The sequence below is a fragment of the Mesorhizobium sp. B3-2-1 genome, assembly GCF_006439515.1.
Classification (GTDB): Bacteria; Pseudomonadota; Alphaproteobacteria; order Rhizobiales; family Rhizobiaceae; genus Mesorhizobium.
On sequence record NZ_VFTI01000003.1, the window covers coordinates 1 to 225,952 of the forward strand.

The following is a 225,952-nucleotide window of genomic DNA, read 5'->3' on the forward strand; positions in this document are numbered from 1 at the left end:
GTGGGGCAACACAAGCGCGGGTTGGGGGAGGAGAAACCAGGTTATGTCGAAACGTGAGATTGGAACGTCCCCTGCCTTGGGGCGGCGTATCGCCGAACTCAGGGCGCGAATGCACGATGCCGAAATTTCTGGCCAAGAGATGAAAATTTTCCATAAGGTCGCCGCCATCATGGGAACTGGCGACGGTTCCTTGCAACTGGATGCCGACGACCTGATCGCGGCGTCCTTCGTCGCCGAACGGGTTGGGTCGGCGCCCGGCCGCTGACTTCGGAAATTCTCCCGCACCGAAATGCGGTGAGTAAATTTGCCACAACCGGGGCACGGCCGCCTATTGGGCGTTCGTGCCCCGCTCTCGGCTACGTCATCTTGTCTCCCAGTCATCCGATCTCGAATTGAAAGGAAAGTCTTATCATTTTGTTTGCGTTGGCACGTCATAGTAGGGACGGCTAACGGAGTGGAAGGGATGAAGCTGGACCTGTCGCCGACCAGCTGGGGCAGGGTGATCGCCGTCACCGCCGCCGGCACGGCATTCTGCATTGCCGTGGCGTTTTTCGTCGATTCGTTCAATTTCCCCTATCTTTCGCCCGAGGCGGTCTGGCGCGCGCAGCTGACCGACCTTCTGCTGCCTCTGGTGCTGGGTGGCTCGTTCCTGTTTTTCCTGATGTGGAAGATCCGCCAACTGGCGATAGCCCAGCGCGACCTCAGCGTCATCGCCGCGACGGACAGCCTGACGGCGGTGCTGAACCGCGGCGCCTTCTCGATGCTGGTCGAGGCCTATCTCGAGCAGACCCGCAAGCGGGAAGAGACCCGTTCCGGCGCGCTGCTGATCATCGATGCCGACCACTTCAAGTCGATCAACGACCGCCTCGGCCATGATTGCGGCGACCAGGCGCTCAAACTGATCGCGCAGGCGATCAAGGGCCAGCTGCGCGGCGGCGATATCGTCGGCCGGATCGGCGGCGAGGAGTTCGGCGTGTTTCTTCCCGGTGTCGACCCCTCGCAATCCTGGCTGGTTGCCGAGGGGATCCGCCGACGGATACGCGAAATGGACTTTTCCCCTGGGGGCCGCTCTTGCCCGCTTTCCGTCAGCATCGGCGGCACCAGCTTCAGCGGGCCGACGACCTACGAGGCAATATTCGCCGCCGCCGACAGGCGGCTTTATGCCGCGAAATCGAATGGACGCGATCAGGTCAGCTTCGATCCGTCGGAAGCCTCCCTGGTGTCCCCACCCAGCATCGCCACCGTGCACTGAGGGCAGCCTCGGCAGCGAGCGGATACTGACCGCTTCCTTGACGCTTGCTTGTCTGTATGCTTCCTCCGGGCAAGTATGGAACGTCGCCAAAAATAGTCCTGCCTCTTAAGTCCCTCGATCGTGCGGTTCGCGGGTACGGCACGGCCCTTGGATGCAGGCAATTGAATGGCGCAACGCCCCGGGGTAGAGCCCAGTAAGCACCGCGATCATGATCCATTTATTCAACGGCTTTCAGAACCCGTTTGGCGGCAGTGAGCGCGAAACCCTGGACTTGTACCGGCTGTTGAGCGCCGACTCGCAGGTGCACCTCTGGGCAACCTCGTCACGCGTATCCGAAGACCTGATGCGCGAATTTCCGATACGCCGCGTCTCGACGGCAACACGCAACGTGCCGGATGGCGGCATCTATGTCTTTCTTGGTGCGCATTGGCGCAACAAGATATGGCCTTATCTGATCCCGCGGCCACGCCGGCTGATCTATGTCTTCAACACCTTTCATCCCAAGATGATCGCGCTGACGACGCGCAGGCCGCGCTTGCTGGGTTGGCCCGGTGCCGAACTGGTGCTGATCTCGGACTTTCAGAGGCGCATGCTGCAGGTCGAAGGCGTCGTCCATGCCTCGCCGATCGATATCGAGTGCTTCTCGCCACGGCCGGCAAGGCCAAACGGTCCGTTCACGGTAGGACGGCTGAGCCGCGACACGGCGGACAAGCATCACGCCGACGATGTGGAACTCTATGAGGCATTGCTTGCCGATGGCGTAGCGGTGCGGATTCAGGGCGGCATGCCGCTCAAGGGCGGCCTCGCACCGCATCCGCAACTCGAACTCCTGCCGCAGGGTGAATTTGCCGCCGAACAGTTTCTGCCGACGCTCGACGTCTTCTACTATCGCACCGGCTCGCATGTGGAGACGTTCGGCCGCGTGGTATTCGAGGCGATGGCCTGCGGTTTGCCCGTCGTATGCCATTCGCATGGCGGCTATGCCGACCATATCAGGCATGGTGAAAACGGCTTCCTGTTCGAAACGACGCAACAGGCGGCACGCATACTGGCCGAGCTTGAAGCCGATCCGGCGCTGCGGGCGACTGTCGGCCGCAAGGCGCGGCAAACCGTCGAGCAACTGTTTTCGCCGCAGGCGCTGCAACAGCGGTTGGATTTCTATCGGCGTTAGCGGCGCCATCTGCCTTCAGATACTCTCGGACAATCCACGTAGCCGTTTGGCATCAATCCCGACATCGCGCTAAAACTTACATCACGTGAATCGCGGGGCGGCCGTCATCGGTGCGCAGACAGATCGGGCAGGGCTTCTACCGATGACATTGATGGGCGCGGCGGCACTGCTGATCCTGGTCCTCACCTATGCCGGAGTAGCCATCGGGCGCATACCTGGCTTGCGTCTCGACCGGGCAGGCATTGCGCTGCTTGGCGGCGCGGCGATGATCGCCATCGGCGCACTCAGCATGGAAGACGCCTATCGCGCCATCAATCTCGACACCATCACGCTTCTGCTCGGCATGATGATCGTGGTGGCGCATTTGAAGGTGTCGGGTGCCTTTCGCGGTCTCGGCGCAATCGCCATCGAGCATGCACATGCGCCGTTCATGCTACTGGTGATGGTGACGCTCTTGACCGGCGTGCTGTCGGCCTTCCTGGTCAACGACGCCATCTGCCTGGTCATGGCGCCGATCGTCGTCCACGTCACCCGCGTCATCAACCGCAACCCGATCCCCTATCTGATCGCCACCGCCACCGCTTCGAACTGCGGCAGCGTCGCCACCATCACCGGCAATCCCCAGAACATGGTCATCGGCGCGCTGTCGGGGATTTCCTATCCGGCCTTTTCGGCGGCGCTCGCGCCGGTCGCCCTTTTTGGCCTCGTCGCGGTCATCATCATTGTGCGCATCGTCTACCGGGCCGAATTCACCCGCACCGCCGAGTTGACGCCGCATGTCGCGCGCGGCCGCATGCATCGCGGCCAGGTGCTGAAGGCGGTGGTCGTCTGCGTCGGGCTGGCCATTGCTTTCTTCGCGGGTGTTCCCGTAGCCAAGGCGGCGCTCATCGGCGGCGCCATTCTGCTGCTCACCCGCGGCATCAAGCCATCGCGCATCTACCGCGAGATCGACGGACCGCTGCTGTTCATGTTCGCCGGTCTGTTCGTGGTTGTTGCCGGTGCCGAAAAGACGCTGCTGACATCAGATATCATCGCCTCGGCCAAGAACATCGGGCTCGACGATGTCTGGAGGCTGTCGGGTTTCACCGCCGTGTTGTCCAACATCATGAGCAATGTTCCGGCCGTGCTGGCGCTCAGGCCATTCATACCCGGCCTGGAGAACCCCGAGCGCGCCTGGCTGGTGGTGGCCATGAGTTCCACGCTCGCCGGCAACTTCACCTTGCTCGGCTCGGTCGCCAACCTGATCGTCGCCGAACAATCCAAGGCCGCGGGCACACAGTTGTCTTTCGGCGCCTTCTTCAAGGTCGGTCTGCCGCTGACGCTGATCACGCTCGTGGTCGGCACTGCCTGGCTGGCGTTGGGCCTCTAGGACGAACGCAGCGGCTTGCGCCCTGAAAGCAACCGGACCAAGCGGTTCTCCATTCCGGCATCACGCAGCCCAAGCCTCGCGCCAGCCCGCCCGCGTTAAGCCGCCAATCCCTTGTCTGCCGTCTGTACGCGTGCGACTGCCGCCAGCAGGTCGGTCTGTGTGATCAGGCCGAGAATGCGCCGCTCGCCGTCGACGATGACCACGGCATGGCTGCGGCCGTCGGTCAGCGCCGGAAGCAGGCTCATCGCCGGCGTCGCGGGCCAGGCGGTGCCGGCTTTTGCCATCACGCCCTTCACCGTATCGACGGCTTTCGTCAGTTCGCGCAAGCCGACGGCGCCAACCAGGCGGGCATCCGCATCGACCACCGGCAAGGTGCGGATATTGTGATCGAGCAGTTGCCGGCGTGCCTCGTCGGCGGTGGCTTGCTCGGGCACCGAGACCACGTCGCGCGACATGATGTCCTCGCACAGCAGCGTCCGGTGCGACCGCACCATGGCCTGCAATTCGACCTGTCGCAGCAGTCGTTCGAGGTCGTCGCGGTCGACATCGAAGGTCTCGTCGAGCGCCGTCAGCGCCGCATCGATGTCCTCCGGCCGGAAACCGGCGCGCTGCCGAGCCGGTGGATCGTCGGTACCGTGGCTGTTGGCGGCCGGTGCGGCGACATGCGGGTAATTGCGCCGCGCCAGCTTGTGGAAAAGCAAGCCCAGCGCCACCAGGATGGTCGAATTCAAGGCCACCGGCACGAACGGGAACAGGAAGCCCGCGCTGATGACTGCCGGCCCACCGAGTACAGCCGTCAGCGCGGCGGCGCCCCCCGGCGGATGCAGGCAGCGCGTGAACGACATCGCGGCGATGGCCAACGCCACCGCGAGGCCCGAGGCCATCACCGGATCATGGACAAAATGTGCGACGGTCACACCGACCAGCGCCGATATGGAATTGCCGCCGATGATCGACCATGGCTGCGCCAACGGGCTCGCGGGTACGGCAAACAGAAGCACCGCGGATGCGCCCATCGGCGCCACCAGCAGGGCCACATGCGGGCCGCCGCCCATCGCCAGCCCGCTGATCACGCCGGTCAGCGCGATGCCGATCGTGGCGCCGATACAGGCCAGGATGCGTTCACGCAGCGTCGCGCCGGCGAGGATGGGGACGAAAAGACGATAGGTCATCGAGAACTTTGCGAGGAATGGGTCTGTCGAGGATGCGTGCGGCACGCAATGCAGCCGAATTCGCCGATTTGAAAGTCAAACAAATCCGTAAAGTCATGGCGCCGGAGAATAATATTGCGTGCCGGCTTTCGCCGGGGTGCTGGCAGCGGCTCGGGCTTTGTCATCAGCGTCAAGGGCTTGCGGCCTTTTGCCGACTCTGTTTGACGTCATCCCGTGCGCGCCGCCGCCGCAAGCCCGCGCAGGATGTCGGCCTTCAAGTCGTCGACATCCTCGAGGCCGATCTGCAAGCGGATCAGCGGACCTTCATAAGGGCCTTTCGCGACGACGCGGTCGCCAAGCCAGACCGGTACCGCAAGGCTCTCATAGCCGCCCCAGGAGTAGCCGAGACCGAAGATCTGCAGTGCGTCCAGGAAAGCGTGCTGCTCCTTCTGGTCGCCGCCGGCAAGCACGATGGAAAAGATGCCGCTCGAACCGCAGAAGTCGCGTTTCCAGAGATCGTGATCCGGATGGCTGGGAAGGGCAGGGTGGAGCACGCGCGCCACGCCCTTCTGGCCTTCGAGCCACGAGGCGATGGCAAGTGCGCTGCGCTGATGATGCTCCAGCCGCACGCCCATGGTGCGCAGGCCGCGCAGCACCTGATAGACATCGTCGGGTCCCGCACAGCAGCCAAGCGTGCAAAAGCTCTCGTAGAGTTGCTTCCAGCAGGCCTCAGTGGCCGAGACCGTGCCGAGCAGCACGTCCGAATGTCCGGCCGGATATTTCGTCGCCGCGTGGATCGAGATGTCGACGCCATGGTCGAGCGGCCGGAAATAGAGCGGCGTCGCCCAGGTGTTGTCCATCATCACGATGGCGCCGGCCGCATGCGCGGCCTTGGCGATCGCCGGAATATCCTGCACCTCGAACGTGTTGGAGGCCGGCGATTCGGTGAACACCACTTTGGTGTTCGGCTTGATCAACGCCGCGATGCCGGCGCCGACATTGGGCGCATAATATTCGACCTCGACGCCCAACCGCTTCAGCATCGTGTCGGCGAAGTTTCTCGTGGGGTGATAGACGGAATCGACGATCAGCAGATGATCGCCCGCCGAAACGAAGGCGAGCAGCGGAATGGTCACCGCCGCCAGGCCCGATGGCACCACGATCGTGCCGGCGGATCCTTCCAGCGCATCGATCGCCTGTGCAAGGGCATCGGTCGTCGGTGTGCCGCGCGTGCCGTAGGTGTATTTCTGGTTGCGTGCGGCCATCGCGGCGGCATTGGGGAACAGCACGGTCGAGGCATGCACCACGGGCGGATTGACGAAGCCGAAATAGTCGTGCGGGTTGTTGCCCGAATGGGCAAGCCGCGTGTTGATGCCCATCTTGCCGGAACCCTGCTCGCTGCCGTCTTTCGCCATTCTTGGTCGCCTTGTTTGATAAGGCGCTAGCCATAGTGCGGCGTCGTGGGCCGTGCAACAGCCCGCTGTCCGCCAGGAATGGACTTCGAATATGCCAATTTCCGCGTCCGGAAGACATCGCCGGCGTTGATCCTGCATCTGGCCATGGCATGCGGCAGTACTTGTCGGAAGCTCTCTCGCCGCCGGTCAACTACTGTAGCCAGCTATTGTAACTGGCATGGATTCGCGGCGCCGGCTCACATCTGCGTCAAATGAGCTTCGCCGAATTAATTCGCGCTTCTGACTAAATAGCGGGCGCGTCTGTCTGCAATTCAGGCATTTCAGGCAATCGATTTTCAAACCCGTTGGAATTCGGTCATTTTCCTTGACCTCACGGGAATTATCGCCTTCGATGCTATTCGTGAATGGGAGGCGGTGCGTCGGTTTGCGATGCGGGGTTTCGGGAATGGGCCGGGCTGGGAGCTGCGTTCACAAGGGAAAAAAGATCAGGGTTTGCCTGAAAAAACAGAAAAGGGTCTGTGGGTCATGAAACATATTGCTATCGGCATTCTTGGCGCCGCCACGCTCGGATTGATGGCGTCGGCCGCGTCGGCCGGCACGCTAGACACCGTCAAGGCGAAGGGCTTCATCCAGTGCGGCGTCTCGACCGGTCTGGCCGGCTTCTCCGCGCCGGACGACAAGGGCGACTGGAAAGGCTTGGACGCGGATTTCTGCCGCGCCGTGGCGGCCGCGGTCTTCGGCGACGGCTCCAAGGTCAAGTTTACGCCGCTCAGCGCCAAGGAGCGCTTCACAGCGCTGCAGTCCGGCGAGATCGATCTCCTGTCGCGCAACACCACCTGGACCAGTAACCGCGACAGCGCGCTCGGCTTGGATTTCGTCGGCGTCACCTACTATGACGGCCAGGGCTTCATGATCAACGCCAAGAAGCTGCCGGGCGTGAACTCCGCACTGCAGCTTTCAGGCGCCGCCGTCTGCGTGCAGAGCGGCACGACGACCGAGCTCAACCTCGCCGACTACTTCAAGAAGAACAAGATGGAGTACAACCCCGTCGTCTTCGAGAAGCTCGAAGAAGTGAACGCAGCCTATGACTCCGGCCGTTGCGACGTCTACACCACCGACCAGTCCGGCCTCTACGGCATCCGCCTGACGCTGGCTTCGCCAGCTGATCATGTCGTGCTGCCCGAGATCATCTCCAAGGAGCCGCTCGGCCCGGCCGTGCGCCAGGGCGATGACCAGTGGGCCCATGTCGTACGGTGGACGTACTTCGCGCTGCTCAACGCCGAGGAGGCCGGCGTCACCCAGGCGAACGTCGACGAGATGAAGACCTCGAACGACCCGAACATCCAGCGCATGCTGGGCACCGAGCCCGACGGCAAGTACGGGTCTGATCTTGGCCTCTCCAACGACTGGGTCGTCAATATCATCAAGGCCGTCGGCAACTACGGCGAAATGTTCGAGCGCAATGTCGGCTCCGGCAGCCCGCTCAAGATCGCGCGAGGCATCAACGCGCTGTGGACCAAGGGCGGCCTGCAATACGGTCCGCCGATCCGCTGATCGAAACGTGATCCGGGAGGCAGATCGTTTGCCTCCCGGTTTCTCTTTCCAGGGGATGGTCCATGGCTTCGCAGGAAATTCTTAGCGAAGAGCCGAACCGCGGCTCTTTCATCAATGACCCGAGAATACGCAGCCTCTTGTTTCAGACGCTTGTGGTTATCCTTCTGTTCGGCTCCATCTGGTGGGTCGTAAACAACGTCATCGACAATCTGCAGCGCCTGCACATTGCGTCCGGCTTCGCCTTCCTGAAGGGCCGCGCGGGCTTTGATATCAGCCAGACGCCCATTGCCTACACGTCGGACTCGACATATGGCCGCGCGATCATCGTCGGCCTCATCAACACCATCATCGTCGCGGTCGCCGGCATCATCACCGCCACCATCATCGGCTTTGTCGTTGGGATTGGCCGGCTGTCGCAGAACTGGCTGATCCAGAAGATCTGCACGGTCTATGTCGAGGTCTTCCGCAACATCCCGCCGCTGCTGGTCATTTTTTTCTGGTATTCGGGCGTGCTCGCCGTGCTGCCCGCGCCGCGCGACTCCTATCATCTGCCTTTCGGCTCCTTCCTCAACCAGCGCGGCTTCTATTTTCCGAGCGCGATCTGGGGCGACGGCTCCTGGCTGATCCTGGTTGCGCTCGTCGTCGCACTCGCCATGGCGTGGTTCGTTGCCCACAGGGCACGTCAACGGCAGTTGACGACCGGCCAGCAATTTCCGGTGTTCTGGACCTCCGTGGGATTGATCGTCGGCCTGCCACTGCTCGCTTATGCGCTCAGCGGCTTTCCGGTGACCTTCGATTTTCCGAAACAATCGACGTTCAACCTGACCGGCGGTTTTCAGGTCAAGCCGGAATTCCTTTCGCTCTATCTGGCTCTGTCCTGTTATACGGCGGCCTTTATCGCCGAGATCGTGCGTGCCGGCATCAGGGGTGTCAGCAAGGGCCAGACCGAGGCGGCCGCCGCCCTTGGGCTGCGGTCCGGGTCAATCCTGCGGCTGGTCGTGGTGCCGCAGGCCATGCGCATCGTCATCCCCCCGCTGACCAGCCAATATCTCAACCTGACCAAGAACTCCTCGCTGGCGATCGCCATCGGTTATCCCGACCTGACAGCTACCGCCGGCACGGTTCTGAACCAGACCGGACAGGCGGTCGAGGGCGTGCTGATCATGATGGTCGCCTACCTCATACTCAGCCTGGTGACCTCGGCGGTCATGAACGTGGTCAACGCCAGAATGGCGCTGGTGGAAAGGTAAGGCCATGCAGGAACACGATCTGTCCTGGGTGCGCACCGAGATGGCGTTGGCCGAGCGGGCGCCGACGAGCGAACGAGGGCCGGTCGCCTGGGTGCGCAAGAATCTAATCGCGACCACCGGGGACACCATCCTGACGATCCTCGGCGTTGTCATCGTGGCAATGATTCTGCCGCAGGTCATCAACTGGGCCTTCCTCTCCGCCCAGTGGACCGGGCCGGACCGCACGGTCTGCGCGACCGTCGCGCAAGGCGGCATTCAGCCCGACGGCTGGAGCGGCGCCTGCTGGGCTTTCGTCAATGCCAAATTCGGTCAGTTCATGTTCGGCACCTATCCGATCGAGGAGCGCTGGCGGCCGATACTGGTCGCCATCCTGTTCGCGGCACTGCTGGTGCCGATGCTGCTACCGCGTGTACCGCGCAAGGGGCTGAACGCGATCCTGCTCTTCCTGGTGCTGCCGATCGTTGCCTTCTTCCTTCTGGTTGGCGGCATGTTCGGCCTGCCGCATGTCGAAACCTCCCGCTGGGGCGGTCTGCTGATCACGCTGAGCCTGTCCTTCGTCGGTATCGCCGTGTCATTGCCGCTGGGCACCGTGCTGGCGCTCGGGCGGCGCTCCAAGATGCCGATCGTGAAGATGCTGTGCATCATCTTCATCGAAGCCGTACGCGGTATACCTCTGATTACCGTCCTGTTTTTCGTCAGCGTCATGCTGCCGCTGTTCCTGCCGGCCGGCGTCACCTTCGACAAGTATCTGAGGGCGCTCATCGGCGTGTCGCTTTTCGCGGCCGCCTACATGGCCGAAGTCGTGCGCGGCGGCCTTCAGGCGATCCCGAAGGGCCAGTATGAAGGCGCCGATTCGCTCGGCCTCGGCTACTGGCAGAAGATGGGGCTGATCGTGCTGCCGCAGGCGCTGAAGCTGGTCATCCCCGGCATCGTCAACACTTTCATCGGCATGTTCAAGGACACCAGCCTGGTTCTCATCATCTCGATGTTCGACCTGCTCGGCATCGTCAAGCAGAACTTCTCCGATGCCAATTGGGCGACGGCGCAGACCGCGAAATCCGGCCTGGTCTTCGCGGCCTTCATCTTCTGGCTGTTCTGCTTCGGCATGTCGCGCTATTCAATGTACACGGAACGCCGGCTCGACACCGGCTACAAACGCTAAACAAAAAAGCAAGGGGACCCCAGCCATGGCCACCGAAAACGCCGTCGGCGCGGAAGAGATCAAGGTCGACGCCGCCAAGATGCATATTTCCACCACCGATGTCGCCATCGACATCGTCGCCATGCACAAATGGTATGGCGAGTTCCATGTGCTCAAGGACATCAATCTGAAGGTGATGCGCGGCGAACGCATTGTCATCTGCGGCCCTTCGGGGTCGGGCAAGTCGACGATGATACGCTGCATCAACCGGCTGGAGGAGCACCAGAAGGGCAAGATCATCGTCGACGGCAAGGAACTGACCAACGATCTGAAGAAGATCGACGAGGTGCGCCGCGAGGTCGGCATGGTGTTCCAGCACTTCAACCTGTTCCCGCATCTGACCATCTTGGAGAACTGCACGCTGGCGCCGATCTGGGTGCGCAAGACGCCGAAAAAACAGGCCGAGGAAATCGCCATGCATTTCCTCAAGCGCGTCAAGATCCCCGAGCAGGCCAACAAATATCCGGGCCAGCTTTCCGGCGGTCAGCAGCAGCGCGTGGCTATCGCCCGCTCGCTGTGCATGAACCCGCGCATCATGCTGTTCGACGAGCCGACCTCGGCACTCGATCCCGAAATGATCAAGGAAGTGCTGGAGACCATGGTGGGCCTCGCCGAGGAAGGCATGACCATGCTGTGCGTCACCCACGAGATGGGCTTTGCGCGGAAAGTCGCCAACCGGGTGATCTTCATGGATCAGGGCCAGATCGTCGAGCAGAACACGCCGGCTGAGTTCTTCGATCATCCGCGCCATGAGCGCACGAAACTGTTCCTGTCGCAGATCCTGCACTGAGCGGACTGGCGCCGATTCGAGAAAGCCCGGCCACGCCACGGCCGGGCTTTTTAGCGTCTGGCCGATCGGATAATGGTCGCCTGCATTGAGCCGCGACGAAACCGCGAAGCCGCACCGATGAAAAAACTCCTGCGTTTCCTGGTTATGCTGGTTGCCGCAGTGGTGCTCGCCGTCTCGCTCGGCACGTTGGTGCCGCGGCCGCTCTGGCCGGCGGCCGCCGCGGGTGAGGGCACGCGGCGCATATTGGTGCTGAAGAACGCGATCCACACCGACATCGCCATTCCGGTGGACGACGAGGTGCGCCGGCGCTTCCGTTTCCTGGCCTATGCCGGCCTGCCTTCGGACGCACCCGAAGTGCGCTACCTCGTCTTCGGCTGGGGTGGGCGGGCCTTCTACCTTGAAACGCCGACATGGGCGAAGGTGAAGGCGCTGCCCGTATTCAAGGCTCTGACGCTCGACGCCTCGGTGATGCATGTCGACGTGGCCGGCGATATCTCCGAGCCGCATCCCGATGTCGCCGGCTTCGACGTGGACAAGGACCATTTTGCCGCATTGCTCGACTTCATCGAAGCGAGTTTTCAGCAGGGACCGAGCGGCCCGATCATCATCGACAATGCCGCCTACTCCAATTTCGACCGCTTTTATGAGGCCAATGGCCGTTTCAACGCGCTGATGGGCTGCAACACCTGGACGGCGGCGGCACTGCGCACCGCCGGCCTGCGCACCGGCTGGTGGAACCCGCTGCCGGCGTCGCTTGGGTTGTCGATGCGGCTGTACAATTAGCTTTTGCCGCGGGCTCCTTTCAGCGACGGATGATCTGCTGCTGCCGCCACCCATAAAGCCAGTCCAAGTCCACCGCGAGATTCTCTCCCGGCCGTGTCGCCAGAAACAGATTGCGCGCCAATGCCACCGGTCCCCGGGCGTGCCAGGCGAGGCGGTTGAGCGCGCCGCGTTTCAGCACCTTTTCGATGCGCGGTCGTCTCAGGTTCTCCCAGATGGTGAGGCTTTGCGTCAGCCCGCCGGGGAAGTCGGCGATCAAAGTGGCCAGCGTCGCGGCATCCTCTATCGCCATGGCAGCGCCTTGTGCCGCGAACGGGGTCATCGCATGTGCGGCGTCGCCGATCAGCGCGATGCCGGGTGGTATCGTCCAGGGCTGCTTCCGTTCGACTGTATGGAGTGGCCAAGTCAGCCATGGGCCAGCCAATTCCACCAGTCTTGCAAGGCCTGCGGCCGTGCCACGCATGGCGCTGGCGAGGATGCTGGGATCGGCATGGCCTGACCAGCCTTCGGCAATGCGCTCGCCTTTGGTGAAAGCGACAAGGTTGAACGCGTCCCCCTTGCTGACGGGGTAAGCGACCATGTGGAAGCCGGGATGAAGGAAGGTGGTGACGCAATTGGCCGCACCGATTGCCGCAAACGCATTGCCGGCAGCGCTGTCGGCCGAGATCGTGGTGCGCCATGCCAATTCGCCCGAAAACCTGCTTTGGGCGGACGTTACGCCAAACCTGCGCACCGCTGACCAGACGCCATCGGCACCGACCAGCAGAGATCCTTCGGTATCGATGATCTTGCGGCCGACCCCATCTGTCATGGTGATACCGACTGAACCGGAGGCCACGCTGCTGACCTGCGCGCCGGTGGTGAGCTGGATGTCGGGCATTTGCGCGACGCGCGCCATCAGGGCGTCTTGCAGATCAGCCCGGTGCGCCACGAGATAGGGCGCGCCCCAGCGTTCCTCACCGGCGCCGCCAAGCGGCACGCGTGCCAGTTGGCGCAGGCTCGCGGCGTCCTTCAGCACCACGGCTTCCGGCTTGACGGCATTGGCAAGAAGCGTGTCGAAAACCCCAAGCTGGCGCAGAATGCGCGTCGCGTTTGGAGAGAGCTGGATGCCGGCGCCCGCCGCTTCGAGGCGCTTGGCCTGTTCGAACATTTTTACGGGGTAGCCGCGTTCGGCGAAGGCAATCGCCGCCGTCAGCCCGGCGATTCCAGCCCCGGCAATCACGACCTGCCGGGACCGCGTCTCGCTCATGGTCGGGAGGTCAGGCGGCCTGGTCGATGTAGAGGCAGCCCGCCGGCTGCGTTTCCGTTGCCTTCAGCTTCGGCGAATAGCGGTAGAGGGTCGAGCAATAGGGGCAGACTTTCTCATTGTCGTCGCCCATGTCGAGAAACACATGCGGATGATCAAAAGGCGGGTTGGCGCCCGTGCACATGAATTCCTTGACCCCGATGTCGATTGCCGGATGGCCCGCATCGTTCTGGAAATGGGGAATGGAACCGCCTGCCATCGTCGTCTCCTTAACGCAGTCTCTCTGCATCTGGATCATATCAAGCCTGTTTGCAAGTTCGATGAAATCAAACTGTCGCAAAAGCCTGTCAGAGAACTGTCGCAAAAGCCTGCCACAGGATAAGTTAAGCCGGTTAACCGGCCGAGGCGGGCGGAAGAGCAGGAATCATGAACGAACTGAAGCCGGTACAGAGCGAATTCAACAACGTCACGGCAGCGAGCCCGGAAGGCAATCCGGACCGTTTCGTCAACCGCGAGTTCTCCTGGCTGCAGTTCAATCGCCGCGTTCTCGAAGAATCGCTGAACACCCATCACCCGCTGCTGGAGCGCGTCCGTTTCCTGTCGATCTCGGCCGCCAATCTCGACGAATTTTTCATGGTGCGCGTCGCCGGCCTTGCCGGCCAGGTGCGCGAGGGCATCGTGCTGAAAAGCCCGGACGGACGCACCCCCGAACAGCAGCTCGAACAATTGCTGCGTGAGGTCGAGCGGCTGCAGGAGGACCAGCAGAAGAGCCTTTCGGCACTCACGGTGCTGCTCAACAAGGAAGGCATCGAGAGCATCACCCGTGATGCGCTGACCAAGGACGAGAAGACCTGGCTGGAAGAGCATTTCCAGGAGCAGGTGTTTCCGGTGCTCACTCCGCTGTCGATCGACCCGGCGCATCCGTTCCCGTTCATTCCCAATCTCGGCTTCTCGATGGCGCTGCAGCTTCGCCACCGCAAGAATGGCGAAGAGATGAGCGCGCTGCTGCGCCTGCCGGTGGCGCTGAAGCGCTTCATCCGCCTGCCGGACCGCAAGCGCCATGTCCGCTTCATTCCGCTGGAAGAGGCGGTCGGCCTTTACATCGGCAAGCTGTTCCCCGGCTACGAGGTCAAGGGCTCCGGCACGTTCCGCATCATCCGCGACAGCGATATCGAGGTCGAGGAAGAATCGGAAGACCTAGTGCGGCTGTTCGAAACGGCGCTGAAGCGGCGCCGCCGCGGTTCGGTCATCCGCATCGAATTCGACATGCTGATGCCTGGAGAATTGCGCGATTTCGTCGCCGGCGAGCTTGGCGTCTCGTCGAGCCGCATCAGCGTGCTCACCGGGCCGCTGGCGCTCAGCCAGATCTCCGAGATCGTCTCCGTCCCCCGCGACGACCTGAAATTCATACCCTACAACCCACGCTTTCCCGAGCGCATCCGCGAGCATGGCGGCGACTGTTTTGCCGCCATCCGCGAGAAGGACATCGTCGTCCATCACCCCTACGAGTCGTTCGACGTCGTGGTGCAGTTCCTGCGCCAGGCAATGGCCGATCCCGAAGTGGTGGCGATCAAGCAGACGCTCTATCGCACCTCCAACGACAGCCCGATCGTGCGTGCGCTGGTCGACGCGGCCGAGGCCGGCAAGTCGGTGACGGCGCTGGTCGAGCTCAAGGCGCGTTTCGACGAGGAGGCCAACATCCGCTGGGCGCGCGATCTCGAACGCGCCGGCGTGCAGGTCGTGTTCGGCTTCCTCGAACTCAAGACCCACGCCAAGATGTCGCTGGTGGTGCGGCGCGAGGACGGCAAGCTGCGCAATTATGTCCATCTCGGCACCGGCAACTACCACCCGGTCACCGCGCGCATCTACACCGATCTGTCCTTCTTCACCACCGATCCGACAATCGCCCGTGACGTCGCCCAACTGTTCAATTTCATCACCGGCTATGCCGAGCCGACCGCCGAAATGCGGCTGGCGATATCGCCGTTCACGCTGAGGAACCGCATCCTTCAGCACATTTCAGACGAGGTCACCCACACATTGGAGGGACGGCCGGCGCGCATCTGGATGAAAATGAACGCGCTCGTCGACCCCATCATCATCGATGCGCTCTACGACGCCAGCCGCGCCGGGGTGGAAATCGACCTTGTCGTGCGCGGCATATGCTGTTTGCGGCCGCAGGTGCCGGGCCTGTCGGAGAACATCAGGGTCAAGTCGATCGTCGGCCGATTCCTCGAGCACAGCCGCATCTATTGCTTCGGCAACGGCCATGGCCTTCCCTCGGACGAGGCGATTGTCTACATCTCCTCGGCGGACCTGATGCCGCGCAATCTCGACCGCCGCGTCGAGACCATGGTGCCGATCACCAATCCAACTGTGCATGAACAGATACTGGGCCAGATCATGCTGGGCAACATCATGGACAATCAGCAAAGTTTCGACGTATTGGCTGATGGAACCTCCCGGCGCGTGGTGCTGGAGGAGGGCGAGGAACCGTTCAACGCGCAGGAATATTTCATGACCAATCCGAGCCTGTCGGGACGAGGTGACGCGCTGAAATCGCATGCGCCCAAGCGAATCGCGCAGTTCAAGCGGCGCAAGAAGAACGCCGCCGCCTGATGCTGTCCAAATCCCAGGGCCGGCTGCAGGACCGCCGACCGCTGTCCATCATCGACATCGGCTCCAATTCGATCCGTCTTGTCGTCTATGAGGGGCTGGCGCGTTCGCCGACCACGCTGTTCAACGAAAAGATGCTGGCGGGCCTCGGCCGCGGCATCGTGTCGACGGGGAAGCTCGACCCCGAAGGGGTGGCGCGCTCGATGGAGGAGTTTCGCCGTTTCCGTGCGCTCTCCGACCAGGCCGGTGCCGAACATATGTACGTGCTGGCAACCGCTGCGGCCCGCGAGGCGATCAACGGTCCCGATTTCATCCATCGCGCCGAGGATGTGCTGAAGACCGAGATCCGCGTGCTCTCCGGCCGCCAGGAAGCGCATTATTCCGCGCTGGGCGTCATCTCCGGCTTCCATCCGGCCAACGGCATTGCCGGCGACCTTGGCGGCGGCAGCCTGGAGCTCATCGACATCGATGGCGAGGCCATCGGCGACGGCATCACGCTGCCGCTTGGCGGCCTGCGCCTGCAGGACATGGCGAAGAACTCGCTCGTCCAGGCGCAGAAGATCGCGCGCCAGGAATTGGCCCGGGCCAAGCTGTTGAAGGGCGGGCAGGGCAGGACTTTCTACGCTGTCGGCGGCACCTGGCGAAACCTCGCCAGACTGCACATGGAGATGAACAACTATCCGCTCGGCGTCATGCACAACTACGAGATATCGGCCGAAAGTGCTCAAACGTTCCTCAAGCAGGTGGCCAGGGGGGAGGTCGAAAAGGTGAGGGGTATCGAGGGCGTCTCCAAGAACCGCCGCTCGCTGCTGCCATACGGCGCTCTCGTGCTGCAGGAAATCATGACGGCGATGCAGCCGTCCAGGATCGTCGTTTCGGCGCAAGGCGTGCGCGAGGGTTTTCTCTATTCGCTGCTCGACGCGGCCGAGCAGAAGGCCGATCCGCTGATCTCGGCCGCCGAGGAGCTTGCGCTCTTGCGCTCGCGTTCGGTCCATCATGCGCATGATCTGGTCGAATGGACCGGCAGGGCCTTCAAGGCGTTCGGCATCGACGAGACGGAAGACGAAGCGCGCTATCGCCACGCCGCCTGCCTGCTCGCCGATATCGGCTGGCGCGCTCATCCGGAATATCGCGGCAAGCAATCGCTCAACATCATCGCGCATGCGTCCTTCATCGGTGTCGATCATCCCGGCCGCGCCTACCTGGCGCTGACCAACGCCTACCGTCATGACGGCGTCTTCAATGAATTGGTGGCGCCCGAAATCAAGGCGCTGGCGCCGCCCCGCCTGTTGGAGCGCGCCCGCGTGCTGGCGGCGATGATGCGCGTCGTCTACCTGCTGACGGCCGCGATGCCCGGCATCATGCCGAGGCTGAAATGGGAAAGCCGCCCCAACGGCGCGCTGGCGCTGGTGCTGCCGGCTTCGCTTTCCGACCTCTACGGCGAGCGCCCGGCCGGCCGGCTGGCGCAACTGGCGCGCATCACCAATCGCCGCCTGGAGTTGGCGGTCGAGGGCGGGCAGAGTGTGTCGGTGAAATAGTCAAGTCGCCTCGGCGCCTATGCCGAAGCCCCGTCCGTCGGCCGACCATGCGCCGGCGCCGGCCATGGCAAGCGCCAGGAAACCACCCGATATCGCGATATCCTTCATCAGCATCTGCTGGTGCAGGAAGGCGAGCGTCGCATCGCCGGCGCCTTGGCCATAATGGCCGATGTAGCCCGCGACGATACAGAAGGCGGCCAGCAGCAGCGCCACGATCCGCATCTGGAACCCAACGAGCACCAGAAGCCCCGCTATCAGCTCGAACAGGCCGGTGCCCCAGGCGGCTAGCGCTGGCAGCGGCAGGCCAAGGCCGGAGAAATAGCTGGTGGTGCCGGCAATATTGGCGAGCGCCTGGAAGCCGGACGGCACGAACAGCACGGCAAACAGCAGCCGCGAAACCAGAAGCAATGCGTTGCGGGCCATGGCACTCTCCCTTGCCGGCACGGTCACCGGCGACCATCGCAGTCTACGCCTATAGCCACACAACGAAAAAGCGGCGCGGAAATTCCGCGCCGCTTTTTCGGGTCCTTGGGAGGGGAAGCCTCAGCCGCGCCTGGCGTCGATCGAATACGCGCCGGCACCCGAAGAGGCCAGCAGCAGGAAGCCGCCGGTGATGGCGAGGTTCTTGAGGAACTGGATCATCTGCATCTGGTCGGCCCAGCCGGTGTGGGCGACCAGCCCCGTTGCGATGGTGAAGATGGCGAGCACCCAGGCGGCGACCCTGGTCTGGAAACCGACGAGGACGGCAAGGCCGCCAAGCAGCTCGATCAGACCGACGATGACGGCCGTCGCCATCGGCGCCGGCAGGCCGAGGCCACCGAAATAGGCGGCCGTACCGGAAATGGCTGATAGCTTGCCGAATCCGGAAAGCAGGAAAATGACTGCGAGCAGGATACGGCCGAGCAGGATGGTGACAGAACTGTTGGACGCGGTGCCGGCGCCGGCGGCGGAAGTGTTGATGGACATGGTGGCTCTCCGAATGGGTTGAATGACCACTCAGATAGACGATGCCGACTGTTCACCAAAGTCAGCGATGCGGCGACACATTGTTCACAGAACATACATTTCCATGATCAGGCAGAATGCGCGAAATTCGTGTCGGACGATGCGGTGACGGGAGTAAATTCTCCCGCCGAAAAACGTCAGCCGTGATCTGACGCAATTCCGGCCGGAAAACCGCTTTGCACTTTTCCTGGAATCGCTTCACCCCGGATGGGTCATGTCCTCCGGCCGCACCAGGCGGTCATAGTCGGCCTCGCTGACCAGTCCGGTGGCGAGTGCTTCCTCGCGCAATGTCGTGCCCTTCTTGTGCGCGGTCTTGGCGATCTTGGCGGCGTTGTCGTAGCCGATGGTTGGCGCAAGCGCCGTGACCAGCATCAGCGAACGGTCGAGGGCCGCCTTGATGTTGTCCTCTCGCGCCTCGATGCCGACGACGCAATTGTCGGTGAACGAGACCGATGCATCGGCCAGCAACTGCACCGACTGCAGGAAATTATACGCCATCAGCGGATTGTAGACATTGAGCTCGAAATGGCCCTGGCTGCCGGCGAAGGTCAGCGCCGCATTGTTGCCGAACACCTGCACGCAGACCTGCGTCATCGCCTCGCACTGGGTCGGGTTGACCTTGCCCGGCATGATCGAGGAGCCGGGTTCGTTTTCCGGCAGCGACAATTCGCCGAGGCCTGAGCGCGGCCCGGAGCCGAGGAAGCGAATGTCGTTGGCGACCTTGAACAGTGCGGCGGCGGCCGCGTTGATGGCGCCATGCGAGAACACCATGGAATCATGGGCGGCGAGCGCTTCGAACTTGTTCGGCGCGGTGACGAAAGCGATGCCGGTGATGGCCGCGATGCGATCTGCCACCCGCTCGGCGAAGCCGATTGGAGCGTTGAGGCCGGTGCCGACTGCGGTACCGCCTTGCGCCAGTTCCTGCAGGCCGGGCAGCGTCATTTCGATACGCTTGATCGAGGAGGCGACCTGCGCCGCGTAGCCGGAGAATTCCTGGCCCAGCGTCAGCGGCGTGGCATCCTGCGTGTGGGTGCGGCCGATCTTGATGATGTGATTGAAGTCCCGGCTCTTGGCGGCGAGCGCCTTGTGCAGGTGGTGCAGCGCTGGGATCAGGTCATGTATGATCCGCTCGGCGCAGGCGATGTGCATGGCCGTCGGATAGGTATCGTTCGACGACTGGCTCATATTGACGTGGTCGTTGGGGTGCACCGGCTTTTTCGAACCCATGACGCCGCCCAGCATCTCGATCGCGCGGTTCGAGATCACCTCGTTGGCATTCATGTTGGACTGCGTGCCGGAGCCGGTCTGCCAGACCACCAGCGGGAAATGGTCGTTGAGCTTGCCGTCGATGACCTCTTGCGCGGCCTCGATGATCGCCTTGCCGATGGCCGGATCGAGCCGCTTGAGCTCCATATTGGCCTCCGCCGCCGCCCGCTTGACGATACCCAGCGCGCGCACGATCGAAGCCGGCTGCTTTTCCCAGCCGATCTTGAAGTTTCCCAGCGAACGCTGCGCCTGCGCGCCCCAATACCGGTCGGCGGCGACCTCGATGGGACCGAACGTATCGGTTTCGGTTCTGGTTTTTTCAGCGCTCACGGGAAATCTCCGGTCTGTCGATTTGCGCAAGGGCGTATCGCGTTGCACAAACGGCTTCAAGCAGAGATTGCGGACGCTGAAGGTGCAAATCGGTTGAAGATGCTCCCCCGCCCAGTTGGGGATGGGCAGCTTCGTATTCTCAGATCATCTCCGGCATCGGCTCCGACAGCGACGGCAGTTCCGGCTGTTCGGCGGGACGGCTGGTCTGGCGCAGCATCGTCTCGAAATCGGAGCCGCGCGTGATGGTCAGAGTGCGCGCGCCTTCTGGGGATTCGGCCCTGTATGTGTGCGGCAGACCTTTCGGCGCGATGATGGTTTCGCCAGGACCGGCGATCTGGTCGTGGCCGTCGATCCGAAAGCGCAGCTGTCCCTCCAGGACATGAAACACCTCGTCCTCGTGCCGATGCACATGCAGTGGCGGAGAATCGCCATTGGGGCATGCGGTGCTCGACGACACAGATGCCGTCCTCGCCCTCCGCCGACGAAATCCGAATGGCAACCAATGTGTTGTTGAACCAGAAGAGTTCCTTGCCTGCGATGGTCCTGTTGATCATTGTCATGACAGCGCTCCCTTGTGCTGGCGGTGCCGACCGAGCGGCGTCTGCGGCTACCTGACCAAGGATTGGCGAGCGATGGAAATCGAATGATCGTATGGGGCGGATTGATGCCATGAATTTAAATGCGCTCGACCTCAATCTGGTCAGGGTGCTCGATGCGCTTTTGCGCGAACGAAGCGTGACGCGCGCCGGCGAGCAGATCGGGCTGAGCCAGCCCGCAGTGAGCGCGGCGCTCAATCGCCTGCGTCATGTCCTCAACGACCAGCTGTTCGTGCGGCACGGCAACGACATAGTGCCGACCCCGCGCGCCGAAAGCCTGGCGGAGCCGGTGCGCGCGGCACTGCGCGAGATCGAACGCGTTTTCCAGACTGGGAAGGACTTCGATCCCGCCGGGTTGGAGCGAACCTTCACCTTCATGGGCGCGGATTTCTTCTCCATGCTGCTGATGCCGCCGCTGGCGGCGCGCATCGCGGCGGTGGCGCCCGGTGTGTCGTTCCGCTTTCTGGACAGCGCGCGCGGCGACGTTTCGAGGTTGCTCCAGGACGATGAAATCGACGCTGCACTCGAGCGTCCGCGATCCGGGGGTGAGACGACGTCGCAGGGTGCTGCGGCGGTTCGGCAGCACTTGAGGCAGGCTACAGCCCAGCTTTTCCGTCGACGCCCCGACGAGCGCGGAAGGCCGGTTCCTACTCGGCCAATGGCTTGATCGTCTCGTAACCGTTCACCGATTCCGCGCTGGTGCCTTCATCGTAGCGCCGGGCGAGGGCGGCCTGCAGATCGGGCGAATAGAGCGCGGTGAAGGCGTCGAGTGTCTCTCCGGCTCCGTTCTTGAAAGTTTCCTTGACGGCGAGCACATTGTATTTGCAGTCGCCCAGGCTGAAGGTCTCCTTGCCCTTGACGGCCAGCGTCAGCGTCTTGGTGGCCTTCGGCTGCTTGCTCGGCGACAGTTCGACGAACTCGATCGTGCTCTTGGCTCCAGCCTTCAGCGGAAACAGTTTTCGCAGATCGGAAAACGGAATCATTGCCAGCCGACCGGTCTCGCTGTCGCGAAAAACCTCGATCAGGCCGGCATACAGGAACTGCTTCTGCGGTGATTGCTGCTCGTAAGTGTTGGTGACGGAGATCATCCCGCCTGCCGCTGGCCGAAATTCGCTTTGGATACCGGGCCTTGCCAGGACAAAGCCATTCCTCGCCGATTTCGCGTCGACGCACGGGCCACCATGCGCGGCGCCGGCGGTGAACAGGATCGCTGATATGCCAGCCGATAGGGTCTTCATGGCCTTCCCCTTGCCATAGAGCTTGATCTGGATGCCCCTAGACATGGCAGACGCCTGTCGTGCTGTCGATGACGATAGGGCGGCTCCTTTCATGCGGCGATCGCAATGGCACGGGCTGAACTTTACTGCCGCCCGCTCTCCATGCTGAAATTCCCCGATGATGAATCGCCCTTCGTCCCCATTGCTCTCGCGCCGCGGTTTTCTGGTGCGGGCCGCCGGTCTCGCCGCGGCCGGTGCGCTTTCACGCCGGGCGCTCGGTCAGACCGGGCAGCGCATCCAGCCTGTCGACGCCACCTTCCTGTTCGTTGCCGATGTCCATGCCTGCCGCATGGCAAGCGGCTTGAGCCCCAATTGCCAGCGGGAAGGCAAGACGGACGCGGCGCTGCTGCGCAACGTCGCGGCGTTGAACGCCATCGGTGACAAGGATTGGCCGGCCGAGATCAACGGCATCGCCACGGGCCTGCGGACGGCCGGCGGCCGCATCGGCACGCCACTCGGCCTTGTCGTCGGCGGTGACATGACAGACGATGGCGGCGGCCAGATCACCGAGCCCAGCGAAGGCACCCAACTTCTGCAGTTCAGCCAGCGCTATCAGCAAGGCATGGGTCCCGACCGCGTGCATGTTCCGGTTTATGTCGGGCTCGGTAATCATGATCTCGATCAGAACGGTCCGCCGCATCATGTCGACTGGTATCGGCGCGAAATGCGCGATTATGTCGAGGTCAATCATCGTGCCGGGGTGTTCTTCAAGCCCCCGGTGCCGGCCACCAGCTACGACGTCGACACCGACTGCTATTCATGGGACTGGGGTGGCCTGCATCTGGTGCAGACCCATCGCTTCGCCGGCGATACCGGCCATGGCGCCGACAACAGCCTGCCCTGGCTCAAGCAGGATCTGGCGACCTATGCGGCGGACGGCCGCCCAGTCGTCCTGTTCCAGCACTATGGCTGGGACAGTTTTTCGATGGAGCGATGGGACCCCGTCAAGAGAGTATTCGACGAGGGCGGCAAGGGAGCATCGCATTGGTGGAGCGATGCGGACCGTCAGGCATTGCTGGCGGCCCTGAAGGGCTACAATGTCGTTGCCGTCTTCCACGGTCATCAACATGAGGTGCCGATGATCTATCAACGCGACGGCCTCGACCTCTTCAAGCCGAAAGCCGCCTATATGGGCGGCTTCGCTCTGGCACGTGTCACCGAAGACAGCCTGGACGTCGTGTTGGGTGAGGCCGGCGACGACCATGGCGACGTGATTTTCACCAACGCCTTCAGCAAGTCGCTGAAGACGTGAAAAGGGCCGCTCGACGCGGCCTTTTTCACAGCGGTCAAAGCGCTTTCTTGGTCTTGTCCTTCACGTCGCCATAGGCCTTCTGCACCTTTCCGGTGGCTTTGTCGGCCATGCCTTCGGCCTGCGCCTGTCTGTTGCCGGTCGCCTTGCCGGCCGCCTGCTTGATGGAGCCTTTCACCTGCTTTGCCACGCCGGCGACCTGATCCTTGTTCACCATTTTTCGCATCTCCCGGGTTTGGTCCGCCTGGGCAAACGAGCCGGCACGGCTTCGGTTCCAGCAGCCGCTGCCTGTGTCGGCAAAACAGGTGCCTTTCGGCGGCCGGCAGGCTAGGGTCCGGCAAGCGCACTCCGCAAGGAGAGAGGCCGCAAAGGGGGACAGATGTCGGAATTCACGCTCTATATCGGCAACAAGTGCTTTTCGTCCTGGTCGCTCAGGCCCTGGGTGGCGATGCGGCAGCTGGAGATATCGTTCGAGGAGGTCTTGGTGCGGCTGCGCACGCCCGAGACTTTTGCCAATCTGGCGAAAGTGTCGCCGACCGGTCAGGTGCCCGTTCTGATTCACAAGCCGGTGAATCACGGTGGCAGGATCGTCTGGGAAACCCTTGCCATCCTTGAATATCTCGCCGATCTCTTTCCCGAGAAAAAGCTGTGGCCAGCCGATGTCGGCGCCCGGGCGCTGGCGCGTTCGGCGGCGACCGAGATGCATTCCGGGTTTCGCGAAGTCCGCTATGGCTGGCCGATGAACTTGCGCCGGCCGAAGGCTCACAAGCCGCTCGACGCCGAGGGCGAGGTCCAGCGTGCTCGCATCGAGGCGCTGTGGCGCGAGTGCCGTGACAGACACGGCAAGGGCGGTCCGTTCCTGTTCGGCGATTTCACCGCGGCCGACGCCATGTACGCGCCTGTCGTCACCCGTTTCGACACCTATGGCGGCGATCTGGCGCCCGACACCAGGGCCTATGTCGACGCGGTTCTGGCAACACCGGCAATGCGCCAATGGTATGCCGAAGCCGCAAGGGAGACATGGCCGGAGCCAGGCCCCGACGAATAGGCCTGGGGCGTAGTTCCGGAAAATGGGGCGCATGGTTCTCGTCAAATAGAACGCCCCTCGCGCCTGTTAGCTCGCGGGGGGCGTCTTTGCCATCAGCCTTTCTTTCGATTGCTCTCATGAACTGCTGATGACATGGAGAAAATGCGCGTTTGCAGGGATGGTTCCGGGATCCGGCGATTTTTTTTCGAGTTGACACGGCGTGGTATCCGGTGCGCCGCGGTGCCCGCGGTTGGCGAATCCACGGCTTGGGTCATCCGAATTTGACAAGCCGCCAAAAGAGCCCTACAAGCAATTCGTCGATATTTGTTTGATTGACTTTTGTTATCCGCGCTTTCGAGCGCGTCTTTGACGAACTTCCCACATCAAAAATCGAGACAACGACGTTATGCATCCGCATGACGGCGAACGAATATTTGCCATGGAAAGGGTTCGTCATGAGCACCGGCACAGTTAAGTGGTTCAACGCCACCAAGGGTTTTGGTTTTATTCAGCCTGACGACGGCTCCGCCGACGTTTTTGTCCACATCTCGGCCGTGGAACGCGCCGGCATGCGCGACATCGTCGAGGGCCAGAAGCTCGGCTACGAGATGGTCCGCGACAACAAGTCGGGCAAGATGTCGGCCGACCAGTTGAAGGCGGCCTGAAGAAAGAATTCAGCCGTCCCGGTGACCACGGATGTACTGGCATCGGTGAACGGCGAATTCGGGCGCATGGCCATGGGGACCTGAGTTTCCAAGGTTTGTGCTGCCCATCAGGAGCTAGCCTTGTGCATCCAGTTGGATGCGCGGCGCTCCCAGGGAAGGTCAGGCGGTGCCTGGCCTTTTTCATTTTACGCTTGTTGCCGCCGAAAATGCGCTGCGCATTGGGCTGAACGTGCTAAGGGACGCTCCAGCAATTTGAATCCGTTGCCGCATTGCTTTGTGCAAGGTCCCGACCGAAGACCCGGTCTCGCCCTATCGGCACCAGGCTCCTGACAGGAGAAAGATTTTGACCGCCCATCCGAAGACAGCCGTTGATCCGGCCGCGTCGCTGTTCAGCAAGACGCAAACCCAGTCGATGTCGCTCAACCGCATCATTTCCGAGCGCGATGCCGTCAGCCAGGCGCGGGAAGCCAAGACCGCGCGCTTGCGCGAGCTGCGGCTGGAGAAGGAGGCCGACGAGATGGTGGCGGCCGCAGCACTCGCGGCGCTGCCGAAACGCGCCGGAAAACGCTGATGGCCACCAAGCGCGTACCGCCAACGCCGATCGCCGCCGATGCGACCATCGCCGACATGGTCGAAACCCTGGACAAGCCGGTCGAATATGTCCGGCGCGTGCTGGAAAAACTCGAACGGTGCAAGCGCGCCCATGGCGATGCCCAGGTGCGTGTCGGCGTGCGCGGCCGGGCCGAGTGCCCAAACTACCTCATCGAATATATCCGCGAAGACGCCAAGACCCATGAGCGGGTCACCTATCAGGATGCTGCCTATAGCGGCAGCACGCATCGTGAGCTGGCGCCGCATCACATCGCGGAAGCCAGGAACTGGTCGCCCGAGGAAATGAACATCACGGCGGTTTCGGCGTTGATCGGCCGCTTGCGAAATCCGCGCGCACCGTCATCGCGTTTCGCCGACGAGGACTGACATGGCCATAAAATTCTCTGCAAAGGACCAGCCGGCAGCACCGGCTTCCGCCGCAAAGCCGGCCAAGCCGGCTGCTGCGCCGAAGGCAGCCGAGACAGCGACGGATCTGTTCAAGTCGCCGGTCGACGCGCCGAAGGGCAAGACGGGCAAGAAGAAGTAGCACCTTGCCTCGGGATGCCGATCGCAACCTTGCCGCTTCGGGGCCGTTTGCCGTGGCAGCCACGACCAGCCTGCCGTCGTCGGACATCGCTGCTGTCTTCGATTGCCAGAGCTGCGGCGCCTGCTGTTCCTATTCGGCCGAGTGGCCGCGCTTCTCCACCGAGGACGACACGCAGCTCGATCGCATCCCGGAGAAATTCGTGGCGGCCGACCTGTCGGGCATGCGCTGTGACGGCGTGCGCTGTTCGGCCCTATCAGGCGAAGTCGGCAAGTCGACCGCTTGCACCATCTACGAAATGCGACCGGATGTCTGCCGCGCCTGCATGCCTGGCGATGAGGAGTGCCTGATGGCACGCCGGGCGCTCGGATTTTCTACCTCTTAACAGGCGGCGTCCTAATGCATGTCGCCCGGAAGTGTCCTCGGTTCCGGGATAACGACATGCATAAAATCAGAAGCTTACAGCAGGTCGGGCGAATCCTATTCGCCGCGACATGCTGTAGTGGCGAGTGTCTGTCGCTTGTGCGCACCCCGCTTGCTGGCTAGGCTGCGTCAGGCAGGGTGCCGGAGGAAATCATCTTGAGCATCGAATTTCTGTTGACGTCGCTGATTGTCGTGGCTTCGCCGGGCACCGGCGTCCTCTACACGCTGAGCGCCGGGCTTTCGCGCGGTGCACGTGCCTCGATCATCGCAGCCTTCGGCTGCACGCTCGGCATCATACCGCACATGGCGGCTGCCATCACCGGCCTTGCGGCGCTGCTGCACACCAGTGCGGTCGCCTTCGAGACCCTGAAATATCTCGGCGTCGCCTACCTGCTCTACATGGCCTGGAACACGCTGAAGGAGAAGGGCGGCCTGAGCGTCGAGGACAATGTCGCGCCGCGCTCGGCCGGCAAGGTGATCGCCACCGGCATCCTCGTCAACGTCCTCAATCCGAAACTGTCGATCTTCTTCTTCGCCTTCCTGCCGCAATTCGTCAGCACCACCGAACCGAATGCACTGTCGAAGATGCTGGAGCTCAGCTCGGTGTTCATGCTTTTGACCTTCGTGGTCTTCGTCGGCTACGGCATCTTCGCGGCCTCGATCCGCAGCCATGTCGTGTCGCGGCCGATGGTGATGACCTGGATGCGTCGGACGTTTGCCGGCGCCTTCGTCATGCTCGGCGCCAAGTTGGCGCTGGCGGACAGGTGATCGCGCGGCCTACAGCATGTCGCGGCGAATAGGGTTCGCCCGACCTGCTGTAAGCTTCTCATTTCATGCATGTCGTTGTCCCGGAACCGAGGACACTTCCGGGCGACATGCATTAGCCCTTGACGTAACCCATCGCCTCGACGATCCGCCCACCCGCGACGCGCATCAGATTGACGCCGCGCAGAGAATTGCCGTCGGCCATCCAGTAGCGCCAACGGATCGTGGCGCGGTCGCCGGCCACGAAAGTCTCCTCGATGTCGAAGTGCGTGCCGGGTGCGGTGGCGATCGCCGACCACAACTCGACGCAGGCAGCCTTACCGGCTCGGCGCGCGCCCTCCGGCGCCGGTGTGGTGTTCTCGATCACGCAGTCCTGCGCCACCAATTCGTCGAGTGCCGAGGGGTCGTGATGCTGGAACACGTCGTTATAGCGCCGCATGATTTCAGCCGTTTCGCCGGAGCGGTTGGCCGTGGCGATGTCGATGATCGATTCCTGGGTCACTGGATTTTCTCCTTCGTTTTAGTGGTACCGCGGCGACGCCCGGCCGACGCCTCCAAATATGTAGACCGATTTACATATTATGTAGACCGATTGTCATATTTTGGACAAGCCCTATAATGCGCACTCCTGACAGGGGTTGACATGGCGACGGACACGCGCACGCGGATGATCGAGGCGACGGCGCTGCTTTTGCGGCGGCGCGGCTATCACGGCACTTCGCTCAGCGACATTTTGAGTGCCAGCGCCGCGCCGCGCGGCTCGCTCTATTTCCATTTCCCGGGCGGCAAGGACCAACTGGTCATTGAGGTGACGCGCGCCAGCGTGGCCCACGTGACCGAGCGGCTGGGCGCGGCTTTGGCCGCCGAACGCGATCCTGCGGTCGCCGTCCATCACATCTATCAGTCGGTGGGACACATGCTGGAAGAGAATGAATTCTCGCTCGGCTGCCCGGTCGCGCCGGTCGTGCTCGATGCGCCGAACGACGTGCCAGATCTGGCGGAGATCTGCCGCTCTGCCTTCGAACAGTGGATCGGGCTGCTGCGCGAGGCTTTCATGCTGGCGGGAGTGCCCGAGCGCCGCGCGCACGCTCTGGCGCTGCTGGTCGAATCGTCACTGGAGGGGCTGATGGTGATCGCTCGCGCCACCCGGGATCGCGCGCCGCTGAAGGTGGTGGCCGACGAGGTTGCGGCACTGGTCGAACAGGCCGTGCTGGCTGGCAAGAGCGCAAAACATGCCGAAGCAGTCGTCTGAGACTGTCCGGGATTATGCGCCTTGGTTGGGGAAACACGCCGTGGCGCCGAGCACTGGGCCGTTGGCCAAAGCGGTCAGGAAGGATGGCAGCACGGTCGAGAATGTGTAGGAGATCCGCACCGTCGTGAATCCCGTGAGACCCGAGCAGGTCGTGTTGTTGTCGATGCTGATGTCGGTTCCGGCCAGCTCGAGGCCGTCGCTGGCAGCCATGCTGCTGATGTAGCTTATGGTGTTGGCTGCGCTGTAAACGCCATTCTGCGTGCAGTGGCTCTGCAGCACGCCCACGCAACGCGCACCTGCGGTGGCCGTATCCTGCAGCACATGTTGCGTCCAGAACATGCGGCCGAACTCCACCGTGCCGAACAGCACCAGCAGCAGCGGCACCGACAGCAGCGCGAATTCGACGGCGTTGGCGCCGCTCCTGTCGCGGATGAACGCGGTCAGGCGCTTCAAGACAAGGGGTCTCATTTCGGCTGCATCATGGCCTGGACAGTGATTGTGCCGCTCTTGACGACGCCGACGCCGCCGAACAGAGGCGAGAAAGGCCGGCTGGCGCTGATCGTCACGAACTTGCCGGCAATGCCGCCGGCCGGGCAGGTCGAGCCGCAGGTCACCGATGAGCCCCAGGTGACGTTGCCGGCGGAGCCGGTTGGACAGTAGCAGAGGTCGGCGCCGGATGCCGTGCCGCTCTGGATCGCGGTTGCGGCGCTGGTGTCGTAGGCGATGGTGGCGCCATTATTGATGACGACCTGGACATGGCCGCCGGCGCTGCCGAGACCGCCCGCCACCACCGCTGTGATATTGGCGGCAAGCGTGCCGCCGCCGGTCGAATTGACCTTGTCGGCGCCGAGCAGCGCGTAGTTGGAACCTGCCGACACCGCCGAGCTCAGATCGAACTTCGCCTTCAGCGAGGCGCCGATGTCCACCATTCCAGCCAAAATCAGGATCAGCACGGGACTGATCAGGGCGAACTCGACCGCCGAAGCGCCGGCTGTCTCTCGGGTGAGGAAGCGGGCGAACGCGGACCGCCGCGACGCGTGCGCCATGACAGTTTTGAAACCTCTCAGGATCGTCACTGGACAAGACTCACTTTGTTGCTGGCGCTGGAGCTGGAAGCGGCGATGCATTCCGACGCCGCGGCCGTGCCGCCTGAGAGCGTGATCAGCGAGCCGATCATCTGCAGGCATTTGCTGGAATCGGATGGCGAGCCCAGAACACTGGACCCACCATTCATGATGATCGGGCCGTAAGGGAAATAGAAGGCGCCGGAGATCTGTGCATTGGAGCCGCCCTCGGCGAAGGTGGCGCCCGCGGTGACCGAAGTCGATGTCGGGCCGATAACGGCGAGCTTCGCCGTGGCGCCGGTCTGCGGCGCGGTCAGCACGATATTGCTGTAACCGGCCGCCACGCAGAAGACATAGCCGTTGCAGCTTCCCGAGCTCGATTTGGCCTTGCCCGACAGCACCAGCGTCACGTTGGCGCCGCTGACGCTGATCGTCGAGCCGCCGCAACTGGCGCTGCCGCCACCGCTTCCGCCAAGCGCGAAATAGCCGTCGATCGTATAGACGCCGGCGCCGAGCAGGACGGCGCCCGAGGCGATGAAATTGCCTTCGATGTCGTGCTGCGCCGTGGCCGGCACGACAAAGCAACTGCCACCGCCGCCGCCGTTCACATTGCCGATGACCTGGAACACGCCCGAGCTGGTGGCGTCGGCCATGATGGTCGTGGAGCCGCCGCCGAGCGTGATGGCGTCGCCGTTGCCGCCGGGCCCGATCTTGTAGCTGTTCGAGGTGCCGGAGCCGAAGGTGATGACGGCGCCGCCGGTGTTGTTGAGCCCGCCGGGCAATTCGAACGTGCTCGGCCCGCCGAAGGTGAGTTTGCTGGTGTTGCAGAGGCTGACGCGCGCGATGCCGCCGCAGGTGTTGTCGCTGATGCCGAACTTGAAGGTGCCGGCGCCGAAGGTCGTGGTGGCGCCGCCGCCGGTCGTCAGCCCCTTGGTGAAGTTGTAGATGCCCGGCCCGAAATTGGTGGTGCCGCTGGTCGTGAGATCGCCGGCGATGTTGTAGACGGTGGTTGCCGCACCGCTGGTGGCGAAGTTGAGGTTGATGCCGCCGCCGATGGTGATTGTTCCGATATTGACCGTGGTCTTGCTGCCGCAATTCAGCGTCCAGGTCGACGTCGGGGATGCCCAGCTTGCCGTGCAGCCGAGCGCGGTCGCCTGACCTTGGGTGGACCCCTGGCTCCAGGCGAAGTCGATGTTGGTGCTGTTGGCCGGCGCTGCCGGCGCCGTCGGCTTCGACATCGCCGCGACCGTGCTGAAACGCGCGACAGCCGCGGCAATGGCCGTATTGCCGGCCAGCGGATCGGGTGTCGATTTCTTGGCGATCACCGCGGCCGTGCCGTTCGGGCCGGTGATGCCGTTGCAGGGCTGGCTGGGCGGCGCCGCCGAGTTGTAGTTCACCCCGATCGCCGAAATGGACGTGCCGCAGGGAACGGTCACGGTGTTGTTCGACGACACCGTGCATTTGGCCGCGGTGATGTTGGTGCCACCCGAGAGCGTGATGCCGGTCTTGGTGCCGTCCAACGCCAGCATGCAGCCGGGGGTCTGCGCCTGGGCGCCGAGTTCGGCGACGGCATTGGCATAGATCTGCAATTGCTGGCGGTCGTTGAGCACGCGCGCCAGAAGCAGTTGTTTCTGGGTGCGGATCGACACCGAGACGGCATTCATGCCGGAAGTCTTGGGAGAGGTGACCAGCGCCGCCTGGACATCGGCGGCCGGGACGCCGTTGAGCGTGGCGACATTGACCGCGGCCGCCGTCATCTGGTCGGTCGATTTCGTCGCATTGTAGGCGAGAGCGCCGGCATAGGCCGCAAGGTCTGCCGTGCGCTGGTTGCCGGCCCGGTCGACCAGCGCGCCGCCATATTCCGTGACGAGCGCCGCCATGCCGATGAGCACCGGCAAGAGCAGCGCTGACATAATGAGGACGTTGCCATCACGGTTACGCACAAACCGGCGAAGTATTTGCATCGATGAAGACCCTGCACGCGCGAGGAGCTCAACTGTGCCCATTAGTAGGCGTGAAAGTCTTAAAAATCATTGTCCGACAAATCGCACAATGATCAGGGACGTTTGATCAAAGTGCTGATTTAATTGAAGAATTGCACAAAGTTTAGGCAGTCGGTTGGAGCGGCACGGCAGCGTTGCCCATCAAGGGCGGATCGCCAGGCGCTCAAGCCTTCGAATCGAGACAACGAAAAAGGGCGACCTCTCGGCCGCCCTTTCGATAATTTTGCGAGGATGGCTGGATTAGAAATCCATGCCGCCACTCAAGCCCGCTCGCGGGCTTGAGCAGTGTTGGTTGATGGGCGTGCTTTATGGACTTCTTAGAAGTCCATGCCGCCCATGCCGCCCATGCCGCCGCCGCCCATGCCGCCAGGCATGCCGCCGGCGCCAGAGTCCTTCTTCGGAGCTTCGGCGATCATGGCTTCGGTGGTGACGAGCAGGCCGGCGACCGAGGCCGCGTCCTGGAGGGCGGTGCGCACGACCTTGACCGGATCGACGATACCCATGACGATCATGTCGCCATATTCGCCGGTCTGGGCGTTGTAGCCGAAGGTCGCGCCCTTGTTCTCGAGGATCTTGCCGGCAACGATCGATGCTTCCGCACCGGCGTTGGCCGCGATCTGGCGGGCCGGAGCCTGCAGCGCACGACGAACGATGTTGATGCCGGCAGCCTGGTCGGCATTGGCGCCGGCAGCCTTGATGTTGGCCGAAGCGCGCAGCAGGGCAACGCCACCGCCTGCAACGATGCCTTCTTCCACGGCCGCGCGGGTCGCGTTGAGGGCGTCATCGACGCGGTCCTTCTTTTCCTTGACTTCGACTTCCGTCGCACCGCCGACGCGGATCACGGCAACGCCGCCGGCGAGCTTCGCCAGACGTTCCTGCAGCTTCTCCTTGTCGTAGTCCGAGGTGGTCTCCTCGATCTGCTGCTTGATCTGGGCAACGCGGCCCTGGATCTCTGCCTTCTTGCCGGCGCCGTCGACGATGGTGGTGTTCTCCTTGGAGATCGACACCTTCTTGGCGCGGCCGAGCATGTTGAGGCCGACGTTCTCGAGCTTGATGCCGAGGTCTTCCGAGATGACCTGGCCACCGGTCAGGATGGCGATGTCTTCCAGCATGGCCTTGCGGCGATCACCGAAGCCCGGCGCCTTGACGGCGGCGATCTTCAGGCCGCCACGCAGCTTGTTGACGACCAGCGTGGCCAGGGCCTCGCCTTCGACGTCTTCCGAGATGATGAGCAGCGGCTTCGAGGTCTGCACGACGGCTTCGAGGACCGGCAGCATGGCCTGCAGGTTGGAGAGCTTCTTCTCGTGCAGGAGGATGTAGACGTCCTCCAGTTCGGCAACCATCTTGTCGGCGTTGGTGACGAAGTAGGGCGAGAGGTAGCCGCGGTCGAACTGCATGCCTTCGACGACTTCGAGTTCGGTCTCGGCAGTCTTGGCTTCCTCGACCGTGATGACGCCTTCATTGCCGACCTTCTGCATCGCTTCCGCGATCATCTTGCCGACCGACTCGTCGCCATTGGCCGAGATCGTGCCGACCTGGGCGACTTCCTCGGAGGTCTTGATCTTCTTGGCGGCCTTGCCGAGAGCGGCGACCACTTCGTTGACGGCCAGATCGATGCCGCGCTTCAGGTCCATCGGGTTCATGCCGGCGGCAACCGACTTGTGGCCTTCCTGGACGATCGACTGCGCCAGAACGGTCGCGGTCGTGGTGCCGTCGCCGGCGATGTCGTTGGTCTTCGAAGCAACTTCGCGGACCATCTGCGCGCCCATGTTCTCGAACTTGTCTTCAAGCTCGATTTCCTTGGCGACGGTGACGCCGTCCTTGGTGATGCGCGGGGCGCCGAACGACTTGTCGATGACGACGTTGCGGCCCTTGGGACCGAGCGTGACCTTCACCGCGTCGGCGAGGATGTTGACGCCGCGCAGCATGCGCTCGCGGGCGTCACGGGAGAATTTTACGTCTTTGGCAGCCATGTTTTAGCTCCTGGCAGGGGCTCGGATAGAGCCTGAAAAATTCAAGTTGAAGGTGAGGCCGATGATCAGCCGATGATGCCCATGATGTCGGATTCCTTCATGATCAGAAGGTCTTCGCCATTGAGCTTGACTTCGGTGCCCGACCACTTGCCGAACAGGATGCGGTCGCCGGCCTTGACGTCCAGCGGGACCAGCTTGCCAGCTTCGTCGCGGGCGCCCGAGCCGACGGCGATGATCTCGCCTTCCTGCGGCTTTTCCTTTGCCGTGTCCGGGATGATGATCCCGCCGGCGGTCTTGGATTCGGATTCGACCCGGCGAACGACCACGCGGTCATGAAGCGGGCGGAACTTCGACTTTGCCATTTTTTCTTCCTCGATGAGAACGGTGAGAAACAGTTCCTCCGTCCGGCGGCGCCGGACACATAGTTAGCACTCACCAATGGCGAGTGCTAACGTGGCGCTGAAATAGGCCGACGATCTGCGAGAGTCAAGGCGCGCCGCAGGAGGCAGTCGTGGGAAATTTTCATGCGCTGCATCGTCGCGGAGAATGTGGCGGTTACTGGCCGCAAAAGCGAAAGAATTTCGCTAGGTCGTTCAGCGCCTCGGCGACCGCAGTACCAAAAGCGGGCATCGCTCGGCGAGCCCGTAGCTGCCGGTTGGAACAATGCGGACGTTACTGAAGAACGCTTCCGCCTCGCTGATGAGTGCCATGGGCGGCGCAAAACTGTAGATGGCCGGCGAGTTCCGATAGACATCGATAGTGGCGATGACCGGCAATTCCCAGCCCGTACGCGCCGAGAGTTCCTGGCGATCAGGGAACAGTGCATCGAACCTTTCCGCGATCGTCTTTACTGGAATTGCATGGTCGGGAGCGGGGCCCGTCGCGGCCATGGCGACGCGCCATTTGAGCTCGTGGAAAGTGGAGACACCGCCAGAAAGCGCAAGCGCTTGCACCGCTGCCGGATCGTCCGGTGTCTCGGGACGGGCAAAGAGACGCAGGCCCGCGCGCCCGTCAGAATGCAGCACGCTGGCAATCGCCGCGAACAGCGCCTCGCGCACGGCTGAAAAGCCTAGCGCCGACAGGCAGCCGTCGCCGATCACCGCATCGACGCTTGCGCGCGAAACCGGTAGGTCGAGCCAGTCGCAGTTGATGGCCTTTCGCGACGCTGTATCACCTGGCCAGATTCCGGCGATCATGTCGGAGGATTCATCGACGGCCATCATGGTCGCGCCGAGCCCGGCGAGTTCCGGCGTCACGCCGAGCAGAACGACATGTGCCTCCGAAAGGTAGAGTTCGCGCTGGTAGGTTTCCACAGCTTCGGCAGGCGGCCGCAGCGGTGGCCCGAGCAACTCCCAGTGCCGTCGAATGGCATTCCAATGGTCGGTCATCCCTGGCCCCAACCAGCATTGTGTTCAGACGCATAATCGAAGACGCTAATGAAACCAAGTGCGGGGGGCACATGACACGCATCGCGGTTATTACGCATGAGTTCGACAGGTTCGAACGCCGGCGTGGCCCGCTGTTGCGCCGCGACAGTCCCTACATGCTCTTTGATCTGCTGGAAGAACTGAAGCGGCGCGGCCATTCCGTCCGCATACTCTCAGGAACGTCGGCGAAGCCCGAAGCAGACATAGCGGTGCTGCATGTCGATGCGACCGTGACGCCGCCCGAATATGTCGAATACGCGCGCGCTTTTCCGTTCTGCCTGAACATCGGGGCAGCCGACATCTCCAAGCGCCTAATCAGCGGCGCCGTCATCGGCAGGGACGACGACTGGCCAGGTCCGGTCATCGTCAAGAGCAATCTCAACAATCTGGGAATGCGGGAACAGTCGCTTAACCGGCGATCGCGACGTGCCGGAAAGCCGGAGCCATTTCCCGGTGCCGAGCTTATCGAGGGCTACCGCGTCTGTACGTCCCTTTCGGATGTTGCGCCTGCGGTGTTCGACCGCGGGGATCTCGTCGTCGAAAAATTCATTCCCGAGCCGGAACCGGACGGCTTTGGCGCCCGCTTCTGGATATTTTGCGGGGAGCGCGAGCGCTGCACCCGCCATGTTTCGTCGCAAAGCCTGGTCAAAGGCGACGACACGATCCGTCGTGAGCCGGTTCCGGTTCCCGAGGAGCTTCGTGCGCTGAGGCGCGAGCTTGGCTTTGACTATGGCAAGTTCGATTTTGTCATGCATGAGGGCAGGGCGGTGCTGCTTGACGCCAATAAGACGCCAGGCGGTGCCCGCAATCTTTCCGCCTTTCTCGCCGCCGGCAACGCCAATCTGGCCGATGGCTTCGAAGGCCTCATTGGCCGGGCGACATCTTCGGTCGGCGTCAGAGGAACAACCGCAACTGGGTGTGGATGATCGAGCGGTAGTCCTCGATGGTCCGGCGGCTTTCCGCGTCGCCCTGCGCAAGCGCCAGGCGCACGACGCCGCCGGCGAGCTGGAAGATCAGCAGAACCATGCGTTCGAACTGCTCGTGCTTGTCCGGCTCCAGCAAGGCGATGACATGGTCGCAGAACATCTTGGCTTGAAGTCGGGTTTCGGCGATGTCGAGATTCTTGAGCGCCTTGTCGGCCTGGATGGCGTTCTGCAGATCCTGGATGGCCGGATCGCCGGCGACACGGCCGAGATAGTCGTCAAGCAGCCGGTCCGCCGCGGCGATGATGTCCCTGGCTTCTCTGACATCGGCGACAATCGCCGCCAATCGCGCCCGGCTGACCTCGGAAAACCGCTCATAGAGCATTGCCAGGATCGCCGACTTGTTGGGGAAGTAATGGTAGACGGTGGCGATCGGTCCGCCCGCCAGCATGCCGACCTCCTTCATGGTGACGGCGTCGATGCCCTTCTCGCCGATCAGCCGCATGGTGGTCGACAAGATAGCGTCGATGCGCTCGCGGCTGCGCTCCTGCTTGGGTCTGCGCCTCGGCTCGGTGGCCGTTCGACTTGCTTGCGTCATGCACCGATCTTTCGCACGGGTTCTCAAATTCCGGTTGACATGAAATATGATCAAGTATCAGTTTCTGAAATGCTGACAGATTGTCAGCTTTTCTGCCGCGCGGCAAGGACGTTGGGAGGGCGCCTTTGACTTCGACAAGCACCAGTCTTCAGGGCGATGGCGACTGGCTGGTTGGCAACCCGACCGGCGGACAGCTTGCATCGGCCTTGTGGATCGGGTCGGTCGGCCTGCTCATTCTCGGCCTGCAGCCCGTCCTGCTCGGAGCCCTCTACACCGAGGGCCATGTCAGCGGCGACGAACTGGCACTGGTCGCCACCGCCGAGATGATCGCCATCGCGATTGGCTCGGCGATCGTTGCGATGCTGCTCTCCGCCCACAAGATGCGCTGGAAAAGCGCGGTCCTCCTGCTGCTGCTGGCGCTGGCCAATGTTTGGACCGCCTATGCCGCCGGCGCCAGCACGCTGATGGTGGCGCGCGCGCTGGCCGGCCTTGCCGAAGGCGGCCTTGTCGCGATCGCCACCGAACTGATCGCCCGCTCGCGGCGCGCCGAACGCATCGGCGGTTTTTTCGTCACCATTCAGACGCTGGCGCAATGCGCTCTTGCGCTGCTGTTGGCGCTCTATGTCGTTCCCGCCGCCGGATCGGCGGGCGGCTTCCTCGTTCTTGCCGTCGTCTGTGTGGCGTCGCTGGTGGTCGCCTTCGCTGTCCCCGCCGATTATGCCGACCTGCCGAAGGAAGAAAACCTCGCCAATGTGCTGACGGTTCCTTCGATCACCGCGCTGTTGTCGGTCTTCTGCTACTTCATGTTCTTCGGCGCGGTCTGGGCCTTTCTGGAGCCGCTCGGCGCACAATTCGGCATCGACGGCGGCACGGTCGGGCTGATCGTCTCGGCCAGCCTCGCGGCGCAGGTGCTGGGCGCGATGACGGCGACCGTGTTCGAGGCGCGCATAGACTATCGCCTCGCCATCGCGGCGATCGGCATCGTCGCGCTTGCCGCCTCGCTCGTGCTTGCCAGCGGACCTGGCCTCACGACATTCTGGGTCGCCGCCCTGGTCATGGGTTTTATCCTGCTGTTCATCGTGCCCTACCAGATCCGGCTGGCGATCACCGCCGACGAAAGGCGCACCGCCGTGCTGCTGGTGCCGGCCGCCCAGCTTTTCGGCCTGGCGATCGGGCCGGTCGCCGCGTCGCTGCTCATCGACGGCAAGGATTTTCGCCCGGTGCCGGAATTCGCCGCCGCAAGCGCTGTCGCCAGCGTGGCGTTGCTGGGCCTGTTTGTACTCGTCGCACGGCGTCGCCGGGTTGTTGCGTGAGCACCATGGCGAACAGCTGGAGCAACTGGTCGGGCTTTGTCACGGCCGAGCCGCGGTTGCTTGCCAGCCCCGCCGATGCCGGCGAACTCGGCGATCTCATTCGCACCGCACCCGGCCCGGTCCGCGTCGTCGGCGCCGGTCACTCCTTCACGCCATTGGTGAAGTCGCAAGGCACCATCCTGTCGCTGGAGAAGCTGGAAGGGCTGGTCTCGCATGACGCGAAAAGAAATCAGGCGCGCGTGCGGGCAGGGACGCGGCTTGGTTCGCTCATGCACATCCTGCAAGGCATCGGCCAGGGCCTGCCCAACATGGGCGACATCGACCGCCAGGCGATAGGCGGCGCGCTGGGCACCGCTACCCATGGCTCGGGGTCGACGCTCGGCGCCTATCACACGCAGTTGGAAACGGTGCAGATCGTCGACGGGCTCGGCAAGGTCCGCGAATTCAAGCGGGAAGGGGATCGGGAGACGATCCATGCCATCGGCGTCGCCCTCGGTGCCTTCGGTGTGCTCAGCGAAGTGACGCTGAACAACATCGCGACCTACCGGCTGCGGCGCCGCAAATGGGTGCTGCCGATAGGCGACATGCTGCGCGATTTCGAAACGATGATGGCCGCGCACCGGTCGGCCGAATTCTATTACATTCCCTTCTCCGGCTACGCGCAGTTCATCGCCAGCGACTTCAGCACCGAAGCCACGACGATGCGCCCGACCGACGACGACGAGGGCTCCTTGCGCACGTTGCGCCGCTTGCGCACCGGGCTTGCCTGGCTGCCGTCGCTGCGCCGCAGGTTGATCCGTGGCGCCGTCGCCAAGGTGCCGGCCGAGGATTATGTGCAGGACTGGCTCAACGTCTACGCCAGCGACCGGCAGACCAGGTTCAACGAAATGGAATATCACCTTCCCTTCGAGGAGGGGCCGAAGGCGCTGACCGAAATCATCGAACTGACCGAGAAGCATTTTCCGGAGGTCTATTTCCCGATGGAAGTGCGGTCGGTGGCATCGGACGAATTCTGGCTCTCGCCCTTTCACAAAAGGCTTACCTGTTCGATCGCCATCCACCACGATGCGGCGAACGATCCGTTGCCGTTCGTGCGCGCGGCCGAGCCGATCTTCCGCAGATATGCCGGCAGGCCGCACTGGGGCAAGATGCACAGCCTGAAAGCGGCCGATCTGAAAAAGCTCTATCCGCGCTGGGACGATGCGATGGCGGTGCGCCGCGACATCGATCCGCAAAACCGTTTCGTCTCGCCCTATATCGCCGATCTCTTCGGCATCGAACAATGAGAGCCTATTTCGCCACGCTTTCGGATGCGCTGAAGCAGGCGGGCATCTTCCAACCCAGCCTGCTGCTCGACCGCGATCGGCTGGATGGCAACATCGCCCTGGTGAAAGAGAGGCTTGATGCCAGCCTTGCCGTACGGCTGGTCGACAAGTCGCTCGCTTGCCTGCCGCTGCTTGCCCATATTGGCAAGGCGCTTGGAACCCACCGCTTCATGACCTTCCATCCGCCGATCAGCGAGGCGGTGCTGAGCGCGTTTCCGGATGCGGATCTCCTGTACGGCAAACCGATGCCGGTCGGCGCGGCAAGGGCGGTGCTTTCCAGAGGCGAGGTGGCCTGGTCGCGGGTATGCTGGCTGATCGATACGCAGGAGAGGCTGGCTGACTATGGCGCGCTCGCCGACGAACTCGGCGTCGAGCTGCGCATCGCTTTCGAAATCGATGTCGGACTGCATCGTGGCGGCTTCGCCGATCCGGATGCCCTGTCGCAGGCTCTGACGGCGCTGCCGGCCCATAAAGGGCTGCGCTGTGAGGGCGTCATGGCCTATGAGGCGCATGCGCCGCACATACCCGCCCTGTTCGGCGGACCGGCCAAGGCGTTGGCGCAAGCCTCGAAACGGGCCGCCGCTTTCGTCGCGCGCCTCGGCATGAACCAGCGCCATATCTTGAACATTGGCGGCAGCAAGACCGCGCTGCTTCATCATGGCGGCACCGCCAACGAAGTGTCGATGGGCTCGGCCTTCGTGCTGCCCGGCGATTTCGACACGCCAGGTCTCGGCGGCTTTCAGCCGGCGGCCTTCATCGCAACGCCCATTCTGAAGGTGGTCGAGCCGATGCTGCCCGGCCCGCCGGCGGTCTCGCGTCTGCTCCAGGCGCTCGGCCGGTTTCCGCGCAAGGGCTGCTATCTCTATAGCGGCAAATGGATGGCCGAACCGGTGTTTCCCGAAGGCATGGAGACGAACGGTCTGCTTGGCCTGTCCTCCAACCAGCAATTCATGTCCCTGCCCGCCGAGGCCGTCGTCAGGCCGGGCGACTACGCATTCCTGCGGCCGACGCAGAGCGAAGCCGTGCTGCAGCAGCTCGGGCCGATCGCGGTGCTTTCCGGTGGCAGGATCGTCGACCGCTGGCCGGTGCTGCCGATGGGGTGATGGCTGTCGTCTCGGCGTCGCCATTGGCGCCTGCATCTGCAATGTCGTCATTCCAGGGTCTGCGCGCGTCGCTGCGCTCCCTGCTCCGCACAAGAATGACGAAGTTGTGAGGCGCCTCGTTGCAACGATTTTATTGACTCAGTCAACTAAATGACTGATCCTGTCCAGGACAGGAGGAACCCCCATGACGATCCACGACCACCCCGGCAAGGAACGCATCGACGCGGTGCGCGCGTTCAACCGCTTCTACACCCGCCAGATCGGTGTGCTCGACGAAGGCTGGCTGAAAAGCACCTTTTCGCTTACCGAGGCGCGGGTGCTCTATGAGCTTGCCCATCGCGACGGGCTCGTCGCCAGCGACCTGGTGCGCGATCTCGGCCTTGACCCCGGCTATGTCAGCCGTTTGCTCAAAAAATTCGAGGAGCGCGGTCTGGTCGAGCGCGAAGCCACCGAGGCGGACGCGCGCCGCGCCTCGATCGCGCTGACGCCAGCGGGTAGGGAAGCCTTCGCGCCGCTCAACCAGGATTCGCACGACCAGGTGCGCGCGCTACTCGGTCGCCTGGCGCCCGTCGATCAGGATCGGCTGGTCAAGGCCATGCGCATCGTCCAGGACCTGCTCGGCGACAGACCCGAACCCAAGGTGCCTTACATCCTGCGGCCGCTGCAGGTTGGCGACATCGGCTGGGTCACGCGCCGCCAGGGCATGCTCTACGCCCAGGACTATGGTTGGGACGAAACCTACGAGGCACTGGTGGCTGAGATCCTCGGCGAGTTCGTCAAGAATTTCGATCCGAAATGGGAGCGCGGCTGGATCGCCGAGCGGGAAGGTGAGGTCGTCGGCTCGGTCTTCGTCGTGCGCAAGTCGGATCAGGTGGCCAAGCTGCGGCTGCTCTATGTCGAACCTTCGGCGCGCCGCCTCGGCATCGGCAAGCGCCTGGTCGAGGAATGCATCGGCTTCGCCCGCGCCAGGGGATACAAGACGCTGACCTTATGGACCAACGACATTCTGACCGCCGCCCGGCACATCTACCAGGCGGCCGGTTTCAAGCTGATCGAGGAAGAGCCCCACCATTCCTTCGGCAAGGATCTGGTCGGACAGAACTGGGATCTGGACCTGTAGCGGCGCGTCATGCCTTGACCCGCACCCAGATCTCCAGCCCGCCATTACCGGTGCGGCCATCGAATTCGGGCCCATAGCGCTCGAATTCCGACGCGTAGGCGATTTCATGGCCGGAGGCGGGAAGCCAGCCGTTCCAGATCGTGTCGATCGTGCGCCGATGAAAAAACGGCAACGGCTGTCAGGCGGCCGGACGCAAAGTCGACGACAGGCTTGCTCTCAGGTCTGTTCTGTTATAACAAAACGAAGCAATCGCCTTGCCTCGCTGTCGCGCGCGGCCTAGGCTGCGACTCGTGATGGTCCCCGAGCCGAAAGGCGAGGGGTGAAAAGGGAACGCGGTGAGACCCCATGGGGTCGAGGCCGCGGCTGCCCCCGCAACTGTAAGCGGTGAGCAAGATCCGGAACGCCACTGGCCGGCAAGGCTGGGAAGGCAGGATTGCGCAGAGACCCGTGAGCCAGGAGACCTGCCATCACTGAGTTGACCGGACGGGGTGTGCCGGGAGGAAACGTGGACATCGGTCTTGTCGGCCGGTCGACCAACATCCTTCCGTCGCCAGTTTTGAAAGTGACGGGAAGTTGGACGGCGCAATCGATCGTATTCAACCCGGCTCCATGCACCAGATCATCGTGTGCACCCTTTGCCGCGACGTGCCGACCGGCGTCAGGTCGGGCGAAGGTTTGTGCGCCGAGTTGCGCTCCCGCCTCTCGGCCCAGCCTGACGTGGCGCATGGTTTCACGGTCGAGGGCGTGGCTTGCATGGCGGGTTGCGCGCGTCCCCTGACAGTGGCTTTCCAGGCGCCAGGCAAGGCAGCCTATCTCTTCGGGTCGATCGACGCGCAGGCCGACGCTGCCGATCTCGTGCGGTTTGCCAGGCTTTACGCTTCGCTTCCGGACGGCTGGTGCAATTCCGGACAACGTCCGCCGGGCCTGGCCGGCAAGACGCTGGCCCGCATCCCGGGAGCCGGCAAGCTGGCGGATGGCAATCGATGACAACGCCGCTTCTCGATGCGCGCGACCTGGGCGCGACGGCGAATGGCCGGCATCTGGTCCATGCCGTCAGCCTGTCGGTGACATCCGGCGACCGCCTCGCCATCATTGGTCCCAACGGCGCCGGCAAGACCACGCTGCTGCGCATGTTGTCCGGCATGCTCAGGCCGAGCTTCGGAGAGGTGAAGCTCGGCGGGCGGCGCCTGGATGGGATTTCGCCCGCCGAACGGGCTCTGCATATCGCCGTCGTGGGCCAGACCGACCAGCCGGACCCACGGCTGGCGGTGATCGACTATGTCGAGCTTGGCCGCGTCCCGCATGCCGGCCTGAGGCGCCGCGGCGAGGAACGCGACATTGTCGTGGACGCGCTGCGCCGGACCGGCCTGTTGCCGCTGCTCGGCCGGACCATCGGCTCGCTGTCTGGTGGCGAACGCCAGCGCGCCCAGCTTGCGCGTGCCATCGCGCAGGAGCCCAAGATCCTGTTCCTCGACGAGCCGACCAACCACCTCGACCCGCGCGCCCGCGCGCAACTGCTCGAACTGGTGGCCGGCTTCGGCATGACGGTGATCGCGGTGCTGCACGATCTGACCCTGGTGGCGCCCTTCGCCACCAGGGTCGCGGTGATGAACGAGGCCCGGCTGCAGGCGCTGGCGCCGCCGCACGAGGCGCTGACGCAGCAGTTGATCCGCGAGATTTTCGGCGTCGACGTGTTTCGCCTGCGCCATCCCACCGAGGACCGCGAACTGACGGTGTTCGACCTTCCGAACCGCGCCGCACCGCCGTCCTGATCAAATCCATCCTTATCCGACACGTTCAACCAAGGAGCAAAGTCCGTGAAACGCCTCGCCTTGTCCCTCGTCGTCTCGCTGCTGGCCTCGACAGCCTTTGCCTTCCCCGTCACCGTCGACAGCTGCGGCAAGCAGCTGACCTTCGACGCGCCGCCGAAGCGCGCCGTCATCCATGATCTCAACATGGCCGAGATGGCCTTCGCGCTGAAGCTGCAGCCGTCGATCGTCGGCCTGACCGGTATCACCGGATGGTACAAGGTCGGCCCCGAATTCAAGGCAGAGCAGGGTTCCATTCCCGAACTGGCGCCGAAATATCCGACGCTGGAGAATCTCGTCGCCGCCGAGCCCGATTTCTTCTTCGCCGGCTGGTACTACGGCATGAAGCCCGGCGGCGACGTGACCCCCGACACGCTCGCTCCGCACGGCATCAAGACGCTGGTGCTGACCGAAAGCTGCGTCCATCTCGACAAGAGCCGCCCGGCCGCCTCCATGGACCTGCTCTATGGCGATATCGAAAAGCTGGGCAAGGTCTTCGGCAAGGAGGCAGAAGCGGAGAAGCTTGTCGCCGGCTGGAAGGCGCAACTCGCCGATATCACCGCCAAGGTCGGCAGCGCCAAGGGAACACGCGTGTTCCTGTACGATTCCGGCGAGGACAAGCCCTTTACCGCGGGAAAGTTCGCCATCCCCAGCGCCATGATATCGGCGGCCGGCGGCGACAACATCATGGCCGACATGGAAACGAGCTGGGGCAACACGGACTGGGAGACGGTGGCGGCGCGCAATCCGCAATTCCTCATCCTGCTCGATTATCAGGACGGCGGCGGTTACAGGAAGCTGCTCGATTTCCTGAAGGCGCACCCGGCGATGAAGGAGACGGACGCGGTCAGGAACGAGCGCTTCGTGGCGCTTCGTTATGCCGAACTGACGCCAGGACCGGCGAACATCGAAGCCATCGGCAAGATCGCCAGGGCGATGCATCCGGAAGCGTTCTGATGGATCTTGCCCGAGAGCACAAATCCGGCTCGCTTTCAGGGCACAAAGCCTTCACGCTGGCCATGACGGCGGGCGCGGTGGCGCTCGTCGCTCTCGCGCTGCTGTCGATCGCTTACGGCTCGACGCTGATACCTCTAACCGATGTCGCCGCCGCCCTTGGCCGTGCCATCGGGCTGGATGAGCCCGGGATATCGGGCCCGGTCGGCAAGATCGTCGTCGACTTGCGGCTGCCACGCACGATCCTGGCGATCTATGTCGGCGGCGGGCTGGGTATCGTCGGCGCGCTTTTGCAGACCGTGACCCGCAACGACCTTGCCGACCCTTTCCTGTTCGGCCTGTCGTCGGGGGCCGCTGCCGGCGCGGTTTCCGTCATTACCGTCTTCGGCGACAGCTTCGGCATCTGGACCTTGCCTGTGGCTGCGTTCACCGGCGGCATCCTCGCCGCCTCCATCGTGCTTTTGCTGGTGGCGCGGGTGAGGGGGCAAGGTCCCGAACGGCTGATCCTCGCCGGCCTTGCCGTCTCCTTCATGTTCACGGCCTTGACCAATTATCTGGTTTTTGCCGGCGACCAGCGCGCGGCCCATTCGGTGCTGTTCTGGACCATGGGCGGGCTCGGGCTGGCGCGCTGGGACAATGTGTGGCTGGGCGCGGTCGGCGCTGGCACGATCGCGGCCTACGGACTGTGGAACCACCGCAAGCTGGACGCTTTCCTGGCCGGCGAAAGCGCCGCCGAAAGTCTCGGCGTGCCGGTGGCCCGCATGCGCAGGACGACATTTCTCGTGGCGGCTTTCTCGACGGCAATCCTCGTCTCGGTCGCCGGCGTCATCGGCTTTGTCGGATTGATGATCCCGCATCTGTCGCGGCCACTGGCCGGTCCCTTGCATCTGCGCCTGATCGCAAGTTGCGCGGTTTTCGGGGCGGTGCTCCTGCTGGCAAGCGATCTTCTGGCCCGGACCTTGCTGCCGCCGCAGGAACTGCCGATCGGCATCATCACCAGCTCGCTCGGCGCGTTCTTCGTCGTCACCATGGTTGTTCGAAACCGCCTTTGAAGACGGCGTCCGCGCGTTTCGCATGGGAAGGGCGTTCACCTGTCGCTAACCAGGATCGCGTTGCAGACCTGCCATGCGCATTTTTCCGGCTTTCGTGGCGATGTGGTATCTTGATTAGTAAGCACGCTTATTATATGTATCGCTCATGGTTTCAGATGGCATCGACAGACTGGGATTTTTGATCCACGACGTGCAGCGCCTGATGCGCAAGCGCTTCGAGGCGCGCGCCAGTGGGCTCGGCCTGTCCTCGGCGCAGTGGCGGCTTCTGGTCCGCGTTGCCAAGGAGGCGGGCGTTGCACAGGCGCGGCTCGCCGAACTGCTCGAAATCGAGCCGATCAGCGTCTCACGCCTGGTCGACCGGATGGAGGAGGGCGGCTGGATCGAACGCCGCTCCGACGCGGCCGACCGGCGCGTGCGGATGATCTTCCCAACCGAGAAGGCGAATGCGGCCTATGCGGACGTCAAGAGCCTTGCTGGCGAGGTCTATGAGGAATCGCTCAGCGGCGTTTCGCCGGAAGACCGGCGCGTCCTGATCCGGGCGCTGGATGTAATGGTACAGAATCTGACGGACAGCGAAGCTTCGTCACTTGAAAAGATCAAGAGTTCGGAAGGTGCGGCAGCATGAACGCGGTAGCCAAGGTTGAAGAAAACGCTCCCAAGGTGGAGATGGAAGCGCCGGCCCAGCCGGCTGCCGCCCCTGTCGCGGTCACTCCTCCCGTGCAGCCGGTCGCGGCGCCGAAGAAGAAGCGCCGCATCGGCCGCTTCTTCCTGATGTTTGCCTTACCGGCGGCATTGATCATCGGCGGCGGCTATGTCTGGGTGACGGGCGGGCGCTACCAGGAAACGGAAAACGCCAATCTGCAGCAGGCCAAGGTGTCGATCGCCTCCGACACGGCCGGTCGTATCGTTCAGGTCGCCATATCGGACAATCAGACGGTGAAGCAGGGCGATCTCCTGTTCGCCATCGACCCCGAGCCCTACCGGATCGCGCTTGCACAGGCTGACGCGGCGGTGGCTGCCGCGCGCCTCAATGTCGAGCAGCTGCGCGCCGCTTACAGCCAGGCGATGGCGCAGGAGAAATCCGCCAGCAGCGAAGTTGCCTATGCGCAGTCGCAATATGACCGTGCCGCCGATCTCGCGCAGAAGGGCATCAACGCCAAGTCCTCGCTGGATCAGGCCAGGAACGATCTCGACAAGGCAAAACAGCAGCTCGCCGTTGCCGAACAGGGCATCGTCAGCGCCAAGGCGGCGCTCGGCGGCAATCCCGATATCGAGACAGACAAGCATCCGACCGTGATGTCGGCGCTCGCCGCGCGCGACAAGGCTGCCTATGACCTGGCGCAGACCACGGTGAAGGCGCCTGCCGATGGTCTTGTCTATCAAGCCGCGTCCTTCAAGGTCGGCCAGTATGTCGGCTCCGGCACACCGTTGTTTGCGCTGGTCGAAACCGGCGACACCTGGATCGACGCCAATTTCAAGGAAACCCAACTCACCAACATGAAGCCTGGTCAGAAGGCGGAGATCGTGGTCGACACCTATCCGGGCAGGACCTTCGAGGCGACTGTCAAGGCTATCGGTGCCGGCACCGGCGCGGACTTCTCGCTGCTGCCCGCCCAGAACGCCACGGGCAATTGGGTCAAGGTGACCCAGCGCATTCCGGTACGCCTGGAACTGACCGATGCCGACGCCAAGATGGCGCTGCGTACCGGCATGAGCGCTTCGGTTACTGTCGATACGGGCGTGGCGCGTGGCTGGCCGTCGATCTTCGGCCACGCCACGGCCGGCGAGCCCGCGCAGTAAGTCAGCGGAAGCCCGCCGGGACCAGGCGGGTGGAGCCGAGTTACAGGATTGGTCTGATGGGAGCGGTGGGTAGGATCAGTATTTGGGTCGGGCCGCGTGGCTGCCCAAGATCTGAAATCTTCGATACGGACCCGTCGGTCCTCTGGTTTCCGGGCGGCATGCATCCGCTCGTCAGAGACTTTCAGTCGATGTAACCCCCACATCGATAGTCGCGTCCCACCGCGACGAAGGTCTCTCGACGGAAGGCTTTGCCGCCCGGAAACCCGGTGTACACGTTTCTGTTACCTTCTGGAAGTTCTGCGCCATGAGCACGTCCGAACCGTTCAAAGAAGTGCCGCATCGTGGCCTGATCACGGTCGCGCTAATGCTGGCGACCATCATGCAGGCGCTCGACACCACGATCGCCAACGTCGCGCTGCCGACCATGACCGGCGATCTCGGCGCATCGCCCGACAACATCAACTGGGTGCTGACCTCCTACATCGTCGCCGCCGCCATCATGACGCCTGTCACCGGCTGGCTCGCCGACCGTTTCGGCCGCAAGGAACTGTTCCTGACGGCGGTGGTCGGCTTCACCATCTTCTCGATGTTGTGCGGCCTGGCGTGGAGCCTGGAAACGATCGTGCTCTTCCGGCTGATGCAAGGTGTGTTCGGCGCCGCGATCGTGCCGCTGTCGCAGACCTTCCTGCTCGACATCAACCCCAAGGAGCGCCATGGCCAGGCAATGGCCATATGGGGCGCCGGCATCATGCTGGGACCGATCCTCGGCCCCACGCTTGGCGGCTGGCTGACCGAGAATTTCAACTGGCGCTGGGTGTTCTTCATCAACCTGCCGGTCGGCATCCTCGCCTTCCTTGGCATGGCCGCCTATCTGCCGGCCGTTGCCCGGCGGGTGCGCAGCTTCGATTTCTTCGGCTTTGCCATGATATCGCTCGGCGTCGGCGCTCTCCAGCTGATGCTCGATCGCGGTGGCGAGGTCGACTGGTTTTCCTCGATCGAGATCTGGATCGAACTTGGCCTTTCGATCACCGGCTTCTGGGTGTTCATCATTCACACGGTGACATCGGAACATCCCTTCATCGATCCGAAGATTTTCCTCGATCGCAATTTCGTGACCGGGCTGGCGTTCATCTTCGTCATGGGCGTGCTGATCCTGGCCTCGATGTCGCTGCTGCCGCCGATGCTGTCGACCATCTTCGGCTATCCGACCGTCACTATCGGCATCGTGATCGGGCCGCGTGGCGTCGGCACCATGATTTCGATGCTCGTCGTCGGGCGCATCATGGGCAAGATCGATGCCAGGATTCTCGTCGTCATCGGTTTCCTTCTGACCGCGCAGTCGCTCTACACCATGGCCAGCTTCACCCCGCAGATGGACAACTGGCTGATCCTCAGCTCCGGTGTGATCCAGGGCCTGGGCATGGGAATGGTGTTCGTGCCGCTGTCAACGGTTGCCTTCGCCACGCTCGACGCCCGTTACCGCACCGATGCAACCTCGTTGTTCAGCCTGGTGCGCAATCTTGGCTCATCGATCGGCGTATCGGTCGTGACGGTGCTGCTGGTGCGTAACACGCAGGTCAATCACGCCGAGCTATCAGCCTTCATCAATCCGTTCAATCCCAATCTCTGGGCGGTCTCGCCGGCGGCCGCCGGCGGCGATCCGACGGCGCTGTCGCAGGTCGATCGCATGGTCAATCTCCAGGCGATGATGATCTCCTACGTCGACGACTTCAAAATACTGATGGTGATGACGCTGGTCGCCATCCCGTTTGTGTTCCTGCTGCGCAAGCCGAAAGCCAGTCCGGCCGGCGGCGGCGCGCCCGCCGCCCATATGGACTGATGTAGCGGCTGCTCGTCAGGGGACGTCCGCTGCCTGCCGGCGATATCTCCGCTACCTGCCGAGAACCAGCGACCAGTAGCGCAGGTTGGGATCGCGGCCGTCACGGACATAGGCAAGCCCGAAGCGGCTAAAGTCCGGATCGAGTATGTTGCGCCGGTGTCCCTGCGAATGCATCCAGATGTCGAACAGCTTCTGTTGGTCGAAGCGGCCGGCCGCGATGTTCTCGGCCGCGGCACCGTGTACGCCATTGTCCTTCATCCGCGAGGCGAAATCCTTGCCCCAGCCGGTCGTGTGGCTCATGTTTTCACGCTGCGCCATATAGCCGGCCTGCTGGAGTGCCGCTTGCTCCAACTGTGTATCGGCGACCAACGGACCGAGCCCAGCCGAGGCGCGCAGGCCCGCCAGCGTGCCGGTTGCCGAGGAGGAAACCCCGGCGCCTTGACCCGTCGGCAGCGAGACGGTGCCGCAGGCGGCAAGCCCGAGCAAGGCCGCGAGGCCAGCCGCCTTGAGCCATGTGCGCCTGTTCAAGTTCGTGATCCGGTCGCAATCGATTCTCGAAGTGGTCATGCCGGCCTGAGATAGTCGCGATCATGGCTTTTGCCGGGCAGGGTGATGAAAATCTGAAAATCGAATGGCGGCTGATCGCTTATTTCACAAGCGTGACGAGGCGGCTGGCGTACATATCGCGATTTCCGAATACGGCCGTGCAATCGGTCTTGATGGATGAGTTGCCTGTCATCTGCACGGTCAAGCCAACAAGCCTCAGGCAGTCGCCCTGACCGCTCATATCCGAGTTGCCTGCGAACGATACGGCCGCGTCAGGCGCATAGACGAATCCGCTGATCACGGAATTTGCGCCGCCATTCAGTGTCAAGGCCGATGTGTTCCCGCGGCTCTGGAAGATGGTGATGCCGGCGTAAGGCCCGCTGGTTGGCGGGGAAAGGTTCACCGTTTCATTGGCGTTTATGTAGATCTGTGCTCCCTCTACGAGGAATATGGTCACGCCGTGGCCGATCAGGCTGCCGTTACCTCCCGGCTTCAAGGTGACGCCGCGCAAGATGTAGACGCCCGGGTTGAGTGTGATGTTTCCCGACAATGTCTTGTCGCAATAGGTGCCGGGCGACAGCGTGTAGGTTTTTCCGTTCGGCACCTGCATGCAGAACGTGTAAGGGGGAGGGACGATGTCCGCCAGGGGATCGAAGGACGCATATTGATGTACGAGCGGCGCGCCGCAGGTGAGATTGGCATTGGGCGGTGAAAGCCCGGAAGTGCCGCCGACGGTCGAGACGCAGCCCGCCGAAACCAGCGCGGAACCGCCTCTGCTGACGGCATCGGACGCGTCCGAGTTTGCCGCGATCACGCAGTTGCTCATGGCGACATCGGTCGAGCCTTGCAGGCTTACCGCGGCCGACGCATGCGGATCGAGCGCCAGCACGCAGGCCTGTGAACCCGGGTGCATCTTGACCGTCGCCGACCGGCGAGCTGGCCAGGGGGCCGCGCCATTGATGAAGCTCGGACGGTTGATGCCTGACGAAAGCGAGATGTAATAGGCACTCGAGTCGCCGCTGGCGGTGGCCGAAAAAGCGGAGACGCTGTCTGAATATTCCTGTTGGTCGGCGACGCTCATATTGGCTGCAAAGAATGTCAGACCAAGTCCCTGGACATCGGTCGCGCTCATGCTGGGCAGGTACTTGGTGCCGACGGCAAGCCCAGCCGCGTCCAGCGAGTTCTGCAATTGCGCGGCGTCGTCGCTCGTGCCCGTCAGATCGAGGGTGCCGGCGACGACAGCCATTATCGGCAGCATCGCTACGGCAGTCGCCATGGCAAAATTGCCGCGCTCCGAAGACCAGAAGCCCTTCAATCCGAACATCGCCCCTCGCCAAGATTTATAAAGCTCAGGTTTTAAGGCCTGGGTCTCTACGAGTAATTTAAGCAATAACTAAAATGCAGAGATTCTAGGTGAACTCGGTGGTGGATCAAACGAAGGCCGCCCAGCAAGCATAATGAGACGCGGCGACAATCCCGGGAAGATCGGCTATGATGCCAGCGTTCTTGAAGTGGCAGCTACGGGCGGCCACCCTAGGCGGTGACCGCCCCCGGAGAAAAACGGAGGTAGGTTATGGCCGGCTTTCATGTCATGGCGGACGCGCACGGAATGCATGTGCAACCTGCGGTCCGCCGCATTTCCACGCCAGACCTCTGGGACGCGCTCAGGCTTGGCGCAGAGGACTTCTGGGCCAAGCCCTCGCATTACGTGTTCCTGTGCCTGATTTATCCGATCGTCGGCCTGATCCTGACGCAATGGACGTCCGGCTCCAACGCCATCCAGCTCGTCTATCCCTTGATGTCGGGCTTTGCCCTTGTCGGCCCGTTCGCCGCGATCGGGCTCTATGAGATCAGCCGCCGGCGCGAGCTCGGCATGAACACCAACTGGCGGCACGCACTCGATGTGCGCCGCTCGTCGGCGCTGCCCTCGATAGCAGTCATCGGCATCATGCTGTTCGCGCTGTTCCTGTTGTGGCTGTTCACGGCGCAGTCAATCTACACCAGCCTTTTTGGCGGCGAGCCGCCGGCTTCGGTCGGGGCCTTCCTGCGCGATGTGTTGACGACCAGCAAGGGCTGGACACTGATCCTTCTCGGCAACGCGGCCGGCCTGGTCTTCGCGGTGGTCGTGCTGGCGACCACGGTCGTTACCTTCCCGCTTTTGCTTGATCGTGATGTCGGCGCCGTTTCCGCAATAGAGACCTCGGCGCGCGCGGTCATGACAAATCCGCTGCAGATGGCGCTCTGGGGTCTGATCGTCGCGGTGCTGCTGGTGATCGGCTCTATCCCGCTGTTTGCCGGACTGGCGGTCGTCATGCCGATCCTCGGCCACGCGACCTGGCATCTCTACCGCAAGGTGGTCGAGCCGGCCCAGATCCGGCCTCCGCGCCGTCCGATGTGAGCAGTGTCCGGCCCGGTCAACGCGGTCAAAGGACAAACCGCAAGGTGGTGGATTTGCTCAAAGGAGTTGGCCTGGCGTGCCTTTGCCTTGCCGGCTGCCTCCATGCGGCGCCCGCCTGGGCCGACGAGGTGGTGCAATTTGAAAGCGCGGCCGTGAAGCCGACGCAGTTTCAGGAGCGCAATGGGCAGAAAAGAGGCGAGACCGCGAAGTCTATTCCCGGCATACCGCTGCGAGGATACCTGACACGTCCTCCGGGTGAGGGGCCGTTCCCGGCCATAGTCGCTCTGCACGGATGCGCTGGTGTGCTCTCGAACGACAGGGAAGCTTGGCCCGAGCGGCTGTCTTCCTGGGGTTACGTCGTTCTCGTTGTCGATAGCTTCGGCACGCGCGGCATAAAGGATACCTGTCACAGCCTCCTCTCCGATCGCGTTTATGACGCCTATGGCGCCTTGGAGTTCCTGTTGAAAGACAGTTCTGTCGACCCGCGGCGCATTGCATTGATGGGCTTCTCCGCCGGTGGCATCGCAACGCTCGAAGCCGTGCAGCTTGGTGGCGCGGAGCGGCTGATGGAGCACAAATTCAGCGTGGCGATCGCCTACTATCCGAACTGTTCGGTAGCGAGCGGCGACATGGCTGTGCCGACATTGATCCTGATCGGCGAGCTTGACGATTTCAGCCCCGTACAGAAATGCCGAGAGATGATGGCGCAACGCAGCGGCAAGGGAAGTCCGGTGCAGCTCAACGTCTACGAGGGTGCCCGGCACGCGTTCGACGCCGAGGAGTTCAAGACCGGCGTCGAGGCCTACGGTCACCGGGTGGAGTACAATGCGGCTGCGGCCGATCGATCGGCAAGCGACGTGCACGCCTTCCTGGAGCAGGCCTTCGGCGATTGACCCCAGGCGGCTTCAGCGCTGCGCGTCGGTCGCCATCTTCAGCGCCAGCGCCGTCAGCACCGTACCCATCATCCAGCGCTGGATCACCAGCCATAGCGGTCGTCCGGCGAGGAAGGTTGCGATCGAGCCGGCCGTCAGTGCGATGATGGCATTGACGCTGAGGCTGATCGAGATCTGCGTCGCGCCCAGCACCAGAAGCTGTGACAGGACATGGCCCTTGCCGGGGCTGATGAACTGCGGCAGCAGCGACAGATAGAGAACGGCCACCTTGGGATTGAGCAGATTGGTCATCAATCCCATGGCGAACAGCTTGCGCGGCCGGTCCTGTGGCAGGTCGCGCACCTGGAACGGCGAGCGTCCGCCGGGTTTCACCGCCTGCCAGGCCAACCACAGAAGATAGAGCACGCCGGCAAAGCGCAACAAATCATAGGCGAATGGCACGGCGAGCAGCAGCGCGGTTATGCCGAACGCCGCCGACAGCACGTAGAACAGGAAGCCGACCGCAACGCCGCCAAGCGAGATCAGTCCGGCCTTCGGCCCTTGCGACAGCGAGCGCGAGATCAGGTAGATCATGTTGGGGCCTGGCGTCAGCACCATACCGAGGCAGACCAGCGCGAAGGCGAGATGGTTGGCGGTGTCGGGCATTGTTCGTTCCCCAGCATCTCGCGATGGATTCGCGATCTCGCGAGCGGCCAATCTGTGCCTGTCCCGACAGGTGGCTGCAAGAGCTTGGCGCCGCCTAGGCGTTACGCCAGAGAGCGGTTCTAGATTAGCCGACCACACGCAGGTTCGACAGTTCGTTGCCGATTTCCTTGAAGTCGTTTGCCAGGCTGGCGCCGGTCGCATTCCAGAACAGCTTCGCCGGTTTGCTCGGATCCGTCGCATCCTTGCGGAAGCGCGACTCCGACGAGCAGGATTTCAGCGCATCGATCGCCAGCTTGTCGCTGGCCTTGGTCGTCGACAGGTCGAGCGCCACCGTCATCACCATGATGTTGGCCGCCTTGGCGTTGTTGCAAAGCGTGGCCATCTGCTCGTTGAGCGCATTGGTATAGTTGCCGTTCGAATAGTCGAACTGACCGATGGCGCTCGATGTGCCCATGAACATGCGGCCGACCGAGGTGCCGTTGTAACCGGGGTTGAGATAGCCGTAGGATGCGTAGGTCGATTTCGAATTAGCGGGATCCGAGTAGCCCAGCGAGGATGGCGTGTAATAGGTGTTGGCGCCGTCGGTCAGCACGATCACCACCTTGTCGTTGCCTCGTTCGGTTTCCGGCCGCCCTTGCGTGAACGGTTCTCCGCTCGAGACCACCCGCCAGCCCCAGGCCATGCCCTCGGGGACGTTGGTGCCGCCATTCGGCTGCATCAGGTCGATCGCCGCTTTGATCGAGGTGAGCCCGTCGGCGACGCTGACATCGGTCAACGGCGTGATCGGGTTGGTGGTGCAGCTGTAATTCGGTCCGTTGCCGGCCGGCAGCGCCGGCGCATCGATCGGCCGCGGCTGGAAATACTTGGCCATGTTGCGCAGCCGCGATTGGCCGCTGCTGCTCGCAGGATCGTCGTTCCACCAGCTGTTGACGGCGCCATAAGTTACCGGCGGGGCTTCGTCGGGGTCCTGGGTGAGCTTCCAATGATTGCCGGGTTCGTCGGGGGCGAACATGGGCACGAACATCGTTGCCGGATCGCCGACGCCGATGCCGGTATTGGCCGAGCCACCGGACGGCGCGGCGTCGTTGACATTGTAGGGATAGGGCCGGGCCTCGACGCAGCCTTGCCAACTGGCGAACGGACCGTAGGAATCGATATAATCATATTCGTTGTGGCTGCTTTTGCAGGTGTTGTTCGAATTGTATTGGTCGCAGACCACGCGCTTGCTGTTGACGACACGCTCGTGATTGGTGACGACCTGCATGTCGCGGTAGAGCGAAAACCGGGTCAGCATCTGGCCTTCCCCGGTTCCCCAGCCAGTGCCGCGCTTGTACCAGATGCCATTGGTTTGCTGAGCGTATTTGTTGGCGGCGTTCAGCGTCGACCAGTCGAAATTCTCGTTCGACACCGGCGACAGCCCCTCTGTGTCCATCCACGACGCATTGCCATTCCCGGGGCCGACATTGACCGAGGCGGCAAAAGGCACGAGACCGAATTGCACGGGCTTGTCGACCTGCTTGATCATGACCGCCTGCTGGGCGAGCGTGTCGACCAGCTGCTTGGAAGCGGTCTTGAGAAGATCGATGCGCTTTTGCCCCGAACCCGTGCCGAGCGTGGTCATCGATCCGGAATTGTCGAGCACCAGGGCAACTTCCAGCGTGTTCTTCAGCCGCACTTGCGAGGTGACGTCGAAGCTGAGCCTCTGGTTCGCATCGGTCGCCGATTTGCCGACGAGTTGGGCGAAGGCGGGGTAGAAATAGGGTTTGTAGTTGAGCCGGGCGGTCATCGTCAGCAGGCCGCCGCCGCTGGTGTTGCTCGGCAAGGTGACGTTGAGCGTCGCCCTCGCGGGATCGATATCGTTCAAATTGGCGTTGAAGAAATCGAGCGCATAGGCTCTCAACTGGTCGTCGGTCGCACCTTCCGTCAGCCGGCGGGCTGTGGCGAAGTTGGCGGCGTCGAGCGCATTCATCACCATCTGCTTTTCACGGTTCATTTCCGTGAAGTCGACAGCGATCGCCAGGCCGCCCATCAGCGGAACCATTGCCACAACCGTCATGAGAGCATAGTTGCCGCGCCTGTCGCGCCGGAACTGACGCCAGATTTCAAACATGCTTGCAGCGGCCCCCGCCGACGGATTCTCGGTCGGCGCCAGCTTTCCACAAAACGCTGAAGGACGGGTTTGGGAAACCGCTCTATTGCTTGGTCGGCGCTTCACCAACCGCTAACCAATCAAAGCCGCGGCTTGCGCCGCAATTCGTGCCGATCAAGGCGAAAGCTGGTGACAGCTTGGACCGGTTCGGATAATTCGAACCGGCTGCGGCGAACCGTCGGCCGCCGCACCCGCAACGATCATACTGAAGGAAATGGCATGGCGGATTCGCCTGAAATCGTTGGCTCGCTCGAAGACGTCTCGAAAGCCTATTCGGCAATTCTCTGCGATGTCTGGGGCGTGGTGCACAATGGCGAATGGCATTTTCCCGCGGCCGCGGCGGCGCTGGCGGCGGCAAGGGCGGCCGGCACTCCTGTCGTTCTGATCACCAATTCGCCGCGCCGCAGCGCCGACGTCGTGGCGCAGATGAGCGTGATCGGCGTCCCGCCCTCAGCCTACGACCGCGTGGTGACCTCGGGCGACGTGACCCGCGATCTGATCGCGGAGGGCCCTCGCAAGATCTTCCACATCGGCGCCGACCGCGATTTGACCCTTTATGATGGCCTCGACGTCGAACTCGTCGAGGAATTCGAGGCCGCCGGCGTCGTGTGTACCGGGTTGTTCGACGACGAGGTCGAAAAACCCGAGGACTATACCGAACTGCTGCGCCGGTTGCGTGCCAGGAACCTGCCGTTCATCTGCGCCAATCCCGATATCATGGTTGAACGCGGCGAACGGATCATCTGGTGCGCCGGTGCGCTCGCGCGTGACTACGCGCAGCTCGGCGGTCGCACGCTGATCGCCGGAAAACCCTATGCGCCGATTTACGAGGTCGCGATGAAGGAGGTGGCCGAGATTCTCGGCCGGCCGGTCGGGCGTCCGCAAATACTGGCTATCGGCGACGGCATGTTTACCGACGTCAAGGGCGCGGCCGACAATGGTTTCGACGTTCTCTATGTCTCCGGCGGTATTCATGCCCGCGACTATGGCGATCCCTCCCGGCCGGATCCGGCAAGGCTCGGGCTCTTCCTGGAGCGGCACGGCTATCGTCCGGTGGCCGTCATCGCAAGACTGCAGTAGGTGACGATGGTCGCGTTCCAGCATCTTACGACAACCGCGCCGCTGCCCGCCGATCTGCGAGGCGGCGTCGTGGCGATCGGCAATTTCGATGGCGTCCACCGTGGCCACCAGGCCGTGCTCGAACGGGCATTGGCGGAGGCCACGCAGCGTGGCGTGCCGGCCCTGGTGCTGACCTTCGAACCGCACCCGCGAACGGTTTTCAGGCCTGATCTGCCGCTTTTCGTGCTGACGCCACCACCGATGAAGGCGCGGCTCCTGTCGCTGCTGGGCTTTGCCGCACTCGTCGAGCAACCTTTCACGCGCGGCTTCGCCTCGCTGTCGGCGGAAGCCTTCGTCACCGACGTGCTGGAGAGGACGCTGGGCGTCACCCACGCCGTGACCGGCTTCGATTTCCATTTCGGCAAGGACCGCCAGGGCGGGCCGGCCTATCTGATGGCGGCCGGCGAGCGCCATGGCTTCGGTGTCACCCTCGTCGACGCCTTTCGCGACGAAGGCGCCGAAGTGATTTCGTCGAGCCGTATCCGTGCCTTGCTCTGCGAGGGCGAGGTGGCAGAGGCAGCCGGTCTGCTCGGCTATCGCTTCACGGTGGAAAGCGAGGTCGTCGGCGGCCAACAGCTCGGGCGAACGCTCGGCTTTCCCACAGCCAACATGAGGCTTCCAGCGGAAGCCACGCTCAAGGAAGGTATCTACGCCGTTCGCTTCCGGCGCGCCGACGGCACGCTGCACGACGGAGTCGCCAGTTTTGGCCGCCGCCCGACCGTCGACGACAACGGCGCGCCGCTCCTGGAAACCTTCGTCTTCGATTTTTCCGGCGATCTCTATGGCGAGACTTGCGCGGTCTCGTTCTTCGGCTTCCTGCGCAGCGAGATCAAGTTCGAGGGGCTCGATGCACTGGTGGTGCAGATGAAGCGCGATGAAGCCGAGGCACGCGCGCTGCTTGGCGGCGTCAAACCGCTGTCCAGTCTGGACGCGGCGGTGGCGTTCTGAAGCGTGACCCCGAAAAGGGGAAGCGAGTTCCTATTTCTTCAGCGCAAGACCGACGGCGATGAAGGTCCAGCCCTGGAAGATCAGGTCGATCGCCAGGAACAATCCGAGCACCCACAGGCTGTTGACCGGCCAGCCCATGGCGATGATCAGGCCCGCGAGCACGCTGATGACGCCCGCCGCGACAATCCAGCCCCAGCCGCGCTCCGGGCGGTGGCTGTAGCCGACCCAAGCCCGCAGCGCACCTGAAGCGACGAGCGCGACGGCCAGCAGGAAGGTCAACACAGCCGAGGCCAGCAGCGGATTGTCGAAAGCGAAGAACCCTGCGACCGCATAAAGCAGTCCGCTGAGCAGCCAATAGAAGAAGCGTCCCCAGGTCTTGACTCCGAAAGCATGCATGATCTCGATGATGCCGGCCACCAGCATCAGCCACCCCACGACATAGACGGAAGCCACCGTGGCGATGAACAGATTGCCGAAGGCGATGCCGCCGAGGACCAGCAGCACCACGCCCAGGCCGACAAACCATCCCCATTTGTCTCGCGTCTGGCCGATCGCGTTCTTCAATGTATCGCCGTGCAAGGTCATGTCGCCACCTCCATTGAAGACCGCCAGAATGCAAGGAGGTTACCCTTGGTGCCGACCCGCGTCCAGCCGACGGCGGGGCGGATGGCGCAGGGCTCGTGGGGTGGCAATGCGAGCCGGACATCTCGCCCTTAAATCAAATTTTACCAAAGCCTCGTCAAAGCTGTCGCCGCAGGACAATTGTATCGTGTTAGTGGAGTGGCCATGAGTCCGGTCGGGAAGATTTCTATAGCCTTGGCTACCGTCGTGCTGGCGACGTCGAGCGCGGCCGAGGCAGGCGATGGCGCTTTCGGCTGGCTGTCCGGCGACTGGTATCTGACGGTCGGCGCGACCGGACTGGTGGCGCCGAATTTCGAGGGCGGCAAGAAATACATGCTGAGCGCCCAGCCCATCATTTCGCTGGGCAAGGCCGGCCCTGCTGCTCGCTTCACCTCGCGCAACGACAATATTTCGCTGGCGCTTGTCGACGATGGCGGCGTCCGTGCCGGCCTGACCGGCAAGTTCCTGTTCTCGCGCGACGATGGCGATGCCGACGAACTCAAGGGCTTGGACCCGGTTCGCTGGGGCGGCGAGGTCGGCGGCTTCTTCGAATTCTATCCGACGGACTGGATGCGCGCGCGTGCCGAATTGCGGCATGGCATCCGTGCCCATAACGGCTTTGTCGCCGACATCGCCGCCGATGCTTTCTACGACGTGACGCCAACCGTCCGGATTTCGGGTGGCCCGCGCGTGTCTTTTGCCTCGGCGAACTATTTCGATGCCTATTATGGCGTCAACGCGCAGGAAGCCGTGGCCTCGGGGCTGAGCCAGTACAATCCCGGCGGCGGCCTGAAGTCCGTCGGCCTCGGTGGCGCCGTGACCTGGAAGGTGACCGATCCGATGACCGCCAGCCTGTTTGGCGAATATTCGCGTCTCGAGGGTCCGGCGGCCGATTCCAGCCTGGTCAAGGAGCGCGGCGACCGCAACCAGTTCATGGTCGGCGTGTCGACCAGCTACCGTTTCGACTTCAAGATGTAAGCGAAGCGAACGAGACGCTTTATTCCTGCGCTCATCTCCGCTAAAAGCCAGCAATGACGAGCTTTTCGCGCCTTCACGCGTCGACGATACGAATTACCAGCCCGGTGTTCCCAGCAGCCTGAAGGCTGTCGGAACTGCCGGGACTATTGCGCGCGGCCTCTCGCGCTTTTCCAGATCATCAAGGCATGTCGCCCAGAAGTAACCCGGTTTGGGAAAACGGCATGCGTATAAAGTAGAATTCCACGCCGCAAGCCACGTGGCCCGGCATGCACATGGCAGACCAATGACCGACGACCAATCAACGATCGACTATTCGAAGACCCTTTACCTGCCGCAGACGGAGTTTCCGATGCGCGCCGGCTTGCCCGAGAAGGAGCCGGCGCTGGTCAAGCGGTGGCAGGACATGGACCTCTACCGCAAGCTGCGTGAGAGCGCGGCGGGCCGCACGAAATACGTGTTGCACGACGGTCCGCCCTACGCCAACGGCAACATCCACATCGGCCACGCGCTGAACAAGATCCTCAAGGATGTCATCACCCGCTCGTTCCAGATGCGCGGCTTTGACTCGAATTATGTGCCCGGCTGGGACTGTCACGGCCTGCCGATCGAATGGAAGATCGAGGAACAGTATCGCGCCAAGGGCAAGAACAAGGACGAGGTGCCGGTCAACGAATTCCGCAAGGAATGCCGTGAATTCGCCGCGCACTGGATCTCGGTGCAGGGTGGCGAGTTCCAGCGGCTTGGCGTCATCGGCGACTTCAAGAACCCTTACACGACCATGGCCTTCCACGCCGAGTCGCGCATCGCCGGCGAATTGCTGAAATTCGCCATGTCCGGCCAGCTCTACCGCGGTTCGAAGCCGGTAATGTGGAGTGTCGTCGAGCGCACGGCGCTCGCCGAGGCCGAGATCGAGTATCAGGACTACGAGTCCGACACGATCTGGGCGAAGTTTCCGGTGGCCAACCTCGTCGTCGCCAGCGTCGTGGACGGACAGCCGGCGGAGCTCGATCCGGACCTGAGCGGGCGGTCGCTCGACCTGCTGGATGCTCATGTCGTCATCTGGACGACGACGCCATGGACCATCCCTGGCAACCGCGCCGTCAGCTATTCGCCGCGCGTCGCCTATGGTCTCTACGAGGTGACGGCGGCCGAGAATGCATTTGGCCCGCAGCCAGGCGAGAAGCTGATCTTTGCCGATGCGCTGGCCGAGGAAAGCCAGGCCAAGGCCAAGGTCACCTTGAAGCGCCTTCACGGCATCAGCGCCGAACAGCTTGGAAATCTTGTGCTTTCGCATCCCTTCAAGGGCCTCGGCGGCGGCTACGAGTTCCCGGTTCCGATGATTGCCGGCGACCATGTCACCGACGATGCCGGCACGGGCTTCGTGCACACGGCTCCCGGTCATGGCCGGGAGGACTTCGATGCCTGGATGGATGCCGCGCCCGCGCTGCGCCAACGCGGCATCGACACTGAAATCCCATTCACAGTTGACGATGCCGGCTTCTTCACCAAGGACGCGCCCGGCGTTGGCCCGGATCGCGAAGCCGGACCGGCGCGCGTCATCGACGACAACGGCAAGAAGGGCAACGCCAACCAGGCGGTCATCGACGAACTGATCAAGCGCAACGCACTGTTCGCGCGCGGCCGGCTGAAGCACAGCTATCCGCATTCATGGCGTTCGAAGAAGCCGGTCATCTTCCGCAACACGCCGCAATGGTTCGTCTACATGGACAAGGACCTCGGCGACGGCACCACGCTGCGCGGCCGTGCGCTGAAGGCGATCGACGAGACGCGCTTTGTCCCGGCCGCCGGCCAGAACCGCATCCGCGCCATGATCGAGGAGCGCCCCGACTGGGTGCTGTCGCGCCAGCGTGCCTGGGGCGTGCCGATCGCCGTCTTCGCCGACGAGGATGGCAACGTGTTGAAGGATGAGGCGGTCAACCAGCGCATCATGGACGCCTTCGAGGCGGAGGGTGCCGACGCCTGGTTCGCGCCCGGCGCCAAGGAGCGCTTCCTCGGCAATCACGATGCCTCCAAATGGCGGCAGGTGATGGACATTCTCGACGTCTGGTTCGATTCGGGCTCGACACATGTCTTCACCCTGGAAGACCGGCCCGACCTGAAGTGGCCGGCCGACGTCTATCTCGAAGGCTCCGACCAGCATCGCGGCTGGTTCCACTCCTCGCTGCTCGAAAGCTGCGGCACCAGGGGCAGGGCGCCTTACGACACCGTCGTCACCCACGGCTTCACCATGGACGAGGACGGCCGCAAGATGTCGAAATCGCTCGGCAACACGGTCGTGCCGCAGGATGTGATCAAGCAGTCCGGCGCCGATATCCTGCGGCTCTGGGTGGTGACGACGGACTATTGGGAAGACCAGCGGCTCGGCAAGAACGTGCTGCAGACCAACATCGACGCCTATCGCAAGCTCAGGAACACCATCCGCTGGATGCTGGGCACGCTCGCCCATGACGATGGTGAGGAGGTTCCCGTGGAGACGATGCCGGAGCTGGAGCGGCTGATGCTGCATCGTTTGGCAGAACTCGACGAGGTGGTGCGCCAGGGCTACGACGCCTTCGAGTTCAAGCGCATCACGCGCGCACTGCTGGATTTCATGGTGGTCGAGCTGTCGGCCTTCTATTTCGATATCCGCAAGGACGCGCTCTACTGCGACGGCCCGTCGAGCGTGAAGCGCAAGGCTTCGGTCCAGGTGGTGCGCCATCTCTTCGACTGCCTGGTGAAATGGCTAGCGCCGATGCTGCCCTTCACCATGGAAGAGGCCTGGCTCGATCGTCATCCCGATGCGGTCTCGTTGCATCTCGACCAGTTCCCGCAAATCCCGGCGAATTGGAAGAACGACGCGCTGGCGGAGAAATGGCGCAAGGTCAGGCAGGTGCGCCGTGTCGTCACCGGTGCGCTCGAGATCGCCCGTGCCCAGAAGGTGATCGGCTCCTCGCTGGAGGCCGTACCGGTGGTCACGATCAACGACGCGGCGCTCGAGGCGGCGATATCGGACGTCGACATGGCCGAAATGGCGATCACCAGCGATCTCGTCATTGCCCATGGCGAGGCGCCGCAAACCGCCTTTGTCCTCGACGATGTAAAGGGCGTCGCCGTGGTGGTCGAAAAAGCGGAGGATCGCGGCCTGGTCAAATGCGCGCGGTCCTGGCGCTACACGGCCGATGTCGGGCAGGATCCGGAGTTCCCGGATGTTTCCGCACGTGATGCCGCGGTGCTGCACGAATTGAAGACGCTGGGACGGCTGTAGGGCCTGTCGCCCAAAGTGCGCAGCGGTTTGGGACAACGACATGCCCACGTCAAAGAAGTGCACAAATGCCACGCCGGGCGGTGCAAATCCGCCCGTGCGTTGCCCTTAACGAGTGGTTGAGGTAAACACGCGAAACTCCGGAAGACAAATTGTCGCCGGATTTCCGTCGCAAGTGCTTGCATGATGGGGACCGGACACAAGGCCGGTGCGATTGAGAGGCTGTCTAGAGTGGGACTTTTTGGCATGACCGAGAGTTATAAGGCGCGCCTTGCGCTGTTGGCGCCGCTTGTCGCATCGGGCCTCGCTTTATCCGGCTGCATGGGCTCTCCGACCTATGGCACCGACAAGACCGCCGCCGAACAGCTGGCCGGCGATCTTACAGGCGCCGTTTCCTTCGCGCCGAAGCACAAGGACCCGATCGACTACAAGCCGCGTCCTACCCTGGTGAAGCCGGCCCCAGGTCAGAAGGAGGCGCTGCCTGCGCCTCAGGAAAGCATCCAGACGGCAAACGCAGGGTGGCCCGAATCGCCCGAGCAGCGCCGCGCGCGACTGCGCGCCGACGCCACCGCCCACCAGAATGATCCGGCCTACCAGTCGGAGATCGTCGACGACGTGCAGACGGATCCGGCTTCGGTGAAGAAGGCGATGGAAGACTCCGGCTCGAGCCATCCGCCGGCGTGGAAGCCCGCCGATTCCGACAAGGGCCGCGCCGCCGAGATCCAGCGCCGCCTTGCCGAAAGCAAGCAGGGCGACCCCAACACGCGCAAGTACCTCAGCGAGCCGCCATTGGCCTACCGTGTCGCCTCCGATGCCGCGCCGCAGAACGAACTCGGCGAAGACGAGTACAAGAAGGAACGCCGCCTCAAGGCAAAGGCCGAGGGCAAGAAGGGCGGCTGGTTCGACTGGTTGCCGTCGCTGTAAGAACGGTCGCGCCGCTGATCTTGCGGCGGCCTTGCTCAGTCTCGACGTCCCCTGAAAAAATCCTTCAGCAGCAGGCCCGCTTCGGTCTCGGCCATCCCCGGATAGATGTCGGGCGTATGATGGCAGGTCGGAGAAGCGAAGAAGCGCACGCCGTTGACCACGGCGCCGCCCTTTTCGTCGGCGGCACCGAAATAAAGACGGCGCAGCCTGGCGAATGAGATTGCCCCGGCACACATGGCGCAGGGCTCCAGTGTCACATAGAGATCGTGGCCGGTGAGCCGCTCGCTGGAGATTTTGCCGCAGGCTTCACGGATCACCAGCATCTCGGCATGGGCCGTCGGGTCGGCAAGCTCGCGCGTGCGGTTGCCGGCACTGGCAATGACCGTGCCGTCCTTGGCGATCACCGCGCCGACCGGCACTTCGCCACGCAAGGCTGCCGCCTCGGCCTCCTGCAGTGCCAGGGCCATGAAATCCGGCCTCTTCAAGCGGTTTGTCTTCCCATTATATCCTCGCCACCCGGCGGTGATCCTGTTATGGAGCGCATCAACCTGAAAATCGGACTCGATTTTCGGGAATGATCATGCGCCAAATCAAAAATGCTACAGCGTTCGTTGCGCGCCGAACGGATGCGCCACGCTGTAGCAGCGCAAACGGACAAAGGCCACATGGACGACAACGACAAGAAATCTCCGCGCAAAGCCGGTCCGGGCAGGAGTGGCCCGAAACCGGCAGGCGCACGTGGCCGCGACGCTAGCAAGGGCGGGAAGCCGTCCTTTGGTACCAAAAAGCCTTACGCCCCACGCGGCGACCGCCCGGCAGGCGCTGAAGGCGAGCGCCCGAAGCGCGACTTCAAGAGCGGCGACAAGCCGTTCCGCAAGGGACCGCGCCCCGAAGGCAAGCCCTATGAAAAGCGCGAAGGCCCGCGCAAGCCCTACGCCCCGCGCGGCGACCGACCGATGGCGGCCGAAGGTGAGCGCAAGCCGTATGAAAAGCGCGAAGGCCTGCGCAAGCCGTACGCCCCGCGTGGCGACCGTCCCATGGCGGCCGAAGGCGAACGCAAGCCTTATGAGAAGCGCGAAGGGGCGCGCAAACCCTACGCTCCGCGCGGCGACCGTCCGGTTTCTGCTTCGGCGGAGGGCGGCGAAAAGCGCTTCGACCGTCCCAAGCGTGATTTCGGGGATCGTCCGAAGCGGGACTTCGCCGACCGTCCGAAGCGCGACTTTGGCGGCGACTGGCCCAAGCGCGATTTCGGTGATCGGCCCCAAGGTGCATCGGGCGGCGGTTTCAAGCCACGTCCGCGACCAACCGAAGCAACGGAAGAAGCCGGCGAGCGCATCGCCAAGCGCCTGGCACGTGCCGGGCTCGCCTCGCGCCGCGACGCCGAGGAGTTGATCGCCGCCGGCCGCGTCAAGGTCAATGGCCGGGTGCTGGCCTCGCCGGCGTTCAACGTCATGCCCAATGACATCATCCATCTCGACGGCATGGAAATCCCGCCGATCGAGCGCACGCGCCTGTTCCTGTTCCACAAGCCGGCGGGCGTCGTCACCACCAACCGCGACCCCGAAGGCCGCAAGACCGTCTTCGACGTGCTGCCGGCCGAACTGCCGCGGCTGATGACCATCGGCCGGCTCGATATCAACACCGAAGGCCTGCTGCTGCTGACCAATGATGGTGGCCTGTCGCGCGTGCTCGAACTGCCGGCCACCGGTTGGCTGCGCCGCTACCGCGTGCGTGTCCACGGCAAGGTCGAGGAAAGCGCGCTCGCCGGCCTGCGCGAAGGCATTGCCGTCGACGGCGTCTTTTATGGCGCCATCGAAGCCAGCCTCGATCGCGAACAGGGCTCCAACGCCTGGCTGACGATCGGTCTGCGCGAGGGCAAGAACCGTGAGGTCAAGAACATCCTCGGTGCGCTCGGCCTCGACGTCACGCGGCTGATCCGCATCTCCTACGGCCCGTTCCAGCTCGAGGATCTCGCCGAGGGTCATGTGCTGGAGATCAAGGGCCGGGTGCTGCGCGATCAGCTTGGCGAGCGCCTGGTCGAGGAATCCGGCGCCAATTTCGACGCCGAGATAACAAAACCGTTTTCCAACCAGCCGGTGCGGCGTACCGAGATCCGTGAGGCCGAGCCCGAACGGCCGAAGTTCACGCGAGACGGCGAGCGCCGGCCGATCGGCGAGGGCGGGCTGATCAAGAACCGCAAGCGCCGGGAAGGCAGCCGCGACGAGGCGCTCGGCAAGCTGTCGACAAGCCCTGACAGAGGCGAGAGACCAGACAAGGGCTTCGGCGAACGCGGCCCGCGACCGGAGCGTGGCGGCTTTGGCGACAAGCCGCGCGGCGCATTCGGTGACAAGCCTCGTGGCGGCGGCAAGAAATCCGAACGCGAGCAGCGGCCGATCGAGCCGCCCGGCCAGCGCAAGGCCAATGTCTGGATGGCGCCGGGAGCCCGGCCGATCGGCAAGGGCAGGGCGGAGGCCGATGCGGCCAAGGCGGCCGAGGCCAAGGCGCGCAAGGCCTCGTTCAAGCCGTCTTATGGCAAGCCCGCCGGCAAACCAGGTGGCGCAAAGCCATTCGGCAAGCCGCGTGGCGAGCGTCCAGGAGGCGCCGGTGGCGGTGAGCGGCCGCGCGGCGGCCCCAAGGGCCCCCGGACGAGATGAGAATCGTCGGCGGTGAGTTTCGCGGGCGTCCGTTGGCGACGCCCCGCAGCAGCGCCATCCGCCCGACGACCGACCGCACCCGCGAGGCCGTCTTCAACGTTCTGGCGCATCGCTTTGCCAGGCAACTGGACGGCGCGCGTGTGCTCGACCTGTTCGCCGGCACCGGCGCGCTTGGTCTGGAAGCTCTGTCGCGCGGCGCATCCTATGGCGTGTTCATCGAGGAATCGGCCGAAGGCCGGGGTCTGATCCGCGACAATGTCGAGGCCTTCGGCCTGACCGGACGCACCAAGATCTTCCGCCGCGATGCAACGGGTCTGGGCGAGGCCGGTACGCTGGCGCCGTTCGGCCTCGTCTTTGCCGATCCGCCCTATGGCAAGGGCCTTGGCGAGCGCGCCCTGCGGTCCGCCAAGGATGGCGGCTGGCTGCGCCCCGGCGCGCTCTGCGTGGTCGAGGAGACGGCGGCGGTTCCCTTCGAGCCAGGGCCGGGCTTTTCCGTGCTTGATGAGCGCAACTACGGCGAGACCGTCATCCGCTTCATCGGGGCTGCCTAGGCCTCTTTCAGCGGTGGCCTCTTTGCCGCCGCCTTTGCCGGCAACATGACCAACAATTCACTTTGCTTGTCGCCAGCGCCTTGCCTATCGTCGCTGCATGAAACCGGAGCCGTCGATGACATCCAGAACTGAGTGGCTGAGGCCAACGCTGCTGGCGACATCGCTGGCCTTGTTCATGACCGACCCTGTCCTGGCGGACAACTCCGTATTGCCGGACACTGTGCCGGCCGAGTTCAAGGTGACGGATTTCCTGCTCGACAACGGCATGGAAGTGGTCGTCATTCCCGACCACCGCGCGCCGATCGTCACCCACATGGTCTGGTACAAGATCGGCAGCGCCGACGAACCGCCGGGCAAATCCGGCATCGCCCATTTCTTCGAGCATCTTATGTTCAAGGCCACGGCCCATCACGAAGCCGGCGAGTTCGATCGTGCCGTCTCCGACATTGGCGGCTCCAACAACGCCTTCACCTCCTACGACTACACCGCTTTCCACGAGACGGTGGCGCCGGCGGATCTCGAGCTGATGATGAGCTTCGAGGCTGACCGCATGCGCAACCTCATCCTCACCGACGATGTCATCAAGACCGAGCGCGATGTGATCCTGGAGGAGCGCCGCTCGCGCATCGACAACAACCCGCAGGCCGTGCTCGACGAAGAGGTCGATGCCACCCTGTGGCAGAACCAGCCCTATCGCATTCCGGTCATCGGCTGGATGCAGGAGATGGAGCAGCTGAATCGCACCGACGCCATCGCCTTCTACAACAAATACTACCGGCCCAACAACGTCGTGCTGATCGTGGCCGGCGACGTCGAACCGGAAACGGTGAAGGCGCTGGCCGAAAAGACTTATGGCAATGTGGCCCGCGGGCCGGATCTGCCACCGCGCGTCCGCCCGGTCGAACCGGAGCAGAACACCAGGCGCACCGTCACGCTCTCCGATGCCCGCGTCAGCGTGCCGAGTTTCTCGACGCAATGGGTCGTGCCCTCCTATCACACCGCCAAGCCCGGCGAGGCCGAAGCGCTCGACCTGCTCGCCGAGATCCTCGGCGGCGGCAATCGCAGCCGGCTTTACCAGGCGCTTGTCGTAAAGCAGGGCATCGCTTCCAGCGCGGGCGCGTACTTCCAGGGCACCATGCTCGACGACACCAATTTCACCGTCTACGGCGCGCCGCGCGGCGACGCCAAGCTGGCTGACGTCGAGGCCGCGGTCGATGCCGAGGTGGCGCGCATCGCGAGCGACGGCGTCACATCAGATGAGCTCGAAAAAGCCAAGGACCGCTATGTCAGGTCGATGATCTTTGCCCGCGACAAGCAGGAGTCCATGGCCAACATTTATGGCTCGACGCTCGCCACCGGCGGCAATGTGCAGGACGTGCAGCAATGGCCGGACCGCATCCGCAAGGTCACGACCGACGAGGTCAAGGCCGTCGCCGCGCGCTATCTGGTACTGGCCCGCTCGACCACCGGCTATCTCTTGCCGCAGCAACAGGCGGGGAATTGATGATGAGCGAGCACCGCCATGTCTTCCCTTCTCCCCTTGTGGGAGAAGGTGGATCGGCGCGCAGCGCCGAGACGGTTGAGGGGTCTTGGACGGAGCGCGGGCAGCGTCAAGCTGGAGCACCCCTCATCCGACCGAGCTTCGCTCGGCCACCTTCTCCCACAAGGGGAGAAGGGAAGGCCCTGCACGCCATCGCAACCCTATTCCTTTCCATCCTCTTCCTGATCCTGCCGGCGCTTGCCGCCCGCGCCATGGAGATCCAGTCCGTCACCTCGTCGAAGGGTGTCACGGCCTGGCTGGTCGAGGACTATTCCGTGCCGGTTGTCGCCATCCGTTTCGTCTTCGGTGGTGGTTCGACACAGGATCCGCCGGGCAAGGAAGGGCTGGCCAATCTGATGACCGGCCTGTTCGACGAGGGCGCTGGCCCGCTCGATTCGGAAGCCTTCCAGGTCAAGCTCGACGACGCCGGCGCCGAAATGAGCTTCGACGAGACCCGCGACGGCATCTACGGCTCCATGCGCATGCTGGCCGAACAGCGCGACCAAGCCTTCGATCTGTTGCGGCTGGCGGTCAACGAGCCGCGCTTCGACCAGGCGCCGATCGACCGCATCCGCGCCCAGGTCCTGTCTGGCATCATCGCCAACGAGAACGACCCCGACACGGTGGCGCAGAACCGGTGGGCGCGCGCCGTCTATGGCGACCACCCCTATTCGCGTTCCGATCAGGGCACCAGGCGGAGCATCGCCGCCGTCACGCAGGCCGATCTCAGGACCCTCCACAAGGCGGTGTTCGCGCGCGGCGGCCTGCATGTCGCCGTGGTCGGCGCCATCGACGCCGAGACGCTGAAGAAGAAGCTCGACATGGTGTTCGGCGACCTGCCGCCAAACCAGGCGCTCGCCCCTGTCGCCGACATCGAGCCCAAGCTGGCGCAGCATGTCGAGGTCAATTACGAGATGCCGCAGACCTCGCTGCAGCTCGCCTGGCCGGGCGTGAAGCGCAAGTCGCCGGATTTCTTCCCGGCCGCGTTGATGAACGAAATCCTTGGCGGCGGCACCTTCACCTCGCGCTTGTTCCAGGAGGTGCGCGAAAAGCGCGGGCTGGCCTACAGCGTCAATTCCTCGCTGGTAAACCAGGACCACGCCGACGCGCTGATCGTCACCACCGGAACGCGTTCCGACCGCGCCGCCGAGACGCTCGGCATCGTGCGGGACGTCGTCAAGCGGTTGGCCGATGACGGCCCGACCGAGGCCGAACTGGCGGCGACCAAGAAATATCTGATCGGCGCCTATGCGATCAACAATCTGAATTCGTCGAGTTCCATCGCCGCGACGCTGGTCGAGCTGCAGCTCGACGATCTCGGCATCGACTACATGCAGCGCCGCACCGGTTACATCAACGCGGTGACACTCGATCAGGTCAAGGCGGTGGCGAAGAAGCTGCTGACTGCCGAGCCGACCATCATGGTGGTCGGACCGCCGCTGGCCGGGGCCGGCAAGGGATGAGCCTGACTTTCGGCATAGCTTTCGGCGGCGGCGGCGCGCGCGGCTTGGCGCATATCCATGTCATCGAGGCGCTTGACGAGCTCGGCATCAAGCCGGTGGCGATAGCCGGCTCGTCGATCGGCGCCATCATGGGCGCCGGCATGGCCTCCGGCATGACCGGCAAGGATATCCACGATTATGCCCGCTCGATTCTTGGCCGACGCGCCGAGGTTGCGAGCCGCATGTGGCGGGCGCGGCCAGGTACGATCGCGGAAGCCATGCAGGGCGGCATTCGGGTCAGCCAGTTCAATGTCGAGCGCATCCTGAAGGCGTTCTTGCCCGAGGCCATCCCCGAGACCTTCGCTGAGCTGAAAATCCCGCTGAAGGTGACGGCGACGGACTATTTCGGCCACAAGCTCGCCGTGTTCGACGACGGCGACCTGCACTCGGCCCTAGCCGCCTCTGCCGCCATCCCCGCCGTGTTCCGCCCGGTGACGCGCGACGGCAGGCTGCTGATCGACGGCGGCATCTACAACCCGGTGCCGTTCGATCTGATCGAGAACGATGCCGACATCATCATCGGCGTCGACGTGGTCGGCGCGCCGGAAGAGGCCGACCGCAAACAGCCGACCTCCGTCGACCTGATGTTCGGCGCCACGCAGCTGATGATGCAGTCGATCATCGCCAGCAAGCTGAAACAATGCCAGCCCGACATATTGGTCCGTCCGGCGGTGTCGAAATACCGGGTGCTCGATTTCCTGAGGATCGACGCCTTGATGAACGAGACCGTTGAAATCAAGGATGAGCTAAAGCGGCAGTTGGAGAAGGTCCTAGAGATGCGCTCCGACGCCAATAGGCGTAAGCGCGGTTTGAACTGAACCTTGGGGCGGACAATGCCTGTCACCTTGATCCTGATCTGATGCGCGTTCGCACGGTGCTTGTCACGGGTGCAAACCGAGGCAGGTGCTGTTGAGGTCGAGGGCCGCGGCCAGCCCAGGCCGTTGCATCACCAGGGTAATGTCGCCGTAGTTTCGATACTCATCGCGCGAAGCGACGCTTGATCCGATCCACAACGGCTCTGATTGGAGCGGAGGTGCGCCAAGTCGTACTGGAGATCATGGCCGCCAGGTGAGCCCGCGCGTGCAGATTGTCCTGCCGCAGGCTGTTAATTTCCTCGGTCAGCTTTGTATTGTCGGAATGCATGCGTGCTATTTCGGCCTCGATCGCTGGGGAATGCACCTTCGTTATTTGAGACCACAATTGCCGCTGCGATCGGTCGAGATAAGTCTGGCGGTCCAAAGCGTGAGGCTGAAGCTGATCCTGGACCGCCGATGCCAGACTGCCGAGACCCATGACGGCCACCGTATCAGGCAGGAATACCGTCATATGCGGGATGCCGAGATGATCGAGAAGACGCTCCGCATTCATTATTGCGTCCGCAATCAGGTTGGCGTCATGGAAGGCAATGACGCAGTCCGATTTCATAAGCGGCAAAGTGCCGACGAAATCTGAAAAACAAGCCTTGTTCGTGTGTTCTCCGTCAATAAGCGCATGGGTAGCACTGGCCTTGACTGTGCCGGGGATCACATTGGAAACGTCGCTATCGACCGTGGCAAGTTTGGCCATTGCTTCAGGAGGAAGCCAATCCGACAGTGTCGCGATCATTCGGGCGGTTGAGTTTTCGGGGTAATGAAAGACCTGCGCGCGTTCATCGGGCTGCATCAGCGGCCGTGGGTCGATCGATATCACTGCCTCGCAGGCAGGATCAATCAGATGGGGAAAAAGGCTTCCACCCAGATGTGAGCCCACCTCCAGGTACACATAGCGACCGAGTACGGATCGAACGAAATTTTGGACACGCAGAAAACTCTTGCGGTCACTGAGAGTGGTCTCGGTCTTTACCTTGAAAATGGAGATATCGAGCTTCTCAATCATGCCTATCGCATGATCTGGGGTTAGCATTGGATGGCTCCTGGCGATTGGTTACGACTCCTGGCACGGCGCTTTAGACAGGCCATCGCCAGCGGACGATCGTTCAGTTGCATTTCGACCGGATATCCGCAACAGCAATATTCCGATGTGGAATGCAATGAATGAAAGGCCGATTGTGAACCGCCTTTATACAGATCTCCTGATCAAGGTTATCGCCAACACTGTCTACGGCTCCGGCTCGCAAGTGATGGATCCTGCGAAAGTCGGCGAGTCTACGCCGTTCAATCGCGAGGATCGGCTCAATGGCCGCGATTGGCCCACGGTTGCCCATTCGATGGCGGGCATCAAGCGCCTAACCAACGTGCGCGATCTCGTCCAGCGTGCGCTCGATGAGAGGGTGCCTGGCGATTTCATCGAAGCCGGTGTTTGGCGAGGCGGCTGTTGCATCCTCATGCGCGGCGTGCTGGCCGCCAACGCGATCACAGACAGAAAGGTCTATGTTGCCGACTCATTCGATGGCCTGCCGCCGCCGGATCCGGAGAATTTTCCCGCCGATCGGGGCGACAGGCTGTTCGAATTCCGCCAGTTGGCGATCGACCAGGGGCAGGTTGAAGCGAATTTTACGGCCTATGACCTGTTGGATGAGCAGGTCGTCTTCGTCAAAGGACTGTTCGGCGACACCCTGCCGGGTCTGAAAGCAGGTCCTTTCGCTTTGATCCGGTTGGACGGGGATTTGTACGAATCAACAATGGACAGTCTGGAAGCGCTCTATCCAAGGCTGTCGCCCGGCGGGTTCGTTATCATCGATGATCTGGCATTGCCTACCTGCCGCCAGGCGGTCGAAGATTACCGCGCACGCAACCACATCACCGCGCAGATGCACGAGATAGACTGGACCGGCGGTTGGTGGCGCAAGCCCATTGCCGACACCTGAGGCACGGAAACGCGATGAAGCAGAACCACGTGTCAGTCGTTGTTGTCGCGCCGCCGATGGGTGCCGGCATTGGTCTAGATGCCGGCTGAACCGACCGCTTACCCTCAGTCCTTCGCCCGCTCCACATAGGACCCATCCGCCGTCATCACCACCACGCGGGTGCCAGGCGCGATGTGCGGCGGCACGGTGGTGCGCACGCCGTTGGAAAGCACGGCCGGCTTGTAGGAGGACGACGCCGTCTGGCCCTTGGTCGTCGGCTCGGTGTCGACCACTTCGAAAGTGGCGCGCTGCGGCAGCACCAGGGCGATCGCGATGCCGTTGAACTGCGACACCTGCACCGGCATGCCTTCCTTCAGATAAGGCGCCGCGTCGCCGACCACGGCTTCCGACACCGCCACCTGGTCATAGGTTTCCGGATTCATGAAGTGATAGCCTTCGCCGTCGGCGTAGAGGAAGGTGTGCTCGCGCTCCTCGACATAGGCGCGCTCCACCTGTTCGGTGGTGCGGTAGCGCTCCGACACCTTCACCCCATCGCCGATGCGCCGCATGTCGAGCTGCGTCACGGGCGTGCCCTTGCCTGGGTGGATGTTTTCGGCAAAGAGGATCACATAAAGCTTGCCGTCTTTGTCGACGACATTGCCTTTGCGGAGCGAACTGGCGATGACTTTCACCACGGTTTTAAATCCTGCGAGAGTTGACTGGCGTTTGCCGGCTTGCGCGGCGCTGGATGGGGGCCTAGCGCATCTTGGCGCGAACCGCCAGCCCCCCAATGCGAACTGGCATGGGGGCGAACTGACATCGGCGCGAACTGAAATGGGGCGCTCTGGCACGCCTTCAATCCACTCATGACCGCCGCGTCGCCTTGGTGGACGCCGCATGTCCATGCCGACCGCCGCCCGCGCCTGATGCGGCGCAACGGGCTGACGGCTGCCTTGCGCGATTGGTTCGCCGGCAACGACTTCATCGAGGTGGAGACGGCCGCGCTGCAGGTCTCGCCCGGCAACGAGGCGCATCTGGCGGCTTTCGCCACGGAATCGGTCGGGCCGGATGGCGTCCGCTCGCCGCTTTATCTCCATACCTCGCCGGAATTCGCCTGCAAGAAACTGCTCGCCGCGGGGGAACAGCGCATTTTCAGCCTGGGGGCCGTCTATCGCAACCGCGAGCGCGGCCCCTTGCATCATCCCGAATTCACCATGCTCGAATGGTATCGGGTAGGGGAAACCTATGAAAGCCTGATGCGCGACTGCGCCGATCTGCTGGCGCTGGCCGCGACACGAGCAGTTGCCACGCGCTTTTCCTTCCGGGGCCGCGACTGCGATCCCTTTGCTGAACCGGAGCGGTTGGCCGTGGCGGACGCCTTCAGCCGCCATGCCGGCATCGATCTGCTGGCCACGGTCACCGTCGATGGCGGCACGGATCGGGACGCGCTTCATGCTGCACTGGTCCAGGCCGGCCTGCGCACCGCGCCTGATGACAGCTGGGCGGATTTGTTCAGCCGCGTGATGGTGGAAAAGATCGAGCCGTTCCTCGGGCAGGGGCGGGCGACCATCCTGTGCGAATATCCGGTCGCCGAGGCGGCACTCGCCCGACCGAGCCCCCGGGATCCGCGCGTCGCCGAACGTTTCGAGCTCTATTGCTGCGGCGTCGAGCTCGCCAACGGCTTTGGCGAGTTGACCGACGCGGCCGAGCAGCGCCGGCGCTTCATCATCGAGATGGACGAGAAAGAGCGTATTTATGGCGAGCGCTACCCGCTGGACGAGGATTTTCTCGCCGCCCTTGCCATCATGCCGCAGGCCAGCGGCATCGCGCTCGGCTTCGACCGTCTGGTCATGCTGGCGACAGGAGCGCAGAAGATCGAGGACGTGATCTGGACGCCGGTCGCGGCATCTTGAACGACAGGCCGCCGCCGGCCCTCACTTCAATGCGCGAAAACCTGCTCCAGTGAGCGAAAGCCCTTGAATTCCAAGGCGTTGCCCGAGGGGTCGCGGATGAACAGCGTCGCCTGTTCGCCAGGCTCGCCCTTGAAACGCACCATTGGGCGCTCCAGCCAGTCTATGTCGTCGCGCGCTTCCAGCCGGTTCGCCAGGCGCTGCCAGTCGTCCATCAAGAGCACGGCGCCGAAATGCGGGATCGGCACCAAAATGCCGTCGACCTTGCCGTCGCTGGCGGCTTGCGCGACCTGCGGTCGCAGATGCGCCGACATCTGGTGGCCGTAAAGGTCGAAATCGACCCAGGTCGCCGACGAGCGGCCGATCGCGCAGCCCAGCACCTCACCATAGAAAGTTCGGGTTTCATCGAGATCACGAACCGGAAAGGCAAGATGGAAAGGCGTCACGGCGAGGGCTCCAGATAGGCAAAAACCGCGATGTCCGCTCTTTGCGGGCGATTTGATCGCGACATCCTGATTGCCCTTCTGCCATTGCACAAGCGGCATTGGAACAATAGATGGTGCGGCAGCACCTGCCTTCCGGACAGGCTGAAGAAACAGGATCAAGTGCATGACCGACAAGCTCGACGCCGCGAAATTGACGGACCGCGTCGCGGCCCTGGTCGAGGCCGCCAAACGCGCCGGCGCCGATGCCGCGGACGCCGTCGCGGTGCGTGGCCGCTCGACCGGCGTTTCGGTGCGGCTTGGCAAGGTCGAAAACACCGAAGCGTCCGAGGGCGACGATGTTTCGCTGCGGGTCTTGGTCGGCCAGCGTGTGGCCAGCGTATCGGCCACCGCCGCCTCCGATCCGAAGGCGCTTGCCGAGCGGGCCGTCGCCATGGCCAAGGTGTCTCCCGAGGACCCCTACCAGGGTCTTGCCGACCCCGCGCTGCTCGCCGGGCAGACGCGCGATCTGGACCTGTTCGACGCGACGGAAGTGTCGGCCGATCAGTTGAAGGAAGCCGCCCTTGCGGCCGAGGCGGCGGCTCTCGCCGTCAAGGGCGTGACCAATTCGTCCGGCAGCAATGCCAGCGCCGGGCTTGGCGGGTTGGTTCTGGCCACCTCGCACGGTTTTCTCGGCCACTATGTCGCCTCGCGCTTTGCGCGCTCGGCCAGCGTGATCGCCGGCGAGGGCACCGGCATGGAGCGCGACTATGAATTCTCCTCGCGCCAGCATTTTGCCGATCTCGACGCGCCCGAGGATATCGGCCGCAAGGCCGGTGAACGGGCGGTGCGCCGCCTTGGCGCGCGCAAGGCGGCGACCGGACCGGTCGACGTGGTGTTCGACCCGCGCGTCGCGCGCGGCATTGCCGGCCATATCGCCGGCGCCATCAACGGCGCTTCCGTCGCGCGCAAGACCTCGTTCCTGCGCGACATGATGGGCAAGCAGGTGGCCGCTGCCGCCATCACCGTCACCGACGACCCGCTGCGGCGTCGTGGCCAGGCCTCGCGCCCATTCGATGGCGAAGGCGTCGAGGGCGAGAAGCTCCTGATGATCGAAAAGGGTGTCCTCAACCACTGGTTCCTGTCGACATCGGCGGCCCGGGAACTCGGTCTTGTCACCAACGGTCGCGGCGCGCGCGGCGGCTCCTCCGTCTCGCCGTCGTCGACGAACCTCGCCATAGAGGCGGGCGAGCGCTCGCCGGAGGATTTGATCGGCTCGCTCAAGACCGGCTTCTACGTCACCGAAGTGTTTGGCCAGGGCGTCGACATGCTCACCGGCGAATACAGCCGCGGCGCCTCGGGCTTCTGGATCGAGAATGGCGCGCTTGCCTATCCGGTAGCCGAAGTCACCATCGCCTCGAACCTGAAGACGATGTTCCTCAACATGGTGCCGGCGAATGACCTCGACCGTAATTTCGGCACCGCCGCCCCGACCCTCCTGATCGAAGGCATGACCCTTGCCGGAGCATGACCTGACCACTGCCAGCGCCGATCTGGACCTGCCGCTACTGCGCGACGCCGCGCGCGAGGCCGGTCTTATCGCCATGCGCTACTTCGGCAACAATCCGCAGGTCTGGATGAAGGGCGGCACCTCGCCGGTCAGCGAAGCCGATCATGCCGCCGACGCGTATCTGCGCCAGACGCTGCTTGCGGCGCGGCCGGACTATGGCTGGCTGTCGGAAGAGACGGCCGACGATTCGGCGCGGCTTTCGGCGCGCCGCACCTTCGTTGTCGACCCGATCGACGGCACGCGCGGCTTCCTCGAAGGCCAGTGGACCTGGTGCGTCAGCGTTGCCGTCGTCGAGAGTGGCCGCTCGCTCGCCGGCGTGCTCGAATGCCCGGCGATGGAGGAGACCTACTGGGCGCTGCCCGGCCAGGGCGCCTTCCGCAACGACAAGCGCATCGCGGTGCGCAAGCCTGGGGACAAGGCCGAAATTTCAGGATTGAAGCAGTTGATCGACATGGTGCCTGCCGACTGGCAGAAGCGGCTGCAGCGGGCACCCTACATCCCCTCGCTCGCCTACCGCCTGGCGATGATCGCCAATGGCACGCTCGACGCAACGTTCGTCAAGCCGAACGCGCATGACTGGGACATTGCAGCCGCCGATCTCATCCTGCGCGAGGCGGGCGGACATCTGCTCGACCCGAATGGCCGGGCGCCGCTCTATGCCGGCGAGGTGATCCGCCACGGCGCGCTCGCCGCCGGCAGCGGGGACCTGCTGGCGGTGCTTGTCGATGTCATCGCCGGGCTGCATGCCTGAAAGCGTTTTCGACGGTTCCAAAGTCTGCGGCTTTGGTCTAGACCTGTCACAAACTCACGATATGTGAAGGACCGACATGGCCGCGGAAGACGGAAAGAAACAGCTTTTGCATCTGGTGTTCGGCGGCGAACTCAAGAAGCTTGGCGGCACCGAGTTCCGGGATCTTGACGCACTCGACATCGTCGGCGTCTTTCCCGACTATCAATCCGCGCACACCGCGTGGAAAGCCAAAGCGCAAGCCAGCGTGGACAATGCCCATATGCGTTATTTCGTCGTTCATCTGCACCGTCTGCTGGATCCCGATAGCAAGGCCGCCGGTTGACTTCGATGGAGCGTGATCTGGCGAAAGAGCCAGCCAGCGAGGCCGCGCCCACGGGCAGGGGCGGCAGCCGCACGACCAAGGCCTTCTGGCGCAGGATTCGCCAGCCGCTCGCGCAGTCCCGATTCGTCAAAAACGCCATTGCCAGCCTGCTCGCGCAGTTCGTGCGGCTGGTTCGCCTGACCAGCCCCCTGGTCGCCGGATCGGCACGCTTTTCGGGCGGCGCCTATGCCGAGTTCGAGCCGGGGATCATCGCTCTGTGGCATGGCCAGCATCTTTTGACGCCGGCCTATTACCCCAAGCGCAAGCCGCTGGTCGCCATGGTGTCGCGCAGCGCCGATGCCGAACTCAACGCGCTGATGCTGGAGAAGTTCGGCATCGAGGCGGTGCGCGGTTCGGGCGGGCGCGACAATGCCAGGCATCTCGACAAGGGCGGGGCCAAGGCGCTCATCGCCCTCAAAAAGTCGCTCACCGCAGGCAAGAACGTCGCCATGATCGCAGACATACCCCACGGTACCCCGCGCGATGCAGGGCTCGGTATCGTGCTTTTGGCGCGCCTCTCCGGCCGGCCGCTGCTCCCCGTCGCCATCGCCACCAGCCGCCGCAAGGTGCTGGAAAAGAGCTGGGACAAGACCACCATCAACCTGCCCTTCGGCCGCTCCGCCGTGACCATCGGCACGCCGATCTTTGTGGCGGCGGATGCCGACGATGCCGAAATGGAGCGCAAGCGCCAGGAAGTGACGGTTGCCCTCAATGCCGCGACCGCCGAGGCCTACCGTCTCGTGGATGGTTCGCGGTGAGCGGCCGCTGGGCTCGTACCATGTTGTCGGCATATCGTTTTGCCGGCGCCGCCGCTTACCCGTTGGTCGGGCCCTACGTCGCCTGGCGCACCTCGCGCGGCAAGGAAGACCGCAACCGCCGCCGCGAGCGCTATGGCGTCGCCGGCCGGCCGCGCCCAGAGGGACCGGTGATCTGGATCCATGCGGCGAGTGTCGGCGAGACCTTGGCCGTCGTGCCGTTGGTCGAAAGCATCCTCGACTACGGCGTCAACATCGTTCTGACGACCGGCACGGTGACCTCCGCCCAGGTCGTCGGCGAGCGGCTCGGCGACCGCATCATCCACCAATATGTGCCGCTCGATCTGAAGCCGGCGGTCAGCCGCTTTCTCGATCACTGGAAACCCGATCTGGCGATCATCGCCGAATCGGAGATCTGGCCGATGACCATCCTCGAACTCGGTGCCCGCCACGTGCCGCAGGTGCTGGTCAATGGCAGGCTCTCCGATCGCTCCTACACATCGTGGAAGAAGCGGGCCAACCTCGCCGAGGCGCTGTTCGAGAATCTGGCCCATGTCGTTGCCCAGTCCGACGTCGACGGCGAGCGTTTTCGCGCGCTCGGCGCCCGGCCGGTCACGGTGTCGGGCAATCTCAAGGTCGACACGAACCCGCCGCCGGTCGACGACCGCGCGCTTGGCACTTTGCAGCGACAGATCGGCGATCGCCCGACCTGGGCGGCGATCTCGACCCATGATGGTGAGGAAGTGGTCGCGGCGGAAGTCCACGCGATGTTGCACAAGCGTCACAACGGCCTTTTGACGATCGTCGTTCCGCGCCATCCCGATCGGGCCGAAGCCCTTGCCGCGGAGATTTCCGGCATGGGGCTGAAGGTTGCGCGGCGCAGCAAGGGCGACCGTATCGGGCCCGACACCGATGTCCTGCTTGGCGATACGATCGGCGAAATGGGCTTGTACCTCCGCTTGACCGAAATCGCTTTCGTCGGCCGCTCGCTGACCTCCGAAGGCGGCCAGAACCCGCTCGAGCCGGCCATGCTCGACACCGCCGTTCTCGCCGGGCGCAACGTGCAGAATTTTCGCGAGGCCTATCAGCGCCTGCTCGACAGCGGCGGCGCCAAGCTGGTGCGCGACCGCGACATGCTGGCTGGCGCCGTCAATTTCCTCCTGACCAACGAAGTGGCGCGCCACGAGATGATGGCGGCGGGGATCGCGACTGTCGATGAGATGCGCGGCGCGTTGGCACGCACGCTCAAATCGCTCGAACCCTATATCCAGCCGCTGGTGGTCAAGGCGCGCCTGAAGGGCGCGAACGGGCGTTAGCGTGGCCACAGAAGCACCACCATTCTGGTGGGAAGAGCCGGACTGGAAAGTCCTGGCGCTGTCGCCTCTGTCGGCCGTCTACGCGCTGGTCGCCGGTCGCGGCATGCGCAGGGCCCGGCGCGAGAAGATCCAGGCGCCGGTTCTGTGCATCGGCAATTTCACCGTCGGCGGCACCGGCAAGACACCGGTGGCGATCGCGCTCGCCCTACAGGCCAAGCGCATGCATCTGAAGCCCGGGTTTCTGTCGCGCGGCCATGGCGGTTCCTTCGCCGAGCCGCACGTCGTCGATATCAGTCATGACAGCGCCAAGCACGTCGGCGACGAGCCGCTGCTGCTGGCCGAACACGCACCGGTGGCGGTGACGCCCAATCGTGCCGCCGGCGCCCGGCTGCTGCTGGAAAAACACGGTTGCGATTTCCTGATCATGGACGACGGCTTCCAGAGCGCGCGCATCCACATCGATTATGCGCTGGTGGTCGTCGATGCCCGCTACGGGATCGGCAATGGCCGCGTCATCCCGGGCGGTCCGCTCAGGGCCAAAATCGTCGACCAACTGGTCTTCACCAGCGGATTGCTGAAGATGGGCGAGGGCAACGCTGCCGATGCCGTGGTCCGTCTGGCGGCGCGTGCCGGCCGGCCGATCTTCGAGGCGCACACGGAGCCGAGCAGCAAGGCAGGGCTTGCCGGAAAGCGGTTTCTGGCCTTTGCCGGCATCGGTCATCCCGAAAAGTTCTTCGACACGGTGCGCGACGCCGGCGGCGACGTGGTCCTGTCCAGGCCCTTTCCGGACCATCACTTCTACGCCGAGGACGAGCTGGCCGAACTGGCCGCGACGGCGCGGGCCGAAAGCCTTGGCCTAATCACCACCGCCAAGGACGCCACCCGGTTGCGCCACGGCGCCCCGCAGGATTTTCTCGATTGTCTCGACGTGCTGAAAATCGATACGGCGTTCGAGCTCGACCATGTTCCCGAACGCATCATCGAGGAGACGCTCGATGCCTGGCGGCAGCGCAAGCTGAGGGGCTAACCCCGTTTGCGCAGCTCCGGATGCACCTCGATTTCGCGGCGCAGCGAAGCGGTGGCGTTCACATAAGGCTCCTGCCTGCCGACGCTCCAGTATTTCAGCTCGTCCAACGGGATGTTTTCGCCCGTCACCGCGCAGCGCACGAACGAGCCAGGGCTGGTGACCTGGAAATCGCCATCGAGATAGCGGATGCGGGCTTCCTTGCCGCCGGGGCCTTCGAAACGGTTCATCATGCAATGGCACTTGAGTTCATCGGGATTCAATCGCCATAAATCGTGGGCAAGGTCAAGCTTGGCGCAATGCTCATCTGATATTGCTCCATGGCACAATGGTTGTCAGGAAGCGCCATGGACATCGCCAATGCAAGCATGCCGTCTTTGCTGAAAGAAGCACTCACGCCCCAGCCGCTGCCTTCGCCCACGGCCGACCCGGCGACCGCGGCGCTGGTCAAGGCGCTCGTCCAGCCGCCGGCGCCCGTGATGGTGCAATCGGCGCAGTTCGCCAGCCAGGCGCTGCAAGCCTCGCTGCCGCGACCGGCCGCTCAAACCTCGCAACGCCTGTCATCCACCGCGATCGAGGCTGCCTACCGGGCCGTCATGGAGCCCGACGCCCCCAGCCACCATGAACCGCCACGAGCCTCGACGGGCGGGGCAGGGGCGGACACCGATCAGGCTTCGCGCGGCTTCGCCCCGACGCAGATACCGGCCACTGACAGCACCCCCAAACTGGCGCCGGCCTCGGCCCAGTCCACATTCTCGCCGTCCGTCGCTTCCGCCGTGGTGCTGGTCGCGGCCAACGCCAACGCGCCGCAACCGCGCGGCGCCTCCCGCCGTCCGGCGGGCCATGCTCCACGATCCGAGCCAATTCCGTCGTCGCTGTGGACGATATCGATCGTGACGGCCATCGTCTCGGCAGCGACCACCATGATCGTACTTTTTCTGTTTCATTGAGCAGGTATCACGCGATTTCCGACCGCGACCGTCACGCCTTCGAGCCTAATCGCCATCCTGCAGGAAAGCATCCAGCCTTGCCGAAGCAAGCCCGGCCTGTTCGGCAATGCGCCTGGCGAGATCGGCTGCGGCTGCGCGCGGCCGGCCGACCGGACGATCCAGCCAGTAGGAAACCGGATTGAGCGCGGTGCGATCGTCAACGGCGACGAGGCGCCCCGATTCTATCTGGTGTTCGGTGAGCGGCGGCCGCGCCAGCGCGATGCCGAGGCCATGGGCTGCGGCATCCAGCACCAGATTATAGTCCTCGAAGCGCCGGTCTTGCGGGCGCGGCCGGTAATCCATGTCCTGTGCCGCGAACCAGGCGCGCCAGCCCGAAGCGTCGGAATCGTTGATCAGCGGGAATTTGAGCAGCCGGGCCGGGTCGCCACCGCCGATCTCTCGTGCGAGGCCCGACGAGGCGATCGGGAAGAGATATTCCTCGAACAGTTGCACCGAGACACGGCCCGGGATGCGGCCGCGCCCGCAGCGGACCGACAGGTCGATGCCTTCGTCGGCGAGATCGGCCTGACGGTTGTCGACGTCGAGCACGATGCGCAGGCGGGTTGGCTCGTTCTCCAGCGCCGCCATGCGCGGCATAAGCCACAGGCCGCTCACCGATGGAATGGAGGCCAGCCGAACCACCGCGGTGCCGCGCGGCTCCACCCACCGGTCCGAATTGACCGAGATCAGCGCGAAGGCTTCGGTGGTCCTGAGATGCAGGCGATTGCCTTCATTGGTCAGCGACACGCCGCGCGCGCCGCGTTCGAAAACCTTCAGGCCAAGCCAGTCCTCGAGCTTGGCGATTTGCCGGCTGACCGCGCCATGGGTAAGATTGAGTTTTTCAGCGGCGGCCGAAAAGCTCCCCGTGCGCGCCGCCGCGTCGAAGGCGCGCAACGTCTCCAGCGGCAGCATACTGTTCGAGCTGTGATCCATGCTCACAGGTGACCCTCGATTTGGTCGTTTGTCAATTGAGCTGGAAAAGCGTTTTCTGCCCTCGAAATCTGAAGAATCCGAGGCAATGAGATGAGCGCGACGACAGGCACGTTGAATTCGACACAGCGGATGGACACCACGGCCGCCATCGCCGTGGCGCTGACGGTGATCGGCTGGGCCTCCGCCTTTCCCGCGATCCGGGCCGGGCTCGCCGCCTTCCAGCCGTTGGAGCTTGGCGCCCTGCGCTTTGCCATCGCCGCCGTGCCGGCTGCCATCTACCTTGCCGTCAAGCGTCCGGCGCTGCCCAGGGTCGGCGACTTGTGGCGCCTCGCCTTCGGCGGCGCTATTTTCGTCGCGCTCTACACGGCGATGCTCAATTTCGGCGAGCAGACCGTCTCGGCCGGAGCAGCCGGCTTCATCATCAATGTCAGTCCCATCTTCACCGCTATCATGGCGATGGCGCTGCTTGGCGAGCGCTTCTCAGGCTTGGCCTGGATCGGTACCGTCATTTCCTTCGCCGGCATCGGCATCATTGCGATCGCCGACGGGCATGGCCTGCATTTCAATGCCGGCGCGCTGCTGGTGCTTGGCTCGGCACTCTGCTCGGCCGTCAACACCATCGTCCAGAAGCCGCTGTTTGCCCGCCACCATCCGCTGACTATCGCGGCGTCCAACATGGTGCTCGGCGCGCTCTGCCTGGCGCCCTTCCTGCCCGCCGCTCTCCAGCAAGCGGTTGTCGCCAACACCGCCGGCCTCGGCGCCGTCATCTATCTCGGCATCGTGCCGAGTCTGATCGCCTATGCGGCCTGGGCGACCGCGCTGTCGCGCCTGCCGGCGGCGCGTGCCTCGAACTTCTTGTATCTGGTCTCGCCGATGTCGGCGCTGATTGGTTTCTTCTGGCTGGGCGAGGTGCCGACATTGCTCGGCATTCTCGGCGGCGCGTTGGCGCTGGGTGGCGTCATCGTGGTGAATTTGAAGAGGTAAATCAAAGCGCCTTGTGCCGGCCTGTTTAGCAGTCGGTTCACCGCCGCCCGAACAACCGCTCGATGTCGGCCAACTTGAGCTCGATATAGGTCGGCCGGCCATGGTTGCAGGTGCCTGAGCCCGGCGTCGCCTCCATCTGGCGCAGCAGCGCGTTCATCTCCTCGGCCTTGAGCAGCCGGCCGGAGCGCACCGAGCCGTGGCAGGCCATGGTCGCCGCGATCTTGTCCAGCCGTTCTTTCAGCGTTTCGACCGTGTCGTTGTCGGCAATCTCGTCGGCGAGGTCGCGCACCAATTGCTGGACGTTGGTCTCGCCCAGCATCGACGGTGTCTCGCGCACGGCAACCGCGCCCGGGCCGAAACGCTCGATGCCGAGGCCGAAGCGGGCGAGCGTTTCGGAATGCATGGCGAGCCGCTCGGCGTCCTCTTCCGGCAGGTCGATGATCTCTGGCAGAAGCAGCATCTGCGAGGGCACCGGCCGGGAGTGGAGGGCGTTCTTCAGCGCTTCATAGACAAGCCGCTCATGCGCCGCGTGCTGGTCGACGATGACGAGCGAATCCCTGGTCTGGGCGACGATGTAGTTCTCGTGCACCTGCGCGCGCGCAGCACCCAGCACCGCGCCGAGCAGCGTCTCGGTCGGCTCATTCTGCCCGGCGCGCGCATCGGCGCTGGCGAGCGGGCCGGCATCGAACGCCGCCTGGTCGCCCTCGCCGAAGCCGCCGGTTCTTGCATTGCCGCGTTCAAAGCCGGCACCTGCGAATTGCATGTCGAGCGGCCGCTGCGGCGAGCGCGAAGGGTCGAAACCCGTGGGGCCGGAGGCACGGAAAGCTGCTTCGTAGCTGCGATGGCCGTTTGTCGGACCGCCGTGATCATAGGGTGTGGCGCCCGGCCGGAACGCAGCCATCATGCCTGCGGCACCCGTGGTGGCGGAGCGGATGCCGGCATCGGCCAGCGCTTGCCGGATGGCGCCGACGATCAGACCGCGCACGAGGCCCGGATCGCGGAAGCGGACATCTGCCTTGGCCGGATGGACGTTGACGTCGACGATCGCTGGATCGAGCGTCAGGAACAGCACCGTCACGGCGTGGCGGTCGCGCGGCAGGACATCGGCGAAGGCGCCGCGGATGGCGCCGGCAATCAGCTTGTCGCGCACCGGCCTGCCATTGACATAGGCGTATTGCTGCAGCGCGTTGGCGCGGGTGAAGGACGGGATCGACACATGGCCGGTCAGATGCACGCCTTCGCGCATCGCGTCGATGGCAATGGAATTGTCGGGAAAGTCGGCGCCCATCACCTGCGCGACGCGGCGCAGGCTGCCGTTCGCGCTGTCCTCGGTCGCCGGCAGTTCCAGCGTCGTGCGGTCGGAACCGGCCAGCGTGAAACGCACCGTGGGGAAGGCGATGGCGATGCGCTTGACGATGTCGCTGATGGCCGAGCTTTCGGCGCGTTCGCCTTTCATGAACTTCAACCGTGCCGGCGTGGCGAAGAACAGGTCGCGCACCTCGACCGTGGTGCCGCGATTGGCGGCTGCCGGCTTGACGGGTTGGACGCGGCCGCCCTCGATGCCGATCTCCGCAGCGCTGTCGCCTGAAGCCGTGCGCGAGCGGATCGACAGCCGCGACACCGAGCCGATCGACGGCAACGCCTCGCCGCGAAAGCCAAGCGAGCGGATGTCGTGGATGTCCTCGGCGAGCTTGGACGTGCAGTGACGCGCGATCGCCAGCGCCAGCTCCTGCTCCGGAATGCCGGAGCCGTCGTCGGTGACGCGGATCAGGTTCAGCCCGCCGCCCGATGTGACCACCTCTACCTTGCTTGCACCGGCATCGAGCGCGTTCTCGACCAGTTCCTTGACCACGCTCGCCGGACGCTCGATGACTTCGCCGGCGGCGATCTGGTTGATCATCGTTTCGGAAAGCTGTCGAATGGGCATGATCTGATCTTACATGGATTCGGTCGGTGCGTGCGAGGCCACTTTACGCCTGCGCGACCAGCCAGTCTCTTACCTTACGGGCATTGTCCGAGAGCTCGCGGTTCTTCGGCCAGATGACGTAGAACGCGGTGCCCGTCTTCATGACGTGGTCCGTTACCGGCACCAGCAGCCCGGTCGACAGCAGCCGCTCGACAAGGTGGCGCCAGCCGAGCGCGATTCCTTGCCCTTCCATGACCGCCTGGATCACGATCGCATAGTCATTGATGCGCAAGCCACGCTCCGCATTGCGGAGGCTGGCGCCGGCCGACTGGAACCATTCGTCCCAGTTCGGGGCCTCGCGATAGGGCTCCTCCAGATGAATGAGGCGGTGTGTCGCCAGTTGCTCCACGGTCTCAGGCCGGCCGAATTTCGTCAGATAGCTGGGACCCGCGACCGGAAAAATCTCTTCGTCGGAGAGTGATAACGAATGGTAGTCCGGCCAGTCGCGTGGCACGCCTCCGCGCACGGCGAGCGGAATGCCTTCGGCGATAATGTCGAGATCGCGGTCGCCGGTCTGGATGCGCAGGTCAATGCCCGGCAGCTCGTCGCGGAACCGCTGCAGGCGCGGCATCATCCAGAACGAACCGAAGGCCGTCGAGGCGGCGAGCGTCACATGGCCGCCGGTCGCCTGCAGGCGCAGATCCTCCGCCGACTTGCGGATGTGGGAAAGGCCGAGCGAGACGTCGGCATGGAAGCGCTCGCCGGCCTCGGTCAGGCTGACCTGGCGATGGCGGCGCTGGAACAGCTGGGCGCCGAGCTGCTCCTCCAGGCCGCGCACCGCATAGGAAACGGCAGCCTGGGTCATGCCGAGCTCGCGCCCGGCGGCGGTGAAGCTCGACAGCCGGCCCGCCGCCTCGAAGACGATCAAGCTGCCGGCGGAGGGCAGGAGATGGCGCAGGTTTCGCATAAGCACAGCTTATACAAGAGATCAGGATTTTCCAGCGTCACAGCTGTATTTCACCTCGCTAAGTTGACCTGGATCGAAGGGATGGAGGCTCCATGAACGCACCGGCCGCTGAATTGACCGAGCAAACCCATCGCCGTGGCGGTGGCCGTCTCGGGCGCAAGGCGCTTCGTGGGGCACCGATCGCGTCGTTCCCAACCCTGGTCCGTCAGATTCCGGTGTACCAGATGGTTCCGGACGAGGCGGTGGAGCTGATCCACGAGGAATCGCTCAAGATCCTCGAGGAGGTCGGTTGCGAGTTCCGCGACGACGGAGCGATCGAGCTCTGGAAAGCGGCCGGAGCCGATGTCAGGGAGACACGTGTGCGCATCGACCGCGCGCTGCTGATGGAACTGGTCTCGAAGGTTCCGCCGGAATTCACGCTCAATGCGCGCAATCCCGAGCGCACGGTTCGCGTCGGCGGCAAGAACTCGATCTTCGTGCCGATGTATGGCGCGCCCTATGTCCGCGACCTCGACAACAACAGGCGCTACGGCACGCTCGCCGACCTCAACAATTTCCACAAGCTCGCCTATATGGCGCCCGCGCTGCACTCGTCGAGCTCGATCATCTGCGAGCCGATGGAGATACCGGTGCCGAAGCGGCATCTGCACATCATCCAATCGGCGCTGAAACATTCCGACAAGCCGTTCATGGGCATCGTGACGTCGAAGGAGCGCGCCGAGGACACGATGGCGATGGCTGGCATCGTCTTCGGCGAGGAATTCGTGCGCGACAACCCTGTGCTGGTGGCGATCACCAACTGCAATTCGCCGCTGGTGTGGGACGCCACCATGATCGACGCCATGCGGGTCTATGCGAGCCACAATCAGCCACTGATCCTGGCGCCTTTCGCGCTGTGCGGCGCCTCCACCTCGGCTTCCGCCGTCGGCGCGGTGGCGCAGGTCAACGCCGAGGCGCTTGCGGGCGTGGCGCTGACCCAGCTCATTCGCCCCGGCTCGCCGCAAATCTACGGTCAGTTCATGGTGACGGTCGACATGAAGACCGGCGCGCCGATGGGCGGCACGCCGGAGGCCGCGCAGATGATGTATCTGATGGGCGCATTGGCGCGGAAATACAAACTGCCATGGCGCACCTCGGGCTTCCATGTCGGCTCGAAACTCAACGATGCCCAGGCCGGCTATGAGGCGAACATGCTGATGCATGCAGCCATTCTTGCCGGCGCCAACTACATCTGGCATTCGGCCGGCTGGCTGGAAGCGGGTCTCACTTGCGGTTACTCGAAATTCGCCACCGACTGCGAACAGCTCGTCGGATGGTACAAATACGCGGGCGGCCTGCCTTTCGACGATTTCAAGGACGCGATGGCGGCGATCCGCGAAGTCGGGCCGCAGGGCCATTTCCTCGGCACCCAGCACACGCTCGAGCATTTCGAGAAGGCTTTCTTCATGCCGAGCATCATGGACTTCAACTCCTACGAACAATGGAAGGCGGAGGGGGCGAAGGACCACGACACGCGCGGCCGCGAGAAGGCGCGCAACATGCTCGCCGATTATGAAGAGCCGAAACTCGACGAGGGCATCGCCGACGGTCTCAAGGATTTGATCGCACGGCGCGAGGAAAAATTGCCCGACAGCGTTAGTTGAAAGAAAACGGGCGAAGACCCGACGGAACCAATGGGAGAACGAAAGATGACGATTTTTAGAAGCAACGGCGATCGCGTCCCGGCCGCCATCGAGGCGATGGCCGAAGAGGCCCGCGCTGGCCGCATGGACCGGCGCGAGTTCCTGGCGCTGGCGAGCGCCTTCGGCGCTTCAACGGCTGTTGCCTATGGCATGATCGGGCTCGCGGTTCCGACAAAGGCTTTTGCCGATGAGCCGAAGAAGGGCGGAACGCTGCATGTCGCGATGTCGGTCAAGGCGCAGAAGGATCCGCGCACCTATGACTGGACAGAGATGGCAAACGTCACCCGCGCTTGGCTGGAGCCGCTGGTTCGCTATACCCGCCAGTTCACTTTCGAGCCGGTGCTGCTGGAAAGCTGGGACATCAACAACGACGCCACCGAATATACACTGCACCTGCGCAAGGGCGTCACTTGGAACAATGGCGATGCTTTCAACGCCGACGACGTGATCGTCAATCTGAACCGCTGGTGCGAGAAGGGTGCCTCCGGTAATTCCATGGCCGCGCGTGTCGGCGCGCTGATCGACGCCAAGACCGGCAAGGCGAAGGACGGCGCCATCACCAAGGTCGACGACCACACAGTGAAGCTGAAGCTTTCCGAACCCGACATCTCGATCATCCCGAATTTCACTGACTATCCGGCGCTCGTCGTGCATCGCGACTTCGACAAGGACGGCGCCGACCCGATCAAGAAGCCGGTCGGTACCGGAGCTTTCGAACTGGTGTCCTACGCTGTCGGGACAAAGGCGGTCGTCAAGCGACGCGAGAACGGCAAGTGGTGGGGTGGCGAGGCGCCGCTCGACGGTGCCGAATTCATCGACTACGGCACCGATTTCAACGCCACGGTGAGCGCCTTCGACTCAGGCGAGATCGACGTCGATTTCGAGACGCCGGCCGATTTCATCGACATCCTCGACAAGATGAACCTCGTGAAATCGGAAGTCGCGACGGCGACCACGCTGGTTGCCCGCACCAACATCACGCACAAGCCCTACGACGATCAGCGGGTCCGTAACGCCCTGCAAATGGCTGTCGACAACAACGCCGTCCTGCAACTCGGCTATAATGGCCGCGGTACGGTGGGCGAAAACCACCATGTCAGCCCGATCCATCCGGAATACTATCCGTTGCCCAAGAAGACGCGGGACGTGGCGGGCGCCAAGAAGCTGATGGCCGACGCTGGACAGGCCAACTTCGAGCATGAACTGATCACCGTCGAGGACGAATGGCAGAAGAACACCGGCGACGCGATCGCCGGCCAGTTGCGAGAAGCCGGTATCAAGGTGAAGCGTACCGTTCTGCCTGGCTCGACCTTCTGGAACGACTGGACGAAATATCCCTATTCCATGACGATCTGGTACATGCGCCCGCTCGGCGTGCAGGTGCTGGCGCTCGGCTATCGTACGGGCGAGGCCTGGAATGAGACGGCCTATTCCAATCCGGAATTCGATGCCAAGCTCAAGCAGGCGCTGGCCCTGAGTGATGTCGCCAAGCGCAAGGAGGTCATGAAGGATGTCGAGCAGATCCTGCAGGACTCCGGCGTCATCATCCAGCCGTTCTGGCAGAAGCTCTACTGCCACATGAACAAGAAGGTGAAGAACTACGGCATGCACCAGACCTATGAAATAGATCTCCAGAACGTCTGGCTGGATGCCTAACTCCTCAAGACCGCCAAAAAGCTGCGACCGGCACCTCTCTGAGGTGCCGGTCGCACGTTAAAGGAGAGAGGGTGCATGTCTGAACGGGTCTTCAAGCGTCTGTTCGAGCCGGCAATGTTGCGCGGCAAGACGTTACGCAACAGGATCGTGTTCGGAGCCCATACCGCCAATATGGCGGTAGAGGGGCTGCCGACCGCGCGGCATGTCGGCTACTACGCGGAACGCGCCATCGGCGGCGCCGGCATGATCGTGGTCGAGCCGATGCCCGTGCACCAGGCCGCCGTGCTTACCCGCGGCAATTTCAGCCCTTCCGATGACCGCGTGGTTCCACATTTTCGCAAAGTAACTGACGCAATCCGCGGCAACGGCGCCATCGCCGTCCAGCAGCTCTACCATGTCGGTCAGCACGCTGACGCGGACAACTCGTTTCATGCCGGTTGGTCGCCTTCGGGCCTGCCGAGCTACCACGATTCTGACGGTTCGCATCGGATGTTCGAAGCCGAGATTGAAGAGACGATCGACGGCTTTGTCCAGGCGGCGCGCCGTTGCCGCGAGGCCGGTTTCGACGGCGTCGAGGTCTGGGCGGCGTACCATTCGATGCTGGACCAGTTCTGGACACCCTGGTCGAACCGCCGGGACGACCGATGGGGCGGCAGCCTTGAAAACCGCACTCGGATGAGCCGTGAGGTGATGACCAGGATTCGCCGGGAATGCGGCGATGATTTCATCATCGGTCTTGCGATCAAAGATGAGCCCGAAGTCGAAGTGGCGCTGAAGCGCGAAGCGCTGGCCGAGATAATCGACCTCCACGACCGCGACGCCTTGATGGACTATGTGACTTGCGGAACGGGCTCCTACTTCGACTTCTACAAGATCATGCCGACCTTTGTTTATCCGGAGAAGCTTGGTGCCGACCTGGCGTCCGTGCTCAAATCCACCGTGCGTCATGCGTTGATCACCGCCGAGAGCCATATCCGCACGCCCGAAAACGCCGAGAGCGTGTTGAGCGAAGGTCGCGCCGACCTCGTTTCCATCGTGCGCGGGCAGATCGCCGATCCGCATCTGGCTGCAAAGGCTGCCGCCGGACGGCCGCAAGACATTCGCGGCTGCCTGTCCTGCAACCAGATGTGCTGGGGCCGGCGCAGCCGCGACTACTGGATCAGCTGCGTCATCAATCCTTCCGCGGGGCGCGAATGGGAATGGGGTGGTGATCGCTTCGCTCCGGCCGCCCAGCCGAAGCGCGTGCTGGTCGTCGGCGGCGGGCCGGCCGGTCTCGAAGCGGCGCGCGCCGCGGCCGAGCGCGGTCATCGCGTGACACTGGCCGAGGCATCCGACCGCCTCGGCGGGCAGTTCCGTCTTGCCGGACTGCAGCCGCGCCGCGCCCAGATTCTGGATCTGATCGACTGGTACGAGCGCCAGCTCGGCCAGCTTCAGGTCGACATCCGCTACGGGCAGTATGTCGAAGCCGACGATGTCGAGCGCGAAGGTGCGGACCACGTCATCGTCGCGACCGGCTCGATGCCGCCAGACGGCGCTTTCCAGCGGGCCTTGCCGCAGTGGGACAGCATTCCGGGCGGCGGGCCGGTGCTGTCGGCCGAAGCGGTGATGGCCCGTGAGGCGAGGCCAGGAAAAAATGTTCTGTTGCTGGACGATGGCGGGAATTGGAAAGGGTGCGGCACCGCCTGGAAACTCGCCGAGGACGGTCACAATGTGACGCTCGTGACACCGGACGCACTGGTTGGCAAAGAGCTTCAGCGAATGGCCGTCGACGCGCCGCTGCGCCGGGCGCTCGCCAAACTGCGCGTGCGGTTTGTGACCGAGAGCGCCGTCGTTCACTGGGATGGCAAGGCGGCCAGGATTGCTTCGCTGCTCGACGGAACCGAGCAGGAGATCGAAGCCGATGCTTTGGTCTTCGCCGCCACCAGCATGGCCCAGGACAGCCTGTCCATCGAGCTCGAAAGGCGCGGAATTATGCATACCTCCATCGGCGATTGTACCGCCTCCAGACAGGCGGCATTTGCCATCCATGACGGGCGCAAGGTGGCGCTTGATCTTTGACGATTGCGAAAGGCGCCAGACCGGGCAAGGCATGAACGGGGCTAATGTCTGAATGCGTATCAAGTCAATCAAAGTCTATAAGGTGCTTCTGCCTGTCAAAGGCGGTGCCTACCGGATGGCCAGCGATACCGTGCAGAACTTGGACAGCACGCTGGTTGAAGTGACCACCGAGGATGGACTATCAGGCTGGGGCGAGACTTGCCCGATCGGCCCTGTTTATCAGCCCCAGCATGCTCTCGGCGCAAGAGCGGCAATTGCTGAAATAGCGCCTGGGCTCGTCGGCGAGGACACGGCGTCCATGCGCCGCCTCGCCAAAAAAATGGACGAGCGGCTGAACGGTCACAACTATGCCAAGGCAGCCTTGGATATAGCCCTCCTAGACCTCGCCGGCCAGCGGCTGGGCGTCCCTGTTTCAACACTTCTCGGCGGTGCGCTCACCGATCGCGTGCCGTCCTACTACTCGACCATCGTCGGTGCTCCGGACGAGACCGCGCGTATTGCCGCCGACAAGGTCAATGCCGGATATCCACGGCTTCAGATCAAGATCGGCGGGCGGGATCTCGAACAAGACGTCGCCACTGTGCACAAAGTATGGGAGGCGGTTGGCTTCAAGGCCCGGATAGCCGTCGACGCCAATCGCGGCCTGACCGCTGCCGCGGCGCTGCACATCGATCGGCTTTGCCAGGCAATCCCGTTCGTGTTCGAACAGCCTTGCAACACCATGGAGGAAGTCTCTGGTCTCAAGGGACGCGTTACCCATCCGATCTATCTCGATGAGAATACCGAGGATTTGAATGCGGTGCTTCGGGCAGTTTCGTCAGGTATCGCGGACGGATTCGGATTGAAGGTCACCCGCCTTGGTGGCCTTACCAAGATGGCCACGGTCCGCGACCTGTGTGCGATACGATCTCTCCCGCATAGCTGCGACGATGCCTGGGGCGGAGACGTCATCGCCGCGGCATGCGTCCACCTCGCCGCCACAGTCGAGCCGAGACGTTTTGAGGGAGCCTGGATCGCGCAGGAGTACATCGAAGGGCATACGGATCCCGTAAACCCGATCGTGATCGAGAACGGGCATATACGCATCCCGCAGATCCCAGGGCTCGGTGTCAAGCCTGAACGCTCCCAACTCAACGCGCCGATTGCCACTTTCGGAGACTAAGGATCGTTGGATGTGATCTATGCAAGTAGACGAGCCACTCGAAGGCTTCATGAGCCGCAAAAAAGCCGATATGCACGATGCGTGATATTGATTGCTTTCCGCAGCCAAACATTCGGGGAAATCCATGAAACTGCTGCTCGCTGCCATCCTGTCGATTGCCGCACCAGCCGCCGCCCTGGCCGGTCCGGCGTCCGATGCCGTGAAGTTCTTCTATGTTCCGCAGGTCAAGTTCGAGGCGGATGCGCATTATCGCGATCGCTTCACCGCGCCGGTGACGAAACTGTTCGACCTCAACGACCAGGCGACCAAGAAGAATCCGGACCAGGTTGCCTGTATCGACTTCGACCCCGGCCTCGACGCGCAGGATTTCGACCAGAAGACCCTTTCCAAGACTCTGAAGCTGTCCGAGACGGTGGATGGCGACACGGCGCAAGTGGTGGCGAACTTCAGCCTTTTTCCGGAAGGAGGAGACGATTCGCAGCGCGAAATGCACTGGTCGCTGAAGAAGGTCGACGGCAAGTGGAAGATATCGGACATTGCATCGAAGACCAGCGACTGGACGCTGAGCCAACTCGAATGCATGGCGGGCCAAGATCCGGAGTGAAGCAATGGCCGGCCGCGCGTTCCTGCTATTGTCGGCCATGTGCCTGCTGGCGGCTGGCTTGAACGGCGCAGCCGCTCAGGGCCTGTTGGGCGCCCCGCCGGCAAATGCTCCGGCCGGGACCGCGCCCGATGACAGCGGGACGCCGCCGGCGACCGCGCCTGGCGGAGCCGCGGAGCCGGCGACGCCACCCGTCGCGTCGCCGCCCAGCGGGCCTGCCGCCCCCATCCAGCCGGGATCGCCGACAGCGGTCGTGCGGCCGTTTTACGATCAGGTCGGCCTGGAGGTCGATCCGGCCCAGCGCGGCCATTTCATCGACCCGGCCAAAACCGTGCTCGACAAGAGCGACGCCTTGCGCAAATCCGGGCAGGGCGAGTGCCTGGACCCCAACATGGCGCTCGACAATGCGGACTACGACAAGGCCGAGATCGACAAGAGCCTGAAGACGCTCGAGGCGATCAACGGCGATCAGGCCAAGGTCATCGTCGCCTTCGTCGTCGCCGGCAACCCGCATCGCCTCGAATGGAAGTTCAAGAAGGTCGGCGGTGAATGGAAGATATCGGATCTTTTGTCGGTGACCGGCGAATGGGCGCTCAGCCAGTATCAGTGCGAATGAGCCGTCGTGCGCTTCCGGGTGGTCGGCGATGAAGCTTCGCGTTTTGCTGGCAATAGCGCTGGTCGGACTCGGCACTGCCGCCTGCGTCGTCGATTGGCGCATAGGCTCGATGCTGATCGCCCGCGAAACCCGGCAAGCTCTGGCGGCGCCCGGCGACTTCCCCGTCGAACGTGTCGTGCTCGACCAGGCTGGCGCGCCCAAGCTGGTCGGCTGGGTGGTCGATCGAAAGGGCAGTTGCGGCGCGATCGTTCTGCTGCACGGCCGCGGCGCCAACAGGCTCGCCTTGGTTCAAAGGGCAAAATTGCTGCTCGACGCCGGGTATTCCGTCGTCCTGTTCGATCTGTCGGGGCACGGCGAGAGCGGCGGCGCCGTTCAAGGTTTTGGCTACAACGAAGGCCAGGATGCCATCCGCATCATGGCCTTCGCCAGGCAAAGGTTTCCCGGCCAGAAGCTCGGCGCCGCCGGCTCATCGCTTGGTGCCGCCGCTTTCGTCTTTGCCACTCCGCAAGCTTCTGCCGATGCCTATGTGCTGGAACAGCTCTACGCGACCTTGCGCGAAACGACGGCTTGGCGAATGCCCTTCCACTTCTGGCGCGGTTTCCAGGCCGATGTCCTACTGGCGCAGATGCCGCTTCGTCTCGGGTTGAGCGCCGATGACGTCAGGCCGGTTGACCGCCTTGGCAAGATCGGCAGGCCGCTGACACTACTTGCAGGTAGCACCGATCCCTTCATCGATCGTGGTCAGGTGCTGGCGATGCAGAATGCTGCTGCCGGCTCGCAACTGGTCTGGTTCGAAGGGGCAGGCCATGTCGACCTGCTGCGCTATGACCAGCCCCGCTATCGCGATGCGGTTCTTCCGTTCCTTGCCACAAAACTCTGCCGGACTGGTGCTGGCAATGGCTGACATCAGCTCACCCACGTCCGCGATAGGGCGCAACGCCGGTGTCCGGCAGCCAGGCGCCTTCGGGCGGAGCGCCGGTCTGCCAGAACACGTCAATCGGAATGCCGCCGCGCGGATACCAATAGCCGCCTATGCGCAACCAAAGCGGCTTGGTCGCGGCCACGATGCGCCGTCCGATCATCACGGTGCAGTCTTCATGGAAAGCGCCATGGTTGCGAAACGAGGTCATGAACAACTTGAGCGACTTCGATTCCACCAGGGCGGCATCGGGGGCGTAGTCGATGACGATATGGGCGAAATCCGGCTGTCCGGTCACCGGACAGAGCGAGGTGAATTCCGGGCAGGTAAAGCGCACGATCGCCGGCGGTCCGTCGCCGCGCGAAAACGGCACGGTTTCCAGGACCGCAGCTTCGGGGCTCTGTGGCGTCTCGACGTGGGTGCCGAGCTGGGTGAGGGTTTTGGTATCGATCATAAGCGGTTTTCCTTGGATTTGCCGCTCATTAACACAAATTAAAACGGCAGGAAGACGATGATCAGCAACGACCCGCTTCTCCAACCCTACCAGCTCAAGCATTTGACGCTGAAGAACCGGGTGATGTCGACCAGCCACGAGCCGGCCTATTCGGAGGACGGCATGCCGAAGCAGCGCTATCGGCTCTATCATGCCGAAAAGGCCAAGGGCGGCATGGCGCTGACCATGACCGCGGGCTCGGCCATCGTTTCGCGCGACAGCCCGGCCGCCTTCGGCAATCTGCATGTCTATGACGACCGCATCGTTCCATGGCTGGCCAAACTCACTGACGCCTGCCACGAGCATGACTGCAAGGTGATGATCCAGATCACCCATCTTGGCCGCCGCACCGGCTGGAACAAGGCCGACTGGCTGCCGGTGCTGTCAGCCTCGCCGGTGCGCGAGCCGGCGCATCGTGCTTTCCCCAAGACCATAGAGGAGTGGGATATCGAGCGCATCGTCGCCGACTATGCATCGGCCGCGCAGCGCTGCCAGGCAGCTGGCCTAGATGGCATCGAGTTCGAATCCTACGGTCATCTGATGGATGGCTTCTGGTCGCCTGCCACCAATTATCGCGACGACGAGTATGGCGGTTCGCTCGACAATCGGTTGCGCTTCACCAATATGGTGCTCGATGCGGTGAGGGCGGCGGTCGGTGAGAAATTCGTCGTCGGCATCCGCATGGTCGCCGACGAGGATTTCGAAAAAGGCCTGTCGAAGGAGGAGGGCATTGAGATCGCCAGGCGGCTCGCAAACTCCGGCAAGGTCGACTTCCTCAACATCATCCGTGGCTCGATCGAGACCGACGCGGCACTGACCAAGGTCATCCCGGTGACCGGCATGCGGTCCTCGCCGCATCTCGATTTCGTGGGCGAGGTGAGGGCGGCGACGAAATTCCCGACCTTCCACGCGGCGCGCATTTCCGACGTCGCCACCGCACGCCATGCGATCGCCACCGGCAAGCTCGACATGGTCGGCATGACGCGCGCCCACATCGCCGATCCGCACATCATCAAGAAGGTGATGGAGGGCCGCGAGCACGAAATCCGCCCCTGCGTCGGCGCAACCTATTGTCTCGACCGCATCTACGAGGGCGGCGAGGCACTGTGCGTCCACAATGCGGCGACCGGCCGCGAGGCCGATATTCCGCATATCATCGTCAAGACGGAAGGGCCTAGACGGAAAGTCGTCGTCGTCGGCGCCGGCGCCGGCGGACTGGAGGCGGCGCGCGTCGCGGCCGAGCGCGGCCATCAGGTGACGATCCTGGAAGCCTCATCACAAGCCGGCGGCCAGGTCCGTCTGGCGACCCAGAACCCACGCCGCAAGGAGTTGATCGGCATCATCGACTGGCGTCTGGCCGAACTCGACCGGCTCGGCGTCGAGATCCGCTACGATACCTGGGCCGAGCAGGACGACGTCCTGGCGCTGGCGCCCGATGTCGTGGTGATCGCCACCGGCGGCCTGCCGCAGAACCCGCCGCTGGCCTCCGGCGACAATCTCGTCACCTCGAGCTGGGACATCATGGCCGGCAGCGTCAAGCCGGCCGAAAACGTGCTGCTCTATGACGACAATGGCGGCCATCAAGGCATGGGCGCGGCCGAACTGATCGCCAACAGCGGCTCGAAGCTGGAACTGGTGTCGCCGGAGCGGTTCTTCGCCCCCGAAATGGGCGGCATGAACCACGTACCCTATGTCAGGGCTTTCCACGAAAAAGGCGTCACCGTCACCATCAACACGCGCCTGCGCTCGGTGCGGCGCGAGGGCAATCAACTGATCGCGGAACTCGCTTCGGACTTCGCCGATGGCTGGCGCGGGGAGCGGCGCGTCGACCAGGTGGTGGTCGAGCACGGCACCGCGCCCCTCGACGACCTCTATCTGTCGCTGAAGCCGCTGTCGAAGAACGGTGGCGCGGTCGACTACGAACGTCTGGTCAATGGAGGCGACATTTTTCCACCACGCAACCCCGAAGGCGGCTTCGTGTTGTTCCGCATCGGCGATGCGGTCGCCTCCCGCAACATCCACGCCGCCATCTATGATGGGATCAGGTTCGGGATCAGGATTTGATCACGATCAGGTGGCGCGCAACGGCCTTTGCAAGGAGAGCCACCTGCCGCTCCGGCCCGTTGCGCGCCGCGCATGATCGGCTTTCACCGGCCGTGCGATTCTAAAACATCTTGGCGGTCGCCATGCAAAGCACGGTGATGACCAGCAGCCCGCCGGCGATGCGTTCGCCCCGGGTCATTTTCGCGCGCAGCTCCGTTGGGGTCGCGGCATCGGCGTCGGCAAGCTGCCTGCTGGCGGAGCCCACAAGCGCGCCCTGGACGCCGGCGGCGATCAGCGCCGTCAAAATGCCGAGCGCCAGTACCTTCTCCATCGGGCCGAAAGCACCCTCATGGAAGAAATACCAGAGCAGCAAACCGGTCAGGAAAGCCAAAACGGCCGCGCCCATTTGAGGCCGGAAGAACCGCTCTGCTCGGATGTCCGGATCGCGGGCAACCGCGATGGTCGTGCCAGCCCAGAAGACGCCGGCCATGACGTGCAGGCCGATGACGACGATATAGACATATTGCATGATCGCATTCCTCTCATTCGCCCGCCGCCTGCGCGCCGCAACCATGTCGCGATGCCATCAATAAGACAAAGTTAGATATCTAACGGTTAGATGTCAATCATGAAGCCGAGTTTCACGTTGCCACTGCTTGCTCTACTGTCAGATCATGACACCGTTTGAACGCCCGCCGGTCGGCATGAATCTCGGCCGCACCGCCAAGCTTGTCGCCCAGGCCTTCGACGCTGCTTTGGTTGAAGCAGGCGGCACCTTGCCGGTCTGGCTCACGCTGCTGTCGGTCAAGTCGAGCGAGCTTGCCAATCAACGCGCACTCGCCGGCATGATCGGCATCCAGGGCGCGACGCTGACCCATCATCTCAATGCGATGGAGGCGCAGGGCCTGCTGACGCGGCGGCGCGATCCCGTCAACCGCCGGGTTCATCTTGTCGAATTGACGGAGGCGGGAGAAGCGCTGTTCGAGACGTTGCGGCAAGCGGCACTTGTCTTCGACAAGCGGCTTCGCACCGGACTGTCCGACGAGCGTCTGGCGGAATTCGCCCAGGTACTGGCGGCGTTACGGAACAATGTGGAGAGCTAGGAGTGCCGAGCCAGGCCGGCCTACCTACGCCAGACTTCCCTGCAATACTGTCAGCCTGGCTTTCTTCGGCATGCGGGCGGTCAGCCATTCCAGCGCCTTGTCATGCGGCATCGGGAAGGCGATGGAATAGCCTTGCACCTGATCGCAGCCGATCGCCATGAGCGAGTCGAGTTCCGCCTCGGTTTCGGCGCCCTCGGCGACGATGGAGATGCCCAGCCCCCGGGCAAGTTCGGTGATGGCGCGCACGATCTTGGAATTGTCGCCATTCTCGTGGATGTTCTGGACGAAGCGACGGTCGATCTTGAGTCGGTCGATCTCGTTGGGATTGACGTGGCTGAGCGAAGCATAGCCGGTGCCGAAATCATCGAGTTCCAGATGGACGCCGGACGCCCTTATGTGCCGCAGCTTGGCTGCGATGCCTGTCTTCTCGTCGTCGAGAATGACCGATTCGACGATTTCCAATGACAGCTTCTGCGGCGGCAGTCCGGCCTTCTCCAGCGTCTCGAACAGAAACGCATCGAAATCATGCTCGCGCAGCTCCGTGCCCGAGACATTGACGGCAAGCCGTCCGAAGGCAATCCCGGCACGGTTCCATTCCGCAGCCTCGTTGATCGCCTTGCTGATCACGATGCGGCCGATCTCAGGCATGAAGCCGCATTTCTCGGCGACCGGAATGAACTCGCCCGGAGAGATCATGCCGCGCTCGGGGTGGTTCCATCGCACCAGCGCTTCGATACCGCTGATGGTGCCATGGGTCAGGGAGACCTGCGGCTGGAAATAGGCCTGGAACGCCTTTTCGGAAATGGCGACCTTGATGTCGTGTTCGAGCTGCTTGCGGTAGTCGAGTTCGCGGCGCAGTTCCTCCGAGAAGAACGAGAAGTTGCCGCCCCCCATTTTCTTGGCGGAGTAAAGCGCCAGATCGGCATGGACCAGCAGGTCTTGCGCATTGTCGGCATCGATCGGATAGACCGCGATGCCGCCGCTGGCGCCCGGAAGAATGGTGGTGCCCTGGAACACGATGGGCTCGTTGATGTGCACCAGGATGCGCCGCGCCAGCATGTTGATGTCCTCGGTGCTGCCGGCGCCGTTGAGGATCATCACGAATTCGTCGCCACCGAGCCGCGCGCATAGATCCGACGCCCGACAGGAATCGCGCATGCGCTGTGCGGTCACGACCAGGACATAGTCGCCGGCGGCGTGGCCCAGCGTATCGTTGATCTGCTTGAAGCGGTCGAGGTCGAGCTGGACAACGGCCAGGCGCTCGCGCCGGCGATGCGCGCCCTTGATCAGCGTCTCGAAATGGTCGGTCAGGAAGGTGCGGTTGTGCAGGCCGGTCAGACCGTCATGCACTGCGATGAACGCCATCGAATTGCGAGCGTCGACCAGTTCACGGGTCTTGCGCAGGATCGCGTTGGACATCGGCCTGAAAATGAACAGCGCCACCAGCAGGATGACGCCGAGGGTGGCGTAGAACAGCGTGCGGTGGAGGGTGAGAAGCTTTTCGGAGCGCTCGTCGGCATCGGCGCTGATCCGCTGGCCGAGCGCTGCATAGCCCGACAGCGCGGCATTGGCCACCGAGGCATCGAGGTTGACTCGTTCCGCGCCGCCCTTGTAGCCGCCATTGTCGAGCTGGTTGAGTTGCGATTCAAAGGCCGAGACCAGCCGGTCACCATTGGCGATCAGGCCAACCGAGAAATAGTCGAGATGGAAGGGCTTGGCGAAAAGCACGCTCTCGATCGACTTCGGATCGAGCTTGGCAGGCGATTGCGGATCCGCGCCTGTCTGCTTGAGCAGCTGATCATAACTTGTCTCGAACTCAGCCGTGGCCTGCTTCAGCGCGCTGACTAGCGCCGGCTGCTTGTTGCGCGAGGCGGCGCCCGTTGCGCTGGCAAGGAAAACGATGCGCTGCGACAAGGTCTTCTGCGTACCGACGATGTCGAGCAGCTTGTTGTTGTGCTGCTGGGTGGCCATCGTCTGCTGCAGCAGCACGAAGGAGGCCGCCACCATGGCGGCAATGATCAGCAGCGCCAGCCAGTAGCCAGCCTTGATCAGCAGTATAAGTTTGCCTGAAACGGTTTGCACCGGCTGCTGAGACATGTTCGGGGGCGGTCCTCTCGCCAACGGATTTCTGTAGCACCATTGAACTGCAAACGTTAACGGGACCGGAAGTCGATGGCCGGCCGGCAAGGGGGAGGCGCGGAAAGGTCGCGAAATGGTTATCGGGTTCTTTCGCGGCAAGCCCGCATTTGAGCATTCGTCAGTCCATGCGTTCCCGGGTGACCTGGGCAATGTCCATGGCGTCTCGGTTGATGCTGCCCGGCCACCCGATCCGGTCGCTTTTGCGATGGATTTTTTGCGCGGGCCGGACGACAGTCTGCCCACGTCAAACGAGGCCTGACCATGACCGCAGCATTTCTCTCCCATATCGACAGCGAGCTTGCAGGACTGAAATCCGCCGGCCTCTACAAGTCCGAGCGGGTGATTTCCTCGATGCAGTCGGCCGAAATCGAGGTCGGCGGCGAGAAGGTATTGAATTTCTGCGCCAACAACTATCTCGGCCTCGCCGATAGCGCGGACTTGCGCGCGGCGGCCACGCAGGCGCTCGATCGCTACGGCTACGGCATGGCCTCGGTGCGCTTCATCTGCGGCACGCAGGAAGAGCACAAGCAGCTCGAGGCGACGATTTCATCCTTCCTCGGCCTGGAAGACACAATCCTCTACGGCTCCTGCTTCGACGCCAATGGCGGCCTGTTCGAGACGCTGCTCGGTGAGGAAGACGCAGTCATCTCGGATGCGCTGAACCACGCCTCGATCATCGATGGTGTCAGGCTGTCGAAGGCCAAACGCTTCCGCTACGCCAACAACGACATGGCCGATCTCGAGGCGCGATTGAAGGAAGCGAAGGATTGCCGCTTCCGGCTGATCGCCACCGATGGCGTGTTTTCGATGGACGGCATCATCGCCAATCTCAGGGGTGTCTGTGATCTGGCCGAGAAATACGATGCCATGGTCATGGTCGACGACAGCCATGCGGTCGGTTTCGTCGGCGCAAACGGCCGCGGTTCGGCCGAGCATTGCGGCGTCGAGGGCAGGGTCGACATCATCACCGGCACGCTCGGCAAGGCGCTCGGCGGCGCTTCCGGCGGTTACACCTCTGGCAAAAGTCAGGTCGTCGACTGGCTGCGCCAGCGCTCGAGGCCGTATCTCTTTTCCAACACGCTGATGCCGGCGATCGCCGGCGCCTCGATCAAGGTGTTCGAGCTGATCCGCAATGGTGGTGCCTTGCGCGAGCGCCTATATGCCAATGCGGCGAGGTTCCGATCCCAGATGGGCAAGCTTGGTTTCACGCTGGCCGGGGCCGACCATCCGATCATACCCGTGATGCTCGGTGATGCGACGCTGGCGCAGGAGATGGCCGCGCGCATGTTGAAGCGCGGCATCTATGTCATCGGCTTTTCATTCCCGGTCGTGCCGAAAGGCCAGGCGCGCATCCGCACCCAGATGTCGGCGGCGCATTCCAGCGCCGATATCGACCGTGCGGTGGAGGCCTTTGGCGCGGTCGGCAAGGAATTGGGCGTGATTTCCTGAACCGCCGGCGTCGAAAAGCGATTCCGGATCAAGAGATTCAAGGGACAAAAGAATGTCGAACATGATGAAGGCGCTGGTGAAGGCCAAGGCCGAGCCGGGCATCTGGATGGAAGAGGTGCCGGTGCCGGAGATCGGCCCCAACGACGTGCTGATCAAGGTCAAGAAGACTGCGATCTGCGGCACCGACGTGCATATCTACAATTGGGACCAGTGGGCGCAGAAGACCGTGCCGGTGCCGATGGTCACCGGCCATGAATTCGTCGGCACGGTCGCCGACTTTGGTGCCGCGGTCACCGAATACAAGGTCGGCCAGCGCGTGTCTGGCGAGGGGCACATCGTCTGCGGTCACTGCCGCAACTGCCGCGCTGGGCGAGGGCATCTCTGCCGCAACACGCTCGGCGTCGGCGTCAACCGGCCAGGCGCTTTCGGCGAATATCTGGCGATCCCGCAGCACAATGTCGTGCCGATACCCGATGACGTTCCGGACGAGATTGCCGCCATCTTTGACCCCTTGGGCAATGCCGTCCACACGGCGTTGTCCTTCGATCTGGTTGGTGAAGACGTGCTGGTCACCGGCGCCGGACCGATCGGCATCATGGGTGCGCTGGTGGCGCAGTGCGTCGGCGCGCGCAAGGTGGTCATCACCGACATCAATCCGGTGCGGCTGGCGCTGGCGAAAAAGCTCGGCGTCCAGCATGTCGTCGACGCCTCGAAGGAAAAGCTGCGCGACGTCATGCCGGCGCTCGGCATGACCGAGGGGTTTGACGTCGGGCTGGAAATGTCGGGCGCCGCACCCGCCTTCCGCGACATGATCGACACCATGAACAATGGCGGCAAGATCGCGATCCTCGGCATAGCGCCGACCGGCTTCGAGATCGACTGGAACAAGGTCATCTTCAAGATGCTGCACTTGAAGGGCATCTATGGCCGCGAAATGTTCGAGACCTGGTACAAGATGATCGCCCTGGTGCAGGGCCCGCTCGATGTGACGGGCCTGATCACGCATCGTATCGGCATCGACGATTTCCAGGCGGGCTTCAATGCGATGAGGAGCGGCAGTTCGGGCAAGGTGGTGATGGACTGGTGAGGCCTTGCCAGCGTGGACAATCGACATCGCCTGCTTGAGTCGCTTGTAATAGCCTTGGAGAGGTTGGATGGGCGGCCGCATGGCGAGTTGAGGCAGATATTTGCCGAGGTAGCTAGGCGCAGACCTGATCTGCTGCAGCGGTCGCTGTTTTCGGAGCGAAGCCGCCGAACGTCCGAAGTTGAGAAGATACTTCACAAGACCATCGTGGAAATAGACATGATGGTGAGGACTGCAGCACTGCCACGCCGGCTGCACGCGCCGTTCTTAAGCCACCTGAGATTTAATCATTCGAGCGGTCGGCTGCACATCGGCCACGGCAACACATCTATAGTTCTGTTCCCAGACGGTTCGGAACTTTAGCCTTGGCTTAGAGCCATCTCCAGCGCCGCCACCCCACTCACAATCGCTGCACGTTCCTCCACACTCAATCTCGCCAGCAATTCCCGCTCAAACGCCTTCGCCAGCGGCACCATCTCGCGATAGGCCGCAAGCCCTGCCTTGGTCAGGGCCAAGTGCTCGACGCGGCGGTCATTCTCGTCAGGTATTCGCACCAGCCAGCGCCGCCGTTCCAACTCGGCCACCGCCCGCGAAACCTTGGTCTTGTGCATGGCCGACTGTTCGCCGAGTTCCGTGGCGGTCATCGTGCCGCGCTGTCCCAATCCCGATAGCGTGCGCCATTCGGGCCGGGTCAGGCCATGGCGGTCCTTATAGACCTTCGAGAATTCGCGGCTGACGGCATCGGCGAGACGGTAGAGCCGGTAGGGCAGGAAGCTTTCGAGTTCGAGAATGTCCATTGTCCGCATCCGGCAAAAACGGAAGATTGATAGTTACATTTTCGATGGTTACAAATGAAACCAGTTTGGTCAATTGGCTCTATTGCGGGAGGAAGCGATGACCTTTTCCTACATGCCGGGCTTCGGCAACGATTTTGAGACCGAGACATTGCCTGGCTCGCTGCCGCAGGGGCGCAACTCGCCACAGCGGCCGGCCTACGGCCTCTATGCCGAACAGCTTTCCGGTTCGCCTTTCACCGCGCCGCGCGGCACCAATGAGCGCTCTTGGCTCTATCGCATCCGGCCAAGCGTCAAGCACACGGGCCGGTTCAAGGCCGCGAGCTACCCCCCGTGGAAGTCCGCGCCCAATGTCGGCGATCACGAACTAGCGCTTGGCCAGTACCGCTGGAATCCGGTGCCGATGCCGAAGGAACCGACCGATTTCATCCAGGGCATGCGCTCTATTACCACAGCCGGCGACGTGCTCGGGCAGACCGGCATGGCGGCCAATGTCTATGTCGCCAACACATCGATGGTCGATGACCATTTCTTCAACGCCGACGGCGAATTGCTTGTTGTACCGCAGGTCGGCGCTTTGCGCTTGGTCACCGAGATGGGCGTCATCGAGCTTCGGCCCGGTGAAATCGCCGTTCTACCGCGCGGCCTCGTCTTCAAGGTCGAACTGGTCGACAAGGAAGTGCGCGGCTATGTCTGCGAGAATTATGGCGCCAAGCTGACGCTACCTGACCGCGGCCCGATAGGCGCCAATTGCCTGGCCAATCCGCGCGACTTCAAGACGCCCTGCGCCTGGTTCGAGGAGAAGGAAACGCCCTGCCGGCTGATCGTGAAATGGTGCGGCAATTTCCATGTCACCGAGATCGAGCATTCGCCGCTCGACGTGGTGGCGTGGCACGGCAACTACGCGCCTTACAAATATGATCTGGCGACCTTTTCGCCGGTCGGCGCGCTGCTGTTCGACCATCCGGATCCGTCGATCTTCACCGTGCTGACAGCGCCGAGCGGCGAGGAGGGCACGGCCAATATCGACTTCGTCATCTTCCCGCCGCGCTGGCTGGTGGCCCAAGATACGTTTCGGCCGCCTTGGTACCACCGCAACATCATGAGCGAGTTCATGGGGCTGATCCATGGCCAGTACGACGCCAAGGAAGAAGGCTTCGTGCCCGGCGGCATCAGCCTGCACAATTTGATGCTGGCCCATGGGCCGGATGCGCCTGGCTTCGAAAAGGCCTCGCGCGCGGACCTGAAACCGGTCAAGCTCGACAACACCATGGCCTTCATGTTCGAGACCCGCTTTCCGCAGATGCTGACCCGTTACGGCGCCGAACTCGAGACCCGGCAGGACAATTACATCGATTGCTGGGCCGGCCTGAAGAAACGCTTCAATGGCACGCCCGAGGGCGACTGGTCTTGAGCGGCAAGCCAATGCCGGATCGGCTGGTGCTGCTGGGCTCGAAAGGCGGTCCGGCGCTGCGGCCGGGCGGACCGTGGCCGAGTTCGTCGCTGCTCGAGATCGGCGGGCGAGCGATAGTCGTCGACTGCGGGCTTGGCGTGACGCGCGGTCTGGTCGATGCCGGCGTCAGGCTGAAGGCGCTCGATCTGATCTTCATCACGCACCTCCATTCCGACCATGTGCTGGAGCTTGGACCGTTGATCCACACCGCCTGGACAGCTGGCCTGGCGACGCCGGTCACCGTGTTCGGCCCGCCTGGGGTCGGCCACTACTGGCGGCGCTTTTGTCAGGCGATGGAATTCGACATCGAGATCCGCATCGTCGATGAGGGCCGGCCCGATATTCGCGAGTTGATTTCGATCGACGAATTCGGCGAAGGCCATGTGGTCAAGCAGCGCGGCCTGAAGGTGACGGCGCTCCGCGTCGACCACCCCCCGGTGACCGATTGCTTTGCCCTGCGCTTCGAGCATGGCGCAAAAAGCCTGGTGTTCTCGGCCGACACTGCCTTTTTCCCACCGCTCGCCGATTTCGCCGAAGATGCCGATATCCTCGTCCATGAAGCCATGCTGGAGGAAGGCATCGAGCGGCTGGTTGCCAGGACCGGCAATGGCGCGCGGCTCAGGGAACATCTGCTCGCCAGCCACAGCTTTGCCGAGGAGGCCGGGCGCATCGCCAGCGATGCCGGCGTGAAGAGGCTGGTGCTCAATCACCTCATTCCAGCCGATGATGCCGGGATCGGCGAGGCGGACTGGATCGCCGCCGTCAGGAAAACATGGGCCGGCGACTTGACGATTGCCCGTGACGGCCTTGTTGTGGAGCTAGCATGAGCCCGAAAAGTGGGAACCGGTTTTCGGAAAAGATCATGCCTAAGACAAGAAATCAAAGCGGCGCCAAGGCCGCCTCAGGAGAGGGAACCATATGAAGCTTGCCACGCTGAAGGACGGAACGCGCGACGGAAGACTCGTCGTCGTTTCGCGCGACCTGACGCAATACACCGACGCCTCGTTCCTGGCGCGCACGCTGCAGGCGGCACTCGACGACTGGCGCAGGATCTCGCCACATCTCGCGACGATCGCGGAATCGCTGGAGAACAAAGCGATGCCGGCAGCTCGCTTCCACGAGCACGACGCGCATTCGCCGCTGCCGCGCGCCTATCAATGGGCCGACGGATCGGCCTATGTGAACCATGTCGAACTGGTGCGAAAAGCGCGCGGCGTCGAGATGCCGGCGAGCTTCTGGACCGACCCGCTGATCTACCAGGGCGGCTCGGACTCCTTCGTTGCGCCGCGCGATCCGATCCGGATGGCGGATGAAGCCTTCGGCATCGACATGGAGGCCGAAATCGCCGTCATCGTCGATGATGTGCCGATGGGCGCCAGCCTCGACGAGGCACGCGCCGCGATCCGGCTGGTCATGCTGGTCAACGATGTCACGCTACGCGCGCTGACGGGGTCGGAGTTGGCCAAGGGGTTCGGCTTCTTTCAGTCGAAACCGTCCTCGGCCTTCTCTCCGGTCGCGGTAACGCCGGATGAACTGGGCGATGCCTGGGATGGCGGCAAGGTCAGCCTGCCGCTGCTCGCCGACATCAACGGCAAGCCGTTCGGCCGCGCCAATGCCGGTATCGACATGACCTTCGATTTCCCGGCCCTGATCGCTCACGCCGCCCGCACAAGGCCGCTGGTATCGGGCACCATCATCGGCTCGGGTACGGTATCCAACAAGCTCGACGGCGGCCCGGGCAAGCCGGTCTCGGCGGGCGGCGCCGGCTATTCGTGCATCGCCGAGCTGCGCATGATCGAGACGATTGTGTCAGGCGAACCAAAGACGCCGTTCCTGCGCTTCGGCGACACGGTGCGTATAGAGATGAAGGACAAGGCCGGCCATTCGATCTTTGGCGCCATCGAGCAGAAGGTCGAGAAATACGAGAGATAGAGGCTAAGGCAGATTTTCGGCGATGGATCTTCTGGATCATCTGCGCCGCATGGCCGGCAATAATCTCTGGTCGAACGACCGGCTCTATCGCGCTGTGCTTGCGCTCGAGCCCGGTGAGTTCGAGGCCGAGCGCACCAGCTTTTTCCCGTCGATCAAGGCAACGCTCAACCATGTCCTCGCGGTCGATCATCTCTATCTCGATTTTCTCGAAGAAGGCGGCGTCGGTGCCGCTGCCTACGATGACTTCGTGCCTTTCGATGCTCCGCGAGAGCTGTACATCGCCCAGCTTGCGGCGGACCGGCGGCTGACCGCCTTCTGCCAGCGCCTGTCGGAGACTGATCTCGATCGCCGCGTCATCACCGACCGGCGCGAGGACGGCATGATCCCGGAAAAGATCGGCGATATCCTGGCGCACGTCTTCCTGCACGACATCCACCATCGCGGCCAGGTGCATGCAATGCTCTCGGGTACCTCGGTCGCGCCGCCGCAGTTGGACGAGTTCCTGCTCGATTACGATGTGAGGCTGAGGGAGAAAGAGGTCGAGCGGCTGGGGCTCTAGCCGTCATCTCGAATACTCGGCCCATTCAGGGCCGAGGGCGTCAAAATCATCGGCGATACGAATCTTGCCTTTCAAGGCGCCGATGCGTGGCAAAAGGTCTTCCTTCACCGGCGGCGGCAAGAGACGCGCCACGGCCTTCCCGCGCCGCGTGAGCACGATCTCCTCGCCAGCTGTCGCGCGTCTCACCAGTTCCGACAGTTTGGCTCTGGCTTCAGTTATGGAGACGTTCACAGATCGACCTCTATGTCCGGAACTTAGGTTAATGCTGATCGAACCGCAAACGAGCTTTCACTCTTATGCCGCCTTGCCGTCAACCTTGATCACGCCGCGCTTGATCTGGTCCTGCTCGATCGATTCGAACAGCGCGCGGAAATTGCCTTCGCCGAAGCCTTCGTCGCCCTTGCGCTGGATGAACTCGAAGAAGATCGGCCCGATCACGGTCTTCGAAAAGATCTGCAGAAGGATCTTGGTCATGCCGCCATCGACCACGCCTTCGCCGTCGATCAGGATTCCGTGCTTCTTCATCCGCTCGATCGGCTCGTCATGGCCGTTCACGCGGTCATATGACATGTCGTAATAGGTCTCGGGCGGGCCGGGCATGAATTTCAGCCCATTCTCGGCGAGCTTGTCGGTGGCGGCGTAGATCTCGTCGGTGCCCACCGCGATGTGCTGGATGCCTTCGCCATTATACTTCTTCAGGTATTCGGCGATCTGGCTGGTCTCGTCCTTGGATTCGTTGAGCGGAATGCGGATCTTGCCGCAGGGCGAGGTGATGGCGCGGCTGACCAGGCCGGTGATCTTGCCGTCGATGTCGAAGAAATGGATCTGCTTGAAACCGAACAGATTGCGGTAGAAATCCCACCACTTGTCCATCTGGCCGCGATAGACATTGTGGGTCAGGTGGTCGAGGTAATAGAAGCCGACGCCCTGCGGCTGCGGGTCGCGTTCGCCCAGCCACTCGAACTCGGCGTCATAGGCCGAGCCCTTCTTGCCGTAGGCATCGATGAAATAGAGCAGCGAGCCGCCGATGCCCACAATGGCCGGCACGTCGAGCGCCTTGTCGTCGCCTTCATAAGGCGTGGCGCCCTTCGAGACGGCATGCTCGAAGGCATGCTTGCCATCGACCACCCGCCACGCCATCGAGGCAGCGCAAGGGCCATGCTTGTCGGCGAACCTCATCGCGTGCGAGCCGGGCTCGGCATTGACGACATAATTGATGTCGCCCTGGCGCCAGACGGTGATGTCCTTGGTGCGATGCCTGGCCACCGCCGCATAACCCATGCGGGTGAACAACTCGGCCAGCTTCTTGGGCTCTGGATGCGCGAACTCGACGAACTCGAAACCGTCAGTGCCGGCAGGATTGTCCTTGCTGATCGTGGCGGGCGGGGCATCGTGCGGGAAGGGACCCATGGCATTCCTCCGGAAGCTGCTTGGCCTGAAAAGGCCATCCGACGCCATCATAGCGCGAAGCCCGTGCATGGTGCTTGCATTCAAACGCTTGAAATGATGATGTCATGCGTGAAGCATGCATGAAACGAGAAAAAACCATGGATGATCCGCGCATCGACCAGTTTGACCGCAAGATAATGGCGCTCTTGCAGGGCGATGCGCGGCTCACCAACAACGATCTTTCCGAACGGGTGAACCTCTCGGCATCGCAATGCTCGCGCCGCCGGCAGCGGCTGGAGGAGGACGGCTACATCAAGGGCTATCGCGCCGTGCTCGACCGCGACAGGCTCGGCTTTTCGCTGGTCAACGTCATCTCAGTGACGCTGGCCACCCACAACCGAGACAATGCGCGGCGCTTCGGCGAGCTGGTGGCGCGGCTGCCGGAAGTGCAGGAGGCCCATGCGCTGACCGGCGAGATGGATTATATCCTGAAAGTGGTGACGCCCGATCTCAAATCATTGTCCGAGTTCGTCAACGGCGTGCTCCTGCCGCACGAATCGGTACAGCATGTGAAGACCGCCATCGTGCTCGAAACGCTGAAAGAAACCGGGGCGCTACCGATCTAGCCTTTCGACTGCTGGATCAGCCCATATAGGTTTGTGCAGCGCGCACCGGAGCGGCAATAGGCGAAGATTGGGCCGTCGAGTTCGTCGAGCGCCTCGGCTTGGTCGTCGACATTCTCTCGCGTGATCTGGCCACTGATCACCGGGATGTAGCGGAAGGCGAGACCGGCGGCTTCGACCGTTGCCTTGAGCGTGTCCGCCGAAGGCTGGCCGGGCTGTTCATCGTCCGGCCGGTTGCAGATCACACTCTTGAAGCCGGCTTCCTTGATGGCGGCGACATCCTCGGGCTGGATTTGGCCCGAGACCGAATAGTCTTCGCTGATCTGGCGATATTCCATGGCTCGCATCCTCGCAATCTGGTTTGGTGGAAAGTCTTGCCACTCCGGGAGAGGGGCGGCAATCCGCTTCGACGGAATTCTCTGCCAAATAGACATCGCGCGCCGGAAAATCCAACCGGGCCATATGGCCCGGCTGGACGGCAGATCAGATTCAGCTGCCGAGAATGGCGCCTTTGATCTGACGGATGTTGTTGTGCATCAGGTTGATATAGGTCGATCCCGGGCCGTCCGGCTGCGACAGCGCGTCCGAATAGAGCGTGCCGCCGATCTTGATGCCGGTCTCGCTGGCGATCTGCTCGATCAGGCGCGGGTTGGTGATGTTCTCGACGAAGATGGCCGCGGCCTTGTCCTGCTTCACCTGCTCGACCAGCTTGGCGACGTCGGCGGCCGACGGTTCGGAATCGGTCGAGATGCCTTGCGGAGCGAGGAAGGTCAGGCCGTATTCGTGTTCGAAATAGCCGAAGGCATCATGCGAGGTGATGACGACGCGCTTCGCCTCGGGGATCGACTGGATCGCCGCCTTCACTTCGCCTTCCAGCGCGTCGAGCTTCTTGGTGTAGGCGGCGGCATTGGTCTGATAGGAGACGCAGCCGTCGCTGTCGGCCGCGCAGAAGGCCTCGGCGATGTTCTTCACATAGATCCTGGCGTTGGCGATCGACTGGAAGGCGTGAGGGTCGGTGACTGTCTTGCCGCCGCCGGTGCCGGCACCCTCGGCCGCGTCGGCGTCGGCGAATTCAGGCTTGAAATCGATCGGCGTCACACCCTTGGTCAAGGTGATGATCGAGGCCTTGGTGGCGCTGGCATCGACCAGCCGCTGCAGGAAACCTTCGAAGTGCAGGCCGTTGACCAGAACGATGTCGGCCTTGGCCATGGCGACCGCGTCGGCAGGGCTCGGCTCGTAGACATGGGCGTCGCCATCGGGACCAACGATGGTGGTGATGTCGACACGGTCGCCGCCGACGTTTTTGGCGAAATCCGCGATGACCGTGAAGCTGGCGACCACTTTCAGCGGCGCCGCCAAGGCCGTTGACGCCCCAAAGGCTGTTAATGTTATAACGCTCATTGCCAGGGCGGCACGGATCGATTTCAGCATAAGCGGGGTCTCCTTTCAGGGGCGGGGGATCAGGCCGTTCTGTGACGGTGATGGATGATGCGGGCGCGCAGAATGCCGCGCGTGCCGAACAGGATCGAGGCGAAATAGACGACGCCGGCCGACAGGATGATGGCTGGACCGGACGGCAGCGAGGCGTGGTAGGACAGGAGCAGTCCGGCGATGCAGGAGGCAAAGCCGATCAGCACGGCCAGCACGCACATCGGCTCGACGCGCGCCGTCCAGAAGCGCGCGGCTGCCGCCGGCAGCATCATCAGTCCGACGGAAAGCAAAGTTCCGAGCGCCTGGAAGCCACCAACCAGATTGAGAACGACGAGGCCGAGGAAGATGAAATGCACCGGGCTGCCCATGCGGCTGACCGAACGCAGGAACAGCGGGTCGAGGCATTCCGCCACCAGCGCCCGCCAGAAGATGGCAAGGCTGACCAGCGTCACCGCGACGATGCCGCCGATCAGCGTCAAAGCCTCGTTGTTGAGCGCCAGCACCGTGCCGAACAGCACATGCATGAGATCGACGCTTGAGCCGCGGATCGACACCATCAGCACGCCGATGGCGAGCGAAATCAGGTAGAAGGCTGCCATCGACGCGTCCTCGCGCTGGATGGTGAAACGCGAGACTGCACCGGCGCCGAGCGCCACGATGACGCCGGCGATCAGCCCGCCTACGGTCATCGGCAGGATCTCCAGCCCGTAGAACAGGAAACCGGCGGCCGCCCCCGGCAGGATGGCATGCGCCATCGCGTCGCCTGACAGGCTCATGCGCCGCAGCATCAGGAAGACGCCGATAGGGCAGGCGCCGAGCGACAGCATCAGCGAGCCGAACAGCGCCCGCTGCATGAAGCCGAAATCGGCGAAGGGGGCGATGAAGAGTCCGTAGAGCGCGTCCATCAGGCAGCCCTCGGTCCGGCGCCATGGTGATGGTCGTGGCCATGATGGTCGTGGTCATGATGATCGTGGTCATGGCCATGAGCGTGCTCGTCAGGCTCGCACCAGGGCGCGTTCTCTTCCCAGGCTTCGTGGAAGCGGCGCGCGCGCAGCAGGTTCTCCGGCTTCAGCGTCTCCCGCGTCTCGCCCCAGGCAACCGGCTGGCGGGCAAGCAGTAACGTTTCGGGAAAATTCTGGCGCACCAGATCGAGATCATGGACCACCACCATGATGGTGCGCTCTTCGCCGTGCCAGCGCTTGATCAAGGCAATGAGGTCGCCGACCGTCTTGGCGTCAACCGCGTTGAACGGCTCGTCGAGCAGGATCAGCTCGGCATCCTGCAACAGCACGCGGGCAAACAGAGTGCGTTGCAACTGGCCGCCGGACAGTGTGTCGATCGGTCGCTTCTCGAAGCCGCCGAGGCCGACGGCCATCAAAGCCTGGCTGACGGCGTCGCGATCTTCCCTGGTGTAGCGGCCAAGCATGCCGCGCTTCGGCCACAGGCCGAGCGAGACCAGATCGACAACGCGGGCGGGAAAGGAGCGATCGAGTTCCGATTGCTGCGGCAGGTAAGCCGTCCGCACGCCCGGCGCGCGGATCACCTCTCCGGCCATCGGCTTCAGCACCCCGACAATACCCTTCATCAGCGTCGACTTACCGGACCCATTGGCCCCAACCACGGCCGTCAGCGAGCCCTTGCGGATCGCGCCGTCGAGGTGATGGATCGCGGGATGGCTGTTGTAGCCGAGCGTCAGGTCACGGAATGTCAGGCAGGTCTGGGTCATATCGTTCCGTGGGAAGCCAAATCCGGCTAGATGCGGCCGCTTGGATATGTGATGTTATTACATTAGTCAACAAGTCAATCCGGCGGAATTGCGACACGGTGGTCAACTCGCCCTGTACGTGCCTGGCCCTGGATGGAGCGATTGGCTCAAGCGGTTTCGGTTCAGGCAGCCTTGCCCGAAGCGGATGGCGACTCTAAAGAGGCGCGACCACAACGGAAGGAACCTCGCAATGAGCATTCGTCGCATCGATGTTGGCCCGCGCATGAGCCAGATCGTCATCCACGGCAACACCGTCTATCTGGCCGGCCAGGTCGGCGAACCCGGCGGCAACGTCGCCTCGCAGACCCGTGATATTCTGGCCACCATCGACGAATTGCTGGCCAAGGCCGGCACCGACAAGACCAAGATCGTCCAGGCGATCATCTGGCTGGCCGACATGGGCACCTTCGCCGAGATGAATTCCGAATGGGACAAGTGGGTGCCGCAGGGCCACACGCCCGCCCGCGCCACCGGCGAAGCAAAGCTCGCCGGCCCTGAATATCTGGTCGAGATTATTATTACGGCCGCGCTGTAAAGGCGCGACGCCAGAACTGCCATTCTCCCCCCTCGTGGGGGAGATCACTTACCCCTGCGACGGCGTGAACCTTGCCACCAGCGTGTGGCTTTCCGCCGGATAGATGAAGCGCACATGGGTGACCGGGTGCTCGGCGCTCCAGGTGCGGCGTTCGACTACCAGGCAAGGCGCGCCGGGATCGATGTCGAGTGCGTCGGCAATGGTATCGTCAACGCTCATGGCGCGTATCCGATGCTCGGCCTCGCTCCACGGCACGCGGCCGATCAGCCAGGGTCCGGCGGCGATTTCCAGAAACTCTTCGTCCCCGGCCTCCGAAACCGCCGAAAGATTGATCAGGCGTTGTTCGAGCGCGAATGGCCGTTCGCCGGCAAAATGAAGGCCCTCGATCCATAACACCGAACCTGCGGAAGACAGTCCGAGCAACGCCCTGTCTTCCACATTGCTGCGCCGCTTCAGGCGTTCCAGACGCTCGTAGCGGTAGGGCAGGCCGAGCGCCTCGACTTCGATCCTGATGTCGTGAAGTTCCAGCACGGCTGCCTGCGATTGCGGCTGGCGGACAAAACTGCCCGACCGGCGGCGGCGCTCGATCAAACCTGCCTTGGCCAATTGAGACAGGGCCTTGTTCACCGTCATGCGTGAGCATTTGTATTCGGCGGTCAGCTCATGTTCGAACGGGATACGGTGCCCGGGCGCCCAGGTGCCGGACAGGATTTTCTCGCGGATGTCGGAAAGGATGCGCTGATGCAGCGAGACTGTCTCGCTGTCGTCTGTCTCCGCCGGTTCGGCCATGCTCATCTGGGTCAACCCTCGGAAAGCGCGGTCATTACGTTGCGAAACCGTTCGGCGATAGCCTCGCGCCTGGCGTGCCTGCCGCCGCTGACCTGTTTCCTGCCATGGACCCAGACACAATCGACCTTGCTGCCGTTGGCGAAGATCCAGGCGTCGAGGATCGCATCGCCGGTCTTGCCCGCCAGCGAGGGATTGCCGGCGTCGAGCGAGACGAGATCGGCCGATGCACCAGGCGCGATTTGCGATGCGCCTGCGCCAAGCGCGACGCTACCGCCATCGAGCGCCGCGTCGAACAGGGCGCGGCCGGTCGAGCCGCCGGCCACCGCAAGCACATTGCGGGCGCGGTGCCCGATGCGCTGCGAATATTCGAGCTGGCGCAATTCGTCGGGCAGGCCGATCAGCACGTTGGAATCGGAGCCGACGCCGAAGCGCCCGCCATGCTCCCTGAACAATGGCGCGGCAAAAGTGCCGTCGCCGAGATTGGCCTCCGTAATCGGGCAAAGGCCGGCGATGGCGCCGCTCCTGGCCATGCCGATGGTTTCGGCTTCCGTCATGTGGGTGGCGTGGATCAGGCACCAGCGCTGGTCGACAGCGGCGGCCCCAAGCAGAAATTCGACCGGCCGCGCGCCGGACCAGGCAAGGCAGTCTTCGACTTCTTTCACCTGCTCGGCGACATGGATGTGGATCGGCGCGCTTGGCGCCATGGCCGTAACTGTCGTGAGTTCCTCCGGCGTCGCGGCCCGTAAACTGTGCGGCGCGACGCCGACGACAGCTTGATTCAGCGCGCGAACAGATTCCCGGCTTTTCTCAACAAGCCGGGCGAACCGATTCACATCATTGATGAATCGCCTTTGGCCTTCGTTAGGAGCCGCACCGCCGAAAGAGGAGTGCGCGTAAAACACCGGCAGCAGTGTCAGGCCGATCCCCGTTTCGCCGGCGGCGGCAGCTATGCGCTCGGCCATTTCGGCTAAGTTGGCATAGGGTTTTCCGTCGCGGTCATGGTGCAGATAATGAAATTCGCCGACGCGGGAAAAACCGGCCTCCAGCATTTCGACATAGAGCTGCGCCGCCACTGCCTCGACCTGGTCGGGAGTCATCGACAGCGCGAAGCGGTACATCACCTCGCGCCAGCTCCAGAAACTGTCGGCGGAGGGGCCGCGAAGCTCGGCGAGCCCAGCCATACCGCGCTGGAAGGCGTGGCTGTGCAGATTGGGCATGCCTGGCAGCAGAATGGAATGGCGTTCGTCACCGGGCGATGCGGCGGCTTCAGGCTCTACCGCTGCAATGCGCCCATTGGCGAAAGTGATCCGCACATTGTTGTGCCAGCCATTGGGAAGAAGCGCCTGTTCCGCAAAGATTTCGGTCACTTTTCTCTCCGCTTCCCGGTCTCGTATGCGATGATGGCACTTGCAGTGCGTTTCAATATGTATATACATAATCGACGCCGATTGAAACGGAAAAGATGATGGCCGTAGAGAGCAAAAACCGGGCAGGGGGGCTTCGCCTGTGGCGCAATGCGCGTCTGGCGACCATGGCTGAAAATTCTGCCGATCTCGGTATCGTCGAGCATGGTGCGCTCGCCGCGCGTGATGGCCGCATTGTCTATGCCGGTCCGGAATCCGAGATGCCCTCGGCGTTTGCCCAAGGCGAGATAATCGATTGCGAGGGCCGCTGGATCACGCCCGGCCTGATCGACTGCCACACCCACCTCGTCCATGCCGGCAACCGCGCCAACGAGTTCGAGATGCGGCTGGCCGGCGCCACCTATGAAGAGGTCGCCAGGGCAGGAGGCGGTATCGTCTCGTCGGTCAAATCCTTGCGTGCCGCCAGCGAGGACGAGCTGGTCGCCCAGACGCTGCCGCGCCTCGATGCGCTGATTGCCGAGGGCGTCACCACAGTTGAAATAAAGTCGGGCTATGGGCTCGATCTCGAAAACGAGAAGAAATCGCTGCGCGCAGCGCGACAGCTGGGCAATGAACGTCCAGTGACGGTCCGCACCACATGCCTCGCAGCCCACGCGCTGCCGCCCGAAGCCAAGGGCGACAAGGATGCTTTCATCGATCTCGTCGCCAAAACGATCCTTCCCGGCGTCGTAGAGGAAGGCTTGGCCGATGCCGTCGACGGGTTCTGTGAAGGCATCGCCTTTTCGCCCGAGCATATGTCTCGCGTCTTCGACAAGGCCAGGGCGCTCGGCTTGCCCGTAAAACTCCACGCCGACCAGCTGTCCAACCTGCACGGCGCTGAACTTGCCGCCCACTATGGCGCATTGTCGGCCGATCATCTCGAATACACCGACGAGGCGGGCGCCATGGCGATGGCCAAGGCGGGGACCGTGGCGACGATCCTGCCCGGCGCCTATTACTTCATCCGCGAGACCAAGAAGCCACCGATCGGCCTGTTCCGCCAGCATGGAGTCAGGATGGCTGTGGCCACCGACAACAATCCCGGCACTTCGCCGCTGACCTCGCTGCTTCTGACCATGAACATGGCGGCGACCCTGTTTGGCATGACGGTCGATGAATGTCTTGCCGGCGTTACCCGCGAAGCTGCGCGTGCGCTGGGCTTGCTCGACGAGACCGGCACGCTGGTGCCGGGCAAATCCGCCGACCTGGCGATCTGGGACATCGAGCGCCCGGCCGAACTCGTCTACCGCATGGGCTTCAACCCGCTGCATGCCCGTATCTGGAGAGGACAATGACTGAACTGACCCTGAAGCCCGGCAATGCGACGCTGTCCGACTGGCGTGCCGTCTATCGTGGCGCCGTGCCGAAACTGGACGATGCCTGCCGCCCAAAAATCGAGGCGAGCGCCGAAGCTGTCGCGCGCATCGTTGCCAAGGGTGAGCCGGTCTATGGCATCAACACCGGTTTCGGCAAGCTGGCCAGCGTGCGCATCCCCGCCGAGGATCTCGAGACCCTGCAGCGCAACATCGTGCTTTCGCATGCCGCAGGCGTCGGCGAGCCGATGCCTGTCGCCGTTGCCCGGCTGATGATGGCGCTGAAACTTGCGAGCCTTGCGCAGGGCGCCTCCGGCGTGCGCCCGCAAACCATCGAGTTGCTCGAAGCGATGCTGGCCAATGACGTCATCCCTGTGGTGCCGGCGCAAGGCTCCGTCGGCGCCTCCGGCGACCTTGCCCCGCTGTCGCACATGACGGCGGTGATGATCGGCGTCGGCGAATGCTTTACCCCGCATGGCCGCTTCCCGGCCAAGGTCGCGTTCGTCTCGCATGGGCTGGAGCCCGTGACATTGGGCGCCAAGGAAGGCCTGGCACTGCTCAATGGCACGCAGTTTTCCACCGCCTATGCGCTGGCCGCACTGTTCGATGCCGAGGTGCTCTACCAGTCGGCGCTTGTCGCCGGCGCGCTGTCGACCGATGCGGCAAAGGGTTCCGACGCTCCATTCGATCCGCGCATTCATCTTTTGAGAAAGCACCGTGGCCAGATCGAGACCGCCGACGCGCTGCGCAATCTGATGGCCGGCAGCGCCATCCGCGAGTCGCACCGGGTCGGCGACGAGCGGGTGCAGGATCCCTATTGCCTGCGTTGCCAGCCGCAAGTCATGGGCGCCGCGCTCGATGTCCTGCGCAAAGCCGCCGACACCCTCGAAACCGAAGCCAATGGCGTCACCGACAATCCGCTGATCTTCGTCGAGGACGATACGGCACTTTCGGGCGGCAATTTCCACGCCGAGCCGGTGGCCTTCGCCGCCGACATGATCGCGCTTGCCGTCTGTGAGATCGGCTCGCTGTCGGAACGCCGCATCGCCATGCTGGTCGACCCCGCGCTGTCGGGCATGCCCGCCTTCCTGACGCCCAAGCCCGGTCTGAACTCCGGCTTCATGATCCCGCAGGTAACGGCGGCGGCACTCGTTTCGGAAAACAAGCAGAAAGCCTATCCGGCCAGCGTCGATTCCATCCCGACATCGGCCAACCAGGAAGACCATGTCTCGATGGCCGCGCATGGCGCGCGGCGGTTGATCGGCATGGTCGAGAATGCGACGGCCGTGATCGGCATCGAATTGCTGGCGGCCGCGCAAGGCTGCGATTTCCATCAGCCGCTGGCCTCGAGCGCAGCGCTGGAAGCCGTGCGCAAGCTGGTTCGCGCCGAGGTGCCGCATCTCGACAATGACCGGCATTTTCATCCCGACATGGAAAAGGCGATTGCCATGGTGCGCAGCGGTGCGGCGGTGAAGGCAGCGAGCACGGTGGCGCTGCCGGGGATTGCATCGTGAGAACGCCAATCGCCACAGGTCGCGTTCTGTCGCGCCCCCCTCTGTCCTGCCGGACATCTCCCCCTCAAGGGGGGAGATTAGCAGATTCTTTGGCGCCGCTCTTCCTCCAACGCCGGCGATTGGCGAAAGCCCGCGTGACAGCCAATCTCCCCCCAAGAGGGGGAGATGCCCGGCAGGGCAGAGGGGGGCGCCGTAGAGCTCCAACTTACGGAGGTCTCTCATGACCTCGCCTTCCTGGCTCACCATCACCCAAGGCACCGCGCCTCTCCTGGTCTCCATCCCGCACACCGGCATCGACCTCGCTGGCCTCGAAAACCGGCTTATCTCGCCCTGGCTCGGTCGCCGCGATTGCGACTGGTGGATCGACAATCTCTATGATTTCGCCGCTGGTCTCGGCGCCACAGTCGTGCACACCGCGATCTCGCGCACCGTCATCGATGTCAACCGCGATCCATCCGGCGCCTCGCTCTATCCCGGCCAGGCAACCACCGGCCTATGCCCGACCGAAACCTTCGACGGCGATCCGCTCTATCGCGAGGGCGAAGAGCCGGGGCCATCAGAAATCGACGAGCGCCGCCAGAAGTTCTTTGCGCCCTATCACGCCGCCTTGCAGGCCGAGATCGACAGATTGCGCAGCTTGCATGGCCAGATTGTCCTCTATGACTGCCATTCGATCCGCTCGGTGCTGCCGCGTCTGTTCGAGGGCACGCTGCCGGTGTTCAACCTCGGCACGAACGACGGCAAGAGCGCCGATCCGGCGTTGCAGGCGATGGTCAACCGGATCATGGCCGAAACCGGTGAGACCTTTGTCGTCAACGGACGCTTCAAGGGCGGCTGGATCACGCGCCATTTCGGCCAGCCGCATCAGGGCGTGCATGCGCTACAGATGGAACTCTCCAACCGCGGCTACATGCGCGAGCCGGACGGAAAGGGTACGCCGGACAATTGGCCGGTACCCTACGACGCCGCGTTCGCCGCGCCGATCCGCGCCACGCTGACGCAGATTCTCCAAACCGCCATTGACTGGGCCGGGCGCTGACGCGCCGCCTCATCCGAAAGGGACAATGATGACCGACCCTCGCCACAACATCCGCGAAGTGCGCAGCCCTCGCGGCGACAAGCTCAACGCCCGGTATTGGACGACCGAAGCGCCGCTGCGCATGCTGATGAACAACCTCGACCCTGATGTCGCCGAAAACCCCAACGAGCTGGTCGTCTATGGCGGCATCGGCCGGGCGGCGCGCACCTGGAACGATTTCGACCAGATCGTTGCTTCGCTGAAGACGCTTGGCGAGGACGAGACGCTGCTGGTGCAGTCCGGCAAGCCGGTCGGCGTGTTCCGCACCCACCCGGATGCACCGCGCGTGCTGATCGCCAACTCCAACCTGGTGCCGCACTGGGCGACCTGGGAGAAATTCAACGAGCTCGATAAGAAGGGCCTGATGATGTACGGCCAGATGACGGCCGGCTCCTGGATCTACATCGGAACGCAAGGCATCGTGCAGGGAACCTACGAGACCTTCGTCGAGGCCGGTCGCCAGCACTATGGCGGTAATCTCAAGGGTAAGTGGATCCTGACCGGCGGCCTCGGCGGCATGGGCGGCGCCCAGCCATTGGCCGCCGTCATGGCCGGCGCCTGCTGCCTGGCGATCGAATGCAATCCGGATTCGATCGATTTCCGCCTGCGCACCCGCTATGTCGACGAGAAGGCCGAGACGCTGGACGAGGCCATGGAAATGATCGAGCGCTGGACCAAGGCCGGCGAGGCGAAGTCCGTCGGCCTGCTCGGCAATGCGGCTGAGATCGTGCCCGAGATGTTTCGGCGCGGCATCCGCCCCGATATGGTCACCGACCAGACCTCGGCGCACGACCCCATCAATGGCTATCTCCCGAAGGGTTGGACAATGGCCGAGTGGCGCGAGAAGCGTGTCAGCGACCCGAAGGCGGTCGAGAAGGCGGCCCGCGCTTCGATGCGCGAGCATGTCGAGGCGATGGTGGCGTTCTGGAACGCCGGGGTGCCGACACTCGACTATGGCAACAACATCCGTCAGGTCGCCAAGGACGAAGGCTTTGAAAATGCCTTTGCGTTCCCCGGCTTCGTGCCGGCCTACATCCGTCCGCTATTTTGCCGCGGCATCGGCCCGTTCCGTTGGGCAGCACTCTCCGGTGATCCGGAGGATATCTACAAAACCGACGCCAAGGTACGCGAACTCACCCCCGGCAACACACATCTGCACAATTGGCTGGACATGGCCCGCGAGCGGATTTCCTTCCAAGGGTTGCCGGCGCGCATCTGCTGGGTCGGTCTTGGCGATCGCCACCGGCTGGGCCTCGCTTTCAACGAAATGGTGGCCAAGGGCGAACTCAAGGCGCCGGTCGTCATCGGCCGCGATCACCTCGATTCGGGTTCGGTCGCTTCGCCGAACCGCGAGACGGAAGCGATGAAGGACGGTTCGGATGCGGTCTCCGACTGGCCGCTGCTCAATGCGCTGCTCAACACCGCGTCGGGCGCCACCTGGGTGTCGCTGCACCATGGCGGCGGCGTCGGCATGGGCTTCTCCCAGCATGCCGGCATGGTCATCGTTGCCGACGGCACGCCGGATGCTGCAAGGCGGCTGGAGCGCGTTCTGTGGAACGACCCGGCGACTGGCGTCATGCGCCATGCCGACGCCGGCTATGACATCGCGATCGAATGCGCCAAGGAGCACCAGCTCAACCTGCCGGGCATTCTCGGGTAGCAGCTGACGTCATGCGCATCCTTCGTGCCACCGATTACCGCGTCATGCCGTGGAAGAACGGCGGCGGCACCACGACCGAGATCGTCGTCTCGCCCGATGGCGCCGGGCTCGACGATTTCGACTGGCGCGTCTCGATGGCCCGGGTCGAAGGCAGCGGACCGTTCTCCGACTTCGCCGGCATCGACCGCACCCTGTCGGTGCTGGAAGGCGAGGGGATCGTGCTTGATGTCGCGGGCCGTCCGCCGGAGCGGATGACAGTGGCTTCCCAGCCATTTTCCTTTCCAGCCGACCAGCCGACCAGTGCCGCGCTGATCGCCGGCCCGATCACCGATCTCAACGTCATGACCCGGCGCGGCCGGATGCTGCATTCGGTCGAGCGTTTGGCGATTTCGACGCCTGTGGAAATCCCGACCGAGGCCGGTTCCACCGTCATCCTTTGCCATAGAGGCCATGCCATATTCCCCGGCGCCGCGCCCATTCGTCTCGGGCCGCTCGACACCCTGCTGCTCGGGCCGGATGCCTCTGTCTTGCGGGTTCAGCCCGCCCCGGATGCGACCCTTTTCGTAATCCGGATAGTCGGGGCGGCCTGACGCGTTTCGGGCCAACGGTTACCGCCTGTTTCCAAACATGATCGCGACGCCGGCGAAATATAGCGTAAGCTGGCACCGGCATCACGAAAAAGCCCGAATCCTCCCCGTCGATCGGTCCTGACGGGAGCGAGGGGCGCTCGTCTTTGAGTTTGCTCGAAAGATGGCGCCCTGTCGTGGTGCGGAAACAAACTTTCGGCATAGGGGTTGATGCAACCAATTGCATTTGAACCGGTTTTAGGGCCATTGCCGTGGCGGTGACGCCGCTGAGTGCCCGCTTACGGAATTTTCAATGAATATTCAGACGAATCCAGCCCAGATCGAGAAGACAAGCGCGAGCTTCCCAGCAATTACGGAAGAGCCGATAAGATCGACATACCTGCCGGAAGAACGGCTCCGGCTGCTCGGCGAAAGCCTGGCCAAGGGCGATCTGACGGATCTGTTCGGTCTGATCCCGTTCGACTTCCAGGCCCGTATCCGTGACAGCGCCAAGAAGATCCTCGAAGTCTACCGGTCAACCAATGCCGCGCAGGCGAGGGGCGAAACCATCACGCCGGCCGCGCAGTGGCTGCTCGATAACAATTACCTGATCGAAGAAACCATTTTCCAGGTCAAACGCGACCTGCCGCGCCGCTTCTATCGGCAATTGCCGACGCTGAAACTGCCCGATGGCGGCACCGTGCCGCGCGCATTGGCGCTGGCCTGGACTTATGTCGCGCATTCCGACAGTTCCGTCTCGGCGACCATGTTCAAGTCCATCGTCCAGGGTTTTCAGTCGGTCGAACCGTTGAAGATCGGCGAACTCTGGGCGCTGCCGTCCCTTCTTCGCTTCGTGCTGATCGAGAACCTTCGCCGCCTGGCCGTCAGGGTCAACCGCACCCGCCAGATGCGCCAGATCGCCAACGACGTGGCCGACAAGGTGCTGGCGACCGACGACAATCCGGACCGGCAGGCAATCCTCGCCAAGTTCAGCGTCCATGCGCACGACACCACCTTCGCCACTCAGCTTCTCTATCGCCTGCGTGACGGATCGCAGAACGCCGGCAGGGCGCTGGAATGGCTGGAAGGCGAACTCGAGAAGACCGGCTCGGATGCCGAGGAAATCATCATTTCCGAGCACCAGACGCTGTCCAGCGGCAATGTGACCACCGGCAACATCGTCCGCGGCCTGCGCCTCATCAACGATGTCGACTGGACAGTCTGGTTCGAAGGCGTCAGCCGCATCGATACCGTGCTGCGCGAGCGTACCGATTTCGCCGCGCTCGACTTCTTCTCGCGCGATCAATACCGCACCGCGATCGAGGAACTGGCGCGCCGCTCGAACCTGTCGGAGTACCGTGTTGCCGAAAAAGCCATTGAACTGGCCGGCCATGCCGTCGGTGAAACCATCCCGGAGAGCGGTGAAGGCGTGGACGCCCAGGCTGCATCCGCTCATACCGATGTCGGTTTCTATGTCGTTGGCCCGCGTCGGCTGGAGCTGGAAAAGGCGATCGGTTACCGGCCCACGATCAGCCAGACGGTCAAGCGGACCTTCGCCAAGACAGGCTGGCTGGGCATCGTCCTGCCCGTCTTCGCGCTGACCGTGCTGCTGCTCGTCCTGTCCGGCAACGCCCTTTCCAATCTCGGACTGTCGGTGCCGTCGATCGTGCTGATGCTGGCTCTGTTTGCCGTGCCGGCCAGCGAAGGCGCGCTCGCTTTCTTCAACACCGTAGTCTCGCTGTTCCTCAAGCCGACACGCCTGATCGGTTACGACTACAGGCACGGCGTGCCGCCCGAGGCGCGCACCCTGGTGGTCGTGCCGTCGCTGATCGGCTCGCGTGACGATGTCGAGGAGAACATCCGCAACATCGAAGTGCATTACCTTGCCAATCTGGCGGACGAGATCCATTTCGCGCTGTTGTCGGATTGGCCCGACAGCAAGATCGAGATCGATGCGGCGGACACCGAGATCCTCGACTTCGCCCGCGCCGAAATCGCTCGCCTCAACGCGCGCTATCCCTCCGAAGGCGCCCCGCGCTTCTACATCCTGCACCGCCGCCGGCTCTACAATGCGGCGCAGGGCGCCTGGATGGGCTGGGAGCGCAAGCGCGGCAAGCTGCATGAGCTCGACCTGTTGCTGCGCGGCGACAGCGATACCACCTTCCTGCCGCTCGACGTGCCGCTGCCGGAAAAGGTCGTCCATGTGATGACGCTCGACGCCGATACCCGCACCACCCGCGATGCGGTATCGAGCCTTGTCGGCAAGCTTTGCCATCCGCTCAACCGTCCGCATTTCGACGCCACGAGGCGGGTCGTCACCGCCGGCTACACCATCCTGCAGCCGCGCATCACAGCTTCACTCACCAGCGGCGACGAAGCCTCGTTCTTCCAGCGCGTGTTCTCGGCCAATCGCGGCCTTGATCCTTATGTCTTCGCTGTTTCGGACCTCTATCAGGACGTCTTCAGCGACGGGTCCTTCACCGGCAAGGGCCTCTATCATGTCGATGCCTTCGAGGCCGCCTTGCAGGGCCGCATCGAGGAAAACACCATCCTCAGTCACGATCTGCTCGAAGGCGCTCTGGCGCGCGCCGCACTGGTCACCGACGTCGAGCTGGTCGAGGATTACCCGACCCGCTACTCGGTCGACGCCTCGCGCCACCATCGCTGGGCGCGCGGCGACTGGCAGCTTTTGGGCTACATCTTCAATCCCCGCTCAGGCGTTCCGGCCTTGTCGCGCTGGAAGATGGTCGACAATCTGCGCCGCTCGCTGACGCCGATCTTCTGGGTGATGGCGGCGATCGCCGGCTGGACCTTGCTGCCCTTCACGCAGGCCGCGCAGTGGCAGGCACTGCTGATCCTCAGCCTGTTCATGGCGCCGACCTTCGACGTGGTCAACGCCATCCTGCCCAAGAGCGGCGACCAGACGCCGCGTGGCCATTTCTTGGCGCTGGCGCGCGACGTCGCCTTCGGCACCGCCATGGTGGCGCTGAAGATCCTGCTGATGGCGCACAATGCCTGGATGATGGGCGATGCCATTGTGCGCACTCTGTACCGGCTGTTCGTCAGCCGGCAGAATCTCCTGGAATGGCGCACCGCCTCGCAGGCGCACAAGGCCGGCGACAACGATGTCGGTTCCTATTACGGCATGATGTATGGCGCCGTGATCATCGGCTTTGTCGGCCTCGCCATTCCGGTGCTGGCCGATTCCACCGGTGCCTTCGTCGCCTTCTTCTTTGCCTTGTTCTGGATCGGCTCGCCGGCGATCGCCAGCTGGATCAGCCGCTCCGCCGAAACCGAGGACCGGCTGCGCATATCGCCAGCCGATATCCACACGCTGCGCACCGTGGCGCGGCGCACCTGGCATTATTTCGAAACCTTCGTGACGGCCGAACATCACAATCTGCCGCCCGACAATTTCCAGGAGAGCCCCGCGCCCGTCGTGGCGCCGCGCACCTCGCCGACCAATATCGGCGTCTACCTGCTCTCGGTCGTTTCGGCGCGCGATTTCGGCTGGATCAGCCTGTCTGATGCCATCACCCGCATCGATGCCACCATGACGACCATCGAGAGCATGCCGCGCAGCCGCGGCCATCTCTTCAACTGGTACGACACCACGACGCTCAAGCCGCTCTATCCGCTCTACATCTCGGCTGTCGACAGCGGCAATCTCGCCGGTCACCTAGTGGCGGTGGCGGCGGCCTGCGCCGAATGGGCGGAAGCGCCTTCCGTTCACCTCCAGGGCGATTTCGAGGGCATTCTCGACACCGTGACCATCCTGAGCGAAAGCCTCGACGAATTGCCCGACGACCGCCGTCAGTTGCGCCCGTTGCGCCAACGCCTTGTCGATCGCCTCGACGGCATGCGGCGTGCCGTCGACACGATCAAGGCGCAGCCGGAAATGGCCTCGATCCGCACCATCAACCTGGCGGTGCTGGCCGGCGAGATCCGCAAGCTCGCCACAGCCATTCACACCGAGGCGGCATCGCCGCAGAGTGACGTCATCGTCGACTGGGCGGCAAGGCTCGAAGCCACCTGCGAGGCGCACGTCCACGACGCCCACAGCGACGAAAACGCCGTCGAGGCTCTGCGTGCCAAGCTGCTCACCTTGCGCGAGCGCACCCGTCGTTTCGCCTTCGAGATGGAATTCGCCTTCCTGATGAGGCCGGAGCGCAAGCTTTTGTCGATCGGCTATCGGGTCGAGGAACATCAACTCGACGAAAGCTGCTACGACCTTCTGGCCTCCGAGGCGCGGCTGACCAGCCTGTTCGCCATCGCCAAGGGTGATCTGCCGACCGAACACTGGTTCAGGCTCGGCCGCCCGATCGTCGAGATCGGCTTCCAGGGCGCGCTGATGTCGTGGTCCGGCTCGATGTTCGAGTATCTGATGCCGCCGCTGGTGATGAAGGAGCCGCAAGGCTCGATTCTCAACCAGACCAGCAAACTGATCATCAAGCGCCAGATGCAGTACGGCCGCCAGAAGAACGTGCCGTGGGGCATCTCGGAAGCCGCCTACAACGCCCGCGACCGGGAACTGACCTACCAGTACACCAATTTCGGCGTGCCGGGGCTGGGGCTCAAGCGTGGCCTTGGCCAGAACACGGTAATTGCGCCCTATGCGACTATCATGGCGGCGCAGTTCAACCCGCGCGAAGCAGTGCACAATCTGGCTCGGCTGCGCGAGATCGGCGCGCTTGGCCGTCATGGCTATTATGATGCGGTCGACTTCACGCCGCAGCGGGTGCCGGAAGGCACCAACCACGCGGTCGTGCTGAACTACTATGCCCACCATTCGGGCATGTCGATCGCCGCCGTCGCCGACGCCATTTTCGAAGGTCGCCTGCGCGATCGCTTCCACAGCGATCCGGTCATTGAATCGGCCGAACTGCTGCTGCAGGAGAGGGCGCCGCGCGATATTCCGACCGCGACCGTCCGCACCGAGGCCGACGAGCGCTCCAAGGACGAGACCGAAACCGAGAGCCCCGACACCCGCATCGTGCTCGATCCCGTGCGGGCGCTGCGTTCGACCAATGTGATGTCGAACGGCCGCTATTCGGTGATGGTGACGGCGACCGGCTCCGGCTACAGCCGCTGGGGCGATCTTTCCGTCACCCGCTGGCAGCCCGATCCAGTCGAGGATCGACTTGGCTCCTACATCTTCCTGCGTGATGTCAGCACCGGCGACTGGTGGTCGGCGACATCGGAGCCCAGGCGCGCGGCCGAGGAAACGGCGCAGACCCTGTTTTCCGATGACAAGGCGAGCTTTGTCAAAACCGCCGGCACGCTACGCTCCGAGGTGGAATGCATCGTCATTTCCGAGGGCAATGGCGAGGGCCGCCGGATCACGCTCTACAATGAGAGCACATCCGATCGTCACATCGAAGTGACGTCCTTTGCCGAACTGGTGCTGGGTTCGGAGGCTTCCGACAATGCGCATCCGGCCTTCTCGAAGATGTTCGTGGAAACGGAAATCGCTCCCAACAATGGCGCGATCTTCGCCACGCGCCGCAAGCGCGAAACCAACGAGCCCGATGTCACCCTGGTGCATTTCGTCACCGATCCGTCGGGACCGGCGCGTGATGCCGAGGCCGAGACCGACAGGCGCGCCTTCATCGGCCGTGGCCGCACCATCGTCGATGCCGCCGCCTTCGATCCAGGCGCCCGGCTGGGCGGCCATTCCGGCTTCACGCTCGATCCCATCGCCTCGCTGCGCCGTCAGGTGCGCGTGCCGGCCAACAAGAAGATATCACTGACCTTCTGGACCGTTGTCGGGGCCGACCGTGCCGAGCTGGAGGAGGCGATAAACCGGCTCGACCATCAGGAGAGCTTTGCCCGCCAGGCCATGCTTGCCTGGACGCGCAGCCAGGTGCAGACCCGTCATATGGGCCTCAGCCTGACCGATGCCGCCAATGTGCAGAAGCTGGCGCGCTATCTGATCTATCCCGATCCGTTCCTGCGGCTGCCGGCCGAGTCCATCGCTTCCGGGCTGGGCAAGCAGTCGAGCCTGTGGCCGACCAGCATTTCGGGCGATTACCCGATCTTCCTGGTCAGGATCGGCGACGTTGCCGATCTGGAGATCGTTGCCCAGGCGTTGCGCTTCCAGGAATATATGCGCACCCGCGGCATGATGATCGACTTCGTCGTCGTCAACGAGCAGGCTTCCTCCTATGTCCAGGATCTGCAGCGCGCGGTCGAGACGCTGTGCGAAAACAGCCGCTTGCGCGGCAAGGAACTCGGACCCCGCCAGCACATTTTCGCGGTGCGCCGCGACCTGATGGAGGAAACCACCTACAAGACGCTGCTCGCCGTCGCGCGGGTTGTGCTGCATACGCGCAACGGCACCATCTTCGATCAGATCGAACGGGCCGAGGCGGCCGCACTGCAGGCACGCGACGGCGTGCAGCCGGCAGGATTTCCGGGCCCGCGCGAAATTCCGGCGCCCGCACCGCAAATGCATGCATTTGCCTCGCAGGCCGACGTCAGCGCCGATGGCTCCGGCCTCAACCAGTGGAACGGTTTCGGCGGCTTCGACGGCGACGGGCGGCACTATGTGGTGCGCCTGGCTGGCTGGCGCACCACGCCGCAACCCTGGATCAACGTCGTCTCCAACGCCTCGTTCGGCTTCCACACCTCGGCCGAGGGTGCTGCCTTCACCTGGAGCCGCAACAGCCGCGACTACCAGTTGACGCCATGGTCGAACGACCCGGTGTCCAATCGGCCGGGCGAGGGCGTCTATATTTACGACCAGGCCAGCGGCAAGGCGTTCTCGCCGATCGCCGCGGTGGTGCGCGATCCCTCGATGACCTACGAGGCCTGGCATGGCCAGGGCTTCTCGACCTTCCGCTCGAAGCGCGGACCGTTGTCGATGGACCTGACCCATGTCGTCGATCCCATCGATCCGGTGAAGATCACGCGGCTGCGCATCCAGAACTCCGGCCCGGTACCGGCCCGGCTGCGCGTCTATGCCTATGCCGAATGGGTTCTTGGCGGACATCGGTCGCGCACCGCGGCAACCATAGTGCCGTCCCGCGACGGTGCCACCGGCGCGCTGCTGGCGCAAAATCCCTACGGGCTCGATTTCAGCGAGCGGGTGGCCTTCCTCGCCGCCGACACCGGCGTTCATTCGGTGACATCGGACCGGGCCGAGTTCCTCGGCCGACACGGGTCCAGCGAACTGCCGCAGGCGGTGCTGAGTGGCGCGGCTCTGTCAGGCCGCGTCGAGGCCGGAGACGATCCTTGCGCGGCGATCGCCCGCGACATCGAGATTCCGGCCGGCGGCGACGTCACGCTCATCTGGCTGCTCGGCGATGCCGAGTCCCCCGGGCAGGCGAGCGCGCTGGTGCAGCAGCACCGGGGCAAGGATTTCGACCAGCGCCTGGCCGACAATGAGCGCGAATGGCGCGCCTTCCTCGACACCATCCAGGTCGAGACGCCCGACAAGGCGCTCGATGCCATGGTCAATCACTGGCTACCCTATCAGAGCCTTGCCTGCCGCATCCGCGCCCGCTCGGCCTTCTATCAGGCAAGCGGCGCCTTCGGCTTCCGCGACCAGTTGCAGGACACGCTCGCCTTGCTGGCGCATGATCCGTCGCTGGCGCGCGACCAGATCCTCAACGCCGCGCGGCGGCAGTTCCCGGAAGGCGACGTGCAGCATTGGTGGTTGCCGCGCACCGGCGCCGGCGTGCGCACCCTGATCTCCGACGACGTGGTATGGCTCGCCCACGCCACGGCCCGCTATCTCATGGTGACTGGCGACGCCACCATCCTGAAGGAGCAACTGCCGTTCCTCGACGGACAGGCGCTGGGCGAAGGCGAGCACGACGCCTTCTTCACCCCGGAAATCTCGAAGAAGACGGTTTCGCTCTACGACCACTGCGCGCGTGCGCTCGACCTTGCCATCAAGCGCAGCAGTCCGGCCGGCCTGCCGTTGATCCTTGGCGGCGACTGGAACGACGGCATGAACCGTGTCGGCGAGCACGGCAAGGGCGAGAGCGTGTGGCTGGGCTGGTTCCTGCTGAAGACGCTGGGCGACTTCGCCGTGGTCGCCAGGACCGAGGGCGACACCAAGCGCGCCCAGGCCTGGGCAAAGCATGCCGACGCGCTGAAGCGGGCGCTTGAAAGCACGGCATGGGACGGCGAATGGTACCGGCGCGGCAGTTTCGATGACGGCACGCCTTTGGGGTCGCGTACATCGCAAGAGTGCAAGATCGACTCCATCGCCCAGTCCTGGAGCGTGCTTTCTGGCGAGGGCGACCCGGCGCGGTCGACCACGGCGATGCAGCAGGCGACGAAGCTGCTCGTCGACGATCATCTCAAGATCGTCAAACTGTTCACGCCACCCTTCTCGAAGACGCAGAAGGATCCCGGCTACATCAAGAGCTATCCGCCTGGCGTTCGCGAGAATGGCGGCCAGTACACCCACGCAGCCACCTGGTTCGTCATTGCGCTCGCCGAGATGGGGCAGACCGATGAAGCCTATCGCTGCTTCTCCATGCTGAACCCGGTCAACCATGCGTTCGACGAGGCCTCGACCGAGCACTACCGCGTCGAACCCTATGTGGTGGCCGCCGATATCTATGCCGGGGACGACAAGGCTGGGCGCGGCGGTTGGACCTGGTACACCGGCTCGGCGGGCTGGCTTTACCGGGCAGCGGTCGAAGGCATCCTGGGCATCGAACGGCGCGGCAAGCAGATCACGCTCCGGCCGAAGCTGCCCAGCCACTGGGATGGCTATCAGGCTTCGCTCAAGATGCTGGGCGCCGACATCAAGGTCCAGGTCGTGCGCGACAAAAAGACCAAGACGATCTCGCTCGAAGTCAATGGTTCGAAGACAAAATCGGCGTCCTTTGAACCCAAATCCGGCGGCCAGATCGAGGTCGTGGTCAAGATACCAGCGTAAATTCAGCAGTTTAGGTCAGAAACGCGCGCGTCCTCCGGGACGCGCGCCGCCGCGCCCTGTTTACTTGCCCGCGATCTGTGGGGCGTCCGCCAAACACGCCCGAAGCCAACTGTGCAAGCTCGCGGTGATTAAAAATGTGGCACTGCTCGACGGCTGCCATGATTTTGCCGCAAGGCTGACATTTCACCTTTTATCTCAAACCGTTAGGTGATCACGTCAGATTTCGTATCGTCGTCATCTTTTGTTCGCTAAATGGGAACGGAAGCGATAGACGGGCATTGTTTTGCGACGCATCAACCGTTACGTGTCAGGAAATGGTGCAGTGCACAATATTGGTGTTGGGCACAATAGAAAGTTGGCGGAGTAGCTGAAGTGTCACTTCTGCAGATCTATTGGAGAGCGCTGGGGTATCTGGCTGCCGATAAGAAGCGCGTCGCGCTGATCTGTGCGGCCAACGTCGCGCTTGCAGCCATAGCCATCCTCGAGCCGATCCTTTTAGGCCGGGTGATCGGCGCTATTTCTGAAAAAGGTCCGGTGTTTTCGACGCTCGCGGTCTGGGCAGCTCTCGGTCTCTTCAATGTCATAGCCTTCGTGCTGGTGGCGCGTGGCGCCGACCGCTTCGCCCATGCCCGTCGTTCGGAGGTATTGTGCCAGTCCTTCGAGCGCGTAATCACCATGCCGCTCGCCTGGCATCACCAGCGCGGCACGTCCAATTCGCTGCACACGCTGCTGCGCGCCGTCGAAACCCTTTTCAGCTTGTGGCTCGAATTCATGCGCGTGCATCTTTCGACGGCCATTGCGCTGGTGCTGCTGGTGCCGACCGCGCTTGCGATGGACGTTCGCATGTCCGTCGTGTTGCTTGGCCTCGGCGTGCTTTACGTTGGCATCGGCCGTATCGTCATGCGCCGCACCAAGTCAGGGCAGACCGCCGTCGAGCGTCACTACCATACCGTGTTTGCCCATGTGACCGATAGCGTCAGCAATGTCGCCGTGCTGCAGAGCTACAACCGCATCGGCCATGAAACCGCGGCGTTGAAGCGTTACGTCAAGGGCCTGCTCGACGCGCAGAATCCTGTGCTCGACTGGTGGGCGATCGCCAATGCCCTGAACCGTCTGTCGTCGACCATCTCGATGATGATCGTGCTGTCGATTGGCGCTTATCTCGTGACCCGTGGCCAGCTCCGCGTCGGCGACGTCGTCGCCTTCACCGGCTTTGCCGGAATGCTGATCGCCCGTCTCGACCAGATGTCGGCCTTCACCACTCAGATTTCCGAGGCGCGCGCCAAGCTCGAGGACTTCTACCGCCTTGAAGACTCGGCCGCCGATACCGCCGAGCCGGACGGCTTGCGCGACCTTGCCAACGTCACCGGTCATGTCCGTTTCGAGGATGTCAGCTTCGAGTTCCCCAATTCGGGGCAGGGTGTCAGCGATGTATCCTTCGAGGTCCAGGCTGGCCAGACCGTCGCCATCGTCGGGCCGACGGGTGCGGGCAAGACCACGCTCATCAATTTGCTGCAGCGCGTCTTTTCGCCGTCCAGCGGCCGTATCCTGATCGACGGCATCGACACCCGCACCGTGACCCGCAAGTCGCTGCGCCATTCGATCGCCACCGTGTTCCAGGATGCCGGGCTTCTTAACCGCTCGATCGAGGACAACATCCGCGTCGGCCGTGCCGACGCGACCAACGACGAGATCCATGCCGCCGCCGCCGCGGCCGCGGCGCAGGATTTCATCCTGGCCAAGAGCAATGGCTACGACACGGTGGTCGGCGAACGTGGCGGCCAACTGTCGGGCGGCGAGCGCCAGCGCATCGCCATTGCCCGTGCCGTGCTGAAGGATGCTCCGATCCTGGTGCTCGACGAGGCGACCAGCGCGCTCGACGTCGAGACCGAGGACCGCGTCAAGGAAGCGATCGACGAATTGCGCCGCGACCGCACCACCTTCATCATCGCCCACCGCCTGACCACCGTTCGCGACGCCGATCTGGTCGTGTTCATGGACAAGGGCAAGGTGGTCGAGATGGGTGGCTTCGCCGAACTGTCGCTGCGCAACGGCCGTTTCGCCAGCCTGCTGCGCGCCGGCGGCCTGCTCAACGACGAGGAAGTCCGCCGCCTCAGCCGCTCCGTGCAGGGCGAGGCAGCCTGAGCACCTTCTTCCCTTCTCCCCTTGTTGTGGGAGAAGGTGTCGCCGAAGGCGACGGATGAGGGGGGCTCCACGGAACGCCAACGTCTCATTCCGCTGGAACACCCCTCATCCTTCTCGCCGCTGCGCGGCGATCCACCTTCTCCCACAGGGGGCCCACAAGGGGGGAAGGAAGACGCCTCTACGCCTGCGACACCGCCGCTCGATTGCTCCAAACGCGCCGGCGGTCTATGTAAAGTCGCATGAGTGACACCTCCTCACGCCTGAGCGGCTGGACCGATCTTGCCAATCCGACGCGGTTCGTCGGGCTGGCCGACAGGCTTGTGCCGTGGCTGGCGGTGCTCGCCGCGCTCGTCCTCGCGGTCGGCCTCTATATGAGCTTCACCGCGCCCGAGGATTTCCAGCAAGGTATCACGGTGCGCATCATGTACATCCATGTGCCTTTCGCCTGGCTCGCCATGATGTGCTACACGCTGATGGCGCTCTCTGCGCTCGGCACGCTGGTCTGGCGCCATCCGCTGGCCGATGTCGCGCTCAAATCAGCGGCCCCCATCGGTGCGGTCTTCACCGCTCTGGCGCTGATCACCGGTTCGATCTGGGGCAAGCCGATGTGGGGCACCTGGTGGGTCTGGGATGCAAGGCTGACCTCGGTCTTCGTGCTGTTCCTGATGTATCTCGGCATCATCGCGCTGACTCGTGCGCTGGACGATGCCAGCCGCGCCGCCTGGGCCGCCGCCATCATCACGCTGGTCGGCTTCATCAACATTCCGATCATCAAATTCTCGGTCGACTGGTGGAACACGCTGCACCAGCCGGCTTCCGTGTTCAGGCTCGGTGGTCCGACCATCGATCCCAGCCTACTCTGGCCGCTGCTGGTGATGGCCGTCGGCTTTACCGTGCTGTTCTTTACGCTGCATCTGATGGCGATGCGCACCGAAATCCGGCGCCGGCGAGTTATTGCCATGCGCAGGGTGGCGGCACGGCAGGCCGAGAGGCCGGCCTAAAAATTCACCCCATCCGTCCGCGCGCTGCCACCGGCAGCGTTTCCAGCACCGTCTCACCATCGATCAGATTGATCTCGTTGAACAGGTTGGTGACGACGCAGCAATGGTCCGGCACGACACGCACGCGCTCGCCGATGCTTACCTTGCCATCGCCGGCAAGCGTGACCGTGCCGTGCTCCTCGCTCAGGCCCGTCACCAGCGCTCCCGGGACGCCCATCAACTCGCCAAAATCCTTTAGCCCCAGCGTATCGCTGGACAGCGCCTTGCTGCCGGCATCGAGAATGGCGCGCGTCGCTGTCGGATGGCTGACCACGGTTGCCAGCACCGTCAGCGCGCAATCGTCGAGGCCGCCGACGCCTTTGGCGACCTGGTAGCGGTCGAGATAGATATAGGTGCCGGGCCGATATTCGGTGACGACGGAGGCATCGGGGGAACGCCACATGTCAGGCGTGCCGCCGCTGGAGATGCGCTCACAGGCGAGCCCTGAAGCGGCCAGCGCCTGTTTGGCGTCGGCAAGCCAGGCTTCGGCCTCCACTGCCCGGCCGGCGGCCGGATAGGTCATCAGCCCGCCAAACGTAAGCCCGCCTGCCTTGTCGATCACTCTCGCCAGCGCAACCGCTTCATCGGCCGTCTGCACGCCGCAGCGTCCCATGCCGGTGTCGCATTCGACCAATACCGATAGCGGGTGCCCGGCATCGGTGAAGGTGGCGGCGAGCCCTTCCAGCGTCTGCGCGCTGTCGGCCGTCACCGACAGCGTCACCCGGCCATGCAGGGCCTTCAGCCGTTCGAGCTTGGCGCGGCCAAGAATGTTGTAGGGGAGAAAGATATCCGTCAGCCCGGCGTCGGCCATCACCTCGGCCTCGCCGATCTTCTGGCAAGTGATGCCCACCGCACCCGCCGCCATCTGCTTCTTCGCCCAGTAAGGCAGCTTGTGCGTCTTGATGTGCGGCCTGAGCTTCAGCCCGTTCTTGTCGGCATGGGCCTGCGCGCGGGCGATGTTGGCCTCGGCGCGTGCGGCATCGATGAGGATCGACGGCGTATCGAGATCATGGATGGTCGGCATTGGCTATACCCCGTGCAGTTCGCGCGGGTTATGAGCCCGAAAGCGCGCGATGTCACGCGGCCACAGGGCCGGATCGCTGGGCCATGGGCGGGAACGCGCAAGGCTGAACGGGCAGGATGGATCGACACCGCTCCGGCGTTCAGCTATGCGATTTGTCGGAAAAGTCGACACGAAGGGTCATCATCATGAAACGCTCCGCCATCAACGACATCATCCGCGAAGCCGACGCTTTCATCCGCTCGTTCGGCTACATCATGCCACCCTTCGCCTACTGGTCGCCGGAAGAGATGAAGGCGCGCCAGGTCGATTCCTCTGCCATCTTCACCTCGCGGCTCGGCTGGGACATCACCGACTACGGCCAGGGCAAGTTCGACGATCTCGGCCTGTTCCTGTTCACCGTTCGCAACGGCCGCTACGAGGACATGAAGAAGGGCATGGGCATGCTCTATGCCGAAAAGATCATGATCTCGCGCAAGGACCAGATGTCGCCGATGCACCGTCACAACATCAAGGCCGAGGACATCATCAATCGCGGTGGCGGCAAGCTGGTGCTTGAACTGTTCATGCATGATCGCGACGGCGGTATCGACCCCAAGGCCGAGGTCTCGGTGCCCGTCGACGGAACCATCCATCGGCTGCCGGCTGGCGGGCTGCTGAAGCTAGATCCCGGCCAGAGCGTCACGCTTTTGCCCGGCGTCTGGCACGCCTTCTGGGCCGAGGGCAAGGATGTCCTGATCGGCGAGGTGTCGACCGTCAATGACGATCGCACCGACAATGTCTTCCGCGAGCCGATCGGCCGTTTCGCGGATATCGAGGAAGATACGCCGCCATTGCACCTGCTGGTGGCCGACTACGACAAATGGCTGGGCTGAGGACATTCACCCATAGCGCCGCTTCGCCCCCTGATTTGTGGGGCCACTAACCAAGTCCGAGGAGTAAGTCTTGAAATCAGTTCTAGTTGCCATTGCCGCCTTGGCGGCCCTCAGCTTGCCCGCCCAGGCGGCCGGCTTCGATAACATCGTCCTTTCCGCGACGAAGGACGGGGAAACGTCTCACAGCAATTTCCCTGCCGACACACCGGTGATTTATGTGTCGGCCGATTTGGTGGATATCGCGCCCACATCGAAAATCACATTCTCCTGGGTCTCGGTCGATTCCCACGGTGCGGCACCGGAAAACTATACTATCGACAAGGTCGACCTCGACGTCGGAGCGAACAACGAGGCTGATTCACAACTCACCAAACCCACGGCGGGATGGCCGGCGGGCACCTATCGTGTTGATTTGGCCATCGACGGAACGGTTGCGGACTCGGTGCCCTTCAGCATTCCATGAATGGTAATTGGCTGCCCGGGGAGGGTGGCCGACGCCCTGTTAGTCGCTTTCGGACGGCGCTTCTTTTTGCCAGCCGGCTAGCTCCGGCAGGTCGTCAAGCCAACTTTTCTCGGTCATCAAGGCTTCGCTGGCCTGCGGCGCGGCCTCCGTGGCGTTTTGAATCAGCCAGTCCACCCACTTCCGAAAGGCAACCGGGTCCAGTTGGGGCGGCAGCACCTTAGCCTTGAGCAGCATCCTCTTGCGGAAACTGGTTTGCCTGCGCAGTTTGGTCGTCGTGAATTTGATTGCCTTGCCTTGGTATTCAACCATCCACCGGTCGCCCCCATGGCTGACAAGCCTATCGACGGTGAAATCGGCATCGACCGGTCTATCCCGCCAAGGAAGCTCGATGGCGTTCTTCCTCAGATCGATGGCCCATCGCCTGTAACCGGCCCCGGTACGCTGCGGCGGCAGCACGCCGGCCTGTTCGAGCATCTTCCTTCGGAACGTAGGCTGCTTCTTGAGCTGGCCGGTCGTCAGGTCGATTCGATGTCCACGAAATTCGACGTGCCATCGGACCCTCCCGTTGCCGATATACTTCACCAACCTGTCGATGAAGAACTCGCCATCGGCAAGAATCACGCAGCCTTGGCTGATGCTTTCGCGGATGAACTCGGTGTCAGTGACCATCAGGCGACCTTATGCAGGAAATTCTCACAGAGCTTAGCCAGTGGAACGCGCCCGCGGCCATCAAATAATACCGAGGGTCGGAGTGACTGGTGCTATGGAATCTGGCTGGGGAACCTGGATTCGAATCAAGACTAATTCAGCCGAATCAGAGTTCACGATGGGATCACTTCACCGACAAGGGACCTTAAACGCCCCGGAACTTAACGAATTGACGAGCCTGTTCGAGGCAGACAGGGCCTCGAATTGAGCCCGGTCGAAACGAACTCCGCAATGGTCAGGCAACCACTTCAAGACTTTTTCTATGGCAGCGTCTGTCACATGAGCATTCGCATTCATGCCCGGCAGCGTTCATACAGGCCAGTGCGCACTTTCTTGCGCTCAATACGCCATCTCAAAGGATTCGCCCGCAGCGATTTTCTCTAACAGCCGGGTTACGGCGCGGGGGCCGCCGTGATCTGCAATCCACCGGCTCACCCGGCAGGCAGCTTTCGCGTACAGGCCCGCCGATGCCGCGCTTTCAATCCAGGCGCTCCTCGTCGTCGGCAGCGCGCCATCCGGTTCAACCAGGCAACGATCGGGCGATGATATTGGCTTCAGGTAGCGGTCGTCATCCGAAACGACGACCGCGACGCCCTCATCAAACCATTGCGGCACATCACGACGGAAAGTCTTGATCAGCCCGATCCGGATATGAAGTTCGATGTGCGACATCTCGTGTGATGCGATGGTGACGGTCGCGCCTTTGGGCGAGAGGAATAGCGCGAGATTGAGGACGGCCATGCCGCGCGATTTGCCTCCGCCGATTTTGCGGTAACAATTGTCGTCCCCGCAGATGAAGACCTCGGGATTACTTTCTATCGCCCCATAGAACCGGCGAAGCCGTTCGCGAGCCATGCCAATTGTCTGGAGCGCTGCTGCTTGCTGCTGAGGAGTGATCCCATCCTCGACATAGACCTGACCCGAGTCTTTTTTGAACCCCAGGCAACTCGGGCACGCTATGGCGGCTGCCATCGGATATGCGGCCGCGAGGCCAGCGGCTGTCGTCGCAATCAGAAGGATTGCGAGTGCGATTGCTTTCATCAGTCTCGACACCATGCTCCTTCCAGTCCCGCGCGGGTATGAGCTTCTACGGTGGCTTTCGGTTGGCGAGCGATCACGAGGAGCATCGTTCGGTTGTTGAAGGACCGTTTTCAGCTGAGCAAGCCCCAGTCCGCCGTGGGACGTGACAAATTATTGAGCGACATGGCGATGAAGCGCCGGCGAATACGTTTCGAGGCCTTTGACTTGCAATGAAGTTGATGCCGCATGTGACAGCGGAGAGTGCTAGGATCCGGCCGCATCGCCGACGCCGGACGAAACTGCGTCCATCTGGGAACGCGCGAGCAAATAGAATGCGATGAGATGTGAGATCATCTGCAACGGCATGTAGATGATCAGGAACGCGTACATGCCGCCGAGTTCGCCTGCAACTGCAGGAAGATTGACTTGGACCGCGTGGTAGGAATCGAGGGCAATGTCCACCACCCCTACAAGATTGAAGGCGAGCACGAGCAGCCAGAACAGCGGACGTATCCTGATCGCGAGCAGCGCCAGCATGGCCAGCACCCCGGTCGCCAAGTTGCCATAGGCGGCGAACGTGGCGAAGCCGGCAGGCAGGCTGCTGCCGACGACGCCGGGAAGGAGAAAGGCAAGCCCGATGACGCGGAAGCTGTGCACGGCCGCGATAGCTCGTTGCGCATCGAAGTGATCCATCGCGTTGAGCCTTGGCCAGATGTACGCGCCAAGGAAAAGCAGCCACGGGACATACCCCAGGACGAGATGGGTTAGGAACACGGTTTGCGACGACATGTGAGCTCCTACAAACTAGTTTCGTTCGTCAATCCGCCGCGCCTCGAACGTCGCGTTCGGTGGCCGAGCCGCCTTGCTCGGGCTAAAGGGTCCGAAGGAAGTCGATCATTGCGGTGCTCACCTGCGGCGCACGTTCTTGCTGGGTCCAATGACCGCAGCCCGGCAGCATGTCTGCCGGCCGGAGCTTGGGAACCATTGCCGACTGTTTGGCGATAATCGGTTGAAATACCTCCACGATCATGTCGTGTTCGCCCGCAATGTAGAGCGCCGGAACAGTCACCACCGCCTGGCTGAACGCGGCCATGAGCTCCCAGCTGTGATCGATGTTGCGCCACCAGTTCAGAGGGCCGCGAAATCCGCTGCGCGTGAATTCCTCGACATAGATATCGATGTCGGACTCACTGACCCAGGAAGGCAACGACACCGGATTGGTCAGGAAATCTCCGTTCCGGGGCACCATCCCGGCGGCGAATCCTCCGGCGCCTGCCGGCGGCGGGCTGTCGCCCGAGAGGGAGTAGAACATGGATCGGAACGTGCGACGCAGGTCGCCTCCGAGCGCCGCCTCAGCCTCCGGGGTCTGGAAATAGAGTTGATAAAACACGGCGTCCTTGGTGCGCGGCATCAGCATCGTTGGCGGTCCCGCGTCGCCGAACCCTCGCGAGCGGAACGGCGGGCTGAGCGCGACAAGGGCCCGGAAGCGATCGGGGCGCAGAAGCGCTGTTTGCCAGGCTATCGCAGCACCGATGTCGTGGCCGGCGATCACGGCTTGTCTGGCGTCCAGAGCGTCGAGGAGACCCACCATGTCGCCGATGTTATGGAGAATGGTATATTTCTCCACGTCCTCCGGGCGGTCGCTCCGTCCATAGCCGCGCAAGTCTGGCGCTACCGCACGGAAGCCTGCCTTCGCCAGCGCACCAAGCTGGTGCCGCCAGGAATACCAGCATTCGGGAAAGCCGTGACAAAGTATGATGAGGGGACCTTCACCCTGTTCGGCCACGTGCAAGCGGATGCCGTTCGTCTCGATCATGCGATGGGTAATCTCGGGCATCGTCGGGTCCACCCACGACGTCGGCTCTGGGCCGCCTACGGCGAGTTGAGCGGCGGCGAGTGGTTCGGCGAAAGCAGCACTGACAGTAAGGGCGCCTGCCGCCCAGAGGATATCGCGTCGGGAAAATGTCGCGTCCGGCATTGTGTGTGTCTCCTCCTGAGCGTCCGCACATGGAGTCTCGACGGTGCCACAGGCTCCCGAATTGCGGTGCGAGTCCAGATTTGCACGGTAGAAGTACTCCCGCTCGCAGCGAACGACTATTGGCGATAACGTCAATGCGCTGTGAAGCAGAGCTTCACAATCGTCGCGCCACCGCCGAGCCTGCCGTTGGAGCGAAGCGGCGTTCGGACACCACCTCTACGTCTAATTTTGGACCCCGGTCAGGATGGGTGCGCGGACGGGAAGATCCCCAGAGGCTGGAAACCCCAAAGCAGGAAAAGCTTGGGAAGGATGTTGGCTGGGGAACCTGGATTCGAACCAGGACTAACGGAGTCAGAGTCCGTGGGTCTACCGTTAACCTATTCCCCAGCAGGCGCGATCATGGACCGCGCGGGCCGAACGGCTGAGCCGCTTGAGCGCTGCCTTGTAGCCGCCAGCGGAAAATAGTCAAGCCTGCTCCGCGGTTCAATTGACAGCTTTTATCCCCGGTTCCGAACGCCACCTTTTCCAGTGGCGTGCGAGCTCCGGGCCTCAGCTCTCCTTGCGGCTGAACTGCGAGCGTTCGAAGAACAGCACGATGCCCAGGCCCAGAAACAGCGGGAGGATGAGATAAAACAGCCGGAACACCAGCAGCGCGGCCAGCACCCCGACCGGGTCCATGTCGGAAAGCCCGGCCAGGAACACCACTTCGAATACGCCCAGGCCACCCGGCGCGTGCGAGATCTGGGCGACCGAGAAGGAGACGAGGAAGACGCCGAGCACGACGAAATAGCCGGGATTGTGCAGCTCGGGCAGGGCGAAGAAGATGATCGCCGCGGCGGCGAGCAGTTCGATCGGACCGATCAGCAATTGCCGGGCGACGATCGGCAGCGCCGGATAGTGCAATTGGAAGCTACCGATCTTCAGCGGGCGCAGATGCAGCCAACTGCCGAATATGTAGGCTGCGATGAGAACCAGCATCGCGATGCCTGCGGCCTCCGACAAGCCGTGATGGGCGATGCCGGAGAAGCGGTCGATAATCTGAGGCTCGAACACCAGCACAAGACCGGAGGCGAGTATCGTCGACAGCACGAAGGTTATCCAGCAGACCGCCACCAGCACGCCGACTTCCTGGCCGGTCAGTCCTCTCGTGCCGTAAGCGCGGTAGCGGATGACGGCGCCGGAGAACACCGAGCCGCCGATATTGTGCGACAGCGCGTAAGTGGTGAAGGAGCAGAGCGTCACGAACAGCCACGACACTCGTCTGCCGATATGCAGCAACGCGATGTGGTCGTAGCCGGCAAGCGCGGCATAGGCGACGACCGAACTCAAGCCCGCCAGCATCCAGCCGCGAGCCGGAATGGCCGCCAGCCCGTCCCAGACGTCGTCGAGCGAGATGCCGCGCAATTCATGCCAGAGCAGCAGCAGCGAGAAGATCACCGCGCCGATGCCGACGACCGGCCAGAAATAGCGTCTCCAGTTCATTGCCCAACTGCCATGCGTTGCGTATCCGCTTCCTTTTCTGTCGAGAGCCGACCGCCCCGAATTCCCCGTTCAATTCAGAAATGCCTCATTGAAGCCGGCTATTCAACCGCGAACACTTGTCGCGCGTGATGCCGGCAAGACCTGCCTGCGCTGGACGGGGGCGCAAAACGCTGACAAGCGGCGAGGACATGGGTTTCGACGGGTGCGGTCTCACCTGGCGTCGCGGTATCAATCCAGCCTTGCGGGTACATTACGCCAGTGCAAAGCAGGCGGCGCCCCCAGCCGGCAAAATTCAGCATGCGGCTCTTGGTGATCGGCCACGGCACTGTTAGTCTGGCGGCAACTTGAAACATGCCAAAGCGCCTGCTGCGTCCGTCACCGGTTCGCGCGGCGCCGGAAGGAACGACAGTGGAAGACCGCGACACCGGCGCAGGCGCGCCGGAGGTGGGCGCGTCCAGCGCTTCCCCGGGGTCATCAGGCCCGGGGACAGCCGGTTGGCAGCAACGCCGCCCGACGGAGCCTCGCTCCGTGAATGGGCAGGCGGGCGACGCGACCCACAACCAGAAGGGCAAGCCCAAGAAACGGCGCAAGCGAAGGCGTGGGCGCAAGGTTTTTGCGCGCGACGATGCGCGCCCCGGGGACAATCGATCGCCGGCACAAGGCAAGGCCGCCGTCGCGGCAGTGGAGCTGAAGCCTGTTGCCGCTGCGACGATCTCGCCCGTCGTTCCGGTGCCACGCCCCGAACAAGGCAACCGCCGGCCGCCGGTGCACGAGCTTCCCGTCTTCGCGGCGCTGGACCTCGGCACCAACAATTGCCGGCTGCTGGTCGCCGTTCCCACGCGTCACGGCCAGTTCCGCGTCATCGATGCCTTCTCGCGCATCGTCAGGCTGGGCGAGGGGCTGACCGCCAATGGCCGGCTCGGCCAGCCGGCGATGGACCGCGCGGTCGAGGCGCTGAAGGTCTGCGGTGACAAATTGCGCGGTCGCAAGATCAGGAAGGCAAGGCTGATCGCCACGGAAGCCTGCCGCACAGCCGAAAACGGTGTCGAGTTCCTCGATCGTGTCGAACGCGAAGCCGGCCTGAAGCTCGAGATCATCGACCGCCGGACAGAAGCCCGCCTTGCGGTTTCCGGCTGCGGCTCGCTGGTCGAGCGCGACACGCAAGGCGTCGTCCTGTTCGACATCGGCGGCGGCTCCTCCGAGATCGCGCTGATCGATCTCACCGGCCGCCGTTCGCCGCGCCTTGCCAATCACATCGTGTCGTGGACGTCGCTGCCGGTAGGCGTCGTGTCATTGGCGGAACGCTTTGGCGGCCGCACCGTGACGCGCGAGATCTTCACCGCCATGGTCGACGACGTCGCCGGTAGGCTGGCCGCTTTCGATGGTCGCGATCGGCTGAGCCATCTCAAGACGAGCCCGAATTTCCATCTGCTGGGCACTTCGGGAACGGTGACGACGCTGGCCGGCGTCCATCTCGACCTCGAACGCTACGACCGCCGACGGGTCGACGGCCTGTGGATGGACCGCGACAGCGTCGACCGCATGGTGGAAAGGCTGGTCGGCTGGGATTTCCAGCAGCGCTGCGCCAACCCCTGTATCGGCGCCGACCGCGCCGATCTCGTGCTGGCCGGCTGTGCTATCCTCGAAGCGATCCGCGCCGTCTGGCCCTCGGAGCGGCTGCGCGTCGCCGACCGGGGCCTGCGCGAGGGCATATTGAGCGAGCTGATGGCCGATGATGGCGTCTGGCGCAACGATGGACGTACTAGGGCATGATCATGCTCAAACAAGAAATCAGGCAATGACCAAGAAACCGGAAAAACCAGGGTCCGCCAGCCTTCGCGTGCTGAAGACGCGGATCAAGAAGAAAAGCGGGCTGAAGGAATCGTCGCGCCGCTGGCTGCAGCGCCACATCAACGATCCCTATGTCCAGCGCTCCAAGGCCGACGGCTATCGCTCGCGCGCGGCCTACAAGCTGATCGAGATCGACGACAAGCACCACCTCTTGAAGCCCGGTATGAAGGTGATCGATCTGGGTGCCGCCCCCGGCGGCTGGTGCCAGGTCGCGGCCGCGCGCACGAAATCGACGGCCGAACATCCGCATGTCGTCGGCATCGATTATCTGGAAATGGATGCCGTGCCCGGTGCGCCGGTGCTGCTGCTGGACTTTCTCGATCCGCAGGCTCCGCAAAAGCTGGCCGAGGCGCTGGGCGGGGACCCGGATGTCGTGCTGTCCGACATGGCGGCGCCGACCACCGGCCACAAACGGACCGACCATATCCGCACCATGCATCTGTGCGAGGTGGCGGCCGATTTCGCGCTGTCGGTCCTGAAGCCCGGCGGCCATTTTCTGGCCAAGACCTTCCAGGGTGGCGCCGAGAACGAGCTGCTCTCCATGCTCAAGAAGAATTTCCGCTCCGTCCACCACGTCAAGCCGCCGGCCTCGCGCGATGAATCGGTGGAGCTTTATCTCTTGGCGAAAGACTTCAAGGGGCGAGAGGCCGGTCAGGAATAGCGCCTTGCCTTTTCCCCTTGCGGACCCACAAGCGGAGAAGGGAGAGAGCCTCACTCTCCCGGCGATCTGACTGGTTCCAGCGTCTTGGGCGTCGTCAGCCGGCCATGGCCGGAGACGGCATTGCCGGCGTCGGGTGCCAGCCGCATGAACGACAGCGACGCGGCGGCCGAAATCGCGGCGACGATGAAAAAGGCGGTGTGGAAGTCAGCGAGCGTCAATGGTCCGCCATGGATGCCGGTCGACACTTCCAGAATGCCGCCGGCAACCGCCACGCCGAGTGCGATCGACAACTGCTGGAAGACGGCGGCGATCGGCGTTGCCTTGCTGGTGTTCTCGGCCGAAACCTCGGCATAAGCTAGCGCATTGACGCCGGTGAAGAACATCGAGCGGATGAAGCCGCCGACCAGCAATATGGCCAGCATCAGCGCGTAAGGCGTTTCGGGGGTGAAGAGGCCGTTGAAGGCGATTGATGCGGCAGCGATCAGCGAGCCGGCGATCAACACGCGGCGGAAGCCGACGACGCGGAAGATCAGCGCGGTGACGAATTTCATGCCGATGGCGCCGATCGCCGAGACGAAGGTGATCATGCCCGACTGGAACGGAGTCAGCCCGAAGCCGATCTGGAGCATCAGCGGCAATAGGAACGGCACGGCCCCGATGCCGATCCGGAACAGTCCGCCGCCGAGCACGGAGGAGCGGAAAATCTGATTGCGGAACAGGTCGAGCGCCAGCAGCGGATTTCTGGCGCGGCGCGCATGCATCAGGTAGAGCGCTCCCGACAGCAGCCCCACGGCCACGGTGATGAAGCCGGTCGCCGGCGGCAGATAAGGCAGGCTGACCACCGACAGGCCGAAGACGATACCGGATGCCGCCACCCCGCTCAGCACGAAGCCGACGAAATCGAGCGGCGGCGTCTCCATCGATTCGGTTTCCGGCAGGAAGCGGGTGGCCAGCCAGATGCCGATCAGGCCGATCGGCACATTGATCAGGAAGATCCAGTGCCAGGTGAAATAGGTGGTGATGAAGCCACCGATTGGCGGACCGACCAGCGGGCCGACCAGTGCGGGGACGGTCAGCCACGACATGGCGGCGACCAGTTCGCTCTTGGGCGTGGCGCGCACCAGCACCAGGCGTCCGACCGGGGTCATCATGGCGCCGCCAATGCCTTGCAGGAAACGCGCAATCACGAAGGCCGGCAGCGAACCGGACAGCGCGCAGGCGACCGAACCGGCAATGAACACCGCGATCGCGGCGCGAAAGATGTTCTTGGCGCCGAAGCGGTCGGCCATCCAGCCGCTGATCGGAATGAAGATCGCCAGCGACACCAGATAGGCCGTCAGCGCCAGTTTGAGCGCGATCGGGCTGGTATGGATGTCGATGGCGATCGCCGGCAGCGATGTCGCGATGACGGTCGAATCCATGTTTTCCATGAAAAGAGCGACCGCCAGGATAAGCGGAATGGTGCGGTTCAACGAACGCGTCCGAATTGGTCGAATTTGCTTGCCGGCTGGGGGCATGCCGATGCAATGGGCGGTTATCATGCCCTTGGGCCGATGTCGCATTAATTTGCTGTCACTTTTGTGCGACTTCGACGCCGCGGAGTGCCTGGGCAGTGATCAGAGACTGCTTGCCAAGGAGCCAAGCTATCGCTATTGTAGTTAAAATAACTACTTGGATGGATCATGGACGAATCCGTTTCAGCCGCCGACGCCAATCGAAAATTTTCGCTCATTCTTCGTGGTGTGCGAGAAGGGCAGAGCTTTGTCGTGACCAGTCATGGACGGCCGGTTGCGCGGATCGTGCCCGCGGACAATCGCTGTCAGGTGGCCTCGCGTTCGCGCAACACATTGCTGTCGCGGCTTGAACGGCAGCCTGTCGTCGATGCCGGGCAATGGACGCGCGACGAGCTTTACGAGCGGTGAAGGTCGCCCTCGACACCAATATCCTTGCTTACGCTGAAGGCGTGAACAACGCCGACAAGCGTGACGCTGTCCTGGGATTGCTGCGCAACGTTCCGCAAGAGGCAGTTGTCATTCCGGTTCAGGTGCTTGGCGAACTCTTCAATGTGCTTGTTCGCAAGGCTGGACGATCTTCGCAGGAAGCTCGGGATGCACTTCTGGGCTGGCGCGACGCCTTTCCGGTCACAGGAACGTCGCCCGAGGTCATGATGATGGCGGTCGATCTTGCCGCGGACCATCATTTCAGTATCTGGGATGCAGTCATCCTATCAGCTGCCTCGCAATCGGGTTGCCGGCTGCTCCTGTCGGAAGATCTGCAACATGGCTTCACCTGGGTCGGCGTGACCGTTGTCAATCCTTTCGCATCGTCGCGTCATGAATTGCTCGATGCTCTTCTGGGCGCGGACTAGGCTCCAGGAAAAGTGTGAAACGGTTTCCGTCTGGAACTGCGTAGAAACAGCAAGTCGGATCGGTTCCGCGACCCTATCGACACTGAGCCGATCCTTAACGTCCACTCAACGATCGGCTTTTCATCGGCCGCTGGACGTGTTACCAGCCACCGCCAATCCTGAAAGGGAATAACGAGTCGGCGCTGTCCATTCCGGTCCAGCGCTTTTTCTGCATTCAAAGGGCTGGCCATGGCAAAAATCATCGAAACCTCGACCGGCGCACTGGCGCTGACCTTTGACGACGTGCTTTTGCAGCCCGGTCATTCCGAGGTAATGCCCGGCCAGACCGACATCCGCACCCGTATCGCCGGCGACATCGACCTCAACGTGCCGATCCTGTCGGCGGCGATGGACACGGTCACGGAGGCACGGCTTGCCATCGCCATGGCGCAGGCCGGCGGCATCGGCGTCATCCATCGCAATTTCTCGCCCGCCGAGCAGGCCGAGCAGGTGCGGCAGGTCAAGAAATTCGAATCCGGCATGGTGGTCAACCCCGTCACCATCGGTCCCGACGCCACGCTCGCCGACGCCTTGTCGCTGATGCGCACCTATTCGATATCGGGCATTCCGGTGGTCGAGAACGGCGGCGCCGGCGGCCATAAGACCGGCCGGTTGGTCGGTATCCTGACCAATCGCGATGTGCGCTTCGCTTCCGATCCGGCGCAAAAGGTCTACGAATTGATGACCCGTGAGAACCTGATCACGGTCAAGGAGAATGTCGACCAGGACGAGGCCAAGCGGCTTCTGCACCAGCACCGCATCGAGAAGCTGGTGGTGGTCGACAAGACGGGCAATTGCGTCGGGCTGATCACCGTCAAGGACATCGAGAAGTCGCAGCTGAACCCGCACGCCACCAAGGATGCGCAGGGGCGCCTGCGCGCCGCGGCCGCCACCAGCGTCGGCGATGACGGCTTCGAGCGCGCCGAGCGTCTTATCGAGGCCGGTGTCGACCTTTTGGTGATCGACACCGCGCATGGCCACTCGCAGCGTGTCCTGGACGCGGTGACGCGGGCGAAGAAGCTTTCCAATTCCGTGCGGATCCTGGCCGGCAACGTCGCCACCGCGGACGGCACACGGGCGCTGATCGACGCCGGCGCCGACGCCGTCAAGGTCGGCATCGGTCCGGGCTCCATCTGCACCACCCGCATCGTGGCCGGGGTCGGCGTTCCCCAGCTTTCGGCCATCATGTCGGCGGTCGAAACGGCCCATAAATCAGGCGCCTCGGTGATCGCCGACGGCGGCATCAAATATTCCGGCGATCTCGCCAAGGCACTCGCCGCAGGCGCCAGTGCCGCCATGATCGGCTCGCTGCTGGCCGGCACCGACGAAAGCCCGGGCGAGGTCTATCTGCACCAGGGCCGCTCCTTCAAGGCCTATCGCGGCATGGGCTCGGTCGGCGCAATGGCGCGGGGCTCCGCCGATCGCTACTTCCAGGCCGAGGTGCGCGACACGCTCAAACTGGTGCCGGAAGGCATTGAAGGGCAGGTCCCCTACAAAGGACCTGTGTCTGGCGTGCTGCACCAGCTTGCAGGCGGGCTGAAAGCAGCTATGGGTTATGTTGGTGGCCGCGACCTTGCCGATTTCCGCGACCGCGCCACTTTTGTGCGCATATCCAACGCCGGACTTCGTGAAAGCCACGCCCATGACGTCACGATTACCCGCGAAAGCCCCAACTATCCGGGCGGAGCCTGATTCTTCCGGGCATTGGTGCAACTTGACCGCCATGGTGCTGCGCCTGTCGCGCCATGTGGCGGCGCTCTGCTTCCTCTCGGCGGCGGTCTTCATCGCCATGACGGTGATGGAGTTCTTCTATTTCCGCCAGTTGAGCGGGGGCTTGGCCTCGCTCGACATGCGCTATTTCGGATTCACGCCCGACGAAGGCATGGCCTGGCTGACGGCGCTTGGCCGGCGTGGTGGAGAGATCATCCTGGTCTGGCATTACCTGACCTTCGACCTTTTGTTTCCGGCGCTGTTGTCGCTGACACTGGTCAGCCTGATCCTGGCAACCGGCCGGCGTCTGAAGAATTTCCGGGTGCTCCCGGCGCAGGTGCAGGCGATCTTCGCGCTGGTCCTGGTGCTGCCATACACACTCGCCGACTACGCCCAAAATATCGCCGTGGCGCGGCTTCTGTCCGATTTCCTCTACGCCAACCCGGACTCGCTGTCTTTCGCCTCGGCGTTGATCGTCACCAAATTCGCGTTTCTCGCCGTCCCGGTCATCGTCATTGCCGCTTTCTGGCTGGCGGGCCAAAGACGTCGGAATTGAGGCCGGACAGGACAGGGGCGTTTTCATGAACCAGACCGCGATCTTCTGGCCGGTGCTAGCGCAAGTGCTGCTGGTCTACATCATCTATGTCGTCATGGGCCGGGGCCGCTATTTTGCCGTCAAGTCGGGTGAAGCCAAGGTCGGCCAGTACAAGGTTCGTTCGACCGAGCCGGCCTCCACTGTCACCGTCGCGAACAGTTTGATCAACCAGTTCGAACTGCCGGTGCTTTTCTACGTGCTGTGCCTGTCACTGCACATGACCAACGGCGTCAATTACATCACGCTCGCACTGATGTGGATTTTTGTCGCGTCGCGCTATTTTCACGCCTGGTTTCACCTGACCAGCAACAACCTGCTGCTGCGCAACCGCTCCTTCGTTCTGGGCGCGGTGGTGCTGGCCCTGGGCTGGATCTGGTTGGCCCTGCACTTGCTCGCAATCGTCTGAGGTGCGCCAAATACCTTCTCCACAAGCCGAGACGGAAAAGGCCGGTGCTTACAGGTCGAACACCGCTATTTTTCGCTTGTCGAACTTGATGCCGATCTCGCCGCGCACAAGCTTCAGCGCCTGTTCGCCGAAGACGGCGCGCCGCCAGCCTTGCAGCGCCGGCACATCGGCATCCTCGCCCTCGGCCGCGATGCGGTCGATGTCGTCGCTGGAGGCGAGCACCTTCGAGGCGACACCCTGTCTCTCGGCGACGATCCTGAGCAACACTTTCAAGAGTTCCGCGGCCGCGTTCGAGCCCTCGGGCGGCTGGAAGCTTTTCGGCAGTTTCGGCATCTGCTCCTTGGGCAGGGCGAGCGCGGTGTTGACCGCGCCGAGCAGTGCCGTCGCCGTCGAGGAGCGTTCCCAGCCCTTGGGCGTCGTGCGCAGCTTGGCAAGGGCCGCCGCATCGCGCGGACCCTGCTGCGCGATCTCGTAGATCGCGTCGTCCTTGAGCACGCGGCCGCGCGGCACGTCGCGCTCGCGCGCCTCGCGTTCGCGCCATGCCGCCACGCCCTGCACGATCGCCAGCTCCTGCGGTTTGCGAAGTCGCATCTTCAGCCGCTTCCAGGCATCCTCGGGGTGCGGATCGTAGGTCTCGCGCGAGGTCAGGACATCCATCTCCTCATTCAGCCAGTGGGCACGGTTTTCCCGCGCCAGCTCGGCGTTGAGGTGCTGATAGACCTCGATCAGATGGGTAACGTCGGCCAGCGCGTAATCGAGCTGCTTGTCGGACAGCGGCCGATGGCGCCAGTCGGTGAAGCGCGAGGACTTGTCGAGCCGCGCCCCGGTGATGCGCTGCACGAGCTGATCATAGGAAACGCTGTCGCCGAAGCCGCAGACCATCGCCGCCACCTGTGTGTCGAACACCGGGTGCGGAACGAGATCGCCGAGATGGACGATGATTTCGATGTCTTGCCGGGCGGCGTGGAAGACTTTGACCACCGCCTCGTTGGCCATCAGCCTGAAGAAGGGAGCCAGATCGATATCAGGTGACAGCGGATCGATCAGTGCCGTCACGCCGGGCGAGGCCATCTGGATCAGGCACAGGATTGGCCAGAAGGTCGTTTCGCGGATGAATTCGGTGTCGACGGTGACGAAATCCGACTTTTCGAAAGCGGCGAGAACGGTCTCGAGTTCTTTCTGGGTGGTGATGACGTGCATCAAATCGCTTTTGGCAGGAGTAGGGTCTTCCTAGATTTCAGCCGGGAAGGCTTTCGTCAAGCTGTGGTGCCGCCGTCACGGCCCTTCCGGGCTGTCTGGATCACTATTTCTCCTCGCCAGCCGCGCGAAAATGGTCGAGGTGCGCAACAGCGCGGTGAAGCGGCTGCGCTTGCCGGCCGGCACGCCGGAGCGTGCCTGCATGCGGTAGAGGATGACGGCGATGAAGACCGCGTAGACCACGGCGCTGAAGACGAACAGCGCGCTTGGCCCGAAATATTGCATCGCGGTCGAAGCCGCGAAAGGGCCGCCAATGGCGCCGAAGGAATAGAGCAGCATCAGGGCCGCATTGATCAGCACGAACTCGCCGGCATCCGCGCGATCATTGGAATGCGCCGCCGATAGCGAATAGAGCGGCATGGCGAAACAGCCGAAGATGAAGATGATGATGAAGTTGAGCAGCGGATTGCTGCCGGCGATGAACACCAGTGCCAATGCCGAAAGCATCGCGCAGCAGGTCGTCATCAACAGCACCCGTCGCCGATCCCAGCGGTCGGAAAGGTAACCGAGCGGATACTGGATGATGGCGCCGCCGAAGATGCCGACGCTGACGAAGGTGACGACGTCGGCGACCGACATGCCGATCTGCTCGGCGTAGACCGGCGACAAGGTGCGAAAGGCACTGTTGGTGACGCCGACGGCGATGCAGCCGAAGCAACCCAGCGGCGAAATCCGCCAGACGCGCGCCAGATCGAGCTTGACCTCTTCCGGCGGCGTCGGGTTGGAGCGGTCGCCGAGCGAGACCGGCACCAGCGACAGCGTGATCATGATCGACATGATGGCGAAGATGGTGAAGCCGCCGGCGCCGAAGACGGGAATCAGAAACTGGGCCGATGTCACCGATCCGGTATCGACCATCCGGTAGATCGCCAGCACGCGGGCGCGGTCCTTGTTGGTGACCCCGGAATTCAGCCAACTTTCGACAATGGTAAACAGCCCGGCGAAACAGAAACCGCCGGCAAAGCGCACCGCGCACCACATCACCGGATCGAGGACCAGCACCAGCAGCAACGTGCCGACCGAAGCGATAGCCGCCAGCGCCGAAAACGCCCTGATATGCCCGACCGCCTTCATGATGCGCGTGATGGCCAGGCAGCCGAGCAGGAAGCCGGCGAAATAGAAGGTGCCCATGAGGCCGATGTCGGAAGCCGAAAACCCTTCCTGCGCACCGCGCAACGCGATCAGGGTGCTTTGCAGCCCATTGCCGCCGAGCAGGATGCCGGCGGCCAGGAGAAGCGGGATGAGCGGACGGATGGAAGACATGAAGGAAGACGATCACGTATCGGTGATCTCTTTCTTGAACCATCGCCTTGGCCAATGCCAGAGGCAATTGCCGGCGGCGTTGAGCCTGTGACGCCCACTTGCCTTGACAAACCATGCCTCCCATGCGCTTTTCGCGCAAATTTTGGGCCGGGCTGCGATGCTTTGGCCCGCAACCCACAATCCCGGACTTTTATCCATGACCATGCATCGTTACCGCAGCCACACCTGTGCCCAGTTGCGCAAGAGCGACGTCGGCAATTCCGTTCGTCTGTCGGGCTGGGTGCATCGCGTGCGCGACCATGGCGGCCTGCTCTTCATCGACCTGCGTGATCACTATGGCCTGACCCAGATCGTCGCCGATCCCGATTCGCCTGCCTTCAAGGTCGCCGAAACCTTGCGTGGCGAATGGGTGATCCGCGTCGACGGTGAAGTCAAGGCGCGCTTGCCCGAGACCACGAACGCCAACCTGCCGACCGGCGAGATCGAGATTTTCGCCCGCGAGATCGAGGTGCTTTCGGCGGCCAAGGAATTGCCGCTGCCGGTGTTCGGCGAACCGGACTATCCCGAGGACATCAGGCTGAAATACCGCTTCCTCGACCTGCGCCGCGAGACGTTGCACAAAAACATCGTGGCGCGCACGAAAATCATCGCCGAGATGCGCAAGCGCATGGGCGAGGTAGGCTTCACCGAATTCTCGACGCCGATCCTCACCGCGTCGTCGCCGGAAGGCGCGCGCGACTTCCTGGTGCCGTCGCGCATCCATCCCGGCACTTTCTACGCGCTGCCGCAGGCGCCGCAGCAGTACAAGCAGCTGATCATGGTGTCGGGCTTCGACCGCTATTTCCAGATCGCACCCTGCTTCCGCGACGAAGATCCGCGCGCCGACCGTCTGCCCGGCGAGTTCTACCAGCTCGACCTCGAAATGAGCTTCGTCGAGCAGGACGACGTGCTGTCGACCATGGAACCGGTGATGCGGGGAGTCTTCGAGACCTTCGCCAACGGCAAACCGGTGACGCAGAAGTTCCAGCGCATCCCCTATGATGTCGCCATGCGCAAATACGGCTCCGACAAGCCCGACCTGCGCAATCCGATCGAGATGCAGGCCGTCTCCGACCATTTTCGCGATTCCGGTTTCAAGGTGTTCGCCAACATCCTGGCCAACGACCCGAAGGCAGAGGTTTGGGGCATTCCGGCCAAGACCGGCGGCAGCCGCGCCTTCTGCGACCGCATGAATTCGTGGGCGCAAGGCGAGGGCCAGCCGGGGCTGGGCTACATTTTCTGGCGCAAGGAGGGCGACAAGCTCGAAGGCGCCGGCCCGCTCGCCAAGAATATCGGCGAGGAACGCACCGAAGCGATCCGCCTGCAACTCGGCCTTGCCGACGGCGACGCTGCCTTCTTCGTCGCCGGCGACCCGAAGAAATTCGTTTCTTTCGCGGGCGCTGCGCGCGCCCGTGCCGGCGAGGAACTCAATCTTGTCGACCGAGAACGCTTCGAACTGTGCTGGATCGTCGACTTCCCGTTCTTCGAATGGAACGAGGAGGAGAAGAAGATCGATTTCGCCCACAACCCGTTCTCGATGCCGCAGGGTGGCATCGACGCGCTGAACGGCGACGATCTGCTCGGCATCAAGGCGTTCCAGTACGACATGGTCTGCAACGGTTTCGAGATCGCCAGCGGCGGTATCCGCAACCATTTGCCCGAAACCATGGTCAAGGCGTTCGAGACCGTCGGGCTGGACCGCGCCACTGTCGAGGAGCGCTTTGGCGGCCTCTACCGCGCCTTCCAGTATGGCGCGCCCCCGCATGGCGGCATGGCCGCCGGTGTCGACCGCGTCGTCATGCTTCTGGTCGGCGCCAAGAACCTGCGCGAGATCACCATGTTCCCGATGAACCAACAGGCCTATGACCTGTTGATGAACGCGCCGTCGGAAGCGAGCCCGCAGCAGCTTCGCGATTTGGCGCTGCGCGTCGCGGTTGCGAAGAAGGACTGACGGCAGCGTTGCAACTGCCCTTTCTCCCCGTCACTATACGGGGAGAAATGTCCGGCAGGACAATGAGGGGCGGCGCGGGTGCTGGCGATTTGCGAGCGGTCGTAGCAATTGAAGCCTTCTGACAGGCAATCGGTTCAGCATCGAATTTCATATTCGCAAGCTTCAGCGCTGCCCCTCATCCGCCTGCCGGCACCTTCTCCCCGTATAGTGACGGGGAGAAGCCAGCTAATTCGATCAGTCCTCGTTGGCCTTGACGCTGACGCCGAGCGTCTTCGGCAGGTCCAGCGGGTTGGACATGGCGCCGGCCATGATCAGCGCGAACGGCACCGATGCCGGCGGCTCGGCCGAGATTTCGAGGCTCTTCGGATCGTCGAGATATTTGCTGACCGCCGCGGTCACCTGGGCCGTCAACTCAGGATTGTTGAGCTGCGCCATGCCGAACGGCACGATCGCCTTGGCCTGGTTGGCGATGTCCTTGGCCGACATGCCTTGCTGCTTGCCGACATAGTCCAGCACCTTGCCGGTCAGCGAATCGTCGTCGAAGCGGATCGAGGCGCTGTTGAACGAAAGCTGCTGCAACAGGCCGAGCATGGCCATGCCTTGCGCCGAATTGTCGGCGCCTTCCGGCTGTGCGGCCATCTTCTTCTGCATTTCCTGCAGCGACTTGATGAAGTCGATCGTGTAGCCGCCGAGGTCGAAGGTCATGCCGAGCGTGCCGGCATTCTCGACGGAGATGTCGTATTTCGACAGTTCCATCTTGCCGTCCGATGGCTGCCAGGTGCCGGCCATTTCGAGATTGCCCGAGATGTTCTGGTAACCGAGCGCGTTGATGACCTCCTTGGACTTGGGATCGTCGACCAGCGAGAGATCGGCCGTGAACTTCTCCGTGTTGGCGGTGAACTCCATCGCCTTGCCGTCGGCGGGCGGCGTGATCTCGATGGCAAGGCCGTCCATCGAGAAGGCGGTCTTGTCGGCGACCTTGACCGTCATGTTCGACAGTTCAGCGGATTTGTACATCATCAGCGAACCCAGCGGGCCGGTGGAGCCGTCGGCCGGCACCGTCATGTCGTGGATGACGAAGGGGCTGAGATCGAGGGTGACGCCGTCCTTGCTGTGTTCGAAGGCCGAGGTCGACACGGTGCCGATATCATAGCCGCCATTGGCTTCGGTGACGTTCTCGAGCTTGACGTCGCCGATCGGCAGCGCTTCCTTTTCCGCGGCCGGTTTCACCGACACGCCCTGCAGCACCATGCTGGTGTTGTCGCCGGTCACGCCGGTCCAGGTGATGTCGACGCCCTGGGCCGCGAGTGCTGCCTTCAGCCGGTCCGCGACCGCGGCGTCCTGGGCAAGGGCCGCATTCATCGGCAGTGTGAGCAAGAAGGTCGAAAGAGCGAATTTCCGGAGAGTTGAGCGGTTGATTGTCATCGCAAGGTCCCTGAGAGTGTCCTGAAATTATTTTTCAATTCTTTGCGCCATCACCATTCCGTGACGAACTGGACGGGAAAAAGGCGTGTCCCGGCACAATGGTCGAAAATCGCGGTGAAAGGCAAACCCGATCCGAACGCTATTGCAGGATGCGGTGAATTTGGCATGAAGGTCGGGCCGCCAGCGTGTCGTGCTTCGCAATAGATGTGGCATGTAACAGGTTGATGTTGGTCGGCAAGCTCGACGTTGCGGTTTCCAGTTGCAGAATAGCGTGCAAATCGACCGGCCGGGTGCGCGCCTCTTGCCGCGAATCACCCGCTCGGCTAGGTCCAACCCATGGGAAAAAGGCTTTTGCCGCCTGACAATGGCGGCGGCGATCATATCGAACCGGTCGATCTGAAGAAGGCGCTGGAAGAGCGCTATCTTGCCTATGCGCTGTCGACCATCATGCACCGGGCTCTGCCCGACGTTCGCGACGGGTTGAAGCCGGTGCATCGCCGCATCCTGCACGCCATGCGGCTCGCCCGTCTCGATCCCGGCCAGCGCTTTTCCAAATGTGCCGCGATCGTCGGCGATGTGATGGGCAAGTTTCATCCGCATGGCGACCAGTCGATCTATGACGCGCTGGTCAGGTTGGCGCAGGAATTTTCGATGCGTTACCCGCTGGTCGACGGGCAAGGGAATTTCGGCAATATCGACGGCGATAACGCCGCCGCCATGCGCTACACCGAAGCGCGCATGGCCGAAGCGGCGGCCGATCTGCTTTCCGGCATCACCGAGGACGCCGTCGATTTCCGCCCCACCTACAATGAAGAGGACGAGGAGCCGGTGGTGCTGCCCGGCGCCTTCCCGAACCTGCTCGCCAATGGCTCGTCCGGCATCGCCGTCGGCATGGCGACATCGATCCCGCCGCACAATGCGGCCGAGCTTTGCGACGCCGCGCTGCACCTGATCGAGCATCGCGACGCGCCGGTGGCGAAGCTGATGGACTTCGTCCAGGGTCCGGATTTCCCGACCGGCGGCATCATCGTCGACAGCCGCGCCTCCATCCTCGAAGCCTATGAGACCGGCCGCGGCGGGTTTCGCGTTCGGTCGAAGTGGAACCAGGAAGACCAGGGCAGGGGCACCTGGAGCATTGTCGTCACCGAAATCCCCTATGGCGTGCAGAAGGCGCGGCTGATCGAGAAGATCGCCGAGCTGTTGATGGCCCGCAAGCTGCCGCTGCTCGAGGATATCAGGGACGAAAGTGCCGAGGACATCCGCGTCGTGCTGGTGCCCAAGAGCCGTTCCGTTGACCCCGGCATCCTGATGGAATCGCTGTTCAAGCTCACCGAGCTCGAAAGCCGTTTCCCGCTCAACATGAATGTGCTGTCGCGCGGCAAGGTGCCTAACGTGCTGTCGCTGAAAGGCGTGCTGCAGGAATGGCTGGATCACCGCCGCGACGTCCTCATCCGTCGCTCGAAACACCGCCTTGGCGAGATCGAGAGGCGGCTGGAAATCCTCGCCGGCTACCTGATCGCCTATCTCAACATCGACGAGGTGATCAAGATCATCCGCGAGGAGGATGAGCCCAAGCAGGTCATGATGGCCCGCTGGTCGCTCACCGACACTCAGGCCGAAGCGATCCTCAACATGCGGTTGCGCGCTTTGCGCAAGCTGGAGGAATTCGAGATCCGTAAGGAATTCGATGGCCTGACCGCGGAGAAGAAGCAGATCGAGGCGCTGCTGGCTTCGGATGCAAAGCAGTGGTCGATGATCAAGTGGGAAGTCACTCAGGTTCGCGACAAGTTCGGCCCTGAGACCGATCTCGGCAAGCGCCGTACCCAGTTCGCCGATGCGCCCGAGCACGACCTGACCGACATCGCGCATGCCATGATCGAGCGCGAGCCGGTAACCGTCGTGGTTTCGGAAAAAGGCTGGCTGCGGGCGATGAAGGGGCATCTTGCCGATCTCTCGACGCTGACCTTCAAGGAGGGCGATGGCCTCAAGCTAGCCTTCCACGCCCAGACGACCGATAAGGTGCTGGTCTTCACCACCGGCGGCAAGTTCTACACGATCGGCGCCGACCGGCTGCCGGGTGGCCGCGGCCATGGCGAGCCGATCCGCATCATCGTCGACATGGACAATGACCAGGACATCGTCACCGCCTTCGTCCATGACCCCAAGCGCAAGCTGCTGCTCGCGTCTTTCGACGCCAACGGCTTCATCGTTCCGGAGGAAGAGGTGGTCGCCAACACCCGCAAGGGCAAGCAGGTGATGAACGTCAAGGCCCCCGACGAAGCCAAGCGCTGCGTGCCGGTCACTGGCGATCATCTGGCCATCGTCGGCGAGAACCGCAAGATGCTGGTGTTCGCGCTCTCGGAAATTCCCGAGATGGGTCGGGGCAAAGGCGTGCGGCTGCAGAAATACAAGGACGGCGGTCTTCTCGACCTCAAGCCGTTCACATTGGCGACCGGTCTTTCCTGGCAGGATTCGGCCGACCGTACTTTCACCCGATCGCGCGAGGAACTGGCCGAGTGGATCGGCGCGAGGGCATCGGCAGGGCGTATGGTGCCGAAGGGATTCCCCAGGACTGGCAAGTTCGGGTAACGTGCGCCTCTTCCTTCTCCCCTTGTGGGGCCCGAAGGGCGGGCGAGGCCCGTGACTCGCCCAGGGCGGTGGCCTCGCGTTGCCTGGTCGGATGAGGGGTGTTCCAGGGAACACCAACGCCTCACTCCGCTGGAACCCCCCTCATCCGTCTCGGCGCTGACGCGCCGATCCACCTTCTCCACAAGGGGAGAAGGCAAGAGCTCCGCCATCACGATTTGGACTATCGTCACGATTGCTGCACTATATCGGTCCATAACTGACCGATGGGCCGGGGAGAACAGGGCGTTTGAAGGAAGCAAGGATCCAGAAACCGGAACGGCAGCAGCGCCTCTTCGGGCTGTCCACACCGCTTCGGTCGGCCGTCATACCGCCGCTGTCGGCGGCACGCTGGCTGCTGGTGCTGATCGTCGCCGCCGGCGTCTATTTCTTCCACGGTTTCCTGTTTCCGGTGCTGGCCGCCCTCGTCATCGCCTTCGCCAGCTGGCCGCTCTACCGACGGCTGTTGGTCGGCGCCGGCGGCAACCGCACCATCGCCGCCACCTTGGCCATCCTGTTCATCCTCGCCTTCCTGGTGATCCCGATCGCGCTTGCCGGCACCTATGCCATCAACGAGGTGCGCGAATGGGTCAGCTGGGCGATAGAAACCAATCGGCACGGCGCGGTGACGCCGCACTGGATCGCCACCATGCCTGTCGTGGGTGAGTGGTTGAACGAGCAGTGGACCACCAATCTCGGCCATCCCGGCGGCATCGGTGAACTGATCCAGCTGGTCAGCGGCGCCAATATCGGCAGCATCTACCGGGGCGCGCTCGCCGCCGGCGGCAGCGCCTTCAGCCTGTTTCTGACGCTGCTGTTCATGATGATCGCCCTGTTTTTCGCCTATCGCGACGGCGAGAATTTCGCCGGCCAGATAGACCGCCTCGGCGAACGCATCCTGCCGACCCGCTGGGAACGGATCTCGCGCGTCGTGCCGGCGACCATTTCCTCGACCGTGACGGGCATGACCGTGATTGCCATCGGCGAGGGGCTGGTGCTGGGCATCGCCTACTGGCTGGCCGGGGTGCCGTCGCCTGTGACGCTGGGCGCGCTGACCGGCGTGATGGCGCTCATCCCCGGCGGTGCGCCGCTGTCCTTTACCTTGGTGTCGATCTACCTCGCCGCCAGCGGCTCGCCGATGGCCGGCCTGGCGCTGTTCATATGGGGAACGGTCGAGCTGTTCATCGTCGACAAGACGCTGCGCCCCAAGCTCGTCGGCGGACCGATAAAACTGCCCTTCCTGCCGACCTTTTTCGGCCTGATCGGCGGCGTCAAGACCATGGGGTTTCTCGGCCTGTTCATCGGCCCGGTGCTGATGGCGCTGCTGGTCGCGATCTGGCGCGAGTGGCTGCGCGAGGTGGAACTGGCCGACGAGACGGCCGCCGGATCGGCGGCCGAGATCGAGACCGGTCCGCGCATCGAGGCCCTGCCCGAACCAGGCGCTGCGAAGAAGGCCAACGCCTGATACGGATTTCGGGAAAATCTAGGCCGGATGGTGCACCGCAAGGTCACCGCGGCGCCTGCGTCCATCATGCAACTGCCAGAGTGAATGGGCGACCAGGGTGACAATCAGGATGCCGCCGCCGATCAGGCTGTTGCGGGTCGGCGTCTCGGCAAAGATCATCCACACCCAGATTGGCGCCAGCACGGTTTCGAGCAGGTAGAACATCGCTACTTCCGGTCCTGAAATGTATTTCGGCCCGGCGGCGAGGCAGAAGAACGAGATCGGCATGATGACGGCGCCGTTGAAGATGATCCACCATGGCGCGTTCACGTGAAAACCTTCGCCCGTCAACATGAAGGCGGCCAACCCAAGCGGCAGAAGGACACCGATGAGCGAGGTGAATCCCATATCCTTGCCGCTGGCGCGCGAGATGGTGATGGCGACCGCGATGAAGAAAGCCGAGCAGAGCGCCATGAAATCGCCGAACAGCTTGCCGGTGCCGACCGAACCGCCAACGATGACCAGCACGCCGAGGATCATGACAAGCATCGCCACGATCGTCACCGCCCGCGGTCTTTCCCTCAGGAATATCCAGGACAAGAGTGCGGCGAATACGGTGTTGAAGGCCAGGATGAACACCAGATCGGCGGTCGAGGTGTGGAAGACCGCGGTAACGAAGGTGATCGAGGTCAGCCCATAGCATATCGCCACGATCAGTCCGGACCAGCCGGGGATCAGGGGTGGGACATTCCGGCTCAGAGCGCGCCAGACCGACCAGATGATCATCGCGGCGATGAAGGTGGTTCCGGTTCGCAGCAGAAGGATCGTCCAGGCGCCGCCATCCGCAAGGCGGATCAACGGTATGTCGACAGTCAGTATCAGTCCGCCAATGGCGGTTATCAGAAGGCCCTTCTGGTGATCATGGTGAGAGGACATGCAGGAACTTTCGCAATTGAATTGCAGGCGGCGGCCGATCGGCGCAATCGCGCACTCTCTCCAGCCGGACGGCTGAAAGACCAGCATCCCCTGCCTTGAAACAGTTTAAGCGTGGATCGTGGGAAAACTCAGCGTCAGACCGCTTCGTTGGTGTAGCGCTCCCAGCCTTTTGGGCCGAGATGCTCCTGCGGCATGAAGCGCATCTTATAATTCATCTTGCGCGAACCATTGACCCAGTAGCCAAGGTAGACATGGGGCAGTCCCATCGCCTTGGCGCGGGCGATATGGTCGAGGATCATGAACGTGCCGAGCGAGCGGCTTTCGAAATCGGGATTGAAATAGGAATAGACCATCGACAGGCCGTCGGCCATCTTGTCGGTGAGCGCCACCGCGATGAGTTCACCCTGACCTTTACCGGTGATGAAGGTATCGGGTCCGCGCCGCCGATATTCGATCACCTTGGTGTCGACATGGGTGTCCTCGACCATCATGGCGTAGTCGAGCACCGTCATGTCGGACATGCCGCCGCGGCGGTGGCGGGCATCGAGATAGCCGCGAAACAGCGAATATTGTTCGGTCGAGGGCTCGGCATTGTGCATGGCGCCGACGAGGTCGGAATTGTGCTGCAGCACGCGTTTCATGTTGCGGCTGGCGGCAAACTCCTGGGCCAGGATGCGCACGGATACACAGGCGCGGCAGGTCTCGCAGGCTGGCCTGTAGGCTATGTTCTGCGAGCGCCGGAAGCCGCCTTGCGTAAGCAGGTCGTTCATCTCCGAGGCCTTGTCGCCGACCAGATGCGTGAACACCTTGCGCTCGAACTGGCCGTCGAGATAGGGGCACGGCGACGGCGCGGTCAGGAAAAACTGCGGCGACTGGGTCGGGTGCTGCGTCATCGAGCCTTGGAAACACTCCTTCGAATCGCTCTACCTTTGGCTCCGGCGGCGAAAAATTCAACAGGATTGTGAAGGTGTGGCTGACTGAACACCTTCACATTTGCGCTCAAGGGCCCGTGGTTTCTCTTGAGGGCCGGTTTTTAACGGCCGGTACGGCTGACGACAGTGCCGAGCAAAAGATCGTGCAGCGTGCGCTTGCGGTCGGAGAACAGCGTCACCAGCAGGACCAGCGGCGATAGGATGACGTTGCCGGCCCAGAACAGCACGGAATGGACGACCGCGGTGAGGCCGTCGATCGGCCTGCCATCGAGACGGTCGAGGCGGATGCCCATCATCTTCATGCCCGTAGTGGCCTGGTCGGCGCTGCCCAGCGTGTTCCAGATGTAGAGGATGGCGACTGCCGGCACCAGGACGCCGAACAGCATCCAGCCAAGGCCGAGGGTCAAAAGCCCGAGGAAGAACACCAGGATCGCGAACGGAATGGTCAGCAGGGCGACGATGACATAGTCGAGCACGAAGGCCAGGATGCGCCTTGTGCGCACGCCTTCATAAGCCCTGACATCGTCGAGCCGGGTGTCGATGATTTCGCCGTCGAGAACGCGAGCGTTCATGTTATTTCCTCGTAACGGGGCCTGCTTAGCCTGCGCCCACCTCACCAAAAATGGTGAAGGCTCATGGCGGAATCAAGATAGGGACATTTTCCCGCCACGCCGGGCGGGACAGAATGGGCTGACGGTCTGAACCGGTTGAATTTGCAGTGTGGATGGCGTTAGCTTGCTGCGGCGCAACAAGACGCCGAGGGGACGGGCAATATGGACTACGACATGCTGGTCATCGGCAGCGGCCCCTCGGGCCGCCGCGCGGCGGTGCAATCGGCCAAACTCGGCAAATCGGTGCTGGTGGTCGACCGGGGCCGGCGTCTTGGCGGCGTCTCGGTGCATACCGGCACCATTCCCTCGAAAACGCTGCGCGAAACGGTGCTCAATCTCTCGGGCTGGCGCGAGCGCGGCTTCTATGGGCGCGGCTACCGGGTCAAGCAGGATATCTCGGTCGGCGACCTGATCGAGCGCCTGCACAAGACGCTCGACCACGAGGTCGAGGTGCTGCAACACCAATTCATGCGCAACACGGTCAAAAGTGCGCGCGCGGCGGTGAAATTTCTCGGCCCCAACAAGGTCAGCCTGACATCGGACAATGGCGACTACAGCGAAGTCGGCTTTGCCAATGCGCTGATCGCCGTCGGCACCAGGCCGCATCGGCCGCGCGACGTGCCCTTCGACAAGACCCGTGTCTTCGACAGCGACGAGATGCTTGAACTCGACCGCCTGCCGCGCACGCTGACGGTGATCGGCGCCGGCGTCATCGGCGTCGAATACGCCACCATCTTTTCCGCGCTCGACGTGCCGGTGACGCTGGTCGAGCCGCGCAACTCCATCCTCGATTTCGTCGACAGGGAGATCGTCGACGATCTCATCCACCAGATGCGCGACCGCGGCATGACGATAAGGCTGGGCAGCGCGGTCAAGGAAATCCGCTCCAAGGCGGAAGCCGCCGAGGTGGAACTGGCCGATGGCCGCACGATCCGCTCCGAGGTCGTGCTCTACGCCGCCGGCCGCACCGGCAATGTCGGCAGCCTCGGCCTCGACGTTGTCGGCATCGAGGCCGACTCCAGGGGCCGTATCAAGGTCGATCCGCGGACTTTCCAGACCAGCGTGCCCAATATCTACGCCGCCGGCGACGTCATCGGCTTTCCGAGCCTCGCCTCCACCTCGATGGAGCAGGGCAGGGTGGCCGCCTGTCATGCCTTTGGCGTGACCCTGCCGGCGCCGCCGGAGACCTTTCCCTACGGCATCTATGCGGTGCCGGAGATCTCGACGGTGGGCCAGTCAGAGGAACAGGTACGCCAAAGCGGCGACGCGTACGAGGTCGGCGTCGCGCGCTTCCGCGAGACGTCGCGCGGCCACATCATGGGTGTCAATACCGGCTTCCTGAAGCTGTTGTTCTCGATCGAGACGCGTCGACTGCTCGGCGCGCACATCGTCGGCGAGGGCGCCACCGAACTCATCCACATCGGCCAGGCGGTGATCAATCTCGGCGGCACGGTCGACTTCTTCGTCAACAACACCTTCAACTACCCAACGCTTGCCGAGGCCTACAAGATCGCCGGCCTCGACGCCTGGAACAGGATGGGGCGGGGGTAGGGGCGGCTATTCAGCGGTCGCTGGTCGATCACGCTGCGCACCTGCGAAGCGAGCGGTCCGGAAAGACGATCAGCCTAGCTGGGTCGCCGCCGATCCCGCTAGCCAGTGCCTGATGATTGCTGCGTCCGGGTCACCGATTTCGTGGCCCGATGGAACAATCCGGGCGTCGATCTCCGTGCCGTGTCGGCTGAGCAGCGTCACCAGCGCCGGCGCGAAAGGCCCGTAGGTCTCGTCGGCGGCTCCGGCAATGATCAGCGTCCGTGTTCCCCTAAGGTCCGTCGCCGGTACCTTGTCGAGCACCGGCATTGGCCTCAACAGGGCCGCCCTGCGGACGATGCCGGGATGCAGCAGCATCAGGCTCGAAACCAGATTGGCGCCGTTCGAATAGCCAAGGAATGTTGCGTGACCGAGATCAAGTCCATGGCGCGCGGCGCCTTCGGCTGCAAATGCCGCGAACGCGGCGGTTTCGACACGTATGCTTTCCTGGTCGAAAGTGGTCGGCGTGATTCGCTCGAACCAGCGAAAACCGTCCTCCTGGGGGATGCGGCCTCGCACCGCGATCAGGACGGCGTCGGGTGCCATGCTTCTCGCCAGCGCCACCATGCTTGTCTCGTCGACACCCGATCCATGCAGCAGGAACAGGGATTCGCGGCGACCCTTGCCAGCGCCGAGGAGGCGATACGGAAAGGCCAGGTCCAGCACTAGGGTGCCGTTTTCGGCATTGTCGCCAGTCATGTCGCATCCCGTTGATTATATGAGGTTCCGCTCAATTTGCCGGCTTCAAAACGCAATATTTTCATGCTCCGCGAAAGTTGATTGAACCAGGCGCATTCCGGCCCGTTTCTGCGGCGATACACTCCATCCGGGAGGAATCGAAGCGGTGCGTCGGGGGTCGCATTGCTGGACATGAACAACCAGCTTTGAGGCCTTTTGTCGATGACCACCCCTGTTTCGCCCGAACGCGACACGCGTATCGATGTATTGCGCGCGCTGGCCCTCCTCACGATCTTCATCGACCATGTGCCGGGCACGGCTTTCGAGGCCCTGACCTACAAGAATTTCGGTTTTTCGGATGCGGCCGAAGCGTTCGTGCTGATTTCCGGCATCTCGGTCGCGCTCGCCTACGGCACGAAATTCCGACCGGGAGGCCGGCTTCTGGCGACCTTGAAGATGTGGCGGCGGGCGGGCGTGCTCTACGCCGCCCATATCGTCACTACGATGGTGGTGATGGCCCTGTTCTGCGCCGTGGCGGTGTTTGCCAAGCGGCCGGAACTGCTGAAACTCATCAATATCGAGCCGCTGATGAAGAATACGCCGCCAGTGCTGGTCGGCATTGTTACGCTCGGCCACCAGCTCGGCTACAACAACATCCTGCCGGTCTATGCGGCGCTGCTTTTGATGGCGCCGGCATTCGTCCTGTTCGTCAGCTACAGGCCCGTCGCGGCGCTCGTCGTATCCGGCACGCTGTGGCTCGTGGCCGGAATCTGGCAGATCGCGCCGCCCAATTACCCCGAGCCCGGTTTCTGGTTCCTCAACCCGCTGTCCTGGCAGTTCCTGTTCAACATCGGCCTTGCCGCCATGCTGCATGTCAGGCGCGGCGGTGTCATTCCGGTCAACCGCTGGCTGATCGGCGCGGCCACCGCCTATGTGCTGGCGGCGCTGGTGTGGGTGCATAGCCCGCTCTGGGGACATATAACGTGGTTCAACCTGCCGGTGGTGATCGGCGGCTTCGACAAGACCTTCCTGTCGCTGCCGCGGCTGTTGCACATCCTGGCGGTCAGCTACCTCGTCGTCGCCCTGCCGGTGCTCTCCAGCCTGTTCCGCACCAGCGCCGACCATCCACTGGCGATACTGGGCAAACGATCGCTGCCGGTCTTCATTGCCGGCACGGTGATCGCCATGGTCGCTCAGGTGATGAAGGTGATCAATCCAGGCGGATTCGTCTATGACAGCCTACTGATATCGGCCGGCATTGCCATGCAGTTCGCGCTCGCCTTCTATCTCGAATGGCTGTCGACCATCGGCGGTTCGGGCAAGGCCCGTACGGTCCAAAAGGATCCCGCGCCGGCTGCGCCTTTCGGCCTCTCTGCCGTGGCAAGAGCCAATCGGTAGGCGGTTCGGGGGCGGTTCAGCCGCGGGGCTGGCCCGACGAGCCCCGCACGATCAGTTCGACCGGCAGCTGCTGCCGGCTGACCGGCCCGTCGCTCTCCAGGATCGCCCTGACGGCAAGGCGGCCCATCTCGGCGATCGGCTGGGCAATCGTGGTCAATGGCGGCTCGGACACTGCGGCTTCCGGAACCCCGTCGAAGCCGACGACGGAAATATCGTCAGGCACGTTGAGCCCGCGTGCGCTAAGCCATTCCAGCGCCACCAGGGCTATTCTGTCCGACATGGCCAGGATGGCGGTGGGCGGCGCGTCGGAGGCGAAGATGGTTTCGAGGCCCGCCTTCGTGCTCGCCACGTCGTTGGCGGTCTCGTAGACGGGCACTTTGGATGTATCGATGCCAACCCGCGAAAGCTCCCGGAGATAGCCGGTGAGGCGGTCGCGCGTCCCTGCATAGGTTGCGGCCCGGACCTGTTCGGCCGAAACAAGGCCTGTCCTGTCGTCGACGAAGGGCAGCGCCAGGACGGCGAAGCGGCGATGTCCGAGATCGGTGAGATGGCGGGCCGCCATGCCGGCGCCGGCGATGTTGTCGACACCGATCGCGGCGACCGACCCGTCCTCGGAATCGAGGTCGAGCGCGACGAAGGGCAACTTGCGTTCGCGTGCCAACTCCACCAGGCGCGAGCCGCCTTCGATGCAGAAGACGATAAAGCCGTCGACAAGGGCGCTCTGGATGTTCCAGGCAAGCTGCTCGTTGTTGGCGGCCGAGACCAGGGAAATGCCGGCTCCCGTAGCATCGCAGGCCTGCGAGATGCCCGCCATCATGACGCGCGCGAACGGATCGTCGAAGAAATAGGAGAGGGGCTCGGCTGTGGCAACGCCAATGGCGTTGACCTTGCCGGCGCGCAGCAGCCGGCCCTTTGGATCGGGCCCGCCATACCCCATCGCCTCGGCGGCCGCGCGAACGCGTTCGCGCACTTCCTCGCGTACGATCTCGGGTCGGCTGAATACGTTGGACGCCGTGCCGTGGGAAACACCGGCGGCCTTGGCGATGTCGGCCAGCCGTACGGGTCGTCGATTGCCTGCGGTGAGTGACGCCATTTGCGCGTGCCTCCTGACATGCATTTAGCACGTTCCTGGGCCGCATCTAGTATTTTCGTTGGATCGATTCAAATTTTGCTTGACCGGAGCGGGTCGAATATCTATCTTTGAATCGATCCAAAATGCGGATTTGTTCCACTGTGTGACCTCGGAGGGAATGATGCATCCCATCAACTATCTGTTCGAAGACATCGATCGCAACGACTGGAGGATCGGGTCGGCGAACAGCAGCCGGAAGCGCCGCGACAAAACCAGTCCGTGGATCCGCGACTTGCGCTTCCTCGTAGGGCGCAAGCGTAGCTGACCGGCATTTTCCTTTTTGTGCTTGTGATTGGATCGATTCAATTGGAAGGAGAAAAACGTGCATCCCATCCAGCATCTGTTCGAAGATATTTATCGCAACTACTGGGGCATCATGCCTGCCGCCGAGCGGCCAGAAGCAAGGCGCCTGAAGAAGCCGGCCGCGCGCAATCGTGATCTGCTGATCCGCCCCGAACGTCGACGCTGATTCCTACTGGATTGAACCTCAGGAACGTGGGGGTGCCAGGGCAGAAATTGCTATCGCTAGCCAGCCGACGATGAGCAAGGTGCCTCCGATTGGCGCCGACATCGGAAACAGTCTCGATCCCAGGAAATCGCGGGCGAGAAGATCGCCCGCGAAGAGCAGCAGCCCGGCGAGCAGAACGAGGCTAGCGATGCGCAGCCAGCGGTTTGCGCCGATAAGGCCAATGGCGAGAAAGACCGGCGCATGCATCAGGAGGAACGACGCGGCCGTGCCGGTGAAGGCGCCGCCGCGATGCGCGGCCGCTGCCGAAAGCGCCACCCCCGCCGCGCCGACGAGGCCGCCGGCAAGCACGAGGAGGCGGTTGCCGTTAGGGTCGGCGAGGTTCATGGTCGGCGTGCTCCTTCTGCGGGTCGGGTAAGTCTCAGGGCTTGTCCGCTTCCAGTGCCATATGCCGCGTCCGCCGCGACTGGACAATCCAGTTGTAGACGGCACCGAGCACCATCAGCACCGATGTGCCGAGAAACACCGCCGGCATGCCGAAATGGCCGCCGACAAAACCGCCGGCCAGCGGTCCCGCGACCTGCCCGACATACTGCGCCGAGATCGCCAAGCCAAGCACGTTGCCGCCGACGCCGTCTGGGATGTTGTGCCTGATGACACTGGTGATGCAGGGCAGGAGGCCGCCCAACGCCACGCCCATCAGGAAACGCAGGCCGATGAGCTGCCAGCCGTTGGTGACAAAAGCCTGCGGGATGAGCAGCAGCGCCGAGACCGCCAGCGCTCCCACGACAACGTTCCAGTGCCCGATCCGGTCTGCGAGCTTGCCGAGCCAGGACGCCGACAGGATGGTGCCGAGCGCGGCCGCCGACATCACAACGCCGGCGACGAGCGTCACCCGGCCCTGGTCCTCGATGAGCTGCTGCACATAGACGGTGATGATAGGCTCGATCGACATCGTGGCGAAGGCGAGCAGCATGCCGGTGGTCAGCATGGCCACCACCGGGCGCTTGTCCGGGATCTGCGACCAGCCGCTTTTCGGCTTTGCCGCCGGCGCGGCTTTGGCCGCCCTCGGGCGCGGGTTCTCCTTGATGAGGAAGGTCGTCGCCAGGAAGGCGAGGAAGATCACCCCGCCTGACAAGAGGAAGGTGGCACGAATCCCGATCACCGGCGGCAGCACGCCGCCGAGCAAGGGACCGACCAGCGAGCCCGCCGTGATGCCCGCCGACAGGACGCCGAGCGCCCAGCCGGAGCGCTCCTTCGGCGTCTGCATGGCCACCAATATGGTCGAACCCGAGGAGTAGCCGCCGGCGAAGCCGATCAGCAGGCGCAGCAGAACCAACTGCCAGACCGTCTCGACCATACCCGTCAGCGACATGCAGATCGCCATGCCGAAGGAGGCGCGTACCAGCATCACCTTGCGGCCATAGCGGTCGCCCAGGCGTCCCCACAACGGCGCGACCATTGCCGCGGCGAAGAAGGTGGCGCCATAGGCGATGCCGGACCACTGTACGATGGCGGCATGACCCTGTGCGCCGAGCTGTTCGACATAAAGCGGCAGGAAGGGCAAGAGCAGGGTCATGGCGATGAGCGTGCTGAACGAGCCCGCGAAACAGACGGCGAGATTGCGTCGCCAGTGGATATTGTAACCGCTTTGCTGCGTGTCTTCCTGTGCCATGTCCTGCCTGCCCGGTATCGGCGCTTGTTGCGGATACCGTTTTGGGATACCAAAGTGGTATCCGTCATGAACTTCAAGCCGGTCGCTGTCAATGCGGCTTCGGAAAGGACGCGCGATGTCGCAGATGCAGAATGTCGAACGGCAGCTTCGCGAGATGATCCTGGCGCTCGAGATCGGGCCGGGAGAGCGGCTGACCGAACGCTGGATCGAAGGCCAATTCGGCGCCTCGCGTACGCCGGTCAGGGCGGCACTGCTGCGGCTGGAGACCGAGGGACTGGTCGGCAGGGACGGACGCGGCTGGACGGTCTCGCCCATTAACCTCGCCGAGATCGAGCAGATCGCGGTCTATCGCGAGGCGGTCGAGGTCGCGGCGCTGCGGCTGACATGCGGGCAAGCCGACAAGAGCGCTGTCGATGTCATCGAGGCGATGCTCGATTCCTGCGACGAAAACACGCCGCGCGAGGAATGGCATCGTGTCGGCATGGATTTTCACATCGAGCTGGCGCGGCTATCCGGCAACGAATTCCTGTTTCGGGCGGTCCGTGACGCCATGACGCGCCTGTCGCGCGCCCGCTGGCTGGAAGTGCGTGACGAAACGGCCCTCGGCCGTGCCTGGCTCGAACATCGCGCCATCCTTGCGGCGACACGCCTTGGTCAGGCCGATGAAGCCGCGCGGCTGCTGTCGGCCCACATCGTCGGCAGCCGTGACCGGCTGGTGACGTCGCTTGCCAGCGACCGACGTGGCCTTCGCGCCAGGGGATTTGCCGTCGTCGCCGCTTAATGCATGTCGCCCGGAAGTGTCCTCGGTTCCGGGATAACGACATGCATAAGTCAGAAGCTTACAGCAGGTCGGGCGAATTCTATTCGCCGCGACATGCTGTAGTGCGGCCCATGCACGGCAGCGTTCGCCGGAAAAACAGGCGGCGTCTGACGCGAAGCGCACTTTCGGCCTCGCTTCAAGCAAGCCGATGGCGTAAGAGCGGCGATGGAAAACAATCGGTTTGAAACGCCCGTGACCGTCAAATCCGTCACGGCGGGAAGCACTCAGCTCTTGCGTTCGGCAAGGGAGGCTTCCGATTACCTTCTCAACAGCTGGCCCGGGAAGCGCAGCGCCAAGCATCGCGCGGCGCTGCAGGCCTGCCACGATGCGCTCGCCGGCGACAAGCCGGCGATGAATGCCCGACGCGCTTTCATCGCCGCGGCGCGGGAGGTGGATGTTTTCATCAGCGACAAGGCGCCAGTCTGACATAGGCTGACACCGACAATTCGCATTGAGGCACGGCCCGCATTCGCGGGCCGCATGCCGTTACTCCTCGGTTTCGGCCTCCGTCTCGGTCTTGGGCTTCGAACGTTCGCGCGCGGCAACCTTGGCCGCCAGCTTTTCAGCCTTCTTGGCTGCTTTCTGGCGGTCGCGCTCCTTGCGTTCCTGATCGTAGTTTGGTGCTCGCGCCATATCGGCTCCTTTTGTCACTGCCTTGCGGCCCTGACCCTGCCTAGGAGCATTAGCCGTCAAACACAACAGCCGAAGCGACAATGCGTGGATGCTGGTGTCGAAGAGATGCGGGGGCTTGCCAGATGGGCGCCACAATGATGTAGGAAGTGCGGGGCGCCAATGAATTGAGAGCTGCCTGTTTATTTTGATCAAGTGACCGATGGCCACAATTTCGCGGACCGCAGCAAGAGTTTTCTACTATGCGAGAAACGCCGCGCGCGATGTCGCTCCGCAGGCGCTGTTTCGCGCCAGGCTGGCCGGCCGTCTCGAAAGGGCCAGGCTTTCCGGTGAGGCGGTGCGCCGCAGGCTGAACTACTACAACAAGCTGCAGGATGGGTTCGCGCCAAGCGGCAATGCCGTGCGCATCGGCAAACTGCCGTTCACCCCGACCATGTACTATTACGACCTGAAGGAATTCGCCCGCTACTTCGATCCCGGTTTGTTCATCGACCTCGAATTCGGCGATGTCAGGAACGTGCCGAAGATGCCGACGATCGTCAAGGATCGGCCGATCCGTGATGACGACAAGAACGCGATCATCATGAAGCTCGACAAGTTTCGCCATTTCCAGATGCCGGCTGACACCATCTCGTTCACCGACAAGCTGCCGGCCGTGGTCTGGCGCGGCGATCTCAACAATCCGATCAGGACAAGATTCCTCAAGGCTGTGCGCGATCTGCCGTTCTGCGATGCCGGGTCGCACAAGCCGAACGCGCCGGCGGAATATGCCAAGCCCTTTCTCAGCATTAGCCAGCACCAGCGCTATCGCTACATCGTCTCGCTCGAGGGCAATGACGTGGCGACCAACCTCAAATGGATCATGAATTCCAACTCGCTCTGCATGATGCCGCCGCCGACCTATGAGACATGGTTTGCCGAGCGGCAGCTCGTGGCGAATGTCCATTATGTACCGCTCGAAGCAGACTTCTCCAATCTTGCCGAACACGTCGCATATTTCGAACGGAATCCGGCGAAGGCAGAGCGCATCGTCGCCGCCGCGAACGCCTATTGCCGCACATTCGACGACGAGCGGGCCGAACAGGCGATCTCCCTGCTGGTGCTCTACAAATATTTCGTGCTCTCGGGTCAGATCAAACCTGATGCCGAGGTGTGGCGCTACATAACGGGCTAGTTGCCGGTGCATCCCCCCGGCGCGCCTCGTCAAGGCCGGCGCCATCTGTTCGGGCACTGCCGGAAAGCGTGGCCCAACGATGCGCAATCATGCCGCCGGAACCATCCCGGCTGTTGTCTGTTTAGTGGCGCTTGTTTTAGATTACGAGAACGATGGCCACCATAAAACGAACGACGGCAAGGGTCTTCTACTATGCGCGAAACGTCATGCGCGATATCGCACCCCAGGCGATCTTCCGACGACGGCTGGCGGGCCGCCTGGAACAGGCCAGGCTCTCGGACGAGGCCGTGCGCCGACGGCTGAATCACTACAACAAGCTGCAGGACCCTTTTACGCCAGGCCCGGATGCGGTGCGCATCGACCAGATACCTTTTGAACCGAGCATGTACTATTACGACCTGAGGGAATTTGCCCGCTATTTCGATCCGTCATTGCTCATCGACCTGCAGTTCGGCGACGTCAAAGGCGTGCCAAAAGTGCCGACGCTCGTCAAGGATCGGCCGATCCGCGCCGACAACGGCAGCGCTGTCATTATGAAGTTCAACAAGTTCCGCCACTTCCACATGCCCGCCGACGCCGTCGCCTTCGCCGACAAACGCCCGGTCGTGGTCTGGCGCGGCGACCTCAACAATCCGATCAGGACACGGTTCCTGGATGTCGCGCGCGACTTGCCGTTCTGCGACGCCGGTTCGCACAAGCGCAGTGCGCCGGCTGAATACAGCAAGCCCTTCCTCAGCATCAGCCAGCACCTGCGCTATCGCTACATCGTCTCGTTGGAGGGCAATGACGTGGCGACCAACCTCAAATGGATCATGAATTCCAACTCGCTCTGTCTGATGCCGCCGCCGACCTACGAAACATGGTTTGGCGAGAGCCAGCTCGAGGCCGGTGTCCACTATGCGCCGCTCGAGCCGGACTTCTCCGATCTCCGTGAAAAGGTAGATTATTTCGAGCAGCATCCGGCCGCGGCGGAGCGCATCATCGCCGCTGCCAATGCCTATTGCCGCAAATTCTCCAATGAACAGGACGAGCAGGCGATCTCCCTGCTCGCCCTCTACAAATATTTCGTGCTCAGCGGCCAGATCGAACCCGATGCCGAGCTCTGGCGGTTCATCGGCAGCTAGCTCTCGCTCTTGGCCTGACACCGATCAGATATCGCTGCGGTCGAGAACCATGTCGGCGGGGCCGAAGCGATCCTTCGCCGTCAGTTGCTGGTGCCAGTAGGGGTAGAGCAGGGGCGGCCGGCTGACCGCGTCGAGGCGCTGGCGTTCCTCGCTGCCGAGCTCCAGGGCCGCGGCCGCGAGGTTGTCCTTGAGCTGGACGTCATTGCGGGCGCCGATCACCAGCGAGGAGACGGCAGGGCGGCCGAGCAGCCAGGCAAGGGCCACTTGCGCCGCCGATACTCCACGATCCCTGCCGATCTCGACCAGCACATCGACGATCCGCCAGAGCCGGTCCTCGTCGCGGATCGGCGGCTCGGACCAGCCGGCGAGCTGGCGGGCGGTCGGGCTGTCGCGGCGGTATTTGCCCGACAGCAGGCCGCCGGCGAGCGGACTCCAGACCAGCACGCCCAGCCCCTGGTCGACCGAGATCGGCAGCAGCTCGTACTCGGCCTCGCGCGCTTCCAGCGTGTAATGGATCTGCTGGGTGACGAAGCGTTGCTGGTGACGGCTGTCGCTGACGGAAAGTGCCTTCATCACCTGCCAGCCGGAATAGTTGGAGCAGCCGATGTAGCGCACCTTGCCCTGGCTGACCAAAGTGTCGAGCGCCGCAACGGTTTCCTCGAGCGGGGTGAGGCCGTCCCACTCGTGGACGAAATAGATGTCGATGACATCGGTCTTCAACCGCTTCAGGCTCTTCTCGCATTCGCGGATCAGATGATGGCGCGACAGGCCCTCGTCGTTCGGGCCCTTGCCGATCCGCATCCGCGCCTTGGACGCGATCAGCACGTCGTTCTTGCGTTTGCCGCCGAGCGCTTCGCCTATGATTTCTTCGGACAGGCCGTTCGAATAGACATTCGCGGTGTCGATGAGGTTGATGCCGGCGTCGATGCACATGTCGATCATCCGCTTGGCTTCGGCGAGATCGCTGTTGCCGACCGCGGCGAAGGGCCCGGCGCCGCCGAAGGTCATGGTGCCAAGCGTCAGTGTCGAAACCTTCAGGCCCGAACGGCCAAGGGTGCGGTATTCCATGTCAGATCCTCACGATTTTGTTGAAGAGGCGTGCCGCCAAGGAGCAGGCCTGGAACGCGACGGGGGATTTGTAGGACAATTCGTTCGGCTTGTCGCCGTGCGATGACGTCGATGGATCATACATCGCGGAATTTGCAACGGCCGCAATCGCGCCCGGGCTGCAATAAAACCGTCACTGCCGGCCTATATTGAAGTCGGCTCAGGTGTTTCCATTCCAGGCCGCTGGCCAGCAATTGGGGCGCCCAGTGGTAACCGACAGGGCTTGCAAGCGGAGCAGTTGATATGACCGAGCTGAAACAGAATTCCCCTGCCAAGGACTGGCTCGAAGCCGAGCTCGCCGACACGCTCGACGAAGATTATGAGCTCGAATTGTCGGAGCCGGCGCTGTCGATGGAGATCGCCAAGATCTACAAGAACTCGCATCCGCCTTCGATCGATCGGATGCAGTATTTTCGCGACCTGATCAGCCTCCAATCCGAATTGATCAAGCTGCAATCCTGGGTCGCCTATCACAGGAAGAAACTAGTGGTGATTTTCGAAGGCCGTGACTCCGCCGGCAAGGGTGGCGTCATCAAGCGCATTACCCAGCGGCTCAATCCGCGCATCTGCCGCGTGGTGGCGCTTCCGGCGCCGACCGAACGCGAGAAGTCGCAATGGTATTTCCAGCGCTATGTCCCGCATTTGCCGGCAGGCGGCGAGATCGTGTTGCTCGACCGCTCCTGGTACAACCGCTCCGGCGTCGAACGGGTGATGGGCTTTGCCAACCCCGAGCAAGTCGAGGAGTTCTTCCATGACGTGCCGGAGTTCGAGCGCATGCTGGTGCGCTCGGGTATCACCGTGGTCAAATACTGGTTCTCGATCACCGACGAGGAACAACAGATGCGCTTCCTGATGCGCATCCACGATCCGATGAAGCAGTGGAAGCTGTCGCCGATGGACCTGCAGTCGCGGGTGCGCTGGGAACAATACACCAAGGCCAAGGAGGAGACCTTCGCCCGCACCAACATCCCCGAGGCGCCCTGGTTCATCGTCGAGGGCAACGACAAGAAGCGCGCGCGCCTGAACTGCATCGATCATCTGCTGAAGCAGCTGCCGTACGAAGACGTGCCGCACGAGGAGATCACGCTGCCGGAACGCGTCTTCAACCCCGAATACGAACGCCAGGTTCTGCCGCGCGAACTTTACGTGCCGGAGAAGTATTGAAATAGAGATTCCCTTTCTCCCCGTATAGTGACGGGGAGAAAGGGCTCTAAAGTCTTTCGCTTCCTATGCCCTCTTGATGACCACGTGCGCAGCAAGTTCCGTTGCCACATGCTCCGTGCACTGATAGCCGAACTTGGGCATGTCGAGGCCGGCAAAAAGGTTCTCGCCCCTGCCAAGCAGCACCGGCGAGATCGCCAGGTGCATCTCGTCGATGAGTTTCTCCTGCAGATATTGCCGGATGGTGGAGACGCCGCCGCCGACCCGCACGTCCTTGCCGCCGGCCGCCGATTTCGCCTGCTCGAGCGCCGAATGGATGCCGTCGGTGACGAAATGGAAGGTCGTGCCGCCTTCCATGGCTATGGGCGCCCGCTTGTGGTGGGTCAGTACGAAAACAGGCACATGGTACGGCGGGTTGTCGCCCCACCAGCCCTTCCACTTGTCGTCAGGCCATTCGCCCCGGATTGGGCCGAACATGTTGCGGCCGAGGATCCAGGCGCCGAGGTTCTCGAAGCTGCGCGCCGCAAAGTCTTCGTCGACGCCCGTCTCGCCACCTTCCTCGCCAAACATCTTGCGGAAGGTGCGGGTGCTGAAAGCCCATTTGTGCAGGGCCGGTCCGCCGACACCGAGTGGATTTTCCAGGCTCTGTTCGGGACCGGCGCCGTAGCCGTCGAGGGACAGGGTGAATGCGTTGACGCGCAATTTGGACACTGGATGCTCCTCGATAGCTGATCTTATTTCGCAAGCAGTTTATTTTAACAAGCAGATTGCGGAATACAACCGGGATTTCCAAGGAACACGAAGGCTCCTGCCAGATATTGCCGCAAGACGATATCCGGATCGTCTACCGGGAGTTGGACCTGGGCGGCCACGGCCGCCCGATCATCGGAGATTTCCATGAAGCGGAGAAGAGAACTGGCAAAAATCGCTTGCCGGTGCCTGAAAGGGTAGGGGCTACCCTTTCAGCATTTTCGCCACTTCGGGAGCGAAATAGGTCAGGATGCCGTCGCAGCCGGCACGCTTGAAGGCGAGCAGCGATTCCAGCATCGCCTTCTCGCCGTCGATCCAGCCATTGGCGCCGGCCGCCTTGATCATCGAATATTCGCCCGACACCTGGTAGGCGAAGGTGGGCATCTGGAATTCGTCCTTCAGCCGGCGGATGATGTCGAGGTAGGGCAGGCCGGGCTTGACCATCAGCATGTCGGCGCCCTCGGCGATGTCTTGTTCGGCCTCGCGCACCGCCTCGTCCGAATTGGCGTGATCGATATAGTAGGTCTTCTTGTCGCCCTTGAGCAGGCCGGCGGTGCCGACCGCTTCGCGATAGGGGCCGTAGAAGGCCGAGGCGAATTTGGTGGCGTAGGACATGATCGCCACGTCCTGAAAACCGTTGGCGTCGAGTGCGTCGCGGATGGCGCCGATACGGCCGTCCATCATGTCGGACGGCGCGATGATGTCGGCGCCGGCGGCAGCCTGAATGACGGCCGCCGCCGCGACCTGTTCCACGCTTTCGTCATTGACGATGATGCCGTCACGCAGGATGCCGTCATGGCCATGGCTGGTGAATGGGTCGAGCGCCGCGTCGGTGATGATGCCGATCTCGGGCACCGCGTCCTTTATCGCGCGGGTGGCGCGGTTGATGACATTGTCGGGGTCGAGGATGTGGGAACCGGTCTGGTCGCGCAGGCCGAGATCGACATTGGGGAAGGTGGCAAGAGCCGGAATGCCGAGCTTGGCCGCGCGTTCGGCCTCCTTGACCGCAAGGTCGACCGACAGGCGAAAGACGCCGGGCATGGCGGCGATCGGTTCGCGGACATTCCTGCCCTCGACGACGAAGATCGGCCAGATCAGGTCGTCGACCGAAAGCCTGTTCTCCTGCACGAGCCGGCGCGACCAGTCGGCCTTGCGCATGCGGCGCAGGCGGCGGCTGCCGGTGACGTCGTCGACGCTGCGCGCGCCGGCAGGTTTTGCTGGGGTGAATTTGTTCATGGCCAAAACTCCGGATCGGCAGCTTTTACCACGAGCCCTTGGTGCTGACCAATGCGACACGTTTGTGCCAGTGTCGAAAGCTGCCACAGCGCTGTCCCTCCACGCCTGTTGGGTCAGGGGTGCCCATTGCCCGAAAGGATCTGTGCCGCGCCTCCGATTGCCACACGAAACGCCTCGTCGAAGCTGACACCGCGCACCTGCCAACGATAGGTCTTGCCGTGATCGGCCAGTCGCCAATCGGCGATCCAGCCTAGCTCCTCATCGCTCCATACGATGCTGCCGGCGAGCGCTCGGTCGCCTCCGGCTTGTTTGGCCAGCCGATCCAGTTTCGCCATGTCGGCCGCCCGCAGCGCTTCTTCGCCCAGGTCGCTCAGCTGTGCGGCCTTCGGAAAGACAACATGCATCAGCATCGGACCGGTGGCATTGACGAAAGATTCGCGCATTGTCTCGCCACGCCCTTCCTCGGCGGTCAGAACGAAATGCCGAGCGCCTTGTTCAGTCGTGAGAAAGACGGTGAGCGTCGGCCGTTCGCCAAGCCAGGGCCTGCTGCCGAGCGACGCCAGCAGCTTGTCGATCACATCAGGTTTGTAGAAGCAGGTGAGATCATGCGGCCGGTCATGCGTGCCTTGCTCGTCATGGATCGGAATGCCCTCCAGCCGGTCGCGGTAGCGAAAGCTGTCGACAAAGCTGCCGGCCTTGTCGCGCAGCGCGTCCATTTCGCGTCTGGCAAGCAGCCGCTGATCGCCGGAAACCCGGATCAGAACTTTGTCGAGGCAAATCCTGAAGCCGATCTGGCGGTTTTCTTCACCCTGGCCGGTGACGATGGTCTGCGATTGGTAAAGGTCGCCAACGTCGGCTGCCGTGACGGGAACATTGGTTGCCCACAAAGCAGACAGGCAAGTCAGAACAAGGACAAGGCGCAAAAACTGCGGCATGGCTCACTATCCCGCTCGTGGCCTGTCGTAATGGCCGCCAACATCTAGCATCGGCTACCGCTTGCCGCCAAGACCGCGGCCGACAGGCCGCTGCCATTGACGCACCCATGCGCCGCCTTTAGCACTTCAGTCCCGCAGGCGCGGGGACAAGGATTCTCTGGCGATGGATTTTGGTGGAGGCGACGAAATTCGCTTCGAAAGGTTGGGCAGGGCCGGCGTCGTCACGCTGACGCGGCCGCAGGCGCTCAATGCCGTTACCCATCGCATGGTCAAGGCGCTGGACAAGGCTCTGCGGTCCTGGGAGCGCGACGACGGTGTGGATGTCGTCGTGGTCAAGGCGGAGGGCAGGGCATTTTCGGCCGGAGGCGATATCCTGCACATCTACGAAGCCGGCCGGGCCGGAAAGCCGCCGGTCGAGTTCTTCGCCGACGAGTATCGGCTCAACGCCTACATCGCCCGTTTCAAGAAACCCTATGTGGCGCTCGTCGACGGCATCGTCATGGGCGGCGGGGTCGGCATTTCCTTTCACGGTTCGCACCGGGTGATGACCGAGAATGCGCAGTTCGCCATGCCGGAGGTCGGCATCGGCTTTTTCCCCGATGTCGGCGCCAGTCATCTGCTGCCCGACCTTGGCGGTTGCTTCGGCATGTATCTGGCGCTGACCGGCAATCGCATCCGCTATGGCGATGCGCTGTGGTCGGGGCTGGCCACCCACACCATCAAGGCCGAAGACCAGGCAAGCGTCCTCGACCGCCTAGCGCTGACGGGCGATCCGGAATCGGTGCTGCGCGGTTTCTTTGTTCCGGCCAAGCGGGAGACCGACAGGCCGATCCTGGAGGCGATCGCCCGCCATTTCGCCCAACCGTCGCTGCCGGATCTCATCGACAGCCTGGATCGCGCGGGCAAGGACGAATTCGCGGCCGGTACGCTGGCGACGATCCGCATGCGCTCGCCGACCAGCCTTCGCGTCGCCTGGCGCCAGATCAGCGCCGGGCTGACATTGTCGATGGACGACTGCATGAGGATGGAGTTCCGCATCCTGAACCGCATGCTGGCCGGCCACGATTTCTACGAAGGCATCCGCGCCGCCATCATCGACAAGGGCTCGAAGCCGCAATGGCGGCCGGCTAAGATCGATGCGGTCAGCGAGGCGGATGTAGAGGCCTATTTTGCCCCGCTCGGCGATCGGGAGCTTGGGCTGTGAGCGAGGTGACATCGAGACGCGTGGTCCTGCAGCCCTCGACGGTCGAGGTGATCTTCGCCTGGTTCCAGCGCGTCATCGCGGGCTACTGCCTGATGTTCGGCGTCCTGTACTGGATCAAGCTGATCGGATTCTATCCGGGCTCGCTGTGGCGCTTCGACCTCATGCCGGTGCATTGGCAGGTGGCGGCGGTGATGCTCGCCGTGTTCTTTCCCTTCGCCGCGGCCGGGCTGTGGATGCTGGCATCCTGGGGTCCGGTGATCTGGTTCATATGCGCGGTCACCGAGATCGTCATGTATGCCGGCTTTCCCGAGCTTTTCGGCCATCGTCCCCTGATCATCGTCTCGCATGCCTGCGTGGCGCTGCTCTACATCGTCTTTCGCGTCGTCATCTACCTGCAGAAACGCCCGGCACGGCACTAGTGCATGTCGCCCGGAAGTGTTTTCGGTTCCGGGATAACGACATGCATAAAATCAGAAGCTTACAGCAGGTCGGGCGAATCCTATTCGCTGCGACATGCTGTAAGCCACTGTACGCATTGATGAGCTGGCGATCGCTCGAATCCGCGCCGGCGATCATTGCCTAAATCTTTAGGTTAATCATCCTTGCTCGGGTGACCGTTCGTTAAGCGTCTTGCGAAACCTCTTACCGGTAAGCTCTTGTTAGCCCTAGCGTTTAAGTCGAATTTTATGAGTATTCGATAGTGTCGCGATCAAGGTGAAAAACAAAAAATCACCAGGGCGACAAACGAGAGGCAAAGACAATGATCAATTCGCGTCCGGCGGCGAAGACCGCCAACGTTTCCGACGATCGCCGCGAGGCTATCCGTTCCCTGTACATGGAATCGCTGCAGCTGGTCGAGCGTTTGCACCGCCGTCTGCTCGATGTCATCAAGGACGAATTCGACCGCAACGGCCGTTCCGACATCAATGCCATCCAGGCGTTGCTGCTCTTCAATATCGGCAATTCCGAGCTGACCGCCGGCGAACTGCGCTCGCGTGGCTACTATCTCGGCTCGAACGTCTCCTACAATCTGAAGAAGCTGGTCGATCTCGGCTTCATCAACCACCAGCGCTCGCGCATCGACCGCCGTTCGGTCCGCGTCTCGCTCACGCCGAAGGGCAATGAAGTGGCTGATGTGGTCGCCGGCCTCTATGAGCGTCATGTCGGCTCGATCGAACAGGTCGGTGGCATCAACACCGACGAGTTCAAGCAGATGAACCGCGCCCTGCAGCGGCTCGACCGCTTCTGGAACGACACCATCGCCTACCGGATGTAAGACCATCCAGGAAACTGAGCCGCGCCGCAGAAGCGTAGCCATGACAGCGACCTCCAGTCAGGGCCGGTGCCGAAAAGCACCGGTCTTTTCTTTCTTGCATCCGGCCAAAGCAAATTACGGGCCAAGGCCACGTTGCCGCCATATTCCAATGGAACCGAGAGTGGCAGTGATGCTGTGGTGAAGACCATGCGTCCACCCGCAACCGCATCGCGCCTCTTGGCTTTGTCGCCAATGTGATACGGACCATGGTTGGCTAATTGTTAAGATTGCCGATTTTAGAGTGCGGGCGAGATCGCGCGATGATCGACGCAGCAAGTGATCGAACGCTACAAGAATGTCTGGAACGTCCATGAGAACCAGCCGCCGCCTTTTCCTTTCCGGAGCCTCCGCGCTCGCCGCCGCCGTAGTGGCCGGTCGTGCGAATGCGCAGGATGTGATCGGGGATATCCTGAAATCCTCGGCGCGCGGCAACTGGGATGATCAGTTCGACGCGCGCGCCAGCGAAGGCGGCAAGGTGGCCTCGACGCTGCCGATCTTCAGCCCGCAGACCGTCGCCTTCACCGAGCAGGCGGTCGCGCAGTATCAGAATATTGTCGGGCAGGGTGGCTGGACAGACGTTCCCGCGACCAAGAAGCTCGAGCTCGGCGTCGACGATCCGGATGTAGTGCCGCTGCGCAAGCGCCTGATGATTGCGGGCGACCTGTCGCAGAGCGCCGGCATTTCGACGGCTTTCGATTCCTATGTCGACTCGGCGGTCAAGCGCTTCCAGTTGCGCCATGGCCTGCCGGCTGACGGCTCGATGGGCAAGTACACCTACGCCGCGATGAACGTGTCGGCGCAGATCAGGCTCGGCCAGCTGCAGACCAACCTGCAGCGGCTGAAGGAGAAGGCCGGCACGCTGGGCAGCCGCTATGTGCTGGTCGACATTCCGGCGGCGCAGGTCGAAGCGGTCGAGAACGACCGCGTCGTGCTTCGCCACACCGCGATTGTCGGCAAGATCGATCGCCAGACGCCGATCGTCAATTCCAAGATCAACGAGATCATCGTCAACCCGTACTGGAACGCACCGGTCTCGATCGTGCGCAAGGACATCATTCCGCTGATGCGGAAGGATCCCGACTATCTCAAGAACAGCCATATCCGCCTGTTCGCGCCCGATGGCAGCGAAGTCGATCCGATGAATGTGGACTGGTCGACCGACGATGCCGCCAAGTACCGCTTTCGTCAGGATCCCGGTTCGGAAAACGCCATGGCGTCGGTCAAGATCAATTTCCCGAGCCCCGACGGCGTCTACATGCACGACACGCCGCAGCAGAGCCTGTTCGGCAAGATGATGCGCTTCGATTCGTCGGGCTGCGTGCGCGTCCAGAACGTGCGCGACCTCGTCACCTGGATCCTGCGCGACACGCCCGGCTGGGATCGCCAGCATTTCGAGGCGGCTATCAAGACCGGCCAGAACACGCCGATCCAGGTCACCAACCCGGTGCCGGTGCATTTCCTCTATCTCTCGGCTTGGTCGACAGGACCCGGCGTCGTCCAGTTCCGCGACGACGTCTACGCGCTCGACGGCGCCAGCGAGCTGCAGATCACGTCTTCGCTGTAACAGGCTGATATTTTTGCAAAAAAGCCGCCCTCAGGGCGGCTTTTTCGTTGCGGACGCCGCCAGATCCAGTCATTCGGCCGGCTGGACGAAGCTCCGGCGATTGGCGATGGTCGGCAAACAGCCGGATTCGTGCCATGGACGTCGCCATTTTCATTCTCGTCGTGCTCGTCTTCGTGGCTCTGTCCGGCGCGCTCGTCCGGCTGGTTCGGGTGCCGCTGCCGGTGCTGCAGATCGCCATCGGCGCGGCCCTGGCCTGGCCCGCCAAGGGCCTGCATGTCGAGATCGATCCCGAACTTTTCCTGCTGGTGTTCATCCCGCCGCTTCTGTTCGGTGACGCCTTCGCGGCGCCCAAACGCGAACTCGTCGCCTTGCGCGGACCCATACTCGATCTCGCCATCGGGCTCGTCTTCTTCACCATCGTCGGCTTCGGCTATGCCTTGCACTGGCTGGTGCCGAGCATTCCGCTCGTCGTCGCTTTCGCGCTGGCCGCCGTGCTGTCGCCGACCGACGCCGTGGCGGTGTCCTCGATCGTCGACAGGAATGTGGTCCCGTCCCGGCTGATGCACATATTGGAGGGCGAGTCGCTACTCAACGACGCTTCGGGCCTGGTCATGTTCCGCTTTGCGGTGGCGGCGGCATTGACCGGCAGCTTCTCCTTCGCGGGAGCCTCGCTCAGCTTTCTCTACGCCGTCGCCGCCGGCATCCTGGCCGGTGTCGCGGCCCTGTTCATCGCCGCCAGGGCGCTGCAACTGCTCAACCGCATCGGCGGCGTGCCGGCCGAGGCGCAGGTTCTCGTCATGATCCTGCTGCCTTTCGTCGCCTATCTCGGCGCCGAGCATGTCGGAGCCTCGGGTGTCCTGGCGGCGGTGACCGCCGGCCTCCTGACCGGGGTCACCGGCATGTTCCGTTTCCTCGGCGTGTCGGCGCGCATGCAGACCCTGTCTCTGTGGGGGACGCTCACTTTCGTCTTCAATGGCGCTCTCTTCATTCTGCTCGGCCTGCAGCTTCCCGACATCATCCGCAAGGTCCCGCCGGAATTGTCCAGCCGGCATTGGCTGATCGAGCCGGTGGCGACGGTGCTGATCCTGACGCTCTGCCTGATCGGGCTGCGCTTCCTGTGGATCTGGGTCGGCGACATCGCCCAGGCGATCGCGGCGCGTCTCGGCAAGCGCAAGGCCGAGCCGTTCGGGTTTCGCGTCCGGCTCGCCGGCTCCGTAGCCGGCGTGCGCGGCGCCATCACATTGGCGGGCATCCTGTCATTGCCGCTGGCTTTGCAGGATGGCTCGCCATTTCCGGCACGCGATGTCGTGATCTTCCTTGCCGCCGGCGTCATCATCTGCTCGCTCGTGATTGCCAGCTTTGCCTTGCCCAGGATCGCGCGGGGACTGGTCGAGCCGGGCGAGGATCCGGCCGCGGCGGAGGAGCGCCGGGCGCGCGTCGGCGCCGCCAATGCGGCGATCGCCAGGATCGAGAGCATCGCCAACGAGGCAGGCGAGGGCGAGGCGGTCGAGGCGCGGCTGGCCGTCGCCGACAGCATCGTGGCAGGTTACCGCAGGCGCATCGCGGCTTCCGACGAAGCCGACGAGGCCCGCGCCGAGGCTCGCGAAGCCGGCAGGCTGGAACTGGAACTCAGGGCGGCGGCCATCGAAGCCGAGCGCGCCGCGCTACGCGATATGTTCCGCAGCCAAGAGATCAATGATCACACGATGCGCGCCCTGTTTTCCGAAATCACCTTGACCGAGGCCTTGCTGAAGCAGCGGCGGGACAGGAAATAGCGGTCTGCCGGTCCTTTGCCGCAAACCGGCCAGCAAATTTCGCGCCGCAAACGTGGCGAGCCCAAAACAACTGTGTTAATGGCCGGCGAACGCAATGCATGTCGCCCAGAACCGTCCAGTGGTTTGGGACGACGGCATCCAAGAATTTACCCTTCCAACCCCGGGGAACTCAGGCCATGGCAACAGCAGCGGCGGCGTCCAACAAATTCGAATCCTTCTTCGAAACCACTTTGGAAGATGCCGATCCGGAGATCTTCGGCGCCATCCGCAACGAACTCGGTCGCCAGCGCCACGAGATCGAGCTGATCGCTTCGGAGAACATCGTCTCTCGCGCCGTGCTCGAAGCGCAGGGGTCGATCATGACCAACAAATATGCAGAGGGCTATCCGGGCAAACGGTACTATGGCGGCTGTCAATTCGTCGACGTGGCCGAGGAACTGGCCATCGAGCGCGCGAAAAAGCTGTTCGGCTGCAACTTCGCCAACGTCCAGCCGAATTCCGGCAGCCAGATGAACCAGGCGGTGTTCCTGGCGCTGCTGCAGCCCGGCGACACCTTCATGGGCCTCGACCTCAATTCCGGCGGGCATCTCACACACGGCTCGCCGGTCAACATGAGCGGCAAGTGGTTCAAGGTCGTCTCCTATGGCGTGCGCAAGGAAGACCATCTGCTCGACATGGACGCCATCGAAAAGACCGCGCACGAGACCAAGCCGAAGCTGATCCTGGCCGGCGGCACAGCCTATTCGCGCATCTGGGACTGGAAGCGCTTTCGCGAGATCGCGGACGCGGTCGGCGCCTATCTGATGGTCGATATGGCGCACATCGCGGGCCTCGTCGCTGGCGGCGTGCATCCCTCGCCCCTGCCGCACGCCCATGTAGTGACGACCACCACGCACAAATCGCTGCGCGGCCCGCGCGGCGGCATGATCCTGTGCAATGACGAGGATATCGCCAAGAAAATGAACTCGGCGGTGTTCCCCGGCCTGCAGGGCGGCCCGCTGATGCATGTCATCGCCGCCAAGGCGGTGGCCTTCGGCGAAGCGTTGAAGCCGAGCTTCAAGGTCTATGCCGAAAGCGTCGCCGCCAATGCCAAGGCGCTGGCCTCCAGCCTAAAGGAAACTGGACTGGACATCGTTTCCGGCGGCACCGACAACCACCTGATGCTGGTCGACCTCAGGCCCAAGAACGCCACCGGCAAGCGCGCCGAGGCGGCCCTTAGTCGCGCCAACATCACCTGCAACAAGAACGGCATCCCCTTCGATCCGGAAAAGCCCTTCGTCACTTCGGGCGTACGGCTGGGCACGCCGGCCGGCACCACGCGCGGCTTCGGCCAGGCCGAATTCCGTGAGATCGGCAAGCTGATCGCCGAGGTGCTGGATGGGCTCAAGGTCGCCAATTCCGACGAAGGCAATGCCGCGGTCGAGGCTGCGGTCAAGGCCAAGGTCGTTGCATTGACCGATCGGTTCCCGCTCTATCCCTATCTCGGTTGACCATCCTTATCCCGGTTGACCATCCTATCTCGGTTGACCGGGCGCGAAGCGTCATCTTTTATCCACCGGCGGTGCGTCACCCATGATCGGGTGACGCATGGAACTGGAGAATTGATGATGCGCATTTTTTGTCTTGCCTCACTCGGCGCCTTCGGCTGGCTGGCTGCTTGCGGGCCTGTCTTGGCGCAGACGCAGCCCGCCCCGGACATGCCAGCCACCAGCACTTTCGGCCGCTGGACCACCATGGTCGATACGCTCGACACCGGCCAGGACGCGCACAAGACCTGCGCCGCCTCCAGGGCGTTCTTCGACGCGGGTGGCAATTCGGGCACGCTGACATTGTCGATCTCGACGGGCGATGCGCTGCCGCCCGATGCTTATCCGGCCGTCATGATCACCATCGACAACCGGACCCTGCCGACCGACAAGAAGATCGCGGCCATTTTCGGCGATCCCGGCGTCAAGGTTTCCGCGACGGTCTACTCCAACGATGCCGTCAATGGCCGTCCCAGCTGGACGATCGACAACCAGGCCAAGACAAGTCTCGCGCTGCTGCGGGCCATGCGAAAAGTCACATCGCTCGACGTCACCTTCGGCAAGCAGGCCGTCGCCAGCATTCCGATGGACGGTTTCACGAAGGCCTATCGCAATCTCGGCACATCTTGCGGCTTCCCAACCAAGGACGTTGCGCCTTAACGGCTTGGCGGGCAGGGGGCTATGGACATTCTCTGGAAAGGGGCATTGCCGTCTGGCTGCTTGCCGCGCTGGCAATCTTCCTCGCGCCTCGCTATCTCTGAGGCGCGGCAGGCCGTCGAAGAAACGGAACTGCTTCAATCCGCACCGGAAAGGCTCTAATCCTTTCACCTCACCAGATTCGCGAACCCAAGGCTCTCCATGCGCTGTCCCTATTGCCAGTCCGAAGATACGCAGGTGAAGGATTCGCGCCCCGCCGAGGACGGCGCGGCGATCCGCCGGCGGCGTGTCTGCCCCGATTGCGGCGGCCGTTTCACCACGTTCGAGCGCGTGCAGTTGCGCGACCTCGTCGTGGTCAAGAAATCAGGGCGAAAAGTACCTTTCGACCGCGACAAGCTGTTGCGCTCGGTCGAGATCGCGGTGCGCAAGCGCAATGTCGACCCCGAACGCATCGACCGCGCGGTGACCGGCATCGTGCGCCAGCTCGAAAGCTCCGGCGAAACGGAAGTGGCTTCCGGCGAGGTCGGCCGGCTGGTCATGGATGCATTGAAGTCGCTCGACGATGTCGCCTATGTGCGCTTCGCCTCGGTCTATCGCAATTTCCGTGAGGCCAAGGATTTCCATGAGTTGCTCGGCGAGCTGAAGGGGGACGAGGAAAAGAGCGAAGAGGACGCCGGCTGAGGATGGCAGGACCGCAACGCAGCGAGGCCGAACAAGCGGCCCTTGACCGCCGTTTCATGGCTGCGGCCTTGCGGCTGTCGCGCAAGAACGCCGGTCGCACCTCGACCAATCCGTCCGTCGGCACGATCATCGTGCGTGACGACGGTTCAGGCCCGATGATCGTCGGCACCGGCGTCACCGCGATTGGCGGTCGGCCGCACGCCGAGACCGAGGCGCTGGCCGAGGCCGGCGAACTCGCGCGGGGCGCCACCGCCTATGTCACGCTCGAGCCTTGCGCCCATCACGGCCGCACGCCGCCTTGCGCCAACGCGCTGGTCAACGCCGGCATCGCGCGCGTCGTGGGCGCGGCCAGCGATCCGGATTCGCGGGTCTCCGGCAAGGGCTATGCCATCCTGCGCGACGCCGGTGTCGAAGTGGTGGAAAAGGTCATGGCCACCGAAGCTGCCGAACAGATGGCGGGCTATTTGATTCGCTCTCTGAGAAAACGCCCGGAAGTTATCCTGAAGCTTGCGCTTTCCAGCGACGGCAAGATCGGCATGGAAGGCGCCGGCCAGGTCGCGATAACAGGCGACATGGCGCGTCGCGAAGTCTACCTGATGCGCGCCGAGGCGGACGCCATCCTGGTCGGCATCGGCACGGCGCTGGAAGATGATCCGGCGCTGACGGTGCGTTTGCCCGGGCTGGAGAACCGTTCACCGGCACGCATCGTGCTCGACCGCCAGATCAGGCTGCCCGAGGGCTCGAAGCTTGTGTCGGGCGTCGATCGCGTACCGCTTTACGTCGCGGCTTGCCTGGAGGCCGATCCGCAGCGCCGGGCGGCACTCGAGCGCGCCGGCGTACGCTTCATCGGCACGGAGACGCACGAGGGCGGCGTCGCATTGCCGGAACTGCTTGAGGATCTGGCGGCGCTCGGCATGGCAAGCGTGCTGGTCGAGGGCGGTGCCAAGGTGGCGAGCGCTTTCCTGGCCGACGGACTGGTCGACCGCATCGTGCTGTTCCAGGGACCGGAAGCGATCGGCGAAGACGGCATTGCATCGCCTGTCGACGCCGACCATATCCCGGCAGGTTTTCGCAAGCTGCGCGAAATGCGGTTCGGCGAAGACGGTTACGCCGAATGGATCAGGGATTTTCAGGGATAGCGATCGATGTTTACCGGGATTGTCACCGATATCGGCACCGTGGCCGCCATCAAGCCGCTGCGGGAAGGGGTGGGACTGCGCATCGACACCGCCTATCATCCCGAGACCATCGCCATCGGCGCCTCGATTTCCTGCGGTGGCGTCTGCCTGACGGTCACGGCATTGCCCGACAGCGGCTCGAATGCGCGCTGGTTCGAGGTCGAGGCCTGGGAGGAGGCGCTCAGGCTGACGACGGCGGCGGGCTGGAAATCGGGCACCAGGATCAATCTGGAGCGGGCGCTGAAGATCGGCGACGAACTCGGCGGCCACATCGTTTCGGGCCATGTCGACGGCACCGCCGAGATCGTCGAGCGCAGGGATGAGGGCGATGCGGTGCGCTTTACGCTGGAGGCACCGCGCCACCTGGCGAAATTCATTGCGCCGAAAGGCTCCGTCGCGCTCGACGGCACCTCGCTCACCGTCAACAGGGTCGAGGGCACCCGCTTCGACGTGCTGTTGATCCATCATTCGCTGACCGTCACCACCTGGGGCGAGCGCAAGGCCGGCGACCGCGTCAATCTTGAGATCGACACCATGGCCCGCTACGCGGCGCGGCTGGCGGAGGCGGCGAAAGAGGGGCTGTAGGCACAGCCCCAATCTCACCTCGACTTAATCAACTTTAATCGCTATGATTAAACTTGATTGCGAGGCTTGAATGGACACAAAAGTTATCACCGCTCATGTTCCGCTACCGCTTGCGGAGAAAGTGGACCAACTGGCTGCTCGACTTGAGCGTCCGCGCGGGTGGATCGTCAAACAAGCCCTTTCCGCTTGGGTCGATTTGGAGGAGGAACGTCGACGGCTCACGCTTGAAGCGCTGGCCGATGTCGACGCTGGTCGGGTTATAGACCACCAGGCCGTTCAGGCATGGGCCGAGAGTCTTGGTACTGAAAAGCCACTGCCGGCACCACGTTGATGGAGCTGAAGTGGACCAGCAAGGCTTTGTCCGATCTGGTCAGGCTTCATGACTTTCTTGCACCAGTGAACAATCAGGCGGCAGCCCGTGCGGTGCAGTCGCTGGTTGCCGCCCCAGCACGGCTAATCGAGTATCCGCGTATCGGGGAGAAGCTGGAAGAGTTCGAGCTGCGCGAAGTCCGCCGCATTTTGGTCGGCAACTACGAGATTCGCTATGAGATAGCGAACGCCACGATTCTGTTGCTGCGCCCGTGGCACACGCGAGAGGATCGATAGGACGACTAGCCCACGGGCAATCTTCCGCTTGCGATCAATCCGGCTTCGGCCTAAGTCACCGGCGACCCCGGAGACATCTATGGCTGGCACATCCCAACACGGCAAGGCGTTCATCCGTCCCAAGACGAAGGCGCACTTGCTTATCATCGAGGCGCGCTTTCACGACGACCTTGCCGACGCGCTGCTCGATGGCGCGACAAGCGCGCTCGATGAAGCGGGCGCGACTTACGACGTCGTCACGGTTCCCGGTTCGCTCGAAATTCCCGCGGTGATAACCTTCGCGCTCGACGGCATGGCCGAAGGCGGAACGGGCTATGACGGTTTTGTCGCGCTCGGCACCATTATCCGTGGCGATACCTATCATTTCGACATCGTCGCCAATGAATCCAGCCGTGCGCTCATGGACCTGTCCGTGCAGGACTCGGTCTGCATCGGCAACGGCATCCTGACCACCGAGAACGATGCGCAGGCGTGGACACGAGCCAAGCGCTCGGAAGGCGACAAGGGCGGCTTTGCCGCGCGTGCGGCGCTGACCATGATCGCGCTGAAGGAACAGTTGGGAGCGCGATCGTGAGCGAACCCGCTTCGCCAGGACAGCCCGCGGTGCGCCATGCCAACAAGCGCGGTGCTGCCCGTCTGGCCGCCGTGCAGGCGCTCTACCAGATGGATGTGGCCGGCAGCGGCGTGTTCGAGATCACCGCCGAGTACGAGGCGTTCCGTCTCGGCAAGGAAGTCGACGGTGCGCTCTATCGCGAGGCGGACGCGCAGTGGTTTCGCGCCATCCTGACGGGCGTCGTCGAGAACCAGAAGACCATTGATCCGATCATCCGCCAGGCGCTGACCGACGACTGGCCGCTGTCGCGCCTCGATTCCACGCTGCGTGCCATTCTGCGCGCGGGCGTCTATGAGCTGATGAAGCGCGAGGACGTGCCTGTCGCGGTCATCGTCACCGAATATGTCGATATCGCCAAGGCCTTCTACGAGGAAGACGAGCCGAAGCTGGTCAACGCCGTGCTCGACCGTGTGTCACGCCGTGTGCGTGGCGAGGGCCGCGGCAAGGACGCTTCGTGACCGCCATCGCCGTCGAGGCGGGCAAGGAGGCGCGGCGGACCGCGCTGATCCTCGCCGCCTCGCAGGCGATCATCGGCTCGGCGGCTCCCATAGCCATCTCCATGGGCGCGCTGGCTGGGCAGTATCTGCTCGGCGCCGACAAATCCCTGGCGACGGCGCCCATCACTGGCTTCAATCTCGGCGTGGCGCTCGGCGCCTTGCCGGCTGCGGCCATCATCCGATGGCTCGGCCAGCGGGGCGGCTTCATGACCGGAACCGTCGTCACCGCGCTCGGCGGGCTGGTCGCCACCCTGGCATTGTTCCACGGCAGCTTCTGGCTGTTCGCGTTCGCATTGCTCGTCATCGGCGTCGGCGGCGCCTTCGTCCAGCAGTTCCGTTTTGCCGCTGCCGACAACGCACCGCCGGCGTTCAAGGCGCGCGCCATTTCCTTCGTGCTCGCCGGCGGCATCATCACCGCCATTCTCGGGCCTCAGATCGTCATCTTCACCCGCGAATTGTTCGCGCCTGTCATGTTTGCCGGTTCTTTCGCCTCGATCCTGCCGCTGGCGGCGGCCGGCGCCATCATCCTGTCGTTCCTGCGCTTGCCGGCGAAGGCCGCGAGCAAGGTGGTGGACGTTGCCGACGGCGATGCCAGACCCCTTTCCGAAATCGTCACAAAGCCGCGTTTCGTCGCGGCGCTCTTCTGCGCCGTCGGCAGCTACGCGCTGATGAGTTTCGTCATGACCGGCGCGCCGCTCGCCATGGTCGGCTGCGGCCTGTCCGAGGACGATGCGACGCTGGGCATCTCCTGGCATGTCATGGCGATGTTCGGGCCAAGCTTCTTCACCGGCTCGCTGATCCATCGCTTCGGCGCCGAGCGCATTGTCGCCATCGGCCTGCTGTTGCTGACCGGCTGTGCCGTCGTTGCACTGTCGGGCCTGGCGCTGTGGCAATTCTGGGCAGCGCTTATCCTGCTCGGCCTCGGCTGGAATTTCGCCTTCATCGGCGCCACCGCCATGGTGGCGGCCAGCTACCACCCTTCCGAAAAGGGCAAGGTGCAGGGCTTCCACGACTTCGTCCTGTTCGGCTCCGTCGCCTGCGCGTCGCTGATGTCGGGCATGGTCTACAACGCCTGGGGCTGGACGATGCTGAACTGGATGATCTTTCCGGTCGCCGCCCTCTGCTTCGTGGCACTCGGCGCGCTGAAGATAACGAGCTTGCGACCGGCTTGACGCCGATTTGAAAATTATGCGTCCGGCGGCAGGACCTGAAGCACCCGCGCTATGAACATATGGAACTCGGCCATATAGTTGCGCAGGAAGTCCTCGGTGGATTCAACTGTCACCTCGCCCTCATCCGTGATCAGCCCCGGTGTAAACTGGATATAGGCTTCGGGCGCATTCATCTGCGGCGAGTTGCAGAAACCCAGAACGCTGCGCAGGCTTTGTTGGGCGACGGCGGTCGCGATGGCCCCCGGCGATGTTCCGATGACGGCGGACGGTTTGCGCGCGAATGAATTCTTGCCGTAGGGGCGACTGGCCCAGTCGATTGCGTTCTTCAGTCCGCCGGGGATCGAGCGGTTATATTCCGGGGTGACGAACAGCACGGCCTGAACGGAGGCGATCGCCTTTTTGAAAGCTTGGGCGGCTGGTGGGAAATTGGCGTCATAGTCGTAGCTGTAGAGCGGCAGATCCTTGAAGCCGATTTCCGTCATTTCGAGTTCTGGAGGGGCAAGTTGAACGAGCGCCTTCGCGAGCTTGCGATTGATGGATTCCCGGGCAAGGCTGCCGATGAGATAACCGACCTTGTGTATGGCCATGACACGCTCTCCGTGTTTGCCGCCCGCACCCTCGGGGCATTATCCGCCGGAAGGCGGCCGATCGCCAGCCCGCTGTTGCCGCCGCGCCGAAATCGGCGCGTCTGGAACAAAAATATTGCGCTGATCCCCTTTCTTATGAAACCGTATGCCCCGACTGGCCGTTGAAGCCATGCTCATATGCGCCCACCGCATTCCGGTTCACAGCAAGGGATTTCACAATGTTTTCGATCAAGCATCTGGTCGGCGCCGCTGTCGCGCTGAGCCTGTCAGCCGTTTCCGCGAGTGCTCAGGTCGTCGTTTCCTCGAAGATCGACACCGAGGGTGGCGTGCTCGGCAACATCATCCAGCTCGTCCTCAACGCCAACAACATCAAGACCACGGACCGCATCCAACTCGGCGGCACGCCGGTAGTGCGCAAGGCGATCATCGCCGGCGAGATCGACATCTATCCCGAATACACCGGTAATGCGGCCTTCTTCTTCGAGAAGGCCGATGACCCCGTTTGGAAGGATGCGGCCAAGGCCTATGAGACGGCCAAGAAGCTCGACTACGACGCCAACAAGATCGTCTGGCTGTCGCCGGCGCCGGCCAACAACACCTGGGCGATCGCCCTGCGCAAGGAAGTCGCCGAAACCAACAAGCTCGCCACGCTGTCCGATTTCGGCAAATATGTCGCCGGCGGCGGCAAGATTGTGCTGGCGGCCTCGGCCGAGTTCGTCAATTCGGCCGCAGCCCTGCCGGCCTTCCAGACCACTTATGGCTTCACGCTGAAGCCGGACCAGCTGATCACCCTTTCGGGTGGCGATACGGCAGCGACCATCGCCGCGGCCGCCAACCAGACCAGCGGCGCCAACGCCGCCATGGTCTACGGCACCGATGGCGGCATCGCGCCATCGGGCCTCGTCGTGTTGACCGACGACAAGGGCGTGCAGCCGGTCTACCAGCCGGCGCCGATCATCCGCGAATCCGTGCTGAAGGAGCACCCGGAGATCGAGACGCTGCTGAAGCCGGTCTTCGCCAAGCTCGACCTCGTCACGCTGCAGGAGCTCAATGGGCGCGTGCAGGTCGGCGGCGAGCCGGCCAAGGGCGTCGCCGAGGACTTTTTGAAGAAGAACGGGTTTTTGAAATAGCTACGCGTCGATAAGTGACACCGGTGCGAGGCGCCCCCCTCTGGCCTGCCGGCCATCTCCCCCTCAAGGGGGGAGATTGGCAGTTTGTGCGCCTCGCTTCTTTTTACAGCGCCGAAGATTGGCGAAGGCCGTCACGACATCCGATCTCCCCCCTTGAGGGGGAGATGTCTGGCAGGACAGAGGGGGGCGCCTCGCGCAAACGCGCCTTATGACCCTGCGTTTCGACAAGCTCGGCGTAGTCATCGCCGTGATTGCTGCCTATGCGGCTTTCGCGGCGCCGTTCGCCACGTTGCGGGCCAACCGCATCGTCCCCGGCCAGGCGCGTTCGATCCTCGAAGCGCTGCCGGCAATGATAGGACCGTTCCTGCTTGCCATCATTGTCGTTGCAGTGCTCGTCGCGCTGTTCAAGACGCCGCTCATCTTGCGCCTTGCAGCCAGCGCGATCGCGCTTGTCGCGCTTGCGCTGCTCATCGGTGTCGCCGGCACGTTCCTCACTCCGGCCGGCAATAGCTTTGCCCGGGTCTCGCCAGCCTCCGGCTTCTGGATTCTCATCTTCGCCTTCACGCTTTTGCTCGCCGACGTATTGACCCGGCTCAACCTGTCGCCTTGGGCGCGCGTCGGCGTGCTTGTCGTTGCGGCGCTGGCCATCGGCTTGCTGCTGATTTCGGGACGCTGGGACAGCCTCTCGATCCTCAAGGAGTATTTCAACCGCGCCGACAGTTTTTGGGCCGAAGGCTCCAAACACGTGACCCTGGCGCTCGGCTCGCTGCTTGCCGCCGTGATCGTCGGCTTGCCGCTCGGCATCCTGTGCCACCGCGTCGAGAGCCTGCGGGCCGGCGTCCTCAACGTCTTGAACATCATCCAGACCATTCCTTCGATCGCGCTGTTCGGCCTGCTGATCGCGCCGCTCGGCTGGGTCGCAACCCATGTGCCGGGAGCCGCCGCGCTCGGCATCAGGGGCATCGGCACGGCACCCGCCTTCGTCGCTCTGTTCCTCTATTCGCTGCTGCCGGTGGTGGCCAACACCGTGGTCGGCCTTGCCGGCGTGCCGCGTGCCGCCAACGATGCGGCGCGGGGAATGGGCATGACCGACCGCGAGCGCCTGTTCGGTGTCGAGTTTCCGCTGGCCTTTCCGGTGATCCTCACCGGCATCCGCATCGTCCTGGTGCAGAACATCGGCCTTGCGACCATCGCCGCGCTGATCGGCGGTGGTGGTTTTGGCGTGTTCGTGTTCCAGGGCGTCGGCCAGACGGCGATGGACCTGGTGCTGCTCGGCGCCGTGCCGACCGTGGCGCTGGCTTTCGCCGCCGCCATCATCCTCGACGCGGTGATCGAAATGACCGCCACCAAGCGCAGGGTTGAAACGGCATGATCGAGATCGAAGGTATCACCAAGCGCTATGACGCGACGACAGTCGTCGACAACGTTTCGATGATCATCGAGCCGCGGACCATCGCCGTCATTGTCGGCACCTCGGGCTCCGGCAAGACGACGCTGCTGCGCATGATCAACCGGCTGGTCGAACCGACATCAGGCACCGTCAAGCTCGACGGCGCCGACAATCGATCGGTGCCCGGTTACGAACTGCGCCGCAGCATCGGCTACGCCATCCAGGGCCACGGCCTGTTTCCGCATCGCACCGTGGCGCAGAACATCGCCACCGTGCCGGTGCTGCTTGGCTGGGACAAGGGTCGCATCAAGGCCCGCGTCGATGAACTGATGACGCTCTACCAGCTCGATCCCCTGGAATTCGGGCCGCGCTACCCGCACGAACTCTCCGGCGGCCAGCAGCAGCGCGTCGGCGTGGCCCGCGCGCTTGCCGCCGAACCCAACGTGCTTTTGATGGATGAGCCGTTCGGCGCGCTCGACCCGATCATCCGCACCAAGGCGCAGGAGGATTTGCTGGCGATCCAGAAGCGCTTCGGCACCACCATCATCCTCGTCACCCATGACATGGAGGAGGCCGTGCACATGGGCGACAGGATCGCGGTGATGGATGCCGGCAAGCTCGTCCAATATGCAAGGCCGGCGGAGGTCCTGGCGAAGCCGGCCAACGCCTTTGTCGAGACGTTGGTCGGCGCCAGCGAAAGGCCATTCAGGCTGTTGTCGCTCGGTCGGGTGCGTGACGCCGTGGAGCAGGGCGGAGCCGAAGGCGAAGCGATCCCCGGCGACGCCAGCCAGCGTGACGCGCTTGCGGAACTTCTCTGGTCCGGCAGGCCGGCGCTGCCGGTGAAGGGCGCCGACGGCAAGCCGATCGGTCGTGTCACCGTGGATGGCCTGGTCAGGCGGGCGGCGAGGCCGGCATGAAAGCCTGGCTGCCTCTGTTGCTCAGGCTTGCGCTGGTGGTGTTGCTTGTTGCCTTCATCACCAGCCCGGGTTGGTTCGAGCCGTTGCTGAAGCCGCTGACCGAAAACAACGCTCCCGCGATCTACAACCAAGGCAGCCTGCTGACGCTGACGCTGCTGCATCTGCGCACCGTGTTGGTCGCGACCGTCGCGGCCACCATCGTCGCGGTGGCGCTCGCCATCCTCGTCACCCGGCCGGCCGGCGCTGAATTCCTGCCGCTGTCGCGCAGCCTGGTCAATATCGGCCAGACGTTTCCGCCGGTGGCGGTGCTGGCGCTCGCCGTGCCGGCGGTCGGCTTCGGCGAGAAGCCGACGCTGATCGCACTGTTTCTCTACGGCCTGCTGCCGATCTTCGAGAACGCGCTCACCGGACTGACGACGCTGCCGGCCAATGTCGTCGAGGCGGCGCGCGGCGCCGGCATGACCGGCTGGCAAAGGCTCACCAAGGTCGAACTGCCGCTTAGCGCGCCGATCATCCTTGGCGGCATCAGGCTGTCGGTGGTGATCAGCCTGGCCACCGCCACCATCGGCTCCACGGTGGCCGCCAGGACGCTCGGCGAGGTGATCATCGCTGGGCTGCTGTCGAACAATCTGGCCTTCATTTTGCAGGGCGGTTTGATCGTCGCGGCACTTGCCGTGCTGATCTATGACGGACTATCCGCGGTCGAGCGCTACGCGGCGCGCCGGATGGGGCGTGAGGCGGAATAGCTGTCAACGCGCGTTGGCAGGGCAAAGTGGTCGAGAATTGCCGCCAGGGGGGCGCCGACTTCTCAAGGCTCTTGCCATTGTCTTGAAAATCGCAACGCTTGTTCAACCAAGGTGAGTGCAAGGCGCAGGCTCAACGGCACCAGGTGAGGCAGGAAGATGGATTGGCTATCAGGCCTCGGTCGCAGGCTTTGGCGCTCCGGTGAGGCAAGGCCGGCGCGGCCAGTCGGCTTCCCGATTGCGATCTTGTCGTTCGACAGGCCGGGCTATCTGCGCCAGGTGCTCTACAGCCTTCGCCCGCAGATCGCAGAGCGGGACAGGGTGGTGCTGTTTCAGGATGGCGGCTGGAACCGCTGGAGCGGCCGCCAGAAGGGCAATGCCGAACTGATTGCTCAGTGCGTTGCCGCCTTTCGCCGGATCATCCCGTGGGGGGAGGTAGTCGAGGCGCCGGAAAACCTCGGCATCGCGCTGAATTATGAGCGCGCCGAGCGTTACCTGTTCGAGGATTCGCGGGCGGAGAAGGCGCTGTTTCTCGAGGATGATCTGCTGCTTTCGCCCAACTATCTCGGCGTTGTCGGGCAACTCCTCGATCTCGCCGAGCAAGACCAGCGCATCGCCTATGTCGCGGCCTATGGCGATCTCTGGGCCGGCCGGCGCAGCCAGCGGCGCCGAGCACACGACCTCATCCCGATGCACGAGAACTGGGGCGCCGCGCTCACCCGATCCGCCTGGCTGGCCGAGCGGCCTTTTCGCAAGCAATATCTCGAACTGGTCGGCGATTGCGACTATTCCAGGCGCGATCACGAAGCGATCAAGGCTTTCTATTCCGGACGCGGCTGGAAGAATGAGATCACCAGTCAAGATGCCGCCCGCTGGATAGCGTGCGCCGAACGTGGCGCGGTGCGGGTTACCACCTTCGCCTGTCACGCCCGCTACATCGGCATGCACGGCGAACACTCCACTCCCAAGCTGTTCAAGGCGTCGAAGTTTGACAAGACGGTGGTGTTCAGGGGCACTCCGCCTGATTTGACCGCGCCGACGGACGATGAGGTGGCGTTGTGGCTGGGTACCGAGCGCCAGCGCTTTCAGGGCGGCGGCAAGCCGTTCTATGTCGGGCACGGGTTGTGATCCGAATTTAATCGGTTTGCACGAAGCAATGCGGCGAAAGCCGGGCAAAAACCGAACAATATCTTGACGTTCGCAGCCCTGTTTCGCATACACCGATGCGAAGAGGGGGATTCCATGCACGGGATTCCGTCTTTGTCTCAACGGCCCAGGGAGGGGTTCTTTTGGGCCAACAATCGAGGAAAACCCGGCAATGACCATAATTTCCGCCGTCATCGCCTGCGGCTTGCTTTCTGTCCTTTACGCCATATGGGCGACACGTTCGGTCCTTGCGGCCGACCAGGGCAACGCACGCATGCAGGAAATCTCCGCCGCCATTCGCGAAGGCGCGCAGGCCTATCTGGCGCGCCAGTACAGCACCATCGCCATCGTCGGCGTGGTCGTGCTCCTGCTCGCCTGGTGGCTGCTGTCGATCACCGCCGCCGTCGGCTTCCTGATCGGTGCCGTTCTGTCGGGCGCCGCCGGCTTCATCGGCATGCATGTTTCGGTGCGAGCCAATGTGCGCACCGCACAAGCGGCTTCCAACAGCCTCGCCGCCGGCCTCGACATCGCCTTCAAGTCGGGCGCCATCACTGGCATGCTGGTTGCCGGCCTGGCCCTGCTTGGCGTTTCGATCTACTACCTCATCCTCACTCATTTCCTCGGTCTCCAGCCTAACGACCGCATCGTCATCGACTCGCTGGTCTCGCTCGGCTTCGGTGCTTCGCTGATCTCGATCTTCGCCCGCCTCGGCGGCGGCATTTTCACCAAGGGGGCCGATGTCGGCGGCGATCTGGTCGGCAAGGTCGAAGCCGGTATTCCGGAGGATGATCCACGCAACCCGGCCACCATCGCCGACAATGTCGGCGACAATGTCGGCGACTGCGCCGGCATGGCCGCCGACCTGTTCGAAACCTATGCGGTGACGGTCGTCGCCACCATGGTACTCGCCGCCATCTTCTTCGGCGGCACCGGTGTCCTCGGTGCGGCGATGCTGTATCCGCTCGCCATCTGCGGCGCTTGCATCTTGACCTCGATCGTCGGCACCTTCTTCGTCAAGCTCGGCTCCAACGGCTCGATCATGGGCGCGCTCTACAAGGGCCTGATCGTGACCGGCTTGCTGTCGGTCGTTGGCCTCGGTGTCGCCACTTCGGCCACGCTCGGCTGGGGCGAGGTCGGCACCGTCGCCGGCATCACCATCACCGGCAAGAACCTGTTCATCTGCGGCCTTATCGGCCTTGTGGTGACCGGTCTCATCGTCGTCATCACCGAATACTATACCGGCACCAACAAGCGCCCCGTCAACTCGATCGCCCAGGCATCGGTGACCGGCCACGGCACCAACGTCATCCAAGGCCTCGCCGTCTCGCTGGAATCGACGGCGCTTCCGGCAATCGTCATCGTCGGCGGCATCATCGCCACCTACCAGCTCGGCGGCTTGTTCGGCACGGCGATCGCCGTCACCACCATGCTCGGCCTAGCCGGCATGATCGTGGCGCTCGACGCCTTCGGCCCGGTCACCGACAATGCCGGGGGCATAGCCGAGATGGCGGGCCTGCCCAAGGAAGTGCGTCACTCCACCGACGCGCTCGACGCGGTCGGCAACACCACCAAGGCGGTGACCAAGGGTTACGCCATCGGTTCGGCCGGCCTCGGCGCGCTGGTGCTGTTCGCGGCCTATTCGAACGACCTGAAGTTCTTTGCCGCCAATGGCGACAAATATCCCTACTTCCAGGGCATGGGCGAAATCTCGTTCGATCTCTCCAACCCTTACGTCGTCGCCGGCCTGATCTTCGGCGGCCTCATACCCTACCTGTTCGGCGGCATCGCCATGACGGCCGTCGGCCGCGCGGCGGGCGCCATCGTCGAGGAAGTGCGTAAGCAGTTCCGCGAGGATCCGGGCATCATGGCCGGCACCTCGAAGCCGAACTATGCGCGTGCCGTCGACCTCCTGACCAGGGCGGCAATCCGGGAGATGATCATCCCGTCGCTGCTGCCGGTGCTGGCGCCGCTCGTCGTCTATTTCGGCGTGCTGCTGATCTCGGGGTCGAAGGCGTCCGCCTTTGCCGCGCTTGGCGCCTCGCTCCTCGGCGTCATCGTCAATGGCCTGTTCGTCGCGATTTCGATGACCTCGGGCGGTGGCGCCTGGGACAACGCCAAGAAGTCGTTCGAGGACGGTTTCACCGACAAGGACGGCGCCAAGCACCTGAAGGGTTCCGAGGCGCACAAGGCTTCGGTGACCGGCGATACGGTCGGCGATCCCTACAAGGACACCGCCGGCCCGGCAGTCAACCCGGCGATCAAGATCACCAACATCGTGGCCTTGCTGCTGCTGGCCGTGCTCGCGCACGGCTGAGACCAGCACTTAAAATCAAAAACCCGCGAGGAGCGATCCTCGCGGGTTTTCGGTCGCCTGAGACATTTCTGTTCCCCAAGTCGGGGAAGCAGGATCTAGGGAAGCAGGAATCCTGGCGATTACGGGGTGCCGCCGCCGGGAATGCCGGGCGCCAGCTTGCTGGCACCGTTGATGATCTGGCTGAGGAAGTTCTGGTCCTTGCCGCCGGTCGGTGTGGTGCGCGAAATGAAGTCGAAAATCTTGCCGTCCTTCAATCCGTAATTGGCGATCTGGGTGACGCGGCTGTCCGGGCCGAAATAGACCGCCAGCACCTTCTGGTCGACCAGCCTCGGCTTGTCGAAGGCGACGTAGCGCTTGCGCGTCTGCGAGATATAGTAAAACGCCTCGTTGTCGAAAGTCGCCGTGGTCGACGGCGTGCCGAGCGCCAGAAGCACCTGCTCTCGGCTGGAACCGACCGGCACCGAATCGATCGCCTGCTGATCGAGGACATAGCCTTGCGTGAACGTCTCGCTCGGATTGAGGTCGCCGATCATCTTATTGGTGTGGCAGGCAGACAGCGCCGCCACGATAGCCAGCAAAGAGATCGCACCGGCAGGCCTCGAAATGAAAGTCGACTTGAAATTCAGCGCGCGCAACAACAATTCTCCATTCCATCGCCGCAACTTGCGCTGGGCCGCAAAACCGGTAAACCAGCTTGCTTGCCGATGCAACAAGGCCAATTCAACAAACGGTCCCCGGAGACCATCCCCATGTTCCAGCGCCTTTTTGGCCGCGAACGCCACGCCAACCGCGCCATCACCGAGGCGCTTTACGCACAAATCGTGGCGGCGGCGCGGCAGACTGTTTTTTATTCCCACTGGAATGTGCCGGACACGCCACTTGGCCGTTTCGAGATGCTTTCGCTGCACATGTTCCTGGTCCAGCACCGCATGCGCGGCGAGGACGGTGTAGCGCAGGAGATCGCGCAGGTGCTGATCGACGAGTTCTTCCTCGACGTCGATCATTCCTTGCGGGAACTGGGCATTGGCGATGTCGGCGTGCCAAAACGCATGAAGAAACTGGCGAAGATGTTCTATGGCCGCACCGCCGCCTATGATGATGCGCTGGAACGAGACGATCATGACGGTCTGACTGCGGCACTTGCCCGTAACGTCCGTCCCGACGCCGACGCCTGGCCGGAAGCGTCGCGTTTGGCCAGGTATGTCGCCGGCGCCAGCCGGCAACTGAGCGCGCAGCCGACCGAATCGATCGTTGCCGGCACTGTGGCATTTCCAGAAGCCAACGGAGGCTGATCGATGAAACACGCCGATATGCAAAGTCCGGTATCCTTTTTCGCCAATGTCGCCCGGCTGCCGCAGAAGGGGCTGCCCGTGGTGATCGAGGCTGACGCTGCCCAGCGCGCGGCACTCGCCGAGGCGCACGGGCTGCTGTCGGTCGAAGCCTATCGCGCCGAACTGCTCGTAGCGTCGTGGAAGCGCAATGGCGTCAAGGTCAGCGGCCGTGTCGAGGCGGACATAACCCAGGCCTGCATCGTCACGCTCGACCCCGTCCAGGCGCATATCGATGAGCCGGTCGAGGCACTGCTCTTGCCCGAGGATTCCAAGCTCGGGCGGCAGGGATTCGAAGGCGGCGGCGAGATCCTGCTCGACGCGGACGGGCCCGACAGTCCCGAGACATTTTCGGGCGACATCATCGATGTCGGGGCGCTTGCCGAACAGTTCTTCGGATTGGCGATCGACCCCTATCCACGCAAGCCAGGCGCGTCGCTTGGTGCCGGTGACGACACCGGATCGGCCGAGAATGAATTTCAGCAAAAACTGCGATCCTTGCTGGGAAAATCCTGAAAACCTCGCCCGCGACGGAAAAGTCGGTTGTGCGACAGCCTAAAACCGCTATTTTCGCCGAACCTTTGCGATCGCTAAAACGACTTGCCGCCTAACCGTGAGATGAATACCGCGTGATCAGGATTTCCATCGATGCTATGGGCGGCGATCACGGACCAACCGTGGTCATTCCAGCGCTCATGACGGTCGCGACCCGCCGTCCCGACATCCGCTTCGTCGTCTACGGACGTGAGGAACTGGTGCGCCCGGAACTGGCCAAGTTTCCCAAATTGGCCGAGGTCAGCGAGTTCTTCCACTGCGAGATCGCGGTCAGGATGGACGACAAACCGAGCCAGGCGCTGCGCCATGGCCGCTGGAAGTCGTCGATGTGGAAGGCGGTCGAGGCGGTCAAGTCGGGCGCCGCGGATGCATGCATCTCCGCAGGCAACACCGGCGCGCTGATGGCGATGTCGAAATTCTGCCTGCGCACCATGGCCACGATCGAACGTCCGGCGATTGCGGCATTGTGGCCGACATTGCGTGGCGAGAGTGTGGTTCTGGACGTGGGCGCCACCATTGGCGCCGACGCGCACCAGCTCATCGATTTTGCCATTCTCGGCACCGGCATGGCGCGTTCCGTATTCGGCGTCGCCCGGCCCACGGTCGGCCTGCTCAATGTCGGCGTGGAAGAGATCAAGGGCCAGGAAGAGGTCAAGGAAGCGGGACGCATGTTGCGCGAGGCCAACATGGCCTCGATGAACTACCATGGCTTTGTCGAAGGCGACGACATCGGCAAGGGCACGGTCGACGTCGTGGTGACGGAAGGCTTCGCCGGCAACATCGCGCTGAAGACGGCGGAAGGCACCGCGCGTCAGATAGCTGGCTATCTGCGCGCCGCGATGAGCCGCACCCTGATGGCCAAGATCGGCTATGTCTTCGCCAAGGGCGCCTTCGACCGCCTGCGCGAAAAGATGGATGTCGGCCGCTCCAACGGCGGCGTGTTCCTGGGGCTGAACGGCATCGTCGTCAAAAGCCACGGCGGCGCCGATTCGGACGGTTTCGCCGCGGCGATCGAACTCGGCTACGATATGGTGCGCAACAATCTGCTCGACCGCATCGAGGCCGACCTCGATCTGTTTCATGCGCGCAACCCGCATGCCCTGACAGCTAGGAAATCCGACGTCGTTACCGACGCAAAGGAATAGGAAAGAATTTTGATCAGATCAGTTGTGCGCGGCACGGGCGCCGCGCTGCCCCGCCGCATCATGAAGAATGCCGATTTTGAAGGCATGGTCGAGACCTCCGACGAGTGGATCGCCCAGCGCACCGGAATCCGCCAGCGCCATATCGCGGCCGATGACGAGACGACGGCCTCCCTGGGCGAGGCCGCGGCGCGCGCCGCGCTTGCCGATGCCGGATTGACCCCAGACGATATCGATCTGATCGTGCTGGCGACCTCGACGCCCAACAACACGTTCCCCGCCACGGCCGTCGAGATCCAGAACCGGCTCGGCATGCAGCACGGTTTTGCCTTCGACTTGCAGGCGGTATGCTCAGGCTTCGTCTATGCGGTGACGACAGCCGACCTCTATATCCGCGGTGGCCTGGCAAAGCGGGTGCTGGTGATCGGCTCGGAGACCTTTTCGCGCATCCTCGACTGGAGTGATCGCTCGACCTGCGTGCTGTTTGGCGACGGCGCCGGCGCGGTCGTTCTGGAAGCGGGCGAGGGGGCCGGCACGATCGCCGACCGAGGCGTCCTGGGGGCCAGCCTGCGTTCCGACGGCGCGCACAGGGAGAAGCTTTTCGTCGACGGCGGGCCGTCGACGACGGGAACGGTCGGCCATCTGCGCATGGAAGGCCGCGAGGTCTTCAAGCACGCGGTCGGCATGATCACCGATGTCATCGAGACGACCTTCTCGGCCGCTGGCATTACCGCCGACGATCTTGACTGGTTCGTGCCACACCAGGCCAATAAACGGATTATTGACGCTTCAGCAAAAAAGCTCGGGATAGCGGAGCAAAAGGTGGTGGTCACCGTCGATTTGCACGGTAACACCTCGGCTGCTTCCGTACCGCTGGCGCTGTCGGTGGCCGTCGCCGATGGCCGCATCAAGAAGGGTGACCTGGTGCTCCTGGAGGCGATGGGCGGCGGCTTCACCTGGGGCGCGGTTCTTGTTCGCTGGTAAGTGGAGAACGGTCCGGTTTCGGTCCTTGACCTTGCCGGATCAATTACTTAGGCTCTGCTGTTGTTGTGCCGATTTTGTGTTTGAACTGATGGGACGGTCGCATGGGGGGAAAAACACTTACGCGCGCCGACCTGGCCGAGGCCGTCTACCGGAAGGTCGGTCTGTCGCGCACTGAATCCGCCGAACTCGTCGAGGCGGTACTGGACGAAATCTGTGAAGCGATCGTGCGCGGCGAGACGGTGAAGCTGTCGTCCTTCGCGACGTTTCATGTCCGCTCCAAGAATGAGCGGATCGGGCGCAATCCCAAGACCGGCGAGGAAGTGCCGATCCTGCCGCGTCGGGTGATGACCTTCAAATCGTCCAACGTGTTGAAGAGCCGAATCTTGCGTTCTCACCAGAACAGCAAGGCCAAGGGCGGCAAATAGTCCTCATTGCACGGTTGAAAACCGGTGCCGCGATGACGGCGGGCTTGAATATTGCTTCACAAACCGCTGAAATAAGATCCGATTCGGCGGTATGGCCGGATTGGTGTTCTGGCGTATGATCGATTCCGCGCTGGCGGAACAAGCTCTTCTCTTCGTTGAGCCTGATCTCGTCTGAAGACCGTTCCTGGCCACGCTCCAGCGTGAGGATTTCGCCCATGGACAAGAGCCCTGACGCCTTCCGCACCATCAGCGAGGTCGCGGAAGACCTCGACCTGCCACAGCATGTGCTGCGTTTCTGGGAGACGCGCTTCAATCAGATCAAGCCGATGAAGCGCGGCGGCGGCCGTCGCTACTACCGGCCGCAGGATGTCGAACTGATCAAGGGCATCCGCCATATGCTCTATGACCAGGGCTACACCATCAAGGGCGTGCAGAAGCTGCTGCGCGAAAACGGCAATCATTTCCTGGTCGCCATCGGCAATGGCGACATGGCCGCCGTCGAGGCGATTTCGCAGCGCAAGCAGGCCGATCAGGTGCCGCTGACGCCGGCAGCCCAGCCGCGCGGGGGAGATGACGAACTGGTTGGCCAGCCAAGGGTCAAGCCCAGCCGCCGCTTTTTCGGCCTGGGCAAGAGCGACGAGGAAGGTCCGGTTGCGCCGGATGCGTCGAAACTCTCGCGTGACAATCGCGCGCTGCTGCAGGAGGCGTTGTTCGACCTCCTGGAATGCAAGCGCCTGCTTGACCAGGTGCGCTGACCGCGAGTGGCTTCGACGTCCCGAAAACCGGAACCGGCGGTCGGGTGAGGCGTTACGTTTCCTTCTGCGAAGCAAGGAAACGGATGATGGTATCATATTCGACCCTTTCGGACATCGACCTGGAAAAGCAGGTCGCGGCTCTCTCGAGGGAACTCGCGGCGTTGCGCAAGGCAGTGTCAAAGCGAGGTGGCGCTTATTATGAAGACGGCCGTGATGCCGCTCTTGATGCGTATTCGGATCTTGCGGAGCGCCTGCGCGATGCCATGCCGGCAATCCGCAAACAGGGCAGGGTGATCGAGAAATCGGCACGCGACCATCCGGCCGCGGCCGCCGCGGTCGGCCTTGTCGTGCTCGGCCTAGTCGCCAGCCTGCTGCTCGGCCGGCGCTGACTGCTACTCCAGGACAAATCTAGAGAGAAATGGCGGCTCGCTTTTCCAGGCCGGCCGCCATTCCCATTCATATCAGCGATTTGTCGTGCCGCGTCGGCATCTGGCACGAAGCGCGTCGGCATAGAGGCGCACGACACCGGCGTGCGGCCGGCGCAGGAAGGCGGATTGATCGAGCCGCCACAGCCGCTCGATTTCCGCGGCGATCGTCGGGTTTGTCCATGTGCCATATCCGGCGGCCGAGTAGACGGTGATCTCGCCGGCATGGAGACGCTCGTCGGTGACCAGGAAATCGATCCTGACATAATCGAGGTCGCCGGCTATGGCGGGCGCGATCGAGATCGCCTGGCGGACATGGGCGATGAGCCGCGCATTGACAGGCAAGACCTGATCCTCGCCGGGATAGTCCGGATCGCGGCCGGGCAACGGATTGGCTTCCCGGTCGAACAGCAGCGAACGCTTGGCGTGCTTGTCCTCCACCCAGACATGGCATATCACCCCGCTGCAGACATGGACCTTGATGTCAGTGGCGATCGTCCCGCTGCTGAGCGCCAGCCGCTCCTCCACGAAAACAGTCGGTACGACAGGCCAATAGGCCCATTCGCCATTGCGCCGGCCGTAACGCTTTTTGAGCCAGCGGCTCGCCTTGCGCACGATGGCAGTGCGATCTGGTTCTCCGTCGGAGACGAATATGTTCATTGCGCAGCCATGGTTTGCCTTGACCATGACGTCTCCAACGAGCAGGCCCGGTGGGATGTCCGTGGCGTCGCGCCCGGACCAAAGCGTCTTTGGCATTGCGATCTCGGGACAGGCGTCCCGGATATGGACCTTGGCCGCGAGCTTGTCGGTCAGCGTCACGAACAGCGGGTTGCGATCGAGGATTTTTCGCCAGAGCAACAGCTCATGGTAGCGGCTGGGTACGGCGGTATTGGGCAGATAGCCCAGTTTCATGACAAATCGTACGACGAGGACAGGGTGGCGCAGCGTCAGCCACAATCGCGCGACCGACAGGACAACGCGGTCTGTCCGGGAAAGATAGGCCTTGGCCGTCATCGGGGATACCTGGCCTGTTGGCGAAGCCTGATCCGGCGCAGCATGCCGCTCGGAAATATCCTTGCCGTATCGCGATTTGGCGTCGCGTGAAAGATTTCGTCTGTCGTCGCGGTATCGGCAATTGGCGCCAGAAATCCCGCCCGCGCTGTCATTCGGCGAAAATCGATAGGTCCCATTCATGTCGGCTTGGCATTGTACGACCAAGAGAAGACCAGCCCTGAACAATGAGCCAAGGCGGTCTTCTCGTTGGCAGTCTGGTACGCTCAGTATGCCTTCTTCACAACCTTCTTCATGTGATGGTGATGATGGCGATGGTGGTAGCGGTGATGGTAGCGATGATGGTGGTGGCGATGATGATGCTTTGCCATCATGGCCGCATCCGCGCTCGTCGCACCGATGACCGGCGCCGTGAAAACGAGGGCAACTGCAAGCCCGATGGCCGAGAGGAGGGACTTCTTCATGGATCGTTTCCTTTCTTCGCAGGCAGGTATCAATCGGGCCGATATCCCGACCGCCGCGAATGGAATTACGCTCCTGAATTTTTTCGTCAGTATTTCTCGATTGTAGAATCTTGTTTCTGAACTGTTTCGGAGGAAACCGGCTTCCTGCTCCGTTATCGCCAGGGTCGAAAGCCGGCTGTTTGGCTTACATCGGCGGGATCACGCCATTGTTGCCCACAACGACGCGGCTGGCGCTGAGCGTGCCGTCAGCCTCGCGATGCGCGGGAACGAAGACCGTCGCGCTTGGCTTGAGATCGGTCGGCGCGGCCGGCGCGAAGGTGACGACGGGCGTGCCGTCGGGTATGGAGATCTTCTTCGTCTGCCCATTGTCATAGGTCAGCGTCACGGCCCGCCCGTTTATGTCGGTGACGTCGGCGACGGTGCCGTTGGTCATGCGGCTGTTCGGCTCCAGGTCCCAGGGGCGGTCCCCCTCGCCAGTGCCTTTCAGGGCTGCGGGAAAGATCACCACTTCCAGAGCGCCGCTGCCGCCGTCGGCCTTGGAGACAGAGGCGATGCCGAGGAAATCGCCCTGCTTGATGTCCTTTACCGACGCGTTGGCAACGCCTGAAATCTTCCAGCCGTCTTTCAGTTTGACCGCGGCGGCATCGCCCTGACGGGTTTTCACGGCGAGCAGCGAGGGCTCGAAACTGACCACCGTGCCGCGCACGCGCACTGCGTCAGCTGCCTGCGCGCTGGCCACGCCGACGCCGGAAAGCATGGAAATCGTGCCGAGCACGAAGAGGGATGTCTTGAGGTTCATGGGGGTATCCTTTTGGGAAAGGCTGGCGGAAAGCGATGGTTTCACGCCAGCGACGTCGAGATAACGAACGGGTGGGGCGAAACTGCTGGGCAAAAAGCCGGTCGGGCGTTCAAAACAACTTGATCGGGGCAGGGCGTGGCAGCGCTTGGCAAATCGCTGGCGAGAGGGCATCTTCCTGCTCGTCTCAGGCAACATCCATTTTGATCAAATGCTTTCAGTCAACGGAGTTGCCAATGCCCAACAATGCAAAAAACCACGCCCTTTCCGAACCATTAGCCAACGAGATCGGGCCAGATTACAACACCCTCAGGGCAATGCGGGAAACGCGCGGATACAGCCTCGAAGCGCTTTCCCTGACCTGCGGCCTCTCGGTCGACGAGATCGAGGACATCGAAAGCGGCCGGGCGGCCGACCCGGCGAAGCTGCGTCGTATCGCGTCCGCGCTTCGTTTGCCCCAGGACGCTCCCATTGCTTCCGCCGCACCGACACTGGCCGCACAAGGCCGGCCTCAGGCATAGATCGGCGACAGGCATGCCCAAGAAACCCGCCAAGGCCCGCTTGGCGGGTTTCTTGTTGACGCGATGGCATTCTCCGGCAAGCCGGGCTTGCCGATTTGCAGATCGCACGTGTTCATACGTGCGGCCCCCAAATCCGCGCCGATCGCATCTGCCATGCATCGGGCCTGAACCGTGAGTTTTTCGATATGAGCCTGGACTCCGTTGGTGCCTTCTTCACGGCTCACGCGCCTGATATCGAGGTCATTGTCACGCAATCGAGTTCGGCGACGGTGACGCTGGCGGCGGAAGCGCATGGCGTCCTGCCGGCGCAGATCGCCAAGACGATCTGCCTTCGCGTCGGCGAGCGCACCATGCTGGTCGTGACCAGCGGCATCGCCAGGCTGGACAACCGCAAGTTCAAGGACCAGTTCGGCGGCAAGCCGCGTATGCTGGACGCACAAGAGGTTGTCGCTGCCACGAGCCATCCGGTGGGCGGTGTCTGCCCGTTCGGCCTGCCGGCGCCGCTGCCGGTCTATTGCGACGTCTCGCTGCACGAATTCGCCGAGGTCGTACCCGCCGCCGGCGCCACCAACGCCGCGGTGCGGATTGCACCGCAGAGGATGGTCGAACTGGTTGGCGCGGAATGGGTGGATGTGTGCCAGGCCTAGTGCCGGATCCAATCCTGAGTTGAGCCGGGCAGGATGGGCAATTCGAGAATGAGGGGCGGACTTGTGGGGGCAAGTCCCTGCTTTAAAATGGTCGGAGTGGCCGGATTCGAACCTTATCCGGAGTCCGAGTGTCCACTGAGAGTGTAGATTGCTTCGGCACTGAAATCGAATCGCCACCAAAATCTATGTTGATCCCCAGATCGGCGGCAGCCCAATTCAAAGCTTCATTTAGACGTCAACTTACCCAGTCTAGTGTAGTGTCGTTCGATAGCTTAGGTCTGGAAACGACGCCACATCACGCATCGACGATGCCCTGTCGGCGGGGTTGCCTTTGAGGACAGCGAGAAAGAACGCGGTAGCCAGTGCTGTCGCCTCATGGAAGTTGGGCGTCGATGAATTCATGAAAAACGTATGCCCGCCATGATCAAACGTGGCCAACGCTTTATCTGGACTACCAATGCCGTCATACGCCCACAAAGCGTTGAATTTAGGCGAGACAACGGTGTCGTCGGAAGCGAACATTATCAGTGTCGGCAGCTTGACCGCCGCAATGCCTTTGTCGCCAAACGCATGCAGTTCGCCGCCCGGAGCTGCGGCGACGAGAGCCGCCACGCGCTTGTCCCAGATGGGCGGCATTGGCGCCGCAAACGGATCAGAAGCGCCATAGTGCGTTGCGATGGCTTGCTCGTGGCCGACGAATTGGCACGTTTCATAAGCTTTGGAGTCGTCTTTGTTTGCAGCGCACCAAGCATCCAGCGCCTTTAGATCAATTTGTGCGCCCGCCGCCTGGAACGCGGTGGTACCACCTGTCGACAATCCCCAGACGCCGATGCGAGAGGTGTCGATGACCCCGGCGAGCTTTCCACCTGGGGCGCCCAACATATCAGCGTACCCAATCACCCGCACCACATTGGCCGGGCGATTGTAGAGCAGCCAGACCGCCTGTCGATCTTCCCAGGAAACTCCGTAATCCAAGGGTCCGGTATCATAATCGGCAGCAGCGACGACGAAACCATGGGATGCGAGGTGCCGGCCCACCGAACCGAACATGTAGCCGAGGCCTGAAAGCCCATGGATCACGACCACCAGCGGATAGGGACCACTTGTCGCTGCAGGCGCATCAATCGATTCATCTAGAACCGCGTTGGGGGTCTGGCGCGGGACCGGCGGCAGGATACCAGATCATGGCTGCCATTGAACGTTTGCCGGACGTGTCGGAGAACGTAAACTTCTGGAGGCCAACCGCAAACGGTCCGGGCTTGGTATAGTCTTCAGCATTTGAAGGCGTAACAAACGCCACAAGCCACAATGCAAGTCCAGTCAGCAAAAGAGTGAACCGACCCATAATTTCACCTCCCCGCGGGCCAACCATCCTCGGCCCATGACGATCACGTTTCAAAAACACCAGTGCCGCAGCCGTGACGATTACGCCTGCCAGGCCAACCAAGTATCGTTCTCCGACCGCATGCACCGAATGGTCCCCAGGCGGTGGCTGATGTCGTCCAAGGCCATTTTTCGGCGGCGTCGCTGGCAACAGCATCTGCCGCGAGCCGGTGAGCTATCATCCGGTCGCGCGTCATATCGATTCCTCCTCTGTGGCTGTCTTATGGATGGGCTCGGACATTTGTGTAACATATTAGGGAGTGCTAATCTAGGAGATGACGCCAGGCATAAGTCCAGCGGGCCACCTAGCGAGTCCGCGAGTTTGGGTGATTACGACTGCGGTCACTGCAAGGGGGCCCTTCGATGCATACGGTCAGCGCGCGACAACGCGCAGGGCTGGCAAGCGTGGTGGTCACGGTTGCAGCCCTTGAGAGCGGTATTGCCTCAGCACACTGCGCCAGTCGAAGTTGGACGTATCCCCCTGCCTGTTGTCACGGCGATACAGTCACCGGTGAATGCGGAAAGATTCCCGCCAGCACGGTGACGCCGCGACCGGACGGCTATATCATCATCTTGCGTCCGGGCGATCATCAGAAGGTCACTCACCAGAACCGTTATTTCGTTCCTTATGATGTCGTGATTCCTTCGGGAGATGATAACTTCCACATCTGCCTGCATCCCACCGAAGAAGACGAAAACTGTTTCTTCGCGCCAGCCGACACGATGTAGAAAAAGGGAACGCCGAGCCTTTAAGTGCAGCGAGGCGGGTCGACGAGCAGTGTCGCTCGGATTCACTAGGCGATCCGACTCCAACGTGAAGACAACGCTCGGGACTCACCAGGGATCAGCCCGCCTGAGGTCTCCGGAGCCGCCGACGCTGCTTTGTCCCTAGCGCAATCGTGCTCGTCCGCAAGGGACGCTCCGCTCAAACCCTTGCGGACTGCGCGCGCCAGCGCTTGACGGGACGCGCGACGGTGGCTCCGGTGATCAGGCTTGGGTCCCGGACCAACTCGGCGGAAGGCTGGTGTCCAGCGCCGCGATGTCGTGTTCGATATAGAGTGCCAGATCGACGGTTTGGGATAGTCAATCTGCTTCAGGCGTATTGGCTGAGAGTGTTCCTCGCTCGATAGGTCGCGGGTGCGGCCGCAATTTCGGAGGGCGAGATCAAACTGACCCGTCGCCCTTTCCATGGCCCTTCCTAAGACCTTCTATGTACCCGGCAAGCCAGGTATCGATCTATTAATCGCGATAGCTATTCCTATATACACAATGCAAAATAGGAGGCTCCACCACGGATACCCCCATCCTAAGCGGGACATATTGTCCGCTGCAACGCACAACGCAATTATGAAGCCAGCTATTACCACGGCTATCCTATCGAAATTGTGTTAAACACAACGACGAGCGTCGCCCTGTAAATAGTTCTTATGCCATCCATGGACATCTCGAAATTCTTCCATCGTTTTCAAGAGCCCGTCGTTGAGCTGGATGCGAATCTGGTGATGGCTCCCACGAGTTTCAGGGTTCAGACGCTGCCAACATCAGGTTTCCCGCCGCCGGCAGTACATCCGTGCTCGGCGACGGGCGGGCGGGGTACACCCAGAGTTCGGAGCAGTGCCTATTTCGCAGGATCGTCGTTCCAGATATGGCGATAGAGCAGCCAGTTGCCGTCCTGCGCCTTCTTCCAGACCACTATAGACTTGCCGGCACACAGAGCAGGAAGACAGCGACTTCGGCGATCAGGACGGCATGAACGAGGACTGCACGGGCGAGCCGTCGCTTGGCTGGACAATGGCCATGAACCAAGACCACGCCATTACGTGGCCGGGCGGCTGGGGCGCTGGAAGACGGCGAGCAGGACGCCGGCGACATGCCGGAGGACGAGCGCTACGGCGGTCTCTGACTTTCCCTCATTTGCTGGAATGTAGCCCGGCGGCTTCGGCTTCCGGGCCTTTTGTTACCCTTGGTGCTTTTTCGGTGGAAATCTGAAAATCGGACTTTGGGGATAAGTCCTTGATTTTGTTTTGGTCGGAGTGGCCGGATTCGAACCGACGACCCCTTGACCCCCAGTCAAGTGCGCTACCGGGCTGCGCTACACTCCGGACCGGTCGCGATGTATCGTGATAACCCGGCTCGGGTCAACCGATTTCCGCGATAATTGTCTTGCCGCGACCGCGGGCTTGAACGAGGCCCGCAATACCGGCCTCAACTCCCGCTGGTGGCGGTATTCCAGGGCGATGGCTCCCCAGATCAAGCCAAGCAGCAGATACATGTGGCGCCAGTGGTCGATGTCGATGAAGGTGCCGAGCCCGATATTGCCGATGAAGGCGACGTAGGCGCACAGGAGGTAGGGCTGCCAGGGCCGGTCGCGCAGCAGGATGCGGAACCCCGCCGATATCGTCCAGACGATCAGCGTCAGGAACGAGACGAAGCCGAGCCAGCCATAATCCATCAGCATCTTCAGCCAGATATCGTGCGTGTCCTCGCCGTAGATCGTGCCGAAGACCAGCGGCCCGATGCCGAACGGATGCTCCATCGCCATCTGGAAACCGATCGTGTAGCGCGCGAAGCGGCCGAGACGGGCGGTGTCGTAGCTCTGTTCGAGATGGGCGCGGTTGGAGAACATCTCCGCCACTCCAGGCAACTGCAATATGACGATGATGGCGACGGCCAGCAGCGATAGCGCGGCAATGGTCATGATCACCACGCGCAGCCGGAACATGCCGCTGGCGCTCTGCAGGAACAGGCAGCCGGTGAGCAGGACGGCCGAAACCGCGAACATGCCCCAGGCGCCGCGCGAGAAGGAGAAAAAGATGCCGGCGCTGATGACAAGCAGCGGCATAGCCAGCAGCGGCATGCGCGTGACCGGTCCGGTCAGTAGCAGATAGAGCAGGTAGATGCCGGGCAGCACCAGGAACGGCCCGAACACGTTCGGGTCCTGGAAAGCGCCGGCGGCGCGGTCGTATTTGGTGAACATCTCCGCGCTCGGGAAGGCATGGAAATAGCCCGCTATGCCAAGCAGCGACGTCGCTACCGCCGAGACGACATAGGCGTTGAAGATCAGCCGGTAGAGATTCGGCTGCGTGGCGGTGACCGATGCGAAGAACACGGCGCTGAAGGCGAGGAACAGCGACACGGCGAGGTAGAGCGGCGTGTTGGCGAGGTTCGCCATCTGCGTCATGGAGATCATGCCGCCGATATTCATCGTCACAAGCAGCACCAGCAGCGGCATGGCCGCGCGCGAAATCCTCAGGCCGAACAGAGCCCAGATGGCGATCAGCCCGGCCATGTAGATTTCGTAAGGCGCCGGCTCGCTGATGACGAACCCCGACAGAAGAATGCCGAGCACGACCGCGCTCGAGGAGATCAGCGTGATCAGCTTGGCGTTGACCGCCGCGCGCGGCAGATCATGGCTGATCGCGCTCAATAGGCGTTTTCCGTATTGAGCAGGCGGATCGGCGTCAGGAACAGGATCCGCAGATCGAACAGCAGCGACCAGTTCTCGATGTAATAGAGGTCGTATTCGGTCCGCATGCGGATCTTCTCGTTGGTGTCCATTTCGCCGCGCCAACCATTGATCTGTGCCCAGCCGGTAACTCCTGGCTTGACCTTGTGGCGCGCGAAATAGCCATCGACCACCTCATTGTAGAGCAGGTTGTGCGACTGCGCGGCAATGGCGTGCGGGCGCGGACCGATGAGCGAGAGCGAGCCGAGCAGCGAGTTGAAGAACTGCGGCAGTTCGTCGATCGAGGTCTTGCGGATGAAGCGGCCGACACGGGTGACGCGCGGATCGTTCTTGGTCACGGTCTGCTTGGCGGTCGGGTCCGACCTGTCGGTGTACATGGAACGGAACTTGTAGACTTCGATCACCTCGTTGTTGAAGCCATGCCGCTTCTGCTTGAACAGAACCGGCCCCTTGCTGTCGAGCTTGATGGCGATTGCCGTGCCAAGCATCACCGGCAAGAAGACGACGATTCCGACGAGACTGAAGATGATGTCGAAGGCGCGTTTGGCGACCGAGTCCCAGTCGTTGATCGGCTTGTCGAAGATATCGAGCATCGGCACCGAGCCGATGTAGGAATAGGCGCGTGGACGGAACTGCAGCGCATTGGAATGCGCCGACAGCCGGATGTCGACCGGCAGCACCCACAGTTTCTTCAGCAATTGCAGCACGCGCGATTCGGCGGTCAGCGGCAACGACACGATCAGCATGTCGATGCGGGCGATGCGGGCGAATTCGATCAGTTCCGAAATGGTGCCGAGCTTGGGATAGCCGGCGACGAGGGCTGGCGAACGCTTGTCGTTGCGATCATCGAAGATGCCGCAGATGCGGATGTCGTTGTAAGGCTGCTTTTCCACCGAGCGGATGAGCACTTCCGCCGCCTTGCCGCCGCCAACGATGACCGCGCGCCGTTCCATGCTGCCATCGCGCGCCCAGCGCCGGATCAGCTTCGACATCACCAGCCTGAGACCGAAAAGGCAGACGAAGGCAACGACGAACCAGGTGCCGAACAGCAGGCGCGAATAGTCTTGCGACATCTTCATGGTGAACGCCGTCAACGCCATCATGGCGAAGGTCCCGGCCCAGACCAACAGGATGCGCCCAAAATTGGCGATCGGCCGCATCAGGGACACGACCTGGTAGCAATCGGTGACATCGAGCAGAACCACGGCGAGGAACGACGCGGCGGCGATCGTCAGCGGATATTGCCAGGCGAGGTAATTGAAGAATCCGACGTAGTAGAAATAGACGCAGAGCCCCGAGACCAGCAGCACCGCGAATTCGACCATGCGCAGCACGCCGCTGACCATGATCGGCGACATCGTATCGCGCCGGTATTGCGACGCGACCTGCCGGGCAACGTCGTTCATGCCGCCGGGCTTGTCGCCGTCGGCAGGGCCGTCGAATTGACGCACCGCTTCTGATGAAAAGCGGTTCGCGGGGTCGATTTCGTTCATGGAACTGTCCGCAAGCTTTCCCTGGGTGATTAGCAAAAGAGAGCTAAGAAACCCTTGAAACAACCTGTGGCTTTGGAAGAGCCTGAACTACTTTTCGAGCGCGGCGAAGTAGGCCTTCTCGATTTCGGCGGCCATGACGTCGGCGCCGAAGCGCGCCCTGAGCGTGGAGTCATCGGGCATGAGTTTGCGATAGGCGGCAAGGTCGCCCAGCGCCTGGCTCATCTTCTCGGCGAGCTCAGTCGGATCCGGCCGGATCAGGGCAGGGGAGCCCGAACCGAAAATCTCCGGTATGCCGCCGACCGAGGTCGCGATCATTGGCCTTGCCGCGGCAAGTGCCTCCAGCACGGTATAGGGCATGGCTTCGGCGCGCGAGGGAACGACGACGAGCGCCGCCAGCACAAAGGCCTCCCGGGCCGGCATCGGCGGCAGGAAGCGGACATTGCCTTCAAGCCCCAGGCGCTTCACCTGCGCGTGGTAGCGGGGCAGGTCGTCGCCGTCGCCGACCATCACCGCATTCGGCGCGCGCCCGAGCCGGGGAGCGGCGGCGGCCAGGGCATCGATGAAGATGTCGGGGCCCTTGAGGTCCCTCATCATGCCGATATAGAGAAAATCGGCCGCGTCGGCCCTGGCGGTCACCGGCTCGAATTCGGTGGCGCGAAGTCCATTGTAGACCAGCGTGTTCGGGATCGGCGGCTCGCCCACCTTCCTGCGATAGGTCCGCCGCTCGTAGTCGGACACGAACAGCAGGCTATCGGTGAAGCGTGCCATGAGATACTCGAGCGCGAAGAACAGCTTTCCTGTGGCTGTGTTCTCGTCATAGTGGAGAGAGCCGCCATGCGGCGAATAGAGGCGGGCTACGCGAGACCTTGATACCCGCAACAATGAGCCGAACAGACGGGCATAGGCGCCACCCTTGGCGCCGTGCCCGTGCAGCACGTCCGGCCGCAATTCCTTGATGATCCTGTAGGTGCGCCGGGCCGAGGTCAGGTCGCCCGGGCCGACATGGCGCTGCATTGGCGTGCGATGGATGCCGAGCGCCAGCATGTCCCTCATCTGCTCGAACAGACGCTCCTCGAATTCGCCGCCGGTGGTCGAGTCGCAGACGATGCCGACCATGTGGCCGGCGGCGACCTGCGCTTCCGTCAGGTCGCGCACGTGCCGGAAAATTCCTCCGACGGGTGAGCGAAAGCAGTGGACGATCCTGAGCTTGCCCGCCACGAGGTGTCTGTTCAGAACAGGCGTTCGCGGACGTAGACGGTATCTCCCGGCAGCAGCGGATCGGAGGTGACCACGCGGCCGGTTAGCACCTTGCCGTTGATGTCGCGGGTGATGTCGACGCTCTCCTGGTTGGCGCGTGGCGTGAAGCCTCCGGCGATGGCGATGGCCTTCTGCACGGTCAGGCCGGGCACGTAGGAATATTGGCCGGCGGCGCCCACTTCGCCCATGACGAAGATCGGCCGGTAACGATCGATCTCGACCGAGACGTCGGGGTCGCGCAAATAGCCTTGCCGCAGTTTGTCGGCGATCTCCTTCTCCATCTGTTGCGCGGTGTGGCCACGTGCCGGTATGGCGCCGACGAGCGGGAAGGAGATGTAGCCGGACTGGTCGACGCTGTAGCTATTGGTCAGGCCGTCCTGCTCGAACACGGTGACGCGGACACGGTCGCCCGCGCCGAGACGATAGGGCTGGTCGAGGACCTCGTGAAAGGCGGCCGGAGTCGGCCGGTAGCTGGAGCAGCCCGCGAGCATCGACACGGCAAGCAGTGCGCGAAAGAGGGAAGCAGTGCTTTTCATGATCGGACAGGTACCTTCGACTGGCCGCTGCGGCGTCGCAGCAAACATCTGGGATCGCGCCCGTTATCATCCTGTTAGGGTTAATGGCCGGTAAAGGAGCCCCGCCAATAGCGATCAGCAGACAAGGTTTTGCGATTTTATCGATTTTTTGCTGTCACCCGCCAGTAAACCCTAATGGAAGCTTACCGTGATCTTAACGGCTGAGTTACCATAGTTGTTTACGGTGCATCCCGACCCAGTTTCGGAGTAGGGATGCATGTCCGTTCAATCCGCGGCCGCAGACGTCGATGTTGATCTCAGGCAGCTCTTTGCCAGCCTGGGGCGGAACTGGCTGCGGATCCTGGTCTTCGTTCTCGTCGTGACGGGACTTGCCTTCGCGGCCGCGTCGTTCGCGACCCGGTATTACAAGGCCGAGACGCAGGTGGAGATCGCTCCACGTGAATCCGTCTACACCCGTCCGGCCGGCAGCAACAATGACGGCGACAAGCCGATCCTCGACGAGCAGGGCGTTGCTACCCAGGTCCAGATAATTTCGTCCAACGAAATCCTCAAACAGGTGGCGCAGAAACTCGGCCTGTCACGACTGCCTGAGTTCGACGAAACGATCAACATGTCGTCCCTGAGCCGCGGTCTGATCCTGCTTGGATTGAAAAGCGACCCGATGGACGTTCCAACCGACGAGCGCGTGCTGAAGAAGATGCGCGAGAAGCTCAACGTCTACGGCGTTGAAAAGACTCGCATCATTGCCATCGAGTTCTCTTCGGAAGATCCCAAGCTTGCCGCCTCCATCCCCGATGCCATTGCCGCCGCTTACATAGCTGGGCAAGGCGCGGCCAAGAGCGAATCGAACACCGCCGCCGCGGACTTCCTGGCGCCCGAGATCGCCGACCTGTCCAAGCAGGTCAGGGATGCCGAAGCCAAGGTCGCGGCTTACCGCGCCCAGTCGGACCTTCTGATGGGCGGTAACAATTCCACCCTGGCCACCCAGCAATTGGCCGAGTTGTCGACCGAGTTGTCGCGGGTGCGGGCCAACCGCGCCGCTGCCGAAGGCACGGCCGAGAGCGTGCGCAAGGCACTGCAGAATGGCGGATCGCTGGATTCACTGCCGGAAGTGCTGTCTTCCGATCTGATCCAGCGTTTGCGGGAGCGGCAGGTCGAACTGCGTGCCAACATCGCCGATCTGTCGACGACGCTGCTCGACAATCATCCGCGTATTCGCGCCGCCAAATCACAACTGGCCGATCTCGATGCGCAGATTCGCAGCGAAGCCCAGAAGATCATGAAGGGGCTGGCGATGCAGGCCGATGCCGCCAAGGCGCGCGAAAGCCAGCTTGTCGCCGACGTCAACACGCTCAAGGCTGCTTCGGCGCAGGCCGGCGAGCAGCAGGTCGGGCTCGACGCGCTGCAGCGCGATGCCGCCGCCAAGCGCCAGCAGCTCGAACTTTACCTGACCAATTATCGCGAGGCGGCGTCGCGTCAGGATCGCAACTATGTTCCGGTCGACGCTCGCATCGCCTCGCCGGCTTCCGTTCCCTCCGAGCCGTACTTCCCCAAGATCGGGCCGATCGTCGGTGCTGCCGCCGCGGCTTCCCTTCTGCTGGCGGCGGTGTTCACGCTGCTTCGGGAGCTCTTCTCGGGCCGCGCCATGCGCCCGGCCAGCGGAGCGCGGTTTGAACCGATCGACGAGGTGGCGATGCCGCCAGCCGCTTATCAGGAGCCATTCACCCGCTCGGAGCCGGTAGTCGCCAACGAGTTCGCCAATCGCGCCGCCGAGCCGTCATGGCCCGAAGCGGCTGCACCGACGCAGCCGCGGCCTGCCGCCGAGGTCGAGCCTGTCGCCAAAGAGAAGCCTGTCGCCGAACCTGAATCCTTGGCCAAATCTGAACCCGTTGCCGAGCCTGAGCCCATGACTGAGCCGCCGGAGCCCGTCGTGGAGGTTCGGCGGCCGCGTTCCGTGCTCGGCGAGATCGACGTCGAGAAGGCTGCCGAGAAGCTGATCGCCAGCGGGGCCGCGCGTGCCATATTCGTTTCCCCCGAGGGCGACGAGGCGGCGGCGTCGGCGATCCTGGTGGCGCGCGAGGTTTCCGACGCCGGTCTGCGCGTCCTGCTGCTCGACCTCACTGCCTCCGGTGCTGCTTCGCGGCCGATGCTGGACAGCGGGCTTTTCCCCGGCATCACCAATCTGCTGGCGTCGCAGGCGCAGTTCAGCGACGTGATCCATGCCGACCTCTATTCCGACTGCCATGTCATCCCGGTAGGCACCGCCGATCCGGTCCGTGCCATGCGCGCCGCCGATAGGCTGCCGATCATCATGCAGTCGCTGACAACAGCCTATGACCTGGTGGTGGTCGAATGCGGCCCGGCCGACGCACAAGGCATCAGCCGTCTGGGCGGCGAGGCCACCGAGGTATTCTTGTCCATGCTGGAGGCCGACGACGAGGTGACGCAGGCCGCGGTCAAGTTGATCGAGAGCGGCTATCCCGACCTGACGCTGGTGACGCCGCTCGGCCACGAGCCGCCAGGCAACCCGGTGCCGGGGCGGCGTTCAGCAGCCTGAAAGAGCTGCCACTCGAAGGCACGTCAGGCCTATCCCAGTTCCAGGGTCGTCACGCCGAATATTCTGTTGGCGTCGAGCCTCGGCGGCGGGCCTTTGTACATGCGCGTGGTGGTGAAGGTCGATGAGAAGCCTGCCGCCACGAGCGCCGCGATGAAATCCACCTTGCTGGCCGGAACGTCGATGTGAAGGTCGCCACCTTCGCAGGCGCTCGCCAGGTCGTCGAGCAAATCCAGTGCGGTCCGTGTATCGTCGGCGAAGAGCGGGCCGATCTTGAAGCCGCTGCGGCAGGATCGCGCTACCGCGTAACCGGCCGTCCCCCGCGGCGTGATTGCTGCCAGCGCGCGATGCGGCGGCTGCAGCCATCGCTGCAGGAAGGAATGGCGGGACGCGGGAAAGCAGAGTGCGTCATACCTGATGATGTCTGGCACCAATTGCGCGGTCACCGTGCGAGGCCGTTCGGCGCCGATGGTCAAGGTTGCAGGGCGCCCGCTGTAACGAATGGTCTCGTAGAGCGGCCTGAACCCTTTGCTCTCGTAATTGGCCTGTTGCTCTTCGACGCCATCGAGGCCGATGGTGCGCCCGGCCAGCCTTGTCATGCCCGCGGTCCATACCGCCTTGCCATAGCCCTTGCCGCGCATGTCCGGCCGGCAGATGTAGAGGCCGATGAAACCAAAATCGCGCCCATAGGCTGCCGCCGATATCCCGGCAACCATTTCGCTGCCGGCAAAGGCACCGATGAAACCCCTGGGATCCGCTGCCTGAAACATTGCCGCATCGTCAAGGCCGGGGTTCCAACCCTCCGCGGCCGCCCAGTCGACGAGATCGGCCAATTCTGCCAGCGACAGCGTGCGGATGATCGGTTTCATGGTGCTTACTCAGCAGCGACTGCTCCTGGGGAGAACGATTTCAGCATACCACGATAGGGCTTGGCGAGCGGGTTCGCATAAGCACCGCGCTTCGATGTCGAGAGGCCAAGAGCCACCAGGGCCTCGGCTTGCTTCAAAGCGGCTCCGACGCCGTCAACGACAGGCAGACCGAACTCGCTCTGCAACCTGTGGGCAAGATCCGCCATGCCGGCGCAGCCAAGCACGATGGCCTCGGCGCGATCCTCCTCCACGGCCCGGGCGATCTCGTCGCGGAGCTTGCCAACCGCTCCTGAAGCCGGGTCCTCAAGTGCCAGTACCGGAATCTCGGCGGCCCGCACGCGCGCCCGAGCGGACATGCCGTAGCGTTGCACCAGCCCCTCGACCGGAACACGCGAGCGTTCGGTGGTGGTTACGACAGTGAACCGCTGGGCAATGAAGCAGGCCGTGCTGAGTGCTGCCTCGCAGATGCCGATGACGGGAATGGCGGCCATGGCTCTGGCGGCATCGAGGCCGGTGTCGTCGAAGCAGGCGATGATCGCGGCCTGCGCCCCGGCACGTTCGCCGGCGGCGATCTCCGTGAGCAGGCCGGGCACGGCCAGTGCCTCGTCATAATAGCCCTCGATCGAGGCCGGTCCCATGGACGAGGTGACGGCGACGATTTCGGTCCAGGCACCGGCGACACTGCGCGCGGCTGCCGCGATCGTCTCGGTCATGCTCGCCGTCGTGTTGGGATTTACCACCAGTATCTGCACTGTCACGCTCTGGTCCGGCGGCGGCCGACATAGAGGATGGCGCCTAGCGTCGCCAGGATCACTAGGAAGGAAAACACGGTGGTCACCGTGCCCAGCGCGTAGAGCACCGGCGTGGTGACATTGGTGGTCATGCCGTAGATCTCGAGCGGCAGAGTGTTGAAGGTTCCCGAGGTCATCAGTGTGCGGGCGAACTCATCATAGGACAGCGTGAAGCCGAACAGGCCGACGCCGATCAGGCTTGGCGCGATCATCGGCAGCACGACATGGGCGAAGGTCTGCCAGGATGAGGCGCCAAGGTCGCGCGCGGCTTCCTCATAGGCAGGCGAGAAGCGGTTGAAGACGGCGAACATGATGAGCACGCCAAACGGCAAGGTCCAGGTCAGATGCGCGCCGAAGGCCGACGTATACCAGGCCGGACGGAAGCCGACCTGCTGGAAGACGACGCCGATGCCCAGCGAAATGATGATCGAGGGTACGACGAGGCTGGCGACCGCCAAGTAGAACAAGGCGGTGGCACCGCGAAATTTCTGGCGGAAGGCCAGCCCGGCCAGCAGCGAGACGACGACGGTGACGATCATCACCATGAGGCCGAGAACCAGCGAGCGCTTGAAGCTGCCGCCGAAATCGCCGACCGCCTGGCGCTCGAACAGATTGGCGAACCAATGCAGCGACACGCCGTTGAGCGGGAAGGTGAGGCCGCCGGTCTCGCCCTGGAAGGAGAGGATCAGGATCGCCGACAGCGGCCCATAGAGGAACAGTACGAACAGCGCGAAGAACACCGCCAGCGCGTAGAATTCGAGGGTGCGTTTTTCGTGGCTCACGTCACAGTTCCCTCCGGATGTCGACGATGCGCAGGATGCCGGCGACCATCAGGAGCACGAGCACCAAAAGCACTACGGCGTTTGCGGCGGCCGCCGGATATTGCAGCAGCGACATCTGGTTCTTCATCATGAGCGCGACGGATGCGCTCTGGCCGCCCGACATCACCTGCACGGTGGAGAAATCGGCCATTACCAGCGTGACCACGAAGATGGTGCCGATCGCCATGCCGGGCTTGGCCAGCGGGATGATGACGTTCCACAGCACTTGCCAGCCGGACGCGCCGGCATCCCGCGCGGCCTCGACCAGCGAGCGGTCGATGCGCATCAGCGTGTTGAAGATCGGCGTCACCATGAACAGCGTGTAGAGATGTACCATGGCCAACACGACCGCGAATTCAGAGTAGAGCAGCCATTCGATGGGTTTGGGCACCAGGCCCAGATGCACCAGGGTCGAATTGATCAGCCCGTTGCGGCCGAGCACCGGGATCCACGAGATCATGCGGATGATGTTGGAGGTCAGGAACGGCACGGTGCAGACCAGGAACAGCACCATCTGCATGGCCGTGGTGCGGATATGGAAGGCGAGGAAATAGGCAACCCAGAAGCCGATGAACAAGGTCAGCGCCCAGACGACAACAGCGAATTTGATGGTGTTGAGATAAGTTTTCCACGTGACCCACGAGCCCAGCACATCGGAATAGTTCGTGGTCAGGAAGTCCGGATACATGGAGGCGAAGTCGTAGTCCCAGAAGGACACGACGACGATCATGATGATGGGCAGGAGCAGGAACGAGCCGAGGATCAGCGCCAGAGGCGCCGACTGGAGATAGGGCGTGACGACGCCGATTGACAAGCGTCGTCGTCGGGCTGGTTTCGCGGCGGCGATTGCGGGGCGTTCGAGCGCGACTGTCATCAATGCTCTCGGTTCTTGGCGACGCGGCCTGAGCCGCTTTCCCTTCTCCCGCAAGGGGAGAAGGGGCAGAGGAGGTGCTTGTTGTTTCACTTACGCCGCGATGAACTCGTTCCAGCGCTTCACCATGTAGCGGTCCTCGTCCATGACCGAATTCCAGCAGGCGACCTTGCCCATGCGCTCTTCGAAGGAGCCGCCGTCGCGTACGGCGCCGGCCTTCTCCATGACGGTGCCGTCCGGCGCCTTGATCTCGCCCTTGGCCGGCTTGCCCTCGATCCAGTAGCCCCACTCGTCGTCGGACATGAACTTCTTGGCCGAGACCATGTTGGCCGAATAGTAGCCTTGGCGGTTGAGGTATCCGCCGACCCAGCCCGACGTGTACCAGTTGATGTATTCATAAGCCGCGTCGAGCTCGGCGCCCTTGAGATGGGCCGCGAGGCCAAGACCGCCGCCCCATGAGCGGTAGCCTTCCTTGAGCGGCTGGAAGCGGCAGGCGATGCCCTTGGAGCGCACGGCGGCGACGGCCGGCGACCACATCGACTGGATGACGACTTCGCCCGATGCCATCAGGTTGACGCTCTCGTCGAAGGATTTCCAGAAGGCGCGGAACTGGCCGGCTTGCTTGGCCTTGATCAGGAAGTCGATCGTCTTGTCGATCTCGTCCTTGGTCATGTTACCCTTGTCGGCATATTTGATGTTGCCGGTCGCTTCCATGATCATCGCCGCGTCCATGATGCCGATGGACGGGATGTTGAGGATCGCGGTCTTGCCCTTGAAGGCCGGGTCCATGATGTCGGCCCAGGTGGTGATGTCACGGCCGACGAGGTCGGGGCGGATGCCAAGCGTGTCGGCGTTGTAGATGGTCGGCACCATGGTGAACCAGTTGGTCGGTGCCTTGGCGAAGGTCTTGCTATCCTGCGCCTCGACGTAGCCAACGGTGTGCGGCGCGGTCCCCTGGGCAATCACGCTGTCGGGTGTGAGCTTGCCGGTTTTGAACAGCGGCACCAGTTCGTCGTAATATTTCAGCTTGCTGACATCCATCGGCTGCAGCACGCCGGTGGGGAATACCTTCTTGCATATCCAGTATTCGATGTCGGCGATATCGTAACTGTCTGGCTGCGTCACGGCGCGCTGGGCGGCGGCGTCGGAATCGGTTGCCGTCATCTCCAGGGTGATGCCGAGATCGGCCTTGCACCTGTCGGCGATGGCGTTGAGATTCGACACGCCGGTGCCGAACTGGCGCAGCGTGATGTTGGACTGCGCCCAGATGGTCGGAAAGCCCGTTATGACGCCCGAGCCGGCGGCAAAGCCGACGGCGGCGGCACCTGTCTTGAGCAGCGAGCGGCGCGAAATGCCTGTCTTGGTTTTCGATGTGTTTGTCATGCGTATTCCCCTGTCTTGTTTTGCTTCGTTGAATTCATGAATGAAGATGGCCGAGGATGATCGCATCCTGCGAATCCCAGGCGAGCGGAACGGCGTCGCCAATGGCGACGGGCCGGGCGAAGAAGTCGGAATCGTCGACAATCACGGTGAAGTCGTCTATGCCGGCGCCGGTGACCGACAGTTTCACCGTGGCGCCGCGGTATTCGATGTTGGAGACAATGCCGGTGAAGCCGAGGCCGGGCGCGGGCGCGTCGCCAATGCGCACATGGTCCGTACGGATGGCGATGTCGATCGGCGCACCCGGCTCCCGGCCCTGCCCGCGGGCGGCGAGCGAGCCGCCGCCAACGACGTCGAAGACGACCATGCCATCACGTGCGCCGGTGACCCGGCCGGAGATGACATTGTGGTCACCCATGAAGCGCGCGACGAAGGCCGTGGCCGGCCGTTCGAACACCTCGCGCGGAGGTGCCGCCTGTTCGATGCGGCCGTCATTCATCACCACGATCAGGTCCGCCAAGGCCATGGCCTCCTCCTGGCTGTGGGTGACGTGGACGAAGGTGATGCCGAGCGAAGCCTGCAGTTTTTTCAGTTCGGCGCGCATGCGGATCTTCAGGAACGGGTCGAGCGCCGACAGCGGCTCGTCAAGCAGCAGCGCTTCCGGATCGGTGATCAGCGCTCGCGCCAGCGCCACGCGCTGCTGCTGGCCGCCGGAAAGCTGCGCGGGCCGGCGCGTCGCATAGGCTTCCATCTGCATCAGCTTCAGCATGTCGAGCGCCTTGGCGCGGCGCTGCTCCTTGTCGACGCCCTTCATCTTCAGGCTGAAGGCGACATTGTCGATGAGGTCGAGATGCGGGAACAGCGCATAGGACTGGAACATCATTGCCGTGCCGCGTTTGGCCGGCGGCAGGTCGGTGACGACGGTGTTGCCGAGGCGAACGTCACCGGACGAGATGCTTTCGTGACCAGCGATCATGCGCAACGTCGAGGTCTTGCCGCAGCCGGAGGGGCCGAGCAGGCAGCAATAGGCGCCTGCCGGTATCTTCAGGCTGATGTCCTCGACGGCGGTCGTCGTTCCATAGACTTTCGAAACGGACACGATGTCGATCTCTGCTGCTTTGGACATTCAGGCTTCCCCGTTTGGTCGCACTAAACAAAGCATCAGGCGTGCCAATCCGGGGATGACCGGCCAAGCGCTTGAATTGTCTGAAAGATCAGGATTCTTGTCGCTGCCTGTCTCCGAGGCTGCTTTGTGCGTTGCACAAATTATGGGCTATTGAGCGCAATTTGCACAAAAATCGTATGCAATCTTTTTCGACTTCGTGTTCACTTTGCCTCTCGTGAACAGACGACGAGTCGCGCTAGAAGAGGGCGGGAACCCTCATCGCCATGAACATCACCGATCAGATCCATTCCGCCGCCGATAGCGCCAATCAGGATCGCGCCCAGGCGATCCGCGACAATCTGCGCGACGCCATTGTCGACCGGAGGCTTGCGCCGGGCACCAAGCTCTCGGAAGGCGAGGTCGGCACGCTGTTCGACGTGTCTCGCACCGTCGCGCGCGCGGCGCTGCAGATGCTGTCCTTCGAAGGGCTGGTGCGCACCGAGCGCAATCGCGGTGCCTTCGTCGCCAATCCATCACCCGAGGAAGCGCGCCAGGTGTTCGCCTCGCGCCGGCTGATCGAGCCGGGCATTGCCACTGCCGCCTGCGAACGGGTCACAGCAGCCGACATTGTCGCCTTCAGGGCGCAACTCGACGAGGAGGGCCGCTTCATCGCCGAGCGCGGTCCGACGGCGCGGCGTTCTGAAATCAAGGCGTCCGGCGATTTCCATCTGCTGCTCGCTTCGGTCGCGGGCAATGCCATCCTGCAGCGCTTCATGGAGGAACTGGTTGCGCGCTCGTCGCTTGTCATTGCACTTTACGGACGGTCCGGCGTGTCGGCCTGCGGCCACGGTGAGCACACGGCTATCGTCGGTGCGCTGGAGAGCCGCGATTCCGGGCTGGTGAGCCGCTTGATGCTGCATCATATCGACCACATCGAGGCGGATCTCGATCTGCGCGTCAGGGCAGGTCCGGCGCTCCGCGAGGCTCTCAATTTCTGACGGCTAGTTTTCGTCTTCCGTGGGCAGGGGGGCTGTCTGTCCGGCTGCCTTGCGGCGCAGCATCTTGGCGAGCTTCCAGATCGTCGGGTTGTTCTTGACCAAGGCCTTCAGCCCCGCGCCCTGGCGAAGTACCTGTGCCAGCCCACGGCCCTTGAGCGTCAGCGGGACCAGGACCTCGAAATGCTGCGTTTCGATATCACACCATAGCCGCTTGTAGGCTTCGTCTCCGACGGAGAAATCGTAAACCGCGAACCCGCTCTGGCAGGCATGCTGGATGTTGTCGAAGAACAGGAAGTCGCCCGGGCTGGTATTGGCGAGATCAT

Annotated in this window: 217 protein-coding genes, 2 tRNA genes, 1 pseudogene and 1 riboswitch (1 of these 221 cut by a window edge); of the genes and pseudogenes, 135 read left to right on the forward strand and 85 right to left on the reverse strand. The window is 63.1% G+C overall.

Annotation, left to right across the window (positions count from 1 at the left end):
• The first annotated feature begins 43 nt into the window (after positions 1-43).
• The 4 genes from FJW08_RS03630 (at position 44) to FJW08_RS03645 (ending at position 3,792) form a co-directional block, all read left to right on the forward strand.
• Positions 44-265 carry a hypothetical protein gene (locus FJW08_RS03630; RefSeq protein WP_140809320.1) on the forward strand — a complete coding sequence of 74 codons (222 nt, stop codon included), beginning with the start codon at positions 44-46 and terminating at the stop codon, positions 263-265.
• 198 nt (positions 266-463) lie between these two features.
• Positions 464-1,252 (forward strand): GGDEF domain-containing protein, encoded by a 789-nt coding sequence (locus FJW08_RS03635; protein ID WP_140808904.1) that lies wholly within the window; start codon positions 464-466, stop codon positions 1,250-1,252.
• 208 nt (positions 1,253-1,460) lie between these two features.
• Positions 1,461-2,423, forward strand: coding sequence for a glycosyltransferase family 4 protein (locus FJW08_RS03640; RefSeq protein ID WP_140808906.1), 963 nt, complete (start codon positions 1,461-1,463; stop codon positions 2,421-2,423).
• Between the two features lie 142 nt (positions 2,424-2,565).
• Positions 2,566-3,792 (forward strand): anion transporter, encoded by a 1,227-nt coding sequence (locus FJW08_RS03645; RefSeq protein ID WP_140808908.1) that lies wholly within the window; start codon positions 2,566-2,568, stop codon positions 3,790-3,792.
• 95 nt (positions 3,793-3,887) lie between these two features.
• On the opposite strand, the gene FJW08_RS03650 is transcribed toward FJW08_RS03645, so the two are convergent.
• Complete coding sequence (locus tag FJW08_RS03650) at positions 3,888-4,964, reverse strand: HPP family protein (protein ID WP_140808910.1); 1,077 nt, start codon at positions 4,962-4,964, stop codon at positions 3,888-3,890.
• 206 nt (positions 4,965-5,170) lie between these two features.
• Positions 5,171-6,358, reverse strand: coding sequence for a cystathionine beta-lyase (locus FJW08_RS03655; protein ID WP_140808912.1), 1,188 nt, complete (start codon positions 6,356-6,358; stop codon positions 5,171-5,173).
• Positions 6,359-6,883: 525 nt separating this feature from the next.
• Here FJW08_RS03655 and FJW08_RS03660 point away from each other — a divergent pair.
• The 5 genes from FJW08_RS03660 (at position 6,884) to FJW08_RS03680 (ending at position 11,936) form a co-directional block, all read left to right on the forward strand.
• On the forward strand, positions 6,884-7,912 hold the full coding sequence (locus tag FJW08_RS03660; RefSeq protein ID WP_140755736.1) for an amino acid ABC transporter substrate-binding protein: 1,029 nt from the start codon (positions 6,884-6,886) through the stop codon (positions 7,910-7,912).
• 62 nt (positions 7,913-7,974) lie between these two features.
• The gene (locus tag FJW08_RS03665) at positions 7,975-9,162 is read left to right on the forward strand and encodes an amino acid ABC transporter permease (RefSeq protein WP_140808913.1); all 1,188 of its coding nucleotides are present in this window, start codon (positions 7,975-7,977) and stop codon (positions 9,160-9,162) included.
• A gap of 4 nt (positions 9,163-9,166) precedes the next feature.
• On the forward strand, positions 9,167-10,324 hold the full coding sequence (locus FJW08_RS03670) for an amino acid ABC transporter permease (RefSeq protein WP_140808915.1): 1,158 nt from the start codon (positions 9,167-9,169) through the stop codon (positions 10,322-10,324).
• A gap of 25 nt (positions 10,325-10,349) precedes the next feature.
• Positions 10,350-11,153, forward strand: coding sequence for an amino acid ABC transporter ATP-binding protein (locus FJW08_RS03675; protein ID WP_140755730.1), 804 nt, complete (start codon positions 10,350-10,352; stop codon positions 11,151-11,153).
• 117 nt (positions 11,154-11,270) lie between these two features.
• Positions 11,271-11,936 (forward strand): TIGR02117 family protein, encoded by a 666-nt coding sequence (locus FJW08_RS03680; protein WP_140808916.1) that lies wholly within the window; start codon positions 11,271-11,273, stop codon positions 11,934-11,936.
• A gap of 19 nt (positions 11,937-11,955) precedes the next feature.
• Here the strand turns inward: FJW08_RS03680 and FJW08_RS03685 are convergent, their stop codons facing one another.
• Both FJW08_RS03685 and FJW08_RS03690 read right to left on the reverse strand, forming a co-directional pair.
• Positions 11,956-13,182 carry an FAD-dependent monooxygenase gene (locus tag FJW08_RS03685; protein ID WP_140808918.1) on the reverse strand — a complete coding sequence of 409 codons (1,227 nt, stop codon included), beginning with the start codon at positions 13,180-13,182 and terminating at the stop codon, positions 11,956-11,958.
• Positions 13,183-13,192: 10 nt separating this feature from the next.
• Positions 13,193-13,438, reverse strand: a complete 246-nt coding sequence (locus FJW08_RS03690; protein ID WP_140755724.1) for a zinc-finger domain-containing protein — start codon at positions 13,436-13,438, stop codon at positions 13,193-13,195.
• A gap of 167 nt (positions 13,439-13,605) precedes the next feature.
• Here FJW08_RS03690 and FJW08_RS03695 point away from each other — a divergent pair, with 167 nt between their 5' ends.
• Both FJW08_RS03695 and ppx read left to right on the forward strand, forming a co-directional pair.
• Complete coding sequence (locus FJW08_RS03695; protein ID WP_140755721.1) at positions 13,606-15,798, forward strand: RNA degradosome polyphosphate kinase; 2,193 nt, start codon at positions 13,606-13,608, stop codon at positions 15,796-15,798.
• Complete coding sequence (gene ppx / locus FJW08_RS03700; RefSeq protein WP_140808920.1) at positions 15,798-17,333, forward strand: exopolyphosphatase; 1,536 nt, start codon at positions 15,798-15,800, stop codon at positions 17,331-17,333. The genes FJW08_RS03695 and ppx overlap by 1 nt, the downstream gene beginning before the upstream one ends.
• Here the strand turns inward: ppx and FJW08_RS03705 are convergent, their stop codons facing one another.
• The 4 genes from FJW08_RS03705 to FJW08_RS03720 all read right to left on the reverse strand — a co-directional run bounded on the left by FJW08_RS03705 (position 17,334) and on the right by FJW08_RS03720 (position 20,391).
• Positions 17,334-17,756 carry a DoxX family protein gene (locus FJW08_RS03705; RefSeq protein ID WP_140808922.1) on the reverse strand — a complete coding sequence of 141 codons (423 nt, stop codon included), beginning with the start codon at positions 17,754-17,756 and terminating at the stop codon, positions 17,334-17,336. It lies immediately after the preceding gene.
• Positions 17,757-17,876: 120 nt separating this feature from the next.
• Positions 17,877-18,299: a DoxX family protein gene (locus tag FJW08_RS03710; protein WP_140808924.1), complete on the reverse strand. Its 423-nt coding sequence runs from the start codon at positions 18,297-18,299 to the stop codon at positions 17,877-17,879.
• Between the two features lie 237 nt (positions 18,300-18,536).
• A complete protein-coding gene (fumC, locus tag FJW08_RS03715; RefSeq protein WP_140808926.1) occupies positions 18,537-19,934 on the reverse strand; it encodes a class II fumarate hydratase in 1,398 nt (465 codons plus the stop codon).
• A gap of 139 nt (positions 19,935-20,073) precedes the next feature.
• On the reverse strand, positions 20,074-20,391 hold the full coding sequence (locus FJW08_RS03720; protein ID WP_348642646.1) for a cupin domain-containing protein: 318 nt from the start codon (positions 20,389-20,391) through the stop codon (positions 20,074-20,076).
• Between the two features lie 212 nt (positions 20,392-20,603).
• Between FJW08_RS03720 and FJW08_RS03725 the strand changes: the two genes are divergently transcribed.
• Positions 20,604-21,197, forward strand: coding sequence for a LysR family transcriptional regulator (locus tag FJW08_RS03725; protein WP_246682196.1), 594 nt, complete (start codon positions 20,604-20,606; stop codon positions 21,195-21,197).
• Here the strand turns inward: FJW08_RS03725 and FJW08_RS03730 are convergent.
• On the reverse strand, positions 21,178-21,813 hold the full coding sequence (locus tag FJW08_RS03730; RefSeq protein ID WP_227791880.1) for a hypothetical protein: 636 nt from the start codon (positions 21,811-21,813) through the stop codon (positions 21,178-21,180). The genes FJW08_RS03725 and FJW08_RS03730 overlap by 20 nt on opposite strands.
• A 112-nt stretch (positions 21,814-21,925) precedes the next feature.
• Between FJW08_RS03730 and FJW08_RS03735 the strand changes: the two genes are divergently transcribed.
• Positions 21,926-23,059 (forward strand): metallophosphoesterase, encoded by a 1,134-nt coding sequence (locus tag FJW08_RS03735; RefSeq protein WP_140808928.1) that lies wholly within the window; start codon positions 21,926-21,928, stop codon positions 23,057-23,059.
• Positions 23,060-23,093: 34 nt separating this feature from the next.
• Here FJW08_RS03735 and FJW08_RS03740 read toward each other — a convergent pair whose 3' ends face one another.
• On the reverse strand, positions 23,094-23,282 hold the full coding sequence (locus FJW08_RS03740) for a CsbD family protein (RefSeq protein ID WP_181182825.1): 189 nt from the start codon (positions 23,280-23,282) through the stop codon (positions 23,094-23,096).
• Positions 23,283-23,435: 153 nt separating this feature from the next.
• Here FJW08_RS03740 and FJW08_RS03745 point away from each other — a divergent pair, with 153 nt between their 5' ends.
• From FJW08_RS03745 to FJW08_RS03775, 7 genes are all read left to right on the forward strand, one after another.
• Positions 23,436-24,104, forward strand: a complete 669-nt coding sequence (locus FJW08_RS03745; RefSeq protein WP_140808932.1) for a glutathione S-transferase family protein — start codon at positions 23,436-23,438, stop codon at positions 24,102-24,104.
• Between the two features lie 434 nt (positions 24,105-24,538).
• A complete protein-coding gene (locus FJW08_RS03750; protein ID WP_010915421.1) occupies positions 24,539-24,748 on the forward strand; it encodes a cold-shock protein in 210 nt (69 codons plus the stop codon).
• A 343-nt stretch (positions 24,749-25,091) separates the two neighbouring features.
• A complete protein-coding gene (locus FJW08_RS03755) occupies positions 25,092-25,319 on the forward strand; it encodes a hypothetical protein (protein ID WP_140808934.1) in 228 nt (75 codons plus the stop codon).
• The gene (locus tag FJW08_RS03760) at positions 25,319-25,726 is read left to right on the forward strand and encodes a hypothetical protein (protein WP_140808936.1); all 408 of its coding nucleotides are present in this window, start codon (positions 25,319-25,321) and stop codon (positions 25,724-25,726) included. The genes FJW08_RS03755 and FJW08_RS03760 overlap by 1 nt, the downstream gene beginning before the upstream one ends.
• Position 25,727: 1 nt before the next feature.
• The gene (locus FJW08_RS03765; protein WP_140755699.1) at positions 25,728-25,886 is read left to right on the forward strand and encodes a hypothetical protein; all 159 of its coding nucleotides are present in this window, start codon (positions 25,728-25,730) and stop codon (positions 25,884-25,886) included.
• Between the two features lie 4 nt (positions 25,887-25,890).
• A complete protein-coding gene (locus tag FJW08_RS03770; protein WP_140808938.1) occupies positions 25,891-26,268 on the forward strand; it encodes a YkgJ family cysteine cluster protein in 378 nt (125 codons plus the stop codon).
• 194 nt (positions 26,269-26,462) lie between these two features.
• Positions 26,463-27,074: a LysE family translocator gene (locus tag FJW08_RS03775; RefSeq protein WP_140808940.1), complete on the forward strand. Its 612-nt coding sequence runs from the start codon at positions 26,463-26,465 to the stop codon at positions 27,072-27,074.
• Positions 27,075-27,186: 112 nt separating this feature from the next.
• On the opposite strand, the gene FJW08_RS03780 is transcribed toward FJW08_RS03775, so the two are convergent.
• The gene (locus FJW08_RS03780; RefSeq protein WP_140808941.1) at positions 27,187-27,573 is read right to left on the reverse strand and encodes a nuclear transport factor 2 family protein; all 387 of its coding nucleotides are present in this window, start codon (positions 27,571-27,573) and stop codon (positions 27,187-27,189) included.
• Positions 27,574-27,714: 141 nt separating this feature from the next.
• Here FJW08_RS03780 and FJW08_RS03785 point away from each other — a divergent pair, with 141 nt between their 5' ends.
• Positions 27,715-28,323 (forward strand): TetR/AcrR family transcriptional regulator, encoded by a 609-nt coding sequence (locus FJW08_RS03785; protein WP_140808943.1) that lies wholly within the window; start codon positions 27,715-27,717, stop codon positions 28,321-28,323.
• Positions 28,324-28,335: 12 nt separating this feature from the next.
• On the opposite strand, the gene FJW08_RS03790 is transcribed toward FJW08_RS03785, so the two are convergent.
• The 6 genes from FJW08_RS03790 to FJW08_RS03815 form a co-directional block, all read right to left on the reverse strand.
• Positions 28,336-28,776, reverse strand: coding sequence for a TadE/TadG family type IV pilus assembly protein (locus FJW08_RS03790; protein ID WP_224590443.1), 441 nt, complete (start codon positions 28,774-28,776; stop codon positions 28,336-28,338).
• Between the two features lie 11 nt (positions 28,777-28,787).
• Entirely contained in the window at positions 28,788-29,369 is a 582-nt protein-coding gene (locus FJW08_RS03795) for a TadE/TadG family type IV pilus assembly protein (protein ID WP_140808945.1), read from the reverse strand.
• A 26-nt stretch (positions 29,370-29,395) separates the two neighbouring features.
• Positions 29,396-31,351 carry a pilus assembly protein TadG-related protein gene (locus FJW08_RS03800; protein WP_281408424.1) on the reverse strand — a complete coding sequence of 652 codons (1,956 nt, stop codon included), beginning with the start codon at positions 31,349-31,351 and terminating at the stop codon, positions 29,396-29,398.
• Between the two features lie 356 nt (positions 31,352-31,707).
• Positions 31,708-33,363: a chaperonin GroEL gene (groL, locus tag FJW08_RS03805; RefSeq protein WP_140808947.1), complete on the reverse strand. Its 1,656-nt coding sequence runs from the start codon at positions 33,361-33,363 to the stop codon at positions 31,708-31,710.
• Between the two features lie 65 nt (positions 33,364-33,428).
• A complete protein-coding gene (groES, locus tag FJW08_RS03810; RefSeq protein WP_006203049.1) occupies positions 33,429-33,725 on the reverse strand; it encodes a co-chaperone GroES in 297 nt (98 codons plus the stop codon).
• 231 nt (positions 33,726-33,956) lie between these two features.
• Complete coding sequence (locus FJW08_RS03815; RefSeq protein WP_140755685.1) at positions 33,957-34,751, reverse strand: class I SAM-dependent methyltransferase; 795 nt, start codon at positions 34,749-34,751, stop codon at positions 33,957-33,959.
• Between the two features lie 71 nt (positions 34,752-34,822).
• On the opposite strand from FJW08_RS03815, the gene FJW08_RS03820 reads away from it, so the two are divergent.
• The gene (locus FJW08_RS03820; protein WP_140808949.1) at positions 34,823-35,716 is read left to right on the forward strand and encodes a hypothetical protein; all 894 of its coding nucleotides are present in this window, start codon (positions 34,823-34,825) and stop codon (positions 35,714-35,716) included.
• On the opposite strand, the gene FJW08_RS03825 is transcribed toward FJW08_RS03820, so the two are convergent.
• Positions 35,685-36,311, reverse strand: coding sequence for a TetR family transcriptional regulator (locus FJW08_RS03825; RefSeq protein WP_140808951.1), 627 nt, complete (start codon positions 36,309-36,311; stop codon positions 35,685-35,687). The two genes, FJW08_RS03820 and FJW08_RS03825, sit on opposite strands and share 32 nt — an antisense overlap.
• A 125-nt stretch (positions 36,312-36,436) precedes the next feature.
• On the opposite strand from FJW08_RS03825, the gene FJW08_RS03830 reads away from it, so the two are divergent.
• The 4 genes from FJW08_RS03830 to FJW08_RS03845 all read left to right on the forward strand — a co-directional run bounded on the left by FJW08_RS03830 (position 36,437) and on the right by FJW08_RS03845 (position 41,172).
• Positions 36,437-37,624: an MFS transporter gene (locus FJW08_RS03830; protein WP_140808953.1), complete on the forward strand. Its 1,188-nt coding sequence runs from the start codon at positions 36,437-36,439 to the stop codon at positions 37,622-37,624.
• A gap of 5 nt (positions 37,625-37,629) precedes the next feature.
• Positions 37,630-38,910: a D-arabinono-1,4-lactone oxidase gene (locus FJW08_RS03835; RefSeq protein ID WP_140809323.1), complete on the forward strand. Its 1,281-nt coding sequence runs from the start codon at positions 37,630-37,632 to the stop codon at positions 38,908-38,910.
• Positions 38,907-40,052, forward strand: coding sequence for a DSD1 family PLP-dependent enzyme (locus tag FJW08_RS03840; protein ID WP_140808955.1), 1,146 nt, complete (start codon positions 38,907-38,909; stop codon positions 40,050-40,052). Before FJW08_RS03835 ends, FJW08_RS03840 begins: the two co-directional genes overlap by 4 nt.
• A 184-nt stretch (positions 40,053-40,236) precedes the next feature.
• On the forward strand, positions 40,237-41,172 hold the full coding sequence (locus FJW08_RS03845) for a helix-turn-helix domain-containing GNAT family N-acetyltransferase (protein WP_140808957.1): 936 nt from the start codon (positions 40,237-40,239) through the stop codon (positions 41,170-41,172).
• Between the two features lie 7 nt (positions 41,173-41,179).
• Here the strand turns inward: FJW08_RS03845 and FJW08_RS03850 are convergent.
• Positions 41,180-41,329: pseudogene (locus FJW08_RS03850) on the reverse strand (AraC family transcriptional regulator); the annotation flags it as partial.
• A 120-nt stretch (positions 41,330-41,449) separates the two neighbouring features.
• Positions 41,450-41,656, forward strand: a riboswitch (cobalamin riboswitch).
• A 125-nt stretch (positions 41,657-41,781) separates the two neighbouring features.
• On the opposite strand from FJW08_RS03850, the gene FJW08_RS03855 reads away from it, so the two are divergent.
• The 7 genes from FJW08_RS03855 (at position 41,782) to FJW08_RS03885 (ending at position 48,626) form a co-directional block, all read left to right on the forward strand.
• The gene (locus FJW08_RS03855) at positions 41,782-42,159 is read left to right on the forward strand and encodes a DUF1636 family protein (protein WP_140808959.1); all 378 of its coding nucleotides are present in this window, start codon (positions 41,782-41,784) and stop codon (positions 42,157-42,159) included.
• On the forward strand, positions 42,156-42,944 hold the full coding sequence (locus FJW08_RS03860) for an ABC transporter ATP-binding protein (RefSeq protein WP_140808960.1): 789 nt from the start codon (positions 42,156-42,158) through the stop codon (positions 42,942-42,944). The genes FJW08_RS03855 and FJW08_RS03860 overlap by 4 nt, the downstream gene beginning before the upstream one ends.
• Positions 42,945-42,989: 45 nt before the next feature.
• The gene (locus tag FJW08_RS03865) at positions 42,990-43,937 is read left to right on the forward strand and encodes an ABC transporter substrate-binding protein (protein WP_140808962.1); all 948 of its coding nucleotides are present in this window, start codon (positions 42,990-42,992) and stop codon (positions 43,935-43,937) included.
• The gene (locus tag FJW08_RS03870) at positions 43,937-44,986 is read left to right on the forward strand and encodes an iron ABC transporter permease (protein ID WP_181182826.1); all 1,050 of its coding nucleotides are present in this window, start codon (positions 43,937-43,939) and stop codon (positions 44,984-44,986) included. Before FJW08_RS03865 ends, FJW08_RS03870 begins: the two co-directional genes overlap by 1 nt.
• A 145-nt stretch (positions 44,987-45,131) precedes the next feature.
• On the forward strand, positions 45,132-45,611 hold the full coding sequence (locus tag FJW08_RS03875) for a MarR family transcriptional regulator (RefSeq protein ID WP_140755669.1): 480 nt from the start codon (positions 45,132-45,134) through the stop codon (positions 45,609-45,611).
• Entirely contained in the window at positions 45,608-46,786 is a 1,179-nt protein-coding gene (locus tag FJW08_RS03880; RefSeq protein WP_140755667.1) for an HlyD family secretion protein, read from the forward strand. The genes FJW08_RS03875 and FJW08_RS03880 overlap by 4 nt, the downstream gene beginning before the upstream one ends.
• 304 nt (positions 46,787-47,090) lie before the next feature.
• Positions 47,091-48,626 (forward strand): DHA2 family efflux MFS transporter permease subunit, encoded by a 1,536-nt coding sequence (locus FJW08_RS03885; protein ID WP_140808964.1) that lies wholly within the window; start codon positions 47,091-47,093, stop codon positions 48,624-48,626.
• A gap of 51 nt (positions 48,627-48,677) precedes the next feature.
• Here FJW08_RS03885 and FJW08_RS03890 read toward each other — a convergent pair whose 3' ends face one another.
• The gene (locus FJW08_RS03890; RefSeq protein WP_140808966.1) at positions 48,678-49,193 is read right to left on the reverse strand and encodes a CAP domain-containing protein; all 516 of its coding nucleotides are present in this window, start codon (positions 49,191-49,193) and stop codon (positions 48,678-48,680) included.
• Positions 49,194-49,272: 79 nt separating this feature from the next.
• On the reverse strand, positions 49,273-50,496 hold the full coding sequence (locus FJW08_RS03895; RefSeq protein WP_140809327.1) for a TadE/TadG family type IV pilus assembly protein: 1,224 nt from the start codon (positions 50,494-50,496) through the stop codon (positions 49,273-49,275).
• Between the two features lie 249 nt (positions 50,497-50,745).
• Between FJW08_RS03895 and FJW08_RS03900 the strand changes: the two genes are divergently transcribed.
• Both FJW08_RS03900 and FJW08_RS03905 read left to right on the forward strand, forming a co-directional pair.
• Positions 50,746-51,570, forward strand: coding sequence for a DUF2189 domain-containing protein (locus FJW08_RS03900; RefSeq protein WP_140808968.1), 825 nt, complete (start codon positions 50,746-50,748; stop codon positions 51,568-51,570).
• Positions 51,571-51,722: 152 nt separating this feature from the next.
• A complete protein-coding gene (locus FJW08_RS03905; RefSeq protein WP_140809329.1) occupies positions 51,723-52,463 on the forward strand; it encodes a dienelactone hydrolase family protein in 741 nt (246 codons plus the stop codon).
• A 12-nt stretch (positions 52,464-52,475) separates the two neighbouring features.
• On the opposite strand, the gene FJW08_RS03910 is transcribed toward FJW08_RS03905, so the two are convergent.
• Positions 52,476-53,108: a LysE family translocator gene (locus tag FJW08_RS03910; RefSeq protein ID WP_140808970.1), complete on the reverse strand. Its 633-nt coding sequence runs from the start codon at positions 53,106-53,108 to the stop codon at positions 52,476-52,478.
• 124 nt (positions 53,109-53,232) lie between these two features.
• Positions 53,233-55,218: a TadE/TadG family type IV pilus assembly protein gene (locus FJW08_RS03915; protein WP_181182827.1), complete on the reverse strand. Its 1,986-nt coding sequence runs from the start codon at positions 55,216-55,218 to the stop codon at positions 53,233-53,235.
• 258 nt (positions 55,219-55,476) lie between these two features.
• Between FJW08_RS03915 and FJW08_RS03920 the strand changes: the two genes are divergently transcribed.
• Positions 55,477-56,337 (forward strand): TIGR01459 family HAD-type hydrolase, encoded by an 861-nt coding sequence (locus FJW08_RS03920; protein ID WP_140808972.1) that lies wholly within the window; start codon positions 55,477-55,479, stop codon positions 56,335-56,337.
• A gap of 6 nt (positions 56,338-56,343) precedes the next feature.
• Complete coding sequence (locus tag FJW08_RS03925; protein ID WP_140809346.1) at positions 56,344-57,324, forward strand: bifunctional riboflavin kinase/FAD synthetase; 981 nt, start codon at positions 56,344-56,346, stop codon at positions 57,322-57,324.
• A 30-nt stretch (positions 57,325-57,354) separates the two neighbouring features.
• Here the strand turns inward: FJW08_RS03925 and FJW08_RS03930 are convergent, their stop codons facing one another.
• Positions 57,355-57,909, reverse strand: a complete 555-nt coding sequence (locus tag FJW08_RS03930; protein ID WP_140808974.1) for an HdeD family acid-resistance protein — start codon at positions 57,907-57,909, stop codon at positions 57,355-57,357.
• A 201-nt stretch (positions 57,910-58,110) separates the two neighbouring features.
• On the opposite strand from FJW08_RS03930, the gene FJW08_RS03935 reads away from it, so the two are divergent.
• The 3 genes from FJW08_RS03935 to FJW08_RS03945 all read left to right on the forward strand — a co-directional run bounded on the left by FJW08_RS03935 (position 58,111) and on the right by FJW08_RS03945 (position 63,109).
• On the forward strand, positions 58,111-58,923 hold the full coding sequence (locus FJW08_RS03935; protein ID WP_140808976.1) for a MipA/OmpV family protein: 813 nt from the start codon (positions 58,111-58,113) through the stop codon (positions 58,921-58,923).
• Between the two features lie 283 nt (positions 58,924-59,206).
• The gene (gene ileS, locus FJW08_RS03940) at positions 59,207-62,188 is read left to right on the forward strand and encodes an isoleucine--tRNA ligase (RefSeq protein ID WP_140808978.1); all 2,982 of its coding nucleotides are present in this window, start codon (positions 59,207-59,209) and stop codon (positions 62,186-62,188) included.
• Between the two features lie 243 nt (positions 62,189-62,431).
• On the forward strand, positions 62,432-63,109 hold the full coding sequence (locus tag FJW08_RS03945) for a hypothetical protein (protein WP_140755647.1): 678 nt from the start codon (positions 62,432-62,434) through the stop codon (positions 63,107-63,109).
• A 35-nt stretch (positions 63,110-63,144) separates the two neighbouring features.
• Here the strand turns inward: FJW08_RS03945 and FJW08_RS03950 are convergent, their stop codons facing one another.
• Complete coding sequence (locus FJW08_RS03950; protein ID WP_140755645.1) at positions 63,145-63,594, reverse strand: nucleoside deaminase; 450 nt, start codon at positions 63,592-63,594, stop codon at positions 63,145-63,147.
• Between the two features lie 180 nt (positions 63,595-63,774).
• Between FJW08_RS03950 and FJW08_RS03955 the strand changes: the two genes are divergently transcribed.
• From FJW08_RS03955 to FJW08_RS03975, 5 genes are all read left to right on the forward strand, one after another.
• Entirely contained in the window at positions 63,775-65,763 is a 1,989-nt protein-coding gene (locus FJW08_RS03955; RefSeq protein ID WP_140808980.1) for a pseudouridine synthase, read from the forward strand.
• Positions 65,760-66,314, forward strand: a complete 555-nt coding sequence (gene rsmD, locus FJW08_RS03960; protein WP_140808982.1) for a 16S rRNA (guanine(966)-N(2))-methyltransferase RsmD — start codon at positions 65,760-65,762, stop codon at positions 66,312-66,314. Before FJW08_RS03955 ends, rsmD begins: the two co-directional genes overlap by 4 nt.
• 115 nt (positions 66,315-66,429) lie before the next feature.
• A complete protein-coding gene (locus tag FJW08_RS03965; RefSeq protein WP_140808984.1) occupies positions 66,430-67,818 on the forward strand; it encodes a pitrilysin family protein in 1,389 nt (462 codons plus the stop codon).
• Positions 67,819-67,820: 2 nt separating this feature from the next.
• Positions 67,821-69,317 carry a pitrilysin family protein gene (locus FJW08_RS03970; protein WP_246682199.1) on the forward strand — a complete coding sequence of 499 codons (1,497 nt, stop codon included), beginning with the start codon at positions 67,821-67,823 and terminating at the stop codon, positions 69,315-69,317.
• Complete coding sequence (locus tag FJW08_RS03975) at positions 69,314-70,174, forward strand: patatin-like phospholipase family protein (RefSeq protein ID WP_140808986.1); 861 nt, start codon at positions 69,314-69,316, stop codon at positions 70,172-70,174. The genes FJW08_RS03970 and FJW08_RS03975 overlap by 4 nt, the downstream gene beginning before the upstream one ends.
• Positions 70,175-70,334: 160 nt before the next feature.
• On the opposite strand, the gene FJW08_RS03980 is transcribed toward FJW08_RS03975, so the two are convergent.
• Complete coding sequence (locus FJW08_RS03980; RefSeq protein ID WP_181182828.1) at positions 70,335-71,231, reverse strand: class I SAM-dependent methyltransferase; 897 nt, start codon at positions 71,229-71,231, stop codon at positions 70,335-70,337.
• A gap of 154 nt (positions 71,232-71,385) precedes the next feature.
• Here FJW08_RS03980 and FJW08_RS03985 point away from each other — a divergent pair, with 154 nt between their 5' ends.
• A complete protein-coding gene (locus FJW08_RS03985; protein WP_181182829.1) occupies positions 71,386-72,162 on the forward strand; it encodes a TylF/MycF/NovP-related O-methyltransferase in 777 nt (258 codons plus the stop codon).
• Positions 72,163-72,266: 104 nt separating this feature from the next.
• Here FJW08_RS03985 and efp read toward each other — a convergent pair whose 3' ends face one another.
• Positions 72,267-72,836, reverse strand: a complete 570-nt coding sequence (gene efp / locus FJW08_RS03990; protein WP_140808992.1) for an elongation factor P — start codon at positions 72,834-72,836, stop codon at positions 72,267-72,269.
• Between the two features lie 171 nt (positions 72,837-73,007).
• Between efp and epmA the strand changes: the two genes are divergently transcribed.
• Entirely contained in the window at positions 73,008-74,054 is a 1,047-nt protein-coding gene (gene epmA, locus FJW08_RS03995; RefSeq protein WP_140808994.1) for an EF-P lysine aminoacylase EpmA, read from the forward strand.
• 26 nt (positions 74,055-74,080) lie between these two features.
• Here the strand turns inward: epmA and FJW08_RS04000 are convergent, their stop codons facing one another.
• The gene (locus FJW08_RS04000) at positions 74,081-74,497 is read right to left on the reverse strand and encodes a VOC family protein (protein WP_140755632.1); all 417 of its coding nucleotides are present in this window, start codon (positions 74,495-74,497) and stop codon (positions 74,081-74,083) included.
• 163 nt (positions 74,498-74,660) lie between these two features.
• On the opposite strand from FJW08_RS04000, the gene FJW08_RS04005 reads away from it, so the two are divergent.
• From FJW08_RS04005 to lpxK, 6 genes are all read left to right on the forward strand, one after another.
• Positions 74,661-76,004: a TldD/PmbA family protein gene (locus FJW08_RS04005; protein WP_140808996.1), complete on the forward strand. Its 1,344-nt coding sequence runs from the start codon at positions 74,661-74,663 to the stop codon at positions 76,002-76,004.
• Entirely contained in the window at positions 75,991-76,794 is an 804-nt protein-coding gene (locus tag FJW08_RS04010) for a 3'(2'),5'-bisphosphate nucleotidase CysQ (RefSeq protein ID WP_140808998.1), read from the forward strand. The genes FJW08_RS04005 and FJW08_RS04010 overlap by 14 nt, the downstream gene beginning before the upstream one ends.
• Positions 76,795-76,870: 76 nt before the next feature.
• Positions 76,871-77,116, forward strand: coding sequence for a DUF4170 domain-containing protein (locus FJW08_RS04015; protein WP_140809000.1), 246 nt, complete (start codon positions 76,871-76,873; stop codon positions 77,114-77,116).
• A 5-nt stretch (positions 77,117-77,121) separates the two neighbouring features.
• On the forward strand, positions 77,122-77,913 hold the full coding sequence (locus tag FJW08_RS04020; RefSeq protein ID WP_140755628.1) for a lysophospholipid acyltransferase family protein: 792 nt from the start codon (positions 77,122-77,124) through the stop codon (positions 77,911-77,913).
• Entirely contained in the window at positions 77,910-79,226 is a 1,317-nt protein-coding gene (gene waaA / locus FJW08_RS04025; RefSeq protein ID WP_140809002.1) for a lipid IV(A) 3-deoxy-D-manno-octulosonic acid transferase, read from the forward strand. The genes FJW08_RS04020 and waaA overlap by 4 nt, the downstream gene beginning before the upstream one ends.
• A 1-nt stretch (position 79,227) precedes the next feature.
• Positions 79,228-80,253: a tetraacyldisaccharide 4'-kinase gene (gene lpxK, locus FJW08_RS04030; RefSeq protein WP_140809003.1), complete on the forward strand. Its 1,026-nt coding sequence runs from the start codon at positions 79,228-79,230 to the stop codon at positions 80,251-80,253.
• On the opposite strand, the gene FJW08_RS04035 is transcribed toward lpxK, so the two are convergent.
• On the reverse strand, positions 80,250-80,483 hold the full coding sequence (locus FJW08_RS04035; RefSeq protein ID WP_140755625.1) for a DUF2093 domain-containing protein: 234 nt from the start codon (positions 80,481-80,483) through the stop codon (positions 80,250-80,252). The genes lpxK and FJW08_RS04035 overlap by 4 nt on opposite strands.
• Positions 80,484-80,597: 114 nt before the next feature.
• Between FJW08_RS04035 and FJW08_RS04040 the strand changes: the two genes are divergently transcribed.
• Positions 80,598-81,200, forward strand: coding sequence for a hypothetical protein (locus tag FJW08_RS04040; protein WP_140809005.1), 603 nt, complete (start codon positions 80,598-80,600; stop codon positions 81,198-81,200).
• 45 nt (positions 81,201-81,245) lie between these two features.
• Here the strand turns inward: FJW08_RS04040 and FJW08_RS04045 are convergent, their stop codons facing one another.
• Complete coding sequence (locus FJW08_RS04045) at positions 81,246-82,172, reverse strand: LysR substrate-binding domain-containing protein (protein ID WP_140809007.1); 927 nt, start codon at positions 82,170-82,172, stop codon at positions 81,246-81,248.
• Positions 82,173-82,262: 90 nt separating this feature from the next.
• Between FJW08_RS04045 and FJW08_RS04050 the strand changes: the two genes are divergently transcribed.
• The gene (locus tag FJW08_RS04050; RefSeq protein WP_140809009.1) at positions 82,263-83,156 is read left to right on the forward strand and encodes a DMT family transporter; all 894 of its coding nucleotides are present in this window, start codon (positions 82,263-82,265) and stop codon (positions 83,154-83,156) included.
• Between the two features lie 37 nt (positions 83,157-83,193).
• Here the strand turns inward: FJW08_RS04050 and mutL are convergent, their stop codons facing one another.
• Together mutL and FJW08_RS04060 are read right to left on the reverse strand one after the other, a co-directional pair.
• Complete coding sequence (mutL, locus tag FJW08_RS04055; RefSeq protein WP_140809011.1) at positions 83,194-85,083, reverse strand: DNA mismatch repair endonuclease MutL; 1,890 nt, start codon at positions 85,081-85,083, stop codon at positions 83,194-83,196.
• A 43-nt stretch (positions 85,084-85,126) separates the two neighbouring features.
• Complete coding sequence (locus FJW08_RS04060) at positions 85,127-86,029, reverse strand: LysR substrate-binding domain-containing protein (RefSeq protein ID WP_140755620.1); 903 nt, start codon at positions 86,027-86,029, stop codon at positions 85,127-85,129.
• 92 nt (positions 86,030-86,121) lie between these two features.
• Here FJW08_RS04060 and FJW08_RS04065 point away from each other — a divergent pair, with 92 nt between their 5' ends.
• From FJW08_RS04065 to FJW08_RS04095, 7 genes are all read left to right on the forward strand, one after another.
• Positions 86,122-87,672: a trimethylamine methyltransferase family protein gene (locus FJW08_RS04065; protein ID WP_140809013.1), complete on the forward strand. Its 1,551-nt coding sequence runs from the start codon at positions 86,122-86,124 to the stop codon at positions 87,670-87,672.
• Between the two features lie 45 nt (positions 87,673-87,717).
• A complete protein-coding gene (locus tag FJW08_RS04070) occupies positions 87,718-89,367 on the forward strand; it encodes an ABC transporter substrate-binding protein (protein ID WP_140809015.1) in 1,650 nt (549 codons plus the stop codon).
• Positions 89,368-89,442: 75 nt separating this feature from the next.
• Positions 89,443-91,425, forward strand: coding sequence for an FAD-dependent oxidoreductase (locus tag FJW08_RS04075; protein ID WP_140809017.1), 1,983 nt, complete (start codon positions 89,443-89,445; stop codon positions 91,423-91,425).
• A 52-nt stretch (positions 91,426-91,477) separates the two neighbouring features.
• On the forward strand, positions 91,478-92,587 hold the full coding sequence (locus FJW08_RS04080) for a mandelate racemase/muconate lactonizing enzyme family protein (RefSeq protein WP_140809019.1): 1,110 nt from the start codon (positions 91,478-91,480) through the stop codon (positions 92,585-92,587).
• 124 nt (positions 92,588-92,711) lie between these two features.
• Positions 92,712-93,191 (forward strand): DUF3828 domain-containing protein, encoded by a 480-nt coding sequence (locus tag FJW08_RS04085; protein WP_140755615.1) that lies wholly within the window; start codon positions 92,712-92,714, stop codon positions 93,189-93,191.
• Between the two features lie 4 nt (positions 93,192-93,195).
• Positions 93,196-93,804 (forward strand): hypothetical protein, encoded by a 609-nt coding sequence (locus FJW08_RS04090; RefSeq protein WP_140809021.1) that lies wholly within the window; start codon positions 93,196-93,198, stop codon positions 93,802-93,804.
• Between the two features lie 28 nt (positions 93,805-93,832).
• A complete protein-coding gene (locus tag FJW08_RS04095; protein ID WP_140809023.1) occupies positions 93,833-94,708 on the forward strand; it encodes an alpha/beta hydrolase in 876 nt (291 codons plus the stop codon).
• 7 nt (positions 94,709-94,715) lie between these two features.
• Here the strand turns inward: FJW08_RS04095 and queF are convergent, their stop codons facing one another.
• Positions 94,716-95,177: a preQ(1) synthase gene (queF, locus tag FJW08_RS04100; RefSeq protein ID WP_063171865.1), complete on the reverse strand. Its 462-nt coding sequence runs from the start codon at positions 95,175-95,177 to the stop codon at positions 94,716-94,718.
• 57 nt (positions 95,178-95,234) lie between these two features.
• Between queF and FJW08_RS04105 the strand changes: the two genes are divergently transcribed.
• A complete protein-coding gene (locus FJW08_RS04105; RefSeq protein ID WP_140809025.1) occupies positions 95,235-97,280 on the forward strand; it encodes an NADH:flavin oxidoreductase in 2,046 nt (681 codons plus the stop codon).
• A 100-nt stretch (positions 97,281-97,380) separates the two neighbouring features.
• Here the strand turns inward: FJW08_RS04105 and FJW08_RS04110 are convergent, their stop codons facing one another.
• Positions 97,381-97,788, reverse strand: coding sequence for a hypothetical protein (locus FJW08_RS04110; protein WP_140809027.1), 408 nt, complete (start codon positions 97,786-97,788; stop codon positions 97,381-97,383).
• 145 nt (positions 97,789-97,933) lie between these two features.
• On the opposite strand from FJW08_RS04110, the gene FJW08_RS04115 reads away from it, so the two are divergent.
• The gene (locus FJW08_RS04115) at positions 97,934-98,362 is read left to right on the forward strand and encodes a MarR family winged helix-turn-helix transcriptional regulator (protein WP_140809029.1); all 429 of its coding nucleotides are present in this window, start codon (positions 97,934-97,936) and stop codon (positions 98,360-98,362) included.
• A 24-nt stretch (positions 98,363-98,386) separates the two neighbouring features.
• Here FJW08_RS04115 and FJW08_RS04120 read toward each other — a convergent pair whose 3' ends face one another.
• Positions 98,387-100,459 carry an EAL domain-containing protein gene (locus tag FJW08_RS04120; protein ID WP_140809031.1) on the reverse strand — a complete coding sequence of 691 codons (2,073 nt, stop codon included), beginning with the start codon at positions 100,457-100,459 and terminating at the stop codon, positions 98,387-98,389.
• Between the two features lie 115 nt (positions 100,460-100,574).
• Between FJW08_RS04120 and FJW08_RS04125 the strand changes: the two genes are divergently transcribed.
• The 3 genes from FJW08_RS04125 to tdh are packed head-to-tail and all read left to right on the forward strand — an operon-like array spanning position 100,575 to position 103,037.
• Positions 100,575-100,760 carry a hypothetical protein gene (locus tag FJW08_RS04125; RefSeq protein ID WP_140809033.1) on the forward strand — a complete coding sequence of 62 codons (186 nt, stop codon included), beginning with the start codon at positions 100,575-100,577 and terminating at the stop codon, positions 100,758-100,760.
• 2 nt (positions 100,761-100,762) lie between these two features.
• The gene (locus FJW08_RS04130; protein WP_140809036.1) at positions 100,763-101,950 is read left to right on the forward strand and encodes a glycine C-acetyltransferase; all 1,188 of its coding nucleotides are present in this window, start codon (positions 100,763-100,765) and stop codon (positions 101,948-101,950) included.
• A 52-nt stretch (positions 101,951-102,002) separates the two neighbouring features.
• Positions 102,003-103,037, forward strand: coding sequence for an L-threonine 3-dehydrogenase (gene tdh / locus FJW08_RS04135; RefSeq protein WP_140809038.1), 1,035 nt, complete (start codon positions 102,003-102,005; stop codon positions 103,035-103,037).
• Positions 103,038-103,393: 356 nt separating this feature from the next.
• On the opposite strand, the gene FJW08_RS04140 is transcribed toward tdh, so the two are convergent.
• The gene (locus tag FJW08_RS04140; protein ID WP_181182830.1) at positions 103,394-103,831 is read right to left on the reverse strand and encodes a MarR family transcriptional regulator; all 438 of its coding nucleotides are present in this window, start codon (positions 103,829-103,831) and stop codon (positions 103,394-103,396) included.
• 97 nt (positions 103,832-103,928) lie between these two features.
• Here FJW08_RS04140 and hmgA point away from each other — a divergent pair, with 97 nt between their 5' ends.
• The 4 genes from hmgA (at position 103,929) to FJW08_RS04160 (ending at position 107,772) form a co-directional block, all read left to right on the forward strand.
• Positions 103,929-105,242, forward strand: a complete 1,314-nt coding sequence (hmgA, locus tag FJW08_RS04145; protein WP_140809042.1) for a homogentisate 1,2-dioxygenase — start codon at positions 103,929-103,931, stop codon at positions 105,240-105,242.
• A gap of 11 nt (positions 105,243-105,253) precedes the next feature.
• Positions 105,254-106,108 carry an MBL fold metallo-hydrolase gene (locus FJW08_RS04150; RefSeq protein WP_181182838.1) on the forward strand — a complete coding sequence of 285 codons (855 nt, stop codon included), beginning with the start codon at positions 105,254-105,256 and terminating at the stop codon, positions 106,106-106,108.
• A 91-nt stretch (positions 106,109-106,199) separates the two neighbouring features.
• The gene (locus tag FJW08_RS04155; RefSeq protein ID WP_140809046.1) at positions 106,200-107,213 is read left to right on the forward strand and encodes a fumarylacetoacetate hydrolase family protein; all 1,014 of its coding nucleotides are present in this window, start codon (positions 106,200-106,202) and stop codon (positions 107,211-107,213) included.
• A 22-nt stretch (positions 107,214-107,235) separates the two neighbouring features.
• Positions 107,236-107,772 (forward strand): DinB family protein, encoded by a 537-nt coding sequence (locus tag FJW08_RS04160; protein WP_140809048.1) that lies wholly within the window; start codon positions 107,236-107,238, stop codon positions 107,770-107,772.
• A gap of 3 nt (positions 107,773-107,775) precedes the next feature.
• Here the strand turns inward: FJW08_RS04160 and FJW08_RS04165 are convergent, their stop codons facing one another.
• Positions 107,776-108,003, reverse strand: coding sequence for a type II toxin-antitoxin system prevent-host-death family antitoxin (locus FJW08_RS04165; protein WP_140809050.1), 228 nt, complete (start codon positions 108,001-108,003; stop codon positions 107,776-107,778).
• 63 nt (positions 108,004-108,066) lie between these two features.
• The gene (gene hppD, locus FJW08_RS04170; protein ID WP_140809052.1) at positions 108,067-109,182 is read right to left on the reverse strand and encodes a 4-hydroxyphenylpyruvate dioxygenase; all 1,116 of its coding nucleotides are present in this window, start codon (positions 109,180-109,182) and stop codon (positions 108,067-108,069) included.
• Positions 109,183-109,319: 137 nt separating this feature from the next.
• On the opposite strand from hppD, the gene FJW08_RS04175 reads away from it, so the two are divergent.
• Positions 109,320-109,787, forward strand: a complete 468-nt coding sequence (locus FJW08_RS04175; RefSeq protein ID WP_140809350.1) for an Lrp/AsnC family transcriptional regulator — start codon at positions 109,320-109,322, stop codon at positions 109,785-109,787.
• Here the strand turns inward: FJW08_RS04175 and FJW08_RS04180 are convergent.
• The 4 genes from FJW08_RS04180 to aztA all read right to left on the reverse strand — a co-directional run bounded on the left by FJW08_RS04180 (position 109,784) and on the right by aztA (position 112,941).
• On the reverse strand, positions 109,784-110,122 hold the full coding sequence (locus tag FJW08_RS04180) for a TIGR01244 family sulfur transferase (protein WP_140809054.1): 339 nt from the start codon (positions 110,120-110,122) through the stop codon (positions 109,784-109,786). The genes FJW08_RS04175 and FJW08_RS04180 overlap by 4 nt on opposite strands.
• Positions 110,123-110,273: 151 nt before the next feature.
• Entirely contained in the window at positions 110,274-111,215 is a 942-nt protein-coding gene (gene aztC, locus FJW08_RS04185; protein ID WP_140809056.1) for a zinc ABC transporter substrate-binding protein AztC, read from the reverse strand.
• A gap of 29 nt (positions 111,216-111,244) precedes the next feature.
• Positions 111,245-112,120, reverse strand: a complete 876-nt coding sequence (gene aztB, locus FJW08_RS04190) for a zinc ABC transporter permease AztB (RefSeq protein WP_140809058.1) — start codon at positions 112,118-112,120, stop codon at positions 111,245-111,247.
• A complete protein-coding gene (gene aztA / locus FJW08_RS04195; protein ID WP_140809060.1) occupies positions 112,120-112,941 on the reverse strand; it encodes a zinc ABC transporter ATP-binding protein AztA in 822 nt (273 codons plus the stop codon). Before aztA ends, aztB begins: the two co-directional genes overlap by 1 nt.
• A gap of 229 nt (positions 112,942-113,170) precedes the next feature.
• Here aztA and FJW08_RS04200 point away from each other — a divergent pair, with 229 nt between their 5' ends.
• Positions 113,171-113,515 (forward strand): RidA family protein, encoded by a 345-nt coding sequence (locus FJW08_RS04200; protein WP_140809061.1) that lies wholly within the window; start codon positions 113,171-113,173, stop codon positions 113,513-113,515.
• 48 nt (positions 113,516-113,563) lie between these two features.
• On the opposite strand, the gene hutC is transcribed toward FJW08_RS04200, so the two are convergent.
• Entirely contained in the window at positions 113,564-114,310 is a 747-nt protein-coding gene (hutC, locus tag FJW08_RS04205) for a histidine utilization repressor (protein WP_181182831.1), read from the reverse strand.
• 5 nt (positions 114,311-114,315) lie between these two features.
• Positions 114,316-115,671, reverse strand: a complete 1,356-nt coding sequence (locus tag FJW08_RS04210; protein WP_140809063.1) for a formimidoylglutamate deiminase — start codon at positions 115,669-115,671, stop codon at positions 114,316-114,318.
• A gap of 98 nt (positions 115,672-115,769) precedes the next feature.
• Between FJW08_RS04210 and hutI the strand changes: the two genes are divergently transcribed.
• The 8 genes from hutI (at position 115,770) to FJW08_RS04255 (ending at position 133,880) form a co-directional block, all read left to right on the forward strand.
• On the forward strand, positions 115,770-117,002 hold the full coding sequence (hutI, locus tag FJW08_RS04215) for an imidazolonepropionase (RefSeq protein ID WP_140809064.1): 1,233 nt from the start codon (positions 115,770-115,772) through the stop codon (positions 117,000-117,002).
• Positions 116,999-118,534, forward strand: coding sequence for a histidine ammonia-lyase (gene hutH / locus FJW08_RS04220; RefSeq protein WP_140809066.1), 1,536 nt, complete (start codon positions 116,999-117,001; stop codon positions 118,532-118,534). Before hutI ends, hutH begins: the two co-directional genes overlap by 4 nt.
• A 220-nt stretch (positions 118,535-118,754) precedes the next feature.
• On the forward strand, positions 118,755-119,573 hold the full coding sequence (gene hutG / locus FJW08_RS04230) for an N-formylglutamate deformylase (RefSeq protein ID WP_140809067.1): 819 nt from the start codon (positions 118,755-118,757) through the stop codon (positions 119,571-119,573).
• Between the two features lie 25 nt (positions 119,574-119,598).
• Complete coding sequence (gene hutU / locus FJW08_RS04235; protein ID WP_181182832.1) at positions 119,599-121,272, forward strand: urocanate hydratase; 1,674 nt, start codon at positions 119,599-119,601, stop codon at positions 121,270-121,272.
• Positions 121,273-121,283: 11 nt separating this feature from the next.
• A complete protein-coding gene (locus tag FJW08_RS04240; RefSeq protein ID WP_140809069.1) occupies positions 121,284-121,862 on the forward strand; it encodes a HutD family protein in 579 nt (192 codons plus the stop codon).
• A gap of 289 nt (positions 121,863-122,151) precedes the next feature.
• Complete coding sequence (locus FJW08_RS04245; RefSeq protein WP_140809071.1) at positions 122,152-130,734, forward strand: glucoamylase family protein; 8,583 nt, start codon at positions 122,152-122,154, stop codon at positions 130,732-130,734.
• A gap of 372 nt (positions 130,735-131,106) precedes the next feature.
• Positions 131,107-132,879 (forward strand): glucan ABC transporter ATP-binding protein/ permease, encoded by a 1,773-nt coding sequence (locus FJW08_RS04250; protein ID WP_140809073.1) that lies wholly within the window; start codon positions 131,107-131,109, stop codon positions 132,877-132,879.
• A gap of 239 nt (positions 132,880-133,118) precedes the next feature.
• Positions 133,119-133,880 (forward strand): heme ABC transporter permease, encoded by a 762-nt coding sequence (locus tag FJW08_RS04255; protein WP_140809075.1) that lies wholly within the window; start codon positions 133,119-133,121, stop codon positions 133,878-133,880.
• A gap of 4 nt (positions 133,881-133,884) precedes the next feature.
• On the opposite strand, the gene FJW08_RS04260 is transcribed toward FJW08_RS04255, so the two are convergent.
• Positions 133,885-134,943, reverse strand: coding sequence for a D-TA family PLP-dependent enzyme (locus FJW08_RS04260; RefSeq protein WP_140755574.1), 1,059 nt, complete (start codon positions 134,941-134,943; stop codon positions 133,885-133,887).
• Positions 134,944-135,128: 185 nt separating this feature from the next.
• Between FJW08_RS04260 and FJW08_RS04265 the strand changes: the two genes are divergently transcribed.
• Together FJW08_RS04265 and FJW08_RS04270 are read left to right on the forward strand one after the other, a co-directional pair.
• Positions 135,129-135,815 (forward strand): D-lyxose/D-mannose family sugar isomerase, encoded by a 687-nt coding sequence (locus FJW08_RS04265; RefSeq protein WP_140809077.1) that lies wholly within the window; start codon positions 135,129-135,131, stop codon positions 135,813-135,815.
• 70 nt (positions 135,816-135,885) lie between these two features.
• Positions 135,886-136,278, forward strand: a complete 393-nt coding sequence (locus FJW08_RS04270) for a hypothetical protein (RefSeq protein WP_140809079.1) — start codon at positions 135,886-135,888, stop codon at positions 136,276-136,278.
• 39 nt (positions 136,279-136,317) lie between these two features.
• Here the strand turns inward: FJW08_RS04270 and FJW08_RS04275 are convergent, their stop codons facing one another.
• The 6 genes from FJW08_RS04275 to FJW08_RS04300 all read right to left on the reverse strand — a co-directional run bounded on the left by FJW08_RS04275 (position 136,318) and on the right by FJW08_RS04300 (position 141,466).
• Positions 136,318-136,947: a hypothetical protein gene (locus tag FJW08_RS04275; protein WP_140809081.1), complete on the reverse strand. Its 630-nt coding sequence runs from the start codon at positions 136,945-136,947 to the stop codon at positions 136,318-136,320.
• A gap of 378 nt (positions 136,948-137,325) precedes the next feature.
• Positions 137,326-138,042: a hypothetical protein gene (locus FJW08_RS04280; protein WP_140809083.1), complete on the reverse strand. Its 717-nt coding sequence runs from the start codon at positions 138,040-138,042 to the stop codon at positions 137,326-137,328.
• 228 nt (positions 138,043-138,270) lie between these two features.
• The gene (locus FJW08_RS04285; RefSeq protein WP_140809085.1) at positions 138,271-138,795 is read right to left on the reverse strand and encodes a hypothetical protein; all 525 of its coding nucleotides are present in this window, start codon (positions 138,793-138,795) and stop codon (positions 138,271-138,273) included.
• An 82-nt stretch (positions 138,796-138,877) separates the two neighbouring features.
• Positions 138,878-139,984: an alpha/beta hydrolase gene (locus FJW08_RS04290; protein WP_246682201.1), complete on the reverse strand. Its 1,107-nt coding sequence runs from the start codon at positions 139,982-139,984 to the stop codon at positions 138,878-138,880.
• Between the two features lie 313 nt (positions 139,985-140,297).
• Positions 140,298-140,371 (reverse strand) — tRNA-Gln (locus tag FJW08_RS04295).
• A gap of 162 nt (positions 140,372-140,533) precedes the next feature.
• Positions 140,534-141,466: a lysylphosphatidylglycerol synthase domain-containing protein gene (locus FJW08_RS04300; RefSeq protein WP_140809087.1), complete on the reverse strand. Its 933-nt coding sequence runs from the start codon at positions 141,464-141,466 to the stop codon at positions 140,534-140,536.
• Between the two features lie 408 nt (positions 141,467-141,874).
• On the opposite strand from FJW08_RS04300, the gene FJW08_RS04305 reads away from it, so the two are divergent.
• Together FJW08_RS04305 and FJW08_RS04310 are read left to right on the forward strand one after the other, a co-directional pair.
• Entirely contained in the window at positions 141,875-143,239 is a 1,365-nt protein-coding gene (locus tag FJW08_RS04305) for a Ppx/GppA phosphatase family protein (protein WP_140809358.1), read from the forward strand.
• 25 nt (positions 143,240-143,264) lie between these two features.
• Positions 143,265-143,978, forward strand: coding sequence for an RlmE family RNA methyltransferase (locus FJW08_RS04310; RefSeq protein WP_140809089.1), 714 nt, complete (start codon positions 143,265-143,267; stop codon positions 143,976-143,978).
• A gap of 50 nt (positions 143,979-144,028) precedes the next feature.
• Here the strand turns inward: FJW08_RS04310 and FJW08_RS04315 are convergent, their stop codons facing one another.
• Positions 144,029-145,450, reverse strand: coding sequence for an MFS transporter (locus FJW08_RS04315; protein ID WP_140809091.1), 1,422 nt, complete (start codon positions 145,448-145,450; stop codon positions 144,029-144,031).
• A gap of 210 nt (positions 145,451-145,660) precedes the next feature.
• Between FJW08_RS04315 and FJW08_RS04320 the strand changes: the two genes are divergently transcribed.
• The 5 genes from FJW08_RS04320 to FJW08_RS04340 all read left to right on the forward strand — a co-directional run bounded on the left by FJW08_RS04320 (position 145,661) and on the right by FJW08_RS04340 (position 149,096).
• The gene (locus FJW08_RS04320; RefSeq protein ID WP_140809093.1) at positions 145,661-145,900 is read left to right on the forward strand and encodes a type II toxin-antitoxin system prevent-host-death family antitoxin; all 240 of its coding nucleotides are present in this window, start codon (positions 145,661-145,663) and stop codon (positions 145,898-145,900) included.
• Positions 145,897-146,346 carry a PIN domain-containing protein gene (locus FJW08_RS04325; protein ID WP_140809095.1) on the forward strand — a complete coding sequence of 150 codons (450 nt, stop codon included), beginning with the start codon at positions 145,897-145,899 and terminating at the stop codon, positions 146,344-146,346. The genes FJW08_RS04320 and FJW08_RS04325 overlap by 4 nt, the downstream gene beginning before the upstream one ends.
• Positions 146,347-146,574: 228 nt before the next feature.
• Positions 146,575-148,077 carry an IMP dehydrogenase gene (guaB, locus tag FJW08_RS04330; RefSeq protein WP_140809097.1) on the forward strand — a complete coding sequence of 501 codons (1,503 nt, stop codon included), beginning with the start codon at positions 146,575-146,577 and terminating at the stop codon, positions 148,075-148,077.
• A gap of 31 nt (positions 148,078-148,108) precedes the next feature.
• Positions 148,109-148,651 (forward strand): hypothetical protein, encoded by a 543-nt coding sequence (locus FJW08_RS04335; RefSeq protein ID WP_181178299.1) that lies wholly within the window; start codon positions 148,109-148,111, stop codon positions 148,649-148,651.
• Positions 148,652-148,676: 25 nt separating this feature from the next.
• Complete coding sequence (locus FJW08_RS04340) at positions 148,677-149,096, forward strand: MAPEG family protein (protein ID WP_140755455.1); 420 nt, start codon at positions 148,677-148,679, stop codon at positions 149,094-149,096.
• A 48-nt stretch (positions 149,097-149,144) separates the two neighbouring features.
• Here the strand turns inward: FJW08_RS04340 and rnd are convergent, their stop codons facing one another.
• Entirely contained in the window at positions 149,145-150,296 is a 1,152-nt protein-coding gene (rnd, locus tag FJW08_RS04345) for a ribonuclease D (RefSeq protein WP_140809100.1), read from the reverse strand.
• A gap of 75 nt (positions 150,297-150,371) precedes the next feature.
• Positions 150,372-151,616 carry an MFS transporter gene (locus FJW08_RS04350; RefSeq protein ID WP_140809102.1) on the reverse strand — a complete coding sequence of 415 codons (1,245 nt, stop codon included), beginning with the start codon at positions 151,614-151,616 and terminating at the stop codon, positions 150,372-150,374.
• 202 nt (positions 151,617-151,818) lie between these two features.
• On the opposite strand from FJW08_RS04350, the gene aspS reads away from it, so the two are divergent.
• Complete coding sequence (gene aspS, locus FJW08_RS04355) at positions 151,819-153,606, forward strand: aspartate--tRNA ligase (protein ID WP_181182839.1); 1,788 nt, start codon at positions 151,819-151,821, stop codon at positions 153,604-153,606.
• Between the two features lie 234 nt (positions 153,607-153,840).
• On the opposite strand, the gene FJW08_RS04360 is transcribed toward aspS, so the two are convergent.
• Positions 153,841-155,031 carry a hypothetical protein gene (locus tag FJW08_RS04360; protein WP_140809104.1) on the reverse strand — a complete coding sequence of 397 codons (1,191 nt, stop codon included), beginning with the start codon at positions 155,029-155,031 and terminating at the stop codon, positions 153,841-153,843.
• Between the two features lie 336 nt (positions 155,032-155,367).
• Between FJW08_RS04360 and parC the strand changes: the two genes are divergently transcribed.
• On the forward strand, positions 155,368-157,620 hold the full coding sequence (parC, locus tag FJW08_RS04365; protein ID WP_140809106.1) for a DNA topoisomerase IV subunit A: 2,253 nt from the start codon (positions 155,368-155,370) through the stop codon (positions 157,618-157,620).
• Between the two features lie 286 nt (positions 157,621-157,906).
• Complete coding sequence (locus tag FJW08_RS04370; protein WP_140809108.1) at positions 157,907-159,121, forward strand: AI-2E family transporter; 1,215 nt, start codon at positions 157,907-157,909, stop codon at positions 159,119-159,121.
• Positions 159,122-159,139: 18 nt separating this feature from the next.
• On the opposite strand, the gene FJW08_RS04375 is transcribed toward FJW08_RS04370, so the two are convergent.
• The 3 genes from FJW08_RS04375 to FJW08_RS04385 all read right to left on the reverse strand — a co-directional run bounded on the left by FJW08_RS04375 (position 159,140) and on the right by FJW08_RS04385 (position 161,540).
• Entirely contained in the window at positions 159,140-160,036 is an 897-nt protein-coding gene (locus tag FJW08_RS04375) for a DMT family transporter (protein WP_140809109.1), read from the reverse strand.
• Between the two features lie 134 nt (positions 160,037-160,170).
• Positions 160,171-160,929 (reverse strand): arginyltransferase, encoded by a 759-nt coding sequence (locus FJW08_RS04380; protein ID WP_140809111.1) that lies wholly within the window; start codon positions 160,927-160,929, stop codon positions 160,171-160,173.
• Between the two features lie 140 nt (positions 160,930-161,069).
• The gene (locus FJW08_RS04385) at positions 161,070-161,540 is read right to left on the reverse strand and encodes an RDD family protein (RefSeq protein ID WP_140809113.1); all 471 of its coding nucleotides are present in this window, start codon (positions 161,538-161,540) and stop codon (positions 161,070-161,072) included.
• A 201-nt stretch (positions 161,541-161,741) separates the two neighbouring features.
• On the opposite strand from FJW08_RS04385, the gene sthA reads away from it, so the two are divergent.
• Positions 161,742-163,130, forward strand: a complete 1,389-nt coding sequence (gene sthA / locus FJW08_RS04390) for a Si-specific NAD(P)(+) transhydrogenase (RefSeq protein WP_140809115.1) — start codon at positions 161,742-161,744, stop codon at positions 163,128-163,130.
• A gap of 69 nt (positions 163,131-163,199) precedes the next feature.
• Here sthA and FJW08_RS04395 read toward each other — a convergent pair whose 3' ends face one another.
• Complete coding sequence (locus FJW08_RS04395) at positions 163,200-163,865, reverse strand: alpha/beta hydrolase (protein WP_140809117.1); 666 nt, start codon at positions 163,863-163,865, stop codon at positions 163,200-163,202.
• Positions 163,866-164,066: 201 nt separating this feature from the next.
• Here FJW08_RS04395 and FJW08_RS04400 point away from each other — a divergent pair, with 201 nt between their 5' ends.
• A complete protein-coding gene (locus FJW08_RS04400) occupies positions 164,067-165,242 on the forward strand; it encodes an OpgC family protein (protein WP_140809119.1) in 1,176 nt (391 codons plus the stop codon).
• Positions 165,243-165,258: 16 nt separating this feature from the next.
• Here the strand turns inward: FJW08_RS04400 and FJW08_RS04405 are convergent, their stop codons facing one another.
• Complete coding sequence (locus FJW08_RS04405) at positions 165,259-166,335, reverse strand: substrate-binding domain-containing protein (RefSeq protein ID WP_140809121.1); 1,077 nt, start codon at positions 166,333-166,335, stop codon at positions 165,259-165,261.
• 160 nt (positions 166,336-166,495) lie between these two features.
• On the opposite strand from FJW08_RS04405, the gene FJW08_RS32295 reads away from it, so the two are divergent.
• Positions 166,496-166,639, forward strand: a complete 144-nt coding sequence (locus FJW08_RS32295; RefSeq protein WP_181182833.1) for a hypothetical protein — start codon at positions 166,496-166,498, stop codon at positions 166,637-166,639.
• Between the two features lie 57 nt (positions 166,640-166,696).
• Positions 166,697-166,843, forward strand: a complete 147-nt coding sequence (locus tag FJW08_RS32300; RefSeq protein WP_181178258.1) for a hypothetical protein — start codon at positions 166,697-166,699, stop codon at positions 166,841-166,843.
• An 18-nt stretch (positions 166,844-166,861) separates the two neighbouring features.
• Here the strand turns inward: FJW08_RS32300 and FJW08_RS04410 are convergent, their stop codons facing one another.
• Together FJW08_RS04410 and FJW08_RS04415 are read right to left on the reverse strand one after the other, a co-directional pair.
• A complete protein-coding gene (locus FJW08_RS04410; protein WP_140809123.1) occupies positions 166,862-167,227 on the reverse strand; it encodes a DUF423 domain-containing protein in 366 nt (121 codons plus the stop codon).
• A gap of 34 nt (positions 167,228-167,261) precedes the next feature.
• Positions 167,262-168,515: a multidrug efflux MFS transporter gene (locus FJW08_RS04415; RefSeq protein WP_140809125.1), complete on the reverse strand. Its 1,254-nt coding sequence runs from the start codon at positions 168,513-168,515 to the stop codon at positions 167,262-167,264.
• Positions 168,516-168,630: 115 nt separating this feature from the next.
• Between FJW08_RS04415 and FJW08_RS04420 the strand changes: the two genes are divergently transcribed.
• Both FJW08_RS04420 and FJW08_RS04425 read left to right on the forward strand, forming a co-directional pair.
• Entirely contained in the window at positions 168,631-169,296 is a 666-nt protein-coding gene (locus tag FJW08_RS04420; RefSeq protein ID WP_140809127.1) for a GntR family transcriptional regulator, read from the forward strand.
• A gap of 204 nt (positions 169,297-169,500) precedes the next feature.
• The gene (locus FJW08_RS04425) at positions 169,501-169,761 is read left to right on the forward strand and encodes a DUF982 domain-containing protein (protein ID WP_140755425.1); all 261 of its coding nucleotides are present in this window, start codon (positions 169,501-169,503) and stop codon (positions 169,759-169,761) included.
• 60 nt (positions 169,762-169,821) lie between these two features.
• Here the strand turns inward: FJW08_RS04425 and FJW08_RS04430 are convergent, their stop codons facing one another.
• Positions 169,822-169,968, reverse strand: a complete 147-nt coding sequence (locus FJW08_RS04430; protein ID WP_140809129.1) for a hypothetical protein — start codon at positions 169,966-169,968, stop codon at positions 169,822-169,824.
• A 199-nt stretch (positions 169,969-170,167) separates the two neighbouring features.
• Here FJW08_RS04430 and FJW08_RS04435 point away from each other — a divergent pair, with 199 nt between their 5' ends.
• Positions 170,168-171,139: a glycosyl transferase family 90 gene (locus tag FJW08_RS04435; protein WP_140809131.1), complete on the forward strand. Its 972-nt coding sequence runs from the start codon at positions 170,168-170,170 to the stop codon at positions 171,137-171,139.
• Positions 171,140-171,291: 152 nt separating this feature from the next.
• Positions 171,292-172,263 (forward strand): glycosyl transferase family 90, encoded by a 972-nt coding sequence (locus FJW08_RS04440; protein WP_140809133.1) that lies wholly within the window; start codon positions 171,292-171,294, stop codon positions 172,261-172,263.
• Between the two features lie 24 nt (positions 172,264-172,287).
• Here the strand turns inward: FJW08_RS04440 and FJW08_RS04445 are convergent, their stop codons facing one another.
• On the reverse strand, positions 172,288-173,331 hold the full coding sequence (locus tag FJW08_RS04445; RefSeq protein ID WP_140809135.1) for an aldo/keto reductase: 1,044 nt from the start codon (positions 173,329-173,331) through the stop codon (positions 172,288-172,290).
• 282 nt (positions 173,332-173,613) lie between these two features.
• On the opposite strand from FJW08_RS04445, the gene ppk2 reads away from it, so the two are divergent.
• On the forward strand, positions 173,614-174,534 hold the full coding sequence (gene ppk2 / locus FJW08_RS04450; protein ID WP_140809136.1) for a polyphosphate kinase 2: 921 nt from the start codon (positions 173,614-173,616) through the stop codon (positions 174,532-174,534).
• 63 nt (positions 174,535-174,597) lie between these two features.
• Here the strand turns inward: ppk2 and FJW08_RS04455 are convergent, their stop codons facing one another.
• From FJW08_RS04455 to FJW08_RS04465, 3 genes are all read right to left on the reverse strand, one after another.
• Positions 174,598-175,242: a dihydrofolate reductase family protein gene (locus FJW08_RS04455; protein WP_140809137.1), complete on the reverse strand. Its 645-nt coding sequence runs from the start codon at positions 175,240-175,242 to the stop codon at positions 174,598-174,600.
• A gap of 243 nt (positions 175,243-175,485) precedes the next feature.
• On the reverse strand, positions 175,486-176,517 hold the full coding sequence (hemB, locus tag FJW08_RS04460; protein WP_140809139.1) for a porphobilinogen synthase: 1,032 nt from the start codon (positions 176,515-176,517) through the stop codon (positions 175,486-175,488).
• Between the two features lie 113 nt (positions 176,518-176,630).
• The gene (locus FJW08_RS04465; protein WP_140809141.1) at positions 176,631-177,452 is read right to left on the reverse strand and encodes a DUF2066 domain-containing protein; all 822 of its coding nucleotides are present in this window, start codon (positions 177,450-177,452) and stop codon (positions 176,631-176,633) included.
• Between the two features lie 163 nt (positions 177,453-177,615).
• Here FJW08_RS04465 and FJW08_RS04470 point away from each other — a divergent pair, with 163 nt between their 5' ends.
• The 15 genes from FJW08_RS04470 (at position 177,616) to FJW08_RS04540 (ending at position 190,825) form a co-directional block, all read left to right on the forward strand.
• Positions 177,616-178,656, forward strand: coding sequence for an enoyl-CoA hydratase/isomerase family protein (locus tag FJW08_RS04470; protein WP_140809143.1), 1,041 nt, complete (start codon positions 177,616-177,618; stop codon positions 178,654-178,656).
• Complete coding sequence (locus tag FJW08_RS04475) at positions 178,653-179,075, forward strand: DUF6163 family protein (protein WP_140755405.1); 423 nt, start codon at positions 178,653-178,655, stop codon at positions 179,073-179,075. Before FJW08_RS04470 ends, FJW08_RS04475 begins: the two co-directional genes overlap by 4 nt.
• Before the next feature lie 341 nt (positions 179,076-179,416).
• A complete protein-coding gene (locus FJW08_RS04480; RefSeq protein ID WP_013896002.1) occupies positions 179,417-179,932 on the forward strand; it encodes a winged helix DNA-binding protein in 516 nt (171 codons plus the stop codon).
• Positions 179,933-180,281: 349 nt separating this feature from the next.
• Positions 180,282-181,535, forward strand: a complete 1,254-nt coding sequence (locus FJW08_RS04485; RefSeq protein ID WP_140755403.1) for a L,D-transpeptidase family protein — start codon at positions 180,282-180,284, stop codon at positions 181,533-181,535.
• A 134-nt stretch (positions 181,536-181,669) separates the two neighbouring features.
• Positions 181,670-183,310, forward strand: coding sequence for a Na+/H+ antiporter (locus tag FJW08_RS04490; RefSeq protein WP_140809144.1), 1,641 nt, complete (start codon positions 181,670-181,672; stop codon positions 183,308-183,310).
• Between the two features lie 176 nt (positions 183,311-183,486).
• Positions 183,487-184,800 (forward strand): serine hydroxymethyltransferase, encoded by a 1,314-nt coding sequence (glyA, locus tag FJW08_RS04495; protein ID WP_140809146.1) that lies wholly within the window; start codon positions 183,487-183,489, stop codon positions 184,798-184,800.
• 114 nt (positions 184,801-184,914) lie between these two features.
• On the forward strand, positions 184,915-185,496 hold the full coding sequence (locus FJW08_RS04500) for a hypothetical protein (RefSeq protein WP_246682204.1): 582 nt from the start codon (positions 184,915-184,917) through the stop codon (positions 185,494-185,496).
• A 198-nt stretch (positions 185,497-185,694) separates the two neighbouring features.
• On the forward strand, positions 185,695-186,174 hold the full coding sequence (gene nrdR, locus FJW08_RS04505; protein ID WP_015318247.1) for a transcriptional regulator NrdR: 480 nt from the start codon (positions 185,695-185,697) through the stop codon (positions 186,172-186,174).
• 2 nt (positions 186,175-186,176) lie between these two features.
• Complete coding sequence (ribD, locus tag FJW08_RS04510; protein WP_140809150.1) at positions 186,177-187,313, forward strand: bifunctional diaminohydroxyphosphoribosylaminopyrimidine deaminase/5-amino-6-(5-phosphoribosylamino)uracil reductase RibD; 1,137 nt, start codon at positions 186,177-186,179, stop codon at positions 187,311-187,313.
• A 6-nt stretch (positions 187,314-187,319) separates the two neighbouring features.
• Positions 187,320-187,937 carry a riboflavin synthase gene (locus FJW08_RS04515; RefSeq protein WP_140809152.1) on the forward strand — a complete coding sequence of 206 codons (618 nt, stop codon included), beginning with the start codon at positions 187,320-187,322 and terminating at the stop codon, positions 187,935-187,937.
• 70 nt (positions 187,938-188,007) lie between these two features.
• A complete protein-coding gene (locus FJW08_RS04520) occupies positions 188,008-188,268 on the forward strand; it encodes a ribbon-helix-helix domain-containing protein (RefSeq protein WP_140809154.1) in 261 nt (86 codons plus the stop codon).
• Positions 188,268-188,543, forward strand: a complete 276-nt coding sequence (locus FJW08_RS04525) for a type II toxin-antitoxin system RelE/ParE family toxin (protein WP_140809156.1) — start codon at positions 188,268-188,270, stop codon at positions 188,541-188,543. Before FJW08_RS04520 ends, FJW08_RS04525 begins: the two co-directional genes overlap by 1 nt.
• 79 nt (positions 188,544-188,622) lie before the next feature.
• Complete coding sequence (ribH, locus tag FJW08_RS04530) at positions 188,623-189,117, forward strand: 6,7-dimethyl-8-ribityllumazine synthase (RefSeq protein ID WP_140809158.1); 495 nt, start codon at positions 188,623-188,625, stop codon at positions 189,115-189,117.
• Positions 189,114-189,614 carry a transcription antitermination factor NusB gene (gene nusB / locus FJW08_RS04535; RefSeq protein WP_015318243.1) on the forward strand — a complete coding sequence of 167 codons (501 nt, stop codon included), beginning with the start codon at positions 189,114-189,116 and terminating at the stop codon, positions 189,612-189,614. Before ribH ends, nusB begins: the two co-directional genes overlap by 4 nt.
• Positions 189,611-190,825 (forward strand): MFS transporter, encoded by a 1,215-nt coding sequence (locus tag FJW08_RS04540; protein WP_140755384.1) that lies wholly within the window; start codon positions 189,611-189,613, stop codon positions 190,823-190,825. Before nusB ends, FJW08_RS04540 begins: the two co-directional genes overlap by 4 nt.
• 14 nt (positions 190,826-190,839) lie before the next feature.
• Here FJW08_RS04540 and FJW08_RS04545 read toward each other — a convergent pair whose 3' ends face one another.
• On the reverse strand, positions 190,840-191,412 hold the full coding sequence (locus FJW08_RS04545; protein WP_140755382.1) for an NADPH-dependent FMN reductase: 573 nt from the start codon (positions 191,410-191,412) through the stop codon (positions 190,840-190,842).
• Between the two features lie 218 nt (positions 191,413-191,630).
• On the opposite strand from FJW08_RS04545, the gene FJW08_RS04550 reads away from it, so the two are divergent.
• The 6 genes from FJW08_RS04550 to FJW08_RS04580 all read left to right on the forward strand — a co-directional run bounded on the left by FJW08_RS04550 (position 191,631) and on the right by FJW08_RS04580 (position 199,052).
• Positions 191,631-192,542 (forward strand): ABC transporter substrate-binding protein, encoded by a 912-nt coding sequence (locus FJW08_RS04550; RefSeq protein WP_140755380.1) that lies wholly within the window; start codon positions 191,631-191,633, stop codon positions 192,540-192,542.
• A 208-nt stretch (positions 192,543-192,750) separates the two neighbouring features.
• Positions 192,751-193,914 carry an ABC transporter permease gene (locus tag FJW08_RS04560; protein ID WP_140809160.1) on the forward strand — a complete coding sequence of 388 codons (1,164 nt, stop codon included), beginning with the start codon at positions 192,751-192,753 and terminating at the stop codon, positions 193,912-193,914.
• Positions 193,911-194,849 carry an ABC transporter ATP-binding protein gene (locus FJW08_RS04565; protein WP_140809162.1) on the forward strand — a complete coding sequence of 313 codons (939 nt, stop codon included), beginning with the start codon at positions 193,911-193,913 and terminating at the stop codon, positions 194,847-194,849. The genes FJW08_RS04560 and FJW08_RS04565 overlap by 4 nt, the downstream gene beginning before the upstream one ends.
• A complete protein-coding gene (locus FJW08_RS04570; RefSeq protein WP_140809164.1) occupies positions 194,846-195,595 on the forward strand; it encodes an ABC transporter permease in 750 nt (249 codons plus the stop codon). Before FJW08_RS04565 ends, FJW08_RS04570 begins: the two co-directional genes overlap by 4 nt.
• Before the next feature lie 156 nt (positions 195,596-195,751).
• Complete coding sequence (locus tag FJW08_RS04575; protein ID WP_140809166.1) at positions 195,752-196,720, forward strand: hypothetical protein; 969 nt, start codon at positions 195,752-195,754, stop codon at positions 196,718-196,720.
• Between the two features lie 190 nt (positions 196,721-196,910).
• Complete coding sequence (locus FJW08_RS04580) at positions 196,911-199,052, forward strand: sodium-translocating pyrophosphatase (protein ID WP_140809168.1); 2,142 nt, start codon at positions 196,911-196,913, stop codon at positions 199,050-199,052.
• 119 nt (positions 199,053-199,171) lie between these two features.
• Here FJW08_RS04580 and FJW08_RS04585 read toward each other — a convergent pair whose 3' ends face one another.
• On the reverse strand, positions 199,172-199,687 hold the full coding sequence (locus FJW08_RS04585) for an outer membrane protein assembly factor BamE (RefSeq protein ID WP_140755368.1): 516 nt from the start codon (positions 199,685-199,687) through the stop codon (positions 199,172-199,174).
• Between the two features lie 114 nt (positions 199,688-199,801).
• Between FJW08_RS04585 and FJW08_RS04590 the strand changes: the two genes are divergently transcribed.
• The 7 genes from FJW08_RS04590 (at position 199,802) to FJW08_RS04620 (ending at position 204,630) form a co-directional block, all read left to right on the forward strand.
• Entirely contained in the window at positions 199,802-200,344 is a 543-nt protein-coding gene (locus FJW08_RS04590) for a ubiquinol-cytochrome C chaperone family protein (RefSeq protein ID WP_140809170.1), read from the forward strand.
• Positions 200,345-200,347: 3 nt separating this feature from the next.
• Positions 200,348-200,896 (forward strand): DUF177 domain-containing protein, encoded by a 549-nt coding sequence (locus FJW08_RS04595; RefSeq protein WP_140809172.1) that lies wholly within the window; start codon positions 200,348-200,350, stop codon positions 200,894-200,896.
• 113 nt (positions 200,897-201,009) lie between these two features.
• Positions 201,010-202,080: a phosphate acyltransferase PlsX gene (plsX, locus tag FJW08_RS04600; RefSeq protein WP_140755362.1), complete on the forward strand. Its 1,071-nt coding sequence runs from the start codon at positions 201,010-201,012 to the stop codon at positions 202,078-202,080.
• A 9-nt stretch (positions 202,081-202,089) separates the two neighbouring features.
• Positions 202,090-203,061, forward strand: coding sequence for a beta-ketoacyl-ACP synthase III (locus tag FJW08_RS04605; RefSeq protein ID WP_140809174.1), 972 nt, complete (start codon positions 202,090-202,092; stop codon positions 203,059-203,061).
• A gap of 101 nt (positions 203,062-203,162) precedes the next feature.
• Positions 203,163-203,486: an integration host factor subunit alpha gene (locus FJW08_RS04610; protein WP_006201891.1), complete on the forward strand. Its 324-nt coding sequence runs from the start codon at positions 203,163-203,165 to the stop codon at positions 203,484-203,486.
• 215 nt (positions 203,487-203,701) lie between these two features.
• Positions 203,702-204,241, forward strand: a complete 540-nt coding sequence (locus tag FJW08_RS04615) for a MerR family transcriptional regulator (protein WP_127280880.1) — start codon at positions 203,702-203,704, stop codon at positions 204,239-204,241.
• Positions 204,242-204,327: 86 nt separating this feature from the next.
• Positions 204,328-204,630 carry a hypothetical protein gene (locus FJW08_RS04620; RefSeq protein WP_140755358.1) on the forward strand — a complete coding sequence of 101 codons (303 nt, stop codon included), beginning with the start codon at positions 204,328-204,330 and terminating at the stop codon, positions 204,628-204,630.
• 72 nt (positions 204,631-204,702) lie between these two features.
• On the opposite strand, the gene FJW08_RS04625 is transcribed toward FJW08_RS04620, so the two are convergent.
• From FJW08_RS04625 to FJW08_RS04635, 3 genes are all read right to left on the reverse strand, one after another.
• On the reverse strand, positions 204,703-205,680 hold the full coding sequence (locus tag FJW08_RS04625) for an ATP-grasp fold amidoligase family protein (protein ID WP_181182834.1): 978 nt from the start codon (positions 205,678-205,680) through the stop codon (positions 204,703-204,705).
• Between the two features lie 263 nt (positions 205,681-205,943).
• Complete coding sequence (locus FJW08_RS04630; RefSeq protein WP_140755353.1) at positions 205,944-206,141, reverse strand: hypothetical protein; 198 nt, start codon at positions 206,139-206,141, stop codon at positions 205,944-205,946.
• 184 nt (positions 206,142-206,325) lie between these two features.
• Positions 206,326-206,940: a hypothetical protein gene (locus FJW08_RS04635; protein WP_140809176.1), complete on the reverse strand. Its 615-nt coding sequence runs from the start codon at positions 206,938-206,940 to the stop codon at positions 206,326-206,328.
• A 233-nt stretch (positions 206,941-207,173) separates the two neighbouring features.
• On the opposite strand from FJW08_RS04635, the gene FJW08_RS04640 reads away from it, so the two are divergent.
• Together FJW08_RS04640 and FJW08_RS04645 are read left to right on the forward strand one after the other, a co-directional pair.
• Positions 207,174-207,458, forward strand: coding sequence for a helix-turn-helix transcriptional regulator (locus FJW08_RS04640; protein ID WP_140755349.1), 285 nt, complete (start codon positions 207,174-207,176; stop codon positions 207,456-207,458).
• 185 nt (positions 207,459-207,643) lie between these two features.
• Positions 207,644-208,105 (forward strand): YbaK/EbsC family protein, encoded by a 462-nt coding sequence (locus FJW08_RS04645; RefSeq protein WP_140809178.1) that lies wholly within the window; start codon positions 207,644-207,646, stop codon positions 208,103-208,105.
• Between the two features lie 249 nt (positions 208,106-208,354).
• Here FJW08_RS04645 and FJW08_RS04650 read toward each other — a convergent pair whose 3' ends face one another.
• Complete coding sequence (locus FJW08_RS04650; RefSeq protein WP_140809179.1) at positions 208,355-209,281, reverse strand: dienelactone hydrolase family protein; 927 nt, start codon at positions 209,279-209,281, stop codon at positions 208,355-208,357.
• Positions 209,282-209,851: 570 nt separating this feature from the next.
• On the opposite strand from FJW08_RS04650, the gene FJW08_RS04655 reads away from it, so the two are divergent.
• Positions 209,852-210,217 (forward strand): hypothetical protein, encoded by a 366-nt coding sequence (locus FJW08_RS04655; RefSeq protein WP_140809181.1) that lies wholly within the window; start codon positions 209,852-209,854, stop codon positions 210,215-210,217.
• Between the two features lie 1,296 nt (positions 210,218-211,513).
• Here the strand turns inward: FJW08_RS04655 and FJW08_RS04660 are convergent.
• From FJW08_RS04660 to FJW08_RS04680, 5 genes are all read right to left on the reverse strand, one after another.
• A tRNA-Pro gene (locus FJW08_RS04660) sits at positions 211,514-211,590 on the reverse strand.
• Positions 211,581-212,915, reverse strand: coding sequence for an O-antigen ligase family protein (locus tag FJW08_RS04665; protein ID WP_246682208.1), 1,335 nt, complete (start codon positions 212,913-212,915; stop codon positions 211,581-211,583). Before FJW08_RS04665 ends, FJW08_RS04660 begins: the two co-directional genes overlap by 10 nt.
• Complete coding sequence (locus FJW08_RS04670) at positions 212,912-214,447, reverse strand: undecaprenyl-phosphate glucose phosphotransferase (protein ID WP_140809183.1); 1,536 nt, start codon at positions 214,445-214,447, stop codon at positions 212,912-212,914. Before FJW08_RS04670 ends, FJW08_RS04665 begins: the two co-directional genes overlap by 4 nt.
• A gap of 87 nt (positions 214,448-214,534) precedes the next feature.
• Positions 214,535-215,665 (reverse strand): glycosyltransferase, encoded by a 1,131-nt coding sequence (locus FJW08_RS04675; RefSeq protein WP_140809185.1) that lies wholly within the window; start codon positions 215,663-215,665, stop codon positions 214,535-214,537.
• A gap of 11 nt (positions 215,666-215,676) precedes the next feature.
• Positions 215,677-216,240: a polysaccharide biosynthesis/export family protein gene (locus tag FJW08_RS04680; RefSeq protein WP_140809187.1), complete on the reverse strand. Its 564-nt coding sequence runs from the start codon at positions 216,238-216,240 to the stop codon at positions 215,677-215,679.
• Between the two features lie 256 nt (positions 216,241-216,496).
• Here FJW08_RS04680 and FJW08_RS04685 point away from each other — a divergent pair, with 256 nt between their 5' ends.
• Positions 216,497-218,797, forward strand: a complete 2,301-nt coding sequence (locus FJW08_RS04685; protein ID WP_140809188.1) for an exopolysaccharide transport family protein — start codon at positions 216,497-216,499, stop codon at positions 218,795-218,797.
• Between the two features lie 29 nt (positions 218,798-218,826).
• On the opposite strand, the gene FJW08_RS04690 is transcribed toward FJW08_RS04685, so the two are convergent.
• The 6 genes from FJW08_RS04690 to FJW08_RS04715 all read right to left on the reverse strand — a co-directional run bounded on the left by FJW08_RS04690 (position 218,827) and on the right by FJW08_RS04715 (position 224,652).
• The gene (locus FJW08_RS04690) at positions 218,827-219,663 is read right to left on the reverse strand and encodes a GNAT family N-acetyltransferase (protein WP_140809190.1); all 837 of its coding nucleotides are present in this window, start codon (positions 219,661-219,663) and stop codon (positions 218,827-218,829) included.
• Between the two features lie 5 nt (positions 219,664-219,668).
• Positions 219,669-220,415: an aspartate/glutamate racemase family protein gene (locus FJW08_RS04695; protein ID WP_181182841.1), complete on the reverse strand. Its 747-nt coding sequence runs from the start codon at positions 220,413-220,415 to the stop codon at positions 219,669-219,671.
• A 2-nt stretch (positions 220,416-220,417) separates the two neighbouring features.
• Entirely contained in the window at positions 220,418-221,236 is an 819-nt protein-coding gene (locus FJW08_RS04700; protein ID WP_140809193.1) for an ABC transporter permease, read from the reverse strand.
• Position 221,237: 1 nt separating this feature from the next.
• Positions 221,238-222,149, reverse strand: coding sequence for an ABC transporter permease (locus FJW08_RS04705; RefSeq protein WP_140809195.1), 912 nt, complete (start codon positions 222,147-222,149; stop codon positions 221,238-221,240).
• Positions 222,150-222,239: 90 nt separating this feature from the next.
• Positions 222,240-223,529, reverse strand: a complete 1,290-nt coding sequence (locus FJW08_RS04710; protein WP_140809197.1) for a PotD/PotF family extracellular solute-binding protein — start codon at positions 223,527-223,529, stop codon at positions 222,240-222,242.
• A gap of 34 nt (positions 223,530-223,563) precedes the next feature.
• A complete protein-coding gene (locus tag FJW08_RS04715; RefSeq protein WP_140809199.1) occupies positions 223,564-224,652 on the reverse strand; it encodes an ABC transporter ATP-binding protein in 1,089 nt (362 codons plus the stop codon).
• 263 nt (positions 224,653-224,915) lie between these two features.
• Here FJW08_RS04715 and FJW08_RS04720 point away from each other — a divergent pair, with 263 nt between their 5' ends.
• Positions 224,916-225,629 carry a GntR family transcriptional regulator gene (locus FJW08_RS04720; RefSeq protein ID WP_140809201.1) on the forward strand — a complete coding sequence of 238 codons (714 nt, stop codon included), beginning with the start codon at positions 224,916-224,918 and terminating at the stop codon, positions 225,627-225,629.
• A gap of 3 nt (positions 225,630-225,632) precedes the next feature.
• Here the strand turns inward: FJW08_RS04720 and FJW08_RS04725 are convergent, their stop codons facing one another.
• Positions 225,633-225,952, reverse strand: the final stretch of a protein-coding gene (locus FJW08_RS04725; protein ID WP_140809203.1) for a GNAT family N-acetyltransferase. 904 nt of this gene lie beyond the right edge of the window; 320 of the gene's 1,224 nt are visible here — the last part of the coding sequence; its start codon lies beyond the right edge, outside the window; it ends in the stop codon at positions 225,633-225,635.

What these genes read in the sequence shown, in the direction of transcription:
- hutU (WP_181182832.1), top strand. Translation starts at nt 119,599, where the DNA reads ATGATGACCGACCCTCGCCACAACATCCGCGAAGTGCGCAGCCCTCGC.
- FJW08_RS03835 (WP_140809323.1), top strand. Translation starts at nt 37,630, where the DNA reads ATGGCGAACAGCTGGAGCAACTGGTCGGGCTTTGTCACGGCCGAGCCG.
- FJW08_RS04020 (WP_140755628.1), top strand. Translation starts at nt 77,122, where the DNA reads ATGGAGCGTGATCTGGCGAAAGAGCCAGCCAGCGAGGCCGCGCCCACG.
- FJW08_RS03980 (WP_181182828.1), bottom strand. Translation starts at nt 71,231, where the DNA reads ATGATTGAGAAGCTCGATATCTCCATTTTCAAGGTAAAGACCGAGACC.
- FJW08_RS03955 (WP_140808980.1), top strand. Translation starts at nt 63,775, where the DNA reads ATGGACGACAACGACAAGAAATCTCCGCGCAAAGCCGGTCCGGGCAGG.
- FJW08_RS04245 (WP_140809071.1), top strand. Translation starts at nt 122,152, where the DNA reads ATGAATATTCAGACGAATCCAGCCCAGATCGAGAAGACAAGCGCGAGC.
- hutH (WP_140809066.1), top strand. Translation starts at nt 116,999, where the DNA reads ATGACTGAACTGACCCTGAAGCCCGGCAATGCGACGCTGTCCGACTGG.
- queF (WP_063171865.1), bottom strand. Translation starts at nt 95,177, where the DNA reads ATGATCGATACCAAAACCCTCACCCAGCTCGGCACCCACGTCGAGACG.
- ribH (WP_140809158.1), top strand. Translation starts at nt 188,623, where the DNA reads ATGGCTGGCACATCCCAACACGGCAAGGCGTTCATCCGTCCCAAGACG.
- FJW08_RS03855 (WP_140808959.1), top strand. Translation starts at nt 41,782, where the DNA reads ATGCACCAGATCATCGTGTGCACCCTTTGCCGCGACGTGCCGACCGGC.
- FJW08_RS04685 (WP_140809188.1), top strand. Translation starts at nt 216,497, where the DNA reads ATGTCCGTTCAATCCGCGGCCGCAGACGTCGATGTTGATCTCAGGCAG.
- FJW08_RS04570 (WP_140809164.1), top strand. Translation starts at nt 194,846, where the DNA reads ATGAAAGCCTGGCTGCCTCTGTTGCTCAGGCTTGCGCTGGTGGTGTTG.
- FJW08_RS03890 (WP_140808966.1), bottom strand. Translation starts at nt 49,193, where the DNA reads ATGACCACTTCGAGAATCGATTGCGACCGGATCACGAACTTGAACAGG.
- FJW08_RS04050 (WP_140809009.1), top strand. Translation starts at nt 82,263, where the DNA reads ATGAGCGCGACGACAGGCACGTTGAATTCGACACAGCGGATGGACACC.
- FJW08_RS04580 (WP_140809168.1), top strand. Translation starts at nt 196,911, where the DNA reads ATGACCATAATTTCCGCCGTCATCGCCTGCGGCTTGCTTTCTGTCCTT.
- FJW08_RS04035 (WP_140755625.1), bottom strand. Translation starts at nt 80,483, where the DNA reads ATGATGAACCGTTTCGAAGGCCCCGGCGGCAAGGAAGCCCGCATCCGC.
- FJW08_RS04520 (WP_140809154.1), top strand. Translation starts at nt 188,008, where the DNA reads ATGGACACAAAAGTTATCACCGCTCATGTTCCGCTACCGCTTGCGGAG.
- FJW08_RS03650 (WP_140808910.1), bottom strand. Translation starts at nt 4,964, where the DNA reads ATGACCTATCGTCTTTTCGTCCCCATCCTCGCCGGCGCGACGCTGCGT.
- FJW08_RS04405 (WP_140809121.1), bottom strand. Translation starts at nt 166,335, where the DNA reads ATGGCGTCACTCACCGCAGGCAATCGACGACCCGTACGGCTGGCCGAC.
- FJW08_RS03920 (WP_140808972.1), top strand. Translation starts at nt 55,477, where the DNA reads ATGGCGGATTCGCCTGAAATCGTTGGCTCGCTCGAAGACGTCTCGAAA.
- FJW08_RS03635 (WP_140808904.1), top strand. Translation starts at nt 464, where the DNA reads ATGAAGCTGGACCTGTCGCCGACCAGCTGGGGCAGGGTGATCGCCGTC.
- FJW08_RS03880 (WP_140755667.1), top strand. Translation starts at nt 45,608, where the DNA reads ATGAACGCGGTAGCCAAGGTTGAAGAAAACGCTCCCAAGGTGGAGATG.
- FJW08_RS04470 (WP_140809143.1), top strand. Translation starts at nt 177,616, where the DNA reads ATGGATTTTGGTGGAGGCGACGAAATTCGCTTCGAAAGGTTGGGCAGG.
- FJW08_RS03630 (WP_140809320.1), top strand. Translation starts at nt 44, where the DNA reads ATGTCGAAACGTGAGATTGGAACGTCCCCTGCCTTGGGGCGGCGTATC.
- aspS (WP_181182839.1), top strand. Translation starts at nt 151,819, where the DNA reads ATGCATCGTTACCGCAGCCACACCTGTGCCCAGTTGCGCAAGAGCGAC.
- FJW08_RS03930 (WP_140808974.1), bottom strand. Translation starts at nt 57,909, where the DNA reads ATGACCTTGCACGGCGATACATTGAAGAACGCGATCGGCCAGACGCGA.
- hutI (WP_140809064.1), top strand. Translation starts at nt 115,770, where the DNA reads ATGGCCGTAGAGAGCAAAAACCGGGCAGGGGGGCTTCGCCTGTGGCGC.
- FJW08_RS03820 (WP_140808949.1), top strand. Translation starts at nt 34,823, where the DNA reads ATGACACGCATCGCGGTTATTACGCATGAGTTCGACAGGTTCGAACGC.
- FJW08_RS04350 (WP_140809102.1), bottom strand. Translation starts at nt 151,616, where the DNA reads ATGTCTTCCATCCGTCCGCTCATCCCGCTTCTCCTGGCCGCCGGCATC.
- FJW08_RS04070 (WP_140809015.1), top strand. Translation starts at nt 87,718, where the DNA reads ATGACGATTTTTAGAAGCAACGGCGATCGCGTCCCGGCCGCCATCGAG.
- groL (WP_140808947.1), bottom strand. Translation starts at nt 33,363, where the DNA reads ATGGCTGCCAAAGACGTAAAATTCTCCCGTGACGCCCGCGAGCGCATG.
- FJW08_RS04615 (WP_127280880.1), top strand. Translation starts at nt 203,702, where the DNA reads ATGGACAAGAGCCCTGACGCCTTCCGCACCATCAGCGAGGTCGCGGAA.
- FJW08_RS04140 (WP_181182830.1), bottom strand. Translation starts at nt 103,831, where the DNA reads ATGGACATTCTCGAACTCGAAAGCTTCCTGCCCTACCGGCTCTACCGT.
- FJW08_RS04630 (WP_140755353.1), bottom strand. Translation starts at nt 206,141, where the DNA reads ATGAAGAAGTCCCTCCTCTCGGCCATCGGGCTTGCAGTTGCCCTCGTT.
- FJW08_RS04105 (WP_140809025.1), top strand. Translation starts at nt 95,235, where the DNA reads ATGATCAGCAACGACCCGCTTCTCCAACCCTACCAGCTCAAGCATTTG.
- FJW08_RS04565 (WP_140809162.1), top strand. Translation starts at nt 193,911, where the DNA reads ATGATCGAGATCGAAGGTATCACCAAGCGCTATGACGCGACGACAGTC.
- FJW08_RS03695 (WP_140755721.1), top strand. Translation starts at nt 13,606, where the DNA reads ATGAACGAACTGAAGCCGGTACAGAGCGAATTCAACAACGTCACGGCA.
- FJW08_RS04545 (WP_140755382.1), bottom strand. Translation starts at nt 191,412, where the DNA reads ATGGCCATACACAAGGTCGGTTATCTCATCGGCAGCCTTGCCCGGGAA.
- FJW08_RS03725 (WP_246682196.1), top strand. Translation starts at nt 20,604, where the DNA reads ATGAATTTAAATGCGCTCGACCTCAATCTGGTCAGGGTGCTCGATGCG.
- FJW08_RS04060 (WP_140755620.1), bottom strand. Translation starts at nt 86,029, where the DNA reads ATGCGAAACCTGCGCCATCTCCTGCCCTCCGCCGGCAGCTTGATCGTC.
- FJW08_RS04095 (WP_140809023.1), top strand. Translation starts at nt 93,833, where the DNA reads ATGAAGCTTCGCGTTTTGCTGGCAATAGCGCTGGTCGGACTCGGCACT.
- FJW08_RS04320 (WP_140809093.1), top strand. Translation starts at nt 145,661, where the DNA reads ATGGACGAATCCGTTTCAGCCGCCGACGCCAATCGAAAATTTTCGCTC.
- FJW08_RS04200 (WP_140809061.1), top strand. Translation starts at nt 113,171, where the DNA reads ATGAGCATTCGTCGCATCGATGTTGGCCCGCGCATGAGCCAGATCGTC.
- FJW08_RS04085 (WP_140755615.1), top strand. Translation starts at nt 92,712, where the DNA reads ATGAAACTGCTGCTCGCTGCCATCCTGTCGATTGCCGCACCAGCCGCC.
- FJW08_RS03965 (WP_140808984.1), top strand. Translation starts at nt 66,430, where the DNA reads ATGACATCCAGAACTGAGTGGCTGAGGCCAACGCTGCTGGCGACATCG.
- FJW08_RS03730 (WP_227791880.1), bottom strand. Translation starts at nt 21,813, where the DNA reads ATGTCTAGGGGCATCCAGATCAAGCTCTATGGCAAGGGGAAGGCCATG.
- FJW08_RS03645 (WP_140808908.1), top strand. Translation starts at nt 2,566, where the DNA reads ATGACATTGATGGGCGCGGCGGCACTGCTGATCCTGGTCCTCACCTAT.
- ppx (WP_140808920.1), top strand. Translation starts at nt 15,798, where the DNA reads ATGCTGTCCAAATCCCAGGGCCGGCTGCAGGACCGCCGACCGCTGTCC.
- FJW08_RS03745 (WP_140808932.1), top strand. Translation starts at nt 23,436, where the DNA reads ATGTCGGAATTCACGCTCTATATCGGCAACAAGTGCTTTTCGTCCTGG.
- FJW08_RS03795 (WP_140808945.1), bottom strand. Translation starts at nt 29,369, where the DNA reads ATGGCGCACGCGTCGCGGCGGTCCGCGTTCGCCCGCTTCCTCACCCGA.
- FJW08_RS04710 (WP_140809197.1), bottom strand. Translation starts at nt 223,529, where the DNA reads ATGACAAACACATCGAAAACCAAGACAGGCATTTCGCGCCGCTCGCTG.
- FJW08_RS04005 (WP_140808996.1), top strand. Translation starts at nt 74,661, where the DNA reads ATGACCGACAAGCTCGACGCCGCGAAATTGACGGACCGCGTCGCGGCC.
- FJW08_RS03910 (WP_140808970.1), bottom strand. Translation starts at nt 53,108, where the DNA reads ATGCCCGACACCGCCAACCATCTCGCCTTCGCGCTGGTCTGCCTCGGT.
- aztC (WP_140809056.1), bottom strand. Translation starts at nt 111,215, where the DNA reads ATGCTGAAATCGATCCGTGCCGCCCTGGCAATGAGCGTTATAACATTA.
- hemB (WP_140809139.1), bottom strand. Translation starts at nt 176,517, where the DNA reads ATGAACAAATTCACCCCAGCAAAACCTGCCGGCGCGCGCAGCGTCGAC.
- FJW08_RS03875 (WP_140755669.1), top strand. Translation starts at nt 45,132, where the DNA reads ATGGTTTCAGATGGCATCGACAGACTGGGATTTTTGATCCACGACGTG.
- rsmD (WP_140808982.1), top strand. Translation starts at nt 65,760, where the DNA reads ATGAGAATCGTCGGCGGTGAGTTTCGCGGGCGTCCGTTGGCGACGCCC.
- FJW08_RS04180 (WP_140809054.1), bottom strand. Translation starts at nt 110,122, where the DNA reads ATGGAATATCGCCAGATCAGCGAAGACTATTCGGTCTCGGGCCAAATC.
- FJW08_RS03970 (WP_246682199.1), top strand. Translation starts at nt 67,821, where the DNA reads ATGAGCGAGCACCGCCATGTCTTCCCTTCTCCCCTTGTGGGAGAAGGT.
- FJW08_RS04090 (WP_140809021.1), top strand. Translation starts at nt 93,196, where the DNA reads ATGGCCGGCCGCGCGTTCCTGCTATTGTCGGCCATGTGCCTGCTGGCG.
- tdh (WP_140809038.1), top strand. Translation starts at nt 102,003, where the DNA reads ATGTCGAACATGATGAAGGCGCTGGTGAAGGCCAAGGCCGAGCCGGGC.
- FJW08_RS04640 (WP_140755349.1), top strand. Translation starts at nt 207,174, where the DNA reads ATGCCCAACAATGCAAAAAACCACGCCCTTTCCGAACCATTAGCCAAC.
- FJW08_RS03640 (WP_140808906.1), top strand. Translation starts at nt 1,461, where the DNA reads ATGATCCATTTATTCAACGGCTTTCAGAACCCGTTTGGCGGCAGTGAG.
- FJW08_RS03935 (WP_140808976.1), top strand. Translation starts at nt 58,111, where the DNA reads ATGAGTCCGGTCGGGAAGATTTCTATAGCCTTGGCTACCGTCGTGCTG.
- ribD (WP_140809150.1), top strand. Translation starts at nt 186,177, where the DNA reads ATGGCAGGACCGCAACGCAGCGAGGCCGAACAAGCGGCCCTTGACCGC.
- FJW08_RS04240 (WP_140809069.1), top strand. Translation starts at nt 121,284, where the DNA reads ATGCGCATCCTTCGTGCCACCGATTACCGCGTCATGCCGTGGAAGAAC.
- FJW08_RS04065 (WP_140809013.1), top strand. Translation starts at nt 86,122, where the DNA reads ATGAACGCACCGGCCGCTGAATTGACCGAGCAAACCCATCGCCGTGGC.
- FJW08_RS04080 (WP_140809019.1), top strand. Translation starts at nt 91,478, where the DNA reads ATGCGTATCAAGTCAATCAAAGTCTATAAGGTGCTTCTGCCTGTCAAA.
- FJW08_RS04480 (WP_013896002.1), top strand. Translation starts at nt 179,417, where the DNA reads ATGATCAATTCGCGTCCGGCGGCGAAGACCGCCAACGTTTCCGACGAT.
- FJW08_RS04125 (WP_140809033.1), top strand. Translation starts at nt 100,575, where the DNA reads ATGGTTATCGGGTTCTTTCGCGGCAAGCCCGCATTTGAGCATTCGTCA.
- FJW08_RS03825 (WP_140808951.1), bottom strand. Translation starts at nt 36,311, where the DNA reads ATGACGCAAGCAAGTCGAACGGCCACCGAGCCGAGGCGCAGACCCAAG.
- rnd (WP_140809100.1), bottom strand. Translation starts at nt 150,296, where the DNA reads ATGCACGTCATCACCACCCAGAAAGAACTCGAGACCGTTCTCGCCGCT.
- FJW08_RS04045 (WP_140809007.1), bottom strand. Translation starts at nt 82,172, where the DNA reads ATGGATCACAGCTCGAACAGTATGCTGCCGCTGGAGACGTTGCGCGCC.
- FJW08_RS03785 (WP_140808943.1), top strand. Translation starts at nt 27,715, where the DNA reads ATGGCGACGGACACGCGCACGCGGATGATCGAGGCGACGGCGCTGCTT.
- FJW08_RS03870 (WP_181182826.1), top strand. Translation starts at nt 43,937, where the DNA reads ATGGATCTTGCCCGAGAGCACAAATCCGGCTCGCTTTCAGGGCACAAA.
- glyA (WP_140809146.1), top strand. Translation starts at nt 183,487, where the DNA reads ATGGCAACAGCAGCGGCGGCGTCCAACAAATTCGAATCCTTCTTCGAA.
- sthA (WP_140809115.1), top strand. Translation starts at nt 161,742, where the DNA reads ATGGACTACGACATGCTGGTCATCGGCAGCGGCCCCTCGGGCCGCCGC.
- epmA (WP_140808994.1), top strand. Translation starts at nt 73,008, where the DNA reads ATGACCGCCGCGTCGCCTTGGTGGACGCCGCATGTCCATGCCGACCGC.
- FJW08_RS04260 (WP_140755574.1), bottom strand. Translation starts at nt 134,943, where the DNA reads ATGCCGACCATCCATGATCTCGATACGCCGTCGATCCTCATCGATGCC.
- FJW08_RS04110 (WP_140809027.1), bottom strand. Translation starts at nt 97,788, where the DNA reads ATGCAATATGTCTATATCGTCGTCATCGGCCTGCACGTCATGGCCGGC.
- guaB (WP_140809097.1), top strand. Translation starts at nt 146,575, where the DNA reads ATGGCAAAAATCATCGAAACCTCGACCGGCGCACTGGCGCTGACCTTT.
- FJW08_RS04300 (WP_140809087.1), bottom strand. Translation starts at nt 141,466, where the DNA reads ATGAACTGGAGACGCTATTTCTGGCCGGTCGTCGGCATCGGCGCGGTG.
- FJW08_RS04255 (WP_140809075.1), top strand. Translation starts at nt 133,119, where the DNA reads ATGAGTGACACCTCCTCACGCCTGAGCGGCTGGACCGATCTTGCCAAT.
- FJW08_RS04560 (WP_140809160.1), top strand. Translation starts at nt 192,751, where the DNA reads ATGACCCTGCGTTTCGACAAGCTCGGCGTAGTCATCGCCGTGATTGCT.
- FJW08_RS04075 (WP_140809017.1), top strand. Translation starts at nt 89,443, where the DNA reads ATGTCTGAACGGGTCTTCAAGCGTCTGTTCGAGCCGGCAATGTTGCGC.
- FJW08_RS03705 (WP_140808922.1), bottom strand. Translation starts at nt 17,756, where the DNA reads ATGGCCCGCAACGCATTGCTTCTGGTTTCGCGGCTGCTGTTTGCCGTG.
- FJW08_RS04610 (WP_006201891.1), top strand. Translation starts at nt 203,163, where the DNA reads ATGGGGGGAAAAACACTTACGCGCGCCGACCTGGCCGAGGCCGTCTAC.
- FJW08_RS04115 (WP_140809029.1), top strand. Translation starts at nt 97,934, where the DNA reads ATGACACCGTTTGAACGCCCGCCGGTCGGCATGAATCTCGGCCGCACC.
- FJW08_RS03900 (WP_140808968.1), top strand. Translation starts at nt 50,746, where the DNA reads ATGGCCGGCTTTCATGTCATGGCGGACGCGCACGGAATGCATGTGCAA.
- FJW08_RS04645 (WP_140809178.1), top strand. Translation starts at nt 207,644, where the DNA reads ATGAGCCTGGACTCCGTTGGTGCCTTCTTCACGGCTCACGCGCCTGAT.
- FJW08_RS04690 (WP_140809190.1), bottom strand. Translation starts at nt 219,663, where the DNA reads ATGAAACCGATCATCCGCACGCTGTCGCTGGCAGAATTGGCCGATCTC.
- FJW08_RS04385 (WP_140809113.1), bottom strand. Translation starts at nt 161,540, where the DNA reads ATGAACGCTCGCGTTCTCGACGGCGAAATCATCGACACCCGGCTCGAC.
- groES (WP_006203049.1), bottom strand. Translation starts at nt 33,725, where the DNA reads ATGGCAAAGTCGAAGTTCCGCCCGCTTCATGACCGCGTGGTCGTTCGC.
- FJW08_RS04340 (WP_140755455.1), top strand. Translation starts at nt 148,677, where the DNA reads ATGAACCAGACCGCGATCTTCTGGCCGGTGCTAGCGCAAGTGCTGCTG.
- FJW08_RS03665 (WP_140808913.1), top strand. Translation starts at nt 7,975, where the DNA reads ATGGCTTCGCAGGAAATTCTTAGCGAAGAGCCGAACCGCGGCTCTTTC.
- FJW08_RS04670 (WP_140809183.1), bottom strand. Translation starts at nt 214,447, where the DNA reads ATGAACGAAATCGACCCCGCGAACCGCTTTTCATCAGAAGCGGTGCGT.
- FJW08_RS04175 (WP_140809350.1), top strand. Translation starts at nt 109,320, where the DNA reads ATGGATGATCCGCGCATCGACCAGTTTGACCGCAAGATAATGGCGCTC.
- FJW08_RS04425 (WP_140755425.1), top strand. Translation starts at nt 169,501, where the DNA reads ATGGAAAACAATCGGTTTGAAACGCCCGTGACCGTCAAATCCGTCACG.
- FJW08_RS04120 (WP_140809031.1), bottom strand. Translation starts at nt 100,459, where the DNA reads ATGTCTCAGCAGCCGGTGCAAACCGTTTCAGGCAAACTTATACTGCTG.
- FJW08_RS03840 (WP_140808955.1), top strand. Translation starts at nt 38,907, where the DNA reads ATGAGAGCCTATTTCGCCACGCTTTCGGATGCGCTGAAGCAGGCGGGC.
- ileS (WP_140808978.1), top strand. Translation starts at nt 59,207, where the DNA reads ATGACCGACGACCAATCAACGATCGACTATTCGAAGACCCTTTACCTG.
- FJW08_RS03975 (WP_140808986.1), top strand. Translation starts at nt 69,314, where the DNA reads ATGAGCCTGACTTTCGGCATAGCTTTCGGCGGCGGCGGCGCGCGCGGC.
- FJW08_RS04515 (WP_140809152.1), top strand. Translation starts at nt 187,320, where the DNA reads ATGTTTACCGGGATTGTCACCGATATCGGCACCGTGGCCGCCATCAAG.
- FJW08_RS04680 (WP_140809187.1), bottom strand. Translation starts at nt 216,240, where the DNA reads ATGAAAAGCACTGCTTCCCTCTTTCGCGCACTGCTTGCCGTGTCGATG.
- FJW08_RS03925 (WP_140809346.1), top strand. Translation starts at nt 56,344, where the DNA reads ATGGTCGCGTTCCAGCATCTTACGACAACCGCGCCGCTGCCCGCCGAT.
- FJW08_RS03685 (WP_140808918.1), bottom strand. Translation starts at nt 13,182, where the DNA reads ATGAGCGAGACGCGGTCCCGGCAGGTCGTGATTGCCGGGGCTGGAATC.
- FJW08_RS04435 (WP_140809131.1), top strand. Translation starts at nt 170,168, where the DNA reads ATGGCCACAATTTCGCGGACCGCAGCAAGAGTTTTCTACTATGCGAGA.
- FJW08_RS04360 (WP_140809104.1), bottom strand. Translation starts at nt 155,031, where the DNA reads ATGACAATCAACCGCTCAACTCTCCGGAAATTCGCTCTTTCGACCTTC.
- FJW08_RS04130 (WP_140809036.1), top strand. Translation starts at nt 100,763, where the DNA reads ATGACCGCAGCATTTCTCTCCCATATCGACAGCGAGCTTGCAGGACTG.
- FJW08_RS03845 (WP_140808957.1), top strand. Translation starts at nt 40,237, where the DNA reads ATGACGATCCACGACCACCCCGGCAAGGAACGCATCGACGCGGTGCGC.
- FJW08_RS04015 (WP_140809000.1), top strand. Translation starts at nt 76,871, where the DNA reads ATGGCCGCGGAAGACGGAAAGAAACAGCTTTTGCATCTGGTGTTCGGC.
- FJW08_RS03710 (WP_140808924.1), bottom strand. Translation starts at nt 18,299, where the DNA reads ATGTCCATCAACACTTCCGCCGCCGGCGCCGGCACCGCGTCCAACAGT.
- FJW08_RS04290 (WP_246682201.1), bottom strand. Translation starts at nt 139,984, where the DNA reads ATGCCGGACGCGACATTTTCCCGACGCGATATCCTCTGGGCGGCAGGC.
- FJW08_RS04485 (WP_140755403.1), top strand. Translation starts at nt 180,282, where the DNA reads ATGAGAACCAGCCGCCGCCTTTTCCTTTCCGGAGCCTCCGCGCTCGCC.
- FJW08_RS04720 (WP_140809201.1), top strand. Translation starts at nt 224,916, where the DNA reads ATGAACATCACCGATCAGATCCATTCCGCCGCCGATAGCGCCAATCAG.
- FJW08_RS04500 (WP_246682204.1), top strand. Translation starts at nt 184,915, where the DNA reads ATGATGCGCATTTTTTGTCTTGCCTCACTCGGCGCCTTCGGCTGGCTG.
- FJW08_RS04335 (WP_181178299.1), top strand. Translation starts at nt 148,109, where the DNA reads ATGGTGCTGCGCCTGTCGCGCCATGTGGCGGCGCTCTGCTTCCTCTCG.
- FJW08_RS04525 (WP_140809156.1), top strand. Translation starts at nt 188,268, where the DNA reads ATGGAGCTGAAGTGGACCAGCAAGGCTTTGTCCGATCTGGTCAGGCTT.
- FJW08_RS04275 (WP_140809081.1), bottom strand. Translation starts at nt 136,947, where the DNA reads ATGGTCACTGACACCGAGTTCATCCGCGAAAGCATCAGCCAAGGCTGC.
- FJW08_RS04575 (WP_140809166.1), top strand. Translation starts at nt 195,752, where the DNA reads ATGGATTGGCTATCAGGCCTCGGTCGCAGGCTTTGGCGCTCCGGTGAG.
- FJW08_RS04040 (WP_140809005.1), top strand. Translation starts at nt 80,598, where the DNA reads ATGGACATCGCCAATGCAAGCATGCCGTCTTTGCTGAAAGAAGCACTC.
- FJW08_RS04705 (WP_140809195.1), bottom strand. Translation starts at nt 222,149, where the DNA reads ATGACAGTCGCGCTCGAACGCCCCGCAATCGCCGCCGCGAAACCAGCC.
- FJW08_RS03655 (WP_140808912.1), bottom strand. Translation starts at nt 6,358, where the DNA reads ATGGCGAAAGACGGCAGCGAGCAGGGTTCCGGCAAGATGGGCATCAAC.
- FJW08_RS04410 (WP_140809123.1), bottom strand. Translation starts at nt 167,227, where the DNA reads ATGAACCTCGCCGACCCTAACGGCAACCGCCTCCTCGTGCTTGCCGGC.
- FJW08_RS04550 (WP_140755380.1), top strand. Translation starts at nt 191,631, where the DNA reads ATGTTTTCGATCAAGCATCTGGTCGGCGCCGCTGTCGCGCTGAGCCTG.
- FJW08_RS04715 (WP_140809199.1), bottom strand. Translation starts at nt 224,652, where the DNA reads ATGTCCAAAGCAGCAGAGATCGACATCGTGTCCGTTTCGAAAGTCTAT.
- FJW08_RS03945 (WP_140755647.1), top strand. Translation starts at nt 62,432, where the DNA reads ATGACCGAGAGTTATAAGGCGCGCCTTGCGCTGTTGGCGCCGCTTGTC.
- aztB (WP_140809058.1), bottom strand. Translation starts at nt 112,120, where the DNA reads ATGGACGCGCTCTACGGACTCTTCATCGCCCCCTTCGCCGATTTCGGC.
- FJW08_RS04155 (WP_140809046.1), top strand. Translation starts at nt 106,200, where the DNA reads ATGAAGCTTGCCACGCTGAAGGACGGAACGCGCGACGGAAGACTCGTC.
- FJW08_RS03915 (WP_181182827.1), bottom strand. Translation starts at nt 55,218, where the DNA reads ATGTTTGAAATCTGGCGTCAGTTCCGGCGCGACAGGCGCGGCAACTAT.
- FJW08_RS04280 (WP_140809083.1), bottom strand. Translation starts at nt 138,042, where the DNA reads ATGGTGTCGAGACTGATGAAAGCAATCGCACTCGCAATCCTTCTGATT.
- FJW08_RS04590 (WP_140809170.1), top strand. Translation starts at nt 199,802, where the DNA reads ATGTTCCAGCGCCTTTTTGGCCGCGAACGCCACGCCAACCGCGCCATC.
- FJW08_RS03750 (WP_010915421.1), top strand. Translation starts at nt 24,539, where the DNA reads ATGAGCACCGGCACAGTTAAGTGGTTCAACGCCACCAAGGGTTTTGGT.
- FJW08_RS03675 (WP_140755730.1), top strand. Translation starts at nt 10,350, where the DNA reads ATGGCCACCGAAAACGCCGTCGGCGCGGAAGAGATCAAGGTCGACGCC.
- FJW08_RS04490 (WP_140809144.1), top strand. Translation starts at nt 181,670, where the DNA reads ATGGACGTCGCCATTTTCATTCTCGTCGTGCTCGTCTTCGTGGCTCTG.
- FJW08_RS03660 (WP_140755736.1), top strand. Translation starts at nt 6,884, where the DNA reads ATGAAACATATTGCTATCGGCATTCTTGGCGCCGCCACGCTCGGATTG.
- nrdR (WP_015318247.1), top strand. Translation starts at nt 185,695, where the DNA reads ATGCGCTGTCCCTATTGCCAGTCCGAAGATACGCAGGTGAAGGATTCG.
- ppk2 (WP_140809136.1), top strand. Translation starts at nt 173,614, where the DNA reads ATGACCGAGCTGAAACAGAATTCCCCTGCCAAGGACTGGCTCGAAGCC.
- FJW08_RS03760 (WP_140808936.1), top strand. Translation starts at nt 25,319, where the DNA reads ATGGCCACCAAGCGCGTACCGCCAACGCCGATCGCCGCCGATGCGACC.
- parC (WP_140809106.1), top strand. Translation starts at nt 155,368, where the DNA reads ATGGGAAAAAGGCTTTTGCCGCCTGACAATGGCGGCGGCGATCATATC.
- FJW08_RS03815 (WP_140755685.1), bottom strand. Translation starts at nt 34,751, where the DNA reads ATGACCGACCATTGGAATGCCATTCGACGGCACTGGGAGTTGCTCGGG.
- FJW08_RS03885 (WP_140808964.1), top strand. Translation starts at nt 47,091, where the DNA reads ATGAGCACGTCCGAACCGTTCAAAGAAGTGCCGCATCGTGGCCTGATC.
- FJW08_RS04440 (WP_140809133.1), top strand. Translation starts at nt 171,292, where the DNA reads ATGGCCACCATAAAACGAACGACGGCAAGGGTCTTCTACTATGCGCGA.
- hmgA (WP_140809042.1), top strand. Translation starts at nt 103,929, where the DNA reads ATGACCTTTTCCTACATGCCGGGCTTCGGCAACGATTTTGAGACCGAG.
- FJW08_RS04595 (WP_140809172.1), top strand. Translation starts at nt 200,348, where the DNA reads ATGAAACACGCCGATATGCAAAGTCCGGTATCCTTTTTCGCCAATGTC.
- FJW08_RS04285 (WP_140809085.1), bottom strand. Translation starts at nt 138,795, where the DNA reads ATGTCGTCGCAAACCGTGTTCCTAACCCATCTCGTCCTGGGGTATGTC.
- FJW08_RS04445 (WP_140809135.1), bottom strand. Translation starts at nt 173,331, where the DNA reads ATGGAATACCGCACCCTTGGCCGTTCGGGCCTGAAGGTTTCGACACTG.
- FJW08_RS03985 (WP_181182829.1), top strand. Translation starts at nt 71,386, where the DNA reads ATGAATGAAAGGCCGATTGTGAACCGCCTTTATACAGATCTCCTGATC.
- mutL (WP_140809011.1), bottom strand. Translation starts at nt 85,083, where the DNA reads ATGCCCATTCGACAGCTTTCCGAAACGATGATCAACCAGATCGCCGCC.
- FJW08_RS03895 (WP_140809327.1), bottom strand. Translation starts at nt 50,496, where the DNA reads ATGTTCGGATTGAAGGGCTTCTGGTCTTCGGAGCGCGGCAATTTTGCC.
- FJW08_RS04655 (WP_140809181.1), top strand. Translation starts at nt 209,852, where the DNA reads ATGCATACGGTCAGCGCGCGACAACGCGCAGGGCTGGCAAGCGTGGTG.
- FJW08_RS04395 (WP_140809117.1), bottom strand. Translation starts at nt 163,865, where the DNA reads ATGACTGGCGACAATGCCGAAAACGGCACCCTAGTGCTGGACCTGGCC.
- FJW08_RS04420 (WP_140809127.1), top strand. Translation starts at nt 168,631, where the DNA reads ATGTCGCAGATGCAGAATGTCGAACGGCAGCTTCGCGAGATGATCCTG.
- FJW08_RS04380 (WP_140809111.1), bottom strand. Translation starts at nt 160,929, where the DNA reads ATGACGCAGCACCCGACCCAGTCGCCGCAGTTTTTCCTGACCGCGCCG.
- hutG (WP_140809067.1), top strand. Translation starts at nt 118,755, where the DNA reads ATGACCTCGCCTTCCTGGCTCACCATCACCCAAGGCACCGCGCCTCTC.
- FJW08_RS04635 (WP_140809176.1), bottom strand. Translation starts at nt 206,940, where the DNA reads ATGAACCTCAAGACATCCCTCTTCGTGCTCGGCACGATTTCCATGCTT.
- FJW08_RS04150 (WP_181182838.1), top strand. Translation starts at nt 105,254, where the DNA reads ATGCCGGATCGGCTGGTGCTGCTGGGCTCGAAAGGCGGTCCGGCGCTG.
- FJW08_RS04620 (WP_140755358.1), top strand. Translation starts at nt 204,328, where the DNA reads ATGGTATCATATTCGACCCTTTCGGACATCGACCTGGAAAAGCAGGTC.
- FJW08_RS04160 (WP_140809048.1), top strand. Translation starts at nt 107,236, where the DNA reads ATGGATCTTCTGGATCATCTGCGCCGCATGGCCGGCAATAATCTCTGG.
- FJW08_RS03670 (WP_140808915.1), top strand. Translation starts at nt 9,167, where the DNA reads ATGCAGGAACACGATCTGTCCTGGGTGCGCACCGAGATGGCGTTGGCC.
- hppD (WP_140809052.1), bottom strand. Translation starts at nt 109,182, where the DNA reads ATGGGTCCCTTCCCGCACGATGCCCCGCCCGCCACGATCAGCAAGGAC.
- FJW08_RS04265 (WP_140809077.1), top strand. Translation starts at nt 135,129, where the DNA reads ATGAAACGCTCCGCCATCAACGACATCATCCGCGAAGCCGACGCTTTC.
- FJW08_RS04465 (WP_140809141.1), bottom strand. Translation starts at nt 177,452, where the DNA reads ATGCCGCAGTTTTTGCGCCTTGTCCTTGTTCTGACTTGCCTGTCTGCT.
- hutC (WP_181182831.1), bottom strand. Translation starts at nt 114,310, where the DNA reads ATGAGCATGGCCGAACCGGCGGAGACAGACGACAGCGAGACAGTCTCG.
- FJW08_RS04310 (WP_140809089.1), top strand. Translation starts at nt 143,265, where the DNA reads ATGACCAAGAAACCGGAAAAACCAGGGTCCGCCAGCCTTCGCGTGCTG.
- FJW08_RS03860 (WP_140808960.1), top strand. Translation starts at nt 42,156, where the DNA reads ATGACAACGCCGCTTCTCGATGCGCGCGACCTGGGCGCGACGGCGAAT.
- FJW08_RS04375 (WP_140809109.1), bottom strand. Translation starts at nt 160,036, where the DNA reads ATGTCCTCTCACCATGATCACCAGAAGGGCCTTCTGATAACCGCCATT.
- FJW08_RS32295 (WP_181182833.1), top strand. Translation starts at nt 166,496, where the DNA reads ATGCATCCCATCAACTATCTGTTCGAAGACATCGATCGCAACGACTGG.
- FJW08_RS03680 (WP_140808916.1), top strand. Translation starts at nt 11,271, where the DNA reads ATGAAAAAACTCCTGCGTTTCCTGGTTATGCTGGTTGCCGCAGTGGTG.
- FJW08_RS04415 (WP_140809125.1), bottom strand. Translation starts at nt 168,515, where the DNA reads ATGGCACAGGAAGACACGCAGCAAAGCGGTTACAATATCCACTGGCGA.
- FJW08_RS03690 (WP_140755724.1), bottom strand. Translation starts at nt 13,438, where the DNA reads ATGGCAGGCGGTTCCATTCCCCATTTCCAGAACGATGCGGGCCATCCG.
- FJW08_RS04400 (WP_140809119.1), top strand. Translation starts at nt 164,067, where the DNA reads ATGACCACCCCTGTTTCGCCCGAACGCGACACGCGTATCGATGTATTG.
- FJW08_RS03740 (WP_181182825.1), bottom strand. Translation starts at nt 23,282, where the DNA reads ATGCGAAAAATGGTGAACAAGGATCAGGTCGCCGGCGTGGCAAAGCAG.
- FJW08_RS03800 (WP_281408424.1), bottom strand. Translation starts at nt 31,351, where the DNA reads ATGCAAATACTTCGCCGGTTTGTGCGTAACCGTGATGGCAACGTCCTC.
- FJW08_RS03735 (WP_140808928.1), top strand. Translation starts at nt 21,926, where the DNA reads ATGATGAATCGCCCTTCGTCCCCATTGCTCTCGCGCCGCGGTTTTCTG.
- FJW08_RS04430 (WP_140809129.1), bottom strand. Translation starts at nt 169,968, where the DNA reads ATGGCGCGAGCACCAAACTACGATCAGGAACGCAAGGAGCGCGACCGC.
- FJW08_RS04625 (WP_181182834.1), bottom strand. Translation starts at nt 205,680, where the DNA reads ATGACGGCCAAGGCCTATCTTTCCCGGACAGACCGCGTTGTCCTGTCG.
- FJW08_RS03765 (WP_140755699.1), top strand. Translation starts at nt 25,728, where the DNA reads ATGGCCATAAAATTCTCTGCAAAGGACCAGCCGGCAGCACCGGCTTCC.
- aztA (WP_140809060.1), bottom strand. Translation starts at nt 112,941, where the DNA reads ATGACCCAGACCTGCCTGACATTCCGTGACCTGACGCTCGGCTACAAC.